The organism is Roseateles flavus, from assembly GCF_039872765.1.
Taxonomy (GTDB): domain Bacteria; phylum Pseudomonadota; class Gammaproteobacteria; order Burkholderiales; family Burkholderiaceae_C; genus Roseateles_B; species Roseateles_B flavus.
Window position 1 is genome coordinate 897,010 of record NZ_JBDPZC010000001.1, and the last position, 223,736, is coordinate 1,120,745.

The 223,736-nt window shown below is 69.2% G+C and carries 201 protein-coding genes (2 of these 201 only partly in view); 119 read left to right on the forward strand and 82 right to left on the reverse strand.

The features are described 5' to 3' along the window. The 9 genes from accC to ABDJ40_RS04060 form a co-directional block, all read right to left on the reverse strand. On the reverse strand, positions 1-955 hold the 5' portion of the coding sequence (gene accC / locus ABDJ40_RS04020) for an acetyl-CoA carboxylase biotin carboxylase subunit (protein ID WP_347606370.1). The gene continues 395 nt to the left of window position 1, outside the view; 955 of the gene's 1,350 nt are visible here — the first part of the coding sequence; the start codon lies at positions 953-955; its stop codon lies off the left edge, out of view. 132 nt (positions 956-1,087) lie between these two features. Continuing rightward, positions 1,088-1,552, reverse strand: coding sequence for an acetyl-CoA carboxylase biotin carboxyl carrier protein (gene accB, locus ABDJ40_RS04025; protein ID WP_347606373.1), 465 nt, complete (start codon positions 1,550-1,552; stop codon positions 1,088-1,090). An 81-nt stretch (positions 1,553-1,633) separates the two neighbouring features. Then, complete coding sequence (aroQ, locus tag ABDJ40_RS04030) at positions 1,634-2,083, reverse strand: type II 3-dehydroquinate dehydratase (RefSeq protein ID WP_269632123.1); 450 nt, start codon at positions 2,081-2,083, stop codon at positions 1,634-1,636. A gap of 207 nt (positions 2,084-2,290) precedes the next feature. Continuing rightward, positions 2,291-2,863, reverse strand: a complete 573-nt coding sequence (locus ABDJ40_RS04035) for a TlpA family protein disulfide reductase (protein ID WP_347606375.1) — start codon at positions 2,861-2,863, stop codon at positions 2,291-2,293. Continuing rightward, the gene (locus tag ABDJ40_RS04040) at positions 2,860-3,495 is read right to left on the reverse strand and encodes a hypothetical protein (protein WP_347606378.1); all 636 of its coding nucleotides are present in this window, start codon (positions 3,493-3,495) and stop codon (positions 2,860-2,862) included. The genes ABDJ40_RS04035 and ABDJ40_RS04040 overlap by 4 nt, the downstream gene beginning before the upstream one ends. Positions 3,496-3,521: 26 nt before the next feature. After that, entirely contained in the window at positions 3,522-4,292 is a 771-nt protein-coding gene (locus ABDJ40_RS04045) for a transglycosylase domain-containing protein (protein WP_347606381.1), read from the reverse strand. Between the two features lie 3 nt (positions 4,293-4,295). Further along, a complete protein-coding gene (gene aroE / locus ABDJ40_RS04050; protein ID WP_347606383.1) occupies positions 4,296-5,150 on the reverse strand; it encodes a shikimate dehydrogenase in 855 nt (284 codons plus the stop codon). Next, on the reverse strand, positions 5,147-6,007 hold the full coding sequence (locus tag ABDJ40_RS04055) for an energy transducer TonB (RefSeq protein WP_269631715.1): 861 nt from the start codon (positions 6,005-6,007) through the stop codon (positions 5,147-5,149). Before ABDJ40_RS04055 ends, aroE begins: the two co-directional genes overlap by 4 nt. 19 nt (positions 6,008-6,026) lie before the next feature. After that, complete coding sequence (locus ABDJ40_RS04060) at positions 6,027-8,063, reverse strand: ribonuclease catalytic domain-containing protein (RefSeq protein ID WP_347606387.1); 2,037 nt, start codon at positions 8,061-8,063, stop codon at positions 6,027-6,029. Positions 8,064-8,632: 569 nt separating this feature from the next. Between ABDJ40_RS04060 and ABDJ40_RS04065 the strand changes: the two genes are divergently transcribed. The 3 genes from ABDJ40_RS04065 to ABDJ40_RS04075 are packed head-to-tail and all read left to right on the forward strand — an operon-like array spanning position 8,633 to position 12,199. Then, positions 8,633-9,940, forward strand: coding sequence for an ABC transporter substrate-binding protein (locus ABDJ40_RS04065; RefSeq protein ID WP_347606390.1), 1,308 nt, complete (start codon positions 8,633-8,635; stop codon positions 9,938-9,940). Next, a complete protein-coding gene (locus ABDJ40_RS04070; protein WP_347606393.1) occupies positions 9,937-10,653 on the forward strand; it encodes a response regulator in 717 nt (238 codons plus the stop codon). The genes ABDJ40_RS04065 and ABDJ40_RS04070 overlap by 4 nt, the downstream gene beginning before the upstream one ends. Further along, a complete protein-coding gene (locus ABDJ40_RS04075; protein ID WP_347606396.1) occupies positions 10,643-12,199 on the forward strand; it encodes an ATP-binding protein in 1,557 nt (518 codons plus the stop codon). The genes ABDJ40_RS04070 and ABDJ40_RS04075 overlap by 11 nt, the downstream gene beginning before the upstream one ends. 16 nt (positions 12,200-12,215) lie before the next feature. On the opposite strand, the gene ABDJ40_RS04080 is transcribed toward ABDJ40_RS04075, so the two are convergent. The 4 genes from ABDJ40_RS04080 to ABDJ40_RS04095 form a co-directional block, all read right to left on the reverse strand. After that, entirely contained in the window at positions 12,216-12,773 is a 558-nt protein-coding gene (locus tag ABDJ40_RS04080; protein ID WP_347606399.1) for a cytochrome b, read from the reverse strand. A 100-nt stretch (positions 12,774-12,873) separates the two neighbouring features. Then, positions 12,874-14,226, reverse strand: a complete 1,353-nt coding sequence (gluP, locus tag ABDJ40_RS04085; RefSeq protein WP_347606402.1) for a glucose/galactose MFS transporter — start codon at positions 14,224-14,226, stop codon at positions 12,874-12,876. Between the two features lie 102 nt (positions 14,227-14,328). After that, positions 14,329-16,959 (reverse strand): TonB-dependent receptor, encoded by a 2,631-nt coding sequence (locus ABDJ40_RS04090; RefSeq protein ID WP_347606405.1) that lies wholly within the window; start codon positions 16,957-16,959, stop codon positions 14,329-14,331. Between the two features lie 201 nt (positions 16,960-17,160). Next, entirely contained in the window at positions 17,161-18,072 is a 912-nt protein-coding gene (locus ABDJ40_RS04095; protein WP_347606408.1) for a LysR family transcriptional regulator, read from the reverse strand. Positions 18,073-18,173: 101 nt separating this feature from the next. On the opposite strand from ABDJ40_RS04095, the gene ABDJ40_RS04100 reads away from it, so the two are divergent. Then, the gene (locus tag ABDJ40_RS04100) at positions 18,174-19,184 is read left to right on the forward strand and encodes an MBL fold metallo-hydrolase (protein ID WP_347606411.1); all 1,011 of its coding nucleotides are present in this window, start codon (positions 18,174-18,176) and stop codon (positions 19,182-19,184) included. Positions 19,185-19,196: 12 nt separating this feature from the next. Here the strand turns inward: ABDJ40_RS04100 and ABDJ40_RS04105 are convergent, their stop codons facing one another. The 3 genes from ABDJ40_RS04105 to ABDJ40_RS04115 are packed head-to-tail and all read right to left on the reverse strand — an operon-like array spanning position 19,197 to position 21,100. Next, positions 19,197-19,715 carry a 2-thiouracil desulfurase family protein gene (locus ABDJ40_RS04105; RefSeq protein WP_347607363.1) on the reverse strand — a complete coding sequence of 173 codons (519 nt, stop codon included), beginning with the start codon at positions 19,713-19,715 and terminating at the stop codon, positions 19,197-19,199. A gap of 27 nt (positions 19,716-19,742) precedes the next feature. Next, positions 19,743-20,495 (reverse strand): 3-oxoacyl-ACP reductase FabG, encoded by a 753-nt coding sequence (fabG, locus tag ABDJ40_RS04110; RefSeq protein ID WP_347606414.1) that lies wholly within the window; start codon positions 20,493-20,495, stop codon positions 19,743-19,745. Then, complete coding sequence (locus tag ABDJ40_RS04115; protein ID WP_347606417.1) at positions 20,492-21,100, reverse strand: YqiA/YcfP family alpha/beta fold hydrolase; 609 nt, start codon at positions 21,098-21,100, stop codon at positions 20,492-20,494. Before ABDJ40_RS04115 ends, fabG (ABDJ40_RS04110) begins: the two co-directional genes overlap by 4 nt. A gap of 222 nt (positions 21,101-21,322) precedes the next feature. On the opposite strand from ABDJ40_RS04115, the gene ABDJ40_RS04120 reads away from it, so the two are divergent. After that, positions 21,323-23,986, forward strand: coding sequence for a zinc-dependent metalloprotease (locus ABDJ40_RS04120; protein ID WP_347606420.1), 2,664 nt, complete (start codon positions 21,323-21,325; stop codon positions 23,984-23,986). A gap of 287 nt (positions 23,987-24,273) precedes the next feature. Next, positions 24,274-25,875 (forward strand): L-aspartate oxidase, encoded by a 1,602-nt coding sequence (gene nadB / locus ABDJ40_RS04125; protein WP_347606423.1) that lies wholly within the window; start codon positions 24,274-24,276, stop codon positions 25,873-25,875. A gap of 33 nt (positions 25,876-25,908) precedes the next feature. On the opposite strand, the gene ABDJ40_RS04130 is transcribed toward nadB, so the two are convergent. From ABDJ40_RS04130 to ABDJ40_RS04140, 3 genes are all read right to left on the reverse strand, one after another. Next, positions 25,909-26,208 (reverse strand): late competence development ComFB family protein, encoded by a 300-nt coding sequence (locus ABDJ40_RS04130; RefSeq protein ID WP_269631703.1) that lies wholly within the window; start codon positions 26,206-26,208, stop codon positions 25,909-25,911. Positions 26,209-26,378: 170 nt separating this feature from the next. Then, complete coding sequence (gene nadA, locus ABDJ40_RS04135; RefSeq protein WP_347606427.1) at positions 26,379-27,482, reverse strand: quinolinate synthase NadA; 1,104 nt, start codon at positions 27,480-27,482, stop codon at positions 26,379-26,381. A 182-nt stretch (positions 27,483-27,664) separates the two neighbouring features. Further along, positions 27,665-28,534, reverse strand: a complete 870-nt coding sequence (locus ABDJ40_RS04140) for an AraC family transcriptional regulator (RefSeq protein WP_347606430.1) — start codon at positions 28,532-28,534, stop codon at positions 27,665-27,667. A 79-nt stretch (positions 28,535-28,613) separates the two neighbouring features. Between ABDJ40_RS04140 and ABDJ40_RS04145 the strand changes: the two genes are divergently transcribed. The 4 genes from ABDJ40_RS04145 (at position 28,614) to rraA (ending at position 32,445) form a co-directional block, all read left to right on the forward strand. Further along, positions 28,614-29,861 (forward strand): MFS transporter, encoded by a 1,248-nt coding sequence (locus ABDJ40_RS04145; RefSeq protein WP_347606433.1) that lies wholly within the window; start codon positions 28,614-28,616, stop codon positions 29,859-29,861. A gap of 95 nt (positions 29,862-29,956) precedes the next feature. Next, on the forward strand, positions 29,957-31,681 hold the full coding sequence (locus ABDJ40_RS04150) for a thiamine pyrophosphate-binding protein (protein WP_347606436.1): 1,725 nt from the start codon (positions 29,957-29,959) through the stop codon (positions 31,679-31,681). Between the two features lie 28 nt (positions 31,682-31,709). Further along, positions 31,710-31,925: an RNA-binding S4 domain-containing protein gene (locus tag ABDJ40_RS04155; protein WP_347606439.1), complete on the forward strand. Its 216-nt coding sequence runs from the start codon at positions 31,710-31,712 to the stop codon at positions 31,923-31,925. 22 nt (positions 31,926-31,947) lie between these two features. After that, positions 31,948-32,445 carry a ribonuclease E activity regulator RraA gene (rraA, locus tag ABDJ40_RS04160; RefSeq protein WP_347606442.1) on the forward strand — a complete coding sequence of 166 codons (498 nt, stop codon included), beginning with the start codon at positions 31,948-31,950 and terminating at the stop codon, positions 32,443-32,445. A gap of 30 nt (positions 32,446-32,475) precedes the next feature. Here rraA and ABDJ40_RS04165 read toward each other — a convergent pair whose 3' ends face one another. The 6 genes from ABDJ40_RS04165 to mfd form a co-directional block, all read right to left on the reverse strand. Continuing rightward, a complete protein-coding gene (locus tag ABDJ40_RS04165) occupies positions 32,476-34,638 on the reverse strand; it encodes a sensor domain-containing protein (RefSeq protein ID WP_347606445.1) in 2,163 nt (720 codons plus the stop codon). Between the two features lie 214 nt (positions 34,639-34,852). Further along, on the reverse strand, positions 34,853-35,383 hold the full coding sequence (locus ABDJ40_RS04170) for a flavin reductase family protein (protein ID WP_347606448.1): 531 nt from the start codon (positions 35,381-35,383) through the stop codon (positions 34,853-34,855). A gap of 263 nt (positions 35,384-35,646) precedes the next feature. Further along, positions 35,647-36,969 (reverse strand): hypothetical protein, encoded by a 1,323-nt coding sequence (locus tag ABDJ40_RS04175; RefSeq protein WP_347606451.1) that lies wholly within the window; start codon positions 36,967-36,969, stop codon positions 35,647-35,649. 100 nt (positions 36,970-37,069) lie between these two features. Further along, complete coding sequence (serB, locus tag ABDJ40_RS04180) at positions 37,070-37,777, reverse strand: phosphoserine phosphatase SerB (RefSeq protein ID WP_269631693.1); 708 nt, start codon at positions 37,775-37,777, stop codon at positions 37,070-37,072. A gap of 76 nt (positions 37,778-37,853) precedes the next feature. After that, complete coding sequence (locus ABDJ40_RS04185) at positions 37,854-38,417, reverse strand: nucleotidyltransferase family protein (RefSeq protein WP_347606455.1); 564 nt, start codon at positions 38,415-38,417, stop codon at positions 37,854-37,856. Between the two features lie 8 nt (positions 38,418-38,425). Next, positions 38,426-41,911, reverse strand: a complete 3,486-nt coding sequence (mfd, locus tag ABDJ40_RS04190) for a transcription-repair coupling factor (RefSeq protein WP_347606458.1) — start codon at positions 41,909-41,911, stop codon at positions 38,426-38,428. Between the two features lie 232 nt (positions 41,912-42,143). On the opposite strand from mfd, the gene ABDJ40_RS04195 reads away from it, so the two are divergent. The 3 genes from ABDJ40_RS04195 to ABDJ40_RS04205 all read left to right on the forward strand — a co-directional run bounded on the left by ABDJ40_RS04195 (position 42,144) and on the right by ABDJ40_RS04205 (position 45,141). Beyond that, a complete protein-coding gene (locus ABDJ40_RS04195; RefSeq protein WP_269631690.1) occupies positions 42,144-42,311 on the forward strand; it encodes a hypothetical protein in 168 nt (55 codons plus the stop codon). A gap of 132 nt (positions 42,312-42,443) precedes the next feature. Continuing rightward, positions 42,444-44,111: an NAD(P)/FAD-dependent oxidoreductase gene (locus ABDJ40_RS04200; RefSeq protein ID WP_347606462.1), complete on the forward strand. Its 1,668-nt coding sequence runs from the start codon at positions 42,444-42,446 to the stop codon at positions 44,109-44,111. 88 nt (positions 44,112-44,199) lie between these two features. Further along, positions 44,200-45,141, forward strand: coding sequence for a polysaccharide deacetylase family protein (locus tag ABDJ40_RS04205; RefSeq protein WP_347606464.1), 942 nt, complete (start codon positions 44,200-44,202; stop codon positions 45,139-45,141). Between the two features lie 66 nt (positions 45,142-45,207). Here ABDJ40_RS04205 and mpl read toward each other — a convergent pair whose 3' ends face one another. Genes mpl through thiD form a run of 4 tightly spaced genes read right to left on the reverse strand, consistent with a single transcriptional unit; the run spans position 45,208 to position 49,710 of the window. Further along, entirely contained in the window at positions 45,208-46,746 is a 1,539-nt protein-coding gene (mpl, locus tag ABDJ40_RS04210) for a UDP-N-acetylmuramate:L-alanyl-gamma-D-glutamyl-meso-diaminopimelate ligase (protein ID WP_347606467.1), read from the reverse strand. A 16-nt stretch (positions 46,747-46,762) separates the two neighbouring features. Next, positions 46,763-47,437, reverse strand: a complete 675-nt coding sequence (locus ABDJ40_RS04215) for an HAD family hydrolase (RefSeq protein WP_347606470.1) — start codon at positions 47,435-47,437, stop codon at positions 46,763-46,765. Between the two features lie 15 nt (positions 47,438-47,452). Next, a complete protein-coding gene (hemL, locus tag ABDJ40_RS04220) occupies positions 47,453-48,739 on the reverse strand; it encodes a glutamate-1-semialdehyde 2,1-aminomutase (protein ID WP_347606473.1) in 1,287 nt (428 codons plus the stop codon). A gap of 20 nt (positions 48,740-48,759) precedes the next feature. Beyond that, entirely contained in the window at positions 48,760-49,710 is a 951-nt protein-coding gene (gene thiD / locus ABDJ40_RS04225; RefSeq protein ID WP_269631684.1) for a bifunctional hydroxymethylpyrimidine kinase/phosphomethylpyrimidine kinase, read from the reverse strand. A 275-nt stretch (positions 49,711-49,985) separates the two neighbouring features. Here thiD and ABDJ40_RS04230 point away from each other — a divergent pair, with 275 nt between their 5' ends. The 8 genes from ABDJ40_RS04230 (at position 49,986) to ABDJ40_RS04265 (ending at position 63,435) form a co-directional block, all read left to right on the forward strand. Beyond that, positions 49,986-50,138 carry a rubredoxin gene (locus tag ABDJ40_RS04230; protein WP_183105391.1) on the forward strand — a complete coding sequence of 51 codons (153 nt, stop codon included), beginning with the start codon at positions 49,986-49,988 and terminating at the stop codon, positions 50,136-50,138. A 97-nt stretch (positions 50,139-50,235) separates the two neighbouring features. Further along, a complete protein-coding gene (locus tag ABDJ40_RS04235; protein WP_183105328.1) occupies positions 50,236-50,610 on the forward strand; it encodes a response regulator in 375 nt (124 codons plus the stop codon). Between the two features lie 59 nt (positions 50,611-50,669). After that, complete coding sequence (locus ABDJ40_RS04240) at positions 50,670-51,047, forward strand: response regulator (RefSeq protein WP_269631683.1); 378 nt, start codon at positions 50,670-50,672, stop codon at positions 51,045-51,047. Positions 51,048-51,053: 6 nt separating this feature from the next. After that, positions 51,054-51,584 carry a chemotaxis protein CheW gene (locus tag ABDJ40_RS04245; RefSeq protein ID WP_269631682.1) on the forward strand — a complete coding sequence of 177 codons (531 nt, stop codon included), beginning with the start codon at positions 51,054-51,056 and terminating at the stop codon, positions 51,582-51,584. A 71-nt stretch (positions 51,585-51,655) separates the two neighbouring features. Continuing rightward, positions 51,656-53,995, forward strand: a complete 2,340-nt coding sequence (locus tag ABDJ40_RS04250) for a methyl-accepting chemotaxis protein (RefSeq protein ID WP_269631681.1) — start codon at positions 51,656-51,658, stop codon at positions 53,993-53,995. A 50-nt stretch (positions 53,996-54,045) separates the two neighbouring features. Further along, entirely contained in the window at positions 54,046-61,005 is a 6,960-nt protein-coding gene (locus tag ABDJ40_RS04255; RefSeq protein ID WP_347606479.1) for an Hpt domain-containing protein, read from the forward strand. Between the two features lie 74 nt (positions 61,006-61,079). Beyond that, complete coding sequence (locus tag ABDJ40_RS04260; RefSeq protein ID WP_347606482.1) at positions 61,080-62,120, forward strand: GGDEF domain-containing protein; 1,041 nt, start codon at positions 61,080-61,082, stop codon at positions 62,118-62,120. Between the two features lie 262 nt (positions 62,121-62,382). After that, positions 62,383-63,435 (forward strand): alpha/beta hydrolase family protein, encoded by a 1,053-nt coding sequence (locus tag ABDJ40_RS04265; protein ID WP_347606485.1) that lies wholly within the window; start codon positions 62,383-62,385, stop codon positions 63,433-63,435. A gap of 6 nt (positions 63,436-63,441) precedes the next feature. Here the strand turns inward: ABDJ40_RS04265 and ABDJ40_RS04270 are convergent, their stop codons facing one another. After that, positions 63,442-64,899 (reverse strand): cryptochrome/photolyase family protein, encoded by a 1,458-nt coding sequence (locus tag ABDJ40_RS04270; protein WP_347606489.1) that lies wholly within the window; start codon positions 64,897-64,899, stop codon positions 63,442-63,444. A gap of 58 nt (positions 64,900-64,957) precedes the next feature. Here ABDJ40_RS04270 and ABDJ40_RS04275 point away from each other — a divergent pair, with 58 nt between their 5' ends. Genes ABDJ40_RS04275 through ABDJ40_RS04310 form a run of 8 tightly spaced genes read left to right on the forward strand, consistent with a single transcriptional unit; the run spans position 64,958 to position 72,048 of the window. Further along, complete coding sequence (locus ABDJ40_RS04275; RefSeq protein WP_347606492.1) at positions 64,958-65,536, forward strand: YqgE/AlgH family protein; 579 nt, start codon at positions 64,958-64,960, stop codon at positions 65,534-65,536. Further along, the gene (ruvX, locus tag ABDJ40_RS04280; protein ID WP_347606495.1) at positions 65,533-66,000 is read left to right on the forward strand and encodes a Holliday junction resolvase RuvX; all 468 of its coding nucleotides are present in this window, start codon (positions 65,533-65,535) and stop codon (positions 65,998-66,000) included. Before ABDJ40_RS04275 ends, ruvX begins: the two co-directional genes overlap by 4 nt. Next, positions 65,997-66,506, forward strand: a complete 510-nt coding sequence (gene pyrR / locus ABDJ40_RS04285) for a bifunctional pyr operon transcriptional regulator/uracil phosphoribosyltransferase PyrR (RefSeq protein WP_269631674.1) — start codon at positions 65,997-65,999, stop codon at positions 66,504-66,506. Before ruvX ends, pyrR begins: the two co-directional genes overlap by 4 nt. 5 nt (positions 66,507-66,511) lie before the next feature. Then, on the forward strand, positions 66,512-67,468 hold the full coding sequence (locus ABDJ40_RS04290; protein WP_269631673.1) for an aspartate carbamoyltransferase catalytic subunit: 957 nt from the start codon (positions 66,512-66,514) through the stop codon (positions 67,466-67,468). Between the two features lie 14 nt (positions 67,469-67,482). Then, the gene (locus ABDJ40_RS04295; protein WP_269631672.1) at positions 67,483-68,790 is read left to right on the forward strand and encodes a dihydroorotase; all 1,308 of its coding nucleotides are present in this window, start codon (positions 67,483-67,485) and stop codon (positions 68,788-68,790) included. 16 nt (positions 68,791-68,806) lie between these two features. Beyond that, a complete protein-coding gene (locus ABDJ40_RS04300) occupies positions 68,807-69,538 on the forward strand; it encodes a lysophospholipid acyltransferase family protein (RefSeq protein ID WP_347606500.1) in 732 nt (243 codons plus the stop codon). Positions 69,539-69,563: 25 nt separating this feature from the next. Beyond that, positions 69,564-71,132, forward strand: a complete 1,569-nt coding sequence (locus tag ABDJ40_RS04305) for a thymidine phosphorylase family protein (protein ID WP_347606503.1) — start codon at positions 69,564-69,566, stop codon at positions 71,130-71,132. Between the two features lie 13 nt (positions 71,133-71,145). Further along, positions 71,146-72,048 (forward strand): ribose-phosphate diphosphokinase, encoded by a 903-nt coding sequence (locus tag ABDJ40_RS04310; protein WP_347606505.1) that lies wholly within the window; start codon positions 71,146-71,148, stop codon positions 72,046-72,048. Positions 72,049-72,428: 380 nt separating this feature from the next. Here the strand turns inward: ABDJ40_RS04310 and ABDJ40_RS04315 are convergent, their stop codons facing one another. Both ABDJ40_RS04315 and gpmA read right to left on the reverse strand, forming a co-directional pair. Further along, positions 72,429-73,217 carry a hydroxypyruvate isomerase family protein gene (locus tag ABDJ40_RS04315; protein ID WP_347606508.1) on the reverse strand — a complete coding sequence of 263 codons (789 nt, stop codon included), beginning with the start codon at positions 73,215-73,217 and terminating at the stop codon, positions 72,429-72,431. Between the two features lie 142 nt (positions 73,218-73,359). Continuing rightward, entirely contained in the window at positions 73,360-74,103 is a 744-nt protein-coding gene (gene gpmA, locus ABDJ40_RS04320) for a 2,3-diphosphoglycerate-dependent phosphoglycerate mutase (RefSeq protein ID WP_269631664.1), read from the reverse strand. Positions 74,104-74,319: 216 nt separating this feature from the next. Between gpmA and ABDJ40_RS04325 the strand changes: the two genes are divergently transcribed. From ABDJ40_RS04325 to ABDJ40_RS04360, 8 genes are all read left to right on the forward strand, one after another. Beyond that, positions 74,320-75,549 (forward strand): porin, encoded by a 1,230-nt coding sequence (locus ABDJ40_RS04325; protein WP_347606512.1) that lies wholly within the window; start codon positions 74,320-74,322, stop codon positions 75,547-75,549. Positions 75,550-75,560: 11 nt separating this feature from the next. Beyond that, positions 75,561-75,983, forward strand: a complete 423-nt coding sequence (locus ABDJ40_RS04330) for a type 2 periplasmic-binding domain-containing protein (RefSeq protein ID WP_347606515.1) — start codon at positions 75,561-75,563, stop codon at positions 75,981-75,983. Between the two features lie 60 nt (positions 75,984-76,043). Then, positions 76,044-77,558 carry a methyl-accepting chemotaxis protein gene (locus ABDJ40_RS04335; RefSeq protein WP_269631662.1) on the forward strand — a complete coding sequence of 505 codons (1,515 nt, stop codon included), beginning with the start codon at positions 76,044-76,046 and terminating at the stop codon, positions 77,556-77,558. Positions 77,559-77,660: 102 nt separating this feature from the next. After that, on the forward strand, positions 77,661-78,065 hold the full coding sequence (locus ABDJ40_RS04340) for a rhodanese-like domain-containing protein (RefSeq protein WP_347606518.1): 405 nt from the start codon (positions 77,661-77,663) through the stop codon (positions 78,063-78,065). Positions 78,066-78,115: 50 nt separating this feature from the next. After that, positions 78,116-78,382: a glutaredoxin 3 gene (grxC, locus tag ABDJ40_RS04345; RefSeq protein ID WP_347606521.1), complete on the forward strand. Its 267-nt coding sequence runs from the start codon at positions 78,116-78,118 to the stop codon at positions 78,380-78,382. A 171-nt stretch (positions 78,383-78,553) separates the two neighbouring features. Next, on the forward strand, positions 78,554-79,015 hold the full coding sequence (gene secB / locus ABDJ40_RS04350) for a protein-export chaperone SecB (RefSeq protein ID WP_269631659.1): 462 nt from the start codon (positions 78,554-78,556) through the stop codon (positions 79,013-79,015). Between the two features lie 116 nt (positions 79,016-79,131). Further along, the gene (locus tag ABDJ40_RS04355; RefSeq protein ID WP_347606524.1) at positions 79,132-80,148 is read left to right on the forward strand and encodes an NAD(P)H-dependent glycerol-3-phosphate dehydrogenase; all 1,017 of its coding nucleotides are present in this window, start codon (positions 79,132-79,134) and stop codon (positions 80,146-80,148) included. A gap of 14 nt (positions 80,149-80,162) precedes the next feature. Further along, the gene (locus ABDJ40_RS04360; protein ID WP_347606527.1) at positions 80,163-81,143 is read left to right on the forward strand and encodes a Bug family tripartite tricarboxylate transporter substrate binding protein; all 981 of its coding nucleotides are present in this window, start codon (positions 80,163-80,165) and stop codon (positions 81,141-81,143) included. A 14-nt stretch (positions 81,144-81,157) separates the two neighbouring features. Here the strand turns inward: ABDJ40_RS04360 and ABDJ40_RS04365 are convergent, their stop codons facing one another. Together ABDJ40_RS04365 and ABDJ40_RS04370 are read right to left on the reverse strand one after the other, a co-directional pair. After that, positions 81,158-81,628: a tRNA (cytidine(34)-2'-O)-methyltransferase gene (locus ABDJ40_RS04365; protein WP_269631656.1), complete on the reverse strand. Its 471-nt coding sequence runs from the start codon at positions 81,626-81,628 to the stop codon at positions 81,158-81,160. 32 nt (positions 81,629-81,660) lie between these two features. Next, positions 81,661-82,398 (reverse strand): ComF family protein, encoded by a 738-nt coding sequence (locus tag ABDJ40_RS04370; RefSeq protein ID WP_347606530.1) that lies wholly within the window; start codon positions 82,396-82,398, stop codon positions 81,661-81,663. Between the two features lie 20 nt (positions 82,399-82,418). On the opposite strand from ABDJ40_RS04370, the gene ABDJ40_RS04375 reads away from it, so the two are divergent. The 7 genes from ABDJ40_RS04375 (at position 82,419) to ABDJ40_RS04405 (ending at position 88,571) form a co-directional block, all read left to right on the forward strand. Beyond that, a complete protein-coding gene (locus tag ABDJ40_RS04375) occupies positions 82,419-83,312 on the forward strand; it encodes a class I SAM-dependent methyltransferase (RefSeq protein WP_347606533.1) in 894 nt (297 codons plus the stop codon). A 466-nt stretch (positions 83,313-83,778) separates the two neighbouring features. Further along, on the forward strand, positions 83,779-84,972 hold the full coding sequence (gene coxB, locus ABDJ40_RS04380) for a cytochrome c oxidase subunit II (protein ID WP_430765589.1): 1,194 nt from the start codon (positions 83,779-83,781) through the stop codon (positions 84,970-84,972). Between the two features lie 32 nt (positions 84,973-85,004). Continuing rightward, positions 85,005-86,642, forward strand: a complete 1,638-nt coding sequence (gene ctaD / locus ABDJ40_RS04385) for a cytochrome c oxidase subunit I (protein WP_347606536.1) — start codon at positions 85,005-85,007, stop codon at positions 86,640-86,642. Between the two features lie 11 nt (positions 86,643-86,653). After that, positions 86,654-86,770: a cytochrome oxidase small assembly protein gene (locus tag ABDJ40_RS04390; protein WP_220800631.1), complete on the forward strand. Its 117-nt coding sequence runs from the start codon at positions 86,654-86,656 to the stop codon at positions 86,768-86,770. A gap of 7 nt (positions 86,771-86,777) precedes the next feature. Beyond that, positions 86,778-87,404 (forward strand): cytochrome c oxidase assembly protein, encoded by a 627-nt coding sequence (locus ABDJ40_RS04395; RefSeq protein ID WP_347606539.1) that lies wholly within the window; start codon positions 86,778-86,780, stop codon positions 87,402-87,404. Further along, complete coding sequence (locus ABDJ40_RS04400) at positions 87,401-87,643, forward strand: DUF2970 domain-containing protein (RefSeq protein WP_269631651.1); 243 nt, start codon at positions 87,401-87,403, stop codon at positions 87,641-87,643. The genes ABDJ40_RS04395 and ABDJ40_RS04400 overlap by 4 nt, the downstream gene beginning before the upstream one ends. A gap of 43 nt (positions 87,644-87,686) precedes the next feature. Beyond that, complete coding sequence (locus tag ABDJ40_RS04405; RefSeq protein WP_269631650.1) at positions 87,687-88,571, forward strand: cytochrome c oxidase subunit 3; 885 nt, start codon at positions 87,687-87,689, stop codon at positions 88,569-88,571. Between the two features lie 145 nt (positions 88,572-88,716). Here the strand turns inward: ABDJ40_RS04405 and ABDJ40_RS04410 are convergent, their stop codons facing one another. Then, positions 88,717-88,938 carry a DUF2909 domain-containing protein gene (locus ABDJ40_RS04410; protein WP_269631649.1) on the reverse strand — a complete coding sequence of 74 codons (222 nt, stop codon included), beginning with the start codon at positions 88,936-88,938 and terminating at the stop codon, positions 88,717-88,719. A gap of 42 nt (positions 88,939-88,980) precedes the next feature. Between ABDJ40_RS04410 and ABDJ40_RS04415 the strand changes: the two genes are divergently transcribed. The 5 genes from ABDJ40_RS04415 to ABDJ40_RS04435 are packed head-to-tail and all read left to right on the forward strand — an operon-like array spanning position 88,981 to position 93,041. Further along, positions 88,981-89,706, forward strand: coding sequence for an SURF1 family protein (locus tag ABDJ40_RS04415; protein WP_347606544.1), 726 nt, complete (start codon positions 88,981-88,983; stop codon positions 89,704-89,706). Continuing rightward, a complete protein-coding gene (locus tag ABDJ40_RS04420; RefSeq protein ID WP_347606547.1) occupies positions 89,666-90,409 on the forward strand; it encodes an SCO family protein in 744 nt (247 codons plus the stop codon). The genes ABDJ40_RS04415 and ABDJ40_RS04420 overlap by 41 nt, the downstream gene beginning before the upstream one ends. Positions 90,410-90,420: 11 nt before the next feature. Further along, the gene (locus tag ABDJ40_RS04425) at positions 90,421-91,512 is read left to right on the forward strand and encodes a COX15/CtaA family protein (protein WP_347606550.1); all 1,092 of its coding nucleotides are present in this window, start codon (positions 90,421-90,423) and stop codon (positions 91,510-91,512) included. A gap of 1 nt (position 91,513) precedes the next feature. Beyond that, a complete protein-coding gene (cyoE, locus tag ABDJ40_RS04430; protein WP_347606553.1) occupies positions 91,514-92,425 on the forward strand; it encodes a heme o synthase in 912 nt (303 codons plus the stop codon). Between the two features lie 4 nt (positions 92,426-92,429). Next, positions 92,430-93,041, forward strand: a complete 612-nt coding sequence (locus ABDJ40_RS04435; protein ID WP_347606556.1) for an SCO family protein — start codon at positions 92,430-92,432, stop codon at positions 93,039-93,041. A gap of 406 nt (positions 93,042-93,447) precedes the next feature. Here the strand turns inward: ABDJ40_RS04435 and ABDJ40_RS04440 are convergent, their stop codons facing one another. The 5 genes from ABDJ40_RS04440 to ABDJ40_RS04460 form a co-directional block, all read right to left on the reverse strand. Further along, positions 93,448-94,449 (reverse strand): hypothetical protein, encoded by a 1,002-nt coding sequence (locus ABDJ40_RS04440; RefSeq protein WP_347606559.1) that lies wholly within the window; start codon positions 94,447-94,449, stop codon positions 93,448-93,450. Between the two features lie 320 nt (positions 94,450-94,769). Next, positions 94,770-95,684, reverse strand: a complete 915-nt coding sequence (gene rpoH / locus ABDJ40_RS04445; RefSeq protein ID WP_183105371.1) for an RNA polymerase sigma factor RpoH — start codon at positions 95,682-95,684, stop codon at positions 94,770-94,772. Positions 95,685-95,805: 121 nt separating this feature from the next. Continuing rightward, positions 95,806-96,306: a chemotaxis protein CheW gene (locus ABDJ40_RS04450; protein ID WP_269631643.1), complete on the reverse strand. Its 501-nt coding sequence runs from the start codon at positions 96,304-96,306 to the stop codon at positions 95,806-95,808. 138 nt (positions 96,307-96,444) lie between these two features. Next, positions 96,445-99,636 (reverse strand): ATP-binding protein, encoded by a 3,192-nt coding sequence (locus ABDJ40_RS04455; RefSeq protein ID WP_347606563.1) that lies wholly within the window; start codon positions 99,634-99,636, stop codon positions 96,445-96,447. Between the two features lie 28 nt (positions 99,637-99,664). Further along, on the reverse strand, positions 99,665-100,567 hold the full coding sequence (locus tag ABDJ40_RS04460; protein WP_347606566.1) for a LysR family transcriptional regulator: 903 nt from the start codon (positions 100,565-100,567) through the stop codon (positions 99,665-99,667). A gap of 492 nt (positions 100,568-101,059) precedes the next feature. On the opposite strand from ABDJ40_RS04460, the gene ABDJ40_RS04465 reads away from it, so the two are divergent. Continuing rightward, positions 101,060-101,524, forward strand: coding sequence for an alpha/beta fold hydrolase (locus tag ABDJ40_RS04465; RefSeq protein WP_347606568.1), 465 nt, complete (start codon positions 101,060-101,062; stop codon positions 101,522-101,524). 346 nt (positions 101,525-101,870) lie between these two features. Here ABDJ40_RS04465 and ychF read toward each other — a convergent pair whose 3' ends face one another. After that, positions 101,871-102,965 (reverse strand): redox-regulated ATPase YchF, encoded by a 1,095-nt coding sequence (gene ychF, locus ABDJ40_RS04470; RefSeq protein ID WP_347606571.1) that lies wholly within the window; start codon positions 102,963-102,965, stop codon positions 101,871-101,873. A gap of 108 nt (positions 102,966-103,073) precedes the next feature. Here ychF and ABDJ40_RS04475 point away from each other — a divergent pair, with 108 nt between their 5' ends. From ABDJ40_RS04475 to ABDJ40_RS04505, 7 genes are all read left to right on the forward strand, one after another. Further along, positions 103,074-104,186 (forward strand): FAD-dependent monooxygenase, encoded by a 1,113-nt coding sequence (locus tag ABDJ40_RS04475; protein WP_347606574.1) that lies wholly within the window; start codon positions 103,074-103,076, stop codon positions 104,184-104,186. A 53-nt stretch (positions 104,187-104,239) separates the two neighbouring features. After that, positions 104,240-104,959 (forward strand): DsbC family protein, encoded by a 720-nt coding sequence (locus tag ABDJ40_RS04480; RefSeq protein ID WP_347606577.1) that lies wholly within the window; start codon positions 104,240-104,242, stop codon positions 104,957-104,959. Positions 104,960-105,019: 60 nt separating this feature from the next. Further along, positions 105,020-105,466 carry a DUF3429 domain-containing protein gene (locus ABDJ40_RS04485; RefSeq protein WP_347606580.1) on the forward strand — a complete coding sequence of 149 codons (447 nt, stop codon included), beginning with the start codon at positions 105,020-105,022 and terminating at the stop codon, positions 105,464-105,466. Between the two features lie 38 nt (positions 105,467-105,504). Then, positions 105,505-107,268, forward strand: coding sequence for a M61 family metallopeptidase (locus tag ABDJ40_RS04490; RefSeq protein WP_347606583.1), 1,764 nt, complete (start codon positions 105,505-105,507; stop codon positions 107,266-107,268). A 350-nt stretch (positions 107,269-107,618) separates the two neighbouring features. Beyond that, positions 107,619-108,389 carry a DUF3108 domain-containing protein gene (locus ABDJ40_RS04495; protein ID WP_347606586.1) on the forward strand — a complete coding sequence of 257 codons (771 nt, stop codon included), beginning with the start codon at positions 107,619-107,621 and terminating at the stop codon, positions 108,387-108,389. A 52-nt stretch (positions 108,390-108,441) separates the two neighbouring features. After that, complete coding sequence (locus tag ABDJ40_RS04500) at positions 108,442-109,233, forward strand: enoyl-CoA hydratase (protein ID WP_347606589.1); 792 nt, start codon at positions 108,442-108,444, stop codon at positions 109,231-109,233. 175 nt (positions 109,234-109,408) lie between these two features. Further along, positions 109,409-109,837 carry a hypothetical protein gene (locus ABDJ40_RS04505; RefSeq protein WP_347606592.1) on the forward strand — a complete coding sequence of 143 codons (429 nt, stop codon included), beginning with the start codon at positions 109,409-109,411 and terminating at the stop codon, positions 109,835-109,837. A gap of 52 nt (positions 109,838-109,889) precedes the next feature. Here the strand turns inward: ABDJ40_RS04505 and ABDJ40_RS04510 are convergent, their stop codons facing one another. Further along, positions 109,890-111,416, reverse strand: coding sequence for a PPC domain-containing protein (locus ABDJ40_RS04510; RefSeq protein ID WP_347606595.1), 1,527 nt, complete (start codon positions 111,414-111,416; stop codon positions 109,890-109,892). 209 nt (positions 111,417-111,625) lie between these two features. Continuing rightward, positions 111,626-113,149 (reverse strand): lysine--tRNA ligase, encoded by a 1,524-nt coding sequence (gene lysS, locus ABDJ40_RS04515; protein WP_347606598.1) that lies wholly within the window; start codon positions 113,147-113,149, stop codon positions 111,626-111,628. A gap of 88 nt (positions 113,150-113,237) precedes the next feature. On the opposite strand from lysS, the gene ABDJ40_RS04520 reads away from it, so the two are divergent. From ABDJ40_RS04520 to ABDJ40_RS04565, 10 genes are read left to right on the forward strand one after another with little or no spacing between them, the layout of a single operon-like run. Continuing rightward, a complete protein-coding gene (locus ABDJ40_RS04520) occupies positions 113,238-114,308 on the forward strand; it encodes a Gfo/Idh/MocA family protein (RefSeq protein ID WP_269631629.1) in 1,071 nt (356 codons plus the stop codon). A gap of 10 nt (positions 114,309-114,318) precedes the next feature. Then, on the forward strand, positions 114,319-114,906 hold the full coding sequence (locus ABDJ40_RS04525) for an acyltransferase (RefSeq protein WP_347606602.1): 588 nt from the start codon (positions 114,319-114,321) through the stop codon (positions 114,904-114,906). A gap of 17 nt (positions 114,907-114,923) precedes the next feature. Beyond that, positions 114,924-116,021: a DegT/DnrJ/EryC1/StrS family aminotransferase gene (locus tag ABDJ40_RS04530; protein WP_347607370.1), complete on the forward strand. Its 1,098-nt coding sequence runs from the start codon at positions 114,924-114,926 to the stop codon at positions 116,019-116,021. A 9-nt stretch (positions 116,022-116,030) separates the two neighbouring features. After that, on the forward strand, positions 116,031-116,585 hold the full coding sequence (locus tag ABDJ40_RS04535; protein WP_347606605.1) for an acyltransferase: 555 nt from the start codon (positions 116,031-116,033) through the stop codon (positions 116,583-116,585). Beyond that, the gene (locus ABDJ40_RS04540; RefSeq protein ID WP_347606608.1) at positions 116,582-117,817 is read left to right on the forward strand and encodes a DegT/DnrJ/EryC1/StrS family aminotransferase; all 1,236 of its coding nucleotides are present in this window, start codon (positions 116,582-116,584) and stop codon (positions 117,815-117,817) included. The genes ABDJ40_RS04535 and ABDJ40_RS04540 overlap by 4 nt, the downstream gene beginning before the upstream one ends. Next, positions 117,814-119,115 (forward strand): lipopolysaccharide biosynthesis protein, encoded by a 1,302-nt coding sequence (locus ABDJ40_RS04545; protein WP_347606611.1) that lies wholly within the window; start codon positions 117,814-117,816, stop codon positions 119,113-119,115. Before ABDJ40_RS04540 ends, ABDJ40_RS04545 begins: the two co-directional genes overlap by 4 nt. Beyond that, entirely contained in the window at positions 119,112-120,203 is a 1,092-nt protein-coding gene (locus ABDJ40_RS04550) for a glycosyltransferase (RefSeq protein WP_347606614.1), read from the forward strand. The genes ABDJ40_RS04545 and ABDJ40_RS04550 overlap by 4 nt, the downstream gene beginning before the upstream one ends. 9 nt (positions 120,204-120,212) lie before the next feature. Beyond that, on the forward strand, positions 120,213-121,445 hold the full coding sequence (locus ABDJ40_RS04555; protein WP_347606617.1) for a glycosyltransferase family 4 protein: 1,233 nt from the start codon (positions 120,213-120,215) through the stop codon (positions 121,443-121,445). A 52-nt stretch (positions 121,446-121,497) separates the two neighbouring features. Further along, the gene (locus ABDJ40_RS04560) at positions 121,498-122,676 is read left to right on the forward strand and encodes a DegT/DnrJ/EryC1/StrS family aminotransferase (protein WP_347606620.1); all 1,179 of its coding nucleotides are present in this window, start codon (positions 121,498-121,500) and stop codon (positions 122,674-122,676) included. An 18-nt stretch (positions 122,677-122,694) separates the two neighbouring features. After that, a complete protein-coding gene (locus ABDJ40_RS04565) occupies positions 122,695-123,303 on the forward strand; it encodes a sugar transferase (protein ID WP_347606623.1) in 609 nt (202 codons plus the stop codon). A 96-nt stretch (positions 123,304-123,399) separates the two neighbouring features. Here ABDJ40_RS04565 and ABDJ40_RS04570 read toward each other — a convergent pair whose 3' ends face one another. From ABDJ40_RS04570 to ABDJ40_RS04615, 10 genes are all read right to left on the reverse strand, one after another. After that, the gene (locus ABDJ40_RS04570) at positions 123,400-125,685 is read right to left on the reverse strand and encodes a secretin N-terminal domain-containing protein (RefSeq protein WP_347606626.1); all 2,286 of its coding nucleotides are present in this window, start codon (positions 125,683-125,685) and stop codon (positions 123,400-123,402) included. Positions 125,686-125,849: 164 nt separating this feature from the next. Further along, the gene (locus ABDJ40_RS04575) at positions 125,850-126,353 is read right to left on the reverse strand and encodes a hypothetical protein (protein WP_347606629.1); all 504 of its coding nucleotides are present in this window, start codon (positions 126,351-126,353) and stop codon (positions 125,850-125,852) included. Further along, positions 126,350-126,931 carry a hypothetical protein gene (locus ABDJ40_RS04580; RefSeq protein WP_347606632.1) on the reverse strand — a complete coding sequence of 194 codons (582 nt, stop codon included), beginning with the start codon at positions 126,929-126,931 and terminating at the stop codon, positions 126,350-126,352. The genes ABDJ40_RS04575 and ABDJ40_RS04580 overlap by 4 nt, the downstream gene beginning before the upstream one ends. A gap of 16 nt (positions 126,932-126,947) precedes the next feature. Then, positions 126,948-127,994: a hypothetical protein gene (locus ABDJ40_RS04585; protein WP_347606635.1), complete on the reverse strand. Its 1,047-nt coding sequence runs from the start codon at positions 127,992-127,994 to the stop codon at positions 126,948-126,950. Further along, positions 127,960-128,970 carry a type II secretion system minor pseudopilin gene (locus tag ABDJ40_RS04590; protein ID WP_347606638.1) on the reverse strand — a complete coding sequence of 337 codons (1,011 nt, stop codon included), beginning with the start codon at positions 128,968-128,970 and terminating at the stop codon, positions 127,960-127,962. Before ABDJ40_RS04590 ends, ABDJ40_RS04585 begins: the two co-directional genes overlap by 35 nt. Beyond that, entirely contained in the window at positions 128,967-129,632 is a 666-nt protein-coding gene (locus tag ABDJ40_RS04595) for a prepilin-type N-terminal cleavage/methylation domain-containing protein (protein WP_347606640.1), read from the reverse strand. The genes ABDJ40_RS04590 and ABDJ40_RS04595 overlap by 4 nt, the downstream gene beginning before the upstream one ends. Then, positions 129,607-130,062 (reverse strand): PulJ/GspJ family protein, encoded by a 456-nt coding sequence (locus ABDJ40_RS04600; RefSeq protein ID WP_347606643.1) that lies wholly within the window; start codon positions 130,060-130,062, stop codon positions 129,607-129,609. The genes ABDJ40_RS04595 and ABDJ40_RS04600 overlap by 26 nt, the downstream gene beginning before the upstream one ends. Next, positions 130,059-130,505 (reverse strand): prepilin-type N-terminal cleavage/methylation domain-containing protein, encoded by a 447-nt coding sequence (locus ABDJ40_RS04605; protein WP_347606646.1) that lies wholly within the window; start codon positions 130,503-130,505, stop codon positions 130,059-130,061. The genes ABDJ40_RS04600 and ABDJ40_RS04605 overlap by 4 nt, the downstream gene beginning before the upstream one ends. 10 nt (positions 130,506-130,515) lie before the next feature. Continuing rightward, entirely contained in the window at positions 130,516-130,971 is a 456-nt protein-coding gene (gene gspG / locus ABDJ40_RS04610) for a type II secretion system major pseudopilin GspG (protein WP_347606648.1), read from the reverse strand. A gap of 23 nt (positions 130,972-130,994) precedes the next feature. Beyond that, a complete protein-coding gene (locus ABDJ40_RS04615; protein ID WP_347606651.1) occupies positions 130,995-132,170 on the reverse strand; it encodes a type II secretion system F family protein in 1,176 nt (391 codons plus the stop codon). Positions 132,171-132,592: 422 nt separating this feature from the next. On the opposite strand from ABDJ40_RS04615, the gene ABDJ40_RS04620 reads away from it, so the two are divergent. From ABDJ40_RS04620 to ABDJ40_RS04630, 3 genes are all read left to right on the forward strand, one after another. Next, entirely contained in the window at positions 132,593-134,563 is a 1,971-nt protein-coding gene (locus tag ABDJ40_RS04620) for a hypothetical protein (RefSeq protein ID WP_347606654.1), read from the forward strand. Positions 134,564-134,752: 189 nt separating this feature from the next. Continuing rightward, the gene (locus ABDJ40_RS04625; RefSeq protein ID WP_347606657.1) at positions 134,753-135,289 is read left to right on the forward strand and encodes a hypothetical protein; all 537 of its coding nucleotides are present in this window, start codon (positions 134,753-134,755) and stop codon (positions 135,287-135,289) included. 194 nt (positions 135,290-135,483) lie between these two features. Then, entirely contained in the window at positions 135,484-137,079 is a 1,596-nt protein-coding gene (locus tag ABDJ40_RS04630) for a GspE/PulE family protein (protein WP_347606660.1), read from the forward strand. A 27-nt stretch (positions 137,080-137,106) separates the two neighbouring features. Here the strand turns inward: ABDJ40_RS04630 and ABDJ40_RS04635 are convergent, their stop codons facing one another. Further along, on the reverse strand, positions 137,107-138,225 hold the full coding sequence (locus tag ABDJ40_RS04635) for a glycosyltransferase family 4 protein (protein WP_347606662.1): 1,119 nt from the start codon (positions 138,223-138,225) through the stop codon (positions 137,107-137,109). A 102-nt stretch (positions 138,226-138,327) separates the two neighbouring features. On the opposite strand from ABDJ40_RS04635, the gene ABDJ40_RS04640 reads away from it, so the two are divergent. The 5 genes from ABDJ40_RS04640 to ABDJ40_RS04660 all read left to right on the forward strand — a co-directional run bounded on the left by ABDJ40_RS04640 (position 138,328) and on the right by ABDJ40_RS04660 (position 143,512). Next, positions 138,328-139,611 (forward strand): hypothetical protein, encoded by a 1,284-nt coding sequence (locus tag ABDJ40_RS04640; protein ID WP_347606665.1) that lies wholly within the window; start codon positions 138,328-138,330, stop codon positions 139,609-139,611. Beyond that, entirely contained in the window at positions 139,586-140,263 is a 678-nt protein-coding gene (locus ABDJ40_RS04645) for a class I SAM-dependent methyltransferase (RefSeq protein ID WP_347606668.1), read from the forward strand. The genes ABDJ40_RS04640 and ABDJ40_RS04645 overlap by 26 nt, the downstream gene beginning before the upstream one ends. Further along, positions 140,260-141,537 (forward strand): hypothetical protein, encoded by a 1,278-nt coding sequence (locus ABDJ40_RS04650; RefSeq protein WP_347606671.1) that lies wholly within the window; start codon positions 140,260-140,262, stop codon positions 141,535-141,537. Before ABDJ40_RS04645 ends, ABDJ40_RS04650 begins: the two co-directional genes overlap by 4 nt. A 125-nt stretch (positions 141,538-141,662) precedes the next feature. After that, positions 141,663-142,748 (forward strand): glycosyltransferase, encoded by a 1,086-nt coding sequence (locus ABDJ40_RS04655; RefSeq protein ID WP_347607373.1) that lies wholly within the window; start codon positions 141,663-141,665, stop codon positions 142,746-142,748. Between the two features lie 50 nt (positions 142,749-142,798). After that, positions 142,799-143,512: a methyltransferase domain-containing protein gene (locus tag ABDJ40_RS04660; protein ID WP_347606674.1), complete on the forward strand. Its 714-nt coding sequence runs from the start codon at positions 142,799-142,801 to the stop codon at positions 143,510-143,512. Positions 143,513-143,537: 25 nt separating this feature from the next. Here ABDJ40_RS04660 and ABDJ40_RS04665 read toward each other — a convergent pair whose 3' ends face one another. From ABDJ40_RS04665 to ABDJ40_RS04705, 9 genes are all read right to left on the reverse strand, one after another. Continuing rightward, positions 143,538-144,650 carry a glycosyltransferase family 4 protein gene (locus ABDJ40_RS04665; protein ID WP_347606677.1) on the reverse strand — a complete coding sequence of 371 codons (1,113 nt, stop codon included), beginning with the start codon at positions 144,648-144,650 and terminating at the stop codon, positions 143,538-143,540. A 166-nt stretch (positions 144,651-144,816) separates the two neighbouring features. After that, positions 144,817-146,742, reverse strand: coding sequence for an asparagine synthase (glutamine-hydrolyzing) (gene asnB, locus ABDJ40_RS04670; protein WP_347606680.1), 1,926 nt, complete (start codon positions 146,740-146,742; stop codon positions 144,817-144,819). Positions 146,743-146,765: 23 nt separating this feature from the next. Beyond that, positions 146,766-147,908 carry a glycosyltransferase gene (locus tag ABDJ40_RS04675; protein ID WP_347606683.1) on the reverse strand — a complete coding sequence of 381 codons (1,143 nt, stop codon included), beginning with the start codon at positions 147,906-147,908 and terminating at the stop codon, positions 146,766-146,768. Further along, positions 147,905-148,957: a glycosyltransferase family 4 protein gene (locus tag ABDJ40_RS04680; protein WP_347606686.1), complete on the reverse strand. Its 1,053-nt coding sequence runs from the start codon at positions 148,955-148,957 to the stop codon at positions 147,905-147,907. Before ABDJ40_RS04680 ends, ABDJ40_RS04675 begins: the two co-directional genes overlap by 4 nt. Beyond that, positions 148,954-149,937: a glycosyltransferase family 2 protein gene (locus ABDJ40_RS04685; protein WP_347606689.1), complete on the reverse strand. Its 984-nt coding sequence runs from the start codon at positions 149,935-149,937 to the stop codon at positions 148,954-148,956. The genes ABDJ40_RS04680 and ABDJ40_RS04685 overlap by 4 nt, the downstream gene beginning before the upstream one ends. After that, positions 149,937-151,190: an O-antigen polymerase gene (locus ABDJ40_RS04690; RefSeq protein WP_347606692.1), complete on the reverse strand. Its 1,254-nt coding sequence runs from the start codon at positions 151,188-151,190 to the stop codon at positions 149,937-149,939. Before ABDJ40_RS04690 ends, ABDJ40_RS04685 begins: the two co-directional genes overlap by 1 nt. 22 nt (positions 151,191-151,212) lie before the next feature. Next, positions 151,213-152,685, reverse strand: a complete 1,473-nt coding sequence (locus ABDJ40_RS04695) for a lipopolysaccharide biosynthesis protein (RefSeq protein ID WP_347606695.1) — start codon at positions 152,683-152,685, stop codon at positions 151,213-151,215. Positions 152,686-152,779: 94 nt separating this feature from the next. Beyond that, entirely contained in the window at positions 152,780-153,907 is a 1,128-nt protein-coding gene (locus tag ABDJ40_RS04700; RefSeq protein ID WP_347606698.1) for a GumC domain-containing protein, read from the reverse strand. Between the two features lie 10 nt (positions 153,908-153,917). Then, positions 153,918-155,954: an SLBB domain-containing protein gene (locus ABDJ40_RS04705; protein ID WP_347606701.1), complete on the reverse strand. Its 2,037-nt coding sequence runs from the start codon at positions 155,952-155,954 to the stop codon at positions 153,918-153,920. 93 nt (positions 155,955-156,047) lie between these two features. On the opposite strand from ABDJ40_RS04705, the gene ABDJ40_RS04710 reads away from it, so the two are divergent. Both ABDJ40_RS04710 and ABDJ40_RS04715 read left to right on the forward strand, forming a co-directional pair. Further along, positions 156,048-157,196 (forward strand): MraY family glycosyltransferase, encoded by a 1,149-nt coding sequence (locus ABDJ40_RS04710; protein ID WP_347606704.1) that lies wholly within the window; start codon positions 156,048-156,050, stop codon positions 157,194-157,196. A gap of 9 nt (positions 157,197-157,205) precedes the next feature. Beyond that, positions 157,206-158,660, forward strand: coding sequence for a DEAD/DEAH box helicase (locus ABDJ40_RS04715; protein ID WP_347606707.1), 1,455 nt, complete (start codon positions 157,206-157,208; stop codon positions 158,658-158,660). Positions 158,661-158,721: 61 nt separating this feature from the next. Here the strand turns inward: ABDJ40_RS04715 and ABDJ40_RS04720 are convergent, their stop codons facing one another. Further along, positions 158,722-159,501: an SAM-dependent methyltransferase gene (locus ABDJ40_RS04720; protein WP_347606710.1), complete on the reverse strand. Its 780-nt coding sequence runs from the start codon at positions 159,499-159,501 to the stop codon at positions 158,722-158,724. Further along, positions 159,498-160,121: a Maf family nucleotide pyrophosphatase gene (locus ABDJ40_RS04725; protein ID WP_347606713.1), complete on the reverse strand. Its 624-nt coding sequence runs from the start codon at positions 160,119-160,121 to the stop codon at positions 159,498-159,500. Before ABDJ40_RS04725 ends, ABDJ40_RS04720 begins: the two co-directional genes overlap by 4 nt. Positions 160,122-160,181: 60 nt before the next feature. On the opposite strand from ABDJ40_RS04725, the gene ABDJ40_RS04730 reads away from it, so the two are divergent. The 20 genes from ABDJ40_RS04730 to nagZ all read left to right on the forward strand — a co-directional run bounded on the left by ABDJ40_RS04730 (position 160,182) and on the right by nagZ (position 178,520). Then, positions 160,182-160,742, forward strand: coding sequence for a YceD family protein (locus ABDJ40_RS04730; protein ID WP_347606716.1), 561 nt, complete (start codon positions 160,182-160,184; stop codon positions 160,740-160,742). Between the two features lie 352 nt (positions 160,743-161,094). After that, a complete protein-coding gene (gene rpmF, locus ABDJ40_RS04735; RefSeq protein ID WP_183103007.1) occupies positions 161,095-161,277 on the forward strand; it encodes a 50S ribosomal protein L32 in 183 nt (60 codons plus the stop codon). A 229-nt stretch (positions 161,278-161,506) separates the two neighbouring features. Then, entirely contained in the window at positions 161,507-162,658 is a 1,152-nt protein-coding gene (gene plsX, locus ABDJ40_RS04740) for a phosphate acyltransferase PlsX (protein WP_347606719.1), read from the forward strand. Beyond that, positions 162,655-163,656, forward strand: coding sequence for a beta-ketoacyl-ACP synthase III (locus ABDJ40_RS04745; protein WP_347606722.1), 1,002 nt, complete (start codon positions 162,655-162,657; stop codon positions 163,654-163,656). Before plsX ends, ABDJ40_RS04745 begins: the two co-directional genes overlap by 4 nt. A 35-nt stretch (positions 163,657-163,691) precedes the next feature. Further along, positions 163,692-164,633: an ACP S-malonyltransferase gene (gene fabD / locus ABDJ40_RS04750; protein ID WP_347606725.1), complete on the forward strand. Its 942-nt coding sequence runs from the start codon at positions 163,692-163,694 to the stop codon at positions 164,631-164,633. 29 nt (positions 164,634-164,662) lie between these two features. Then, on the forward strand, positions 164,663-165,406 hold the full coding sequence (gene fabG, locus ABDJ40_RS04755) for a 3-oxoacyl-ACP reductase FabG (RefSeq protein ID WP_347606728.1): 744 nt from the start codon (positions 164,663-164,665) through the stop codon (positions 165,404-165,406). 191 nt (positions 165,407-165,597) lie between these two features. Then, positions 165,598-165,837: an acyl carrier protein gene (gene acpP / locus ABDJ40_RS04760; protein ID WP_183103012.1), complete on the forward strand. Its 240-nt coding sequence runs from the start codon at positions 165,598-165,600 to the stop codon at positions 165,835-165,837. A gap of 78 nt (positions 165,838-165,915) precedes the next feature. Continuing rightward, the gene (fabF, locus tag ABDJ40_RS04765) at positions 165,916-167,160 is read left to right on the forward strand and encodes a beta-ketoacyl-ACP synthase II (protein WP_347606731.1); all 1,245 of its coding nucleotides are present in this window, start codon (positions 165,916-165,918) and stop codon (positions 167,158-167,160) included. Between the two features lie 26 nt (positions 167,161-167,186). Continuing rightward, complete coding sequence (locus ABDJ40_RS04770) at positions 167,187-167,702, forward strand: hypothetical protein (protein WP_347606734.1); 516 nt, start codon at positions 167,187-167,189, stop codon at positions 167,700-167,702. A gap of 210 nt (positions 167,703-167,912) precedes the next feature. After that, on the forward strand, positions 167,913-169,373 hold the full coding sequence (locus ABDJ40_RS04775; protein WP_347606737.1) for a DegQ family serine endoprotease: 1,461 nt from the start codon (positions 167,913-167,915) through the stop codon (positions 169,371-169,373). Positions 169,374-169,900: 527 nt separating this feature from the next. Then, positions 169,901-171,709 carry a translation elongation factor 4 gene (lepA, locus tag ABDJ40_RS04780; protein ID WP_347606739.1) on the forward strand — a complete coding sequence of 603 codons (1,809 nt, stop codon included), beginning with the start codon at positions 169,901-169,903 and terminating at the stop codon, positions 171,707-171,709. 11 nt (positions 171,710-171,720) lie between these two features. Next, a complete protein-coding gene (lepB, locus tag ABDJ40_RS04785) occupies positions 171,721-172,695 on the forward strand; it encodes a signal peptidase I (RefSeq protein WP_269631584.1) in 975 nt (324 codons plus the stop codon). An 85-nt stretch (positions 172,696-172,780) separates the two neighbouring features. Then, positions 172,781-173,101, forward strand: a complete 321-nt coding sequence (locus ABDJ40_RS04790) for a DUF4845 domain-containing protein (RefSeq protein ID WP_347606742.1) — start codon at positions 172,781-172,783, stop codon at positions 173,099-173,101. Positions 173,102-173,131: 30 nt separating this feature from the next. Continuing rightward, a complete protein-coding gene (gene rnc / locus ABDJ40_RS04795; RefSeq protein ID WP_269631582.1) occupies positions 173,132-173,824 on the forward strand; it encodes a ribonuclease III in 693 nt (230 codons plus the stop codon). A gap of 130 nt (positions 173,825-173,954) precedes the next feature. After that, complete coding sequence (gene era / locus ABDJ40_RS04800; RefSeq protein WP_183103020.1) at positions 173,955-174,863, forward strand: GTPase Era; 909 nt, start codon at positions 173,955-173,957, stop codon at positions 174,861-174,863. 19 nt (positions 174,864-174,882) lie between these two features. Further along, positions 174,883-175,662: a DNA repair protein RecO gene (recO, locus tag ABDJ40_RS04805; RefSeq protein ID WP_347606747.1), complete on the forward strand. Its 780-nt coding sequence runs from the start codon at positions 174,883-174,885 to the stop codon at positions 175,660-175,662. Between the two features lie 4 nt (positions 175,663-175,666). After that, the gene (locus ABDJ40_RS04810) at positions 175,667-176,449 is read left to right on the forward strand and encodes a pyridoxine 5'-phosphate synthase (protein ID WP_347606750.1); all 783 of its coding nucleotides are present in this window, start codon (positions 175,667-175,669) and stop codon (positions 176,447-176,449) included. Next, positions 176,442-176,966, forward strand: a complete 525-nt coding sequence (locus ABDJ40_RS04815; protein WP_347606753.1) for a GNAT family N-acetyltransferase — start codon at positions 176,442-176,444, stop codon at positions 176,964-176,966. The genes ABDJ40_RS04810 and ABDJ40_RS04815 overlap by 8 nt, the downstream gene beginning before the upstream one ends. Next, on the forward strand, positions 176,963-177,373 hold the full coding sequence (acpS, locus tag ABDJ40_RS04820; protein ID WP_347606756.1) for a holo-ACP synthase: 411 nt from the start codon (positions 176,963-176,965) through the stop codon (positions 177,371-177,373). The genes ABDJ40_RS04815 and acpS overlap by 4 nt, the downstream gene beginning before the upstream one ends. Positions 177,374-177,455: 82 nt before the next feature. Then, a complete protein-coding gene (nagZ, locus tag ABDJ40_RS04825) occupies positions 177,456-178,520 on the forward strand; it encodes a beta-N-acetylhexosaminidase (RefSeq protein ID WP_347607376.1) in 1,065 nt (354 codons plus the stop codon). A gap of 54 nt (positions 178,521-178,574) precedes the next feature. Here the strand turns inward: nagZ and ABDJ40_RS04830 are convergent, their stop codons facing one another. The 3 genes from ABDJ40_RS04830 to ABDJ40_RS04840 all read right to left on the reverse strand — a co-directional run bounded on the left by ABDJ40_RS04830 (position 178,575) and on the right by ABDJ40_RS04840 (position 184,643). Next, on the reverse strand, positions 178,575-179,570 hold the full coding sequence (locus ABDJ40_RS04830) for a hypothetical protein (RefSeq protein ID WP_347606761.1): 996 nt from the start codon (positions 179,568-179,570) through the stop codon (positions 178,575-178,577). Positions 179,571-179,805: 235 nt separating this feature from the next. After that, a complete protein-coding gene (locus ABDJ40_RS04835) occupies positions 179,806-181,308 on the reverse strand; it encodes a POT-type proton-dependent oligopeptide transporter (protein WP_269632115.1) in 1,503 nt (500 codons plus the stop codon). A 308-nt stretch (positions 181,309-181,616) separates the two neighbouring features. Further along, positions 181,617-184,643, reverse strand: coding sequence for an Rne/Rng family ribonuclease (locus ABDJ40_RS04840; protein WP_347606764.1), 3,027 nt, complete (start codon positions 184,641-184,643; stop codon positions 181,617-181,619). A 799-nt stretch (positions 184,644-185,442) separates the two neighbouring features. Between ABDJ40_RS04840 and ABDJ40_RS04845 the strand changes: the two genes are divergently transcribed. The 4 genes from ABDJ40_RS04845 (at position 185,443) to ABDJ40_RS04860 (ending at position 188,706) form a co-directional block, all read left to right on the forward strand. Next, the gene (locus tag ABDJ40_RS04845; RefSeq protein ID WP_430765590.1) at positions 185,443-186,528 is read left to right on the forward strand and encodes an RluA family pseudouridine synthase; all 1,086 of its coding nucleotides are present in this window, start codon (positions 185,443-185,445) and stop codon (positions 186,526-186,528) included. Then, entirely contained in the window at positions 186,525-187,193 is a 669-nt protein-coding gene (locus tag ABDJ40_RS04850) for an HAD family hydrolase (protein ID WP_347606768.1), read from the forward strand. The genes ABDJ40_RS04845 and ABDJ40_RS04850 overlap by 4 nt, the downstream gene beginning before the upstream one ends. Before the next feature lie 18 nt (positions 187,194-187,211). After that, complete coding sequence (locus tag ABDJ40_RS04855; RefSeq protein WP_347606772.1) at positions 187,212-187,607, forward strand: Rieske (2Fe-2S) protein; 396 nt, start codon at positions 187,212-187,214, stop codon at positions 187,605-187,607. A 61-nt stretch (positions 187,608-187,668) separates the two neighbouring features. Beyond that, positions 187,669-188,706, forward strand: coding sequence for a S49 family peptidase (locus ABDJ40_RS04860; protein ID WP_430765591.1), 1,038 nt, complete (start codon positions 187,669-187,671; stop codon positions 188,704-188,706). A 64-nt stretch (positions 188,707-188,770) separates the two neighbouring features. On the opposite strand, the gene ABDJ40_RS04865 is transcribed toward ABDJ40_RS04860, so the two are convergent. The 5 genes from ABDJ40_RS04865 to hemP all read right to left on the reverse strand — a co-directional run bounded on the left by ABDJ40_RS04865 (position 188,771) and on the right by hemP (position 194,171). Then, positions 188,771-189,835 (reverse strand): choice-of-anchor A family protein, encoded by a 1,065-nt coding sequence (locus ABDJ40_RS04865; RefSeq protein ID WP_347606775.1) that lies wholly within the window; start codon positions 189,833-189,835, stop codon positions 188,771-188,773. Positions 189,836-189,963: 128 nt separating this feature from the next. Next, positions 189,964-190,743, reverse strand: coding sequence for a hypothetical protein (locus ABDJ40_RS04870; RefSeq protein WP_347606778.1), 780 nt, complete (start codon positions 190,741-190,743; stop codon positions 189,964-189,966). Positions 190,744-190,833: 90 nt separating this feature from the next. Further along, positions 190,834-192,276, reverse strand: a complete 1,443-nt coding sequence (locus ABDJ40_RS04875) for an aldehyde dehydrogenase family protein (RefSeq protein ID WP_430765592.1) — start codon at positions 192,274-192,276, stop codon at positions 190,834-190,836. A 166-nt stretch (positions 192,277-192,442) separates the two neighbouring features. Next, a complete protein-coding gene (locus ABDJ40_RS04880; RefSeq protein ID WP_347606781.1) occupies positions 192,443-193,813 on the reverse strand; it encodes a DUF2325 domain-containing protein in 1,371 nt (456 codons plus the stop codon). Positions 193,814-194,009: 196 nt separating this feature from the next. Next, entirely contained in the window at positions 194,010-194,171 is a 162-nt protein-coding gene (hemP, locus tag ABDJ40_RS04885) for a hemin uptake protein HemP (protein WP_430765593.1), read from the reverse strand. A gap of 204 nt (positions 194,172-194,375) precedes the next feature. On the opposite strand from hemP, the gene bfr reads away from it, so the two are divergent. Both bfr and ABDJ40_RS04895 read left to right on the forward strand, forming a co-directional pair. Further along, positions 194,376-194,843, forward strand: coding sequence for a bacterioferritin (bfr, locus tag ABDJ40_RS04890; RefSeq protein ID WP_183103034.1), 468 nt, complete (start codon positions 194,376-194,378; stop codon positions 194,841-194,843). A 121-nt stretch (positions 194,844-194,964) separates the two neighbouring features. After that, the gene (locus ABDJ40_RS04895) at positions 194,965-195,210 is read left to right on the forward strand and encodes a (2Fe-2S)-binding protein (protein ID WP_347606788.1); all 246 of its coding nucleotides are present in this window, start codon (positions 194,965-194,967) and stop codon (positions 195,208-195,210) included. 79 nt (positions 195,211-195,289) lie between these two features. On the opposite strand, the gene ABDJ40_RS04900 is transcribed toward ABDJ40_RS04895, so the two are convergent. From ABDJ40_RS04900 to ABDJ40_RS04930, 7 genes are all read right to left on the reverse strand, one after another. After that, on the reverse strand, positions 195,290-196,534 hold the full coding sequence (locus tag ABDJ40_RS04900) for a hypothetical protein (protein ID WP_347606791.1): 1,245 nt from the start codon (positions 196,532-196,534) through the stop codon (positions 195,290-195,292). 5 nt (positions 196,535-196,539) lie between these two features. Then, positions 196,540-197,280, reverse strand: a complete 741-nt coding sequence (locus tag ABDJ40_RS04905) for an outer membrane lipoprotein-sorting protein (protein WP_347606794.1) — start codon at positions 197,278-197,280, stop codon at positions 196,540-196,542. A gap of 19 nt (positions 197,281-197,299) precedes the next feature. After that, positions 197,300-198,520, reverse strand: a complete 1,221-nt coding sequence (locus ABDJ40_RS04910; protein ID WP_347606797.1) for an ABC transporter permease — start codon at positions 198,518-198,520, stop codon at positions 197,300-197,302. Next, positions 198,517-199,248 carry an ABC transporter ATP-binding protein gene (locus ABDJ40_RS04915; protein ID WP_347606800.1) on the reverse strand — a complete coding sequence of 244 codons (732 nt, stop codon included), beginning with the start codon at positions 199,246-199,248 and terminating at the stop codon, positions 198,517-198,519. The genes ABDJ40_RS04910 and ABDJ40_RS04915 overlap by 4 nt, the downstream gene beginning before the upstream one ends. Beyond that, positions 199,245-199,904: a hypothetical protein gene (locus ABDJ40_RS04920; RefSeq protein ID WP_347606803.1), complete on the reverse strand. Its 660-nt coding sequence runs from the start codon at positions 199,902-199,904 to the stop codon at positions 199,245-199,247. The genes ABDJ40_RS04915 and ABDJ40_RS04920 overlap by 4 nt, the downstream gene beginning before the upstream one ends. 214 nt (positions 199,905-200,118) lie before the next feature. After that, entirely contained in the window at positions 200,119-200,556 is a 438-nt protein-coding gene (locus tag ABDJ40_RS04925) for a hypothetical protein (protein ID WP_347606806.1), read from the reverse strand. A 65-nt stretch (positions 200,557-200,621) separates the two neighbouring features. After that, positions 200,622-200,966 carry a hypothetical protein gene (locus ABDJ40_RS04930; RefSeq protein WP_347606809.1) on the reverse strand — a complete coding sequence of 115 codons (345 nt, stop codon included), beginning with the start codon at positions 200,964-200,966 and terminating at the stop codon, positions 200,622-200,624. A gap of 206 nt (positions 200,967-201,172) precedes the next feature. On the opposite strand from ABDJ40_RS04930, the gene ABDJ40_RS04935 reads away from it, so the two are divergent. The 3 genes from ABDJ40_RS04935 (at position 201,173) to ABDJ40_RS04945 (ending at position 205,094) form a co-directional block, all read left to right on the forward strand. Continuing rightward, the gene (locus ABDJ40_RS04935) at positions 201,173-202,798 is read left to right on the forward strand and encodes a gamma-glutamyltransferase family protein (protein ID WP_347606812.1); all 1,626 of its coding nucleotides are present in this window, start codon (positions 201,173-201,175) and stop codon (positions 202,796-202,798) included. 317 nt (positions 202,799-203,115) lie between these two features. Next, complete coding sequence (locus ABDJ40_RS04940) at positions 203,116-204,486, forward strand: MFS transporter (protein WP_347606814.1); 1,371 nt, start codon at positions 203,116-203,118, stop codon at positions 204,484-204,486. Continuing rightward, complete coding sequence (locus ABDJ40_RS04945) at positions 204,483-205,094, forward strand: GNAT family N-acetyltransferase (protein WP_347606816.1); 612 nt, start codon at positions 204,483-204,485, stop codon at positions 205,092-205,094. Before ABDJ40_RS04940 ends, ABDJ40_RS04945 begins: the two co-directional genes overlap by 4 nt. A 10-nt stretch (positions 205,095-205,104) precedes the next feature. On the opposite strand, the gene ugpQ is transcribed toward ABDJ40_RS04945, so the two are convergent. Next, entirely contained in the window at positions 205,105-205,854 is a 750-nt protein-coding gene (ugpQ, locus tag ABDJ40_RS04950) for a glycerophosphodiester phosphodiesterase (protein WP_347606818.1), read from the reverse strand. Positions 205,855-206,218: 364 nt separating this feature from the next. Between ugpQ and ABDJ40_RS04955 the strand changes: the two genes are divergently transcribed. Then, the gene (locus ABDJ40_RS04955) at positions 206,219-210,121 is read left to right on the forward strand and encodes a DUF3683 domain-containing protein (RefSeq protein WP_430765594.1); all 3,903 of its coding nucleotides are present in this window, start codon (positions 206,219-206,221) and stop codon (positions 210,119-210,121) included. Between the two features lie 880 nt (positions 210,122-211,001). Here the strand turns inward: ABDJ40_RS04955 and ABDJ40_RS04960 are convergent. Continuing rightward, positions 211,002-212,012: a Bug family tripartite tricarboxylate transporter substrate binding protein gene (locus ABDJ40_RS04960; RefSeq protein ID WP_347606820.1), complete on the reverse strand. Its 1,011-nt coding sequence runs from the start codon at positions 212,010-212,012 to the stop codon at positions 211,002-211,004. A 193-nt stretch (positions 212,013-212,205) separates the two neighbouring features. Here ABDJ40_RS04960 and ABDJ40_RS04965 point away from each other — a divergent pair, with 193 nt between their 5' ends. The 12 genes from ABDJ40_RS04965 to ABDJ40_RS05020 form a co-directional block, all read left to right on the forward strand. Then, positions 212,206-212,649 carry an HIT family protein gene (locus ABDJ40_RS04965; RefSeq protein ID WP_347606822.1) on the forward strand — a complete coding sequence of 148 codons (444 nt, stop codon included), beginning with the start codon at positions 212,206-212,208 and terminating at the stop codon, positions 212,647-212,649. 534 nt (positions 212,650-213,183) lie between these two features. After that, positions 213,184-213,597, forward strand: coding sequence for a gamma-butyrobetaine hydroxylase family protein (locus tag ABDJ40_RS04970; RefSeq protein ID WP_269631553.1), 414 nt, complete (start codon positions 213,184-213,186; stop codon positions 213,595-213,597). A gap of 54 nt (positions 213,598-213,651) precedes the next feature. Next, positions 213,652-214,383 (forward strand): bifunctional demethylmenaquinone methyltransferase/2-methoxy-6-polyprenyl-1,4-benzoquinol methylase UbiE, encoded by a 732-nt coding sequence (ubiE, locus tag ABDJ40_RS04975; protein ID WP_269631552.1) that lies wholly within the window; start codon positions 213,652-213,654, stop codon positions 214,381-214,383. Positions 214,384-214,689: 306 nt separating this feature from the next. Next, positions 214,690-215,712 carry an EpsD family peptidyl-prolyl cis-trans isomerase gene (locus ABDJ40_RS04980; RefSeq protein ID WP_347606825.1) on the forward strand — a complete coding sequence of 341 codons (1,023 nt, stop codon included), beginning with the start codon at positions 214,690-214,692 and terminating at the stop codon, positions 215,710-215,712. After that, positions 215,712-216,566: a polysaccharide export protein EpsE gene (gene epsE / locus ABDJ40_RS04985; RefSeq protein ID WP_347606828.1), complete on the forward strand. Its 855-nt coding sequence runs from the start codon at positions 215,712-215,714 to the stop codon at positions 216,564-216,566. The genes ABDJ40_RS04980 and epsE overlap by 1 nt, the downstream gene beginning before the upstream one ends. Before the next feature lie 9 nt (positions 216,567-216,575). After that, complete coding sequence (gene epsF, locus ABDJ40_RS04990) at positions 216,576-217,997, forward strand: chain length determinant protein EpsF (RefSeq protein ID WP_347606831.1); 1,422 nt, start codon at positions 216,576-216,578, stop codon at positions 217,995-217,997. Further along, positions 217,994-218,875 carry a polysaccharide biosynthesis tyrosine autokinase gene (locus ABDJ40_RS04995; RefSeq protein ID WP_347606834.1) on the forward strand — a complete coding sequence of 294 codons (882 nt, stop codon included), beginning with the start codon at positions 217,994-217,996 and terminating at the stop codon, positions 218,873-218,875. The genes epsF and ABDJ40_RS04995 overlap by 4 nt, the downstream gene beginning before the upstream one ends. Positions 218,876-218,888: 13 nt before the next feature. Next, a complete protein-coding gene (gene xrtB / locus ABDJ40_RS05000; RefSeq protein WP_347606837.1) occupies positions 218,889-219,773 on the forward strand; it encodes an exosortase B in 885 nt (294 codons plus the stop codon). Beyond that, positions 219,770-220,456: an exosortase-associated protein EpsI, B-type gene (gene epsI / locus ABDJ40_RS05005; RefSeq protein ID WP_347606840.1), complete on the forward strand. Its 687-nt coding sequence runs from the start codon at positions 219,770-219,772 to the stop codon at positions 220,454-220,456. The genes xrtB and epsI overlap by 4 nt, the downstream gene beginning before the upstream one ends. Before the next feature lie 32 nt (positions 220,457-220,488). Continuing rightward, positions 220,489-221,607 carry a GDP-mannose 4,6-dehydratase gene (gmd, locus tag ABDJ40_RS05010; protein WP_347606843.1) on the forward strand — a complete coding sequence of 373 codons (1,119 nt, stop codon included), beginning with the start codon at positions 220,489-220,491 and terminating at the stop codon, positions 221,605-221,607. Next, positions 221,600-222,568, forward strand: coding sequence for a GDP-L-fucose synthase family protein (locus tag ABDJ40_RS05015; protein ID WP_430765595.1), 969 nt, complete (start codon positions 221,600-221,602; stop codon positions 222,566-222,568). Before gmd ends, ABDJ40_RS05015 begins: the two co-directional genes overlap by 8 nt. Before the next feature lie 88 nt (positions 222,569-222,656). Next, positions 222,657-223,736, forward strand: the 5' portion of a protein-coding gene (locus ABDJ40_RS05020; protein WP_347606846.1) for an oligosaccharide flippase family protein. 432 nt of this gene lie beyond the right edge of the window; the window shows 1,080 of its 1,512 coding nt (coding positions 1-1,080); it begins with the start codon at positions 222,657-222,659; the stop codon falls past the right edge of the window.

Below are 223,736 nucleotides of genomic sequence, written 5' to 3' on the forward strand. Positions count from 1 at the left end.
CGCCGGCGGCGATGCGGATCTGCATCGCGACGATGTCCACACCCGTCACCATTTCCGTCACCGGATGCTCCACCTGCACGCGGGTGTTCATCTCGATGAAGTAGAACTCGCCGTTCTCGTAGAGGAACTCGAAGGTGCCCGCACCGCGGTAGCCCATCTTCTTGCAGGCGGTGGAGCAGCGGTCGCCGATCTTCTCGATGGTGCGGCGGGGAATGCCGGGGGCCGGCGCTTCCTCGATGATCTTCTGGTGGCGGCGCTGCATGGAGCAGTCGCGCTCGCCCAGCCAGACGGCGTTCTTGTGGCCGTCGGCCAGCACCTGGATCTCCACATGGCGGGGGTTCTCGAGGAACTTCTCCATGTAGACCTCGGGATTGCCGAAGGCAGCCGCGGCCTCGGCCTTGGTCATCTGCACGGCGTTCACGAGCGCAGCCTCGGTGTGCACCACCCGCATGCCGCGGCCGCCGCCACCGCCTGCGGCCTTGATGATCACCGGGTATCCCACCGCGCGGGCGATCTTGACGATCTCCTTGGGGTCATCCGGCAGGGCGCCTTCGGAACCGGGCACGCAGGGCACGCCGGCCGCGCGCATGGCCTGCTTGGCGGACACCTTGTCGCCCATCATGCGGATGTTGTCCGGCGTCGGGCCGATGAAGGTGAAGCCGCTGCGCTCCACGCGCTCGGCGAAGTCCGCGTTCTCGGACAGGAAGCCGTAGCCCGGATGGATGGCCTCGGCATCGGTCACCTCGGCGGTGGCGATGATGGCCGGCATGCTCAGGTAGCTCTGGGCAGAGGGGGCGGGGCCGATGCACACGGCCTCGTCGGCCAGCTTGACGTACTTGGCGTCGCGGTCGGCCTCGGAGTAGACGACGACCGACTTCACACCCAGTTCGCGGCAGGCGCGCTGGATTCGAAGGGCGATCTCGCCTCGATTGGCAATCAGGATTTTCTTAAACATGGCAGTTGCTCAGCACTCTGGGCGCAATGCGGCCAAGGGCCCATCCAGCAGCGGTCGCGGATCCGGCATCGCCGGGCCGTCGATCGCGCCCCCTCGAGGGGGCCGGCGCAGCCGGTAGGGGGTGGGGCGTGTTCACTCGATGATGAACAGCGGCTGGCCGAATTCCACCGGCTGGCCGTTCTCCACCAGGATCTTGGTCACAGTGCCGGACTTGTCGGCATCGATCTCGTTCATGATCTTCATGGCTTCGATGATGCAGATGGCCTGGCCTTCCTTGACCTGCTGGCCCACTTCCACGAAGGCCTTGGCATTGGGGCCGGACGCGCGGTAGAAGGTGCCCACCATGGGCGACTTCACCACATGGCCGGTCTCGACCGGCGCGGCGGCCGGCGCGGCGGCCGCGGCGGCCGGGGCTGCAGCTGCGGGAGCGGCGGCCACCGGGGCGGCCATCACCGGCATGGCCTGGGCCATGGGCACGCCCACCGTGCCGTCGGACTTGACGATGCGCACCTTGCCATCGGCTTCGGTGATTTCAAGTTCAGAAATGTTCGACTCGGACACGAGGTCGATCAGGGTCTTGAGCTTGCGCAGATCCATGAGGCTTCTCCAACGGAAAGATTTGTGGTGCTTGCCAATGCCACGGTCAGGACCTTGACCGTGCCCTCGCTTCAGCCGCCTTCAGCCGGCACTGGCCCGGACATGATCCAGTGCGTGCATCAGGGCGTAGCGGTAGCCCTGGGGGCCCAGGCCGCAGATGACGCCCAGCGCGAGCTCCGACACATAGCTGTGGTGGCGGAAGGCTTCGCGCTTGTGGATATTGGAGAGATGGACCTCGACAAAAGGCAGGGCCACCGCCGCCAGGGCGTCCCGGATGGCCACGCTGGTGTGCGTATAGGCTGCCGGGTTGATGATGATGAAGCGCGTGCCGTCACGACCCGCCGCCTGGATGCGGTCGACCAGGGCACCTTCGTGGTTGCTCTGGAAGCTTTCAAGCGTGGCCCCTGCATTGGCAGCGAATTGCTGCAGATCTGCATCGATCTGCGCCAAAGTCGTTGCGCCATACACCCCGGGCTCCCTGCTGCCAAGGAGGTTGAGGTTGGGACCATGAATCACGAGAATCTGCATCAGCGACGTGCCGCGGCGGTTTAGAGCGTAGACACTAGAAGCGTGAAAGGCTGAACTTTAGCTTTTTTAGACCCAGATCCCGGCATCTAGCCAAAAATAAATGGCTTGACCTTCCGCGCTTCTTGAGCTTGCCCAAGAAAGCACGGGATTCGGGGCTTGACGGTCACCGGGGCTGGCGCGGACGGCATTCTGGCGCGTGACGCGCCCCCGTCAGGCCCCGGTTTTCCCTGCCTCGGGGGCGGGCCGGCCGCTGGCGAGGGCCTGGGCCACCGCCTCCAGCTCCCCCGTCTGCAGGGCGCCCAGCCGGCGCCAGAACAGCTGACCGCGATCATCGAAGACCACGCTGAACGGCAGTCCGCCCTGGCTGTTGCCCAGCTGACGGCCCAGCTCCAGGCCCTGCACGCCGCCCAGGGCCAGGGGCAGGGTCAGCGGCAGGCGGCCCAGGAATTCCTGCACCGCCTCCTTGCGGTCGATGGCCAGGCCCAGGCCCTGCCAGTCAGGCCGGGCCTTGAGGAACTGCTCGATCTCCGGCAGCTCGCGCACGCAGGGCGCGCACCAGGTGGCCCAGAAATTCAGCAGCAGGGGCTTGCCGCGCAGGGCGCGGGCGGCCAGCTCGCCACCGTCCAGGGTCTCGAAGCGGGCCAGCCAGAAGGCGTCGGCCGGCGAGCTCGGGCGCGGGGGCGCTTCGGCAGGCGCGGGGGTGGGGCGGCGCTGCGCCATCCAGGCGCCCAGGCCGGCGGCCGCCAGGCCCACGGTCCCGAAGAGGGCGTGGCGGCGATTCATGCCGCGTCCCCACCGGCCGGGAGAAGGGGTGCAGGCGGAGCCTCCTCCTGCAGCAGCCGGCGCAGGGCTGTGAGGTCCCCGCGCTCGGTGCGGCCGCGGCTGTCGGCCTTCAGCGCGCCGCGCAGATCGTCCTTGTCCAGGATGCTCAGGGCGATGGTCACCCATTCATTGAGCGGCTTGCAGCGCTCGGCCACGGTCAGCAGGTCCACCGGGCCGCGGGGGCCCTGGGTCTCGCCGACTTCGTAGTCCACGCCGGCGTTGATCAGGGCGATCTCGGCGGACTTGCTGTCGTCGCAGAAGAGCTGCAGATGGATGTTGGACAGGCGCGTGGCCGTGCCGCGCCAGACGGCGCCGCACAGATGCGGGCGGAACTCGGCCAGGCGGTCCATCCACAGGGCGGCCAGCTCGCGCAGCGCGCGCAGCTCGGCCGGCTGGGTGTCGGCGCAAAAGAGGGCGAGATAGTCGCGGACCTCGTCCTCCAGCTCCTCGTTGCTGGGCAGCGGGGCATTGCGGGGCAGGCCCATCTGCTTGTGGGCGCGGCGCTTGGCCGGGCCGTATTCCAGGCCTTCCTCCACCACCATGCGGGCGGCGACGGCGGCGATCTCGGCGGTGAGCGGGCTGGCAGAGGCCATGGTGGGTGGGCGTGAGGGTCAGGGGTTCAGGGCAGGACAACGCCGCCCATGCGGGCCTCGATGGTGCTGGCGCGCCCCACCACGTAGGCGGAGCCGGGTCGCTTCTCGAAGCGCTTGGGCGCCGGCAGCATCACCGCCAGGCGGGCGGCCTGCCAGGGCGCGAGCTGGGCGGCGTCGACACGGAAATAATGCCGCGCCGCGGCCTGGGCGCCAAAGACCCCTTCGCCCCATTCGACATTGTTGAGATAGATCTCGAGGATGCGCTGCTTGGACAGCAGGGCCTCCAGCATGAAGGTCAGGATGAACTCCTGTCCCTTGCGCAGCAGCTGGCGCTCGCCGCTGAGGAAGAGGTTCTTGGCCAGCTGCTGGGTGATGGTCGAGCCGCCGACGACCTTGGCCTGGGGCTTGGCCGGCGCCGGCTTGTCGCTGTCCCGGGCCGGGGCCTTGGCGACGGCCCGGGCGCGCTTGTCGGCCCGGGCCTGCTCGCGCTGGTTCTTGTCCCAGGCCTTCTCCAGCGCGTCCCAGTCGACGCCGCCATGTTCGGAGAAGCCGGCATCCTCGCTGGCGATCACCGCACGCTTGAGCGCCGGGGAGAGGCGGGCATCGGGCACCCAGTCCTGGCTCCAGGCGACCTCATGCTTCTCGGTGGCCAGGCGCCAGATCTCGGAGCGCTGGAAGCTGGTGGACTGCGGGTCCAGCCCGTTCATCAGCGCGATGCGGACCAGGAAATAGAGCTGCAGGGCCAGCAGGCCCAGGGCCAGCAGGGCCAGCAGACGCAGGGGCAGGCGGCGCAGCATGGTTCAGCCCCTGGCCGCGAGCTGGGCGCGCAGGCCGGCCAGCACCGGGGCGGTATCGGGGCGCATGCCGCGCCAGAGCTGGAAGGCCTCGGCGGCCTGCTCGACCAGCATGCCCAGGCCGTCGCGCGGGCGGGCGCCCTGGGCGGCCACCCAGTCCAGGAAGCCCTGGGCCTGCGGGCCGTACATCATGTCCACGCCCAGGCCGCCTTCGCGCAAGACCTGACCCCTCACCGGCACGCCAGCGCCGGCCAGGCTGGCGCTGGTGCCGTTGACCAGCACGTCAAAGCGGTCTTCGGGCAGGTCCTGCAGGGTGCTGGCCTGCAGGCGCACGCCATGCTCCTGGGCCCAGCGGGCGTGGCTGACCACCAGGGCCAGGGCCTTGTCGGCGCTGCGGTTGGCCAGCGTCAGCTCGGCAGGCCGGGCGGCGATCAGGCTGCCCAGCACGCCGGCCGAGGCTCCGCCCGCGCCCAGCAGCAGCACGCGCAGGCCGGCCAGGGGCTGGCCTGCATTGGCCTGGATGTCGCGGACCAGGCCCAGGCCGTCGGTGTTGTCGCCCCACCAGCCCTGCTCGTCGAAGCGCAGGGTGTTGACCGCACCGGCCAGCTCGGCCCGCGGGCTGCGGCGGCGGGCCGAGGCAAAGGCCTCGAACTTGAAGGGCACGGTGACGTTGCAGCCCTTGGCGCCCGCTGCCGCAAAGGCCTGGACCGTGGGCAGGAAGGCGTCCAGCGGGCACAGCAGACGCTCGTAGACCAGGTGCTGGCCCGTCTGCGCCGCGAACTGGGCGTGGATGTTCGGGGACTGGCTGTGCGCCACCGGATTGCCGGCGACAGCGTAGCGGTCAGGGCCGGTGGCGTTCATAGCTGCTCCGTCACGGTGGCTTCCAGTCCATCCTCGCGGGTGAACTTGAAGCGGGTGGTGATGACCAGCACCTCGGCGCTGCGTCGCATCTCGATGTTGAAGTCGCCGAAGGGCTGGCAGGCGCGCACGATGGCCACGGCGCGCTTGTCCAGCTGGTTGTTGCCGGAGCTCTGGACGATCTCGGTGTCCACCAGGCGGCCCTTGAAATCCACGTGGATGTTCATGATCAGCTCGCCGTAGAGCTTGCGGCCGCGGTAGGTGGGGAAGTCGCGGGTGCCGCGCTCCTCGATGCGCCGGCGCAGGGTGTCGTAGTACTGGGCATAGACCACCTCGCGCGTGGCCGGGCTCACGTAGCGCTTGCGGGGACGGGCGTTTTCGTCGTTGACGCGCTTCTCGATCTCGGCCATCAGCTGCACCAGCTGGCGGCGCTTCTCGGCCTGCTCGCGGGCCTCGGGGGAGCTGCGCTCGCGGCGCGGGTCTGGCGGCGGCAGCAGGGCCAGCTCGCGCCGGACCTGGGCCAGCAGCTGCTGCTGGACTTCCTGCAGCTTGGCGATCTGGGCGCGCTGGGTCTCGGTGTTGTCGCCCAGCTCCATGCGCGGCGAGGGCGCCAGCGGCGAAGTGGCCCGCTTCTGCCGGGCCGACTCCCCGCCGCCGGCCAGATTGGCCTGGGCCAGGGCCTTGGCTTCGGCCGGGGCGTCCTTGCTGCGCGCATTGACCAGCACCACCTCCAGGGGCGTGTCCTGGAACAGACGCTGGAATCGCTCGGGATCGGCAATGCGCAGGGCCAGCAGCATCAGGTGCAGGCCCAGGGAGACGATCAGGGCGAGGTGAAGCGGCTGGATCTTGCGAGGCAGCATGGCGTGGGCTTGCGTGCGTTCAGGCGGCCGGGGCGGCAGGCGCCTCGGAACCGCCCTCGGCGTCGTTCATGTCGATGGCGAGCGTGAGCGGGCCGCTGCCGGCGTCTTCGTCCTCGTCCACGGTCTCCGCGTCATCCGGGGCCTGTGCTTCGTCCAGGCGCTCGACCAGGGAGGCGTGCACGTCCAGCGTCATCTCGTCGATGCCGGTGATGCGCACCCGCACATGGCTGCCGCGCGCCAGGCCTTCGCAGCCCAGGGCGCGGAAGACCAGGGGGAGGGTGTCGGCCCGCACGAGGCCGTCCTTCATCACCGAGGCGGTGAGCTCATGGATGGCGTTCTGCTGCAGGTAGCGCAGGGTCCAGTAGCGCTCGATGCCCGACTGGAAGCCGTTGTAGGCCGAGTAGGCGGCATCGAAGCCCGAGATGATGGAGAAGAGCTGCGCGTCCTTGGGCTTGAAGGGCGCCACCAGGGCCGCGGTACGGCCGTGGCGGGCGCAGGCGATGATCTGCCACTGGTTGACCAGGTCGGTGTAGCGGCGCAGCGGCGAGGTGGCCCAGGTGTACTGCGCCACGCCCATGCCGGCATGCGGCAGGGCCTTGGTGCCCATGCGCACCTTGACGCCGGGCGCCAGGCTGGCCTGGCTGCGGTAGATGCCCGGCAGGCCCAGCTCGTTGAGCCAGCCGCCCCAGCTGCTGTTGGCCAGGATCATGGCCTCGGCCACGATCAGGTCCAGCGGCGCGCCGCGCTGGCGGGTGCCGATGCTGACGGCCTCGTGGCCCTCGGGCTCGCGCTCGCCGTTGCTGTCCAGGCGGAAGGTGTAGTCCGGGCGGTTGAAGGTCTCGGGCTTGCCGCGCACGACCTCGCGCTGCGCCTTCAGGTGCTTCGCGAGGCGGAAGCAGAAGCGCAGCTCGGCGCCGAAGGCGTAGTCGGCCGGCGCCTCGCCGGTCAGCGAGGCCTCGGTGACGGTGCTGTCCAGCTTGTCGTGACGCAGGTTGGCGGCGATGGGCACGCGCTCGAGCTTGGTCTCGCGGCTGCGGATCTCCAGCGTGGCCTCGTCCATCGTGACGTACAGCGAGACCGCCGGGCAGTCGCGCCCCTCGGCCAGCGTGTAGTGCTGCACCACCTCGTCCGGCAGCATGGTCAGCTTCCAGCCGGGCATGTAGACGGTGGAAAAGCGCTCGCGGGCGACCTTGTCCACCGGCGAGTCCGGCTGGATGGCCAGGCCCGGCGCGGCGATGTGGATGCCGAAGACGATGGTGCCGCTGCCCAGGCCCTGCACGGAGAGGGCGTCGTCGATCTCGGTGGTGGCCGAGTCGTCGATGGAGAAGGCCTGCACGGGCGCCAGGGGCAGCTCGTCGGTGATGGCCGGCGCGGTGAGCGCCGGGAAGCCGGTGCCCTTGGGGAAGTTCTCGAACAGGAAGCGCTTCCAGTGGAACTGGTAGGGGCTGCTGATCGCGCCGGCGCCCTTGAGCAGGTCCAGCGGCGCCTGCTGCGAACGCTTGGCGGCCTCGACCACGGCCTTGTACTCGGGGCCGTTCTTGTCGGGCTTGAAGAGGATCTTGTAGATCTGCTCGCGGATGCCGGCCGGGCACTGGCCCGCGATCAGCTCCTGGGCCCAGGCCTCGATCTGCAGGGCCTGCTGGCGTTTGCGCTCAATGCCCAGCAGGGCGGCCTTGACCTGCTCCTCGGGGGCCTTCTTGAACAGGCCCTTGCCCATGCGGCGGAAGTAGTGCGGCGCCTCGTAGAGCCTGAAGAGGGCGGCGGCTTGCTGGATCACGCCGGCCTTGGCGTCGAAATAGTCCCGCGCCAGGTCTGCGAAGCCGAACTCGCCCTCGGGGGCGAACTCCCAGGCGAGGTCCAGGTCGATCTCCAGGCCCAGGGCCTGGCCCTCGGCCATGAGCTCGGCGGGGGCCGGCTTGTCGAACTTGAGCAGCACATTGGCTGCCTTCACTTTGACGCGCTTGCCCGAGTCCAGCTCGATCTGCATCGAGCTTTCCGCTTCGGACATCACACGGCCGGCGAGGAATTTTCCGGCGTCATCGAACAGGGCAAACATAGGGTGCGCATTGTCGCCCAAGTGCAGTGGTGCCGGTCGCAAGCCGAACGCGGGCCTCGCACGACGGGCGCCGCGAAGAGGTCAGCGGGCCGCCGGGGCATTGGTCGGTGGCGGCCCGCTGGAACGAGGAGCGATCCACAGGGGTGGGCGCCAGACTCGATGCCCAGGGCCCGCGGCTTGCCTGCCGGGCCCGCAAGGCACCCTGGTCCGGGCCCTGACGGTGTGAGCGTCTGTGGGCGCGAGCCTAGCCCATCGTCATGACGTCATGGGGGCCCTGCGAGGGCGGCTCCACAGGGCGGCGGACCCCGGCGCGGGGGCAGGGCTTACGCTTCATTACGAGTTCATTGCCCGCTGTGCGAACAAGCGGGCGCCTGCCGCGCCTGCCGCCCGGCGGCTGATCGAGAAACTCCCAATCCGGGCCGCGCTCCGCGGCCATCAGAATCGTGACAAGGTCCGCGACGGGAAGGTCTGTGTCTTACAGAAGCTCACGAAAGTCCAACAAAACGTCAGCCGGCTCCAGCAGAGGCGCCGGCAAGATGCGGCGCATGTTGTGGGCGGCTGCTTTGCCAATGAGCTTGTGGTCGGCGCTGCCGGTGACCGCAGCGCCGGCACCCGCGCCTGCGTCGGCGGCGGTGGCTGAGGCCCCTGGCGAGCTGACGGTGCTGCACTGGTGGACCTCCGCCAGCGAACGGGCCGCCGCCAACCATGTGGCGGCCCGCCTGGCCGAGCAGGGCCTGCGCTGGGTGGACAGTGCGGTGGCCGGCGGCGGCGGCGGGCCGGCCGTCAAGGTGCTGAATGAGCGCATCCTGCGGCGCATGGCGCCCAAGGTGGCGCAGCTCAACGGCCAGTCCATGAACGAATGGGCCGACATGGGCCTGCTGCTGGAGCTGGACGCCGTTGCCCAGCGCAAGGGCTGGGCCCGCACGCTCTTTCCGCAGGTGCTGAGCCAGCTGAGCGTGCGCGAGCACATCGTGGCCGCGCCGTTGGGCATCCATCGCATCAACAACCTCTACCTGAACCGGGCGGTCTTTCGCCAGCACGGCATCGAGCCCCCCACCGACTGGGCGGGCCTCGCCCGGGCCGCCGAGCGCCTGCGCTCGGCCGGTGTCACGCCCGTGGCCTTCAGCGACGAACCCTGGCAGGTGGCCACGGTGTTCGAGGCCCTCCTGCTGGGCGAGGCCGGCCCGCAGCTGTACCGGCGCATGATGGTGCAGCAGGAGTGGCAGGCCTTCGAGGATCCGGCGCTGGAGCGCGCCTTCCGGCGCCTGCGCGAGTGGCGCAGCCTCGCGCTGCCGGCCAGCGCTGCCACGGGGGGCGCTGCCGGCGGCGGCGAGCGCCCCTGGACCGAGCTGGTGGCCGACTTCGCCTCGGGGCGCGCCGCGATGCTGATCACGGGCGACTGGGCCCGCGGCGAGCTGGGCGCCCTGGGCCTGGAGGGGGGCCGCGACTTCGACTGCCGCGCCGTGCCTGGCACGGCGGCGGTCCACCTCTTCAGCATCGACACCCTGGCCATGCTGGCCGGCGACCGCAGCGCCCAGCCCGAGCAGGAGAAGATGGCCGAGCTGCTGGCCAGCGCCACGCTGCAGCTGGGCTACAACCGCATCAAGGGCTCGGTGCCTGTGCGCAAGGATGTGCCCGTGGACGAGCTGGACCCCTGCGCCCAGCAGTCCTACCGCCTCTTCGCGTCCCCCGCCACGCCGCGCGTGCCCAGCCTGGTGCACCGCATGGCCTTTGGCGAGGTGGGCAAGAACGCCCTGATCGCAACCGTCCACCGCTTTGCGCTGGATCCCGCCCAGACGCCGGCGGCCGCGCAGCGCAGGCTGCTGGGCCTGCTGCGCGCCCTGCCTCCCAAGCCCTCCCGATCCGCCGCGCCATGAACCGCACCATCCTGATCGTCGACGACGACCAGAAGATCCGCACCCTGCTCAAGACCTACCTCGAGAAGAACCAGTACGAGGTGCTGCTCGCCCACGACGGCGCCAGCTTCATGGCCGAGTTCGAACGCCATCGCGAGCAGATCAGCCTGTGCATCCTGGACGTCATGCTGCCGGACACCGAGGGCTTTGCCCTGTGCCAGGCGGTGCGCCGCCGCTCCGACGTGCCGGTGATCATGCTCACGGCCAGCGCCGAGGAGACGGACCGCATCGTGGGCCTGGAGCTGGGCGCCGATGACTACCTGGGCAAACCCTTCAACCCGCGCGAGCTGCTGGCCCGCATCAAGGCCATCCACCGTCGCTCCGGCCAGGAGCGCAGCCAGCCGGCGCGCTTCTTCCGTTTCAACGGCTTCACGCTGGACGTGCTGGAGCGCAGCCTGGTGGACCCCGACGGGCAGGCCTCGCCCCTGTCCGGCATGGACTTCCAGCTGCTGAAGCTGCTGGTGGAGCATCCCGGCCAGGTGCTGGACCGCAGCCGCCTGGCCGAGGTGACCCGCGGCCGCGACCTCGGGCCGCTGGACCGGTCCCTGGACGTGCAGATCAGCCGCCTGCGCCAGCGCCTGCGCGACGACGGCAAGCAGCCGGCGCTGATCAAGACCGTGCGGGGCTCGGGCTATGTCTTCGCCAGCACCGTCCAGGTCAACGATGCGGCCTGAGGCCGGCCTGCGCTGGACGCCGCCGGCCGGCCTCCAGCGCGTCCTGGCCTTCCTGCTGGACAGCCTGCAGGGCCGCTTCGTGCTGGCCATGCTGGGCGGGCTGGCGCTGGTCCAGCTGCTGGTCAACCTGCTGTGGTACCACCAGCTGGAGCAGCGCACGCGCCGGCAGGTCGAGCTGGCGGCCCACCACCTGGCCAGCGGCGCCCTGGGCGCGGTGCGCGGCCTGCGCGAGCTGCCCGCGGCCTACCGCCCGCTGCTGATCGAGCAGCTGCGCACCATGGGCGGCACGCGCTTCCTGGTCTTCATCAACGCGGCGGCGGTGGAGGTCCAGCCCTTGCCCGGGCCGCCGGTGGTCCGCGAGCTGGAGGCCTCGCTGCAGCGGGAGTTGCAGGCCCGCCTGGGGCAGCAGGCGCCGCTGCGGGTGACGCTGGCCTCGCCCCTGGGCCTGCGGGTGGGGCCGCAGGGCGGGCTGCTGTCGGACCTGCCGGAGAGCTGGGTCGATCCCTCCCTGCTGGCAGCCGACCGGCCCGCGCCCTTCGTCGTGATCCAGCTGGAGACGGAGCCGGGGCAATGGCTGTACCTCAGCAGCACCCTGCCGGATCCCTTCCTGCTGGAGCAGCTGGAGTTCTTCACCTGGCAGCGCCTGGCCCCGCAAGGCCTGACCCTCGCCCTGGCCCTGCTGCTGAGCCTGGTGGCCTCGCGCACGCTCACCCGGCCCCTGCGCGGCCTGAGCCGGGCGGCGGCGCGCGTGGGGCATCGCTCCGTGCCGCAGCCCTTGCGGGTCAGCGGCACGGCCGAGGTGCGCCAGGCCACGCAGGCCTTCAACGAGATGCAGGAGCGCATCCGCCGCTACCTGAGCGACCGCGAGCGGCTCTTCGCCTCCATCTCGCACGACCTGCGCACGCCCATCACGCGCCTGCGCCTGCGCAGCGAGCTGCTGGACGACGAGGCCGTGCAGGACGAGTTCCACGAGGACCTCGATGAGCTGGACCTGATGGTCAAGACGGCCCTGCAGATCGTCAAGGACACCGACATCCACGAGAACCGCGCGCCCGTGCGCATCGACCTCGTGCTGCAGAAGATGGTGCGCGACGCCCGCATGGCCGGCCAGCGCATCGAGCTGGAAGAGCGGCCCCTCACCGTCTTCGGCAAGCCCCTGGCCCTCAAGAGGGCCCTGGGCAATCTGCTGGACAACGCGGTGTTCTACGGCTGCGGCGGCGAGGGCCGGCCGGTGCAGCTGCGCATGGAGGCCGGCCCTGAGGGTCAGGTCTTGCTGACGGTGCGAGACCACGGCCCCGGCGTGCCTGAGCAGGCGCTGCACCAGCTGGGCCAGCCCTACACCCGCCTGGCGCACGGCCGGCAGGCGCGGGAGGAGGGGCTGGGGCTGGGTCTGTCCATCGTGCGGGACATCGTCGCCGATCACGGCGGGCAGCTGCAGTTCCGCAACCATCCCGAGGGCGGCCTGGAGGTGCGGCTGAGCCTGCCGAGCCCGGTGGGGGTGCCGGAGGAATCGGCGGCCGGGGCAGCTGGCGCAAGGCCGGGCTGAACGCTCGCGCCGGGGCTCAGCCCTTCTTGCGGCCCAGCATGCGCAGCAGGGTGCTGTCGCGATCGATGAAGTGGTGCTTCAGCGCCGCCAGCACGTGCAGGGTCACGAGCAGCAGCAGCAGGTAGCCCAGCCAGTGGTGGGCCTGATGGCCCAGCTCGGCGAGCGTGGCGTTGTAGGGCAGGACCTCGCCGGGCTTGGCGGGATCGTCCTGGTGCGGCACCAGGGTCAGGCCGAAGACGCCGAAGCCGTGGCCGCTGGCGCCCGAGAACACCATGCCGCTCAAGGGCATCAGCAGGGTCAGGGCCAGCAGGGTGCCGTGGGCCCAGCGGGCGGCGCGCTGCATCGCGGGCGAGGTGGGCTGCACCGGCCCGGGCAGGCCCAGGCGCAGGCGCTGGACCAGGCGCACGGCGATGAGGAGCAGGGCGATCACACCCAGCGACTTGTGCCAGGGGTACAGCGCCCAGGCTTCGCTGCGGCTCATGTACAGGCCCACGCCGGCCAGGCCCAGCATCAAGGTGGCGACAAGCCAGTGCAGCAGGCGGCTGGAAGGAGGCAGCGGGTCATGTTCGGCCATGGCGAGGGTCCGGTGATGGTGGCCCGCGAGTCTAGCGAGGCTGCAGCATCGGGACGCGGCCCCATGTGCGCCCTGCGCATCGGGTCTGCGTGCCCCGGCCTCAGTCCTGCCCCGGCCGGCGCCGCAGGCGGTGCCCCACGAGGGCGTAGAACAGGATCAGCGCATAGCAGGGCAGCATCATCCAGTACGCGCCCTGACCGCCCAGCTGGTCGCTGAGCCGGCCGTACAGCATGGGCAGCAGGGCGCCGCCGGCGATGCCCATGATCAGCAGGGCCGATCCGGCCGCGGTGTAGCGGCCCAGTCCTTCCAGCGCGAGCGGCCAGATGGCGGGCCAGACCAGGGCATTGGCCAGGCCCAGCAGGGCGAGGCACAGCACGGCGTCGGGCACGGGGGGCACGCCCAGCCAGCCCAGCAGCAGGCTGCTCCAGCCCGTCGCGCTGCTGGAGCTGCCGGCCACGCCCACGACGCACAGCAGGCCCAGCGCCGCGGAGATCGCCAGGGCACGGGCCTGGCTCAGCACGCGAGGGATCAGCAGCACGCCCAGCAGGTAGCCCAGCACCATGAAGCCCATGGTGTAGGAGGTCAGCACGGCATAGTGCGGCACGCCCAGCTGCTGGCCGAAGAGGCCGATGGTGTCGCCCGCAATCACCTCCACGCCCACGTAGCCGAAGAGGCTCAGGGCGCCCAGCACGGCCTGCGGGAAGCGCAGCACGCCCAGGGCGCGGGTCTCGCGGCGGCCGGGGGCGGAATCCGGTTCCAGCGCGGGCTCCGGCACCGGCGCCAGCTGCACGAGACCCATGAAGAGCAGCAGCGCCACGGCCATCACCGCATAGGGGTAGATGAGGCGCGAGGCCAGCTCCACCCGCAGCAGCGCCTGCGCCGCGGGAGCCAGCCGCGCCATCTCGGTATGCGCATAGGGGCCGATGCCACCCAGGACCAGGGCCGAGAAGACCAGGGGCACGACGATGCCCGCGCCCTTGTTGAACAGGCCCATGATGCTGATGCGCATGGCGGCGCTCTCGCGCGGACCGATGCAGACGATGTAGGGGTTGATGGCCGTCTGCATGAGCGTCATGCCGGTGGCCAGCGTGAAGAGCGCCAGCAGGAAGAGGCCGTAGTGCGCACTCTGGGCCGCGGGGATGAAGAGCCCCGCACCCGCGGCCATCACGCCCAGGCTGAGGGTCATGCCCCGCTTGTAGCCGGTGCGCTGCAGCAGCAGCGCCGCCGGGAGCGCCATCACGGTGTAGGCGATGTAGAAGGCGAAGGTCACCCACAGGGCCTGGAAGTTGCTCAGGCGGCAGACCAGCTTCAGGAAGGGAATCAGTGAGCCGTTGAGCCAGGTGACGAAGCCCAGGATGAAGAACATCAGGGCGATGAAGCCCATGGCCAGCAGGACCGAGGGGCCCTGTGCGAGGGTCATGGGGCGCGGGGCGGTGGAGGTCTTGGCGTGCATGGTGGGGGTGCGTCCGGTGAGGCGGGCAGCGCGCAGCCGACCCTGCGCCGCCTGGTGCGGGCGGCGCAGGGCCTGGCACGAAGGGTCAGGTCTTGCCGGCGCTCAGAACTTGGCGCGCAGGCCGATGCTGTAGCGGGCGCCGTTCTCGTAGACGCCGATGGGCAGCCCGTCGGCGGTGTTGCTGCGGATGACCTCGTTGTTGAGGTTCACCGCGCTGGCATAGACCGTCAGCTTCGGCGTGACGTCGTAACTGGCCGAGGCGTCCCACTGGCCGTAGGCACTGTTGACGACCTGGCCGCCCATCTGCACGTCGCCATAGGACTTGGAGCGGTAGTTGTAGGACAGTCGCAGCGTCAGCCCGTGGCGCTCGTAGTAGCCGCTGAGGTTGAGCTGGTCGCGCGAGTTGCCCAGCACCTTCAGGCGCGGCTGGCCCGCCACGGCGCCGGCCACGGCGTCGGTGAAGGTGTAGTTGACGACCGTGCCGAAGCCGCTGTGGCCGAAGGGCTGCTGCCACTGGAGCTCGAAGCCCTTGATGTCGGCGCCGTTGTCGGCGTTGTAGGGGCGTTCGACATTGAGCGTCTCGCCGCCCACCGGCTCCTGCTTCGAGGCCTTGTAGGTGAAGGTGTCGAGCTTCTTCACGAACAGCGTGGCGGCCAGCAGCGAGGCGTCGGCGTAGTACCACTCGGCGCCGATCTCGGCCTGGTTCGCATGGACGGGCTTGAGCAGCGGATTGCCGGCATAGGCGCGGGTCAGCACCGTGCCGTCGCGGCGCAGGCCGGGGCTCAGCAGGTCGAAGGTCTGGCGCGCCATGGTCTTGGACACGGCGCCGCGGACGATGATCTCCTTGCTCCAGTCGTAGATCACGTTGAGGCTGGGCAGGGCGTCGTTGTAGCGGTGCTTCTGGCTGACCGGCGCGAAGCTGCCGTCCGCGTTGGCCAGGTAGCCGTCCGAGGTCTGCTCGGTGCGGACCACGCGCAGGCCCACGTCGCCGCGCCAGCGCCCGCTGGCAAAGTCGGCCTTGGCATAGCCGGCGCTGATGCGCTCCTTGATGGTGTAGTTCTCGTTGAGCAGGTCCTTGTAGACCATGGCCTTGTCGTACATCGGGATGGCCTTGCTGGCGACCAGTCCGTCGTCGAACCAGGCGTACTGGGTCAGCGCATCGGAGGTGGCCGCGGCCTGGCTCAGCAGGGGCGAGGGGCCGGTCGACAGATCGGCCAGCGAGAAGGCCTGCCAGCCCGCCGAGCCGGCCTTGGCGGAGCCCTGGGTGCGCTTGTTGCGCAGGGTGTTGTCGCGCAGCTTCACGCCCAGCTTGAGGGTGTTGAAGAAAGCCTCGCCCAGCTCCCAGCTCAGGTCCGCCTGGCCGTAGGTCTCGCGGCTTTCCATGCGGCGGATGCGGTCGTCGCCCGCCTTCAGCGTCAGCGCCTTGGGGTCCAGGGGGTTGATGTCCAGGTACTTCACGCCGTAGTGGTCGGGGCCCAGGCTGATCTGCGCGCGGGTGTCGCCTTCCATCCAGAAGTGGCGGTCATGCGAGCTGCCGCCCTCGCTGGAGGTGATGCCGGCCTGGCCGTGCAGCTTCCAGGTGCTGCCCTGGTAGCTGGCGTCCAGGTCGGCCAGTCGGGACCTCACATAGGACTCCCGGTAGATGGGCTCGAAGGACACGCCGGTCTTCGGGCCCACGATGCCGCCCACCAGCGCCTTGCCGCCGTCGCCGACGGTGATGAAGCGCGGGTCGGTGACCGCAATCACGCCCTTGTCCGCCAGGCCGCCCACCTGCCAGAGGTAGTTCTGGTTGTTGTTGTTCATCTTCATGTCCGAATCCATGAGGTTCAGGACGATGTCGGTCTGCGCAGTGGGCTGCAGCTGCACGGCCAGGTTGGCGGTGGTGCGCTCGCGCTCCTGGCGGAAGATGGCCGAGCCGCCACCCCAGGAGGCGTAGGCCCGGGTGACGGCGCCGTGCTGGTCCTGGATGTCGTAGGGGCCGTCCGGGAACATCTCCAGGCCGTCGCGGCGCATGGTGCGCTGCTGCCGGCTCAGGGCCAGCAGCACGCCCACGGTCTTGTCGGCGGACTTCCAGTTCAGCAGACCGTTGAGCTGCGGGTCGGTCTTGCCGGGCAGCTTGCTGTAGAGCGCCTCCGCCGAGGCCTGCAGGGTCAGCGCGTCCTTGAAGTCCAGGGGGCGGCGGGTCCTGACGATCACCAGGCCGCCGATGCTGCCTTCGTCCAGGTCCGCCGAGGGGCTCTTGTAGACCTCCAGGCTGCCGACGATCTCGGAGGGCAGCACGTCGTAGTTGAAGCTGCGCGTCTGCGCCTCGTTGAGCCACCATTCGGACGAGGCCACGGCCTGCCCGTTGAGCTGGGTCATGTTGAGGTTCTTGTCCGTGCCGCGCACGAAGATGGCCTTGCCTTCACCCCAGATGCGGTCCACCGAGATGCCGGGCACGCGCTGCAGGGAATCGGCGACGTTCTTGTCGGGGAACTTGCCCACGTCCTCGGCGCTGATGGTGTCGACGATGTTCTGGGCCTCGCGCTTCTCGGCGAGATTGCGCTTGAGCGTGGCGCGCACGCCGCGCACCTCAACCTGCTCAAGCGTGTTGGCGCTGGGGGCGGGCGCCTCGTCGGCAGCCAGCGCGGGTGCGGCGGCCAGGGAGGCCACGGTCAGGCTCACCAGGCGGGGCAGCAGGCGGCGGGAAAGGTGGGGCTGGCGGAAAAGGTGGGGATGGCGGGAAAGCGGCACGTGGGTCTCCTGTTCTTGTCGGGGTACGCCTCTGGATGCCGGCTGGGCCACCGAGGTGCCAGCGCAATGTAGGGCGCACGCCGGGCCGTCACGGCAGGGCGTTGCGCTTTGTTGGACTACATTGCATCGGTCTTACATTCGCCGCGCGCAATGACAGCTGCAGCTCCGGGATGACCCTGGGTGCGCAGGGCCCGGCCTGCCTCAGTGCACGCCGGGCGTCTGGCGCAGCAGCTCGAACTCAGCGCTGATCAGCGCAGCCACATGGCGCACCCGTGGCAGGCCGGCCGAGCGCTGATGGCTGACGAGGAACAGGTCGCCGCGGTGATCGCCCAGGGGCACGGGCAGCTCGACGAGCCCGTCCAGCGCGCTGTGCCGGTGCAGGGCGCGCGCCATCACCAGCACGCCGGCGCCCGCGCGGCAGGCGGCCAGCTGCACCAGGTAGTCGTCCGAGCTGAAGGCCGGCCGGAAGCCGGGGATGGCCGCGGCCAGGGCCTGGTTCACCTGCTGTTCCTCGTAGGGAGGGGCCCAGACGATCCAGTCCAGCTGCGCCAGCTTCAGCGGCTCCGGCGGCGCGGGAAGGCGGGCCGCATAAGCCGGGCTGGCGTAGGCCACGATGGGGCAGCTGAGCTGGTCCAGGATCAGCAGCTCCTTGTCCGCCGGGCGGCTGGTGCGCAGGGCGAGGTCAGCCTCGCCGCGCGCGAGATTCAGGGTCTCGATGCCGGACAGCGCTTCCAGCCTCAGCCCTGGCTGCTGCTGCAGCAGCAGCGCGGCCAGCGGCGCCAGCAGCTCGAAGGCCATGCGCGGCGGTGCGGCGACCCTCACCTTGCCCTCCAGGCGCTCGTGGGGGCGACTCAGGGCGACATCCGCCTCCAGGGCCCATTCGGCCATGCGCCGCGCCGAGGGCAGCAGGCGTTGGCCGGCGGCGGTCAGGCGGCAGCCCTGGGCCTGGCGCTGGAACAGGGGTTCGCCCACGTTCTCCTCCAGCTCCGCGATGCGGCGCGACAAGGTGGGCTGGGCCAGGCGCAGCTGGCGCGCCGCCGCGCTGAAGCTGCCGGACTCGGCCACGCTCAGGAAGAGCTGGAGGTCGTCCCAGCGCAAGTGCTCGCGTGCCATGAAGCCATGTCCTTTTGCATGGGCCGATCAAGACTTGGTCGATTCCCAAGCGGCCTTCACCGTGAAAGCATGCGGCCCATATTGTTGAACGGGAGGCTAGCATGAGTCATCAGATCAAGAAGCAGTCGGCGGCGCATCTGACGCGTCAGTGGAGCGTCCACGCGGCCTTGGACTCAGGACGCCAGCGGCGCTGGGCAGGCCTGGCCCTGGCGGCGCTGCTGGCCCTGGCGGCCTGCGCGCCCACCGCGCACCAGATGCAGCGCGAGAGCATCAGCCGGCCGGTGGGCTGGGCGCAGATGGAGGCCCGGCTCGATGAGCCCGGCCCCATCGAGCTGGACACGGTGGCCAGCGCCACCGGCGTCTCGGCCCTGGAGGGACTGCTCAATCTGGCGCATCCGGCGGCGCGCGCAGCCGGCCTGCAGAACCGCGACGAGCCCATCCAGATCTTCCTGCATGTGCTCAAGCATCCCAGCCGGGGCACCTTCCTGGTGGACACGGGCGTGGCCCAGGCCCTGATCCAGAACCCCGGCGACTGGGGCCTCAACGCCTTCCTGCGCAAGGCCATGAAGTTCGACCAGATGCGCGTGTGGAACAGCAGCGGCGACGTGCTGCGCAGCCTGGGCCAGCCCCTGCAGGGCGTGCTGCTGACCCATCTGCATCTGGACCACCTCAGCGGCCTGCCCGACCTGCCGCTGGACCTTCCCCTCTATGCCGGCCCCGGTGAAACCACCGAGCGGCACTGGACCCATCTCTTCGTCCACGGCGCCAGCGACGCCCTGCTCAAGGGCCGTCCGCCCCTGCGCGCCTGGCCCTTCGAGGCTCCACTGGGAACGGACCCGCTGGCCGTGCTGGACGTCTTCGGCGACGGCTCCGTCTATGCCCTGCACGTGCCCGGCCACACCGCCGGCAGCACGGCCTACCTGCTGCGCACCACGCAGGGGCCGGTGCTGCTGGCGGGCGACACCTGCCACACGCGCTGGGGCTGGGAGCATGGGGTCGAGCCGGGCGATTTCACCCGGGATGCCGCCCGCAACGTCAACAGCCTGCAGGCCCTGAAGGCGCTGGCCGCGCGGCACCCGGCCATGCGGGTGCGGCTGGGGCACCAGGCCTGAGCCGGATTCGAGTCAGGCCTGGATCAAGCCTGGATCAGGGGGCTGCGAGGCCATGAGATGCCGCAACGCGTCCTGCGCCGCCTCCAGCTCATGCTCGCTGAAGACCTGCACGCCATGCTGGCGCAGCAGGGCGGCGGTCAGCCCTTCGCCGGGGCGCTTGAGGCCGTCGAAGTGGCCCGAGGCGATGCGCTGGCTGCCGCAGGACGGGCTGCCTTCCTTGAGCACGGCGAGGCGCAGGCCGTGGCGCTGCACCAGGGCGAGGGCCGCGGCGGCGCCGGCCTTGAAGGCCTCCGTCGGGTCGCCGCCGTCGGCATCACGGATGCGGGCCTGGCCCAGCCAGACCTGCCAGCCCCGGGCGCCGGCCTCGATCTCCGCCGGCGGCCGCGGCACGGGCAGGCCGCCCGCCAGCTCGGGGCACAGCGGCACGACCAGCCCCTCGGCCTGCCACCGGTCCAGCAGGGCCGAGCGCAGGTCCTGCGCACGGCCGTCGTAGCGCACCGGCGCGCCCAGCAGGCAGGCGCTGACGAGCATGCGGGCCTGTGCCTCAGCCACGGGCGCTCACACCGTCAGCCCGCCGGAGACTTCCAGCACCGCGCCGTTGACGTAGCTGGCCTCGTCGCTGGCCAGGAAGGCGTAGACATTGGCCACCTCGGCGGGGCTGCCCAGGCGGCGCAGGGGCACCTCCTCCTGCATCTGGCCCAGCAGCTTGTCGGGGATGGTGGAGAGGATGGGCGTCTCGATGAAGCCCGGCGCGACCGCGTTGACGCGCACGCCCTTGGGTCCCAGCTCGCGGCTCCAGGTCTTGGTAAAGCCGATCACGCCGAACTTGGCGGCGGCGTAGTTGGTCTGGCCGAAGTTGCCGTAGATGCCCACCACCGAGGAGGCATTCAGGATGACCCCGCTGCCCTGCGCCACCATGCTGTCGACCACGGCCTGCGCGCAGTGGAAGACGCCGCGCAGGTTGACGTCGATGACGGCGTCGAACTGCTGCAGGCTCATCTTCTGCAGGCGGGCGTCCTGGGTGATGCCGGCGTTGTTCACCAGCACGTCGATGCGGCCATGGCGGGCCTTGACCTCGGCCACCATGGAGTCGACCTGCCCGCGGTCCGTGACGGACAGCGCAAAGCCCAGGGCCTGGGCGCCCGCGGCCTGGCACTGGGCCACGGCGGCGTCGACGGCATCCTGGCGCAGGTCGCAGACGACGACGATGGCGCCCTCCTGCGCGAACTTCAGCGCTGTCGCCAGGCCGATGCCCTGGGCGGCGCCCGTGATGATGGAGACTTTGCCTTCCAGGCGGCGTGCGGGATTCATAGCTGCAGAAACTCCGTCAGTTCAGAGAGGTAGTCGTCGAAATCGGAGAGGCCGTGATCACTGCCTTCCAGCAGATGGATGCGGCTGCCCTCGTAGCGGGCGTGCATCTCGCGCCAGTCCAGCACCTCGTCGCCCTTGGCGATGACGGCCAGCAGCTGCGCAGGGCGGGCGATGGCGCCGGGGGTCAGGTCTTGCGCGATGGTGCGCAGCTCGTCCACGAACTCGGGCCGGAAGAAGAAGCGCTCCTGCGGGTCCTGCCAGCAGCTGTGCTCGCCGATGTGGCGGGAAAGGTCCCGCGCCGGATCGACGGCCGGGTTGAGCAGCACCGCGCGGCAGCCGGTGTGCTGCTGCACCCAGGTGGCGTAGAAGCCGCCCAGCGAGCTGCCCATCACGGCCATGGTGCTGCGCGGCCAGTCGCGGATCTGCTCGCGGATCAGGGCCAGGGCCTCGCGGGGCGAGGGCGGCAGCTGCGGCGCCAGCCAGGTGAGGTCCGGGCGATGCTCGCCCACCCAGCGCGCCATGCGCTGCGCCTTGGCCGAGCGTGGCGAAGAGCGAAAGCCGTGCAGGTAGAGCAGATGGGTGCTGCGGGGCGGGGGAGCGTTCATGGCGGGGCAGTCTAGCGCCCGGGCGCGGCGGCGGCTGTCGGCTGCGCGTCACCGCGGGCGACTGCGAGCTGTGCGATGAAGCACGGTTTGGCTGGTACGAGTGGGGTGGGTCTGCATTGACGCCGCAGGGCCGCTCTCGACAATGTGCGGCTTGTCGTCGGCCATGCAAGCGAAGCCCAGGCGCTTCGCCGCGGGCCGGCCCACCCCATGAAAGCGGAACCCATGACCCAGAATTATTCCCGCGTGCCGGCTCCCCGGCTGAGCCTGCTGGCCCTGGCCGCACTGGCCTTCGCCGGCCAGTCGGCGCTTGCACAAGGCAATGGCGGTACGCCGCCGGCCGCGCCGGCCAGCGCCGCCTCCGCACCGGCCGCCGCGCCCAAGCCGCCGGTCGATCCCACCGCGCCCAAGCCTTTCGCCGACGTCATCAAGGACGCCAAGAGCCAGGACGGTCTCTTCCCCATCTGGCGCAAGGACGAAAAGGTCTGGATCGAGATCCCCAAGGCCCAGCTGAACAAGCCCTTCCTCTTCTCCGTCAACGTCTCCAATGCGGTGGGCGAGCGCGGCCTCTACGCCAGCCAGATGGGCCGTGCGCACCTGGCCGAGTGGCGCCGCGTGGGCAATCAGCTGCAGCTGGTGGCCCTGAACACCAAGTTCCGCGCCGAGGGCGGCAACCGCCTGGCTTCGGAGCAGGCCTTCTCGCCCAGCCTGCTGGCAGCCTCGCCGGTGGCCAGCGCCGAGCACGCGGAGCGCAAGTCCTTCCTCGTGGATGCCAGCCTGCTGCTGAGCGACATCCCCGGCCTGTCCACCCGCCTGGAGTTCGCCTACCGCCTGCCCTACAGCCCGGATCGCAGCAACAGCTTCTTCGAGGCCACCCGCGCCGAGGCCGGTCTCAGCACGCTGACCGCCCGCATGCACTTCGCGACGCCGCGCATCCCCGCGCCGCCGATGACGCCGACCCCCGTGCCCATGCCCAGCGCACCGCAGGCCACGCCGGATCCGCGCAGCCTGTTCATGAGCTTCGTCTACAGCTTCAAGGCCCTGCCCGAGCAGCCCATGAAGGCCCGCCTGGCCGACCCGCGCCTGGGCCATTTCGCCGAGTCCTACACCGACCTCAGCGAGGACTACAAGCCCAACACCCGCGTGCACCACATCAAGCGCTGGCGCCTGGAGAAGGCGGATGCGAGTGCCGCCCTGTCCGAGCCGGTGCAGCCCATCACCTACTGGCTGGACAAGAACATCCCGCCCAAGTACCGCAAGGCGGTGGAGGAGGGCATCCTCGAGTGGAACAAGGCCTTCGAGAAGATCGGCTTCAAGAACGCCATCGTCGCCAAGCAGCAGCCGGATGATGCCGACTGGGACAATATGGACGCCGGTCACGCCTCCATCCGCTGGTTCGTGGGCGCCGACGTGGGCTTCGCCATCGGCCCCAGCCATGCCGACCCGCGCACTGGCGAGATCCTGGACGCCGACATCGGCATGAGCGATGTCTTCGCCCGCGGCTCGCGCCGCTTCCTGGTCGAGGACGTCAATCGCCCGGCGGCCCGCACGGCCCATGCCAGCCATGACGACGCCGAGGCCTGCCGCTATGCCCAGGAGGCCGTCAGCGAAATGGACTTCGCGATGGACGTGCTCGAGGCGCGCGGCGAGATCCAGCCTGACAGCCCCGAAGCCGAGGCCTTCGTCCATGCCGTGATCCGCGACGTGATCATGCACGAGGTGGGCCACACCCTGGGCCTGAAGCACAACTTCAAGGCCTCCACCACCGTGACCCAGGCTCAGCTGCTGGACAAGGCCTGGACCGATGCCCACGGCATCTCCGGCTCGGTGATGGACTACAACGCCTACAACCTCTCGCTCAAGGGCGAGCCCAGCGGCGCCCTGACCAACACCACCCTGGGCGCCTACGACTACTGGGCCATCGAGTACGCCTACAAGCCCGTGGCCGCCGCGGCCGAGGCGCAGGAGCTGGGCAGGATCGCTGCCCGCAGCAGCGATCCCCTGCTGGCCTATGCGGACGATGCCGACGCCGACCTCTTCGGCGGCATCGACCCGCTGGCCAACCGCTTCGATCTGGGCGCCGACCCGCTGGCCTACTACAAGCGCCGTCTGAAGCTCTCGCAGGAGCTGTGGGCCCGCGTGCAGGAGCGTCAGCCCAAGGTGGGCGAGGACCCGCTGCGCCAGCGCCGCGTGCTGCTGGCCGGCTTCAACCAGCTGGCCCGCGCTTCCGAGCTGGTGGGCAAGTACGTGGGCGGCATGTACATGCAGCGCGAGCTGCCGGGCGCCTCCATGCAGCCGGCCTTCAAGCCGGTCGAGCCCGCCCGCCAGCGCGAGGCCCTGGACTTCCTGGCCAAGGGCCTGTTCAGCGCCGACAGCTTCCGCTTCAAGCCTGAGTTCCTCAGCACGCTGACGGTGGACTACAACGAATGGGAGCGCGCCGGCCCGGTGGACATCCCCGGCGCCGTGGCCCGCATCCAGAACGTGGCCCTGGATCGTCTCTACAGCGCCGGCACCGCCCAGCGCCTGATGGACCTGCCGGGCTTCGTGCCGGCCAAGGACCGCAAGGGCCTGATCTCGCTCAACGAGGTCTATGCCAGCACCCAGGCGGCCGTGTGGAGCGAGCTCAAGGCGGGTGGCGAGATCGACCGCCTGCGCCGCAACCTGCAGCGTGAACACCTGCGCCGCCTGCAGGCGGTGCTGGTCAAGGGGGGGGGCCCGGGCGTGATGGCCGATGCCTACGCGCTGCTGCGCCTGCATGCCAACCAGCTGCAGTCTGAGCTGCGCGCGGCGGTGGCGCGTGGCGGGCAGTCGGTCGAGACCCGCGCCCATCTGGCCGAGTCTCTGGACATGCTGTCCAACCTCCTCAAGGCTGGCATGCAGCGGAGTTGAGCCCCCTACCGGCTGTGCCGGTCCCCCAAGAGGGCACGCCTGACGGCCCGGCGAAGCCGGATCCGCAGGCGTCGTGCTGAAAGAAGCCCGCCGGCTTGCACCGGCGGGCTTCTTTGCTTCTGATCGTCGCCCGGCTTGCACCGCCCCGTCCGTGCCCCGCCAAGCACGGCCTCCCTTCACGAGCACTGCCTTTGCCCCCCACGCAGGCTCCCCGCCCGCCCCGCTCCTAGAATCAGGCACCTTTTGCGATGACGCCCCCATGAACCGGGCGGCGTGCCGAACGATTCATGAGCGCTGCAGCTTCCCAACTTCCCGTGGTCATCGTGGGGGCCGGCCTGGCCGGTCTGACCGTGGCCCTGCACCTGGCGGACCAGGTCCCCGTGATCGTGCTGGCCAAGCGCGAGCTGGGCGAGGCCGCCACGGCCTGGGCCCAGGGCGGCATCGTGGGTGTGCTGGGCAGCGATGACAGCATCGACAGCCATGTGCGCGACACCCAGGACGCCGGCGCCGGCCTGGTCGACGAGGCCACGGCCCGCTTCATCGCGGAGCGCAGCGCCGAGGCCGTGGAATGGCTGGTGCGCCAGGGCGTGCCCTTCACGCCCGAGGCCGGCGGCCCCCTGGGCCTGCACCTGACGCGCGAAGGCGGCCATGCCGTGCGCCGCATCGCCCATGCCGCCGACGCCACCGGCAAGGCCATCCACGAGCAGCTGCTGGCGGCCGCCCAGGCCCACCCCAACATCCAGCTGCGCGAGCGCTGGATGGCCCTGGACCTCATCACCTCCCGCCATGTGCAGCGCGAGGAGGAGCCCCGCTGCTACGGCCTCTATGCGCTGGACATCGACAGCCGCCGCGTCGAGACTCTGCCCGCCCGTGCCGTGGTGATGGCCACCGGCGGCGCCGGCAAGGTCTACCGCTACACCACCAACCCCGACACCTCCACCGGCGACGGCATCGCCATGGCCTGGCGCGCAGGCTGCCGGGTCGCGAACATGGAGTTCATCCAGTTCCACCCGACCTGCCTCTACCACCCCGAAGAGCGCAGCTTCCTCATCACCGAGGCCCTGCGCGGCGAGGGCGGCTACCTGACCCTGCCCGACGGCACCCGCTTCATGGCCTCGCACGACGACCGCATGGAGCTGGCCCCGCGCGACATCGTCGCCCGCGCCATTGACTTCGAGATGAAGAAGCACGGCCTGGACCACGTCTGGCTGGATGCCCGCCACCTGGGCGAGGACTTCCTCAAGAGCCACTTTCCCACCATCCATGCGCGCTGCCTCAAGCTGGGCATCGACATCGCGCGCCAGCCCATCCCCGTGGTGCCCGCCGTGCACTTCACCTGTGGCGGCGTGGTGTCCGACCTGCAGGGCCGCGCCGACCTGCCCGGCCTCTACGCCGTGGGCGAGACCGCCTACACGGGCCTGCACGGCGCCAACCGCCTGGCCAGCAATTCGCTGCTGGAATGCGTGGTGCTGGGCCGCACCTGCGCCGAGGACATCCAGTCCCTGCCGACGCTGCCGCCCGCGCCCCTGCCGGCCTGGGATGAAAGCCAGGTGGAGGATGCCGACGAGCAGGTCGTCATCGCCCACAACTGGGACGAGCTCCGCCTGCTGATGTGGAACTACGTGGGCATCGTGCGCACGACCAAGCGCCTGGAGCGCGCCCTGCACCGCATCGCCCTGCTGCGCAGCGAGATCGACGACTACTACGCCAACTTCCGTGTCACGCGCGACCTGCTGGAGCTGCGCAATCTGGTCGACTGCGCGGAGCTGATCGTACGCTCGGCCCTGCTGCGCCACGAGAGCCGCGGCCTGCACTTCAGCCGCGACTACCCTCGCACCCTGCCGGTGAGCTTTCCCACGGTGCTCATCGCCGAACGCGGCCGGCGCTGAGCGCCCCGGGGATCAGCCCGGCCCGGCCGGACCTCAGCCGCCCTGCTTGGTGCGCAGGGCCAGTCGCGCCTGCACGAAGTTGAAGGCATAGGAGACGGCCTCGGCGATGGCCGCGTCGGTCTCCAGGCGTTCGGACTCCGTCAGGTAGAAGCTGAAATCCACGGCATGGCGGATGTAGCGCGGGGGCAGGCGGTTCAGGGCCACGCAGGCCACGTCGCAGAGCAGGTCGTCGTCCCGGTTGAGCGTCGGGTACTTGGGCGCGCTGGCGATGACGGCGGCGAACACTTCGCGCTCATGGTGGTTGTACAGCGAGGTGAAGTCGACGGAGGACATGAAGAGGCCCTTCTATGGTGTGGACGCTGCGGCCCGGCATGGGCCCTGGCAGCGGGACAGCATAGGCGCTTTATAGCCTCCGCAGCCGCCAAAAAGAAAGCCCCCGCGGACGCAAATCGCGTCCCGGCGGGGGCAGGTGCCAGATCTTGCCTGGGCGCAGGATCAGAGGCTCAGGCGGCGCCGATGCCCGGCACCAGCCCCGTGGCCTGGCGCGCCTTGAGCTGCGCGGTGAAATCCAGCATGCGGGTGATGCAGGTCTGGGCCTTCTGGCGGATGACTTCGTCCACGCCGATCTCGCCCGTGCCCCGCTCCAGGCAGTCGATCACGCCCTGCAGGCCGTTCATGGCCATCCAGGGGCAGTGGGCGCAGCTCTTGCACGTGGCGCTGTTGCCGGCAGTGGGGGCCTCGATGAGCGTCTTGCCCGGCGCCAGCTGGCGCATGCGGTGCAGGATGCCGTTGTCGGTGGCGACGATGTATTCCTTCGCCGTGCCCTCGACCACTGCCTTGATCAGGGCCGAGGTGGAGCCCACCACATGCGCCTTCTCGACCACGCTCTTGGGCGACTCGGGGTGCACCAGGATCATGGCGTCGGGGTGCTGCTCGCGCAGCAGGTCCAGCTCCAGGCCCTTGAACTCGTCGTGCACGATGCAGGCACCGTTCCACATGAGCATGTCGGCCCCGGTCTGCTCCTGGATGTAGCGGCCCAGGTGGCGGTCCGGCGCCCAGAGGATCTTCTCGCCGCGGGCCTTGAGCTCGCTGACGATCTCCAGCGCGCAGGAGCTGGTGACCATCCAGTCGGCGCGGGCCTTCACCGCGGCGCTGGTGTTGGCGTAGACCACGACGGTGCGGTCCGGGTGGGCGTCGCAGAAGGCGCTGAATTCGTCGGCGGGGCAGCCCAGGTCCAGCGAGCAGGTGGCGTCCAGGTCGGGCATCAGCACGCGCTTCTCGGGGCTGAGGATCTTGGCGCTCTCGCCCATGAAACGCACGCCGGCCACGATGAGGGTCTGCGCCGCATGGTCACGGCCGAAGCGGGCCATCTCCAGTGAATCCGCCACGCAGCCGCCGGTCTCCAGGGCCAGGTCCTGCAGGTCGCCGTCGACGTAGTAGTGGGCCACCAGCACCGCGCCTTTGGCCTTGAGCAGGGCGGCCGCGCGGGCCTTGAGTTCGGCGCGCTGGGCGGGGTTCAGCGGCGCGGGCACCTTGGCCCACGCATGGGCCGTGCAGCTCTCGCCGGCGGCGTCCTGAAGCGTGTAGTCAAACAGCTGTTGTTCCATGCTGGGATTCTAGGTGGCGCCCCGGCCCCCTGCTGCGGCATGGCCTCTCCAAGCGAACGCTTCACCTGACTGGCAGAGAGTGCCCGGCCCAGCCGGCACTCGCCCCACGCGACCACCGCTGATCCGGCTTGGCCGGGCAGCCGGTGCGCCCCGCAAGGGCGCGATGGCGCGTAGGGGGTGGGTCAAGCCCTTTCAAAGAAGCGGCTCGGCGGCATGCCCACGGCGCGGGTGACCATGGCCGAGAAGGCGCTGGCGCTGGCATAGCCCAGTTCCGCGGCGATCAGGTTCATGGGCTTCTTCTGCGCGGCCAGCTGCAGGGCGTGGGCGAGCTGCAGCTGCTGGCGCCACTGGCTGAAGCTGGTGCCCAGCTCCTCGCGGAACAGGCGCGAGAGCGTGCGGGCGCTGGCGCCGCATTCGGTGGCCCAGCCGTCGATGTCGGCGTGGCGGGCGGGCTCGGCCATCATGGTCTCGCAGAGGTGGCGCAGGCGCTTGTCGTGAGGCAGGCTCAGACCCAGGCGCAGGCTGCGGGCGCGGCGAAGCTCGTCGATCAGCAGCTGGCACAGGGCCTGCTCGCGAGCCTGATCCAGGGGATGCTGCGGGCTGTGGCCGGGGAGGCTGTCGGGCTCGGTGGCCAGGGCCTGCAGCAGCTCGCGCATGAGGGGCGTCACCTCCAGCACCCGGCACTGCGCCCAGGCCTGCGGGCCGCCGGCCAGGCCCAGCTGGGCCAGGGCGGACTCGTGCACGTACAGCGCGCGCATGTCGGCCCGCTCCACCGCACTCACGGCATGCACGGTGTGCGGCGGGATCCACACGGCCCGCGAGGGCGGCACCAGGTAGCTGTGGCTGCGCTGGGGTCCCTCCGCCTGCACCCGCACCGCACCGACCATGGACACGGACAGTTGCGCCCACTCGTGCTGATGGGGCTGGATGTCCATTTGATGCTCCATCCAGCGTGCCTTGGCCCGCACCGGCCGCTCCAGGCTGGGCTTGAAGCGCTGCGGGTCCATGGGCGGCACGCTGCGGCGCTTGCTGGGTGTCTTGGGCGGGCTCATGAGGAAGGATGGCCGGAATTCGAAAGAATCTGTCAGCCTATCGTAACTGCGCCGCCCCAGCCCTGCCTACATTGGAGCCATGAATTCCGCAGTACTCACCCCGTCCTCCCCCGACAGCGCCCGCCGCGACCTCGGCACCATCAGCCTGATCGGCCTGGCCCACGGCACCAGCCACTTCTTCCACATGCTGCTGCCGCCGCTGTTCCCGGTCTTCATCCGGGAGTTCGGGCTCAGCTATTCGGAGCTGGGTCTGCTGGTCACCACCTTCTTCGTGATTTCCGGCATCGGCCAGGCCCTGGCCGGCTTCCTGGTGGACCGCACCGGGGCCCGGCCCGTACTGTTCGCGGCGCTGAGCTGCTTCGTGCTGGCCTCCATCGCGGCGGGCACGGCCCATGGTTTCGGCGGCCTGATGCTGGCGGCGGCGCTGGCCGGCCTCGGGAACTCGCCCTTCCATCCGGTGGACTTCACCATCCTCAACAAGCGGGTCTCGCCGGCGCGTCTGGGGCATGCCTTCTCGGTGCATGGCATCTCGGGGAACCTGGGCTGGGCCAGTGCGCCGGTCTTCCTGATCGGCCTGTCGGAGCTGAGCGGACAGTGGCGTGTGGCCTACCTGGGCACGGCCCTGCTGGCCCTGACCGTGATGGCCCTGCTGCTGTGGCAGCGCGAGGCCATCGACGACCGCCAGGGCAGCTGGGCCCACGAGAAACCCGGCCACGCCGCCGCGGACGTCAAGGAGGAGCATCCGCTGGCCTTCCTGCGCCTGCCCTCGGTGTGGCTGTGCTTCTCCTTCTTCTTCTTCACCACCGCGGCGCTGACGGCCATCCAGAGCTTTGCCAGCCCTGCGCTGGCGGCCATGTACGACATCCCCGTGCGCTCGACCGCCTTCGTGGTGACGGGCTATATGCTGGCCGGCGCCGTGGGCATGGTGCTGGGCGGCTTCGTGGTGGCGCGCGGCGCGCAGCTGGAGCGCACCATCGGCCTGGCCATGGCCGGCGCAGCCGCCGCCCTGTGCCTCACGGCCACGGGCTGGCTGCCCATGGAGGCGGCGCTCGTGGTGGCCTCGCTGGCCGGTTTCGGCACCGGCCTGGCCGGGCCCTCGCGGGACATGCTGATCAAGCGCGCCGCCCCGCCCGGTGCCACCGGTCGCGTCTATGGCACGGTGTACTCGGGCCTGGACATCGGCTTCGCGCTGGCCGCGCCCGTCTTCGGCGCTCTGATGGACCGCGGCCAGACCCACGGCATCTTCTACGGTGCGGCCCTCGCCCTGCTGATGGGCATCTGCGCCGCCTCGCTGGTGGGGCTGGCACGCCGCAAGGCCGCGGCCTGATCCGGCCTGAGGAGGCTCCAGCGCTAGGGAAAGCCCCGAAGAGGGCCTTGCAACAGCGCAAGACCCGGCCCCCGGGCGGACGCTACAGTCGCCGCATGACGAAGCAAGCATCCACCCAAGCTGTATCGCGCCTCGCCGGCCACGCGCTGGTCGAGGCCTTGATCGAACAAGGCGTTGAAACGGCCTTCGGCGTTCCCGGCGAGAGCTACCTGGCCGTGCTGGACGGCTTCCACGAGCACCGCGAGCGCATCCGCTTCATCGCCTGCCGCCAGGAGGGCGGCGCGGCCTTCATGGCCGAGGCGCAGGGCAAGCTCAGCGGGCAGCCGGGCATCTGCTTCGTGACCCGCGGCCCGGGCGCCACCAACGCCAGCATCGGCCTGCACACGGCCTTCCAGGACTCGACGCCGATGATCCTCTTCATCGGCCAGGTCGCCAGCGACCAGCGCGACCGCGAGGCCTTCCAGGAGGTGGACTACCGCCAGATGTTCGGCCCCGGCACGCTGGGCATGGCCAAGTGGGTGGGCGAGGTGCACGACGCCGAGCGCCTGCCCGAATATGTGGCCCGCGCCTTCCACACCGCGATGCAGGGCCGCCCCGGCCCCGTGGTGCTGGTGCTGCCCGAAGACATGCTGACGCAGACGATCAGCGCCCCGGTCCTGCCCCGTGTGCGCGTGGCCGAGGCCGCGCCCAGCCCCGCGGCCCTGGCCGAGCTGCGCGAGCGGCTGGCGGCCGCAAAGCGCCCCTTCGTGATCGCCGGTGGTGGGGGCTGGACGCCTGAGAGCGCGGCCGCCCTGCAGCGCTTCGCCGAGGGCTGGCAGCTGCCCGTGGGCTGCGCCTTCCGCTTCCAGGACCTCTTCGACAACGCCCATCCGCTATACGCCGGTGACGTGGGCATCGGCATCAATCCCAAGCTCGCGCAGCGCGTGAAGGACGCCGACCTCATCCTCGCCATCGGCCCGCGCCTGGGCGAGATGACCACCGGCGGCTACACCCTGCTGCAGGCGCCGCTGCCGGACCAGGACCTCATCCACATCCACGCCGGTGCCGAAGAGCTGGGCCGGGTCTATGCCGCCGAGTTGATGATCAACGCCAGCATGCGCTGCGCCGCGCCGGCCCTGGCCGCGCTGGCGCCGCCGGCCGCCTGTGCCTGGGCTGAATGGACACAGGCCGCGCATGCCGACTACGAGGCGAACCTTGTCGCCCAGCCGGTCGCGCCGCTGGACATGGCCGAGGTCGTCAAGAGCCTTTCCAGCCTGCTGCCCGAGGGCACCGTCTTCACCAACGGCGCCGGCAACTACAGCGGCTGGCTGCATCGCTTTCACCGCTACACGGGCCTGCACCGGCACGGCCGCACCCAGCTCGCACCGACCAGCGGCGCCATGGGCTACGGCCTGCCGGCGGCGGTCGCGGCCTCGCTGCTGCAGTCGCGCTGGGTGGTCAATATCGCAGGGGACGGCGACTTCCTCATGAACGGCCAGGAACTGGCCACGGCCACCGGCTACGGCGCCCGCAAGCTGCTGTGCGTGGTGGTGGACAACGGCACCTACGGCACCATCCGCATGCACCAGGAGCGCGAGTACCCCGGGCGTGTCTCGGGCAGCGATCTCTACAACCCGGACTTCGCAGCGCTGGCCCAGGCCTATGGCTGGGCCTCGCACCGCATCGAGAAGACCGAGGACTTCGAGCCCGCCCTGCGCGCAGCCATCGCTCAGGAGCGCCCGACACTGTTCCACCTGCGCCTTTCCAGCGACGTCTCCACCAGCCGCAGCACGCTCAGTGCCATCCGCGAGGCAGCCCGCCAGCGCCTGGGCCAGGCCTGAGCGCCGCAGCCTCTGGGACAATGCCCGCATGAACGACATCGAATTCCAACTGCGCGGCGAGTACATCGAGCTGGACAAGCTGCTCAAGGCCACCGGCCTGGCCCAGAGCGGCGGGCAGGCCCGCCTGATGATCACCGAGGGCCAGGTCACGGTCGACGGCCAGCCCGAGAGCCGCAAGACCGCCAAGATGCGGGCCGGTCAGCGCATCAGCGTGCAGGGCCAGCACATTCGCATCGTGGCCTGATCCCGGGCGGGGGCGCATCGACATGGACTTCAGCACCTGCGACATCTGTGACCGCTTCAAGAGCGATGCCAGCGGCGCACTGCGCGTGTTCCCCGGCGGCCGCTACGCCAGCTATGGCGGGCGCGAGCGCTTCGCGGGGCCCATCCGCACGGTGCGCTGCCTGGACGACAACAGCGCGGTCAAGGCGGCGGTGGAGTCGCCCGGCGAGGGCCGCGTGCTGGTTGTCGACGGCGGCGCCTCCATGCATCGCGCCCTGCTGGGCGGCCATCTCGCCGCCGCGGCCGCCCGCAATGGCTGGGCCGGCCTGCTGATCCATGGCTGTGTGCGGGATCGCGCCGAGCTGCGCGCGGCCGATGTGGGCATCCTCGCCCTGGGCCACGTGCCCCTGCCGACGGACCGCCAGGGCCAGGGCTCGGTGGACGTGCCGCTGCAGCTGCACGGTCTGCTGCTGCGGCCGGGCGAGTGGCTGTACGCGGACGAGGACGGCTGCCTGGTGCTGCCTGAGCGCCTGAGCGCCTGAGCGCCTGAGCTGAGCCGGGTCCGCCTCTGCTCAGGCGGGCGCACGCTCCCGGCTGCGCAGCCACTGTGCCATGGCCTGCGCATCCATGGGCCGGCCGAACAGCCAGCCCTGGCCGATGCGACAGCCCAGGCGCAGCAGAGTCTCCCGCTGGGCCTCGGTCTCCACGCCTTCCGCCACCACGCTGAGATCCAGGGCCTGGCCGATGCTGATCACGGCGCTGGCCAGGGCGCGGTCGTCGGGGTCGCTGTCGAGATCGCGCACAAAGCTCTTGTCGAGCTTGATCTCCGAGACCGGCAGGCGCTTGAGGTAGCTGAGGCTGGAGTAGCCGGTGCCGAAGTCGTCCACGGAGAGCCGCACGCCCATGGCATCCAGCGCCAGCAGCTGCTCATGCGGCCGGCCGCGCTCATCCAGCATCAGGCGTTCGGTGATCTCCAGGGTCAGCTGGGACGCCTGCAGGCCGTGGCGCTGCAGCTGCTGCTGCACATGGGCGGCCACGTCGTCCTGCACGAAGCGCAGGGCGGAGACGTTGACGGAGAGCTGCAGCCCCGGCAGGCCTGCCTCGGCCCAGTCCCGCAGCTGGCGGCAGGCGGCCTCCAGCACCCAGGCGTCGAGGGCGTTGATCAGGCCGCATTCCTCGGCCACGGGGATGAAGCGGTCCGGCGGCACCCAGCCTCGCACCGGATGAGGCCAGCGCAGCAGGACTTCCATGCCCAGCACGCGAGCGTCGGCCAGCGCGAGCTTGGGCTGGAAATGCAGCTGCAGCTGGCCCGCGCTGAGGGCCTGGCGCAGCTCGGACTCCAGGTTCAGGCGTTCGTCCAGGGACTGATTCATGGACGCGAGGAAGTAGCGGCTGCAGTTGCGGCCCGCCTGCTTGGCCTCGTACATGGCGATGTCCGCGTGCTTCAGCAGGGGCTCGAAGCTCTGCCCATCGTCGGGGCAGGTGCTGATGCCGATGCTGGCGCTGAGGTTGATCCGCATGCCGCTGTCCAGCTGCAAGGGGGCGGACAGCGCGGCATGCAGCTTCTGGGCCACGTGCAGCGCGTCCAGCGCGTTGCAGCCGGGCAGCATCAGTACGAATTCATCGCCGCCCAGGCGCGCCAGAGTGTCAGAGTCGCGCAGCGCAGCGTTCAGGCGGCGGGCCACCTCGCGCAGAACCTCGTCGCCCGCGGCATGGCCCAGCGAATCATTGACCGTCTTGAAGCGGTCCAGGTCCAGCAGCAGCAGGGACGAGGGCCGGTCCAGGCGTTGCGACATCTGCAGGGCCTGCTGGGCGCGGTCGGTGAACAGCGTGCGGTTGGGCAGGCCGGTGACGCTGTCGTAGTAGGCCAGGCGCTCGATCTCCCGCTGGCTGTCCTCGTGCTGAAGGGCCAGCTGGCACAGCTGGGCGCAGGCCTCCACCATGCGCCGGTGGAAGGACGCCACGCTGCGGACCTGGCGGTAGTACAGCGCGAAGGTGGCGCGCACTGGGCCGTCCGCCAGGCTGATGGGCGTGGACCAGCAGGCGGCCAGGCCAAAGGACTGGGCGAGGGGGCGGTAGCGCTCCCACAGCGGGTCGCTGGCGATGTCCCGCACCTCCACGGGCTCGCGCCGCCACGCCGCCGTGCCGCAGCTGCCGGCTTGCGGGCCGATGGGCTCGCCATCGATGGCACTGCTGAAGCTGGCCGGCAGGCTGGGTGCGGCCAGGGGATGGACCCGGCCCTCGCGGTCGATCTCCAGCACCGTGCAGATCACGCCGGCGTCCATGGCCTCGACTCGGCGGCACAGCAGGTCCATCACGACCTGCAGCGGGCGGCTGGAGGCCACCGCCTCCAGCACCTCGCGCTGAAGGATGTCGATGGCGTGGCGCTCGCGGCGCTCGTCCAGCGGGTTCAGCACCAGGGCCAGCAGGCCGTCGCTCCCGGCGGCCAGCGGGCGCAGCTGCGCCTCGACCTGCAGGGTGGCGCCATCGGGCCCGCGCAGCGCCAGCTGGCGGGGCTCGCCCGGTGAGGCCTGCCAGTCCTGCCATTTGTCTTTGTCCAGGGCATGCACGCAGTCGAACAGCGTGGCCGCGGCGCCGACCCAGCGTCGGAAGCAGGCGCTGCCGCGCTGCAGGCGGCCGCGTGCATCGACCCAGGCCAGGCCAATGCCGGCGGCTTCAAGCGTCTGTTCCAGCAGGGCGCCGGGCGGCGGCGCGGGCTGGTCGGTGACTGTCATGGCATTTCTCCCTGGCCGATCCATCCATTGTGCGGGTCTTGATCCAGATCGCCTCGTGAGGTGAATCAAGAGAACGGCGCCGCCTGGACCCTCGACGAGGGACAGCGGCTGGGCTCAGGGGGCAGGGCGGGAGCGCACAGGGCCGGGCGCGGTCTTGGCGAGGGCGGCGGGGGGGCGCGGAGCGCTGCCTCGGGCAGCCACGCGCTGCGCGCCCTCAGGCCGCGGCCTGCGTCACCAGCAGGCCACCGCTGGTGAAGAACTGGCCGGCGCCCAGGTGGTGCAGGGCGCGGCGCTGCACCTCGAGCTGGTCCACCCAGCGGCCGTTGACGAAGGCCCAGTCCTCGGCCCAGGCGGACACCACCTCGGCCAGGAAGAGGTCATAGCGGTGCTCGACATAGGGCTCGGGATAGACCACGCATTCCAGCCAGGCCAGGCAGCCTTCGATCAGGGGGGCATCCACCTTCTGCCCGGGCTGGGCCTGGATGCCGAAGCGCTTGAACTTGTCGACCTCCCGGCCGCTGACATGGCCGACGTCGGCCGTCAGCTGGGCCTGGGCGGCGCAGGGCACGGCCAGGACGAACTCGCCGGAGGCATCGACCAGCTCGCGGGTGTAGGTGGCCTTGTCGATGACCACGGCCACCTTGGGCGGGCTGAAGTCCAGGGGCATGTTCCAGGCCGCCGCCATGACATCACGACGGCCCTCATGCTGGCTGCTGACCAGCACCGTGGGACCGTGGTTGAGCAATCGACTGACTTGGCGGAGATCGACAGGAACGCGCATGGAAGAAGGGGAACAGGCGGTACAGCTCAGGGCCTGCGTCAGGCCAAGCAGCGATTGTGCGCAGCCCCACTTCTGGCGTCAGGATCGAATGGCAAGAGGATGTAGCAAGGTGTTGCAAAAAGGATCGGGATTTGCCCGGGGTCAAGCCCCTGTTTGGGGGTTGGTGGCAGAAGTGTGTCGTTCGGGTGTCAATTTGGGCGCAGATCGCGCAAGCCGCGATGCGCCGCTCAGGGAACTCGGCGCGCGCCCTCGCTGCCCAGCGCTGCGGCCCAGAGCCCGTTGCGCACCCGCTCCTTGAGCTGCCGGCGCTGTTCGGCCTGGGTCTCGCAGCTCTGGCCGTCCCGGTTGCCGGGGTACTCCAGGTCCATCAGCCGCTGGCCGTCGGCGGCGCTGAGGCCCTTGACGAAGGCCAGGCGCTCGGCCCAGGGCGACTGCGCTCCCGCGCCCGCCAAGGCGGCCATGGCGGTAGCGAACTTGTACTCGAGCAGGCCGGCCGAGGGGCTGCGCCAGAGGAGATCGGCAGCATGGACGCAGGTGGCCCTGCGCTGCGGCTGGGTCTCGCTGGCCTCGAGGCAGCTGCGGCCCAGCGCCAGCGCGCCGGCACTGCTGGGCCACGAGTAGTTCAGGCGGCTGATCAGGGCCAGGCCCTGCTGGAGGCCCAGGCCCGGAGGCTCCTGGTCCAGCAGGGGCAGCAGCAGGGCCTGGAAGTCCTCCAGGTAGCTGTTGGCGAAGCGGGTGTGGGCGATCGCGTCCCAGTCGAGCTCGGTGGCGTACTGGCCGCTGGCGCGCGTGGGCAGCCAGGCCAGCAGGTTGCCGGGGTCCAGGGTACGCCAGTCTGTCATGGGGAGGGCGCTGCACAGGGCATTGAGCACGCAGTCAGACCGAGCGACCTGCCAGGTCATGAAGATCAGCGGGTCTCGGCTGCTCTGGGCGAGGCTCAGCAGGTGCTGGAAGACGGCTGGCGCCTTGTCCTGATCGCTCATCGTGATCTGCAGGTAGTCGGCAGCGGCCTGGCTGCGCAGGTCGCCCCGCTGGCGCAGCTGCAGGATCCATTGCCGCTTCAGCCGGGAGTCGACGGCCAGCATGGCCTGCGTGCCGACCTCCCTGAGCATGGCGTCCCAGCGTGCGTGTGGGGCATCGCCGTCGAGCTTCTCCCCATCCAAGCGGAGGGGATGGGCCCGCTCCAGCGCCTGCCGGACCTGCTGGTGGGCCTTCAGGCCGTGGGTGCACCATTGCTTCTCGATCTGGGCCAGTTGATCGGGGCTCAGGGGGGCAGGGTCGCGTGGCGCGGTGCCGGGATCGGCGGGGCGGGAGGCCGGGCGCGAGGGCGCCGAAGCTGGCAGGCCGGGCTGCTCTGCAGGCCCGGCAGGAGCTCGGCGGGTGGCTCTGGCGGCGCTCGGTGCCGGCTCGGCCGAGAGGCGGGGAGGGGCCTGGGTGTCTTCGTCCTCGCGTGGCCAGAGCCAGCCCAGGGCGACTGCCAGGCCCAGGGCTACGCCCAGGGTGCTCCAGCGTTGCAGCCATGGCCGCCGCGGCCTCGTCGTGTCCTTCATGTGCGCATGCTAGCGCCTCAAGGGAGTGGGAGGGCATCGCCCGCAGGTGGGACGATGCGGCGCGGGCCGGGGCTCGCCCCACACGGGCGGCGCGGCGCGCTCAGCCCAGCACGTGCAGCAGCTGCTCCAGACCGCCTTCGTTGATGGCCACCATGGCCTGCTCGCGCACCCGCGGCTTGGCGTGGTAGGCCACCGAGAGGCCGGCCGCGCCCATCATGGGCAGGTCGTTGGCGCCGTCGCCCACGGCCATGCACTGGTGAGGCTGGGCGCCGATCTCGGCGGCGCACTGCAGCAGCATGCGTTTCTTCTCCTCGCCGTCGCAGATCTCGCCCCAGGCCTGCATCACCAGGCCGCCGGTCAGCAGGCCGTCGACGATCTCCAGCTCGTTGCTGCGCACGAAGTCCATGCCCAGCTCGGCCGCGACATGGCGGGTGAAGTAGGTGAAGCCGCCGGAGACCAGCAGCAGCTTGAGCCCCGCCGCCTTCAGGGCCGCGCACAGCTCGCGGGCGCCGGGATTGAACTGCAGCCGCGTGGCCAGCACCTGCTCCAGCGCGCTTACCGGCACGCCCTTGAGCAGGGCCAGGCGGCGGCGCAGACTGTCCTTGAAGTCGGTGATCTCGCCGCGCATGGCCGCCTCGGTGATGGCCGCCACCTCGGCCTTCTTGCCCGCGGCCGCCGCGATCTCATCGATGCACTCGATGTTGATCAGGGTCGAATCCATGTCGAAGGCCGCCAGACGGAAATCAGCCAGGCGCAGCGGCGGCGTGAAGCCTTGGATGATCAGGGAGGACGGGGTCGGGGCGGTCACGATGAATTCCGTGGGCAAGGTCTGTGGCGGCCCGCACCTTAGCACGCGCCCGGGGCGATAGGCGTTCCGTCGGGTTTCATCCTCGTGCAGCCTGACGCAGACCGGGCCAGCGCGTGAGGAAGGCCTTCTCCTGCAGCCGCCGTTCAAACAGCGCCGGGTCGACGCCCGGGCTCTTGCGCAGCACCCCGGCCATCAGGTCTTCCACCCCATGGGGCGCGACGAGATGCAGGCGGTCCCGGGCGTCCAGCCAGGCGCCCACGGCGGTGGCCGTCTCGGGCCAGGAAGCCAGCGCCGCCGCGAGATCGGCATGGGGCCGCCGGCCCGGCCGGGCTCCGGGCCAGCGATGCACGAAGGCCTGGTTGACGACTTCCCAAGGCAGGGGCAAGGCCGCGCGCAGCTGCCGGGCCAGGCAGGCGTCGTCGTCCGGCGCTGTGCGCTGCGGGCTGTGGTGGGCCAGGTCGATGTCTGCCAGCAGGTCGACATCCAGGCGCCGCCCGTGCAGGCGCTCCCACACCACGTTGCGCACGGCGCCCGCCCCGATGCACCAGGAGCCCAGTCTCAGCAGGCGCGCGCAGCGCAGCGCCTGCATCAGCCAGTCCGTGTCCTGCAGCCAGGTCCGCAGGGTGTCCTCGGCCGGCATGCCCCGGCTCAGTCCTGCTTCAGCGGCGCGCCCAGCAGGCGCAGCACCTCGCGAATGGCCTGGGCGCGGTCCTTGGGGTCGCTGAGGGCCTTGTCGATGCGCAGCTTGTCATTGCCCACCAGCTTGATGTTGCGGTTCTTCTGCACCAGCTCGATCACGCGCATGGCGTCGATGGGCGGGTTGGGGCGGAAGTTGATGTTCATCACCGTGGGCGCGGCATCGATCTTCATCACGCCATAGGGCTTGGCCAGCACGCGCAGGCGGTGGGTGTCGAAGAGGGTCTGGCCCTGGGCGGGGAGCTTGCCGAAGCGGTCGGTGATCTCCTCCAGCATGGCGTCGATCTGCTCGGCCTTGTCCGCCGTGGCGAGGCGCTTGTAGAGCGAAAGGCGCACGTGGACGTCGCCGCAGTAGGCGTCAGGCAGCAGGGCGGGGGCGTGCAGGTTGATCTCGGTGTTGGCGCCGAACACGCCGCCCAGGGGCGAGAGCAGGTCGGGCTCCTTGCCGGCCTTCAGCGAGCGCACGGCCTCGGAGAGCATGTCGTTGTAGAGCTGGAAGCCCACCTCCATCATGTTGCCGCTCTGGTTCTCGCCCAGCACCTCACCGCAGCCGCGGATCTCGAGGTCATGCATGGCGAGGTAGAAGCCCGAGCCCAGCTCTTCCATCTGCTGGATGGCCTCCAGGCGCTGGGCCGCCTGCTTGGTGAGGCCTTCGACATCCGGCACCATCAGGTAGGCATAGGCCTGGTGGTGGGAGCGACCCACGCGGCCGCGCAGCTGGTGCAGCTGGGCGAGGCCGAACTTGTCGGCCCGGCTGATGACGATGGTGTTGGCGCTGGGCACGTCGATGCCGGTCTCGATGATGGTCGAGCACAGCAGCACGTTGTGCCGCCCGCCGACGAACTCGCGCATCACCCGCTCCAGCTCGCGCTCGGGCATCTGGCCATGAGCCACGACGATGCGGGCCTCTGGCACAAGCTCCTCGAGCTTCTGCTTGCGGTTCTCGATGGTCTCGACCTCGTTGTGCAGGAAGTAGACCTGGCCGCCGCGCTTCAACTCGCGCAGCACGGCCTCGCGGATGGTGCCGCTGTTTTCGGTGCGCACAAAGGTCTTGATGGCCAGGCGGCGCTGCGGCGCGGTGGCGATCACGCTGAGGTCGCGCAGGCCTTCCAGCGCCATGCCCAGCGTGCGCGGGATGGGCGTGGCAGTGAGGGTCAGCACGTCCACCTCGGCGCGCATGGCCTTCATCGCCTCCTTGTGGCGCACGCCGAAGCGGTGTTCCTCGTCGATCACCAGCAGGCCCAGTCGCTTGAACTTGACGTCCGGCGAGAGCAGCTTGTGGGTGCCGATGACGATGTCGATGCTGCCGTCCGCCAGGCCTTCCATCGCGGCCTTGATCTCCTTGGGCGAGCGGAAGCGGCTCATCTCGGCCACCTTCACCGGCCAGCGGCCGAAGCGGTCCGCGATGTTCTGGTAGTGCTGCTCGGCCAGCAGCGTGGTGGGCGCCAGCAGGGCCACCTGTTTGCCGCCCATCACGGCCACGAAGGCGGCGCGCAGGGCCACCTCGGTCTTGCCGAAGCCCACGTCGCCGCAGACCAGGCGGTCCATGGGCTTGGGCGAGATCATGTCCTGGATCACCGCATGGATGGCGGCGCGCTGGTCCGGCGTCTCCTCGAAGCCGAAGGAGGCGGCGAAGGCCTCGTAGTCATGCGGCGAGTAGCGGAAGGCGTGGCCCTCTCGCGCCGCGCGGCGCGCGTAGAGGTTGAGCAGCTCGGCCGCGGTGTCGCGCACCTGCTCGGCGGCCTTGCGCTTGGCCTTTTCCCATTGCGCCGAGCCCAGCTTGTGCAGCGGCGCTTCCTCGGCAGACACGCCCGTGTAGCGGCTGATCAGGTGCAGCTGCGCCACGGGCACGTAGAGCGTGGCCTTGTCCGCGTACTCGAGGTGCAGGAACTCGCTGGGGCCGTCGCCCAGGTCGATGTTGATCAGCCCCTGGTAGCGGCCGATGCCGTGGTTCATGTGCACCACGGGGTCGCCGACCTTGAGCTCGGAGAGGTCCTTGATCAGCGCATTGACGTCGCTGACCAGCTCCTGCTTGCGCCGCCGCCGCGTGGTGGGCGTGGTGGCGAAGAGCTCGGTCTCGGTCAGGAACTGGATCGCGATGCCCTGGGGCGCCGCCTCCGGCTCGTGCCAGAAGAAGCCCGCAGCCAGCGGGGCGGCGGTGATGGCGAACTTCTCGTCGGAGGACTGGAACTCGGCCAGGCTCGCCACGGAGGGCGGATCGATCTTGTTGTCCCGCAGCAGCTCCAGCAGGCTCTCGCGCCGGCCCTCGCTCTCGGCCACGATGAGCACGCGGTGCGGCGTGGTCTTCAGGTGCGAGGCCAGGCGGGCCAGGGGCTCCTGGGCACCGCGCTCGACGCTGATGTCGGGCAGGGGCCGGGCATAGTCCACGGCCTCGGCGCCGCGCACGCTGAACACGGCCCGCGTGCGCGTGGCGCCGAAGAAGTCCTCGACGCGCAGGAAGATCTCCTCGGGCGGCAGCAGCGGCCGCTCGGGGTCGTGCTGCAGGAAGCGGTGGCGCTCGCGGGTGTCGGTCCAGAAGCGGTGGAGGGCCTCGTCGACCTCGCCGTGCAGTACCAGGGCGCCGTCCTCGGGCACGAAGTCGAAGAAGCTGGCCGTCTGCTCGAAGAAGAGCGGCAGGTAGTACTCGATGCCGGCGGTGGCGAGGCCCGTGGCCATGTCCTTGTAGAGCCGGGACCTGCTGGGGTCGCCGTCCATCTTCTCGCGCCAGCGGGCGCGGAAGGCCTGGCGGGCGGCCTCGTCCATGGGGAACTCGCGGCCGGGCAGCAGGCGCACCTCGGGCACGGGGTAGAGGCTGCGCTGGCTGTCGGGGTCGAAGGTGCGGATGGAGTCGACCTCGTCACCGAAGAGATCCACCCGGTAGGGCACGGGCGAGCCCATGGGGAAGAGGTCGATCAGGCCGCCGCGCACCGCGAACTCGCCCGGCGAGACCACCTGCGAGACATGCGCATAGCCGCCCAGCACCAGCTGCGCCTTCAGCGCGGACTCGTCCAGGCGCTGCTTCTGCTTGAACTGGAAGGTGGTGGCCGCCAGGAAGGAGGGCGGGGCGAGGCGCGTCAGCGCGGTGCTGGCGGGCAGCAGGACCACGTCGACGTCGCGCTCCTCGCGCGGCCTGCCCTTGGACTGCAGCAGGCGCCACAGCGTGGCCAGGCGCTCGGAGATGAGGTCCTGGTGCGGGCTGAAGGTGTCGTAGGGCAGGGTCTCCCAGTCTGGGAAGACGGCCACGCGCAGCTCCGGCGCGAAGAACTTGAGCTCGTCCTCCAGGCGCTGGGTGTCACCGGGCTCCGCCGTGACGATGGTGCACAGCCGGCCGGACTCCAGCTGCTGGCGGCAGAAGCGGGCCAGCAGCAGGGCGTCGGCCGAGCCCGGCGGGCGGGGCAGCGAGAACTTCTTTCCGGGAGCGATCAGGGGCAGTTGCATGGGGCGCTACAAACAGGAACAGCCCCTCTCGGGGGCTGGGCGGATTGTAGGGAGCGGGGCCGCCAAAACTGTCAGCAGGGGCGATGCGCGTGGCGCAGGTCACGGCCGGCGGAGGGGGGCATGCGGGCGGGCCGCCACAGGCGCTGGCGGGATTCAGCCACAGTCGGGCTAAAATAACGAGTTGACCCGCGAAAAGCTGCCGTCATCAATTTACAACCCTTCTGGAGCCACCATGGGCAACAAGATCGTCACCGAGGCCGACAAGCGCGCCGCCCCCCGTCCCGTCCCCGCCAACGGCGTGAGCTTCACGCACGGTCGCGGCAACTGCACCAGCCTGGAGCGCGGCACCCACACCCGCAGCAAGAAGAACCCCGGCAAGCGCACCCACAAGGGCGGCTGATCGACCGGCGGTCTCAAGACTGCATGACGGCGCCTGCAAAGGCGCCGTTTCCGTTTCTGAGCCTGGCTTGCCTTCGCGGCCGGACTCGTTTCTCATCCCCACTGGGTTATCGCCACGCCCCTGAGGACCTCCATGATCCGCATCACCGAACTCCGCCTGCCGCTGAACCATGCCGATGACGAGCTCCGCCCGGCCATCGTCCAGCGCCTGGGCCTGAAGTCCAGCCAGCTCAAGGCCTTCCATCTCTTCAAGCGCAGCCATGACGCGCGCAAGAAGACGGCCATGATGCTGATCTACACCGTGGACTGCGAGGTCGAGGACGAAGCCGCCGTGCTGGCCCGCTTCGAGGGCGACACCCATGTCAAGCCCACGCCTGACACGAGCTATCACTTCATCGCTCACGCGCCGGTGGACTTCTACAACCGGGGCGACAAGCTGCGCCCCGTGGTGATCGGCTTTGGCCCCTGCGGCATCCTGGCCGCGCTGATCCTGGCGCAGATGGGCCTGCGCCCCATCGTGCTGGAGCGCGGCAAGCAGGTGCGCGAACGCACCAAGGACACCTGGGACCTCTGGCGCAAGCAGAACCTGCATCCCGAATCGAACGTGCAGTTCGGCGAGGGCGGCGCCGGCACCTTCTCGGATGGCAAGCTCTACAGCCAGATCTCCGACCCCCGCTTCCTCACCCGCAAGGTGCTGACCGAGTTCGTGAAGGCCGGCGCGCCCGAGGAGATCCTCTACGTCTCCAAGCCCCACATCGGCACCTTTCGCCTGGTGAGCATGGTGATCAAGATCCGGGCCGAGATCGAGGCCCTGGGCGGCGAGATCCGCTTCCAGCAGAAGGTCAGCGACCTGCTCATCGAGCCCGGCCAGGACGGCCAGCGCCACGTGCGCGGCGTGGTGCTGGAAAGCGGTGAGCAGATCCGCGCCGACCAGGTCGTGCTGGCCCTGGGCCACAGCGCGCGCGACACCTTCCAGATGCTGCACGAGCGCGGCGTCTACATGGAGGCCAAGCCCTTCTCCATCGGCTACCGCATCGAGCACCCGCAAAGCCTGATCGACAAGGCCCGCTTCGGCCCCAACGCCGGCAATGCCCTGCTGGGCGCGGCGGACTACAAGCTGGTGCACCACGCCAAGAACGGCCGCTCGGTCTACAGCTTCTGCATGTGCCCCGGCGGCACCGTGGTGGCCGCCACCTCCGAGCCCAACCGTGTGGTCACCAACGGCATGAGCCAGTATTCGCGCAACGAGCGCAATGCCAATGCCGGCATCGTCGTGGGCATCAGCCCGCAGGACTATCGCCAGGACGGCCTGAGCGAGGGCCCCGTCAATCCGCTGGATGGCATGGCCTTCCAGCGCATCTGGGAATCGCGGGCCTACGAGCTGGGCGGCGGTGGCTACATCGCCCCGGGCAGCCTGGTGGGCGACTTCATCAAGCGCCAGGTGAGCTCCGAGTTCGGCAGCGTGATGCCGTCCTACAAGCCCGGCGTGCACCTGACCAACCTGCAGGAGAAGGGCCGCGGCAGCCTGCCCGACTACTGCCTGGACGCCATCCGCGAGGCCCTGCCCGCCTTCGGCCGCCAGATCCGCGGCTTCGACATGCACGATGCGGTGCTGACGGGCGTCGAGACCCGCACCTCCAGCCCCCTGCGCGTCACGCGGGGCCGGGACTACCAGAGCCTCAATGTGCGCGGCCTCTATCCGGCCGGCGAAGGGGCGGGCTACGCCGGCGGCATCATGTCGGCCGGGGTGGATGGCATCGAGGTGGCGGAGGCCCTGGCGAAGGAGCTGATGGGCGTCTGAGCTCCGGGGTCAGGTCTTGCCGGGCGCAGCGCGCACCGGCGCCGGGTGGGCCTTTCGGCGCCGGGCGCGGGCTGGAGACAATCGCCGCATGATCCGATCCCTCCTCCTCACCGCGGTGGCCGCCCTGGCCGCCCTCGCCTCGTCCGCGCTGGCGCAAGCGCCTCAGCGCATCGCCCTCACCATGGACGACGGCCCCCACCTCAGCGCCACGCCGAGGCTCAGTCCGCAGGCCCGCAATGAGGCCATCCTCGCGGCACTGCGCAAGCACCGAGTGCAGGCCGCGCTCTTCGTGACCTGCGGCAACGGCGCAGACCGGCCCGAGGGCCTGGCCCTGGTCCAGGCCTGGTCGCAGGCCGGCCAGCTGCTGGGCAACCACACCATGACGCACCTGGATCTCAACAGCCCGCAGGTGAGCCTCGAGCAGTGCCAGGACGAGATCCAGCGCTGCCAGCAGATCCTCGCCGGCCGGGCCGGACTGCAGCGCTGGTTCCGCTTCACCTTCCTGCGCGAAGGCAAGCCCGAGGCCAAGCGAGACGGCATGCGCGCCTGGCTGAAGGCCCAGGGCATTCGCAATGCCTATGTGAGCCTGGACACCAGCGACTGGCGCCTCAACGAATTCCTGGAAACGCGGCTGAAGGCGGATCCCCAGGCCGATGTCGGCGACATCCGCCAGGCCTACCTGGACCACCTCTGGCAGCGGGCGCAGGCCTACCAGGCGCTGTCGCGGCGTCTGCAGGGACGGGACATCGCCCAGGTCCTGCTGACCCACCACAACCTGCTCAATGCCCTGTTCCTGGACGACGTGATCGCGATGTTCAAGGCCCGCGGCTGGCAGTTCATCTCGCCGGCCGAGGCTTTCGAGGACCCGGTCTACCAGCTGCAGCCGCTCAGCAATGTGGCCGGCCAGAGCCTGCTGCTGTCCATGGCCCGTTCGCTGGGCCTGGGCCGCTTCGAGGGCTGGGAGCGGCTGGTGGACGACGGGGATTACGAGATCGAGCGCCTCAGCAAGCCGGACGCCGCGGCCCGCTGATCACGCCTGGCGCAGCGGAGCGGGCAAGGGGCAGGTCTTGCCTGTCTCAGCGCCAGCGTCGGCGTCTCAGCGCGCCAGCGCCGCCAGCAGCTTCTCGTGGATGCCGCCGAAGCCGCCATTGCTCATGCACAGCACGTGGTCGCCCGGGCGGGCGGCCTTCACGATGGCCGCCACCAGGGCGTCGACGCCCTCGTGCACCTGGGCCTGAGCGCCCATGGGCAGCAGGGCCTCGGCCGCGTCCCAGCCGAGGCCGGCCTGGTTGCAGAAGGCCAGGTCCACTTCCTCCAGCGCCCAGGGCAGCTGGGCCTTCATCGTGCCCAGCTTCATGGTGTTGGAGCGCGGCTCGAAGACGGCGAGGATGCGCTCTGCCGGCGCGATGCGGCGGCGCAGGCCATTGACGGTGGTGCGGATGGCAGTGGGGTGGTGGGCGAAGTCGTCGTAGACCTTGACGCCGCCGGCCTCGCCGCGCAGCTCCAGGCGGCGGCGCACGTTCCTGAAGACGGCCAGGGCCGCGGCGGACTGCTCCGGCGTCACGCCCAGGTGCTCGGCCGCAGCCATGGCGGCCAGGGCGTTGAGCTGGTTGTGCTCGCCGGCCAGGTCCCATTCCACGCGGGCGACCTTGAGCGCGCCACGCAGCACGTCGAAGGCCGAGGGCTCGCCGCGGGCGCGCAGGGTGCCGGGCTCTTCCTTGCGGGCGCCGAAGCGCTGCACCTCGCTCCAGCAGCCGCGCTGCAGCACGCGCTGCAGGGCTTCCTCGCGGGCATTGACGACCAGACGGCCGGTGGGCGGCACGGTGCGCACGAGGTGGTGGAACTGGGTCTCGATGGCGGCCAGGTCCGGGAAGATGTCCGCGTGGTCGAACTCGAGGTTGTTCAGCACGGCGGTGCGCGGGCGGTAGTGGACGAACTTGCTGCGCTTGTCGAAGAAGGCGGTGTCGTATTCGTCTGCCTCAATGACGAATGGGGCCCCCACGCTTGGCCCTGCGGGCGCTGCGCTGCCCCCCGAGGGGGCGCTCGCGCCTTGGGACGGCCCGGCCGACAGGTGTACCCCCACGCTTGGCCCTGCGGGCGCTGCGCTGCCCCCCGAGGGGGCGCTCGCGCCTTGGGACGGCCCGGCGGCGCTCGGGGTTCGCGATGCCACTGCACCCAGCCTGGCCGAGACTCCGAAGTTCTGCGGCACGCCGCCCACCAGGAAGCCGGGGTTCAGTCCGGCATGCTCCAGGATCCAGGCCAGCATGGAGGTGGTGGTGGTCTTGCCGTGCGTGCCGGCCACGGCCAGCACGTGGCGACCCTGCAGCACGTGCTCGGCCAGCCATTGCGGGCCGCTGGTGTAGGGCAGGCCGGCGTCCATGATGGCTTCCATCAGCGGGAAGCGGCCCTCGCTGGAGCGGGTGACCACGTTGCCGATCACGAAGAGGTCGGGCTTCAGGGCCAGCTGCTCGGCGCCGAAACCCTCGATCAGCTCGATGCCCAGGGCCTCCAGCTGCGTGGACATGGGCGGGTAGACATTGGCATCGCAGCCCGTGACGCGGTGGCCGGCCTCGCGGGCCAGGGCCGCCAGGCCGCCCATGAAGGTGCCGCAGATGCCGAGGATGTGGATGTGCATGGTGTGCTGCAGATGATCAGTCGCCGAACCAGGCCGGCACGTGGGCCGGGGCCTGCTCCAGGCTGGGGAGGATGAGGCATCGCGGGGCGATGTCCGGGTCGGGTTCCTTGAGGTCGGGCACCAGGACCACGCCCATGCCGGCCGCCAGCGCGCCCTGGGCGCCGTAGCTGGAGTCCTCGAAGACCAGGCAGTCGCTCGGCGCACGAGCCAGGCTGCGCGCGGCCAGCTCGAAGAGGTCCGGATGCGGCTTGCCGCGCGCGACCTGGTCGCCGCCGTGGATGGGGTCGAAGTGCGCCACGATGCCGGCCGCCCCCAGGCGGTCCAGCACCTTGGCGTGGCGGGTGGAGGAGGCGACGGCACAGGGGATGCCGCGCTCGCGCAGGGCCTGCAGCAGGGGCAGGACACCGGGCTTGAGGGCGAAGCCGCGGCCGGCGAAGCGCCGTGCGACCTCGGCGTCGACGGCCTCATACATGCGCTCGGCCGCCTCGGTCGAGCCGAACCAGCCGCTCAGCAAGGCCAGGCAGTCGGCGCGATTGCGGCCCACGGTCAGGCGGTAGTCGGCTGGCGTCAACGCGACGCCGGCCTCGGCCGACAGCTGCAGCCAGGCGTCCTGGATGGGGCGCTCGGAGTCGAGCAGCAGCCCGTCCATGTCGAAGACCGCCGCGCGGTAGCGGCGGGAGGCATTGCTCATGGCTTCAGCCGGATGTCAGCGCAGGGCCTGGCGCGCCGCTTCCAGGGTGGCGGCGATGTCGGCCTCGGTGTGCTCGGCCGAGACGAATCCGGCTTCGTACAGGGCCGGGGCCAGGTAGACGCCGCGGTCCAGCATGCCGTGGAAGAAGGCGTTGAAGCGGGCGCCGTCGGTGGTCATGACGGTCTTGTAGTTCTGCGGCAGTTCGGGCAGCAGGAAGAAGCCGAACATGCCGCCCTGGCAGTCCGCGCTGAAGGGCACGCCGTTCTCGGCAGCCACGGCCTTGAGCCCGTCGACCAGCTGGCGGGTGCGAGCGCCCAGGCGGTCGAAGAAGCCGGGCTTCTGGATCTCGCGCAGCGTGGCCAGGCCGCAGGCGGTGGCCACCGGGTTGCCCGACAGCGTGCCGGCCTGGTAGACGCCGCCCAGCGGAGCGAGGTGCTTCATGATGTCGCGGCTGGCGCCGAAGGCCGCCAGGGGCATGCCGCCACCGATGACCTTGCCGAAGGTGCTGATGTCCGGCTTGAAGCCCGGCAACAGGCTGGCGTAATGGCCCTGGGCGCTGTGCAGACCCACGCGGAAGCCGGTCATGACTTCGTCGAAGACCAGCAGGGCGCCGTGCTGGGTGCACAGCTCGCGCAGGCGCTTGACGAAGGGCAGGGCGGCGCGCACGAAGTTCATGTTGCCGGCGATGGGCTCGATGATCACGCAGGCCAGCTCGTGGCCATAGAGCGAGAAGGCCTCTTCCAGCTGGGCGAGGTTGTTGTACTCCAGCACGACGGTGTGCTGGGCGACCTCGGCCGGCACGCCGGCGCTGGTGGGATTGCCGAAGGTGGCCAGGCCCGAGCCGGCCTTGACCAGCAGGCTGTCGGTGTGGCCGTGGTAGCAGCCCTCGAACTTGATGAACTTGCTACGGCCGGTGGCGCCGCGGGCCAGGCGGATGGCGCTCATGGTGGCCTCGGTGCCCGAACTCACCAGGCGGACCTGCTCCATGGAGGGCACCAGCTTGAGGATTTCCTCGGCCAGCTCGATCTCGCGCTCGGTGGGCGCGCCGAAGGAGAAGCCATCCAGTGCGGCCTTCTGCACCGCCTCCAGCACGGCCGGATGGCCGTGACCCAGAATCATCGGGCCCCAGGAGCCGATGTAATCAATGTAACGATTTGCATCAGCATCGAAGATGTAGGCGCCGCTGCCGCGGGTGATGAAGCGGGGCGTGCCGCCGACGGCGCGGAAGGCGCGGACGGGCGAGTTCACGCCCCCCGGGATCACGCGCTGGGCGCGCTCGAACAGGGTCTGGTTCTGGCTCATGGAATCGGGTCGAAGAGGGGTCAGTGGATGCGGCGCGGGCCCTTGGCGGGTTCGTCCATCATCAGGTCGTGGCCGTGCTCGTGCTCGGCGGGGGCACCGGCTTCACCTTCCTCGCCGGGCGGCAGGGCCCAGAAGAAGCGGTCCGGGACCACATTGCCCATGCCGGGGCGGAAGCCGGCGTCCAGGCTCTGGTCCAGGAAGGCCAGGGCCTCGCCGACGGCGGCATGGATCTCGGCGCCAACGGAGAGCAGGGCGGCCAGCGAGGCCGACAGCGTCTCGCCGGCACCGATGAAGCTGACCTCGAAGCGCTCGAACTTCTCGCCGGTGATAGGGCCCTGCGGGCTGGCCAGCACGTTGTCGACGAACTGGTTGGGCAGGGCGATGCCGGTCACCAGCACATGCTGGGCGCCATGCTCGGCGGCGGCCACGGCCAGCTCGCGCGGCGAGGCCGGGCGGCTTGCGTCCCAGTCGGGCAGCAGGAAATCGGTGAGGGTCTTGTGGTTGCCCACCAGGATCTGGGTCTGGGGCAGGATCAGCTCGCGGAAGCTGTCCCAGTAGCTCTGCTGCTGTTCCTCGTCCAGCCAGCTGATGGCGGGCATGTAGGACACCAGCGGTACGTCGGGGTAGTCGGACAGCACCTCGGCGACGGCGCTGACGCCCTCGGCGCTGCCCAGGAAGCCGACCTTCCAGGCGGCGACGGGGACGTCCTCCAGCACCGAGCGGGCCTGCTCGACGAGCAGGTCGCTGTCCAGGGTCTGGTGCTCGAAGATCTCGGCGGTGTCCCGCAGCACGATGGCGGTGACGACGGGCAGGGCATGGGCGCCCATGGCGGCGATGGTGGCGATGTCGCCGGCGATGCCGGTGGCACCGGTGGGTTCGCTGGCATTGAAGCTCATCACGCAGGCCGGGGCCTGGGCTTCTTCTTCAGCCGCGCTGGCGTCCGGGGGGAGGGGGGTGTCAGGGCTGTTCATGGTGGAGCGTGGGCCAGGCTGAGCCTGTGGTGAACCGTGCTGTGGACCGCGATCTGGACCGTACTCCGGCACGGTCCGGCGGGCGGCATGGGCAGCAGTGTGGGTAATAGTGCTCGGAATTCTCTGGGCTCGCCCATCTAAGTGGGGATAAGCCCCGAGTTTCCTGTTGCATCTGTGCCTATATGCTCCGCGAGAACGTCTGAGGGGCGTGGCTACAATCTTTCGTCGCATTGTAGTGAGCAAAGAACTGTATCGTGAGCGAAGCAAGTACCTGGATGTGCCTGATCTGCGGCTGGATGTACGACGAAGCCGCTGGTGACCCCGAGCATGGCATTGCCCCTGGCACTGCCTGGGCCGACGTGGACATGAACTGGACCTGTCCCGAGTGCGGTGCTCGCAAGGAAGATTTCGAAATGGTCCGCATCTGACGGGCTGACAAGACACACAAGACCAAGGCACGCTGCAAGCGTGTTCCCCACCGCTGAAGGAGTAGCTGGGTTGGACGGGAAAGCGCAAGAAGGCAAGATGGCCGCGACCAAGGTGCTCGTCATTGACGACAGCAACACCATCCGTCGCAGTGCCGAGATCTTTCTCAAGCAGGGCGGTCACGAGGTCGTGCTGGCAGAGGACGGCTTCGACGCCCTGTCCAAGCTCAGCGACTATCAGCCCGACCTGGTGTTCTGCGATATCTTGATGCCGCGGCTTGACGGCTATCAGACTTGCGCCATCATCAAGCGCAATCCGCAGTTCGCCCATGTGCCGGTGATCATGCTGTCCTCCAAGGACGGCCTGTTCGACAAGGCGCGCGGTCGCATGGTGGGCTCGCAGGACTACCTGACCAAACCCTTCACCAAGGACCAACTGCTGCAGGCGGTGCAACAGCATCGTTCGCAGCCCTGAGCTGGCGGGCCGACCCCACACGCTGCTGCGACACCCCCCTGATCCAGCAAGGAGCTTCCATGACTATCCAAAAAATTCTGCTGGTCGACGATTCCAAGACCGAACTCCACCACCTGAGCGAGCTGTTGACCAAGCGCGGCTACGCTGTGCGCACCGCCGAGAACGGCGAGGAAGCGATGAAGCGCCTGGGCGAGGAAGTGCCGGACCTGATCCTGATGGACGTCGTCATGCCCGGCCAGAACGGCTTCCAGCTGACCCGGGCCATCACCCGCGACCCCCGCTTCGCCCACGTGCCGGTGATCATGTGCACCAGCAAGAACCAGGAAACCGACAAGGTCTGGGGCATGCGCCAGGGCGCATCCGACTATGTGGTCAAGCCCGTCAAGTCCGATGAGCTGATCGCCAAGATCAAGGCGCTGGAAGGCGCCAAGGGCTGATACACCATGGCCAACAAGCAAGCCCTGCGTGAACTGCAGCAGCGCCTGGCGCAGCGGATGCAGGCGGCGCGGGAACAGACCCGCAGCGCCAGCTGGCTCGCCGTCGAGGTGGCTGGGCATGCCATGCTGTTCTCGCTGAAGCAGGCGGCCGAGATCTTCTCGCCCGTGCCGCTCAAGACCGTGCCCTATGCCCAGCCCTGGATGCTGGGCGTGGCCAATCTGCGCGGCGGCTTGCACACCGTGGTGGACCTGGCCGCCTTCCTCGGGGCCCGCGAGCCCGGGACCCGCCTGGACGCCAGCCAGTCCCGCTTCGTGGCGATCAATTCCGATCTGAACATCAACTGCGCCCTGCTGGTGGACCGCCTGCTGGGCCTGCGTTCGGATGAGCAGCTGAGTCCCGATCCCGATGCGGTCGAGACGGGCGCGCGGCCCCGCTTCGCCGGTGCGCGCCTGAAGGATGAGCAAGGCCGCAGCTGGCAGGTGCTCGATCTCGAAGCCTTGGCCAAGCACGAACAATTCCTGCGCATCGTCGCCTAAACCTGCAGCGCCGGCCGAACGCGAGACGGCCGCGCGTCTTTCACGCTATCCAACAGACGTCAGAGGGTCAGATGAGCTTCCTGGACAAGATCAAGAGCATGGGCAAGCAAGAGGGTGAGCACGCACCCGAAGGGCTCCACGACGCCAACCACGAGGCACAGCCTTCCTCCCAGGAGGGTGCCGAGACCGTCCAGGTCGATGCGCATCCGGCCGATGTGTCCATCATTTCCGAGGCCATGCCGACGGCCGAGCAGGCCGCGCCGGCCCATGAGTACGCCGAGGGCGCGAGCAGCACCACCTTCGGCCAGACCACCACCTTCGGCAACACGCAGGCTGCCGACCCCGCCGCCGCACTGACGGCCGTGGCCGCCGCCGCCGCTGCGGACCGCGTCAGGCGCCAGCGCACCCTGACGGCGCTGGTGGCGGTGGGCCTGGTCGGCACCGCGGCCACCGTGGGCCTCAACATCTGGAACAGCAGCCGGACCGCCGCCCAGGTGCGGGCCTCCGGTCAGGCCATGATGCAGTCGCAGCGTCTCGCGAAGGCCGTGTCGACCGCCACCATGGGCAACACCCAGGCCTTCGCCGAACTGCGCGAGAGCTCCTCGGTGCTGAGCGGCATCGCCAACAATCTGCGCACCGGCGAGGGTGAGCTGGCCAAGGCCTCGGGCGATGCCCTGCAGACCCTGGAGAACCTGGCTCCCAAGATCGCCGCGGCCGAGAAGAACGCCAAGCTGGTGCTGGGCCAGGAAAAGATCCTGACGCAGGTCGGCGCCGCTCTGCGCACGATTAACCGCCAGTCCTCCGACCTGCTGGAAAGCGCCGAGGCCGTGTCCTCCCTGGCCCTGCAGCAGAACAGCTCGGCGGTGGAAATCGCCGCCGTGGGCCAGATGGTCATGCTGACCCAGCGCATCGGCAAGAGCGCCAACGAATTCCTGACGCAGGAAGGCGTGAACGCCGAGGCCGTGTTCCTGCTGGGCAAGGATCTGAACACCTTCCGCGAGATCAACGAGGCCCTGCTCAAGGGCAACTCGGAGCTGGGTCTCAAGGCCGTGGGCAACGCGCAGATGCGCGAGCGCCTCGCCGCGCTGCTCAAGCAGTTCGAGGAGACCCGTGGACAGGCCTCCGCCATTCTGAGCAACATGCCGGGCCTGGCCTCGGCCCGTGAGGCTCAGGCCGCCATCCTGGCTGACAGCGAACCGCTGCGAAAGGGCCTGGACCAGGCCGGTCAGCAGCTGGAGGCCTCGGGCGGCACGAACCCGCTGCTGCTGCTGCTGATGGTCGGCTCCCTGGTGGCCCTGGTGGCCGGCGCCGTGGGCTTCCTGCGCCTGTATGTGGCTGAACAGGCCCACCGTACCGAGATGGCCGAAGAGCAGCGCAAGCTGGCAGAGCAGCAGGAGCAGGAGGCCAAGCGCGTCAACGACGCCAACCAGGCCGCCATTCTGCGACTGATGAACGAACTGCAGTCGGTCGCTGAAGGTGACTTGACCCAACAGGCCACGGTGACGGAAGACATCACGGGCGCCATCGCCGACTCGGTGAACTACACCGTGGAAGAGCTGCGCAACCTGGTGACCCAGGTGCAGTCCACGGCCGCGCGGGTGACGGAAACCACCGGCCAGGTCGACCAGACCTCTACCGAGCTGCTGGCCGCCTCGACCGAACAGCTGCACGAGATCCGCGCCACCGGCGAGGCCGTGCTGCAGATGGCCGAGCGCATCAACCAGGTGTCCGCCCAGGCCCAGACGACCGCCGAGGTGGCCCGCCAGTCGCGTGAAGCGGCCGAGCAGGGCAAGCAGGCCATGGAGAACAACATCGGCGGTATGAACCAGATCCGCGAGCACATCCAGGAAACCTCCAAGCGCATCAAGCGACTGGGCGAGTCCTCGCAGGAGATTGGCGAAATTACCGAGCTGATCTCGGACATTACCGAGCAGACCAACGTGCTGGCACTGAACGCCGCCATCCAGGCCGCGTCGGCCGGTGAAGCGGGCCGTGGCTTCTCGGTGGTGGCGGAAGAAGTGCAGCGCCTGGCAGAACGCTCCGGCGATGCAACCCGCCGGATTGCCGCCCTGGTGAAGACCATTCAGACCGACACCCAGGATGCCGTGGCCGCCATGGAGCGCTCCACGCTGGGGGTGGTGCAGGGTACCAAGCTGTCCGATGCCGCCGGCCACGCGCTGGAGGAGATCAACGAGGTGTCCCGCCGCCTGGACGAGCTGATCGGCCGCATTTCCGAATCCGCCGTGAACGAAGCCCGCTCTGCCAACGACGTGGCTTCCAACATCCAGCACATCTTTGCCGTGACCGAGCAGACGGGTGAGGGCACGCGCTCCACCGCCCAGATGGTGCACGAGCTGTCGCGTTCCGCCGAGGCCCTGAAGCAGTCGGTGTCGCGATTCAAGGTCGAGTGATCGCCCTGCAGCCCTCAGCAAAACAACAGATCTAGAAGGCAAGACCCGGCATGGATTTCCCGCGCGATTCGGAGTTCCCCGCGGACCTCAGCCCCCTGGCCTGGGTGCAGGAGGAATTGCGCCGCTCCCTGGAGTCCGTGCACAAGACCCTGCGTCGTGTGCTGCGTGACAACGAAAGCCGCAGCACCCTGATGCTGGGTGGCGAGCCTCAGGGCCCGCACCAGCTGATCGAGGCCACGGCCGCCCAGCTGCACCAGCTGGTGGGTGTGGTGTCCGTGGTTGGTCTGCCGGCCGGTGCCAAGCTGCTGGGTGCCAGCGAGCGTGCGCTGCGTCATCTGGCCAGCAGCCCCCAGAACCTGGACAACCATGCCGTGGAGGCCTTCGAGCGCGCGCACTTTGCGCTGCTCTCGCTGATCACCCGCATGCTGGCCGGCAATGCCGTGTCCACCCTGGCGCTGTTCCCGGCCTACCGCGAGCTTTCCGAGCTGGCGCAGGCCGAGCGTGTGCACCCGGCCGACCTGTGGCACCACGAATGGACCTGGCGCGAGGTCTCGACCTTCCCGCCGGTCTCCGGGCTGCGCCCGGATGCCGTCCGCAACGTCTTCGAATCCGCCCTGCTCAAGCAGATGCGCGCGCCGGCGCCCAGCCATGCGCGCCTGCTCAGCGAGCTCTGCGCCGGTCTGGGCGCTTCCGCCCCCGACCTCCAGTCCCGCACCTTGTGGCGCCTGGCCTCGGCCCAGTTCGAGGCCCAGGCTCAGGGCCTGCTGCAGACCGACAACTACGCCAAGCGCCTGGGCTCGCGCCTGCTGTCCCAGCTGCGCGCCGGCAGCGGCGGCGAGGTGAGCGTGTCCGACCGTCTGGGTCAGGATCTGCTCTTCTTCTGCGCACAGGCGCGCAACCCCGCACAGTCCAGCCAGGCACCGCGCCTGCACGCGGTGCGTGCGGCCTATCACCTGGAGTCCGCGGCCTCGGGCGACTACGAGGACCAGAGTCTCGGTCGCATCGACCCGAACTGGGTGGCGCAGGCCAAGCGCCGCGTGCATGCCGCCAAGGAGGGCTGGTCCGCGGCCGCCGAGGGTGAATCGCACCGCCTGGGCAGCCTCAGCGAGCAGTTCACGGCGCTGTCCGAATCCCTGGCCCAGCTCTTCCCCGAAGGCGCCGTGCTGGGCGAGGTGCTGCAGCGGGCCGTCGTGGCCACCCTGCGCTCGAACCAGCCGCCGGCACCGCATCTGGCCATGGAAGTGGCCACCGCCATCCTCTACATCGAAGCTGCGCTGGAAGACGCCGCCTTCGATCAGCCCGAGCAGGCCGAGCGCGTGCGCGTGCTGGCCCGCCGCATTTCCGCGGTGGCCCGTGGCGAGGCGCCCGAAGAGCTCGAGGCCTGGATGGAGGACCTCTACCGCCGGGTCTCCGATCGGCAGACCCTGGGCAGCGTGGTCCATGAGCTGCGCGCCAGCCTGACCGAGATCGAGCGCCAGATCGACGAATACTTCCGCGACCCGGCCAAGCGCGAGGTGCTGATCCCCGTGCCCAACCAGCTGCAGAGCATGCGTGGCGTGCTGAGCGTGCTGGGCATGGACCAGGCCGCGCTGGCCTGCGTGCGCATGCGTGACGAGATCGACTCCCTCGCCAACACCGAGGTCGATCCCACCCTGCCGGGCCCACAGGAGATCTTCGATCGCCTGGCCAACAATCTGGGCGCCCTGGGCTTCCTCATCGACATGCTCAGCGTCCAGCCGCAGCTGGCCAAGCGCATGTTCCATTTCGACGAGGCTACGGGCAGCCTGAACTCCGAGGTCCGTCGCCAGAAGGCAGCGCCGGTCTCGGTGCCGAATTCCGCCGACCTGCTGAGCCAGGTCCAGGCCGCCGCCGCGGCCGTCGCGGCCGGCGAGATCCCGGCCGAGGACCTCGCCCGCAGCCTGGAGCGCATCGCCCTGCAGGCCCGCGCTGCCGACGAGGTCTCCGTGGCCGAAGCCGCGCAGTCCGCCAAGCAGATGCTGGACGCCGCCCGCCCTGAGGCCACCGGCGGTGCCGAGGCGCCCGCGAGTGCGGCTGAGGCCGTGGAGGCCCGCGCCCAGGCGGCGCAGTCCCTCAACGAGCTGGTGGCTGCCCGCACGCCTGTCGTGCCCGAGCTGCCGCCGGTGAGCGCCCCCATTCCCGAAGACCCGGCCGCCCTGGACCAGGAAATGCTGGAGATCTTCCTGGCCGAGGCCGAGGAAGTCTGCCAGACCGCCCGCGAGGCCCTGCAGGCCCTGGGCGAGCAGAGCCAGAACCTCGAGCACATGACCACGGTGCGCCGTGCCTTCCATACGCTCAAGGGCAGCTCGCGCATGGTCGGGCTGAACGAGTTCGGCGAAGCCGGCTGGGCCTGCGAGCAGCTCTACAACGCCCGCCTGTCCGAGCAGGCCGGTGCCGATCGCGCGCTGCTGGAGTTCACGCACCAGGCCCTGGACTATTTCGACGCCTGGGTGTCCGACATCGCCGACCAGCGCTTCGGCCGCCATAGCGCAGCGCCGCTGCGCCTGAGTGCCGATTCCCTGCGCCTGCGCGGCGAGTTCCTGCCGATCAGCAGCGCCAGTGCCGAGGCTGCCGAGCTCGAGCTGGTGGTGCCCGCCGAGCTGCCGACGGCCTTCGAGGTGACCGAGGTCAACGCCGAGCTGGTGCCGGAGCCCGAGCTGCTGCCGGAGCTGTCGCTGGATGCCCTCGAGCCGGCTGCCGAAGCGCCGCTGGAGATGGCTGCGCCGCTGGAAGCTGCGCCCGCGCTGTCCCTGGACCTGCCCGCGTCCGAGCCGCTGGAGCTGCCCGATGCGATGGAAGTGCCGATGGAGCTGCCCGAGCTGGGCGAGGCCCTGTCGCTGGATGCGCTGCCCGAGCTGGGCGAGGTCATCGAGATGCCGGTGCTCAGCGAGGAGGCCCTGCCAGGTGCCGTGCCCGAGCTGTCGCTGGATGCAGCCCTGCCGGACGCCTCCGGCCCCGCCGAACCCGAGCCCCTGGCCACCGAGCCCATGCCGCTCGAGGCGGCCCTGCCCACGCCCCCGGAAGTCCTGGAGCCCCTGGCCCTGAACCTGGATCTGCCCGCCGCCGAGTTCAGCACGGACGCCGCGCCTGAAGACGAGGTCGACAGCACCCTGCGCCTGGGTACCGAGGACCTGCCCTCGGCCACCGGCCTGGACGAGCCCCTGCTGCATCTGGATCTGGAAGTGCCGCTGGACACCCTGGAGCCGGCCGCCGCGGTCGAGCCCTCGCTGGACCTGGTGCTGATGGAAGACCTGGGCGAAGTGGCCCTGCCCGAGCCCGAGCTGCAGACCCTCAGCCCCGACGAAACGCCCACGCTGGCTTTGCCGGTGGCCGAGCCGCAGGCCTTCAGCGACGAAGCCCTGCCGGCCTTCGAGCTGCCCCTTGCCGAGGCCACCGAGTTGGCTGCCGAGCCCCTGCAGGCGGCCGAGGACGCCGCCCTGCCCACGCCCGACATCGAAGTGCTGGAAATGCCCGCCCTGCTCGATGCGGGCGAGGCGGTGGCGCTGGCCGCGCCGGAAGTGCCGGAGGCCTCGCCGCTTGAGGTGCCGGTCGAGTTGCCACCTGAGCTGCCACCTGAGCTGCCGGTCGAACTGCCTCTGGAAATTCCCGAGGAGCTGCCGGCCACGCCTCAGCTCACTTTGGTCAGCGACCAGGGCCAGTCCCTGGCCGCCGAGGATCTCGCGGCCGAGGAGGCCGGTGACGCGCAGAGCGACGACGAAAGCGTCAAGGTCATTGGTCCGTTGCGCATCAGCATCAGCCTGTTCAACATCTTCCTGAACGAGGCGGACGAGCTGTCGCGCCGCCTGGGCACCGAGTTGTCGGAGTGGTCGCTGCAGCTGAGCGACACCGTGCCGGCCGCCTGCGAAGCCCTGGCCCACAAGCTGGCCGGCAATGCGGCCACGGTCGGCTACGAGGAGCTCTCGGACCTGGCCCGTGCCCTGGAACATGCGCTGGAGCGCGCCGCCCTGGCTGGCCGCTACACCGAGACGGACGCCGAGACCTTTGTGCGCGCCGCCGAGGACATCCGCCGCCTGCTGCACCAGTTCGCCGCCGGTTTCCTGAAGCCGGTGGAGCCGGGCCTGATCGAGGCCCTGCAGGCCTACGAGCCCCTGGACCGCCGCGATCCGCTGGCCGACGCCACGGACAGCGACTACGACCAGCTCGCCGCCATGGTCTCGACCGAGGAGCTGCAGGCCGATGCGGCCGAGCTGTCGGCCGAGGCGCTGCCGGCCCTGGATGAGCTGCCCGCCGAGCTGCCCGCGGCCCCGGCTCCCGCGCTGGCCGCCGCGCCTGCCGCCGAGGAATTCCCGGTGGGCGAGGTCGATCACATCGACGACGAGCTCTTCCCCATCTTCGAGGAAGAGGCCGACGACCTGCTGCGCAGCCTGCATGCCGCCATGCGCGAATGGCAGGCCGCCCCGGGCGACCCCAGCCGCGCCGCGGCCTGCATGCGTCATCTGCACACCTTCAAGGGCGGTGCGCGGCTGGCCGGTGCCATGCAGCTGGGCGAGCTGGCCCACCAGCTGGAATCGTCCATCGAACGCGTGCTCGCCGATGCCGGCCTCGATGGCGGCAGCGTGATGGCCCTGCAGGACGATGCCGACGGGCTGGAAGCCGCCTTCGAGCGCCTGCGTGAACGCCTCAAGGGCGGCGGCGCGGCCCCGATGCCGGCGCCCGCTCCCGCTTCCGTTCCCGTGATGGCCGCTGCTCCGGCCGTGCCCGCGGCGCCTGTTCCCCCGGTGCCCATGCCCGAGGCGCTGCGCCCCAGCGAGGCCGTAGAAGCGGTCGAAGCGGTCGAGGTTCCGCTTGCCGAGACCGTCACCGATCGCCTCGACAGCCTGGCCCCCGCCGAAAGCCCAGACCAGGCGCCGGCCGATGCCCTGGCCGTCGACGCCCTGGCGCCGGAACTGGCCGAGCCCGCCCTCCCGAGCGAGCTGGTTCCCGCCGCTGACACTCTGCTGCCCGAGGCCGCCGCCGAAGCGCTGCCCGCGGTCGAGCCCCTGTCCGAGGAGCTGCTCTCCGCCTTTGGCGAGCTGCCGCCGGTGGTGGCAGCGCCGGCCCCCGCGCCGGTGGTCAGCAAGCCCATCGAATGGGCGCAGTTCGCCGCCGGCAAGGAACTGGAATCCGACAGCGCCATGCTGTCCCAGGCCCAGTCCGTGGTGCGCGTGCGCGGCCCGGTGCTGGAGCGCATGGCCACGCAGGCCGGTGAAGTCTCGATCCGCCGCGCCCGCCTGGAAGGCGAACTCGGTGCGATGAAGACTGCCCTGGTCGACCTGGAGGACAACCTGGAGCGTCTGCGCGCCCAGCTCCGCGAGCTGGAAGTGCAGGCCGAAGCCCAGATGGGCTCCAGCCGCGAGGTGGCCAAGCAGCTGGGCCGTGACTTCGACCCGCTGGAATTCGACCGCTACACCCGCTTCCAGGAACTGACCCGCATGATGGCCGAGTCGGTGAACGACGTGGCCACGGTGCAGCGAAGCCTGCTGCGCAATGTGCAGCTGGGTGAAGATGAACTGGCCGGCCAGTCGCGACTGACCCGCGAGCTGCAGGACGACCTGCTGCGCACCCGGATGGTGGAGTTCGAGTCCCTCGCGGAGCGTATGCACCGCGTGGTGCGCCAGGCTTCCCGCGAGGTGGGCAAGCAGGTGCAGCTGGAGATCTCCGGCGGCCATGTGGAACTGGACCGTTCCGTGCTGGAGCGCCTGATCGGCGCCTTCGAGCATCTGCTGCGCAACAGCGTGATCCACGGCATCGAGTCGCCCGAGAAGCGCGAAGCCGCAGGCAAGCCCGCCGTCGGCCACATCCATGTGATGCTGGCCCAGGAAGGCAACGAGGTCGTGCTGCGCTTCACCGACGACGGCGCTGGCCTCAACCTGCCCCGCATCCGCGAGCGTGGCGTGAGCCAGGGCCTGATCAAGCCGGACGCCCAGCTCACCGACGAGCAGCTGATGGGCCTGATCTTCGCCCCCGGCTTCTCGACCGCCCACGAGGTCACCGAGCTGGCCGGCCGTGGCGTGGGCATGGACGTGGTCCGATCCGAGGTCAACACCCTGGGCGGCTATGTCGAGACCCAGAGCCGCGAAGGCATGGGCACCAGCTTTGCGCTGCGCGTGCCCCTGACCACCGCGCTGACCCAGGTCGTGCAGCTGCGTTGCGGCGAGCTGATCGTGGCCGTGCCGGCCAACCTCATCGACTCCGTGCTGCGCCTGCCGCCGCCCCAGGTCGAGAAGGGCTATGAAGACGGCGAACTGCGCCTGGGCGAGATGACCGTGCCCATGTACTGGCTGGGCGGCCTGCTGCAGGCCGGCGAGCGCGGGCACATCCATGGCCGCACCGCCTCGGTGGTGCTGGTGCGCAGCGCCCACCAGCGCGTCGCGCTGCACGTGGACGAAGTGATCGGCAACCAGGAAGTCGTGGTCAAGAACCTCGGCCCGCAGCTGATCCACGTGCCGGGTCTGGCCGGCATCAGCCTGCTGGCCTCGGGCGACGTGGCCCTGATCTACAACCCGGTGGCCTTGGCCAACGTCTACGGCGAGCATGCGCAGGCCCTGGTCCGCGCGGATGCTGCCGCCCTGGCGGCCCAGGCCTCGGTGGTGGTCGAGGAGAAGCTGCCGCCGCTGGTGCTGGTGGTCGACGACTCCCTGACTGTGCGCCGCGTCACCCAGCGCCTGCTGGAGCGCGAAGGCTATCGCGTCAAGCTGGCCAAGGACGGCCTGGATGCCATGGAGCAGCTGGCCGCGGACGAACTGCCCGGCGTGGTGCTCTCCGACATCGAGATGCCGCGCATGGACGGCTTCGACCTGGTCCGCAATCTTCGCGCCGATCCGCGCCTCAAGGCCTTGCCGGTGATCATGATCACCTCGCGGATTGCGCAGAAGCATCGTGACTATGCGCACGAATTGGGAGTCGACGACTATCTGGGCAAGCCCTATGACGAGGATCTGCTGCTGAGCCTCATTGCTCGCTACACTGCCGAGGAAAATGCGGCCGCCTGATACCAGGCTGCCCTTGACCTCAAGTTCCTCGTTTCCTGAAGGCCTCCGGGCCCGGAGCGTCCTGACAGGCCGTCATGTCCGAAGTCGTTGAGCATCTGGCAGAGTTGACCGGGTTCCGGGACCGGGACGTCATGGACGTCACCCTGGTCTCGGCCCTGCGCGACCTGCTGGAGCCGGTCTCCGTGGCCATCTACCGCTGTGTCGGCGAGCCCGGTCAGCAGCGCTGGCTGACGCGGGCCCGCCTGGCCGCCGACGACGCCGTGGCCACCGCCGATTCCCTCTGGACCGAGCCCGGCCGCCTGCCTCTGCTGGAGGCCTTCCCGCAGCGCCATCTGTGCCTGGACAGCCGCACCATCCTGCAGAGCGAGCTGGACGACGGCCACCACGAGACGCTCTTCCCGCTGCAGACCGACCGCGAGGTCATCGGCGTGCTGGAGGTGCGCTCCCTGGAGCTGCTGACGCCGTCGGAGCAGCGCACGGTGGGCAGCATCCTGCGCATCTATCACAACTTCCAAGGCCTGCTGGACTACAGCGAGCGCGACACCCTCACCGGCCTGCTCAACCGCAAGACCTTCGACGAGAGCTTCCTGAAGGCTGTCAGCGAGCTGCCCCTAAGTCCCAGCAGCGTGCAGGCCGAGGATGGCCGTCGCCATGAGCCCGCCCATCCGCACTGGTGGCTGGGCGTCATCGACATCGACCACTTCAAGCAGGTCAACGACCGATTTGGTCACCTGATCGGCGACGAAGTCCTGCTGCTGCTGTCTCGCCTCATGCGCAACAGCTTCCGTTTCAATGACCTGCTCTATCGCTTCGGCGGCGAGGAGTTCGTGGTGCTGATGCGCTGTGCCGACGAGCCCGATGCCGCCCACGCCTTCGAGCGCCTGCGCCACAACACCGAGGCCTACAGCTTCCCGCAGATCGGTCACATCACCGTCAGCGTCGGCTTCACCGAGGTCCGTGGGGGCGACACCCCCGCCAGCGCCTTCGAGCGGGCCGACAAGGCCGTCTATCACGCCAAGTCCCACGGCCGCAACCAGGTCCACAGCCATGCGGAGCTGGTCCGCGTGGGCGAGATGAAGGAACAGGAACAGCACAGCGACATCGAGCTGTTCTGAGCCTGCGGGAGGGCCTCCCGGGCCTTCCCGGCCTTTGTGCGACATCCTTTGCGGCCGGCCTCCTCGAGGCGGGCTGACGTCCCCCCCAAGCTCGCCTGCAGGCCCTGGATGCCGCCTGAACTCGGCCTGATTCCACGCCGCGAGCCGCTTCAAGCCCCATGACCTTCGGCGCTGCGGCGCGCCCGCTGTCAAGCTGGCGGACCGATGGGTGGCCGGTGTCTGGGCCGCCGCGGCAGGGAGTTGGAGCATGAGCGTGCGGGCATTGAAACCGGGAATTCGGCGGCTGCTGGTCGGTGTGTCGGTCGTGGCGGCCCTGCTGGGCGCCTGGGGCGCGCAGGCCTGGCATCCGGAATCACGCCATCCGGCGGCGGCCGAGGCGCAGGCCGCCGGCGCTTCGGCGGTGGGCCTGGGGCGGGCGGATGCCGCCGTGCTGCCGGGTGTCCAGACCCTGGACTTCGACTGGACGGACGCCAGCCGCGGCCGCGCCGTGCCCGTGCGGCTCTACTGGCCGGAGTCCGCCTCGGCGGGAACGCCCGTCCCGCTGGTGGTCTTCTCGCACGGCATCGGCGGCTCGCGCCGGGGCTACAGCTATCTGGGCGCCTTCTGGGCCTCGCAGGGCATCGCCGCCCTGCATGTGCAGCATGTGGGCTCGGACCGCAGCCTGTGGTCGGGCAACCCGCTGCAGCTGGTCGGGCGCCTGCAGGGCGCGGCACAGGAAGCCGAGGCGCAGAACCGGGTGCGGGACGTCCGCTTCGCGCTGAACCAGGTCCTGGCCGGCTCCCATGGAGCGCAGATCCGCCGGGACGCCATCATCGCGGCCGGTCATTCCTACGGCGCCAACACCACCTTGCTGCTGGCCGGCGCCCAGGTGCAGCGCCAGGGCCAGGTGCTGGACCTGGCGGAGCCGCGGCTGCGCGCCGCCATCGTGATCTCGGCGCCGCCCTTCTATGGCGAGCCCGACCCGCAGCGCATCCTGGCCGGCGTGCGCATTCCCACGCTGCATGTCACGGCCACCGAGGACGTCATCCGCATCCCCGGCTACTACTCGCCAGCCAGTGACCGCCTGCAGGTCTTCGAGGCCACCGGCGGGCCGTCCAAGGCCCTGGCCGTCTTCAAGGGGGGCTCGCACAGCATCTTCACTGACCGCAGCGGCACGGGCGGCGTCGAGCTCAACCCGCGGGTCAAGGCGGCCACGCGCGAGCTGACCCTGGCCTTCGTGCGCGAGGTGCTGGAGGGGGACGCCCGTGAGCTGCAGGCCTGGCCGCAGCGCCATGCCGCGCTGCTGAACCGCTTCCAGCCGTCCTCGCTGCCCTGAACCCGCTCAGGCCTCCGGCAGCGCGCGCGACTTGACCACGGCGTAGCGCGCGAGGGTCGTGGCCCGGGCTTCGTCATGGCGCACCACGGGCGCCGGGTAGTCGCGCCCGAGCACCACGCCCGCGGCCTGCAGGGCCAGGGGCGGCGCCTCCCATGGGGCATGGCGCAGCGCCGGGGGCAGGGCGGCCAGCTCGGGCACATAGCGTTCGATGAAGCGGGCCTCGGGGTCGAACTTTTCGCTCTGGCTGACCGGGTTGAAGATGCGGAAGTAGGGCTGGGCATCGCAGCCGCTGGAGGCCGCCCACTGCCAGCCGCCGTTGTTGGCCGCAAGGTCGAAGTCCAGCAGCTGCCGGGCGAAGTAGGCCTCGCCGCGGCGCCAGTCGATGCCCAGATCCTTCACGAGGAAGCTGGCCGTGACCATGCGCAGGCGGTTGTGCATGTAGCCCGTCTCGTTGAGCTGGCGCATGGCGGCGTCGACCAGCGGGTAGCCCGTCCGGCCTTCGCACCAGGCCACGAAGTGCGCCTCGGCCTCCGGGCCGCTGGCCCATTCGATGCGGTCGTACTCGGGTCGGAAGGCCTGCGTCACGACCTGGGGATGGTGGTGCAGCACCTGGTGGTAGAAGTCCCGCCAGATCAGCTCGGAGAGCCACACGCCCGCGCCCGCATCGCCCGCCTGCGCCCGTGTCCAGGCCTCGCGGGCCAGGCGGCGGATGGAGACCGTGCCGAAGCGCAGGTGCACGCTGAGGTAGCTGGGGCCCTTGACGGCGGGGAAGTCGCGCTGCCGGTCGTAGCGGTCCATGCGGCCCAGGAAGTCCTGGAACAGGGATTCGGCGCGCGCGCTGCCGCCGCTGAGCAGGGGCGGCAGCTCCAGGGGCTCGAAGCCGATGCTGGCCAGGCTGGGAACGCCGCGCGCCGGGCAGGGCGCCAAGGCTGCGGCGTAGCGGCTGACCGGATAGCTGGAGAGGAAGAAGGGCGTGAGCTGGCGCAGCCAGGCGTTCTTGTAGGGCGTGAACACGCCATAAGGTTTGCCCTGGCCGGTCAGCACCTCGCTGCGCTCGAAGACGACGTGGTCCTTGAAGCTCAGGAACGCTCGGCGCTGCCGGGCCAGGGCCTGGCTGACCTGGGCGTCACGGGCCAGGGCGGCGGGCTCGTCGTCATGGTTGCAGTAGACGGCGTCCACCCCCAGCTCGGCGGCCAGGCGCGGGATCTCGTCGCGTGCGATGCCATGGCGCACCACCAGCCCGGCGCCCGGCTGCAGGGCGGCCAGCGCATGGTCCAGGGCTTCCAGGGACTGCAGGATGAAGGCCACGCGGCGGTCGCGGCGGGGCAGGGCGTCCAGGATCTCGGTGTCCAGCACGAAGACGCAGACCACCTGGCGGCTGTTCTTCAGGGCGTGGTAGAGGGCGGCGTGGTCCTCGGCGCGCAGGTCGCGACGGAACCAGACCAGGGATTTGTCGTGTCGCATGGGCCCGGAGTGTCCGCGATCGGAAGGCGGCCGAACAGCCAGCCCTTAAAATGCCCCCATGTCCAAGGACCGCATCGACCTGACCAACCAGTTCCTCATCGCCATGCCCGGCATGGCCGACGATGCCTTCGCGGGCTCCGTGGTCTACATGTGCGAGCACAACGAGAAGGGCGCGCTGGGCCTGGTGATCAACAAGCCCATCTCCCTGACCGTGGGCCATCTCTTCGAGAAGGTCGAGCTGGCCCTGCCCGATGAAGACCTGGCCGGCCGCCCCGTGTTCTACGGCGGCCCGGTGCAGACCGAGCGCGGCTTCGTGCTGCACGAGCGCCTGGACGAGCAGGGCGGCCACTACAACGCCACCCTGGCCATCCCCGGCGGCCTGGAGATGACCACCAGCCGCGACGTGCTGGAGGCCCTTAGCCACGGCGCCGGCCCGCGCAAGCTCCTCGTGACCCTGGGCTACAGCGGCTGGGCCGCCGGCCAGCTGGAGGAAGAGATCGGCCGCAACGGCTGGCTCACCGTGGACGCCACGCCGGAGATCATCTTCGAGACCCCCGTCGAGCAGCGCTACGAGCGGGCCCTGGGCCTGCTGGGCATCGACCCGCGCATGCTGAGCACGGAGGCGGGGCACGCATGAGCGCCGACCGCTCCTCCTCCTCCTCCTCGAACGCCGCCCCCGCGCCCAGCGCCTCCACTGCCGCTTTTTCCGAACTTTCCCCGCCGGCCTCCCTGCTGGCCTTTGACTTCGGCACCCGCCGCATCGGCGTCGCCAAGGGCCATGTGATGCTCAAGCAGGCCGAACCCCTGCGCGCCATCACCGTCAGCGGCGAGGCCCGCTTCGAGGCCATCGCCCGGCTGCTCAAGGAATGGCAGCCCGACGCCCTGGTCATCGGCGTGCCCCGTCACCCCGATGGCGCCGAGCATGAGATGACCGTGGCCGCGCGCCGTTTCGGTCGCCAGCTCAAGAGCCGCTTCCGCCTGCACGTCTACGAGGTGGACGAGCGCTACACCAGCGTCGAGGCCGAGAGCCTGGGCGCCCGCGATGTGGACTCCACCTCGGCCGCCCTCATTCTTGAACAGTACTTCCGAGAGCATTCATGAGCACCTTACTCCTCGATGCCGAGGCCCTGTACGCCGACCTGCGCCAGGGCGTGCAGCGGCTGCTGGCCACCCGCCCACAAGGCGGGATCGCCCTGGTGGGCATCTGGTCCGGCGGGGCCTGGCTGGTCGAGCGCCTGGCCGCGGACCTGGCCCTGGATGCGCACGGCGTGATCTCCAGCTCCCTGCACCGCGACGACTTCGGCTCCAAGGGCATGAGTGCCAGCAGCGACCACACCCGCCTGCCCTTCGAGGTCAACGGCCGCCACATCGTGCTGGTCGATGACGTGCTCTACACCGGCCGCACCGTGCGCGCCGTGATCAACGAGCTCTTCGACTTCGGCCGCCCCGCCAGCGTGCAGCTGGCCGTGCTGGTGGACCGCGGCGGCCGCGAGCTCCCCATCGAGCCGGTCTTCTCGGCGGCCCGCGTCAACCTCGCCCCTGCCCAGCGCCTGCGCCTGGCCAAGGACGAAGGCGGCCGCTTCAGCTTTGATGTCAAAGGAGCCTGAGCCCCATGCTGTCCAAGCGCAATCCCCAGCTGAACACGCACGGCGAGCTGGTGCACCTGCTCTCCATCGAGGGCCTGCCCCAGGCCGTCATCCACCAGATCCTGGACACCGCCGGCACCTTCCTGTCGGTCAATGACCGCGAGGTCAAGAAGGTGCCCCTGCTGCGCGGCAAGTCGGTGTTCAACCTCTTCTTCGAGAACAGCACCCGCACCCGCACCACCTTCGAGATCGCCGCCAAGCGGCTCTCGGCGGACGTGATCAACCTCGACATCGCCCGCAGCTCCACCGCCAAGGGCGAGACCCTGCTGGACACCGTGGCCAACCTCTCGGCCATGCACGCCGACATGTTCGTGGTGCGCCACAGCGAGAGCGGCGCGCCCTACCTGATCGCCCAGCACTGCGCGCCGCATGTGCACGTGGTCAACGCCGGTGACGGCCGGCATGCCCACCCCACGCAGGGCCTGCTGGACATGTACACCATCCGTCACTACAAGAAGGACTTCCGCAACCTGACGGTGGCCATCGTCGGGGACATCGTGCACTCGCGCGTGGCCCGTTCCGACATCCATGCACTGAACATCCTCGGCGTGCCCGAGATCCGCGCCGTGGGCCCCAAGACCCTGGTGCCGGGGGACCTGCGCGAGATGGGCGTGCGCGTCTGCCACGACCTCGAATCGGGCATCAAGGACGCCGACGTCATCATCATGCTGCGCCTGCAGAACGAGCGCATGAACGGCGCCATGCTGCCCAGCACCGGCGAGTTCTTCAAGAGCTTCGGCCTCACGCCCGAGAAGCTGCAGCTGGCCAAGCCCGATGCCATCGTGATGCACCCCGGGCCCATCAACCGCGGGGTGGAGATCGCCTCCGAGGTGGCCGACGGCCAGCAGAGCGTGATCCTGCCCCAGGTCACCTTCGGCATCGCGGTGCGCATGGCCGTGATGAGCATCCTGGCCGGCAACTGAGCGGAGAACAGCAAGTGAAGATCCTGATCAAGAACGGCCGCCTGGTGGATGCGGCCTCGGGCCTGGACCGTGTGGGCGACCTGGCCATTGCCGCCGGTCGCATCGTGGCGCTGGGCGAGGTGCCGCCGGACTTCGACGCGCAGCGCGTGATCGACGCCACTGGCCTCGTCGTGGCCCCCGGTCTGGTGGACCTCTGCGCCCGCCTGCGCGAGCCCGGCCATGAGCACGAAGGCATGCTGGAGACCGAGCTGGCCGCGGCCGCCGCGGGCGGCATCACCAGCCTCGTCTGCCCGCCGGACACCGACCCGACGCTGGACGAGCCCGGCCTCGTCGAGATGCTCAAGTTCCGCGCCCGCAAGCTGAGCATGTGCCGGCTCTTCCCCCTGGGCGCGCTGACCCGCGGCCTCAAGGGCGAGCAGCTGACCGAGATGGCCGAGCTCACCGAGGCCGGCTGCGTGGGCTTCTCGCAGGCCGAGGTGCCCATCCGCAACACGCAGTTCCTGCAACGCGCCCTGCAGTACGCGGCCACCTACGACTACACCGTGTGGCTGCATCCCCTGGACCCCTGGCTCTCGGGCGGCGTGGCCGCCAGCGGCGCCGTGGCCACGCGCCTGGGCCTTTCCGGCCTGCCGGTGACGGCCGAGACCATCGCCCTGCACACCATCTTCGAGTTGATGCGCGCCACCGGCGCCCGCGTGCACCTGTGCCGCCTGTCCAGCGCGGCGGGCGTGGCGCTGCTGCGCGCCGCGAAGCAGGAAGGCCTGCCGGTGACGGCGGACGTGTCCATCAACTCCCTGTGCCTGACTGACGTCGACATCGGCTACTTCAACACCGCCATGCGCCTGACGCCGCCGCTGCGCCAGGGCCGTGACCGCGACGCCCTGCGCACCGCGCTGGCCGAGGGCACGATCGACGCGCTGGTTTCGGACCACATGCCCGTCAGCGCCGACGAGAAGAATGTGCCCTTCGCCGAGGCCACCCCCGGCGCCACCGGGCTGGAGCTGCTGCTGAGCGTAGCCCTCAAGTGGGCCGAGGACGAGGGCCTGCCCCTGGCCCGCGCGCTGGCCGTGGTCAGCAGCGAGCCGGTGCGGGTGCTGGGCAATGCCCTGGGCTCGCTGTCGGCCAGCGCAGGCCGCCTGGTGGAGGGCGGCGTGGCCGACCTCTGCCTCTTCGATGCTGGCGCCCGCTGGGCCGTGGAGCCGGCTCAGCTGCTGAGCCAGGGCACCCACACGCCCTTCGCCTTCGAGGTCAGCGGCTTCGAGCTGCCCGGCCGCGTGAAGGCCACCGTCGTGGCCGGCACCCTGGCCTACGAAGGCCGCTGAGGCCCGGTACGCGCGCATGCGAGGCCTGATCGGGATCTGGCGTCTGCTGAGGCTGACGCTGCACGTGCTGCACGGCCTGGCGCTGGTGAAGCTGCGCTTCGGTGCCTACACGCCGCAGCAGCGCCAGGCGCGCGTGCGCTGGTGGTCCGGCAAGATGCTGCGCCTGCTGGGCATCACGCTGGGCAGCCAGGGGCAGGCGCGCCCGGGCGCCAAGCTGCTGGTGTCCAACCACGTGTCCTGGCTGGACATCGCGGCCGTGCACGCCGTGATGCCCGAGGCCCGCTTCGTCTCCAAGGCCGACGTCAAGCACTGGCCCCTGATCGGCACCCTGGTGACGGCCGTGGGCTCGCTCTACATCGAGCGCGCTTCCAAGCGCGACGCCCTGCGCGTGGTGCACCAGTGCGCCGAGGCCCTGCGGGCGGGCGACACCATCGCCTTTTTCCCCGAGGGCACGACCGGCCCGGGCCCCGAGCTGCTGCCTTTCCACGGCAACCTGCTGCAGGCCGCCATCGCCACCGAGCTGCCGGTCCAGCCCCTGGTGCTGCGCTGGCAGGAGCCGGGGCAGCGCTTCAGCCGCAGCGCCCAGTTCATCGGCGACACGACCTTGCTGCAGAGCATCTGGCGCGTGGTCACCGCGCGCGGCCTGGCCATCGAGCTGCAGATTCTGCCCGCCCACGCTACCGCCCATGCCGACCGCCGGCTGCTGGCGGAGCATCTGCGCGAATTGATCGCCGCCAAGCTCTCCTGAGCGCGCGCGGGACTACCATCCGGGCATGAGCGCCCAAGCCTCCCAACTCCAGATCCGCCGTGTCGGCATCGATACCTGGCGCGAGAACGTCGCCTACCTGCACCGGGACTGCCCCGTGGTCCGCGCGGCGGGCTTCCAGGCCCTGTCCAAGGTCGAGATCCATGCCAATGGCTGCACCATCCAGGCCGTGCTGAACGTGGTCGACGACGAGCGCATCGTGAGCAGCTGCGAGCTGGGCGTCAGCGAGGAGGCCTTCACGCGGCTGGGCGTGGCCGAGGGCCACCAGGCCAGCATCGCGCATGCCGAGCCGCCGCATTCCATTGCCGCCCTGCACCGCAAGATCAATGGCGACCGCCTGGGGCGTGAGGACCTCATGGGCATCATCCGCGACATCGCCGAGGCCCGCTATTCCAAGATCGAGCTGGCGGCCTTCGTGGTTGCCACCAACCAGGTGGAGCTGGACCGCGAGGAGGTGCTTCACCTCACCGAGGCCATGATCGCCGTGGGCCGCCGCCTGGACTGGCGCGCGCAGGTCGGGTCCGGGCCGGTGGTGGACAAGCACTGCATCGGCGGCATCCCCGGCAACCGCACCTCCATGCTCGTGGTGCCCATCGTCGCGGCGCACGGCATGCTGTGCCCCAAGACCAGCTCGCGCGCCATCACCTCGCCCGCCGGCACGGCCGACACCATGGAGGTGCTGGCCAATGTGGAGCTGCCCTTCGACCGCATGGTCAGCATCGTGCGGGACACCCACGCCTGCCTGGCCTGGGGCGGCACGGCCGATCTCTCGCCGGCGGACGACATCCTCATCAGCGTCGAGCGGCCCCTGTCCATCGACTCCCCGGGGCAGATGGTCGCGTCCATCCTGTCCAAGAAGATCGCCGCCGGCTCCACGCACCTGGTGCTGGACATCCCGGTGGGTGACAGCGCCAAGGTGCGCTCCATGGCCGAGGCCCACCGGCTCAAGAAGCTCTTCGAGTTCGTCGCCAGCCATCTGCGCCTGGAGCTGGACGTGGTGATCAGCGACGGCCGCCAGCCCATCGGCCGCGGCATCGGCCCGGTGCTGGAGGCGCGCGACGTGATGCAAGTGCTGCGCGGCGACCCCGACGCGCCGCATGACCTGCGCCAGAAGGCGCTGCGCCTGGCCGGTCGCATGATCGAGTTCGATCCCGATGTGCGCGGCGGCCAGGGCTACCAGATCGCCCGGGACATCCTCGAGTCCGGCCGGGCCCTGGCCCAGATGGAGGCCATCATCGATGCCCAGGGACGCCGCGCCGAGCCACCGCCGCTGGGCGCCCTCAGCGCCGAGATCTGTGCGGCGCAGGACGGCGTCGTGCTGTCCCTGGACAATCTGCGGATTGCCCGCATCGCCCGTCTGGCCGGCGCACCCCAGGTGCCCGGTGCGGGCCTGGACCTGCTCAAGAAGCTGGGCGACACGGTGAAGGCCGGCGAGCCGCTCTACCGCATCCACGCCCAGTACCCCACCGACCTCCAGTTTGCCCGCGAGCTGGCCGACCGCGACAGCGGCTGCCGCCTGGGCAGTGCTGCGCACTGGACCGAGCTCTCGCATGCCGTGGGCTTTTTCTCCATCTGACGATCCGCTCCTCATGGCTCAAGACCTGACCCTGCTGCTGGCCTTCGAGGACGAAGCGCCGCTGGCCCGCGAACTGGCGGAGGCCCTGGGCCTGCGCCTGGACTTCATCCGCCGCCACCGCTTCCCGGACGGCGAGCTGCGCCTGGTGCTGCCCAAGCCCCTGCCGGCGGGTGTCATCCTGCTGCGCGGCCTGCAGCAGCCCAACGAGAAGATGGTGGAGCTGCTGATCGCAGCGCCCGCCGCGCGCGAGCTGGGCGCCCGGCAGCTGGTCCTGGTCACGCCCTACCTGGCCTACATGCGCCAGGACATCGAGTTCACGCCTGGCGAGGCCGTCAGCCAGCGCCATGTGGCCCGCTGGCTGGCCCAGCTCTTCGACCGCGTGATCACCCTGGACCCGCACCTGCACCGCATCGCCAGCCTGGACGAGGTGATGCCGCCCGGCGTTGGCATCGCCCTGTCCGTGGCCCCGGTGCTGGGTGCCTGGATCGCGCGGCATGTGCCGGGCGCTCTGCTGATCGGGCCGGACGAGGAGTCGGGCCAGTGGGTCAAGGAAGCCGCCCAGGCCGGTGGCCTGGACCACGCCGTGGGCCGCAAGCTGCGCGAGGGCGACCACCAGGTCCGCCTGGCCCTGCCCGAGGTCGAGGTGAAGGGCAGGGCGGTCGTGCTGCTGGACGACATGGCCTCCACCGGCCGCACCCTGATCGGCGCTGCCGAGCAGTTGCTGGCCCGCGGGGCGGCCTCGGTGGACGTGGCGGTCACGCATGCCCTCTTCAACGGCGATGCCTTGCCTTTGCTGAAGGCGGCGGGCGTGCGGCATGTGTGGAGCAGCAATGCCGTGCCGCACGAGAGCAATGCGGTCAGTGTCGTGCCCTTGCTCGCCAAGGTGTTGACCCCTCGCCCAGACTCGCGGCGCTGAACGCGCGCGAGTCTGGGCGGTCCCCCGGGGGGACGCCATGGCTCGCGGCATTGAGCCGCAAGCCATGACAGGAGGGCCGGCTTGGGGCGGCCCGGCGCCGGCCCGCTGGGTCACGGCCCGCTGGGGTCAGCACGGCCCGCTGGGGTCAGGACTTGAGCCAGGGATGGGACCAGCCCAGGCCCTCGCGGGTGGTGGAGGCGGGCCGGCACTCGCTCGGCCGGGTGTTGACCCCACGCCCAGACTCGCGGTGCTGAACGCGCGCGAGTCTGGGCGGTCCCCCGGGGGGACGCCATGGCTCGCGGCATTGAGCCGCAAGCCATGGCAGGAGGGCCGGCTTGGGGCGGCCCGGCGCCGGCCCGCTGGGTCAGGGTCCGCTGGGGTCAGGACTTGAGCCAGGGGTGGGACCAGCCCAGGCCCTCGCGGGTGGTGGAGGCGGGCCGGTATTCGCAGCCCACGTGGCCGGTGTAGCCCCAGTCGTCCAGGGCCTGCAGCAGGGCCTCGACGCGCAGCTCGCCGCGGTCAGGCTCGTGGCGGTCGGGGGCGCCGGCGATCTGCACATGGGCCAGGCGGCCGCGCTCGAAGGCCTGGCGCAGCTTGTTGAGCACCTCGCCCTCGCTGCGCTGGCAGTGGTAGGCGTCGAACTGCAGGCCTACGCGATCGTCGTTCAGCAAGTCCAGCAGCGCGTGCGCCTGCGCCTGGCTGTGCAGGAAGTAGCCCGGCATGTCGATGCCGTTGATGGGCTCGATGCACAGGCGCAGATCGCTTTCACCCAGCTGCTCGGCGGCCCAGCGCAGCTGCTCGAGGTAGCAGTCCCGGGCCAGCTCAGGTGCGACCGAAGCGCCAGGCACGCCGGCCATCACATGCAGGCGCTGCGTGCCCGTGGTTGACGCGTAGTCCAGGGCCTGCAGCAGGCCGGCGCGGAACTCCTCTCGGCGCGCGGGCAGGCAGGCCAGGCCCCGGTCGCCTGCGGACCAGTCGCCGGCTGGGGCGTTGAACAGGGCCAGGCGCAGGTCCAGGGATCGCAGGCGCGCGGCCAGCGGCGAGGCGGGTTCGGCGTAGGGGAAGAGGATCTCGCAGGCCCGGAAGCCATCCGCACGCGCCGCGGCCCAGCGCTCGGCAGCGGGCAGCTCCTGGTACAGGAAGGAGAGGTTGGCGGCGAGCGTGGGCATGGTCGGCTTCGGGCGGTGCGGCGGGCCAAGAGCATGCGCGAATCGGCCCGGCCCCGCAAGAAGACCCCGGCAGCAGCCATGAAAAAAGGCGAGCAGTTCGCTCGCCTTTGCTTGCCAGAGCGCTCCGCCAGGAGCAGCAGGGTCAGGCCTTGCCCTGGCTGGCCACGGCGGCGGCGGCCCGGGCGGCGGCCTCGGCGTCGCCGAGGTAGTAGCTCTTGATGGGCTTGAGATCGGCGTCCAGTTCGTAGACCAGCGGGATGCCGTTGGGGATGTTCACGCCCACGATGGCGTCATCGGCGATGTTGTCCAGGTACTTCACCAGGGCGCGGATGCTGTTGCCGTGTGCCGCAATCACCACACGCTTGCCGGCCTTGATGGCGGGTGCGATGCTGTCATTCCAGACGGGCAGCACACGGGCGACCGTGTCCTTCAGGCATTCGGTGAGGGGCACGTCCTCGGTCTTGAGCCGGGCATAGCGCACATCGCTGCGCTCGCTGCGGGGGTCGTTGGCCTCCAGCGGCGGCGGCGGGGTGTCGTAGCTGCGGCGCCAGACCAGCACCTGCTCGTCGCCGTACTGCTTGGCCATGTCGGCCTTGTTGAGACCCTGCAGGGCGCCGTAGTGGCGCTCGTTGAGGCGCCAGCTGTGGACTACAGGCAACCAAGTTCGATCCATTTGATCCAGACAGTGCCAAAGCGTCCAAACTGCACGCTTGAGCATGGACGTGTAAGCCACGTCGAAGTCGAGCCCGGCATCCTTGATGAGTCGACCAGCCTGCTTGGCCTGTTCCACACCCGTGGCGGTCAGGTCGACATCGGTCCAACCGGTGAAGCGGTTTTCCAGATTCCAGGTGGATTCACCATGGCGGATGAGAACGAGCTTGTACATGGGCGATTCGGTTCGGTGAAAGGGCGGCTGGCTGCAGGGCAGCCGGCGACGGGCCAAAGCGGCAAGGCGCCGCGCGGCCCGGATTCTATCGAGCCCGCCCTGCCCCGGGGCTTTCCTAAAGATCGCGGCTCGCTTGCCGAAAGCAAGGGACACGTCTGAAACGGCCTGTCCTTCGCGGGACTGGCCGTTTTCAATTTCAAACCAAAGGAGATGTAGATGATGGTTCTGAAATCACTTCGGCTGGCGCCCGTGGCGCTGGCCGTGCTGGCCGCCACGGCGCAGGCGCAGTCGGACACCAATTCCATGTTCACGTTCTCGGGCTTCGGCACGGTGGGCGTGGTCAAGACCACGACCGACGAGGCCGACTTCGTGATCTCAGGCCAGCCCGGCGGCGCCACGAAGAAGTGGAGCGGTGACGTCGACACCAAGCTGGGCGTGCAGGTCGGTGCCAAGTTCAGCCCCATGTTCTCGGCCACGGTGCAGGTGCTGAGCAAGCAGAACGGCGACGGCAACTACAAGCCCGAATTCGAATGGGCCTTCGCCAAGGCGCAGTTCAATCCCTCGCTGAGCATGCGCGTGGGGCGCATGGGTGGCCCGTACTTCGCCGTGTCCGACTTCCGCGACGTGGGCTATGCCAACACCTGGCTGCGCCCGCCCCAGGACGTCTACGGCCAAGTCCCCGTCAGCCACTTCGATGGCGCCGACCTGAGCTACCAGACGGCCATGGGCAGCGCCACGGTCAACCTCCAGGTCTACGGGGGCAAGTCCACCGCCGTCTTCGAGGGCGTGGACGTGCACATGAAGAGCATGGCGGGCTTCAATGCCACGGCCGAGCTGGACGGCGGCTTCACGGTGCGCCTGGGCCATGTGCAGGGCAAGCTGACGGTGGACAGCACCACCCTGGCCGGCCTGGTGACGCTGCTGCGCGCCACGCCTTTCGCCGCGGTGGGCGATCAGCTCTCCGCCGAGAGCAAGAAGGCCAGCTTCACCGGCGTGGGCCTGGCCTGGGACCAGGGCGACTGGCTGGCCAACTTCGAGTACACCATGCGCCGCACCGACACCTATGTGCCGGACACCGACGGCTGGTACTTCACCGTGGGCCACCGCTTCGGCAAGTTCACACCCTATGTGACGGTGTCCGAGCTCAAGCAGAAGGACAACAACGTCAACAACGTGATCCCGGCCGGCGTGAAGATCCCGTCACCGCCTGCGCCCTTCCCGATCGCCGACCTGAAGGCCGTGGTCGACAAGACGCTCTATGACCAGAGCAACCAGCAGAAGACCGTGGCCCTGGGGCTGCGCTGGGACGCCTACCGCAACATCGCGGTCAAGGCGCAGTACGAGCGCATCACGCCCAACGGCCCGGGCCTGTTCACCAGCCCGCAGCCCGGCTTCGGTTCCAGCAAGGTCAGCGTCTACAGCCTGGCTGTGGACTTTGTGTTCTAAGGAGGCCGACCATGCGCATGCAACAAGTCCTCATCGCGCTGGCCCTGGCCGGCGCCGGCATGGCCGCCCAGGCTCAGGTGGCCGTGGTGGTGAACCCCAAGAGCGCGGCCGCCAGCATGACGGCCGAGCAGGTGGCCAACATCTTCCTGGGCAAGAGCAACACCCTGCCCAGCGGTGCCGCGGCGGCTCCCGTGGATCAGCCCGAAAGCGCCGCCATCCGCGAGACCTTCTACACCAAGGTCACGGGCAAGAACAGCGCCCAGGTCAAGGCGGCCTGGTCGCGCCTGGTCTTCTCCGGCAAGGCCACGCCGCCCAAGGAGGTGGCCAGTTCGGCCGAGGTGAAGAAGTTCGTGGCGGGCAATCCGGACGCCATCGGCTACATCGAGAAGTCTGCCGTGGACGGCAGCGTCAAGGTCGTCCTGTCGGTTGACTGAGCCCGCGACGACAGCCGGGCGGGGCGCGCCGCGCTCCGCCCGCTGAGCAAGGAGTTGGACATGAATGTGAAGACCCGGATCTGGCTGCTGCCCGTGCTGGCGGCGGTGATCTTCGCCATCGGGATCGCCGTCGTGCTGGCCTTCTCGGCACGCACCTCGGGCGCCATCCAGGCCATCGGCGATGTGCACGCGCCCTACCTGGACGCCACCAACCAGTTCGCCTCACAGCTGGAGGCCCTGGGCGCGACCATCCAGAGCGCCGTGGCCGAGGGCGAGAAGAAGCGCCTGGACGAAGCCAACGAGCGTGCCGCCGCCATGCGCAAGACCCTGGGCACGATCAAGGCCATCGAAGGGCGAGCCGAGATGGCGGGCAAGCTCGCCGCCAGCTTCGAGACCTACTACGCCGCCTCCTCCGACACCGCCCAGCTCTTCCTGGGCATCAAGCAGGGCGACCAGGCCGGCGCGATCCCGAAGATGCAGGCTGCGCTGAAGGAGCTGGAAGGCGTGCTGGCCAAGGCCCGGGCCGAGGCGCGTGAGAACTTCGACAACGGCCTGCAGGCGGCCAGCAGCGGCGTGTCGTCCAGCCTGAGCGCCATCGTGGTCAGCGGCCTCGTGGTGGTGCTGTGCCTGGGCGTGGGGTCCTTCCTCGTGATCGGCAGCGTCTGGCGCCAGCTGGGCGGCGAGCCCGAGTACGCTCGCGACGTCATGCGCCAGATGGCCGAGGGCGACCTCTCGCAGGACATCCAGGTCAGCCCCGGCGCCGAGGCCAGCCTGCTGGCGGCGGTGCGCGACATGTCGCGCGGCCTGGCCGCCATCGTGGCCAATGTGCGCACCGGCACGGACTCCATGACGGTGGCCTCGCGCGAGATCGCCGTGGGCAACCACGACCTCTCGGTGCGCACCGAGAAGCAGGCGACCTCGCTGGAGCAGACATCGTCCAACATGCAGACCCTCACCGAGACCGTGCGCCAGAGCGCCGATGCGGCCTCGCAGGCCAACCAGCTGGCGGGCTCTGCCGCCGCGGTGGCTCAGAAGGGCGGCGAGGTGGTCAGCCAGGTGGTGACCACCATGGATGAGATCAACACCAGCTCCAAAAAGATCAACGACATCATCGGCGTGATCGACGGCATCGCCTTCCAGACCAACATCCTCGCGCTGAATGCCGCCGTCGAGGCGGCCCGCGCGGGCGAGCAGGGCCGTGGCTTCGCCGTGGTCGCCGGCGAGGTGCGCAGCCTGGCCCAGCGCAGCGCCGAGGCGGCCAAGGAGATCAAGGCCCTGATCGGCGCCAGCGTCGACAAGGTCGAGTCCGGCAGCCGCCTGGTGCAGGATGCGGGCGCCACCATGAGCGAGATCGTGGCCAGCGTGCAGCGGGTCTCGGACATCATCGGCGAGATCACCGCTGCCGCCAGCGAGCAGAGCCAGGGCATCACGCAGGTGAATCAGTCGGTGAGCCAGCTGGACCAGATGACGCAGCAGAACGCGGCCCTGGTGGAGCAGGCGGCCGCCGCGGCCAGCAGCCTGGAGCAGCAGGCCCGGGCCCTGCAGACGGCGGTGTCCACCTTCAAGCTGGGCTGAGTGCCAGGCTTCGCGGCAGCCCGGGCGCAGGCCCGGACCCCTTCACGGCGCCTGCGGGCGCCGTTTTCTATAATCCCGCACCCTTCCCATCGAGGCCCCGAATTGAAATTCCTGATCGACAACTGGTATCTGGTCCTGGCGGCCCTGGTTTCCGGCGCCCTGCTGCTGCGCTCGGCCCTGCAAGGCGGTGGCGCCGGGCAGGTCAACACCAACGAGGCGGTGCGCCTGGTCAACCGTGAGAAGGGCGTGCTGATCGACGTGTGCGAGCCCGCCGAATTCGCGGCAGGCCATGCCAGCGGCGCGCGCAACATTCCCTTTGGCAGCGTCGAGACCAGCAAGGACCTGCCCGCCAACAAGACCCTGCCTCTCGTGCTGGTGTGCCAGACCGGCGCACGCGCCGGGCGCGCTGCTGGCATGCTTCGCAAGGCGGGCTATGCCAATGTGCAGGTGCTCGCCGGCGGCATGAAGGCCTGGCGCGAGGCCAACCTGCCCATCGAGAAGGCCTGAGCCTTTCCCGTCCCACCCCCTCGCGCTGAGAAGTATCAGAGAGTCCGGCCATGAGCCTTGTGAAGATGTACACCACCCAGGTCTGCCCCTACTGCGTGCGGGCCAAGGCCTTGCTGAAGCAGCGGGGCGTCGAGCAGATCGAGGAGATCCGTGTCGACCTGGATCCCGCCCAGCGCGAGGCCATGATGACCCTCACCGGGCGGCGCACCGTGCCGCAGATCTTCATCGGCCAGACCCATGTGGGCGGCTGCGACGAGCTCATCGCCCTGGACCAGCGCGGCGGGCTCATGCCCCTGCTGCAGCAGCAGGCGGCCTGAGGCCGGGCGCCTGATCCAGCGACCCCCCCGGCCCTTGCTGGGGCCTTCTTGAGCCAATTCAAGAGCGGGCAATTCCGCTCCCGGGTGCCTGGCGGGCCTGGGTCATAATCCGCCCCGTCTGCTTGGCGGCTGTGCGTTTGCCGGGCATCCACTCACACGAACGAGACCATCATGGCCGACGAGCAACTGACCCCCGTGTTCAACATCCAGCGCATGTACCTGAAGGACCTGTCGCTGGAGCAGCCGAATTCCCCGCAGATCCTGACCGAGCAGGCCCAGCCCCAGGTCGACATCAACCTGACCCTGGCCGCCGAGCCCGTGGTGGATGGCGTCTTCGAAGTCAGCGTCACCGCCACCGTGACGACCAAGATCGCCGATCGCACCCTGTTCCTGATCGAGGCCAAGCAGGCTGGCATCTTCGAGATCCGCAATCTGCCCGAAGAGCAGATCGAGGGCATCCTGGCCATCGTCTGCCCGCAGATGATCTACCCCTACCTGCGCGCCGTGGTGTCCGACGTCTGCACCCGCGCCGGCTTCCCGCCCGTGCTGCTGACCGAAGTCAACTTCCAGGCCATGTTCGAAGCCCGCCAGCAGGCGCAGGCCCAGGCCCCGGCTGCCGAAGCTCTGAACTGATGATCCTGGCATGATCGGGCCCACGGGCCTGGCTTGTGCCCTCATGCACGCCACCGCGAGGTGGCGTTGTCACTTCTGATCCCGACGGCCTCTGGCGCCGTTTGCCTGGCAACGTGATGAAGATCAGCATTTTGGGAGCCGGTGCCTGGGGCACCGCACTGGCCGTCCAGGCCGCTGCACGGCATGAGCTGCTGCTGTGGGCCCGCGACGAGGCCCAGGTCAGGGACATGCAGTCCAGCCGCTTCAACGAGCGCTACCTGCCCGGCGCGGCGCTGCCGGCCTCGCTGCGCCTGGAGAGTCGCCTCGACCAGGCGCTGGCGCATGCGCGCGATGGGCTGATCATCATCGCCACGCCCATGGCCGCGCTGCGCGGCATGCTGCAGCAGATGCCCGCCGGGGCTCGCGTCATGTGGCTGTGCAAGGGCTTCGAGGCCGGCACTGGCCTGCTGGGCCATGAGATCGCCCGCGAGGTCCGGCCGGACCTGCGCGTGGGCATCCTCTCCGGCCCCAGCTTCGCCCAGGAGGTGGCTGCGGGCCAGCCCACCGCCCTGGTCTCGGCCAGCGAGGACGCCGAACTGGCCCAGCTGGGCGTGCAGGCCTTCCACGGCGAGCGTCTGCGCGTCTACAGCGCCAGCGACCCGGTGGGCGTGGAGGTGGGCGGCGCGGTCAAGAACGTGATGGCCATCGCCGTAGGCATTGCCGACGGCCTGCGCCAGCGTGCCGAGGCCGCTGGCGAGCCTGGCCTGGCGCCTGGTCTCAACGCACGGGCCGCCCTGATCACCCGCGGCCTGGCCGAAATGCTGCGCCTGGGCCTGGCCCTGGGCGCTCGCACCGAGACCTTCATGGGGCTCTCCGGCATGGGTGACCTGGTGCTGACGGCCACCGGCGACCTCTCCCGCAACCGTCGCGTCGGCCTACTGCTGGCGCAAGACCTGGCCCTGCCGGACATCCTGCAGCAGCTGGGCCATGTGGCCGAGGGCGTCTACAGCGCCCCGACCGTGCTGGCGCGTGCCCGTGCCAAAGGCGTGGACATGCCCATCACCGAGGCCGTGGTCGCCGTGCTGGACGGCCGCCTGAGCCCGCGGGCCGGCGTGGACCTGCTGATGGGCCGCCAGGCGCGCGCCGAACACTGAAGCACCGCAGTCCCATGTTGCGCCGCCGTGACTCCCTGGCCGCCTTGCTGGCCCTGAGCGCCCTGCCGCGTGCCGGACGGGCCGCCGACACCGCGGGCTGGCCGGCGCGGCCGCTCAAGCTCATCGTGCCCTTCCCGCCGGGCAGCTCGCCGGACCTCATCGCCCGGGCCCTGGCCGACGGGCTGCGGCCCTCGCTGGGCCAGACCGTGCTGGTGGAGAACAAGCCCGGCGCGGGCGGCCTGATCGGCACCGGCCTCGCGGCCCACGCCGCGCCGGACGGCTATACCTGGCTGCTGACCATCCAGGGGCCGCTGACCACCGCGGACCTGCTGAGCCGCAAGCCTGGCTACGACCCGAGGCAAGACCTGACCCCCGTCAGCCTGATCGTCTCCTCGCCCAATGTGCTGCTGGTATCCCCGGCACTGGGGGTGGCCACGCTCCCTGAGTTCCTGCAGCTGCTGCGCACCCGCCGCGAGGGCATCAACTACGGCTCGGTGGGCCTGGGCAGCGCCTCGCATCTGGCCATGGAGGACCTGGCCGCGCGGGCGGGCGTTCCCCTCAACCACGTGCCCTATGGCGGCTTTCCCCACGTGTTGCAGGCCCTGCTGGGCGGCGAGATCCAGGCGGCCTTCATGGTGCCCGGCATGGCCCTGGGCGCCTGGAGGGCCGGCAAGGTCAAGGCCCTGGGGCTCAGCAGCAGCGTGCGCAGCACCAGCTGGCCGGAGCTGCCCACGCTGGCCGAGCAGGGCTTGAAGGACTTCTCGGCCCTGTCATGGCAGGGGCTGCTGGCACCGGCGGGCACGCCGCAGCCGCTGGTCGACCGCATGGCGGGCCTGGTCAGCGCCCTGGTGCGCAGCCCGGCCTTCCGCGAGCGCCTGCTGGCCCAGCACTTCAATGCCATCGGCTCCGCGCCCGAGGGCCTGCGCCTGCAGATGCGCGAGGACCGCGAGCGCTGGGGCCAGGTGATCCGGCGGCTGAAGCTCAAGCCGGAGTAGGACGCTGCCCGGGCTCAGGCTCCGCCGGCGTAGCCGTGCTGGCGCCAGGCGTCGAAGACGGCCACGGCCACCGCATTGCTGAGATTGAGGCTGCGCTGCTCCGGCCGCATCGGCAGGCGCACGCGCTGCGCGGGCGGGAAGCTGTCCCGCAGGGCCGGCGGCAGGCCGGCGGTCTCGGAGCCGAAGACCAGCCAGTCTCCCGGCAGCCAGGCCTGCTCGGCCAGCGGATGGCTGCCGCGTGTGGTGAAGGCGAACAGGCGGTCCGGGGCCGGCTGCTCGGCGGCCAGGAAGCTGGGCCAGTCAGCATGGCGCTTGAGCCGGGTGTACTCGTGGTAGTCCAGCCCGGCGCGCTGCAGCAGCCGATCCTCCATGGAGAAGCCCAGGGGTTCGATCAGGTGCAGCTCGCAGCCGGTGTTGGCGGCCAGGCGGATCACATTGCCCGTGTTGGGCGGGATTTCGGGGTGGACCAGGACGATGCGGAACATGGCCGCAGTCTAGGGCCTCCGGCGGGCGGCCCTCAGAGGGCCCGCATCAGGGCCCAGCCCCAGGCTTCGGCGGCACCGGCGCGCTTGAGCGTCGAGGCGATTTCATCGAGGGTGGCGCCGGTGGTCATCACGTCATCGACGATGGCCACGCGGGCGCCACGCACCCGCGCCGCCATGCCGGGGCCGAGCACGAAGGCCCCGCGCACATGGCGCCGCCGCGACTCGGCATCCAGGCGCGACTGCGCCGTGCCCGGCAGGCGGGCCACCAGGCGGGGCTCGTAGGGCAGCCGCAGCGGCCGGGCCAGGCGGCGGGCCAGCTCGTGGCTCTGGTTGTAGCCGCGATCGCGCAGGCGCTGGGCCGACAGGGGGACGCAGCACAGCAGGTCCGGCCGGCCCAGGGTCGAGACCTGACCCTGCAGGCTTTCGAGCAGCAGGGCCGCCAGCGGCCGGGCCAGCTGGGGCTGGGCATTGAACTTGAAGTCCAGCAGCAGCCGGTCCCAAGGGTGGTGGTAGTCGAGGGCGGCATGGCAGTGGTCCAGGGGCGGTGGACGGCGCTGGCAGGCCGCGCAGACGAGGCTGCCGCGCGGGGGCAGGGGGAGGGCGCAGCGCCCGCAGGCCAGCCGGTCCGGGTCACGCCAGGCGGCGTGCAGCAGGCAGTCCTGGCACAGCTGGCCCCGGCTCCATTGCCGGCACAGCAGGCACAGGCCGCCGAAACCCAGGCCGGCGGGCGGCAGCAGGGCTTTGGCGCGGATCCAGGCGGCAGCGGGCATGGCTCAATATACTGACGCCGATGAATGAGTCCGCGCGTCCCGTCCCCCATCAGATCGATGCCCAGGCCCTGCAGCAGCAGCTGCGCCGCTTGGCCCGCCGGGAGGAGGCGCCCTGGCTGCATGCGGAGGTCGCCCGCCGCATGGCCGAGCGCCTGGACTTCATCAAGCTCAAGCCAGCGGACTACCTCGAGTGGGGACCCGGCCTGGGCGACAGCCTCGCCGCGCTGCAGGCGGCCTATCCCAACGCCCGCGCCTGGTGGGTGGAGCCCACGCCCACCCTGCGCCAGCGTGCCGAGCAGCGGCTGCAGAAGCCTTGGTGGCGCAAGCTGCTGGCGTCCGCCGGACCCCAGCTGGCCCAGGGTGGCGAGCCGGTGCAGATGCTGTGGGCCAATATGGCCCTGCATGCCGCCCCTGACAAGCCGGCCCTGCTCAAGACCTGGCACCAGCTGCTGGCCGTCGATGGCTTCCTGATGTTCTCCTGCCTGGGGCCGGACAGCCTGGTGGAGCTGGTGCGCCTCTACGAATCCATGGGCTGGGGGCGCCCCCTGCCGGCCTGGGTCGACATGCACGACCTGGGTGACATGATGGTCGAGGCCGGTTTCGCCGACCCGGTGATGGACCAGGAGCGCCTGCGCCTGACCTGGTCCGAACCCGAGAAACTGCTGGCGGACCTGCGCTCGCTGGGCGGGAACGTGGCGGCCGCGCGCTTCGCCGGCCTGCGCACGCCGCGCTGGCGCCGGAAGCTGCTGCAGGCGCTGGAAGGCCTGCGCGGCCCGGACGGCCTGATCGCGCTGAGCCTGGAGCTGGTCTACGGCCATGCCTTCAAGCCGGTGCCGCGCCCGCGCATGAGCGGCGAGACCCACGTCAGCCTGGACGACATGCGCAGCATGGTGCGGCGCCCAGGCAAGGACTGACCCTCCCGGCCGGCCGGTGCCGGTCGCGGAGCCTGCCTGCCTACAGGGTAAACAGGCACACGAATGCGACGTACAAAGGCCACATGGCCTCAGGATGCCTGGGCTAAAATCCCGCGGTTTTCTGAGGCCAAATCCCTTTCATCCTAGGGTATTTACTGGGGCTTCGCTTTGCGTCAGGTCAACAGGTGAGGCAATTCGTGACAGCTGCGGCGGTCACCCATGCGCCAGGCCGGTGCAGCAGGGGTCTGCGGCACCGGTACTTTCCTGATGAGCTGAGGCCATGCGGGGTCAGGACTTGCCACGGCGGTGAAGCCGGCTTCAGAGGCTGTAGGTTTGTCGAGCCGGTCCGGCCGTGACTGCATCGCTGCGGTACATGGGGGCTGGCGGGAAGGACGCAAGGGCGGGTGTGCGTGCCAATGGGGCGCATGCCGGCTTGTCGGATCGATTGGAGACAGAAGTGACGACCATGAAGATGATGAACGCAGCGGTGCGCCAGATGGGGCGGGCCTGCAGCCGCTTCAGCCTGGTACTGGGCGCGACGCTGGCCACCCATGCCGCCTTGGCCAACCCCGTCAAGGACCTGCCGGGCGGCCCCGCCGTCAACCAGCTGAACCTGCACCCGCCGGTCACCAAGATCGCCAGCGAGCAGATGTGGCTGCACAACATGATGCTGGTGCTGTGCCTGGCCATCTTCGTGGCGGTGTTCGGGGTGATGTTCTATTCCATCATCAAGCACCGCAAGTCCAAGGGCGCCGTGCCCGCGAACTTCCACGAGAGCGTCAAGGTCGAGATCGCCTGGACCGTCGTGCCTTTCATCATCGTGATCCTGATGGCCCTGCCGGCGACCAAGGTCGTGGTCGCCATGAAGGACACCACCAATGCCGACCTCACCATCAAGGCCACCGGCTACCAGTGGAAGTGGGGCTATGACTACCTGAAGGGCGAGGGCGAGGGCATCGGCTTCCTGTCCACGCTGGATGTGAACCAGCGCAATGCCTCCGACTCCGGCAAGCCCGAAGCCGTTGACGACTACCTGCTGCGCGTGGACAACCCGCTGGTGGTGCCCGTGGGCAAGAAGGTGCGCATCATCACCACGGCCAATGACGTGATCCACGCCTGGATGGTGCCGGCCTTCGGCGTCAAGCAGGATGCCATCCCCGGCTTCGTGCGCGACACCTGGTTCAAGGCCGAGAAGACCGGCGATTTCTATGGCCAGTGCGCCGAGCTGTGCGGCAAGGAACACGCCTACATGCCCATCCACGTGAAGGTGCTGTCCGCCGAGGACTACAGCAAGTGGGTCGATGGCAAGAAGAAGGAACTCGCCGCCAAGGCTGATGATCCTTCCAAGGTCTGGAAGCAGGAAGAGCTGGTCGCCCGCGGCGAAAAGGTCTACAACGCCAACTGCGCCGCCTGCCACAAGCCTGACGGCAAGGGCGCCGGCCCCATCAAGGCCCTGGACGGCTCGCCCGTGGTGCTCTCCGACAAGCATGAAGACCAGGTGCAGGTGCTGCTCGACGGCCGCCTGGACAAGGGCATGCCCGCCTGGAAGCAGCTGAGCGACACCGAAATCGCCGCCGTCATCACCTACACCAAGAACAGCTGGTCCAACAAGACCGGCCAGATCGTGCAGCCGGCCGAGATCGTGGCCGCTCGCAAGTGATGGTTTGAACGTCAAGGAACAGAGGAATCAACATGAGTGCAGTGCTTGACCCCCACGGTCATGACGTTCATGCCCACGGGCACGATCACCACGACGACCACCACGCGCCCACCGGCTGGCGCCGCTGGGTGTTTGCCACCAACCACAAGGACATCGGGACCCTGTACCTGCTGTTCGCCTTCACGATGCTGATGATCGGCGGCGTGCTGGCCCTGTGCATCCGCGCCGAGCTGTTCCAGCCGGGGCTGCAGTTCTTCAACCCCGAGCTGTTCAACCAGTTCACGACCATGCACGGTCTGATCATGGTGTTCGGCGCGATCATGCCGGCCTTCGTGGGCTTCGCGAACTGGATGATCCCGCTGCAGATCGGCGCCTCGGACATGGCCTTCGCGCGGATGAACAACTTCAGCTTCTGGCTGATGATCCCCGCTGCGATCATGCTGGTGGCGTCCTTCTTCATGCCCGGCGGCGCCCCCGCTGCCGGCTGGACGCTGTACGCCCCGCTGACGCTGCAGATGGGCCCCTCCATGGATGCCGGCATCTTCGCGATGCACATCCTGGGCGCCTCGTCCATCATGGGCTCGATCAACATCATCGTGACCATCCTGAACATGCGCGCGCCCGGCATGACGCTGATGAAGATGCCCATGTTCGCCTGGACCTGGCTGATCACCGCGTACCTGCTGATCGCCGTGATGCCCGTGCTGGCCGGCGCCATCACCATGACGCTGACGGACCGCCACTTCGGCACCAGCTTCTTCAGCCCGGCTGGCGGTGGTGACCCCATCATGTACCAGCACATCTTCTGGTTCTTCGGTCACCCCGAGGTCTACATCATGATCCTGCCGGCCTTCGGCATCGTGAGCCAGATCGTCCCGGCCTTCGCCCGCAAGCGCCTGTTCGGCTACGCCTCCATGGTGTATGCCACCGCTTCGATCGCCATCCTGTCCTTCATCGTGTGGGCCCACCACATGTTCGCCACCGGCATGCCGGTGACGGGTCAGCTCTTCTTCATGTACGCCACGATGCTGATCGCCGTGCCCACGGGCGTGAAGATCTTCAACTGGCTGGCCACCATGTGGCGCGGTTCGATGACCTTCGAGACCCCCATGCTGTGGGCCGTGGGCTTCATCTTCGTGTTCACGATGGGCGGCTTCACCGGCCTGATCTGCGCCATGGCGCCGATCGACATCCAGATCCAGGACACCTACTACGTCGTCGCCCACTTCCACTATGTGCTGGTGGCCGGCTCGCTGTATGCGCTGTTCGCCGGTGTGTACTACTGGGGCCCGAAGTGGTCCGGCGTGATGATCTCGGAGACCCGCGGCAAGATCCACTTCTGGGGCTCGCTGATCTTCTTCAACATCACCTTCTTCCCGATGCACTTCCTGGGTCTGGCCGGCATGCCCCGTCGCTACGCCGACTACCCCATGCAGTTCGCCGACTTCAACGCCGTGGCCTCCATTGGCGCCTTCGGCTTCGGCCTGATGCAGGTGTACTTCTTCTTTGCCGTCGCCGTCCCCATGATGCGCGGCAAGGGCGAGAAGGCCCCGCAGAAGCCCTGGGAAGCCGCCGAAGGCCTGGAATGGGAAGTGCCCTCGCCGGCGCCCTTCCACACCTTCGAGAACCCGCCCAAGCTGGACGCCACCGCCACCAAGGTGATTGGCTGAAGGACCCGGCCATGAGCAGCACGCCTGAACAACGCAAGGCCAACCGCCGCCTGGGCCTGATCCTGGCCTCGGTCGCGATCGCCTTCATGGTCGGCTTCATGGTCAAGATGACCTGGCTGGGACGCTGAGGCCCCCATGAGCGACAAACGCTGGCAACTCGCTGACCTCCTGCGCCGGGACAACCGGCTCATGATGGGCAAGCTGCTGGTCGTCGTCGCGCTCATGTCGGGCTTCGGCTATGCCCTGGTGCCGGTCTATCGCGCGGTCTGCACGGCGCTGGGCATCAATGTGCTCACGCTGGCGGAAGGCACGCACGCGGTGCGCGCCGAGGACGTGAAGAACACCCAGGTGGACTACAGCCGCAGCATCGAGATCGAGTTCGATGCCAACGCCCGCGGCCCCTGGGACTTCAAGCCCGCGACGAACCACCTGACCGTGCATCCGGGCGAGCTCACCACCGTCATGTACGAGTTCCGCAATGTGCAGGACCGGACCATGTCGGCCCAGGCCATCCCCAGCTACGCCCCCAAGCAGGCGACGTCCCATTTCAAGAAGCTCGAGTGCTTCTGCTTCAACGAATACACCCTCGCTCCCGGCGAGGTGAAGCAGTGGCCGGTGGTCTTCTATGTGGACCCCAAGCTGCCCAGGGACGTCAAGACGATCACCCTGTCCTACACCTTCTTCGAGGTGACGGGCAAGGACGTTGGCAAGGACGCCGCCAAGAAGCAGGCCGCCGCTCCCGCCCAGGAGCGCAAGCTGTGAGCAAGGCCGGCCAGGATCTGAAGGAGGCGGCCGCCCGCAAGGGCAGCTTCCTGGGCACCGTCAAGGCGGTGGCCTGGTCCTTCATCGGCATCCGCAAGGGTGCTGGCTATGACAAGGATGTGGCGCAACTGAACCCGGTGCATGTGATCATTGCCGGCGTCATTGCGGCCGCTGTATTCGTGGTCAGCCTCGTGCTGCTGGTCCAGTGGGTGATCGGCAGCGGCGTGGCTGGCTCCTAGTGTTGAGTTGAATTGAGTCGTTAGAAGATCGAGGAGATCATCAATGTCGGCAGCGACCTCCCAGGGGAGCACCCCCTACTACTTCGTGCCGGGCCCTTCGCGGCATCCGGTGATGGCCGCCATCGGCCTGTTCTTCGTGATCCTGGGCGCCGGCCAGTGGATCAATGACCACCAGTGGGGCGCCTATTCGCTGGCCTTCGGCCTGCTGTGGTGGGCCTTCGTGCTGAAGCAGTGGTTCGGCGACGCCATCCGTGAAAGCGAAGGCGGCCTCTACAGCGACCGCATCGACGTCTCCTTCCGCTGGAGCATGAGCTGGTTCATCTTCTCGGAGGTGATGTTCTTCGCCGCCTTCTTCGGTGCGCTGTACTGGGCTCGCGTGCATTCGGTGCCGGCCCTGGGCAGCCTGGAGAACCAGCTGCTGTGGCCCGACTTCAAGGCTCTGTGGCCCAGCGTCGCCGCTGGCGCCACCGCCGCGCCGGCCGGCACGGTGGAGGCCTTCACCACCATGGGCCCCTGGCCCCTGCCCACGATCAACACGGCCCTGCTGCTGACCTCGGGTGTGACCCTGACCATCGCCCACCACGCGCTGATCGCCGGCAACCGCGCCAAGACCATCGCCTTCATGTGGATCACGGTGCTGCTGGGCATCACCTTCCTGTGCGTGCAGGGCTACGAGTACTCGCATGCCTACCATGAGCTGAACCTCAAGCTCAGCTCGGGCATCTACGGCTCGACCTTCTTCATGCTGACCGGCTTCCACGGCTTCCACGTCTTCGTGGGCATGCTCATGCTGCTGTTCATCACGCTGCGCCTGCAGAAGGGCCACTTCACCAGCGATCGCCACTTCGGCTTCGAAGGCGCCGCCTGGTACTGGCACTTCGTGGACGTGGTGTGGCTGGGCCTGTACGTGGTCGTCTACTGGATGTGATCGTCCACGCGCGGTGCCGCGGCACCGCGTGCCATGGCCCTGCCGAGCGGCCATGAAAAAGCGCCGCATGCCGCGGCGCTTTGTCTTTGAGGGCCGCACCCCGCGAGCAGGCCCCAGCCTGCGGCAGGTGTCGCGCCGGCCGGGCTCAGTGCCCCATGGGCACGCCGGTGGGCTTGATCCAGCCCATCTGGTAGCTCAGCAGGATGACGAGGAACAGGGCGATGGACACGCCCACCCGCACGGCCAGGGCCCGCGCCATCTGCGGCCCCTGCTTCTTGCGGTCGCCGCCCCGGCGCAGCATGAAAAGGCCGGCCGCAGCCAATGCGCCGAGAATGGCCACGAAGCCGAGCAAGATGATGGTTTTCATGGTCGCCGATTATTTCACCCGCCCCGCACAAAACACCCCGGCATGAACACGAGTTCCCCCGCCGACCGCAAGCGCCGCTGGCTGCTGCCGCTGACCCTGGTCGGCGTCGCGCTGACGGCCGGCCTCTGCGCCTGGCAGCTGGACCGCGCCGGGCAGAAGCGTGCGCTGGAAGCGGCCATCTCGCAGCGCGCCCAGGCGCCTGCCCTGGACGCCGCCGGCCTGGCCGCCGTGGGTGAGCAGGGGCTGCACCGGCGCGTCCGCCTGCAGGGCCAGTGGCTGGCGCAGCACAGTGTCTGGCTGGAGAACCGGCCCATGGACGGCCGTGTGGGCTTCTTCCTCGTGACGCCGCTGCGCCTGAGCGGCCGCCCCGAGGTCGTGCTGGTCCAGCGAGGCTGGGCCCCGCGCGATGTGGCCGACCGCAGCCGCCTGCCGACGCTGCCCCCCGAGGCCGGCGAGACCGTGATCGAAGGCCGCATGGCCGCTTCGCCCTCGCGGCTGTATCAGCTGGGCGAGGCAGGGGCGGGGCGCATCCGGCAGAATCTGGACCCGGCCGCCTTCGCCCGCGAGACCGGCCTGCCCCTGCTGCCCCTGACCGTGCTGCAGACGGCGCATGAAGGGGCGACGCCCGGCCTGTTGCGCGACTGGCCGGCACCGGCGGTCGATATCCACAAGCACTACGGCTATGCCGCGCAATGGGCCGCGCTTTCGGTCCTTCAACTGGGTTTGTATGTCTGGTTCCAAGTCCTCCGCCCCCGACGCTCCCGCTGAGCTCCGCACCGAGATGCAGGCCGCGGCCGGGGACGACAGCCCGCTGTCCTTCACCGTCCACAGCCAGCCGCAGGCGAGTGAGCTCGCCGCGCTGGCCCAGCAGCAGCGCACCCGCGCGGGCCGCCTGCGCATGCTGGGCGTGGTGGCCGTCTGCGCGGCGCCGGTGATCGCCTCCTACTTCAGCTTCTATGTGCTGAAGCTGCAGGGCCGGGCCTATTCCGACCTCATCACGCCCACCGTCGACCTGCCCGTCGGCCTGAGCCTGCAGGACCTGGACGGCAAGCCGGTCAGCGCCGAGACGCTCAAGGGCCAGTGGCTGCTGACCGTGGTGCAGCCCAGCCGCTGCGACGCGCAGTGCGACCGCCTCATGTTCGCCCAGCGCCAGCTGCGCGAGATGCAGGGCAAGGAGCGCGACAAGTTCGACAAGCTCTGGCTGATCCCCGACCAGGAGCCGGTCTCGGCCGAGCTGCGCGCGCTGATCTCGCAGGGCACGCCTGTCACCGCTTTGCGCGTGCCGGCCGATCAGCTGCAGGCCTGGCTGAAGCCTGCGCCCGGGCACCAGCTCAACGAGCACCTGTTCCTGATCGACCCGGTGGGCCGCTGGATGATGCGCTCGCCCGCCCAGCTGGATCCCTCCAAGTTCAAGAAGGACCTGGACCGCCTGGTCAAGGCCAATGCCGGCTGGGACCGGCCCGGCCGCTGAAGGGCATCACCGTGATCGGATTCGACTTCAGCCCCCTGCTGCAGATGCTGGCCATGGCCACGCTGCTGGGTGGCCTGCCGCTGGCCTGGGCCTGGCGCCGCGGCCGTGGGGCACCGCACCGCGAGCGCCTGCGCCTGCTGACGGTGCTGGCCATGACGCTCACCTTCGAGCTCATCCTCTTCGGCGCCTTCACCCGCCTGACCGATTCCGGCCTGGGCTGCCCGGACTGGCCGGGCTGCTACGGCCACGCCTCGCCCCTGGGGGCCCACGGTGACATCCAGCAGGCCCAGACGGCCATGCCCACCGGCCCGGTCACGCACGGCAAGGCCTGGGTGGAGATGCTGCACCGCTACTTCGCCAGCGCCGTCGGGTTCCTGATCCTCGTCACCGCCGTGCTGCACACCCGTTGGCGGCGCGAGCCCGGCATGCCGTCGCCGGCCTGGTCGTGGCTGAGCCTGGCCTGGGTGCTGGTGCAGGGCCTCTTCGGCGCCCTCACCGTGACCATGAAGCTCTTCCCCGCCATCGTCACCCTGCACCTGCTGCTGGCCCTGGGCCTGCTGATGCTGCTGGGCTGGCAGGCGCAACGGCTGGGTGACCGCGTGCTGCTGGTGGGCGAGGGGCTGCGGCGCGGTCTGGTGCTGGTACTGGCGATCGTGCTCATGCAGGTCGCCCTGGGCGGCTGGGTCAGCACCAACTATGCCGTGCTGGCTTGCGACGAATTTCCCACCTGCCAGGGCGGCTGGTGGCCGGCCATGGACTTCGCGCGCGGCTTCACGCTGTGGCGCGAGCTGGGCCTGCACCACGACGGCAGCGTGCTGCCCTTCGAGGCCCTGGTGGCCATCCACTGGACGCACCGGCTCTTTGCGCTGTGCGCGACGGGCGCGGTCCTGCTGCTGGCCTGGCGCCTGCAGGTGGCCGGCCTGGGCCGCTGGGCCTGGCGCCTGCTTCTCATCCTGCTGTGGCAGCTGCTCAGCGGCCTCAGCAACGTCGTGCTGGACTGGCCTCTGGTGGCCGCCCTGGCGCACACTGGCGGCGCCGCAGCGCTGCTGCTTTGCCTCACCCTGCTGCGTGCCCGCACGCAGCCCCTGACCCTGAACGCCTGACATGGCCGCAACGCTCGCATCCACCGCCTCGCTCTCCCGCTGGCAGCAGTACTACCAGCTCACCAAGCCCCGCGTGGTGCAGCTGATCGTCTTCTGTGCCGTGATCGGCATGGCCCTGGCCATCCCCGGCTGGCCTAGCCCCGCGCAATGGGGCGCCATCGCCGCCGGCACCCTGGGCATCTGGCTGGTGGCCGGCGCCGCCGCCGCCTTCAACTGCCTCATCGAGCAGCACATCGACGCCAAGATGAAGCGCACCGCCTGGCGCCCGACCGCCAAGGGCGAGCTGAGCCGGCCGCAGACCCTGCTGTTCTCCGCCGTGCTGTGCGGCCTGGGCATGGCGCTGCTGGCCTGGGGCGCCAATGTGCTGACCATGTGGCTGACCTTCGCCACCTTCGTGGGCTACGCCATCATCTACACGGTGATCCTCAAGCCCATGACGCCGCAGAACATCGTCATCGGTGGGGCCTCGGGTGCCATGCCGCCGGTGCTGGGCTGGGCCGCGGTGACGGGGGAGGTGGGGCCGGAGTCCCTGGTGCTGTGCCTGATCATCTTCCTCTGGACGCCGCCGCACTTCTGGGCCCTGGCGCTGTACCGCGCCGAGGACTACGCCCGCGCCGGCCTGCCCATGCTGCCGGTCACCCATGGCAGCGACTTCACCCGCCTGCAGATCGTGCTCTACACCTGGATCCTGTTTGCGGCCACCTTGCTGCCCTTCCTGATCGGCATGAGCGGCTGGGTCTATCTGGCCAGCGCCCTGATCCTGGGTTTCTTGTTCTGCCTCCATGGCTGGCAGCTCTGGCGCGAGTACTCTGAGGCCCTCGCGCGCAAGACCTTCCGTTTCTCCATCCTGCACCTGTCCCTGCTGTTCGGGGCCCTGCTGGTGGACCACTACCTTCTGCCTCTGATGGCCTGACACCATGATCAAGAAACGTGCACTGCTGCTCCTGGGGACGCTGGGCCTGGGCCTGGCCCTGTCGGGTTGCGACCTCTACCAATCCAGCAAGAGCAGCTTCAAGGGCGTGGACCTCACCGGGGCCAAGTACGCCCGCGAGCTGCAGCTGCCCGACATCGACGGCCGCAGCCGCAGCCTGGCCGACTTCAAGGGCCGGGTGGTGGTGGTCTTCTTCGGCTTCACGCAGTGCCCGGACGTCTGCCCGACCACCATGGCCGAGCTCTCCCAGGTGAAGAAGATGCTGGGCAAGGATGGGGACAAGGTCCAGGGCGTCTTCGTGACGGTGGACCCCGACCGCGACACCCCCGAGCTGCTCAAGGCCTACCTGGGCAGCTTCGACCCCAGCTTCGTGGCCCTGCGCGGCACGCCCGAGCAGCTCAAGGCGGCGGCGCAGGAGTTCAAGGTCTACTACGCCAAGGTGCCCGGCAAGACGCCCGAGACCTACACCATGGACCACACCGCGGCCAGCTTCATCTTCGACACCGAAGGCCGCATCCGCGTCTTCTCCCGCTATGGCAGCGGGGCCGAGGCGCTGAGTCAGGACATCATGACGTTGCTTGCCGAAGCCAAGCGCTGAGTCCGGAGGCGCCTGGCGCGCTCATGGACCGCCCGGCAGACGTTCGTGAGCGTGGCCGGCCGCTGGGCTGCTTGGCCATGGAACCGATGGGGCCGTGGGCGACTGCTGGCGGCCATGAACGGTCGGCCACGAAGTGCGGCTTTCGTACAAGCGATCTGCAATCGAATGGCGAAGCACGGCACACTCGCACGCCATGGCGCAGCTACATGTCAAACGAAGCGCTGGTGCTCATGGACTCGCAGCCTACCGCGAGAAGCTGGTAGCACCTGCTGGTTGTGACTCGGCTCTCATGGCGACCGACGGAACGATGCCGTTGGCTTCAGCGCTGGGGTGACTTGGAGCTACTCCCTTGTCCCGGTCGCGGCGCCTTCGTCTGGCGTTGTCGCCGTAGACCTTGGCCTCGCGCTTACGCCTCGGGCTCGCCAGCCGGTGCTGAAGACGTCGTCGCAGGACGGCGGACGTCCCAGAACTTGTGGTTCATCTTGCTTTCCATGTCGTAGATGACTCCTCGAAGTTCATCGGCCTTGGCCTTGGATATCTGGCCTGAGCGCTCCTGCCTCTTGATTGTCTCCAGCCAATGGGTTCGTTCATGGAAACGCTGGCGGTTGAGCTTGAGGCCTTCCACTGTCAGCTTCGTAGTGATGTCGATCAGTGCCGGATACTTAAGGCATAAGTCGATAGCCGGCCGCACTTGCTCGGTGATGTCCTCCCAGTCGGGTTTGCCAGCCGCGCCATCGGCCAGCTTGTCGAAATGCGCCGGCGCGATCACATAGTCGTTGGGGATACCGACACTGGTGAGGCCACAATGGACATAGACCTTACGCACCAACTCCGAGCAGTAGGCGAAGCTCTTGGCAGACCGTTTTGCCGGCAGCACCTTGTACGGCTGCGCGAGGTAGTAGGCGCAGGCCAGCATCATGGCGTCGGTGTCCCGCACCTTGCTGCACCGGATCACGCGCCAATCGTCCCGCGCGTTCTTCAGGAGCGCCGCAATCGTGCGATTGGAGACGCCCACTTTGGGCATGGCGTCGACACAGAGGAAGTCGGTGTGGATCAAGGCGACGTGGCTTGACCGCGCATGGTCATAGAGTTTCTTCTGCAGATCCACGAGCGCAATCGAGGCCGGATTTGTCATCAGGATCAAGTCCCCTGGCCTGAGTAGGCCATCGACCGCACCTAGTTCCTGCATGAAGGCGTTGGGCTCCTGCCGGACCATGGCCCGGTGCAGCTCGAACTGCTCTTCGGGTACACCCGCAGCCCGGGCCGACATGTCAAGCACGGCATCCGGCATGGCCCGCAGTTCGTCGATGATTTTCTTGGCGCCCTCGTCCGTGGCCCCCTGCCGCAGCACCTGCGACAGAGCTCCCGTACGAACAGCCGGATTCACTTTGTCCTTGTTGTCGTCCACTTCATGTCCTCCCATGGTTTCTGCCCAGCGTATCGCCCGGCTCAGCACATGGGCAGGGGCATCGCGCCGATGAACGTACAAAGCGCGAAAGAAGTGCCGGAATCCTCACTTTTTAGCGACGGCCCCGCTCTTGATCCCGGCGGCCTCGTGTGAGCCTTCGACTACGGCAACTTAGCTTAAGCATTGAGCGACGGCTTTGAGGCGCCACGCCTTCCGAAGTGACGGTCTGGTCTGGGTCGAAAGCAGCCAAGCTCGCCCATACTGCCTATGCAAAAGGCCCCTCGCGAGGGGCCTTGTCGTTGGCGGGGAGGGGCTGGAGATCAGGCCGCTTCCGTCAGCGCCTTCTTCATCTTCTTCATCGCGGCCACTTCGATCTGGCGGATGCGCTCGGCGCTGACGCCGTACTCGGCGGCCAGCTCGTGCAGGGTCATGCCGCCGGAGGCGTCGTCGTTGACCTTGAGCCAGCGCTCTTCCACGATGCGGCGGCTGCGGTCATCCAGCACCGCGAGGGCGCGGGTGATGCCGTCGCCGGCCATGGAGTCGCGGCCACGGGCTTCCAGCACGCGGGTGGGCTCTTGGCTGTCGTCGGCCAGGTAGGCGATGGGGGCGAAGCTTTCGCCGTCGTCGTCGGTCTGGGGCTCCAGGGCGACGTCACCGCCGGCCAGGCGCGTTTCCATCTCCAGGACTTCCTCGCGCTTGACGTTGAGCTCGCGCGCCACGTGCTCGATCTCGGCCTCGCTGAGGCTGGCGCGCTGCACCTGGCCGTCCGCCGCCTCGCCCTTCAGGCTGTGCTTCATGGAGCGCAGGTTGAAGAAGAGCTTGCGCTGGGCCTTGGTGGTCGCCACCTTGACCATGCGCCAGTTGCGCAGGATGTACTCGTGGATCTCGGCCTTGATCCAGTGCATGGCATAGGACACCAGGCGCACGCCCTGCTCGGGGTCGTAGCGCTTGACGGCCTTCATCAGGCCCACATTGCCTTCCTGGATCAGGTCGCCCTGCGGCAGGCCGTAGCCCAGGTACTGGCGGGAGATGGAGACGACCAGACGCAGGTGCGAGAGCACCAGGCGGCCGGCGGCTTCCAGGTCGCCCTGCTCCCGCAGGCGGCGGGCGAAGCCCTGCTCTTCCTCGGGGGTGAGCAGGGGCATGCGGTTCACGGCGGAGATATACGCGTCCAGATTGCCCAGCGACGGGAGCAGGGCCCAGGGATCGCGAACAGTCAGTGCTTGGTTGGACATGGATGGTTCTCGCTTTCGGTGAAGCCTTTATCAGCTTCGACCCATTCATATTAGCACTCAAATGCGAGGAGTGCTAATCGTCGAGAAAAATCCCCAAGTACTTGATTTATATCGGTTTTGCTCAGTCCATCAGCCCGAAGTCCGGGCTGGCGATCATGGCTTCGATGTCCAGGAGGATCAGCATGCGCTCATGGATGGTGCCCAGGCCGGTCACGAAGCGGGTGTCGATGGAAGAGCCAACCTCGGGGGCCGGGCGGATGGCCGAGCGGGCCATCTCCAGCACATCGGACACTGAGTCCACCACCATGCCCACCACGCGGCCCACCACGTTGAGCACGATGACCACGGTGAAGGCATTGGTCTCGGCCTCGCAGCCCAGGCGGATGCGCATGTCCACGATGGGCACGATCACGCCGCGCAGGTTGACCACGCCCTTCACGAAGCTCGGCGAGTGGGCGATGCGGGTCGGGGCCTCGTAGGAGCGGATCTCCTGGACCTTGAGGATGTCTATTCCGTACTCCTCCGCGCCGATGCGGAAGGTCAGGAACTGCAGGGCGGCAGCCGGGCTGTCGGTTTCCACCAGGGCGGTGCCGGTGGCGGGGGCGAGTTCGGTCGAAGTCATGGACGGTGTTCTCGGGACGATGCGGGCGCGGGCGCCCTTCACCGGCTATTGTGCACAGGCCGCCCGGACCTCCGCCAATGGAAATGCCCTGTGGTGCGACGCAATGCGCGCTCCGAGCTGCCGCATCCACACCGGCCCTCAGCGGGCGGTGCCGTCGTCGAACAGGGCGTCCAGCTGTGCCAGCAGGGTCTGCAGGTCCAGGGGCTTGGTGAGATAGGCCTGCACCCCCAGGGCCTGGGCGGCCGCCTGCTGCTCGGGCAGGGCATTGGCGGAGACGATCAGCACCGGCAGGTCCGCCAGCCCGGGCTCCTGGCGGAGCTGGCGAAGGACGTCCAGGCCGTCCATGTCCGGCAGCTGCATGTCCAGCAGGAGCAGGTCGGGGCGCCGGCTGCGCAGGGCCTGCAGGCCGCTGCGGCCGTCGGCGCGCAGCTCGCAATGCAGGGAAGGGCGTTGGGCCAGCATGGCCAGCATCAGCTCGGCATTGACCGGGTTGTCCTCGATGTACAGCAGCTCGCCGCGGCGGGCATAGCTGCGCCGCGCGATGCCGGGCAGCTCATGGACGGCGGCCTGCGGCCCCTCCGCGGCCGGCAGGCGCAGCACGAAGCAGGCGCCGCTGCTGCCGCCCTCGCTGCCGCCGTTGTCGGGCTTGCTGCCGCCGCGTGCCGCGGGCTCGAAGTCCAGGCTGCCGCCCATCAGCTCCGCCAGCCGGCGCGAGATCACGAGGCCGATGCCCGTGCCCTCGATGCGGCCGTTCTCCTGGCCCAGGCGGTTGAAGGGCTGGAAGAGCTGGGCCTGCTGGGCGGGCGTGAGCCCCGGCCCCTGGTCCTGCACGCGGATCTCGATCTGGCCTCCCGCCACGGCCTCGCTGCTGACACGCACCTCGCCGCCCTGCCTGTTGTACTTGATCGCATTGCTCAGCAGATTGCTCAGCACCTGCTTCAGGCGCGTCGCGTCGGCCTGCACCCAGCGTGCGCCGGCCGCCAGGCGCAACTCGATGCGCACGCCCTGCCGCTGCCACTGGGCCTGCAGCAGCGCCGACACCTCCTGCAGCTGCGCCGGCAGGTCCTGCCGGTCGAGGCTCAGGCGCATGGCGCCGCTCTCGATGCGGGAGAGGTCCAGGGTGTCGTTGATCATCTCCAGCAGATGCCAGCCGGCCTGCTGGATCTGGTGGGTCCATTCGTTCTGGCGCGGCGACAGGGGCGGCTGGCCCTCCAGGCTCAGCAGCTGGGCAAAGCCCAGCATGGCATTGAGCGGCGTGCGCAACTCATGGCTCATGCGGGAGAGGAACTCGTTCTTCGCGGCGCTGGCGGCCTCGGCGGCTTCGCGGGCCCGCTCCAGGTCGCGCAGGCGGCGCTGGTCTCCGATGTCCTCGACCACGCCCAGCAGACTGTAGGGCTGGCCATCCTCGTCGCGCAGCACGCTGACCAGCGCGCGCACTTCCACCACGCTGCCGCCGCGGTGCAGGTAGCGCTTGATGCGCTGGTAGCTGCTGAACTCGCCGCGCAGGAGGGCCTGGCCCATGCGCTTGTCCTGCTCGCGGTCCTCGGGGTGGGTGAGGTCCAGGGTGCGGCGGCCCAGCAGCGTGGCCAGGGGGTAGCCCACCATTTCGCAGAAGCGCGGATTGGCCTCGCGCACGGCACCGTCCAGCTCGGTGAAGACGATGCCGATGGGGGCGTGCTCGAAGATGTTGCTGAAGCGGCGCTCACGATCCTTCAGCGCGGCGGTGGCACGCTCGCGTTCGGCGATCTCATGGCGCAGCGCCGCCGTGCGGTCGCGCACCAGGGCCTGGACGGTGCTGGTGCGGCCGGTCACGCTCAGCAGCAGAGCGCCTAGCAGGGCCGTGCTGAACAGGGCCACGACGACGAAAGGCAGGCTGCTGGCACTGGCGATCGTGCCGAGGTCGTTGCGCGGCATGTAGGCGGCGAGCGTCCAGTGACGGCCGGCGAAATCGATCTGAATCTCTCGCTGCGGCAGGTCGGCCCGGCGCCCGATGCAGCCCGGTGCGCCGGCCAGCTGGCGCGCCGCGCCGTCGCCGCGGTCCAGCAGGCACAGCAGCAGGCCCTTGGGCGACTGCGGGACCTGGGCCAGCAGCAGGTCGGGCCGCACGGTGGAGAAGACAACGCCAGCCGGTGCCCGGTCCGCCGGCGCCATCACGGGGCGAACCGCGCGATAGACCACCACGCCCTGCGTCGGCTGCTCGTACTGGCTGAGCATGAAGGCGGCGCTGGCCACGGGCTTGTGGCCCTGCAGCGCCGCGAGCAGGGCCTCGCGGGCATGGGGGATGCTCAGCACATTGGTGCCCAGCGCCGCGCGGTTGAGCTGCTGGGGCTCGATATGGCGTATCACCACCATGGCCTCGTCGGCAGGAGGCCGGACGTCGCCGCGGCGCTGGCGGTCGCGGCTGCGGAAGTCCGGCAGACCGTCCTGAACGGCCGCCTGGTCCAGCGAGGCGGCCTCGCGGCGCTCGACGCGGGCGGCAAAGCCCAGTGCGCTCACGGTGTCATCGATCCAGGGGCCGGCCACCTGACGGAAGGTCTGCTGGCTCATGCCGGGAGCCTGCTCCAGCTGCAGGGCCAGGGCCTGGACCGGCACCAGGGGCTGGAGGATGGCCTGCCTGCCGGTGGCGAGCAGGCCGTCGGCCTCGCGCTCGAAGGCATTGCGGGCCGCGTCGTAGTTCCAGGACTGGACCAACTGGGTGCCGTAGGACATCAGGACCGTGGCCAGCAGCAGGGGCAGGGCGACATTGAGCCGCCGCGGCGCCCAGATCGCGTGCGGCCGACCGATCAGGCACAGCAGGATGGGCGCACCGATCAGCACGCCCAGCACGTCGCCCATCCACCAGGACAGCCAGCTGTCCAGGGTCTGGTCCGGTGCCAGCGCGCCGCCGCTGCGCAGGGTCAGCGTCGCCACCGTGGCGCTGATCAGCCCGGCCACGCCGGCGCCGAGCACATTGAAGCGCAGCAGGTCCCAGGGATCGACCAGCACCAGGGTGCCGGGCAGCACACGGCGGACCAGCAGAGTGCCGGCCATGGCCTGCAGCATGGCGCCCAGGCCGATCATGCTGGAACTCATCCAGGACATCTGCCCCCGCTCCTCCCCCAGCACCAGGTTGAGCAGCAACGAGCCCAGCAGCACGCCCGGGCTCACCCGCAGCCCCCAGCACAGCAGGGCCGCCAGCGCCAGGCCGGCCGAGGGGAAGAGGGGGATGGCGTAGTTGGGCGCCATGGCCAGCTTCAGGCTCAGCAGGCCCACGCCGGCATAGCCCAGGGTGAGGGCCAGGATGCGCCACAAGGTCTGCTGCAGTGCGCGGAAACGCTCGTTGGATGTCATGGTGGAAGCCGCCTGCCGCTGGGCAGGCTCAGCCCGCCTCCTGGTGCTGAAGGTCCTGGAGGATGGCGCCGAGCGCCTCCGCCACGAACCGGGTCCGCGGCAGCTCGGCGGCACGCCGATGGGCCACGAGGAAGAGCTCGGCCTGGACCGTCGGCCCGGGCGACAGCGCCAGCCGGACCAGGCCCTGTGTCAGGGCGTGCGCATGCGGCGCGACCGCCAGGACCATGGCGCCCACGCCCGCTCGGCAGGCGGCCAGCTGGACCAGGTAGTCGTCCGAGCTGAAGACGGGGCGGAAGTCAGGGATGGCGGCGGCCAGCGCCTGGTTGACCGGCAGGTGCTCGTAGGGCGGGGCCCAGACGATCCAGTCGACCTGCTCGGGCCGCGGCCGCTCCGGCAACTGGCGGGCATAGTCCGGGCTGGCGTAGGCGGCCAGGGGACAGCGCAGTTCGGCCAGGGTCAGCAGCTCGGCGGAATTGGGGCGCTCCAGGCGCAGCGAGAGCTCCGCCTCGCCGCGCGCCAGGCTGAGGGTCTCCACCCCCGCCAGCACCTCCAGCTGCAGTCCGGGTGCCGACTGGCGCAAGTGCCCGGCGAGCGGGGCCAGCAGCTCGAAGGCGGGCCCCGGCGCCGCCGCGATGCGGACCTTGCCCTCGAGACGGTGCGTCGGCCGCATCAGGCGGATTTCGGCCTCCTGGGCCCACTCGGCCATGCGCTGGGCGGCCGGCAGCAGGCGTTCGCCGGCCGCCGTGAGCTCGCAGCCCTGTGCGCGGCGCGTCACCAGGGGCTCGCCCACGCTGAGTTCCATGTCCGCCAGGCGGCGGCTGACGGTGGCCTGCCCCAGCTGCAGGCTGCGCGCGGCCTGGCTCACGCTGCCGCCTTCCGCCACGGCCAGGAACAGGCGGACATCGTCCCAACTCAGGGGCCTGCTAGGCATCGGCGCTTCCAGAAATGGATGGATCCATGCGAATTTAGCGCATTGTCATGTTCAAAACCGGATGGGGCCATGCACCCCATCGGCCCTCTGGAGTCCCCGTGATGCCCCGCACACTTTCCGCCCTCCGGCTCCCTTGCCCGTGTTCACCCGCCTGCCGGTCCGCCAGCCCGTCCACCCGGGCCGGGCGGTCGGGCCCGGGCACCGCATGGGAGGCCGGGCCTCACAGCACCGAGCACGCCTTGCGGCCGCCCAGCGCGCCATGAGCCGGCGCACGCACCTTGCCTGTCTGCTGGCCATGCCGCTGCCGATGCTCCCCCCGCCGCCTGCTGCACCGGGCGGGGGCAGCCGCTGCCTGCCGATCCGGACCATGCGCCCATTGCCTTACAGGAAGCTGTGCTGCTGGGCGGCAGCCTGCAGAGACTTCTGATCCGCGGGGCGGACCGCAGCAAGCCCCGGCTGCTCTTCCTTCGTGGCGGTCCGGGCAGCCCCTGCATGGGCTTCGCGCAGCAGTTCCAGTCGCCCCCCCCCGAGCCGGTGCTGCACCTGCGCCGGCGCTTCCAGCGCGAGCGCCTCTTCCTGTTGGGGCATTCCTGGGGCGCCGACCTGGGCATCCACGAGGCCTGGCGGCACCCGGAGAACCTGCATGCCTTCGTGGGCACCGGGCAGATGATCGACCTGCTCGAGCAGGAGCGGCAGTCGCACCGCTGGGCCCAGGCCCAGGCACGCGCCCGACACGACGACACCGCCGAGCGTGAGCTCGCCGGCCTTGGCGAGCCGGCCTGTGCCGACATCGTCCGCGGCATGAGCACCAAGTACGGAAAGCTGTGGGCCTACGGCGGCATGATGGAGGGCGAAACCGACCCCGGCCGCTTCGTGCGGGGCATGCTGGGCAGCCCGGACTACTCGCTGCGAGACCTCTGCCACTTCGTGCGCGGCAGCCGCTTCTCCCTGCGGTAGCTGGCGCGCAACGAGGGGGCCGGCTTCTGGGCTCTGCAGGCGCCCGGCCCACAGCCGCGCTTCCAGACGCCCATCTGCTTCATCGCGGGCGAGCAGGCCCGCGTGAGGCTCGCGTGAGGCCCTCCTGGCTGGTGCGGGCCTACGCGCAGTCGCTGGAGGCGCCGGACAAGCAGGTCTTCCTGATTCCCGGGGCGGGCGCATTTTGCGCTCTACACCCATCCCGAGCGCTTCCGCGAGGCCGTGCTGGAGGCGCAGGGGCGCCCGAGGCCGGGCGGCGAGGGCGGCAGAGCCGATGAGCCCATGAAAAAGGGCCCTCGAGAGGGCCCTGTGCTGCTGGATGGCAGGATCAGACGTTGAACAGGAAGTTCAGCACATCCCCATCCTTGACCACATAGTCCTTGCCTTCGGCGCGCATCTTGCCCGCGTCCTTGGCACCGGCCTCACCCTTGAACTGGATGAAGTCTTCAAAGGCGATGGTCTGTGCGCGGATGAAGCCGCGCTCGAAATCGGTGTGGATCACACCGGCGGCCTGCGGGGCGCTGTCGCCCTTGTGGATGGTCCAGGCGCGCACTTCCTTGACGCCGGCGGTGAAGTAGGTCTGCAGGCCCAGCAGGCCGAAGCCGGCGCGGATCAGGCGGTTCAGACCGGGCTCGTCCTGGCCCATCTCGGCCAGGAACATGGCCTTGTCCTCGTCACTCATCTCGGACAGTTCGGCCTCGGTCTTGGCGCAGATGGCCACCACCGGGCCCTTCTGGGCGGCGGCGTATTCCTTCAGGCGGTCGAGGAAGGGGTTGTTCTCGAAGCCGTCCTCGGCCACATTGCCCACGAACATGGCCGGCTTGGCGGTGATCAGGCACAGGGGCTTGAGCACGGCCAGTTCTTCCTTGCTGAAGTCGATGGAGCGCACCGGCTTGCCTTCGTTCAGCGTGGCTTCACACTTCTTCAGCACCTCGACCAGGCGCAGGGCGTCCTTGTCGCCGCCGGCCTTGGCCGCCTTGGTGTAGCGCTGCAGGCTCTTTTCAACGGTGGAGAGGTCGGCCAGGCACAGCTCGGTCTGGATGACCTCGATGTCGGAGATGGGGTCGACCTTGCCGTTCACGTGGATCACGTTCGGGTCTTCGAAGCAGCGCACCACGTTGACGATGGCGTCGGTCTCGCGGATGTGCGAGAGGAACTGGTTGCCCAGGCCTTCACCCTTGGAGGCGCCTGCCACCAGGCCGGCGATGTCCACGAACTCCACGATGGCGGGCACGACGCGCTCGGGCTTCACCACCTCGGCCAGCTGGGCCAGGCGGGGGTCCGGCAGCTCGACCACGCCCACATTGGGCTCGATGGTGCAGAAGGGGTAGTTCTCGGCGGCGATGCCGGCCTTGGTCAGCGCATTGAAAAGGGTGGACTTGCCGACGTTGGGCAGGCCCACGATGCCGCATTTGAGGCTCATGGAAGGCTTTCTGATTGGCGCCAGGGCTGGCGTGGACGCAAAACCCTGATTTTAAGGCGTCTTGTTCGCTCGCCGGCCGGCGCCCGCGGGGCTGCCTACAATCGAGGCATGGATCCCTATGACATCCTCATCCGCGGCAGCGGCATCGTCGGGCGCAGCCTGGCGCTGCAGCTGGGCAGCCAAGGCCTGCGCGTGGCCCTGCTGGGCGAGCGCGAGGCGCCGCAGCGGCAGGGGGAGGATGTCCGGGCCTATGCACTCAATGCCGCCTCGGTGGCCCTGCTGCGCCAGCTCAAGGTCTGGGACGCCCTGCCCGAGGACGCCCGCAGCCCCGTCTACGACATGTGCATCCGCGGCGACGCCCAGGGCGCGCAGCTGGGCTTCTCGGCCTGGCAGCAGGGGGTGTCGGAGCTCGCCTGCATCGTCGACGCCGGTGAGCTGGAGCGCCAGCTGGGCCAGGCCCTGCGCTATGCGCCGCGGGTGGATGTGGTCAGCCAGCCCGTGCCGGCCGCGCTGGAAGCCCTTTGCGAAGGGCGTGAATCCCGCCGCCGTGCCGAGCTGGGTGTGGCGTTCGAGCCGCAAGCCTACGGGCATCGCGCGATTGCCGCCCGCCTGACGAGTGCCCTGCCGCACCAGGGCGTGGCCCACCAGTGGTTCCGCTCGCCCGACGTGCTGGCCCTGCTTCCTTTCGATCGGCCACAACCGGCCTGCTCCTTCGGCCTGGTCTGGTCCCTGCCCGAGGCCCGGGCTCAGGAGCTGCTGGCCCTTGCTGATGACGCATTCGAGGCCGCGCTGACGGAAGCCACCGGCGGTGCTGCCGGCGCGCTGCGCCTGGCTGGCCAGCGCCAGAGCTGGCCCCTGGCGCTGGCCCGGGCCGGGGCGGTGTCCGGGCCGGGCTGGGTCCTGCTGGGCGATGCCGCGCACCTGGTGCATCCCCTGGCCGGGCAGGGCCTGAACCTGGGGCTGGCCGATGTCCTGGCCCTGAGCCAGGTCATCGCTGAAAAGGAAAGCTGGCGCAGCCTCGGGGATGCCCGGCTGCTGCGCCGCTACGAACGTGCCCGGGCCTTGCCGACCCTGGCCATGGGGGAGCTGACCGATGGTCTGCTCAAGCTGTTTGCCAGCGAGGCCGCGCCCCTGCGTCGGCTGCGCAACGAAGGCCTGCAATGGCTGGACCGGGCGGCGCCGCTGAAGCGCTGGCTCACCGCCCGAGCCTTGGGGCAATGAACACAAGCGGGCCCCCGGGGGTACCGATCCACAAGAGGAAGATGATGCACGCGATGAACTTTGCACGCCTGGCCGCCGCCGGCCTTCTGGCCCTGGCCGCGACGAATGGCTGGGCCAACGAGACGGTGATCAAGAAGGCCCTGGCCGAGCGCCTGCCCGGCTTCAAGGTGGACGAGGTGCGGCCCACGCCCATGCCCGGCATCTGGGAGGTGCGCACCGGCTCCGAGCTGCGCTACACCGATGCCGCCGGTAACTACCTCATCGAGGGCGAGTTGCTGGACCTGCGCGCCAAGAAGAACCTCACCGAGGAACGCGTGGCCAAGCTGACGGCCGTCGACTTCGCCAACCTGCCGCTGAAAGATGCCGTGATCTGGAAGACCGGCACCGGCAAACGCAAGATCGCAGTCTTCGCCGATCCCAACTGCGGCTACTGCAAGCGCTTCGAGCGCGCCCTGCAGGAGCTCAAGGACGTCACGGTCTACACCTTCGTCATCCCCATCCTCGGACCGGATTCCGCGGACAAGACCCGCGCCATTGTCTGCGCCAAGGACCAGACCACGGCCTGGCGCTCGTGGATGCTGGACGGCACGGCGCCGACCCGGCCGGAAGGCAAGTGCGATGATTCCGCCATCGAGCGCAACCTGGCCTTCAGTCGCCGCCACCACATCAACAGCACGCCCGCCATCCTGTTCGAGGACGGCTCCCGCGTGCCGGGCGCAATGAGCGCCGAGCAGGTCGAGCGCAGGCTGCAGGCCCTCGCTGGCAAGTCCTGACCCCCGGGGGCCGAGCGGCCCCTGATCCCCCAATCCAGTCCACCTCATCTCCACGCCGCCATGTCTGAACCGGCCCTGCGTCCGCTGCCCCTGAACCCCATCGCCGTGCGCCTGGGCCACCTGAGCCTCCTGCCCTTTGTGCTGGGGGTGTTGCTGGCGTGGCTGGTGAGGGCTGATGTGCACGCCTATGTGGTGGACGGCCTGTCCAAGTACGCGGCGCTGATCGTCGCGATGCTGGGCGGCATCCACTGGGGACTGGGCATGCGCCAGACCGTGCCGTCGCCGGCCCCCTTCATCTGGGGCACGGTGGCCGTGACGGGCGCCTGGGTGGGTGCCATCATGCAGGCCTATGCCGGGCTGGTCGTGCTGGGCGTGATGCTGATTGCCTGCTATGTCTGGGACCGCCGTCACTATCCTGGGCTCGGCGCCGGGGCCTGGCTGACCCTGCGCTTCCGGCTCAGCGCCGTCGCCGCCCTGTGCTGCTTCCTGGGTGCCGCGGCCACCTGAGCCCGCCTCCTTGTGACTGCCACCGACGCTCGCCCACGATGATCCACTACCGCATCTCGACCGCAGCGCTCCATGCCCATCTCTTCGACATCCAGCTGACGGTACCGGCGCCGGGTGCGAGCCAGCGCTTCTCGCTGCCGGTGTGGATCCCGGGCAGCTACATGGTGCGCGAGTTTTCCCGCCACCTGGGACCGATCACGGCACGCCAGGGTCGCCGGGAGCTGCCTGTGCGCCAGCTCAGCAAGAACGAATGGCAGGTGGACGGCCTGGGCAAGGGCCCGCTGGTGCTGAGCTACCAGGCCTACGCCTTCGACACCTCGGTGCGCTGTGCCTACCTCGACGCCCAGCGAGGCTTCTTCAACGCGGGCAGCCTGTGCCTGCAGGTGGAGGGCGCGCAGGACCAGACGCAGCAGATCCAGCTGGCGGACCTGCCCCGCGGCTGGCAGGTCGCCACGGCCATGCCGGCGGCCGGCGGAGCCCGCGCGCGACATCTCTACCAGGCCGCCGACTACGACGAGCTGCTGGACCACCCCTTCGAGCTGGGCACCTTCTGGCGTGGCGAGTTCCAGGCCCGGGGCGTGCCCCATGAGTTCGTGGTGGCGGGCGCCCTGCCCATCTTCGACGGCGAGCGTCTGCTTCGCGATGCCCAGCGCATCTGCGAGGCCCAGATCGACTTCTGGCATGCGCAGGGCCGCAAGCGCGAGGCTCCTCCCTTCGGGCGTTATGTCTTCCTGCTCAATGCCACGGAAGACGGCTACGGCGGCCTCGAGCACCGCGCCAGCACGGCCCTGATCGCCACCCGCCGCGACCTGCCCCGCCTGGGCCAGGCCGAGACCAGCGACGGCTATGTGCGCCTGCTCGGGCTGATCAGCCACGAGTATTTCCACACCTGGAACGTCAAGCGCCTGCGCCCGCGCGACTTCGCGCAGTTCCATTACGGGCAGGAGAACTACACCGAGCTGCTGTGGTTCTTCGAGGGCTTCACGTCCTACTATGACGACCTCTTTCTGGTGCGCGCCGGCCTCATCGAGGAGGCCCGCTATCTCAAGCTGCTGACGGGCAATGTCAACACCGTGCTGTCCGGGCCGGGCCGCCTGCGCCAGTCCGTCGCTCAGAGCAGTTTTGAGGCCTGGACCAAGTACTACCGCCAGGACGAGAACAGCCCCAACAGCATCGTCAGCTACTACGTGAAGGGCTCCCTGCTGGCCCTGTGCCTGGACCTCAGCCTGCGTGCGGGCGGGGCCAAGGGTGCCAGCCTGGACGCGCTGATGCGCAAGCTCTGGCGCGAGACGCCGGAACGCCTGCTCAGCGAGGCGCAGGTGCTGGCGGCCGTCGAGTCCCTGGGCTCGGCCGAGCTGGCTGGCCATCTGCGGGACTGGATCCATGGCTGCGAGGACCTGCCTCTGGCGCCGCTGCTGGAGAAGTTCGGCGTGCAGTGGTCCGCCGACAAGCTGGGCCTGGCGCAGCGCCTGGGCCTGCGCGTGGGCGAGACCCAGGGCGTGCTCAGCGTCAGGCAGGTGTTCAGCGGCGGTGCGGCCGAGGCCGCGGGTCTGCAGGCGGGGGATGAGCTCATCGCCTGCAATGGCTGGCGCCTGCGCAAGCTGGACGACGCCCTGCTGAGCCTCGATCCCAAGGCGCCGCAGCGGCTGGAGTTCTGGGTGGGCCGTGAGCAGCGCGTGCTGGCCCTGCCACTGCGCCTGCCCCTGGATCGCCCGGCAGGCGCCCCGGTGCTGCTGAGCCTGACGGACAAGGCCCCGGCCCGGCTGCAGAGCCTGCGTCGGGCATGGCTGCAGGGCGGCTGACACGCCGCACGCTCGGGGGCGGGGCCCTGCTGGCCCTGGCCGTGCTGTGCCTGCATGGCTGGGTGCTCGATCAGCTCGCTGACGAGGTGGCAGGGTGGCGTGAGCTGGCGCCCATGCCGCCGCGCCTCACCGCGGCTTTTGTTCGCACGCTCACGCCCAGCGCTCCTCCTGCGGCGAGGCCGGGCGAGCCCCGGCCGGCGCAGCCGTCTGCCGGCAAGGGGGCCGCGCCTGCGGCCGCAGCACCGGCCTCGGCGGCGTCATCGGCATCGCCCGTAGCACCCGACCCGGCGGCTTCAGCGCCCGAGGCGCCGCCGGCAGAGCCGTCCCGGACTGCAGAGGCAGAGGCGGCCGTGCCCGCCAGCCCGGCCGAGGCCGCCAGCGCCGTGGTGGGCGTGGTCGGCGTGGCGTCGGCAGCAGCGGCGGCCAGTGCCCCGGCCGACTTCCAGCCGGGCCCCGAATGGCCCGCCTCGACCCGGCTGGACTACAAGCTGCGTGGCAACTACCGGGGCGCGGTGACCGGCCGGGCGCGCGTGGAGTGGCTGCGCGAAGGCCGGCGCTACCAGGTGCATCTGGAGGTGGCGGTGGGGCCAGGTTTTGCCCCCCTGATCGCCCGCACCATGAGCAGCGAGGGCGTGCTGTCCCCCCAGGGCATCCAGCCCGAACGCTTCGATGAGGACACCCGCATCCTGCTGGCCGCACGGCGCCGCCTGACGCTGCAGTTCCTGGACCGCGAGCTCGTCTTCCCCAACGGCCGCCGTGAGTGGGCTCCCCCTGGCGTGCAGGACGCCGCCAGCCAGTTCGTGCAGCTGACCTGGCTTTTCCTGACCGGCCGCGAGACGCCCCGGCCTGGCCATGAGATCCGCCTGCCCCTGGCCCTGCCGCGCAAGCTCTATGCCTGGCGCTATGTGGTCGAGGGGGAGGAGCAATTGGACACCCCCATGGGCCCACTGGCGGCCTGGCACCTGCGCCCGCTGGCCGAGAACACCGGCAGCGACCTGCGCGCCGAGGTCTGGCTCGCGCCTTCGCTTCAATACCTGCCGGTGCGGCTGATGATTCGCCAGGACGAGCAGACCTGGATCGACCTGATGCTGCAGTCGGCCCCGCTGCAGGCCGCGCCCTGAAGACCCGGCACCGGCGCCCCGTATAGTTGCGCAAATTCCAAGGAGTTACACCATGAGCCAGTACGAATGCATCCTGACCGAGGTGCGCGGCGACGGTCCCCGCAAGACCGGCCTGATCACCCTGAACCGCCCCAAGCAGCTCAACGCCCTGAACGACCAGCTGATGGACGAGCTGGGCCAGGCGCTGCTGGCCTTCGACGCCGATGACGGCATCGGCTGCATCGTGCTGACCGGCTCCGAGCGCGCCTTCGCGGCGGGCGCCGACATCCCCACCATGGCCCCGCACAACTTCATGAGCGCCTTCAAGAGCGGCCTGATCTCCAAGAACTGGGAGACCATCCTGCAGGTCCGCAAGCCCGTGATCGGTGCCGTCGCCGGCTTCGCCCTGGGAGGCGGCTGCGAGCTGGCCATGATGTGCGACTTCATCATCGCCGCGGACACCGCCAAGTTCGGCCAGCCCGAGATCAAGCTGGGCATCATCCCCGGCGCCGGCGGCACGCAGCGCCTGCCCCGCGCCGTGGGCAAGAGCAAGGCCATGGACCTGCTGCTCACCGCCCGCATGATGGACGCGGCCGAAGCCGAGCGCGGCGGTCTGGTGTCCCGTGTGGTGCCGGCCGACAAGCTGCTGGAAGAGGCCCTGGCCGCTGCCCAGACCATCAACGGCTTCAGCGCACCTTCGACGATGCTGATCAAGGAACTGGTCAACCGCAGTTTCGAGGGCCCGCTGCTGGACGGCGTGGCCGTGGAGCGCCGCTATTTCCACGCCCTGTTCGGCACCGACGACCAGCGCGAGGGCATGGATGCCTTCCTGAACAAGCGTGCCCCGGACTTCAAGCATCGCTGATGCATCGCAAACAATCCGCCGTGCGAATGATGGATTGTTTGTGAATTAGCAATAGATTCTTGCCGCGGCCCTGGTGTTTCTACTAGGTCTCGATCCCTACAGTCACGGTCATGGACAGACGCCTTGCGGTCGCAAGGCGCCTCAAGCCCCGAACCTCACTGCAAAGGATCGCCTCATGAACACCCTGTCTCGCACCGTCGCCCTGGCTTTCGTCGCTGCCCTGGGCCTGCCCGCCCTGGCCCAGACGGGCGCTTCGCCCACCCGCGAAGCAGTCATCGCCGAACTGCAGCGTGCCCGCGCCAGCGGCGAGCTGGCCCGCATGAACAGCGAGGACACCGCGCTCTTCGGCCAGCCCCTGGCACCGGCGGCCACCGCCATGGCAAAGAAGGACGCCACCAAGCCGGCGGCCAAGCCCGAGCAGGCGCAGCCCGCTGCCCCGGCGGCTTCCCGCGAAGCCGTGAAGGCCGAGCTGCAGCGCGCCCGTCAGGCGGGTGAGATGGACTACGCCCAGGCCGAGCTGGGCCCGCGCCTGAATGAAGGTGCCGGCAGCAAGCTACCGGCCGACCGGGTGCTGGCCGGCCAGCCGGTGCAGGCTGCGCGCTGACAGGTTGCAGCCCTGGCGGCCGCGTGCCGCCAGGTCGGGTCGGGGTCGCGGCTCAGTAGGTGGCGCTGAAGCTCACGCCCGAAAAGGTGCTGACGCCGTAGAGACCGAAGTACCAAGTGCCGGCCGGCACATTGTTGATGACGATCTGCTCTGCGTTGCCCGGTGCGCGAGACACCACCGTGTATGTGGCCGCGCTGGGCAGGCCGCCCAGGCGACCGTAGATGTCGGCGTTGCCCGTGCCAGGCCCGGACAGCGTCACGGTGAGGCTGGTGTGACCTGTTGGCACCGTGACCTTGAAGTACCGCCATTCGCCTGCATTGGCCGACAGGTTGACCGCGGGGCCGTTGCTGCTCAGCGTGGTGACGGCCGGCTGGTTGTCCAGCACATAGCGCCGCGCGTAGACATCGACATCGCTGCCGTTGTAGACGCGCCAGGCCAGCATGGCCTCGCCGGCAGGGCTCACGCCAAGGGAGGTGAGGTCCGGCACCATCGTGCTGGTGCCGGTGTAGGCAACCTGCTCTCCACCCAGCGCCGTGCCATTGGGACCGTACATCCGCAGCATGACCTTCGCCGCGGCAGTGGGGTCGTCCGTGCGATTGCTGCTGATCCAGCTGACGACGAAGGACCCGTCCTCGGCCATGCCCACCCGGGATCCGGCCTGGTCACCCAGGGTGGTTTCATTGACGCGGAACTCCGCACCCTGCTTGATGCCATAGCGGTCAAGGCGCTGGCCATAGACCCCGCGGTAGCTGCCATCCTGCCCCGTGCTCTCCCAGGTCACGATGGCCTCGCCCCCAGGCGTCATGCCCAGGCGGCAATTTCCCTGGCTGTCCGGGGTGTAGCTGTTCACCTTCAGGGCGGGGCTCTGGCTGCTGCCCGCGGCCCCAAAGCGTCGATAGAAGACGTCGTAGTCGTGGGCCGCACCGGTGTTCGACCGGCCCGTCCAGACAATGCCCACGCCGCCCGTCTCATCGATGGCCAGACCCTGCACGTACTGCCCGGTCGATGCGGGGGCGACCTGCATTACAGGGCTGGTGGGCTGGCCCGCGGACGAAAACGTGCGAACAAAGGGCGTGAGCGTCCCGCTTGACTGCACGACAGTCCAGCTGATGGCCATGTGGCCACTCGCGGTGCTGGCCACCAGGGCCATCATGGCGTTCTCTCCGCTGACCTGGTTGACCTTGAACCTGGGGACCTTTACCGCGCCATTGCGCTGATAGACGGTGAGGTAGACCGCATTGCCATTGCCGTCCTTCTCATAGCTTGTCACGGCGTAGTTGCCGAAGGCATCCAGAGCGGTCGTATCACCTTGGGGCGTCACGAACCACTCGTCGGACTGGATGGCGGCGCCGGTCCCGTCATAGCGCTGCATGAAGAAGGCGTTGCTGCGGGCGGCATCCATCCAGAGCACCAGCTGATCGCCATTGGCGCCGACGGCGACGTTGGCCAGGTACTGCGATCCCAGCCGGTAGTTGTTGACGATGAATGCGGGCCCCAGGTCAGCCGCGCTTGCAGCGACGGGTGCCAGGCTCGCCAGGGTGGCGGCCAGCAGGCCGCACAGCTTCTTTGAAATTTTCATGGACTCCCTCGATTGGTTCCTGCGCTCAAGTGGCAGGCCGGCATAGTAGCCGACAATAACCAACGAAATGAACGTCCATTTTGGGTAAGCGCGAACCTGGCGGCAGTGGGCCGCGGCGGGCCTGGCTTCAAGAAAAAGGCGACCCGAAGGTCGCCTTGCAAGGGAGGCCGGCCGATGCCGGTCTATCCGGAATGGACTGTGCCCGTGTCTCAGCCCTCGCGGCGCAGCGCCGGGAACAGGATCACGTCGCGGATGCTGGGCGAGTCGGTGATCAGCATCATCAGGCGGTCGATGCCGATGCCGCAGCCGCCGGTCGGGGGCATGCCGTATTCCAGGGCGCGGATGAAGTCGGCGTCATAGAACATGGCCTCGTCGTCACCGGCTTCCTTGTTGGCGACCTGCGCGTGGAAGCGCGCGGCCTGATCTTCCGCATCATTCAGCTCGGAGAAGCCGTTGGCGTACTCGCGGCCGGTGATGAAGAGCTCGAAGCGCTCGGTGATCTTGGGGTTGGTGTCCGAGGCGCGGGCCAGGGGCGAGACCTCGACGGGGTAGTCGATGATGAAGGTCGGCTGCCACAGCTTCTCTTCGACCACGGCCTCGAACATGCCGAACTGCAGCTCAGGCAGGGTCCAGTGCTTGGGGGCTTCCTCGCCCAGGTCCTTGAGCTTGGCGCGCAGGACGTCGGCGTTGTCGGCCTCGCTCTCGCTGAGGCCGGCGTGGGCCACCAGGGAGTCGCGCACCGAGAGGCGTGCGAAGGGCTGGTCCAGGTGCACTTCCTTGCCGGCGTAGGTGACGCGGGCGTTGCCGGTGGCGGCGCGCGCGGCGTGGCGCAGCACTTCCTCGGTGAAGTCCATCAGATCATGGTGCGTCCAGTAGGCCGCATAGAACTCCATCATCGTGAACTCGGGGTTGTGCCGGACCGAGATGCCTTCGTTGCGGAAATTGCGGTTGATCTCGAACACGCGCTCGAAGCCGCCCACGATCAGGCGCTTGAGGTAGAGCTCCGGGGCGATGCGCAGGAACATCTCCTGGTCCAGCGCGTTGTGGTGGGTCACGAAAGGCTTGGCATTGGCACCGCCGGGGATGGGGTGCAGCATGGGCGTCTCGACCTCCAGGAAGCCGTGCTCGACCATGTAGCCGCGGATGGAGGACACGGCCTTGGAGCGGGCCACGAAACGGGCGCGGGCGTGCTCGTCGGTGATGAGATCGACGTAGCGCTGGCGGTACTTCTGCTCCTGGTCACTCATGCCATGGAACTTGTCCGGCAGCGGGCGCAGGCTCTTGGTCAGCAGGCGCAGCACGCTGACGCGCACCGACAGCTCGCCGGTCTTGGTGCGGAACAACGTGCCCTCGGCGCCGACGATGTCGCCCAGGTCCATGTGCTTGAAGCTCTCGTAGACCTCCTCGCCCACGCCATCCTTGGTGATGAAGAGCTGGATGCGCCCGGTGGCGTCCTGCAGCGTGCCGAAGGAAGCCTTGCCCATGATGCGCTTGAGCATCAGGCGGCCCGCCACGCTGACCTGCACGGCCTGCGGCTCGAGCTCTTCATTGGCGATGTCGCCATAGCGCTGGGCCAGGGGCAGGGCGCGGTGCTGGGGCTTGAAATCGTTGGGGAAGGGGACGCTGGTCTTGGCGCGCAGGGCGGCCAGCTTCTCGCGGCGCTCGGTGATGAGCTGGTTCTCGTCCTGGGCGGGCGCGGCGTGGTGCGGCTGGGCGGGGGTGTGCTGGGTCATGCTCAACTCGTTGAATTTGCTGCGATTTTAGGCGCTTTCGGGGAGGGCGCCCTCGTAGAATCGGACCCTTCGCCCTTGACGGTCGTCCATGAATCCCCAAAACCGCTCCCCTCTGCCTTCGCCAGATCGCAAGATCCGGTTCGCCCTGGTCGGCTGCGGCCGCATCTCGAAGAACCATTTCGAGGCCCTGGCACGGCATGCGGACCGGGCCGAGGTCGTGGCCGTCTGCGACACCCGGCCCGAGGCGCTGCAGGCCGCCGTCGAGCTGACTGGCGCACCGGGCTTCGCCTCGCTGGAGGCCCTGCTGGCGGGCTCGGACGCCGATGTGGTCGTGCTGGCCACGCCCTCGGGCCTGCATCCGCAGCAGGCCATCCAGGTCGCACGCGCCGGGCGGCACGTGCTGTCCGAGAAGCCCATGGCGACCAAGTTCGAGGAAGGCATGGCTATGGTGCGCGCCTGTCGCGATGCCGGCGTGAAGCTCTTCGTCGTCAAGCAGAACCGGCTCAACGCCACGGTGCAGCTCGTCAAGCGTGCCATCGAGCAGGGCCGCTTCGGCCGCATCTACCTGAGCACGGTCAATGTGTTCTGGACCCGCCCGCAGAGCTACTACGACGCCGCCAAGTGGCGCGGCCGCTGGGACCTCGACGGCGGTGCCTTCATGAACCAGGCCAGCCATTACGTGGACCTGCTGGACTGGCTGGTGGGCCCGGTGGACAACGTCCATGCCTACACCGCCACCCTGGCTCGAGACATCGAGGCCGAGGACACCGGCGTGATGAGCCTGCGCCTGCGCCACGGCGGTCTCGCCAGCATCAATGTCACCATGCTGACCTGGCCTCAGAACCTCGAGGGCTCGATCACCATCCTGGGCGAGAAGGGTACCGTGCGCATCGGCGGCACGGCCGTCAACAAGATCGAGCACTGGCAGTTCGCTGAAGCCCACGAGGATGACGCGCAGGTCGCCGCCAGCTCCTACGAGACCGGCAGCGTCTACGGCTTCGGCCACCCGCTGTACTACGACAACGTCATCCGCACCCTGCGCGGCGAGGCCCATGCAGAGGTCGATGGCTACGAGGGCCTGCGCTCGCTGGAGATCCTCATCGCCGCGTATCGCTCGGCCCGCGACGGGCAGCGCGTCGGCCTTCCCCTGGTCTTCTGATCCCGCCGCCATGAGCTACTGGAAACACGACAGCGCCATCGTCGACGAAGGCGCGCAACTGGGCGAGGGCACGCGGGTCTGGCACTTCGCACACGTGAGCCCGGGCGCCCGCATCGGCGCGCGCTGCGCGCTGGGGCAGGGCGTCTACGTGGGCAACGACGTGCTGATCGGCGACGGGGTCCGCATCCAGAACAACGTCTCGGTCTATGACGCGGTGACGCTGGAGGACGAGGTCTTCTGCGGCCCCAGCATGGTCTTCACCAACGTCTACAACCCGCGCGCCGCGGTGGCGCGCAAGAACGAGTACCGCCGTACCCTCGTGCGACGCGGGGCCACGCTGGGCGCCAACTGCACCATCGTCTGCGGCGTCACCATCGGCGCCCATGCCTTTGTCGGCGCCGGTGCCGTGGTGCAGAAGGACGTGCCCGACTTCGCCCTCGTGGTGGGCGTGCCCGCCCGCCGCATCGGCTGGATGAGCCGCTTCGGCGAGCGCCTGGCCTTCGGCGCCGACGGCCGCGCCACCTGCCCGCAGACGGGTGATGTGTATGAACTGCAGGACCAGCGCTGCGTGCTGGTCCAGGAAGGAAGACTCCCGTGACTACTGCCGGCAACGCGCTGCCCTTCATCGACCTCAAGGCCCAGTACGCCGCCCTGAAGGACCGCATCGCCCAGCGCATGCAGGCCGTGCTGGACCACGGCCAGTACATCATGGGCCCGGAGGTCAAGGAGCTGGAGACGAAGCTCGCGACCTACGCGGGCGTGAAGCACTGCATCACGGTCGCCAGCGGCACCGAGGCGCTGCTCATCGCGCTGATGGCCTTGGACCTGCAGCCGGGGGACGAGGTCATCACCACGCCCTTCACCTTCGCGGCGACGGCCGAGGTCATCGTGCTGCTGGGCGGCGTGCCGGTGTTCGTGGACATCGAACCCGACAGCTGCAACCTGGACGCCCGCCTGATCGAGGCCGCCATCACGCCGCGCGCCCGCGCCATCATGCCGGTGAGCCTGTACGGGCAGGTGGCGGACATGGCGGAGATCAACGCTATCGCCGCGAAGCATGGCGGCATCGCGGTTATCGAGGATGCCGCCCAGAGCTTTGGCGCCAGCTACCAGGGTCGCAAGTCCTGCGGCCTCTCCACCTGGGGCGCCACCAGCTTCTTCCCCAGCAAGCCCCTGGGCTGCTATGGCGACGGCGGCGCGCTGTTCACCGACGACGACACCCTGGCGCAGGCGGCCCGCGAGATCCGCGTTCATGGCCAGAGCCAGCGCTACACGCATACCCGCCTGGGCGTGGGCGGCCGCATGGACACGCTGCAGTGCGCCATCGTGCTGGCCAAGCTGGAACGCTTCGACTGGGAGATCGCGCAGCGCCTGGCCATCGGCGAGCGCTACCAGCAGGCGCTGGCCGGGCTGCCCGTGCAGCGTCTGGCCGTGCGTGAGGATCGCGACTGCGTCTGGGCCCAGTTCACGCTGCAGGTGGCCGATCGCGAGGGCGTGACCGCGCGCCTCAATGCCGCGGGCGTGCCCACGGCCATCCACTACCCCAAGCCTCTGCACCTGCAGCCGGCCTATGCCCAGCGCTGCCGGGTGCCCGCGCCGCTGCCGCATGCCGAGGCTGCGGCGGCCCGCGTGCTGAGCCTGCCCATGAGCGCGGACCTGCAGCCCTCGCAGCAGGACCTGGTGATCGCCGCCCTGCGCGCGGCCCTGCCCTGATCGCCGGCCATGCTGCTGGGCTACCGCCTCGATGCCCTGCGTGCCCGCGTGCGCGCCCGCTGGCTGGGCCTGCTGGGCCTGGCTGTGGGTGCCGGCGCGCAGGTGCACCCGGGCGTCCGCCTGCGCCATGGCGAGGGCTGCGCGATCGGCGAGCGCAGCATCCTGTACCGCGGCGTGCAGATCCTGGCCACGGCGGGCGGGCGCTTCCGCATCGGTCGTGACAGCCATCTGGCGCCGGGCGGCTATCTGCTCGTGGGCGCGCAGCAACTGCTGATCGGCGACGACGTCGCCATCGGCCCCGGTCTGATGCTGTTCTGCGAATCCAATGACGTGCAGGGCGCAGGCCTGTTCCGCCAGCAGTACCGCCGGGCGGAGGTGCGCATTGGCAGCAATGTCTTCATCGGAGCCCGCGTGACGGTCCTGCCGGGCTCGGTGATCGAGGACCGCGTCGCCGTGGCCGCTCATGCCGTGGTCAGCGGGCGCCTGGCCTCGGGCTGGCTCTACGGCGGCGCACCAGCGCGCGCGCTGCGTCGCCTGGGCGGCGCAGAAGGGCTGTCCGCATGAAGGGCCATGTCACCGGCGCGCTGCGCTGGTGGGACTTCCTCACGGCGACGCTGCAGGCCCTGCTCGACAGCGAGGCCTCGCTGCTGAAGTTCCGCACCGCCTTCGCCGCCAGCCTGGGGCTGGACGCCGCCCGAGTGAGCCTGTTCGGCAGCGGTCGCAGCGCCCTGCATGCCCTGGTGGCGGGCCTTGCGCTGCCTCCGGATGCGGAGGTGCTGCTGCCGGGTTACACCTGCGTCGTCGTGCCCAACGTCTTCCTGCACCTGGGCCTGCCGGTCCGCTACGTGGACATCGCCCCGGGCAGCTGGAACCCCGCCGCCGAGGCCATCGCCCAGGCCATCACGCCGCGCACGGCCCTGGTGGTGCTGCCTCACAACTTCGGCCTGTGCATGGACGGCATCGAGACGCTGCGCGAGCGCTTTCCCTCGGTGGTCTTCGTGGAGGATGCGGCCCATGCCTGGGGCAGCCGCGACGCCGAAGGCCGCATGGCCGGCACCCGCGCGCAGGCGGCCTTCTTCAGCTTCGAGTACTCCAAGCCCCTCACCACGGGCATCGGCGGTGCGCTCGTGCTGAACGACGTGTCACTGCGCGCGCGCCTGGCCCGGCGCCTGCCGGCGTTGCGCGTGCCGAAGCGGGGTCAGGTCTTGCGGCAAGTCCTGACCCTGGTCTGGCACCGGCTCGGGCAGTCCCTGCCGGGGGGCCTGATGCGGGGCCTGAGCGCCGTGCTGCGCCTGCCGGCCCGCGCGGCCGGCGTGGTGGCCCGCACGCCCGACAGCGAGCTCAGCGGCGCCTCTGCGCCTGACTATGCCTTGGGCCTGCACCCCTGGTCCGCCGCCCTGGGTCTGCAGCAGGCACGGCGTGCCGAGGCCCTGTGGGCCACGCGCCGCCGCCAGGCCCGGACCTACGACGCCCTGCTGGCCGGCGCCCCGGGCTGGACGCTGCCCCTGCATCGCGAGGGCGAGGTGCTGCTGCGCTATCCCGTGCGCATCGACGATGCGGCGCAGCGTGCCGCCGTGATGCGCGGCCTCGTGGCCCTGGACATCGTGCCCGGCGTCTGGTTCGACGACGTGGTGCACCCGGCGGGCAGCCTGCGCTACGGCTACGAGGCCGGCGCCTGCCCGCAGGGCGAGGCGGCGGCCCGCGCGGTGCTGAACCTGCCGCTGGGCCTGCATGCCGATCTTTCGCCGCGCCAGCAGCAGGGCCTGCGCGCCCTGGCCCGGGGGGCGGCCGCATGAGCCTGCGTCAACGCTTCGCGCAGCTGGCCTCTGCCGCGGCCCTCAGTCAGGCCATCCCCCTGCTGATGGCACCCCTGCTGACGCGCCAGTTCGGTCCCGAAGCCCTGGGGCACTGGGCCCTCTTCGCGGCGCTGGCGGCCAATCTGGCGACGGTGGCCAATCTGCGCTATGAGTACGCCGTGCTGCTGCCGCGCCGGATGGGCGAGGCCGCCCTGCTGCTGGAGCTGGCCCTGTGGATCGCTGGCCTGACGGGCCTGCTCTCGATGGCGCTCAGCCTGGGCCTGATCATGGGCGCCCCCGCGCTGGACGGGCGCTGGGCCGGGCTGTCCGCGCTGAACCCGGCCCTGCTGGCCCTGGGCCCCGTGGTGGCGCTGGCCGGCCTTCAGCAGGCGATGACGCTGTGGGCCAATCGCCAGGGGCGCTTCGGTCTGATCGGGCAGTCGCGCGTCCTGCAGCAGGGCGGCCTGGCCGTCGCGCAGGGGCTGGCCATGCTGGCGGGCTGGACCACCGCCTCAGCCCTGGTCGTGGCGCAGCTGCTGAGCAGCATGCTGGCGCCGCTGTGGCTGCAGGCCGGAGGGCTTCGCCTGCGCTGGCGGCGTTCTCGCACGCTTGTCGCCGGTCAGCGCCATGTGCGGCACCTGCGCCGCGTGGCCGAGCGGCAGCGCCAGTTCCCCTTGATCAACAGCCCGCATGCCTTCGTCAATGCACTGCAGGAGACCGTCGTGCTGGCCTTCATCACCGCCTGGGCGGGTGCCGCGGCGGCAGGCTACTACGCGGTGATGGTGCGCCTGGTGAAGGCGCCCGCCAGCCTGATCGGCGGGGCGCTTTCCGAGGTCCTGCTGTCCACGCTGGCGGCGGACTGGCGCAGTGGGCAGAGCCTGCGTCCGCGCCTGCGCCGCAGCCTCTGGGCCCTGGCCGGGCTGGCTCTGCCGGGCATGGTGCTGCTGATGATCACGGGCCCCGCGCTCTTCGCCTGGCTGCTGGGCGATCAGTGGCGGGTGTCCGGCGAGCTGGCCCGCTGGTTCGCGCCCTACGTGGCCGCGCATTTCATCGCGGCGCCGCTGACGGTGGCCCCCATGGTGACGGGCCGCCAGGCCGGTGCCCTGGTCTTCAGCCTGGCCGGCAATGCCCTGTACATCGCGGCCCTGGGCCTGGTGCTGGGGCAGGGCGGTGCCTTGCGCGAGGCGCTGGGTGCGGTTTCGCTGCTGCTGCCCTTCTATTTCGTGGCGCTGCTGGCCTGGATCTGGCGTGGCGGCGTGCCTTCCCCGACTTCCCTGCAGCAAGGAGCCCGCGCGTGAAGCTGGTCCTGATCGGTGATGGCGAAAGCCCGCACCTGCTCAAGTGGGCGCGTGCCCTGTCCGCGGTGCCGGGCCTGCATCTGCATGCGGCCTCCTCGCGCGGTTTCACGCCGGCCTTCGAGGCCCTCGTGCCGGCCGAGTGCCGCCTGGTGCTGGGCACCGATCCGCGCCATGCCGGCGGCAATGTGGCCGTGCTCAAGACGTTGCCGCGGCTGGGCCACTGGCTGGCACAGGTCGATGCCGACTGGCTGCTCCCGCACTACCTCACCTCGCACGGCACCCTGGCCTGGGCCGCGAAGACGGGCTGGCGGCTGCGCGCGAAGATCGCCGGATCGGCCTGGGGCAGCGACATCCTGGTGACGCCGCAGCAGGGCTGGGCCTACCGTTGGCTGACGTCGCGCGTGCTGCGGGCCTGCACGCTGTGCACCTCGGACTCGCAGCACATGAGCGCCCGCATGCACGAGCTGGGCGCGGGCGAGGTCATGACCTTCCCTTTCGGGCTGGAGGCCCTGCCCAAGCAGAACGTGCGCAAGCAGCCCTGGCTGTTCTTCAGCAATCGTGGCCTGGAGCCCCTCTACCGCCCCGATCGCGTGCTGGCCACCTTCGCCGCCATCGCCCGGCTCAAGCCAGAGGCTCGACTCGTGATGGCCAATGACGGCAGCCTTCGCGGCGCGCTGGAGGCCCAGGCGAAGACCCTGGGCCTGGACGACCGCGTGGAGTTCGTCGGCCGGCTCGACCCCAAGGCGCAAGGCGTGCACTACGCCCGCGCCCGCTGGTTCCTGAGCCTGCCGGCGAGCGACTCGGTCTCGGTCTCGGTCCTGGAGGCCCTGGCCCACGAGTGCCTGCCCCTGCTGTCCGAGCTGCCGGCCAACCGCGAGCTGCTGGCGGATGGCCAGCGTGGCCTGCTGCTGGCCAAGGGCGCCGAAGCCGAGGGTCAGGTCTTGCTGGACCGCCTGGAGACGCTGCTCGTGGAGGGGGAGTCCGTCGGGGCCGTCAACCGCGAGTGGGTGGCCCGCCATGCCCTGTTCCCGCCGGCCGTGCGCCGTTTCGTCGACCGTCTGAAGGCGCTGGACGCGCCGGCACGCTGATCTCCTTCCATGCGCATTCTCCTGATCAACCATTACGCCGGCTCGCCCGAGCACGGCATGGAATACCGGCCCTTCTATCTGGCGCGCGAATGGGTGCGCGCCGGCCACCAGGTGCTGATCCTGGCCGCCTCGCACTCGCATGTGCGCAGCACCCAGCCGCGCGTGGGGCCGCAGCAGATCGAGGGCGTCTCCTACTGCTGGTACCCCACACCGGCCTACCAGGGCAACGGCCTGGGCCGGGTGCGCAACATCTGGTCCTTCTGCCGCCAGGTCTGGAAGGACGCCGACATCCTCGCCCGCGATTTCCAGCCCGATGCGGTCATCGCCTCCAGCACCTATCCCATGGACGTCTGGGTGGCCCGCCGCGTGGCCCGTGCCGCCAAGGCCAAGCTGGTCTACGAGGTGCATGACCTCTGGCCGCTGTCTCCCATCGAACTGTCCGGCATGTCGCCCCGCCACCCGTTCGCGATGCTGTGCCAGAAGGCCGAGGACGAGGCCTACCGCGATGCCGACGTGGTCGTCTCCATGCTGCCCAAGGTGCAGCAGCACATGGCCGCGCTTGGCCTGGACCTGAAGAAGCTGCACATCGTGCCCAACGGCATCACGCTGGACGAGTGGGACGAGTCGCGCCAGGAGCCCGTGGACGCCGCCATCGCCGCCCATATCGCCACCGAGCGCGCCGCGGGCCGCCAGGTGCTCGGCTATGCCGGCTCCATGGGCCTGCCCAACGCGCTGGACGTGCTGCTGGACGCCGCGCGCCTGCTGCAGTCGGCGCCGGTGTCCCTGGTGCTGGTGGGCGACGGCCATGAGCGCGAGCGCCTGCAGGCCCGTGTCGAGGCCGAGGGCCTGCGCCACGTGCGCTTCTTCCCGCCCATCCCGAAGCGCCAGATCCCTGCGCTGCTGGGGCTCTTCGACATCGCCTACATCGGCTGGCAGCGCACGCCCATCTACCGCTTCGGCATCGCGCCCAACAAGCTGATGGACTACCTGATGGCGCGCCGCGTGGTGCTCCACTCGGTGGAGGCGGGCAACGACCCGGTCGCGGAGGCCGGCGCCGGCCTCACCGTGCCGCCCGAGGACCCGGCCGCCGTGGCCGCCGGCGTGCAGCGCCTGCTGGCCCTGAGCGCTGCCGAGCGCACGGCCATGGGCGAACGCGGCCGTGCCTTCGTGCTGGCCCAGCACACCTACCCGGTGCTGGCGCAGCGCTTCATCGATGCGCTGCGCGCCGCCGGCGCGCCCTGAGTCGCGCTCGCCGACAATTCCCACCGATCCCCCGTTTCGAAAGACCGCCACCATGTCCGCTCCCCAGGGTACCGACCTGCCATTCCTGCCCTTCGCGCTGCCAGAGATCGGCGAGGAGGAGATCGCCGAGGTCGTGGACACCCTGCGCTCCGGCTGGGTGACCACCGGCCCCAAGGCCCGCAGGTTCGAGCAGGCCTTCACCGAGTTCCTCGGCGAGCCCGAGATCGAGTGCATTGCTGTCAATTCCGCCACCGCCGGCCTGCACCTGGCGCTGGAGGCCATCGGCGTGGGCCCGGGGGACGAGGTCATCACGACCACCCACACCTTCACCGCCACCGCCGAGGTGGTGCGCTACCTGGGCGCCGACGTGGTGCTGGTGGACATCGACCCGGCCACGCTCAACATCGACCCGGCCCTCATCGAAGCCGCCATCACGCCTCGAACGAAAGCCATCGTGCCCGTGCACTACGCCGGGCTGGCGGCCGACATGCTGGCCATCCTGGACATCGCCCGCAAGCACGGCCTGCGCGTGGTCGAGGACGCCGCGCATGCCCTGCCCACCACGCTGGAGAAGGAGTTGATCGGCACCATGGGCAGCGACGCCACGGTGTTCAGCTTCTACGCCAACAAGACCATGACCACGGGCGAGGGCGGCATGCTGGTCACCCGCAACCCGAAGATCGCGGCACGCGCCAAGGTCATGCGCCTGCATGGCATCAACCGCGACGCCTTCGACCGCTTCACCGCCAAGGTGCCCAGCTGGTATTACGAGATCGTGGCGCCGGGCTTCAAGTACAACCTGACCGACATCGCCGCGGCCCTGGGCCTGCACCAGCTCAAGCGCCTGAGGGGCTTCCAGGCGCGGCGCGAGCAGATCGCCCAGGCCTACAACGAGGCCTTCGCGGACCTGCCGCTCATCCTGCCGCCTCAGCCCATCGAAGGGGACACGCACTCGTGGCACCTCTATGTGCTGCGCCTGGCCGACGAATGCGCGGTGGAGCGCGACGCCTTCATCGAGCAGATGTTCGCCCGCGGCATCGGCTGCAGCGTGCACTACATCCCGCTGCACCAGCAGCCCTACTGGCGTGAGCGCTACCAGCTCACGCCGGAGCAGTTCCCGCATTCGCAGAAGGCCTACGAGCGCACCTTCAGCATCCCGCTGTACACGGCCATGACGGATGCCGACGTCCAGCGCGTGATCTCTGCCGTGCGCGAGATCTCGCTGCGCTGAAGCCGGCGAGGGCAGTTCATGGCCAAGCGCCTCTTCGACATCCTGGCCTCCGCGCTGGGGCTGTTGCTGCTGTCCCCGTTGCTGCTGTTCGTGGCGCTGTGGATCAAGTGGGATTCGCCCGGCCCGGTGATGTTCCGCCAGGAGCGTGTGGGGCGTTTTGGCCGGCCCTTCCGCATCCACAAGTTCCGCAGCATGCGGGTGGACGCGCCGGCGCTGGGGCCGCAGATCACCATCGGCGAGGACCCGCGCATCACCGCTTCCGGCCGCTTCATCCGGCGCAGCAAGCTGGACGAACTGCCGCAGCTGTGGGACGTGCTGCGCGGCGCGATGAGCCTGGTCGGGCCCCGGCCCGAGGTGCCGCGCTACGTGGCCCTGTACCCTCCGGCGCTGCGGGAGATCGTGCTCTCGGTGCGGCCTGGCATCACGGATCCCGCCTCGCTGGCCTTTCGCAACGAGAGCGAGCTGCTGGCCGCCAGCGCGGACCCGGAGCGCACCTATGTGGAGGAGATCCTGCCCGCCAAACTGGCGCTGATGGTGGACTATGTGGAGTCGGCCAGCCTGGGGGGGGATTTGCGGTGGGTGTGGCGGACGGTCGCCGCAGTCTGGTGGCGCTCTGCGCGCCGCTGAGGGGCGCCGGCCACGCGGCGCCCCCTCTTTGAACGCAACGTCCGAACGGCAGGCCGCAGCGGGACGTCGTAAGTGCCCCGCCCCACACTCGCCGGCTTACTTCTGCTTGATCAGCTTCTTGATCTCGTCGAGCACCGCAGGATCTGTCACCTGATTGCCCTTGACGCCGCCGGGCAAGGTCACTGCCGGACCGGGTGCAGGCGCCGTCGGCTTGCTGGCGCTGCCTTCGGCGGGAGGCTTCTCACCCGGCTTGGGTGCTTCCGTGGACACGGAAGGAGCGGGGGCGACCTGCAGAGGCTTGCTCGAGATGATGCCGCTGTCATCCGGCGGACCTTCGATCGGGCGGCTGGCCGGCGCGCGGGTCTGCGGCTGGGGCAGGGTCTGCGACGGCACGTACTGCGGCACCTCGAGCTGAGGCGTGCGCTCCGCGGGTGTCGGGGCAGGCGTCACCGCCGGCCGCTCCTTGACCACGCGGGACAGCGACAGCTCCTGGGCCCACTTTCCGAAGGTGGAGCGTACCGACTCCGCCAGCTGCTCGGCCTCGAAGTCGTCATTGACCACATACGGCGTGATCATGACCAGCAGCTCGGTGTCGTCGGAGCTCTTGGACCAATTGCCGAAGAGGCCGCCGAAGATGGGGATGTCCTTGACGCCCGGAAGACCGCCCGAGCTCGTGTTGTCATTGCGCTGGATCAGGCCGCCCAGCAGCACCGAGGAGCCATCGCGCAGGGAAAGCTTGGTCTCGATGTGGCGGTTGGTGATGGTAGGCGTCGAGGTCACGCCGGTGGTGGTCGGGATCGCGGAGCTGACCTCCTGGGTGACTTCCAGGTCGAGGCGATTCCCTGAGTTGATCACGGGCCGGACCTGCAGGATCACACCCGTCGACCGGTACTGGATCTGCTGCAGCACCCCCAACTGGCCTCCGTTGGTCCCGCTTGTCACCCCTGTGCTCTGCACACTGGTCACAACAGGAACTTCCCGGCCCACCCGGATGGATGCGGTTTCGCCGTTGCGGGCCAGCACCCGCGGATAGGACACGATGCGGCTCTTGCCCTGCGTGGACAGCGCATTGAGCCTGGCCAGCAAGGTGCTGGCACTGTTGACGTAGGACAGGTTCAGTCCGCTCCCAGTCAGACCGCCGGACTTGAGCGGGCCCTTGACGCCGACCCCGGCCGTGTTGCCGGACCAGTCGACGCCGAGCTCATCCTTGGCCTCGGAGGTCACTTCCGCGATAAGCACCTCGATCCAGGCTGACTTGGCCGGGCGGTCCAGCTCACGCAGCAGGTCGAGGATCTGCTGCTGCTCGTCGGCACTCGTGCCCTTGATGATCAGCGTGTTGGTGGCGTTGTTGACGGTGACGCGGCCGAAGGTCCGGGTCGCCGGCGTGGCGGCTGAACCGCCTGCAACGTTCGCCTGGGCGGGCGCCACTGTGCTGGTGTTCCCTGAGGACAGCACGTCCCCCAGCGTCTGGGCCAGGGCCTGGGCGTCTGCGTACTTGACCGGGTAGGTGAACAAGCCGCCGCGCAGATTGGTGCCGGTAGGATTGGGCTTGTCGAGCTCCATGGCCCAGCGCAGCGTATGGTCCAGCAGGGCCTGCGAAGTGGCGAAGGCGAACACACTGCCCGTGCCCTGCATGGGGATGAGCAGAACGGTCGCCTGTCCCGTGGTCACGTTCTGGCTCGCCGCGATGCCCTGTGCATTGAGCATGTCGTTGAGGCGGTTGGCCAGATCGACCGGGCTGACGTAGGCGGGGTTGAGCCGGGCGGAGACCTTGCCGCGCATGCGGGGCTGGTCGAAGCTCTCGATGAGGGTGATGGCCGCACGGATTTCCGTGGCACTGCCACTGAGCAGGAAGGCATTGCGCGCGTTGTCTTCCTGGAGCTGCAAGCGCTGGCCGAGGATCTGGCGCAGCCACTGCACCATTTCCGAGTTCCTGACGTACTCCAGTTCCACGTACTGGTGGACCTGGCTCAGGCCGCTGGTGTTCTCGGGCACCTGCCGTCCCACCGTCAGACGGGTGCTGTTGACCCCTGCGTTGCCTTGGGCCGTGACGCGGATGACACCGTCCAGGTCCTCGACGCCCAGGCCATAGCTTCTCAGCAGGTTGGCGGACAGCTCGTTGAGGCGTCGCTTGCTCAGGGGCTTGGAGGACTTGAACGTGACCGGGTCCGTGCGTGCGCTCACCGCAGCATCCATCGAATAGGGGCGCTTCAGCACATTGCCATACAGGATCTGCACGAACATGGGCAGGGGCGTCTGCTCGATCGCGATGCTGACCTCCTCGTCGGCAGCCTTCCCGTCGGCCGGATTGCTGCTGGCCGGGGTGACGCTCACCGACTGCCGCTGCGGCGTCAAGGCCGGGGGCAGTGCCCCGATCTGCATGCGCTGCGGTTCTGTGGACGTCTGATTTGGGCTCGTGCTGGTTCCTGCGCTGGTCGTGCTCGGTGCATCCTTGGGGAAGTTGAGCGCACCTGGCATGCGGGGAAGACTGCAGGCGCTCAGCATCAAGGCACTGGCGAGGAGCGTCAGGGTTGGCTGAAAACGATTCATGGAGTTCCGATGTAAGCAAGCACCATCTCACGCTTGCCGTGCTTCAGGGTCACGTCTTCTTCCGAGATGGCGGTAATGAGGTAATTGCCGGGGAGCTTGTCGCCGACCTTGAAATACTCGGTCTCGGCCTTGCCTTCCCGCAGGATTAGCAGGTTCCAGGTGCCCTGTGTCATCGTGGCGCCGAGGATGCGCCAGGGGGGGGGCGTCAGCGGCGGCTGGCGTTCCGGCAGTGGGTCCTTCAGCTGGAAAGCCCACCTGGGCCAGGCCAGCTCGGGCGCGGCATTGGCCCGCTCCTTGTCGGTCGACGGACCGCCGCTCTCCTGGGGTGCCGCAGGCGCCGTCGGCTTGCCGTCCGCTGCGCCACTCGCTGCCTGGACGATCTGGCCCGAACGGTATCCCGCATAAAGGGACACCACGACCACCAGCCCGGCCGTGGCCAGGAGGATCAGCGGCCAGCTCACGCGGGCGGCCGCCGGATTGTTGGCGTTGACAGCACTCATGGCTGGCTCCCTGCCATGTCTGAGGTCAGGACCAGGCGTTCGACGTCCAGCTCAACGGTGTTGTTGCGGATCACCAGCCCGTTGATGCGCCACTGGGCGGAGGCATCCGTGTTGAACAGGTCGAGCAAGGCATCCAGCTCCCCGGCCTTGAAGGTCGTCGTGAGCACCGCGCGGGCTCGGCCGACACCTAGGGCGTCCAGGGAGGCTGGTGCGTTGTCAGCGCCGGTCGGCGCGCTTTTCACGGTCTTCAGCGACTCCGCCAGATCGGCGAGTCGAACCTGGCAAGTCACGGGCACCGCATCGCATTTCTGCCGCAGGTCGTAGATGAGCCGTGCCCGCGTCATGTGCTGGTTCTCATTGGTCCTCAGCGAGGCCAGCGTCCGTTCCCGGAGTTCGGCCAGGGAGCGCGCCTCCTGCTGGCGCTGCGCGAGCGCTTCTGGCGTGGCGCGCTCGATGCGCTTCTGGGCCTGGACGGCACGCGTGCTCAGGCCTTGAAGCGTCGCCTCGAGCTCGTCTGCCTTCCACCAGCAGAGAATGGCCAGCACCATGCCGATCAGTGCGGCGGCCCGGGGCGTCATCTGGAATTTCGAGGGATCACTCATGGACGGCCTCAGAGGCAGGACCCATCAGCCGGCGGTATCCCGGCAGTTGCATGGCCAGCGTGACAGAGGTCAGCTCGTTGCTATCCCGTAGCTGGACGTCTGCGACGCCGCTCAGGTGAATGAAGGAGTCCAGCAGGGCGGGCAGGTCGATGTCGCCAGCGGCGGTGACCAGTTGCAGGCGCAGGTGCTGATCCCTCAGCTCGAACTCGCTGATCACCACGCCATGGCGCTCCAACAGCGGCTGTATGGCCTCCAGGAGCCGGTTGACTTGGATGCTGGACGCCAGCTGGCGGTATTGGTCGAGCCACTCCGCCTCCTTCCGGGCTTCGGAGCCGATATGGCTGAGCTGCACGATGCGGTTGTCCGCCTGATCGGCCTCGGCCTCGAGACGTGCCACCTCCCCCTCCAGACTCCAGTACCGGCCCGCATTGAAGCCGAGGTAGCCCATGGTCGACAGCGTGAGCGCAGCCATGGCGGCGTTCGCGAGCACGACGGGCTTCACGCGCCAGCTTCGGGCTTCCTTCTGTGGGCCCGCGCCGACCTGGGGCGTGAGGTTGCGTCCCCACGGTCCGCGGGTGACGGCATGACCTTGGGTGCTTGCCCGCCAGATGCTGCCGACCACCGACTGCTGCTCGACCTGCCAGAGGTCCTCGCCGTTCATGCAACTGCGCCGCTGTTCGCCCTGGCCCTGAGGGGCCTCGCCGTAGACGCACTCGGCCACGAGGCGCCAGTCACCGATCTTCAGCTTCAAGGGCTCGAGCAGCTGTTGCAGTTCCTGGCTGTCCCACAGCCAGAGCATGAGGCGGCCCTTCCTGATCACAGCCGAGCTGCCGGTGGAAGCGAAAGGAGCCAGGCGCCTGGCCTGCGCGGTGGCGAAACGCTGCTGCTCGCGCCAGGCAAGACCCGCACACGGCAGGCTCTCGAAGACACAGAGCTGCCGGGGGATCAGCAGCGTTGGCATCCAGGCCTTGAGTCCTGTGGCCTGCAGTCGCACGCGCTGGGCGTCATCGAAGGCTAAATGGTAGACGGGGCGGAGCATCGGGGCTGTTTGAGTCGTTGTCCTTGCGAACAAATACCGGGGGCGGCAGGGAGTGCAGCGGTTTGGACTTGAGCGGTTCGCAGGTCTCGGCCAGGGGTTCCTTCACCAGCACAGGGCCGCCGGGCTGCGTGGTGTTGAGTTCGAGCACGTATGAGGGGCACCATTCTACTGACTGGAGATGGTGGCGCACCCGCGCCACCGGGCCGACGTAGCTGGTGCCTTCCCAGGCGAAGATATTGGACTTGTCGTTGCTCCTTCTTTCCTGGGAGAGCGGGTCGGCCAGGCCGTCGCGGCGGCTTTGCACATAGGCGCGTGCCGTGGCCAGGTCCATGCCATCCGCGACCAGCAGCTCTGCGGGTGCGGTGTTGCGATTGAAGATCCCTTCCCCGTGGACGGTGACCAGATCACCGCACCGGGCCTTCTCCCAGCTGGCCTTGATCGATCCGAAGCCCATGACGCGCCAGAGTTCGTCAGCGCTCATCAGCGGGTTGTCCCTGGGCGGTGGCGCCTTGGCGTCCCGGTATTCCTGAGCTTCGGCCCCGTTCAGCCGCTTGTTGTGGTCCACATCCTGATAGTCCTCCAGCGCATCGATCAGGCTGGCCACCTGGTCTTCCTTGGCGCCGCAGGCCAGCAGGACTTGGGTCAGTCGGCGATGCTCGGGCTTGGTCAGGTTCACCAGGCCGCTGAGGTCCTGGACTTCCACGGCATGGCCATCGGTGACGGCAAGAGGCCTGCCGTCTGCGAACAGCACGCCACCGGGACTGAAATAGCTGTGGGTCGTCGGGGCGCCGGTAGCCATCAGCAGGGAGAGCCTGGCTCGGGTGTCGATCACTGCTCGTTCGGTGGTGACCCGCTGCCTCAGTTGCTGGATGCTCTTGGCGCTGTCATGCGTCAGGCTGGCAACGGTGGCCGCCACCACGGCCAGACCGGCCAGCACCCATAGCACCACCGCCAGCGCAAACCCACGCTGCTTCATTGGTTCTCCCAGAACATGCGTTCCTGAGGGCGGGCACTGCCCTGCGGTCCCAGGTAGCGGTAGATGGCGATGAGACGCTTGGATTCGGATTCGCGGATCACGACGCCGCGCGGCAAGGCCTGCTCCTGCGTCGTCTTGCTCTTGTCGATCAGGGGTGGCCAGGCTTCCAGCCACTGCCCCCGGGCATCGAGATAGGCGAACTCCACCTTCAGGGGCAGGCGGGCGACCGTCTCAGTCTTCGCTGCCATGTCGCCAGGTCGCGCGTCGCCGGCGGTGTAGCGCAGCAACATGGACTTGGGGGCGCTTGCGGCGACGCTGTCCGGCTGGATCTCCAAGGTGAACTTCATGGGGCCGAAGACCTGTCGATCCAGCGGCTGCAGGCTGTAGGCGCTGATCGACTTGGCGTCGCCCACGAACGGCTTCTCGCCCCCTTCCGGCGGCGCGGCCACATTGCTCAGCAGATCTCGCGCCGCCCAGCCCTGGCCCCAGCGGGAATGCAGTTGCGCGCTGGCCGACTCGGCCACCTGCGCCACCTTGGCGGCCTGGAACAGGGCCTGGGAGACAAGGACCATCACCAGGCTGAGGATCACCATGGAGACCAGCAGCTCCACCAGCGTCAGGCCCGCCTGGTGGCGATCAGCGGAGGTCGAAGGGCAGCTCACGGCGGGCATCTTGCGTCTGCTTCCAGCCGATCAGGTGGATCGTCTGGTCGGATTGAGAGTTTGGGGCGAAGCTTGTCACCTTCACACTGAAGAGCTGAACGACATAGACGCCCACGCCGCCGGACGGCGCCTTGGTGGGCAGGGCGTCACCGACCGCCTTGCTGGACCATCGGATCCGCTGCTCGCCGATCCTCACCTCGCCCTCAGGTTGGGCCATGGGGTTCAGTCCCTTGATGTACTCCAGGGCATCGAGCTCGGCGAACAGCCGCTGTTGCTCGACCTGCAGTTTGGACAGGCGATCGGAGGTCTGGCCGAGCCAGGAGAACAGCACCACGGCACTGGAGCTGAAGATGACCATGGCGGCCAGCACCTCGATCATGCTGAAGCCGCCCTGGCTGGGGGGATTCCCGCGCGGAAGCTTGCGATTCATGGCTCGGCCACGCTGAGATCTTTCTGCCAGCTGAACTTGCAGATGGGGCCTTCGATGAGCAGCAGTTCGTGACTTCCCTGCGAGGTGGTGAAGGCCAGCAGGCCAGGACGGCACAGCCCGTTGGGCAGGAAGCTCGCCGGCACCATGCGACGCAGGGTCCAGCCCGGCGGAAGCTTGACCTGCACCAGGCCTGGCGCCGGCTTCTCCTGGAAACTCTCCGGCCTGAGAGCCAATTCGAGTTGGGAAGCGCCGGCGCGGAAGGCCTGGGCCCGCAGTGATTCGATCACCAGCGCGGCCTCGCTGCGAGCCTGCAAGGCCTGTTGCCACCGGTGAAGCGAGGGGAGGGCAATCGTGCTGAGCAGTCCCAGCAGTACCATCACCACCAGCATCTCCACCAAGGTGAAACCACTCGAACCGCGCCCGAACCGGGTCGGAGGGTTCATCGCCGCTTCATCAGTCGGAGCTCAGGTCGGCGTTCAGTCCCTCACCGCCCTGCTTGCCATCGGCACCCCAGGACTTGAGCGTGAACGGCTGGCCATTCTCGCCCGGCACGACATAAACGTAGGGGTTGTTCCAGGGGTCCAGCGGCAACCGGCCTTCGATGTAGGGGCCCTTCCACTGGCTCCGCAGGGGCTGTTGCGTCGGTGCTTCCTCGAGCAGCTTGAGGCCCTGCTCGGCGGTAGGGAGGACACCCAAGTCCAATTGCATGATCCCGATGGCGCTCTTCAGCATCTTGAGTTGCGTCTTGGCGGTCTGTACCTTGGACGTATCGGCCTTGCCGAGCAACCTGGGACCGACCAAGCCGGCCAGCAGGCCGATGATCACCATGACGATCAAGATTTCCAGGAGCGTGAAGCCCTGCGCCTTGAGCTTGGCGTTGATGAGGGAGCGGGGGCGACGAAGGGACATGGAGCGGAGCTGCGGCATTGCGATCAAAGGACGTTGGTGAGGCTGGTGATGGCCAGCATCACGGAAACCATGATACCGCCCAGCACCACCGAGATCCCCAGGATGGTGATGGGCTCCAGGAGGACGAGGAATCGTTTCAGGCGCAGCTGCGCCTGATTGCTGTGCACCCGCGACAGCGAGGCGACCGTCTGGGGCAGGGCGCCCGAGCGTTCACCCACGCGAATCAGGTTCAGGCCGGCCGCATCCAGAATGGTGTGTTTGCCCAGCGACTCGCTGAGCGAGCGGCCGCCGCGCACGTCGGCCAGCACCAGCGCCGCCTGCGTCCGCAGGCTTCGGCGACGAAGGGTCTCGTTTGCTTGCTGCAGAGCCTGCAGCAGGGGCACCTTGCTCTGCAGCAGCACGGCAAAAAGCGAGGACCAGCGGGAGAGCTCGGCATGCAGGGTCCAGGGGCCGAGCACCGGCAGTCGGGCGGCGAACTCCCAGGCCGCGTCCTTGACCTCCTTGCGCTGCCAGGCGGCAATGCCCAGCATCAGCAGCGCGGAGATCACCAGGCCTACGCCGACCTGGTGCTGCGCCAGCCACAGGCCGGCGGTCAGGATCAGCTGGCTGACCCAGGGCAGCTCGGCCTTGGGGTTGCTCAGCACGGAGGCGAAGCGCGGCACAACGAAGACGAACATCACCAGCGTGGCCACGATGCCGCTGAAGACCAGCACCATCGGGTAGATCATGGCGTTGCGGGCCTCCTGCCGGACCTTGGCATCGGATTCCAGGTGCTGGGCGGCGGCGCGCATCGCGGCGGCCAGCTTGCCAGTGGTTTCGCCGGAGCGCACCAGCTGCAGCACATAGTCAGGCAGCTCCAGCGCGCTTTCGCGCAATGCCGCGGAGAAGCCCTTGCCCCCCCGGATGTCGCTGAGAATGCCGTGCAGCGGATGGTCCGCCGGCAGGCCCTGGCCCAGGGTATCCACGGCTTCGGCCAGCGGCACGCTGGCCTCCAGCAGTGTGGAAAGTTCGTCGATCAGGGCGACCACATTGACCGGGCCGCCGGACTTGCGAGCCCGCGCCTGCACGGCCTCGAGGGCGACGATCAGCAGTTGCTGGTCCCCGAGCTGACGCTCCGCCTCTGATCGATTGGTGGCAAGGACGCTGCCGGCATGACGTTGCCCCTGCGGGTCCAGGGCGACGTAGTTGAAGTGTTCCATGGCGCCGCGATTGTGCCGCAGTGCGCAGGTGTCGCGAATTCGCGGCACCCTTTGGGGCGATGGCCTTTCTTTGCGCTGCATTAATAGATATGCAGTCATGCGACTTGTGGATGAGGCTGCGGAGCGCTGGGCCCGTGGATCACGGCGTGAGCCAGCGGCCTGGGGCCTGCGCGTTGTCCACTAGCAACATGGCAGAGGGGTGTTCCAGCCTTTGTGCGATGAATGCCCTGACAATTTGCATCTGGCGGTAATCCCTACCCCTTTTTTTCTTATCCGCGTTGCGGCGACGAAAAAAGTTCGCGTAGACTTCGCCCCGACAACGCTTAGCACGGCCTCTTGGGCTGATCGCGATTGTTGAGGCGGTAGTCTCACCTTGTGTGTGGGAGGAGCGCCGTTTGTTAACCAAACATGAGGTTCACTCAATGAAGGCAATGAAGAAATTGCATGTTGCTGCTGCGGTCGCAAGTCTGTTCGCAGTGGGTTCGGCGATGGCCGCCACCATCAGCCAGTCGGGCGTGACGGTCGCTCGCGAAGTGATCATGAAGAACAGCCAGGCCATCATCGCCCCGGCTGCCAGCTTCACCTACGCCGGTAACCTGAGCGCCAACGCTGCCTCGAGCCAGGACTTCAATCTGGTGCTGAAGTTGGGTGGCGACGGTGCCGCCGCTTGGCTGGCCACCGCCGGCAACCTGCCGAACCTGGAAACCGTCCAGGTCAAGGCTTTCGTGGCTGGTGCGCCGGTTGACGTGCCCGTGCTGGCCGCCGGCACGACCGCTGCTGGCAAGGCTGCTGTCGAGCTGCTGGACATCGAAGTCGTTGACGCTCAGACCCTGCGCTTCAAGTTCCGCCTGGAGAACAAGGACAACGTGCCGGTCAACCTGACCACCGCACAAGTGAACTTCAACGTCAACACCGCTGCCATCGCTGCAGCTACCGTTGGCGGCGTGGACTTCGACGCTCAGCCCGCTCCGGCTGCTCCGAAGTTCGCCAAGGTGACCAACCTGGTCCCGACCGTGGGCACCGTGGACGCTGACGGCGCTGCCGAAATCGCTACCGACGTCTGCTCCGACGGCGACAAGCGCATCAGCCTGAACATCCGCAACTACACCGGCTCTGGCGTCGGCGTGATCGGTGAGTCCGGCGAAACCGGCGTGACCAACAACGGTTACATCCTGTTCTCGCAAGCCGTGAACGTGGTGATCGGCAAGGGCGTGGCCCCCAACCGTTCCACCAACCCGGCCGTGGAAAACAAGGCTCTGGCTACCGACAGCGCAGGCTTCGGCACCAGCACCGTGATGCCCCTGGGCTTCGTGAAGTTCCGCAACCTGAGCGTTGACGCTTGGGATACGGACCTGGCGACCGACTACTACAAGCTGCGTGCCAACAATGCCAACAACAACGGTGACCTGAACACCGCTGGCGTGCTGAACACCGACGGCGCTGTGGACACCAAGGAAGCCGTGGTCAAGCTGTACTCCAGCAACGGTTTTGCCGCTGGTTCGACCATCACCCTGTCCAACAGCCCCTTCTGCTCGGCTACCGGCGCCAACAACGTGTCGACCGCCGGCACCGTCGTGGCTTCGGCTGACGGCAAGGACTGGACCGTGACCTTCTCGCACGCTCAACTGGTGAGCGTCGTGACTGGTGGTGCAGTTACCAACACGCTGCTGGCTATCGGCGACCCGCTCGCCACCGGCCCGCTGGGTGCGGGTGCTGACCCGGTCTCTGGCTACACCGCCACCACCGACCGCGCCTACATCTGCTACAACGTGCCTGGCAACGTCGAGATCCCCCAGTCCACCTTCCAAGGCGTGGCTTCGCTGATCAAGGAAGACCTGTCCGACGAACAGAACAACAAGTCCTGCCGTCGTGACCTGGCTGGCCTGGGTGGCGGCGTCAAGATCGACGTCCGCAACTTCATCGGCTGGGATCCGGCCAAGCCCGTGTCCGACGCCTACGGCGAGTGGATCAACGTGGTTCGCGTGATCAACAACAGCGAAACCCAATCGGCTGACCTGACTGGCCAGTACATCCGCGCTGACGGCAAGTACGGCAAGTGGGGCGCCATGGGCGAACTGCCGGCACGTGCTGCTCGTTACTTCACCGCCAAGGAAATCCACACCCTGCTGAGCAACAACTCGAGCCTGGCTGGTGCGGACAACACGGGCCCCGGCGGCATCACCGCTGCTGCTGGTCAGGAACTGGCTGCGAACACGCGTCTGCGTATCTCGTCGACCAAGGCCTCGACCCTGCGCGTGCAGAACTATTTCTACAACACCCGTACGGGTGCTCTGACCGAAGTGTCGGGCGCACAAGGTGCTGACTTCGTGAACCTCGAAGCCTCGCCGCGCGATCACATCGATCAAGACGCTCAGACCGGTATCAAGAAGTAATTTCTGTACTCGTGTTTGGTTGGAAAGGGGGGCTTCGGCCCCCCTTTTCTTTGCCTGTACTTCTCTACAATCCAGCTTTCTGTTCGACGGGCTCAAGAGCCGAGAGGGCTGGTGGCTATGGTGTGTGCTTTTGCTGGGTGGCTCGTGCGCCAGCTCGTGGAGGGAGGCGTGATGCCCAGGCGGGCCGCCATGGCCTTGCTGATCTGCGCCGGTGCGGCGCAGGCCCAGGTGATCAGTCCTGCCGTCAGCACGGCCGTGACCGTGGACGCTGTGTTCCAGGCCATCGGCGGCAAGCCGGCCAGCTCCGGCTACCTGGTGATCGATGCACCGGATGTGATGGAACCTGGCAAGACCCAGGTACGGGTTCGCAGCGAAATTTCTGGTACCGGGTGGCTGGTACTGCTGAAGGGTCGCAAGGGCAAGCCTGCTGCAAAGCCAGCGGCCCCTGGGCAGCCGGTGCCCCCGGTGTTCATCAAGGCCGTGCCATTCAAGGGTGGCGAGGTCGCGCAGGCCTCCATGGAGGTCGAGCTGTCCCATGACACCTACCTGACCCTCATGGCCTACAGCCGGGGGCGCTGGTACTACGCTGAGCGCGAGCTCAAGATGGCCGCACCCGCCTCGGCATTGCCCCGGGCGCATGCCTTCGCGGCCTCCTCCAGCCAGGCTGCGAGCATGCCTGCCGGCGCGCCGGCTTCGGCGGCTGCAGTCGCAGCGCCGGTCCGCTGAATTAATGACGGCAACCTCAATCTAGTTACTTCCGCCTGAACTCCGAAGTTCAAAGCGATATTCCCCTGTGCGAATTAAATAGTTACAGAACGATGGAATCGGCTGGAATCAATAATCAAACCCCGCTGGGTTTTCTGGAGTATCTGCGGGCCGCAGGACGAATTCAGGAGCAGGCCGTCCAGGACGCGGTGGTATTGCATGAACAGACGCATCTGCCGATCTGTGCAGCGCTTCTGCGGCTCAATGCCATCGCCGAACTGCCCCTGTACGAGGCCTTCAGCCAGTTCCTGAGCGTGCCGCTGCTGCAGCAGCGCGACTGGGACACCGGGCTCATGCAGGACGATGAAGCCGTCCGCGCACTTGGCTTGTCACTGAATTGGCTCAAGAGCAAGGGCCTGTGCCTGCTGCGCGCTCCCGAAGGTCCCACGAAAGTCGCCTTCAAGGAGCAGCCTGAGGCCGACGTCTGGCAGATGCTTCTTCGCAAGACGGCGGCCCTGGGCATGGAGCTGCAGCCCGCGGTGCTCACGCCCACGCTGTTCGAGGCCATCACGGCGCGCAGTACCGAGAGCAGCAGCACCCAGATGGGCCTCCAGGACGACCTCCGCGCCCTGCGCGAACTGGCGGAGGAGGGGCCCACCATCGAGCTGGTCAACACCATGCTTTCGCGCGGTGTCACGCAGCGTGCATCCGACCTGCATTTCGAGCCTGAGGAGGCGGGCTTCGTGGTCCGCGCCCGCATCGATGGCGACATGCTGGAGCTGGCCCGCTATGGCCGGGACCGCTTCGACGCCGTGGCCTGCCGGATCAAGATCCTGTCCAGTCTGGACATCGCCGAGCGCCGCCTGCCGCAGGACGGGCGCATCAGCGCGCGCGTGAATGGCGAGGCCTTCGACATCCGCGTGTCGGTGCTGCCGGGCGTGCATGGCGAATCCATCGTGCTGCGCCTGCTGCGCCAGGAGCGCAAGCCCACGCGTCTGCAGGACCTGGGCATGACGGCGGCGCAGGCCGAGCTGCTGACGGCATGGAGCAATCTGCCCAATGGCATCGTGCTGGTCACGGGCCCGACGGGCTCGGGCAAGAGCACGACGCTTTACACCACGCTGGAACTGGCCAACGACCGCAGCAAGAAGATCATCACCGTGGAAGATCCGGTGGAGTACAAGATCCACGGGATCACGCAGCTGCAGGTCAATGCCGACATCGGCTTCACCTTCGCGGCGGCCCTGCGCTCCATCCTTCGGCATGACCCGGACACCATCCTGCTGGGTGAAATCCGCGACGAGGAAACCGCGCGCATCGCCATCCAGTCGGCGCTGACGGGCCACCTGGTGCTGTCCACGCTGCACACGAATTCGGCCATCGGCGCGGTCACGCGTCTGGTGGACATGGGCATCGAGCCCTTCCTGATCGCCGCCAGTGTTCGCGGTCTGATGGCGCAGCGCCTGGTCCGTCGCCTGTGCGATCACTGCGCGGTGCCGGATGCCGAACCCGACGATGCCGTGCTGGCCATGCTGCAGCGCATGAGCTTCAGCGACCGCAGCCGCCTGCGCAAGCCCGTCGGCTGCCCGCATTGCAGCGGCACGGGCTTCTGGGGCCGCATCGCGGTGTACGACATGATCGACATCACGCCGGACATGGGGCATCGCATCGCTGCCGGCGACGGCGAATCCGCCCTGCTGCAGATGCTGGGCCGTCACCAGGACGACGGCCTGCTGCGCAGTGGCGTCGAGATGGTGGTCCGTGGTGCCACCACCCTGGGCGAAGTGCTGCGCTCGACGGCGGGCGGCTGAGGCAGCCGTAGCGGCGCCCCCGGCGCCTCAGCCGGGCTCCGAGGCCGCTCGCTCCAGCAGCGCCAGCAGCTGCTGACCGCTGGCCGCCCAGCTGAACTGGGCAGCGCGGGCGCGGGCCTTCTCGGCGGCCGCAGGATCGGCCAGCAGGCGGTCCAGCGCTGGGCCAAATCCCCCGGGGCCAGACGGGGCCGCGTGAGGGTCGAAGTAGGCGGCCGCCTCGCCGCAGACCTCGGGCAGGCTCGCCTGATTGCTGCTGAGCACGGGGCATCCGCAGCGCATGGCCTCCAGCGGCGGCAGACCGAAGCCCTCGTACCAGGACGGCTGCACAAAGGCCTTGGCGGCCCCGTAGAGGGCCTTCAGCTGGGCATCGCTGACGGGGCCCAGGCGCCTGACGTTCGCTTCGTCCGCCACCGGCGGTCGGTCTGACCTGAAGACCTCCGGATTGGCGCCGCCGGCCAGCACCAGCAGGTGGCCGGCGCGGCCCGGCCATTGCGCAAAGGCCTGCAGCAGGCCTGCCAGGTTCTTGCTGGGGTTTTCGCTGGCGACGGCCAGCAGGAATGGCCTTTGCGCCAGGCCGGTACCGTTCAGCCAGGCGCTGTCGGCGGCGATCCGGTCCATGTGCTCGGCCGCCAGCGGCAGCACCTGGCAGTCGCTGCCAGGGCGCTTGCGCAGCGCGGGCAGGTGTCCCTGCAGCCGGCCTCGGGAAAAGGCCGATGGCGTCAGGATGACCCTGGCCCTGCCGGCGAGCCGGCCGAAGAGATAGCGGTACCAGCCCACGAAGGCGCGGGTATAGGCTTGCGGCCAGTCGAACACGGCGGCGTCGTGCAGCATGCAGATCTGCCGGCGCCCCAGCGCGGGCGCTGAGCCGGCCAGATTGAGCAGCAGCCCGCCCTTCGCGGCGCGGGGCAGGGTCCACTGCTCCCACAGGTGCAGGCGGCCCAGCGGCGCGGGCGTGGCGCGGCAGGAGATATGGTCCAATGCGGGCGCGATGCCGCTGTCCGGGTGCAGCAACAGCACCTGCGGCCTGTCGCCGGCCGGGCGCCGGCCCAATTCCTGATCGAGTGCACGCACCAGTTCGTGGGCCACGCGCTGCACGCCCGTCATGCGCTGTGCAAGAAACTTACCGTTGATGACAACTGGCCTCATCGTTGGAAGCAAGGTTGGAGACGTGGGTGGCATGAAGGCCTGGAGCCCGGAGGCCCGGGGCGAAGCCAGCCATTGTCACGCACGCTCAAGGGCAGGGCGCCCATGAATCCGGCCTGGTGGACCCATCCGCGGGTGGCGGCTCTCGCGGCTGCCGCGTTCTTCCTGCTGGAGGCGGTGCAGGGCATTGTGCTGCTGCCCTGGCTGCGGCTGCAGCTGGGGCCGGCGGTTGCCGCATCGTGGGTCTTGATCACGGCGAGCGCGCCCCTGGTCGGGCTCATGCTCGCCGGACGGCTGCAGCCGACCATCCGCGCGCTCGCCCGACAAGGCGGACCGGGTGGGCTGCCCGCCAACTGGGACCTGCTCATCCAGTCCTGGACCCGCTGGTCGGGCGCCGGCCTGCTGCTGATGCAGCTGGCCTTCGTGCTGGTCATGCACCTGGGGGGTTTCGGGCCGGCCGCTGTGTCTGCCCCGGAGGGCTGGCTCGCCGCCGGCCTCTACGGGCTCGGCCAGCACCTGCGCCTGCAGGCCTTCGCGGGCATGGCCGCCCTGACGGGGCAGCAGCAGACGGGCCGTGAGCGCAGCTACCTCGCCCTGACCTCTGCGCTGGGTCTGGCCGCCCTGCTGCTGATGACCCTCGCCGGGCTGGGCATGCCGGGCTTGGGCCTGGCTGTGCTGCTCGCCCAGGCCGCCCTGCTGTTCGGGGTGCGGCGTGCGGTGGCCGCCATGCCGCGCGGCTCGGTGCCCATGGCCAGCTTTCGATGGCAGGACGGCGCCGGCCTCACGGCGCTCGCTGTGGCGGGCTTCTGCGCCAGCGGCACCGACATCCTGATGGCCGGCCACTGGCTGCCCGCGGCCGAACTCGTGGGCTACGCCTTTGCCTCGCGCGCCCTGACGGCGGTGGTGGCGCTGTGCGGCCTGTGGGCGCAGCTGCGTTTCCCGCGCTGGTGCAGCGAGGCCCGCCTGAGCGCTGGCCTGGCCGAGCTCAAAGGGCTGATGTCGGCCATTGCCGCGGGACTGGTCCTGGCGGCCTGCGTGCTTGGCAGCGGCTGGCTGGAGGCACCGCTGCACAAGGCCGGCGCGGGTTTCCTGAACGACGGCGTGGTGCAGCTGCTCCTGCTGCTGGGCGCCTGGCTGGCCTGCCTGACCGCTACATGGGGTCAGGTCTTGCTCGCTGTCGACGTGAAGCAGCGATTCGTCTGGCCCTGTGCCGTGCTGGCCCTGGCCGCTCCTCCCATGGCCTGGCTGCTCGGCAGCCACTGGGGCCTGGCGGGCATGCTGCTGGGCTATGCCGCCACGCACCTGGCGGTGGCGCTGGTACTGGCTCGGCGGACAATGCAGCTTTTGAATTCCACGGCGCCGCGTGCGCCTGCTCGCGATGCTCAATGACCAGATTGCCCAGGGTGGGCAAGCCTATGCCGGTTACTACGACATGGTTCGTGCGCCGCTGCTGGACTTGCTGGCCGGGGTGACGGTGACCGATGTGCTGGAGATCGGCTGCGGGGCCGGTGCCACGCTGGCGGAGCTGCGGCGCCGCCACGCCGGATGCCGCACCACGGGCCTGGAGCTGCGCCCCGACGCCGCGGCGCGGGCCCGCGAGGTGGCGCATGAGGTCGTGGAGGCCGACGTGCTGCAGTGGAGCCCGCCTGACTGGTCCGGCCGCTTCGACCTGATCGTGCTGTCGCACGTGCTGGAACACTTCGAGCAGCCGGAGGCCGTGCTGCAACGAGCCCTCGCGTGGCTGCGGCCCGGCGGCCATCTGCTGGTGGCGCTGCCCAACATCCGCCACATCTCGGTGACCGTGCCGCTGCTGCTGCGCGGTGAATTCACCTACACGCCCTCGGGCATCCTGGACCAGACCCATCTGCGCTTCTACACGCGCAAGAGCGCCGTGCGCATGCTGGAGGGCCAGGGCCTGCGCGTCCTGAAGCTGGCGCCGGAGTTCGGGGGCGGCAAGTCCAAGGCCCTGCGCTGGCTGAGCCTGGGCCTGGCCGAGGACCTGGCCGCCTATGCCTACAACTTTCTCCTGGCCCGCCCATGAGCCTCTGCGTCTGCACCATCGTCTCCGCAAACTACCTGGCCTATGCGGCGGTGCTCGCGGCTTCCGTCCGGCAGCACCATCCCGACGGCCATTTCGAGGTGCTGGTGGTGGACCGGCCCACGCTGGCCGTGCAGGAGGCCCTTGCGAAGACCGGGCTGAAAGCCCGTTTCGCGCAGGACCTGGGCCTGCCCGATTTCGAGCAGCTGGCCTACCAGTTCGACATCCTGGAGCTCAACACCGCCCTCAAGCCCAGCTTTCTCAAGCAGCTGCTGCGTGAGGGCCACGAGCAGCTCGTGTACCTGGACCCGGACATCCGCTGCTACGCCCCGCTGACGCCCGTGCTCGAAGGCCTGCAGCGCCAGGACGTGCTGCTGACGCCCCATGCCTTGCGGCCGGTCCTGGACGGGCATCGGCCGTCGGACATCGACTTCCTGCGCAACGGGGTCCACAACCTGGGCTTCGTGGCCCTGCGCCAGAGCGCCTGTGCCGATGCGCTGCTGGACTGGTGGGAGTCCCGCTGCCTGTCCCATGGCTTCAACGACCCCGCCTTTGGCGTCTTCGTGGACCAGAAGTGGATGGACCTCGCGCCTGCCTGTTTCGAAGGCGTGGGGCTGCTGCGCCACCCTGGCTGCAACGTGGCCTACTGGAACCTGCATGAGCGCCAGCTCACGCAGGAGGCGGGGCAGGGGCCGGTCCAGGTCAACGGGCAGGGCCTGTTCTTCTTCCACTTCAGCGGGATCGACGTGGGCGACACCTCGGTGCTGTCGCGCCACCAGACGCGCCACTCACTCGCCCAGCTGCCCCTGGTCCAGCGCCTGCTGGAGGACTATGTGCAGGCCTTGCGCGAGGCCGGGCACCTGAGCCTCAGGAGCCTGCCCTATGGCTTCGGCACGCTGGATGACGGCACCCCCATCCATGGCCTGATGAGGCGGGCCCTGCCGGCCATGGGGCCGCAGGCGCAGTGCACGGCCCGGCCCTTTGCCGCGACGTCGGCCTTCCAGCAGGCACTGCGCAAGGCCGGCCTGCATGGGATCCCGGTCGGCGGGGCGGTCCATACGCGCAATCTCCACATGCAGGGCCGCCGGCTGACACTGGCCAATGCCCTGATCCGCGGCCTCGCCCGCGTGATGGGCCTGGGGCGGCTGCAGATGCTGCTGCGCTATGCGGCCTTCCTGTCGAGGGAGTCGCACCTGCCGGCCGTGCTCCTGCGCAGGCCCTTCCAGATGGACCATCGCGGGCGCGAGGAAGCGGCGCAGGGGCGGCACCGTTCCTGAGTTCCGGCCACTCCAAATCCCCTGGCGGCCGCACATACAATGCACGGCTGCATCTCGCTTGACTCATGCCCCCCAATATCCGGCCACTGCACGTTGGCAAGTTTGTTCCACCGCCCTTCGCCGGGATGGAAACCCATGTGGATACCTTGCTCCGCTCCATGGCGGGGCAGGCGCAGTCGACGCTGATTGCCAGCCAACCTTCGCGCGTGATGGGGCGGGCGCTGGAGCCCACGCCCTATCGCATCGTTCCCGTGCCGTACTACGCCATGCTGGCCTCGGTGCCCTTTTGCCCGGCCATCCTCGGCGCCGTGAGCGCGGAGCTGCGCCAGCAGCGCGGCAACCTGGTGCACATCCATGCGCCCAATCCCTGGGCAGACATCGCAGCCCTGCGTGCGCCCCGGGACGTGCCCGTGGTCATGACCTGGCACAGCGACATCGTCCGCCAGCAGATGCTGCTGAAGCTCTACGGGCCCATGCAGCAGAAGGCGCTGCAGCGCGCCGACCGCATCATCGTGTTCACGCCCAAGCATTACGAGAGCTCGGCGCAGCTTCAGCAGGCCCGCATCGAGCACAAGGTGCATGCCGTGCCCATCGGCATCGACTTCGCCCAGCTGGACGAGACGCCCAGTGAGGCCGCCGTGCAGGCCGAGCTGCAGCAGTGGGCCGCGGGTCGCCCCATCATCCTCACGGTGGGCCGGCACGTGTACTACAAGGGCTATCACCACCTGCTGGAGGCAGTGGCCGCCCTGCAGTCGGACGCCGTGCTGCTGATGATCGGCGCCGGCCCGCTCAGCGCGGAGCTGCAGCGTCACGCCAGGGAGCGGCAGCTGCTGGATCGCGTGAAGTTCCTGGGCGAGGTGAGCCGCGGCGTGCTGGCGACGGCCCTGCGCACCTGCGATGTCTTCTGCCTGCCCTCCATCGAGCGTTCCGAGGCTTTTGGCATTGCCAGCGCGGAGGCCATGGCCTGTGGCAAGCCGACGGTGGTCTGCGACCTGGACAACGGCGTGAACTGCCTCAACCGCGCCGGCGAGACCAGCCTGCTGACGCCCCCTCGCGACGAGCGCGCCCTGGCAGATGCGCTGGACCAGATGGTCCGCGACGAAGCCTTGCGGACCCGCATGGGCGCCGCCGCCAATCGCTGGGTGCGCGACAGCTTCGGCATCGATGCCATGCGCGACGGCACGCTGTCGCTCTACAAGACCTTGCTGTAGGCCTCGGCGCCCGCCGGCCCTTTCGACTCTCGCTACGCTGGACCCGAGACATGCATGCAACTGCGCTCAAGAACGCCCGTCGATTCTTCGATGTCTACGTGACACCGCGGGTCCAGGCCGGCGAGCGCCTGCGCGTCGTGGAGATCGGAGCGCGCAATGTCAACGGCTCGCTGCGTGACGTGGCGCCTCAGGGCCTGGACTATGTGGGCGTCGACCTGGAGGCTGCGCCGGGGGTGGATGTCGTGCTGGACGACCCCTACGTGCTGCCCTTCGAGGACGGCAGCGTGGATGCCGTCCTCAGCTCATCCTGCTTCGAGCATTCGGAGTTCTTCTGGCAGAGCTTCCTCGAGATCCAGCGGGTGCTCAAGCCGACCGGCCTGTTCTACCTGAACGCACCCTCGGGCGGTGAGTTTCACCGTTATCCCGTGGACTGCTGGCGCTTCTACCCCGACAGCGGCATGGCGCTGGCTCGCTGGGCCCGTTCGCGCGGCTATGCCACGGTCCTGCTGGAGTCCTACACCGGCGAGCAGGAGGACGACATCTGGGCGGACCAGGTCGCGGTCTTCCTGCGGGACGAGGCCCAGGTCGCGGCCTACCCGCGCCGTGTCGTGGACAGCTTCTCCCGCTTCCGCAATGGTCTGCGCCATCCGCAGCTGGACCAGCTGCTGAACCCTCAACGCTGGAACCAGGACCAGGAGCGCGCCTGGCTGTGGCGCGCGACCCTGCGGCTGCGCCGCCGCTTGTGGCGGCTGTGGTCCGCCTGAAGTCAGCCTGAATCGTCCGCCTGAATCAGCGGCGGGCCGCCAGCAGCTGGGCGTAGGTGTCCAGCACGCGCTGTTCGCTGAAGTGGGCTTCGACGAAGGCGCGAGCCTCCCGGCCCATGGCCTGCCACTCGCCAGGTGTCGCGGCCAGCAGCTGTCGCATGGCCTGCTCCAGCGCCTGCGCGCTGCGCACCTCGCAAAGCAGGCCGGTCCGGCCATGGAGCACCGTGTCCCTGCAGCCGGGGGCGTCCGTGGTGATCACGGGCCGGGCCATCGCTGCGGCCTCCAGCAGGCTGCGCGGCACGCCCTCGCGATAGGAGGGCAGGACGACGCAATCGGCCAGCGCCAGCTCCTCGCGGACATCGTCCAACTGCTCGATGTGGCGCACGAAGCCCTCGGCCAGCCATTCGCCCAGCTGCTTGGGATCGATGGCAGCCGGGTTGTCCGGGCGGGATGAGCCGAGCATGACGAACTCGCAGTCCGGCCGCTCGGCACGGATGCGCCGGGCGGCCTCGACGAACTCCACCACGCCCTTGTCCCGCAGCAGGCGTCCCACGAAGAGGAAGCGGCGGCTAGGCCCAGAGGCCACGGGCCGGGCCGGGGGCTGGAAGCGTTGCAGGTCGACGCCCGAACCCGGCAGGCGCAGGGTCAGGGCCTCCGGGACGATGCGGAACTGCTGGACGAAGGCCCGGCGATCATCCTCGTTCTGGAACAGGACGCAGTTGGCACCCGAGAGCGCGTGCTTGTAGAGCCGGGTGACCAGAGCCGTGAGCGGCCCCGGGGCGATGAAGACGCGGCCCAGGCCGGAGATGTTGGGCACGAACAGGCAGGACCGTCCCTTGAGGGCGAGTCCAGCGTAGATATTGCCCTTGGGCGTGTAGGCCAGCACGGCCTGGACGGCGTGGGTCTTCAGTATCTTGCGCAGCGCCAGCACGGCGCCGAGCTCGGTGAAGGGGTTGACCCCGGCGCCGGCCAGGGACCAGGGCACGAAACCGAAGCCGGCCTCCCTCAGCCGGGACTCGTAGCCGTCGGGTGGGGCGATGAAGACAAGCTCATGCCCCTGATGCCGCAGATGGCGCGCTAAGGCCAGGCGGAAGTTCTGTAGGTACCAAGCCGAGTTGGAGACGATGGCGACCTTCAATGCCGGACCCTCCGGACGTGCCGCGCAGGGGAAGCGTCTTTGCCGGACGGCCTGTCCGAAGGCAGCAGCAGAGTCACGGAAGGCAAAAAGGGCACGGTGTGGGTGGCGGCAGAGGGGTAGTCGATTGTGCCATCGCCGCTGGCCGCTCGACGCCGGCCGGCCAGGCTCAGAGCGAATCTCGCCAGGCTTCGAACATGAGCACGTCCCACAGCTGGTACTGCCAGTTGCGGCGGCCCGAGCGATGCTCGGCCCACAGCGTGCTGACGCGTTGCGCATCGAGGATGCCCGCGGCCCGCAGGCGCGGCTCGGACAGCAGGTCGTCGGCCCAGGACTTCAAGGGCCCGCGTAGCCAGCTGTCCAGCGGCACGGCGAAGCCCTTCTTTGGCCGCTCGATCAGGGCGCGGGGCACGTGGCGGTACAGCACCTCGCGCAGCAGCCACTTGGTCTGGCCGTCGCGGATCTTGTGCTTCATGTCCAGGGTCCAGGCATGCTCGACCACGCGGTGGTCCAGCAGCGGGACGCGCGTCTCCAGGCTCACCGCCATGGCCGCGCGATCGACCTTGACCAGGATGTCGTCCGGCAGGTAGGTCAGCTGGTCCGCCAGCGCCATCTGCTCGACCTCGGAAGGCATGGCGGGCAGGGCGCCGGGGCTGAGCAGCGTGGCGGGCTCGTGCGCCCCGTGCACCCAGGCCTCGGGATCGCCCTGGTGCGAGATCAGGCGCCGGTACATGTCGGCCGCGTCGCGGGCCGGCAGCACGAGGTGGGCGAACTTGTGCAGCTTGTCGCCCAGCGGGCCATGGGCCTTGAGCGAGGGCAGGTGGCTGCCCAGCCGGGTCAGCGTCTCGGGGCTGATGCGCAGCACCATCGCCGCGGCGGCCTTGCGCAGAGGCAGGGGCAGGCGGCGCAGCTGGCGCCACATCCGGTGCGCGATGAGGTAGCGGTTGTAGCCGAGGAAGAGCTCGTCCCCCGCGTCACCGGAGAGCGCCACGGTGACGTGCTGGCGGGCCATCTTCGCGACCAGGTAGGTGGGGATCTGCGAGGAGTCGGCAAAGGGCTCGTCGTAGATCCTCGGCAGCTGCGGGATCACATCGAGAGCATCCTGGGCGGTGACGTACAGCTCGGTGTGCTCTGTCCCCAGGTGCCGGGCGACGGCCTTGGCATGCTCGGCCTCGTTGTAGGCCTCCTGGTCGAAGCCGATCGAGAAGGTGCGGACCGGCCGGGTGCTCTGGCGCTGCATCAGGGCCACGATGGCCGAGGAGTCGACGCCGCCCGAGAGGAAGGCGCCCAGCGGCACATCGGCCACCATCTGGTCGCGGATGACGGTGCCCAGCAGCTGTTCCAGGCCCTCGATGGCCTCGGCGTCGCTGCGCGACGGCCGCCTGGCGCAGGCCTGGCTGGCGAGGTCCTGGAGTCGCCAGTAGCAGTGCTGGCGCACGCTGCCGTCGTGGCGCACGGCCATCCAGTGCCCGGGGGGCAGCTTGGCGATGCCTTCGAAGATCGAGTGCTCGCCGGGGATGGCGTTGTGCCGCAGGTAGAGCGCCAGCGCATCGCGGTTGATGCGACCCTGCCAGGCGCCATGCGCCCGCAGGGCCTTCAGCTCGGAGCCGAAGGCGAAGTCGCCGTTGGGCAGCTTGCCGTAGTAGAGGGGCTTCTCGCCCATGCGGTCTCGCGCCATCAGCAGCTGCCGCTCCTGGGCATCCCAGGCCACGATGGCGAACATGCCGACCATGCGCTGCAGCGCGGGCTCGAAGCCCCAGTGCGTGATGGCGGCCAGCATGGTCTCGGTGTCCGAGTGGCCGCGCCAGGCCTGCTCGGGCAGCGCCTTGCGCAGGGCCTGGTGGTTGTAGATCTCGCCGTTGAACACCAGCATGTAGCGGCCGCAGGCGGAACGCATGGGCTGGTGACCCTGCGGGGACAGATCAACGATGGCCAGCCGGCGGTGGCCCAGCGCGACCTGCGCCGCGGCATCGATCCAGAAGCCGTCGCTGTCGGGGCCGCGATGCGCGATGGCGTCGCACATGCGCTGGAGTTGCGCCTGCATGCCCTCGGCGTGGTCAGGGGCGAAAGAGAGGAAGCCGGTAATGCCGCACATGGTGTGGAGAGGCTGTCGCTGGTTCAGAGCGAGCGGTAGAGATGCAGATAGTCCCGCCAGATGCTGGCGACGCTGAAGCTGGACTGTATCCGCTGGCGATGGCCCGCCCCGAGCTGCAGGCGCTGCGCGACCGGCAGGGCCAGCAGGGCGCAGACCCTGTCGGCCAGGGCCTCCGGATCACCGGTGGGGGCGATCCAGCGCGGATCGCCGAGGACGGCGCCAGCGTCCCCGCAGTCGCTGCTGACACAGGGCCGCTCGCAGGCCATGGCCTCGCCCAGGACGTTGGGGAATCCTTCCGCGCGGGAGCTCAGGCAGAACAGGTCCAGCGCAGACATCAGGGCCGGCACGTCCTGCTGTTCGTCCAGCAGCAGGAAGGCCTGCTCGAGGCCGGCCGCGGCGATCTGGGTGCGAAGGGGCGCGGACGAGGGGACCCCGCGGCCGGCAATCAGGAAGCGGGTGTGGCGCTGGCGCTGGTGCACCTGCCGGGCCATGGCCACGAAGTTGCCGAGGTCCTTTTGCGGGTCATGGCGGGCAACGTTGCCGATCAGCAGCGCCTGGTCCGACACGCCCAGCTGTTCCCGCACGCGCCGCCGCCCCTCGGGCTGGAAGCTGAAGCGCTGCGTGTCGAAGCCATTGCCGATCCAGGTGAAGCGCGAGGCCGCATAGCCGGCGGCCACGTGGACGGCCTGCGCTGTCCGGGCGTTGGTGATGATCTTCCGGGGCAGCCGGTGCGAGAGCCGCGCGCAGAGGCCGACCACCCAGCGCGTCATGCGCCCGATGTCCGCAGGGCCGATGCCGCTCTGGCGGATGTTCCACACGATGCGTCGCTGCCCGGCTGCGTAGGCCAGCAGTCCGCCGATCAGGTCAGCGTGGTACATCCAGGTCTGCACCACGCTGTCGGGCGGCAGCTGGCGCAGGTGCTGCCACAGGGGGCGCAGCACCCAGGGATTGCCCAGCCGCGGCGACAGGCCCAGGGCCCGCACCTCGAAGCCCTGCGCACACAGCCGCTCCCCGACCACGCCGGACTGCCCCAGGGCATAGACGGACTGGCGGATCTCCGGGTTCTGCTGCCGGGCCTCGGTCAGCAGCTTGTGCAGCATGGATTCGGCGCCGCCCTGCTGCAGCCCGGTGATGATGTGCACGACCTCCGGTGGCATGCGGCTCATGCCTCGCGCCTCAGGAGCTCGACCAGCTGTGCGCCCACGACCCGGCGGGCGAAACGCTGCTCGACGATGCGGCGGCCGGTCTGCCCCATCGTCCAGGCCAGGGCTTCATCGGACAGCAGCGCCTGCAGCGCCTCGACCCAGTCCTGCTCGCCCGCGGCGGCCAGGCCACAGGCGCCGAGGTCAAGCACCTCGCGGTTCATGCCCACAGGCGACACGACGCAGGGCAGGGCGCAGGACATGTAGGTCAGCATCTTGAAGCTGCACTTGCCGCGGGCCCAGGGTGAGTCTTCCAGCGGCATGAGGCCCACGGTGAAGGTCTTGAGGACCTCCACCTCGATGTCAGGCTGCCAGCGCGTGAACTGCACGCGGTCCGTCGGCAGGCTGCGAAAAGCCGGCGGGCGGTCCGCGACGATGTGCAGCTGCACCTGCGGCAGCGCCTGCATCACGCGGGCCAGGGCACCCTCGATGGCGTAGAGATAGGGGAAGCCGCTGGAGCTGCCGGACCAGCCCAGCGTCGGGCGGGCAGGGGCCGCCTGGCGGGCCGTGAAATGGTCGGTGTCGACGGCGGTCGGCAGGATGGTGACGGGGCCGAAACGCTGGAAGTGATCGGCCAGGAAGGCATTGCCGCAGATGATGTGCCGGGCGCCCCGTGCGATGGCATCGGCGGATTCGCCGCGCGTGCCCAGGAAGATGGCGTCGTCGACGTCGAACACGTAGGGGATCTTCAGGGCCCGCTCGGCGGTGTGCAGCGTCGACAACAGGTGCCGCTGCAGGAAGGCCAGATCCGCGTCGCGGTTCGCCCGTGCCACGCGCAGCCGCGCATCCGCGAGGGCGGCCAGCCCCCAGGCCGGGCGCTGCCAGCGCGCCTGCGGCGGATAGGCACTGAAGCGGGCGTGCAGATCCCGTGCATCAAGGCCCGCGGCCAGGAACAGCGAACGGTACTGCGACCAGCGAAAGCGGGTGCTGGGCTGCAGCAGGCCTTGCGTGAGCCCGGCCACGGTCAGCTGGCGCCGGGCCACGCCTGCTTCAGGGCGCGTGCTGTCACTCATGCCGCGCCCTTGCGTGCCGGTCGGGCCTGCCTGGCGTCACGCCAGCGCAAGACCTGACCTAGCATGACACCGACCCAGAACCAGGGGCGCAGGCGCAGGGGAACGCCCGTGGCAGCGTGCCGCGTGGCTGCTGATTCTGGCTGGTAGCGTGCCAGATTGGCGGCGCAGCGCAGTACCTGTGCGGGGCGCTCGCAGTCCTGCAGCAGCTCGGCGTAATAGAGACTGCTGCCCCGCGGACTGCGGTGGCGGAGGTCGACCATCTTGCGCGAGAGCGAGTCTGCCGAGTCGTGATAGATGCGCAGCGCACGGCTGATGTGCCGCACCTGGAAGCGCCGGGAGATGCGGTTCCAGATCAGACCCTCGGGCACGAACTTCTCGCCGTCGAACTCCGGGAAGGGGTGGGCCCGCAGGACCTCGGTGCGATGAATGCCCCACATCTCCGCATGACGGCCCAGCTGCGGCAGCAGCCGGTGCGGATGGCCATCGATGACAGGCGCTGGCAGCGGGCCGCCCAGAACGGTGCCGGCTTCATCACGACACAGGCAGCTCACCCCGGAGAACGAGGGTCGGGTCTTGTCAGGGATGCCCAGCCAGGTCTCGCGCAAGACGGCCAGCGTGTCCGGGACGCAGCTGTCGTCCGAGTCGAAGGCGAGGAACAGTTCCCCGCGTGCCTCGCGGACGCCGCGGTTGTAGGCGAAGTGCTTACCGCGGTTGGCCTGCGTGACCAGGCGGATCTGCATCCGGCCCTGCTGCTGCCATTGCTCGACGAGCGCCGCCGTGCCGTCGGTGGAGCCGTCGTCGACGATCAGCCATTCGAAGTCGGTGAAGGTCTGCGCGCGCAGGCTTTCATGGACGCGATGCAGGGTGTGGGCCCGGTTGTAGGTCGGTGTGAAAACCGTGAACAGCGGCAGGGCTGATGCGGGCCCGGGCGGAGATGTCTGCCGCGAGTCATGGGCACGCTCGGGGGGGCTTGCTTCCATCAAGATGCCCCGACGGTGGCCGTTGGCGTTTGCCGAGCACCAAAGAACACTGGCAGCAACATGCTGGCCAGCGCCACCTTCAGCAGGAAATTGGCCAAGGGGAAGAAGCTGTCCAGGAAGATCGAGAGCACGATTGCGGCGAACAGGAAGGAAGCCACGATGGCATGGAACAGCGAGCTGCCTTGGCGCCAACGTTGGTGGTGATACCCGGCCCAGAGGCCGCAGGTGCCCAGAATGAGCAGCGTGCCCAGGGCTCCGTACTTGGGGAATGTCGAGAGGAAGATCGAATAGACATTGCCGATCTGCTCGGGGCTCCGACCGAAGTAGAGGAAGTCCTGGTGCAGCGGGCCGGGTTCGCACATGCCTACCTTCTGGGCCGCCAGGCAAAAGGCGCGGAATGGATCCCAGCTCGGATTGATGCTGCTGGGGTTGTCGAGATAGGACGAGAACAGGATGGGGCCCTGCAGTGCATAGTCGAAGAAGTTCATCACGATGAGCTTTAAGGACTCGGCACTGCTGCTGTCGGCGTCGATGCCGCCCTTGCCGACCAGCACGGCGCCCGCGCCGAAGATCAGGCAGAACAGGCCAATCATGCCTGCCAGAACACGGGTCGACATCGGCTTGGGTTGCAGTATGCGCAGGTAGATGACAGCCAGCACCAGCTGGACCAGCGTGGAACGCCCGTTGGTCAGGAGGTTGGTCACGATCCATGGCAGGGCAACCAGCAATGTGATCGGCATGCCAACACGCCCCTGCATGACGCCCAGCGCGAAGACAGGCACGAAGATGAAGCCGGCCACCAGGTAGTTGCCCACCAGAGCGCCGACGGTCAGCTCGTCATAGACACTCTTGATGCGCAACTGGAAGGCGAACGACAGCAGATTGTCCGCGCCATTGGTCAGCTCCTGGACCTCCTGCCACCACAGCGGGACCATGCAGGCATGCAACAGCAGCGCGAAGGCTGCCAGCTTCCTGAAGTCCAGCGCCAACCCTTGCCCGGCGTTGGTGACCTTGATGCGTCGCGTGAGGCTGCCGCCGGCAAGCGAACCGAAGGAAAAGGCGAGCGATCCCGCGAGAAAGAGCAGCAAGGCAGGCGCACCGACGCCGTAGTAGCCCAGGGGCTGCGCGGTTTGGATCAGAACCAGGATCACGCCCCAGACGGCAGGAAACACGGTGGCCGGATGAGCGATGTCGCCCGTCACGCGGCGGACGGTGAATGCGAAGAGCAGCAGTACGAGGCCGATGAATGCCATGATGTGAATGCGCGTTCAGTGCCTAGCTAATGCGATGCCCGACAAGGCGCCGCACCATGCGCCCGGTCAGTTGACGAAACGCAGCGAGGTCGAGACCCAGGGCCACGAGAAAGTAGCTTGCCGTCATCAGCAGGCCGGTAAGGACGGTCGCCAGCAGCGTCGGCGAATCCGGCATCCAGATCGCCTTGCCGTAGCTGCCAACTGCGACGGCGGTCATTGTCGCGGTGACGCTGCCCAGCATGCATCGACCCAGTGCCGGCATCTGCAGCCGGTGCCGGCCCCAAAGATAGCTCCATCCGGCGCCCAAGCCAAAGGCGGCTACGGCGCTCCATGCTGCGGCGATCACGCCGAAGTGCGGCACCAGCAGCAAGTTGAGAGCAATGTTCAGCAGGGCCATGAATGCGGTCATCAGCAGGGTCGCCCGCGTCCGCTTGTGCAACTGGAAGCCAAGGTCAAGCACATAGGCCTTGATGCCTCCCAAGGCAATGGCGACGGCGATCCAGGGCATGATTTCAGCCGCCAGCTGGGCGACGCCCTGGCCGAAGATCAGGCGGGCCATGGCAGACGACAGAACGATGAAGACTGCGGCGGCAAAACCTGCCACCAGCATCACGGTTTCCGCGGTCTGGACGTACAACTCACGGGCGGCAGTCTGGCTCCCCTGCTCGTGCAGCCGCACAAGATGGGGGAACGCGCCCAGGTAGAACACGTTCAGCAGTACACCCATGCTCTGCTGTGCGAGGTCATAGCCTGCGGCATAGCCTCCAACGGCGGCGCTGCCCTGCCAATGCTGAATGATGAATCGGTCGCTCTGGTCAAGGACCATGATGGCCAGGAAGCCGCCGGCCTGCGGGAGTCCGTAGCGGGCCAGCGGGGCCAGGGCGACCGGCGCAGCGCCATGCCTCAGCGCCGCCGGGTTGGCGATGCCCGCCAAGGCACAGGCCACGAGCAATGCGGCCACGGCGCAGGCCAGCGCGAGTGTCTCTCCGGCCCACGAACCCGGCAGACCGGGCCAGCGCAGTACGAGGGCGGCCAGCCCGAGCGCCAGCGCTGCACGAAGTACTGTCATTCGGCCATAGCGCCGCGGCTCCGCACGGGCATTGGCCCATTGCAGAAACAGGTTGAACAGGCCCATCAGTATCGCGCCCACGCTGATCAGCAGCCATTGCATGGGGTTGAACAGCGACTGCCAGCCCAGCGCATGCGCCAGCCAGGCGAGGGCTAGCAAGCCCAGACTCAGTGCGCACCAGGTCCTGAGTACGGTGGCCAGCAGCCCGTCTGGGGCCGCGCTGTGCACCGCATAAAACCGCCCGGTTGCCGTGCCCAGCCACTGGTAGCTGATGGAGGCGGCCGCGCCGATGAGTCCGATGCCCAGCGCATAGCGGCCATAGGCTTCCGCATCGAGCCAGCGCGTCAGACAGGCAAGAGAGGCAAACGCCAATGCGCCGTTGAACGCACGCAGGGCCAGGTAGGCCCAGGCGTCCTTCAGGCCCATGGCGCGGGGCTCTGGGCAGGAGGAAGGGAAGGGGGCTGGCGCGGCCCGGTCATGGCCCGTGCTGCTCCGGGGGCAGGAACGACCGGGAGGGCATTCATGACGTAGCGATGAGCGTTGCCTTGCGGCGACGCTGGTCACTCAGAACCACCAGGCAACTCAGAGTGATGAAGGCACCCAGTGTGGTCAGCAGCCCGACGACCGAGCGTTTGGGCTTGCTCTTGCGCTCGGGCACCGAAGCCTTGTCCACGACCTGCAGGATCCCGCCCTCGCGGGCTTCGTCCATGCGGGCCAGCTCGAACTGCTTGGCGAACAGCTCCACCAGCATTTCGTTATAGCGGTAGTCGCGATAGGCGCTGACGTAGCTGGCCTTCGTCTTGGAGCCCTCGTCGTCTGCGAACTGATTGACCTGCCCACGCAGGCTGGCGACGATGCTCTGCTGCTGCTGGACTTCGGGCGCCGCCGACGTCATCGTGGCCTCCAGACCCCGGAGCTTGACCTCGGCTGCAGTCAGGGTGGCCTTGAGTCGGGCGAAGCTGTCGGCGGCTGCCTTGGGCTCGGCCCGCAAGGTGGATTCGGTGAAGCCCGACGCCGTGAGTTTCTCCTGGGCCTTCTCGAGGTCGTTGCGGGCCTGCTTGAGCTGGCGCTCGAAGAAGGAACGGCGCTGCTGAGCTTCGGTGATGTCCAGGGAGGAGGACAGGCGCTGCAGCTCTTCCACGTAGGCATTGGCCATGTCCGCTGCCCGCTGCGGGCTCTCGTCATCGACTTCGATGGAGATCAGCCCGTCCTTCTTGCCTACCGACACGCGGGTGTTCGTGGCCAGCTCCTTGCGGGCGTCCACCCGGTACTTGGATTCGTACAGCTCGACCAGCTTGAAGCGCTCGACCATGCGGTCGACAACGGTTTCACTCTGCATCAGCCCCACGTATTGATCGGGGGTGTTCTTGCCCACCCCGCCCATGCCGCCAAGCAGGCCGGAGAGGGAGCCAAGCGATGCCATGGCGGCCATGGCGCCCGACTGCTGCTGCGCCGGCGGAAGCACTTGGGTCCTGGCCGTGAAGGTCGGGGGCACCAGGAAGCTGATGCCCAGGCCGATGCAGCCGATCAGCACGGAGCCGGCGCTGAGCCGCCGCCATTGCATCCGGACGGGAGCCAGGATCGAGGACCAGGTCTGCGCCTGCGGAGCGGTGGGCATGGGGGTCGAGGAGGGGCTTGCGGACGTCACGTTCTCTGCCTCAGTTCTGCAGGGTCTTCAGGGCAGCCACACCAAGGCCGAATTGGTACAGGATCTGCGTCCATTCCTTGGCCTCCTGGGCGAAGGTGGTCTTGTTCAGTTCCTCAGGCACGAACACCGTGTCGCCAGGCAAGGCCGCGATGCCCGAGAAGGACTGGCCCAGGCTCAGCCAGCCGCTGTTGCTCTGGCGCGTGCTGACCACGCTGCCGTTGGCGCGCAGCACGAAGACGCTGTTGGTGTCGGCGCCCCGGGTGGGGCCGCCGGCCTGGCGCAGGGCGTCCTCGATGGAGCTGCCTTCGGTGTACAGATAGCTGCCGCCGTTGAAGACGCTGCCGAACACGGCCACGGTATTGGGCTTGGCGGGGATGCTGATGCGGTCGCCGTCCTCGACCATCAGGTTGGGCAGCGCAGCTGCATTGGGCGCCAGCTGCAGCACGATGCGGCCATTGGGGCGCACGGCGCGCAGGCGCTCGATCAGGCGGGTCGCGCCGCTGGCCCGCGCGGTCTGGGCTGCGGCCTCGTCGGCTGACAGGGCGCGCTGCGTCGAGGTGTTGCGCGTGAACTCGGTTTCCAGGTCGCGCAGGGCCCGGTCATAGTTCTCCTGCTGGGACGCCCGCACGCTGTCGCGGGTGAACTCGGTGCCGAAGATGTAGGCCTGCTGCGTGACGCCGCCGGCCTTGGCAATGGCGTCGGCCAGCGTGCTCTTGGCCGGCAGCACGTACTCGCCGGGATGGAGCACCTCGCCTTCCACGCGGACGCGCTTGCTGCGGGCGTCACGCGGGTGCGCCAGCGAAACCAGGCTGAAGGTCCGGACGATGTCGCCGTTCTTCAGCCGTGCAGACGCCTGTGCAGGCAGCTGGAGCTCGACCACCTGGTCTTCCTTGGTGAAGTCGATCCGCTGCACCGCGACGCGGCTGGTGTCGGCGACGGCATTGAAGCCGCCGGCCATGTTCAGCACGTCTTCCAGGCTTTCGCTCGGGCTCATCTCGAAGATGGCCGGCTTGTTGACGCTGCCCACGATGGCCACCTGAGGACCGGACGGGCCGACGTAGATGACGTCCTCGGCCTGCAGCAGGCGGTCCGAGGTCTTGTCGCCCTTGATGAGGAGCTTGTAGAAGTCCAGCGTGGTCACCAGCTCGCCACCGCGGCGCAGCTCGATGCGGCGGAAGCTGCCGGAGGCCGACGGGCCGCCGGCTTCGATCAGGGCATTGACCAGGGTCGACAGGCCGCTGACGGTATGCGCGCCGGGGCGCTGCGCGAAGCCGGTCACGTAGACCCGCACCGCGCGCAGCCGGCCGAGGCTGGCAGAGACCTGGAAGTTCTTGAAGACGGTGCCGATGCGCTGGCGCAGCACATTGTTCAGGTCCGCGAAGCGCACGCCGGCCACCAGGATGGGACCGACGCGCGGGATGGAGATGCGGCCAGAGCGGTCGACCACCAGGCGCAGGTCGGCGTCGACGGCACCCCAGACATTGACCATCACCTCGTCACCCACGCCCAGCACGTAGTCCGGCGGCACCGTGGTGCCTGCATTGGTGCTGGGCTCCTTGCGCAGGTCCTCGACGGTCGGCAGCAGCAGCTCCGCACCGAAGCGCTTGATGGTCGGGGGCGGCAGTTGCTCCTCGCCGATGGCGTCCCGGCTCTCGATCTTCTTGTCCTGGCCGAGCGCCTTCTGCACGTAGCGCTCGAACTCGCTGGCCACATAGGGCGTCTTGCGCCGGCGCAGAAGCGACTCCTCGTTGAGGCGCTCCTTGTCCGTCAGGGTGCTGCGTTCGTCCAGGCGGTTGCCGTTCTGGCGCAGCCGGGTGGTCGAACGGGCGTCGTCCGTCTCGGTGGTGGATTCCCGCTGCTGGTTGGTGCTGCGGGTTCGCGTGGTCTCGTCCTCCAGGTAGCTTTGCGCATGAGCAGCGGACAGCGAGCCCAATGCCAACATCGCGCTCAGGGCCAATGCGCCGGCGCGGCGGGCTCCGCGCGGGCTGCGCACCTGCAGAGGCCAGGATTGAAGGCAGTTCAGGGGCTGCGCTCGACGAGTGCTCATGGTCAGTTTCTGGAGATCACCGCGATAACGCGGCGGCGCGATTCTAGTGCCAGCGTAGTGGGCCGCCGAGACCGGCCTCGTACACTGCGCGCCATGTTGACCTTTTTCCTGCCCCTGCTCGCGTCCGCGGCGCTGACCCTGCTGGTCCTGAAGTCCGCGAGGGTGCATTCCCATCTGTCGACAGACGGGGACCTGTCTGGGCCCCAGAAGTTCCACGCCCGGCCCGTGCCCCGCATTGGCGGGGTGGGGATGTACGCCGCTCTGTGGCTGATGGTGGCCTGGGCCCACTTCCGGGGCGAGGCGGGTGTCGCGCGGCTGGGCGCGGGCATCCTGCTGTGCGGCGTCCCCGCCTTCGTGTTCGGCCTGATCGAGGACCTGACCAAGCGGGTCAGTCCGCCGGTCCGCCTCCTGGCCACCTCGGTCAGCGCGGCCCTGGGCGTGGCCTTCCTGGGGGCGGCCATCACCCGGACCGACGTCCCCGGCCTGGACCTGCTGGTGTCCACCGGCCTGGGTTCGCTGCTGGCCACGATCTTTGCCGTGGCCGGCGTGGCCAATGCCGTCAACATCATCGACGGCTTCAACGGCCTGTCGACCATGTGCGTGAGCCTGATGCTGATGGCCATCGGCTACGTGGCCTACGAGGTGGGTGACCGGGAGCTGCTGTTCTGGTCCGTGGCGGGCGTGGGGGCCATCCTGGGCTTCTTCGTCTGGAACTTCCCGGCCGGGCTGATCTTTCTCGGCGATGGCGGCGCCTACTTCCTGGGCTTCTTCCTGGCGGAGCTGGGCATCGTGCTCATCTCGCGCTATGAGCAGGTCTCGCCGCTGTTCCCTCTGATGGTGTGCATCTACCCGGTGTTCGAGACGGTGTTCTCCATCTACCGCCGGCGCGTGCTGAGGGCGGCGCCTCCAGGGCTGCCGGACGGCATCCACCTGCATTCGCTCGTCTACCGGCGCATCATGCGCTGGGCGGTGGGGGCCCAGGACGCGCGCGCGCTGACGCGCCGCAATTCGATGACGGCGCCCTACCTGTGGCTGCTGTGCATCACCTCCCTGATTCCGGCCCTGCTGTTCTGGCAATCCACCTTCTGGATCTCCATCTGCATGGCGGTCTTCGCGGTGATCTACCTCTACCTCTACTGGCGCATCGTGCGCTTCAGGACGCCCCGCTGGATGGTCTTCCGCGCACCGGTCCACGGGCAGCCGGCGGGGGCGGCGGGGACAGGAAAGTCAGATAGACGATAATCCGGCCCCATGACTGAAGCTTCACAAAGCGAAGGCGCACCGGCGCTCTTCGACACGCTGCCCCTGGACGCCAAGTTGCTGCGCGCCGTGGCTGACCAGGGCTACGCGACGATGACGCCCATCCAGGCCAAGGCCATCCCGGTCGTGCTGGCCGGGCGCGACGTGATGGGGGCGGCCCAGACCGGCACCGGCAAGACCGCCGCCTTCTCCATCCCGCTGCTGCAGCGCATGCTGCGCCACGAGAACGCCAGCGCCTCGCCGGCCCGGCATCCGGTGCGCGCGCTGTGCCTGGCGCCCACCCGCGAGCTGGCGGACCAGGTGGCCAACAACGTCAAGGCCTATGCCAAGCACAGCCAGCTGCGCGTGGCCTGCGTCTTCGGCGGCATCGACATCAAGCCGCAGATGGAAGAGCTGCGCCGCGGCGTCGAGGTGCTGATCGCCACGCCGGGCCGGCTGCTGGACCACATCGAGGCCAAGACGGCCGTGCTGAACCAGGTCGAGTACGTGGTGCTGGACGAGGCCGACCGCATGCTGGACATCGGCTTCCTGCCCGACCTGCAGCGCATCCTCAGCTACCTGCCCAAGCAGCGCCAGACCCTGCTGTTCTCGGCCACCTTCTCGCCTGAGATCAAGCGTTTGGCCCAGAGCTATCTGCAGAATCCGGAGCTGATCGAGGTGGCGCGCCCCAATGCCACGGCCTCCACGGTGGAGCAGCGCTTCTACAGCGTCGAGGACGACGACAAGCGCCGCACCGTCTGCCAGATCCTGCGTCAGCGCGAGATCAAGCAGGCCATCGTCTTCGTGAACTCCAAGCTGGGCGCCGCGCGCCTGGCCCGCTCCTTCGAGCGCGACGGCCTGCGCACCGCGGCCCTGCACGGCGACAAGTCCCAGGACGAGCGCCTGAAGTCCCTGGACGCCTTCAAGCGCGGCGACGTGGACCTGCTGGTGGCCACCGACGTCGCAGCCCGTGGCCTGGACATCGCCGACCTGCCGGCGGTCTTCAACTTCGACGTGCCCTTCAACGCCGAAGACTACGTCCACCGCATCGGCCGCACCGGCCGTGCCGGTGCCTCGGGCATTGCCGTCACGCTGGTGGCCCGCTCGGACGCCCGCCTGGTTGCCGACATCGAGAAGCTCATCAAGCGCAAGCTGGACCTGGAGCCCTTCGAACTCGAGGATGACCGCCCGCGCCGCCCGCGCCGTGACTGGGAAGATCGCCGCGAAGGCGCGCCCTCCGGTGCAGCTGCTGCGCCTGCTGCGGCCCCGCGTCCCGCACCCCGGTCGGCGCCGCGTGATGCCTTCTTCGAGAAGCCCTACGAGCCCCAGAGCACCGAGGAGCCGCCGGCCTGGGAGCGTGGCACCGCAGCGGCACCGGTCAAGGGCCTGAGCAGCTACATCAAGCCCAAGAAGAAGGTGGCGGCCCTGTTCGGCGCCAAGCCGGCGGCCGCGCCCAGCGAGTCCTGAGCAAGACCTGACCCCAGCATCGAAGGCCCGCCGCAGCGGGCCTTTTTCATGCGGCGGCCGCTCAGGCCAGCAGGCCGAAGACGGCGGGCACCTTGTCCGGCAGGGCGGGGCGCTTCTTGCGCCATTGCGCGACCGTGCCGCTGCAGCTGAAGCCCTGAGCCAGGGTCAGGCCGCAGCTGAGCGTGAGGCGGGTCTCAGGCCGCAGGCTCGCCAGCAGCGCGTCCAGCAGAGCCTCGTTGCGGTAGGGTGTCTCGATCATCAGCTGCGTCTGCTGGAAGCGCTGCGAGAGCTGCTCCAGCTCCTTCAGCCGCGCCGTGCGGGACGCGGCCTCGACCGGCAGGTAGCCCACGAAGGCGAAGCTCTGGCCGTTCAGGCCGCTGGCCGCCAGCGCCATCAGCAGGGAGGAGGGGCCGCTCAATGGCAGCACGGGAATGCCCGCCAGGTGGGCCAGCGCCACGAGCCGCGCACCCGGGTCGGCCACGGCCGGCAGCCCGGCCTCCGAGATCAGCCCGACGTCATGGCCGTCCAGCGCGGGGGCTAGCAGGGCCTGCCAGGCCGCGTCGTCGCCCGTGACGGGCTTGCCGCCCTTGGGGGGGCGGGGCAGCTCCTGGATCTGCAGCTCCTGAAGCGGGCGGCTCAGCGGATGCAGGGCGTCGACCCGCTTGAGGAAGGCTCGCGTGGTCTTGGCGTTCTCGGCGGCCCAGTGCTGCAGGCCTGCGGCGCAGCGCAGGACGTCGTCGGGGATGACCAGGCGCAGGTCCACGGCCCCACCCTCGATGCCGAAGTCCAGGGTGTTGGGCACGAGGATCAGTCGGCCCTTGCGCGCAGCGGTCGCCGTCATGCGGCCACCAGCGGATTCAGCCCGCCGTCGCGCAGCATGCGGGCCACACGGATCAGGGGCAGGCCGATGAGTGCCGTGGGGTCGTCGGAGTCGATGGCGTCCAGCAGGGCGATGCCCAGGCCCTCGGACTTGGCGCTGCCGGCACAGTCGTACGGCTGCTCGGTGCGGAGGTAGTGCTCGATCTCTGCATCGTCCAGCGCCCGGAAGCGCACCGAGACGGGGGCCAGGTCTTGCGCCTCGAAGCCGCGGGCCTGGCAGACCACCGCCACCGCCGTCTGGAAGACCACGGTCCTGCCGCGCATGGCGTGCAGCTGCTCGACGGCCCGCTCGTGCGTGCCGGGCTTGCCAATGGGCTGGCCGTCGAGGTCGGCAACCTGGTCGGAACCGATCACCAGCGCCTGCGGGAAGCGCGCCGCCACCTCGCGCGCCTTGGCCAGGGCCAGGCGGCGCGCCAGGGTGGCCGGGGCTTCGCCGGGCAGGGGCGTCTCGTCGACGGCAGGCGCGCAGACCGCGAAGGGCAGGTGCAGGCGATGCAGCAGCTCGCGCCGGTAGCGGGAGGTGGAACCCAGGATCAAGCGGGCTTCGGCAGCGTCCTGGAGGGGGGGCAGGGTGGAACTCATGCGGCGGATTGTCCCATCGCGGCGGCGCCGCCCACGAGGGGCGCTCGTACACTTGAGCCCATGAAACAGCGTCAATTCGATCCCCTGAAGCTCGACGTCGAGGCCTTTGCCCGCGATGCGGGCGAGCTGCAAGGGGAATGGTCCATGGTCGAGCTCCCGCGCCTGGCGGAGTCGGCCTCCGAGGAATCCCCGGCGGCCAGCTGGCCGCCGCTGCGCTGGTCGGTGCGCGGCGAGCGCCTGAGCCCACGCGCCGCCGAGCCCCAGACCTGGCTGCACCTGGAAGCCGAGGCCACCGTGACCCTGGTCTGCCAGCGCTGCCTGCAGCCTTACGCCCAGCATCTGGCCGTGCAGCGCAGCCTGCGCTTCGTGCGCGATGAGGACATGGCCGCGCAACTCGATGCCGACAGCGACGAGGACGTGCTGGCCATGAGCCGTTCCCTGGACCTGCGCGAGCTGATCGAGGACGAACTGCTGCTGGAGCTGCCCCTGGTGCCCCGCCATGAGGAGTGCCCGGAGCCCCTGGTCCACGCCGACCATGACCTGCCCGAGCCTGCCCAGGACGAGAAGCCCCATCCCTTTGCTGCCCTCGCCGCACTCAAGGGCAAGGGGCGGCCGCAGTAGTGCGGACGCGGGGCGGGTGGCGATGTGTGGGCGGCCGTCCTGGCCGCATCCGCCACCCCTGGCCTTGTTGCGACGTGTTTTGTAGCGGCAGGATTCTCAAGGCCCTCAAGCCATGCTAGAATCGCAGGCTTTCCCCGCTTTGCTCTTCGTGTTTGCCGGTTTTACGGGCACATGGATGGCAAAGGACGGGATGCCGAGGCGTCGGTAGCGGGTACACGCACGAGTCACGCGGTGACGGCTTTCGGGGCATTCATCTTTTTGAATCTCCGGATGCAGGTCAGCGATTCGTGCTGATGAGTGCCTGGACCCGCCGAGCAAGCCTCAAATCACCGAAGCCCCAGGAGAATTCACCATGGCCGTTCAGCAAAACAAGAAGTCGCCTTCCAAGCGTGGTATGCACCGTTCGCACAATGCCCTGACCAATCCGGGCACTGCCGTCGAGCCCACCACCGGTGAAGTGCATCTGCGTCACCACATCAGCCCCAACGGCTTCTATCGTGGTCGCAAGGTCCTGAAGACCAAGGCAGACGCCTGATTGAACTGCTGGGCACCTGCTGTGGTGCCTCAGTCAATGACAGTCTGTGAAAAGCCCGGCTCGCTGCTCGATGCGTCGCCGGGCTTTTGTGCTTGAGCTCTCGCAATAAGGGGCTCGCTACAGGGTGTGTCCGCTTGCTCCGTCACGGGGGCTCGCGTAAGGTGCGCGGCTTGCGCAAGCAGTGTCGACCGTGCGGTCGGCGATGTGCCCAGTTCCGGTCCGAATCCTGATGTCCTCTCCTGAATCGAATGCGCCCGTGCCCGTGCCCGTGGCCCCCGGCCTGATCCGCCTGGCGGTGGACTGCATGGGCGGGGACCATGGCCCCAGCATCACGCTGCCGGCCTGCCGTGCTTTCCTGGCGGCCCATCCGGAGGCCGGCCTGCTGCTCGTGGGCCAGCCCGAGGCCCTGAAGGAGGCGCGATCCTGGCCGCGCTGCGAGATCGTGCCGGCCAGCGAGGTCGTCACCATGGATGATCCCGTCGAGGTGGCCCTGCGTCGCAAGAAGGACTCCTCCATGCGCGTGGCCATCCAGCAGCTGAAGGCGGCGGAGGGCGAGCAGCCGCGGGCGCAGGCCTGCGTCTCGGCCGGCAATACCGGCGCGCTGATGGCGGTCTCGCGCTACCTGCTCAAGACGCTGGAGGGCATCGACCGTCCGGCCATCGCCAGCGTCATGCCCAACCAGACCGGTGGCTTCACCACCATGCTGGACCTGGGCGCCAACGTGGACTGCAGCGCCGAGCACCTGCTGCAGTTCGCCGTGATGGGCAGTGCCCTGGTCAGCGCGGTGGAAGGCAAGGCCGAGCCGCGCGTGGGCCTGCTGAACATCGGCGAGGAAATGATCAAGGGCAACGAGACCATCAAGCGCGCCGGCGAGCTGCTGCGCGCCGCCGATGCCGCCGGCCAGATCAACTTCCATGGCAATGTGGAAGGCAACGACATCTTCAAGGCCACCGCGGACGTGGTGGTCTGTGACGGCTTCGTGGGCAATGTGGCCCTCAAGACGGCCGAGGGTCTGGCCTCGATGATCTCCACCTTCATCCGCATCGAGTTCAGCCGCAACCTGCTGACCAAGTTGGTGGCCCTGCTGGCCCTGCCCATCCTGCAGCGTTTCAAGAGCCGGGTGGATCATCGCCGGCTCAATGGCGCGGCCCTGCTGGGGCTCAAGGGCCTGGTCTTCAAGAGCCACGGCTCGGCCGATGCTGTCGCCTTCGAGACAGCGCTGAACAGGGCGTATGATGCCGCCCGCAACCGGCTGCTCGACCGGGTTCACGACCGCATCATCGCCACGCTGCAGGCCATGCCCGCCACCGCGGACGCCAGCCTGCCGGGTGAGTCAGGTGGTGCAGGAGACAAGGCGGCCTCGGCCGCCCATGCTGCATGACTACAAGTTCCTCACTGACTGCCCCCCGCTTTTCCCGCATCCTGGGAACCGGAAGCTATCTCCCCGAACAGCGCCTGACCAACGCCGAACTCGCCGCCCAGCTGGCGCGCGACGGCGTCGAGACCTCCGACGAATGGATCGTCGAGCGCACCGGCATCCGTGCCCGCCACTTCGCGGCGCCCGACCAGACCTCCAGCGACCTGGCCCTGCCGGCCGCCCGTGCGGCCCTGGAAGCGGCTGGCGTGGCCGCGGAGGAGATCGACCTCATCATCGTCGCCACGTCCACGCCGGACATGGTCTTTCCCTCCACCGCCTGCTTGCTGCAGCAGAAGCTGGGCATCGCCGGCTGCGCGGCCTTTGATGTGCAGGCCGTGTGCTCGGGCTTCGTCTACGGCCTGACCGTGGCCGATGCCATGATCAAGAGCGGCGCCGCCAGCAAGGCCCTGGTGATCGGTGCGGAGACCTTCTCGCGCATCCTTGATTTCAAGGACCGTACCACCTGCGTGCTGTTCGGCGACGGCGCCGGTGCCGTGGTGCTGGGCGCCAGCGAGACCCCGGGCATCCTGGCCAGCCAGCTGCATGCCGACGGCCGCCACGTGGACATCCTCTGCACGCCGGGTACGGTGTCCGGTGGCCAGGTGCTGGGCCATCCGCTGCTGAAGATGGACGGCCAGGCTGTGTTCAAGCTGGCCGTGGGCGTGCTGGAGAAGGTGGCGCGTGCCGTGCTCGAGAAGGCCGGCAAGACCGACGCCGACATCGACTGGCTGATCCCCCACCAGGCGAATATCCGCATCATGCAGGGGACTGCCAAGAAACTGAAACTGCCGCTTGAGAAACTGGTGGTGACGGTGGATCAGCATGGCAATACCTCGGCTGCGTCCATTCCGCTGGCCCTGGATGCCGCGGTCCGTTCGGGCCAGATCAAGAAGGGTGAGACCGTCATGCTGGAGGGCGTGGGCGGCGGCTTCACCTGGGGTGCGGTCCTGCTGGACCTCTGATCACCCGTTCCACTGCACAAGAAAGAGACGAGACGATGAGCGCGAGCTTTGCATTCGTGTTTCCCGGCCAGGGTTCGCAGACCGTGGGCATGCTGGACGCCTGGGGTGACCACCCCGAAGTGCGCCGCACGCTGGAGGAGGCCTCTGCCGCCCTGGGCGAGGATGTGGGCGCCCTGATCAAGAACGGTCCCAAGGAACAGCTGGACCTGACCACCAACACCCAGCCGGTGATGCTCGCCGCCGGCATCGCCTGCTACCGCGCCTGGCTGGCCGAGACCGGCCTCAAGCCCGCTGTGGTCGCCGGCCACTCCCTGGGCGAGTACACCGCCCTGGTGGCCGCCGAGGCTCTGAGCCTGGCCGAGGCCCTGCCCCTGGTGCGCTTCCGCGCCCAGGCCATGCAGGATGCCGTGCCGGTGGGCGTGGGCGCCATGGCCGCCATCCTGGGCCTGGACGCTGCCGCCGTGCGCGAGGGCTGTGCCGCCGCGGCCCAGGCCGTGGGCGAGGCCGTCGAGGCGGTCAACTTCAACGATCCCAAGCAGACCGTCATCGCCGGCACCAAGGCCGGCGTGGACAAGGCCTGCGAGGTGCTCAAGGCGGCGGGTGCCAAGCGCGCGCTGCCCCTGGCCGTGTCGGCCCCCTTCCATTCCAGCCTGATGAAGCCGGCCGCCGATCGCCTGCGCGAGCGCATGGCTGGGGTGGACTTCAAGCCCATGGCCATCCCCGTCATCAACAACATCGACGTGGGCATCAGCGCCGATGCTGACGCCCTGCGCGATGCCCTGTACCGTCAGGCCTTCGGCCCGGTGCGCTGGGTGGAGATCGTGCAGGCCATCAAGGCGCGCGGCATCAGCCATGTGATTGAATGCGGTCCGGGCAAGGTGCTGGCCGGCCTGGCCAAGCGCGTCGATGCCGAGATCCAGAGCGCCACCGTGCTCGACCCGACCAGCCTGGCCGAGGCACGGACCCTGCTGGGTTGAACAGAACAAGACCTGCGAGACACACCACCATGAGCGACACCATCAAGGGCCAGGTGGCCCTGGTCACCGGCGCCAGCCGCGGCATCGGCCGCGCCATCGCCCTGGCCCTGGCCGAGAAGGGCTACACCGTCATCGGCACGGCCACCAGCGAATCCGGCGCTGCCGGCATCAGCGAGGCGCTGGCGCCCCTGGGCGGCCATGGCATCGTCCTGAACGTCAATGACGCCGCCGCCTGCGACGCCGCGGTGGACGACATCGTCAAGACGAAGGGCGGCCTCCATGTGCTGGTCAACAACGCCGGCATCACCCGCGATACCCTCGCCATGCGCATGAAAGACGAGGACTGGGACGCGGTGATGGACACCAACCTCAAGGCCGTGTTCCGCATGAGCCGTGCCGTGATGCGCACCATGATGAAGGCGCGTTTCGGCCGCATCGTCAACATCACCTCGGTGGTGGGGGCTTCGGGCAATCCGGGCCAGGCCAACTATGCTGCCGCCAAGGCCGGCGTGGCCGGCATGACCCGGTCCCTGGCGCGCGAGCTGGGCAGCCGCGGTATCACCGTGAATTGCGTGGCACCCGGCTTCATCGCCACTGACATGACCGAAGTCCTGCCCGAGGCCCAGAAGGCCGCGCTGCTGGGCCAGATTCCCGCCGGTCGCCTGGGTGAACCCCGGGAGATCGCCCATGCCGTCGCCTTCCTGGCGTCGCCCGAGGCCGCGTACATCACCGGCACCGAGCTGCACGTCAACGGCGGCATGTTCATGAGCTGACGGAGTTAGCCCCCGTTGTTTTGACCCTTTTGTGGCTGCAGGCCTTCAGGCCGGCGGCCCACCGGATTCCCCCGGCCGGTGAAGGATCTTCTGAGTGCCCGGACACGCTCGTTCGGGGCCCCGCTAGGGGTGTCACTCTAGAAGCCTTAGAATCCCGGGTTGTTCCTTTGCAAACCCCTCTTGGAGGAGTCATGAGCGATATCGAAGCACGTGTCAAGAAAATCATCGCCGAGCAGCTCGGCGTGCCCGAAGCCGATGTGAGCAACGAGAAGGCCTTCGTCGCCGATCTGGGCGCTGATTCTCTGGACACCGTGGAACTGGTGATGGCACTCGAAGACGAGTTCGGCATCGAGATCCCCGACGAAGAAGCCGAGAAGATCACCACCGTCCAGCTGGCGATCGACTACGCTGTCAAGAACCAGAAGGCCTAAGGGCCACGGGGCCTCGCGCCCTCTGGACCACGGGGCCTTCGTGCCCCGCGGTATGTCTTCAAAGAATCTGCTGATCGCATGAGCCGTCGTCGCGTTGTCGTCACCGGTCTCGGTCTGATCAGCCCCGTGGGCAACACGGTGGCTGAAGGCTGGGCCAACATCCTGGCTGGTCAATCCGGCATTGATCGCATCACCCGTTTCGATGCCAGCAACTTCGCCTGCCAGTTCGCAGGGGAGGTCAAGGGTTTCGAGGTTGGCGACTACATGTCGACCAAGGAAGCGCGGACGATGGACCGCTTCATCCACTTCGGCCTGGCTGCGTCCATCCAGGCGGTGCAGGATGCCGGTCTCGCGACCAACGATCAGCTGACTGAAGAGCAGGCCGAGCGTATCGGCGTGCTCGTGGGCTCGGGCATCGGCGGTCTGCCGATGATCGAGGAAACCCACGCCGAGCTGACGGCGCGCGGACCGCGCCGTATCTCTCCCTTCTTCGTGCCCGCCTCGATCATCAACATGATCTCGGGCCACGTCTCCATCAAGTACGGTTTCCAGGGGCCGAACCTGGGGATCGTGACCGCCTGCACCACCGGCCTGCACAGCATCGGCGAGGCCGGCCGCCTGATCGAGTACGGCGACGCCGACGTCATGATCGCCGGCGGTGCCGAGTCCACCGTCTCGCCCCTGGGCGTGGGGGGCTTCGCTGCCGCCCGTGCGCTGTCCACCCGCAACGACGACCCCAAGACCGCGTCCCGCCCCTGGGACAAGGACCGCGACGGCTTCGTGCTGGGCGAGGGCGCCGGTGTGCTGGTGCTGGAAGAGTACGAGCACGCCAAGAAGCGCGGCGCCAAGATCTATTGCGAGCTGGCCGGCTTCGGCATGGGCGCCGACGCCTATCACATGACCGCGCCCAACGTGGACGGCCCCAAGCGCTCCATGCGCGCGGCCCTGCGCAATGCCGGCATCAATCCGGACCAGGTCCAGTACATGAACGCGCACGGCACCTCCACGCCGCTGGGCGACGTCAACGAGACCAATGCCACCAAGCTGGCCTTCGGCGATCACGCCAGGCAGCTGGTCATCTCCTCGACCAAGTCCATGACCGGCCACCTGTTGGGCGGCGCGGGTGGCATCGAGTCGGTGTTCACCGTGCTGGCGGTCCACAACCAGGTCGCCCCCCCGACCATCAACATCTTCAACCAGGATCCCGAGTGCGACCTGGACTACTGCGCCAATGTGGCGCGTGAGATGAAGATCGAATACGCCGCCAAGAACAACTTCGGCTTCGGCGGCACCAACGGCACGCTGATCTTCAAGCGGGCCTGAGCCTGCGGCGGCATCCGGAGGCCGCCGTGACCGCCCGCCAGGCCCCGCGTCAACGCCAGGCGCCCGCCTTCCAGCTGGAAGTACGGGCGCCTTTTCTTTGGCGGCTGCTCACCGTGCTGTTGTGGGCCCTGGCCTGGTGTGCGTCCGCAGCAGCGGTGCTCGCCCAGGTCGCTGCGCGCCTGGGGCCTGGAGCTGGGACGGCCTGCCTGCTGTTCGCCCTGCCACTGCTGCCTCTGGTCTGCTGCCTGGCCTGGCGGCATCGGGCCGGCGAGGTCTGGCAGCTGCTGTGGGACGGGCAGCAATGGGCCCTGCGGCCCGGCGATGCGTGCCGGGCGGCGCAGGAGGACTCGCCTTTGCAGGCCCAGTGGCTCCAGGTGTCGATGGACCTCGGCGGCTTTCTGCTCCTGCGCTGCCGTCCGACGGGCGAGGGCCGGCATGCGGCGGTCTACCTGCCCCTCTCGCGGCACCAGCACCCGGGCCTCTGGCTGCGCTTGCGATGGGCGCTGTTCTCGGCACGAGGATTGCCGCCGGAGAGGGCCTGAGTCCATTGGACTGATCGGGGGGTGTCCACCCCGAGGCTCGCGCCCCTCCATGACCTTGGGCGCGACCGGGGGGCTCATGCTTTGATACATGCCTGCCGAGCAAAGATAGTCGGCCAGCATCCATGCGCCGAGCAGAGCTGGCGGAGGCATTGCACAATGACGGCGGCCCGGGCATGCGCCCTGGGGCCGGAACCCGAGCCGAATCCACCTATGAACACAGCATCCTCGCATCAAGGCGCCGCGCGCCGGCCTCTGTCACGCTGGCCCCAGGGGCTGGGCGCCCTGGCCCTGGGGCTGAGCCTCACCCTGGCCCCAGCGCTGAGCCAGGCCCAGGCGCGGGAGCTGCCGGACTTCACCGAGCTGGTCGACCGTGTCGGTCCGGCCGTGGTCAACATCAAGACGTCTGAGAAGGCCAAGCCCACCGAGAGTCCGGCCATGGACGAGCAGATGCAGGAGTTCCTGCGTCGCTTCGGCATCCCCGTGCCGCGCCGGGGTGGCCCCCGCAATGGCGATGAGGACGCGCCCACCCGGCGTGGCCTCGGCTCGGGCTTCATCCTGAGCAGCGACGGCTTCGTGATGACCAATGCCCATGTCGTCGAAGGCGCCGACGAGGTGCTGGTCACCCTCACCGACAAGCGCGAGTTCAAGGCCAAGGTGATCGGCCTGGACAAGCGCACCGACGTTGCCGTGGTGAAGATCGAGGCCAGTGGTCTGCCGCAGGTGAAGATCGGCGACAGCGGTCGGCTCAAGGTCGGCGAATGGGTGATGGCCATCGGCTCGCCATTCGGCTTCGACAACAGCGTGACGGCCGGCATCGTCAGCGCCAAGCAGCGCGACACCGGCGACTTCCTCACCTTCATCCAGACCGACGTGGCCATCAACCCCGGCAACTCCGGCGGCCCGCTGCTCAATATGCGCGGCGAGGTGGTGGGCATCAACTCGCAGATCTACAGCCAGTCTGGCGGCTTCATGGGCATTTCCTTCGCGATTCCCATCGACGAAGCCATCCGCGTGTCCGAACAGCTGCGTGCGGGCGGCCGGGTGCAGCGTGGCCGCATCGGCGTGGGCATCGTGGACCTCTCCAAGGACGTGGCTGAGGCCATCGGACTGGGCAAGCCCACGGGCGCCCTGGTGCAGCGCGTGGAGAGCGGCTCTCCGGCCGAGAAGGCTGGCATTGAAGGCGGCGATGTCATCACCAAGGTCGAGGGCAAGTCCATCCAGAGCGCGGCCGAGCTGCGGCGCTCCATTGCGGCCATCAAGCCTGGCAGCAAGGCCATGGTGCAGGTGTTCCGCCGCGGTGCCACCAAGGACCTCACGCTGACGGTTGCGGAGCTCGAGGCAGACAAGCCGGCCAAGAGTGCCGAGCCCGAGGCCAGGCCGGCCTCCGGCGCCGCCGCCGCCCTGGGCCTGGGCCTGGCCGAGATCAGCGAGGCGCAGCGCAAGGAGCTGAAGCTGCGCGGCGGCGTGCTGGTCGAGAATGCGGAAGGTCCAGCCGCGCGAGCCGGCCTGCGCGAGGGCGACATCATCCTGTCGGTGGACAACGTCGAGGTGGCCACCGTCAAGCAGCTGCAGGCTCAACTGGCCAAGCTGGAGAAGGCCAAGCTGATCAACCTCCTCGTGCGTCGGGGCGATGCCGTGAGTTTCGTGCTGGTCAAGCCGGGCGCACGCTGAGTCCCAGCGTTCCGGCCTGCTGGCACCGGCGGCCGGGATGCGCAAACCGGGCATCCGGCCAGGGCTTTTCGCCAGATGAAATGGCCGACGCTGCTCGTGCGGCGAAAAGCGAGGTTTGTACTCGCTCACTTAGGCGGTGCGGACGGGGATTGTGGTGCTTGTAGGATAGAATGCCCGTTATCCAACGTTTGTTTGAGCGTGCTGTCCGCATGAGTGGCGAGGTCGGCCAAGCTGTCCCCAGGATGCTCACAGGAGCCTGTTGATAACTTGTGCATAAAAATCCTTGTTGGCGGGTCGCAACGGCCGGAAAGCCAATGACGGTGCGGTTTCCAGGCGGGCGCTCGGCTACAATGGAAGCCCAACAAGCAGTTGCCATACGTTTTTGTTGGAAGGCGCGTCACCGTTTCGACGTGCCTTTTTTTTATGTCCGGCACGGCCTCCGAAGAGGCCTTCACATCGCTGCGTGACATGAGCCTTTCAAGCGACGGCCCTGGCCGTGGCAGCCGGCGAGTGACGCACGACAGAGCATGAATCACATCCGCAATTTCTCCATCATCGCCCACATCGACCACGGCAAGAGCACGCTGGCAGACCGCATCATCCAGCGCTGCGGCGGCCTGTCGGATCGCGAGATGGAAGCGCAGGTCCTGGACTCGATGGACATCGAGCGCGAGCGCGGCATCACCATCAAGGCGCAGACCGCGGCCCTGCAGTACAAGGCCCGCGACGGCCAGGTCTACAACCTGAACCTGATCGACACCCCGGGGCACGTGGACTTCTCCTACGAGGTGAGCCGCTCGCTGTCCGCCTGCGAGGGCGCGCTGCTGGTGGTTGATGCCTCGCAGGGCGTGGAAGCCCAGACCGTGGCCAACTGCTACACCGCCCTGGAGCTGGGCGTGGAGGTGGTGCCCGTCCTGAACAAGATGGACCTGCCGCAGGCCGACCCGGATCGCGCCAAGGCCGAGATCGAGGATGTGATCGGCATCGACGCCACCGACGGCATCCCCTGCTCGGCCAAGACCGGCATGGGCATCGACGACATCCTCGAGGCCGTGATCACCCGCATGCCGCCGCCCAAGGGCATCGTGCAGGCGCCGCTGCGCGCCATGATCATCGACTCCTGGTTCGACAACTACGTCGGCGTGGTGATGCTGGTCCGCGTGGTGGACGGCATCCTGAAGAAGGGCGAGCGCATCCGCATGATGGCCACCAACGCCGTCTACCCGGCTGACCAGCTGGGCGTGTTCACGCCCAAGAGCGAGTCCCGTGACCAGCTCAACGCAGGCGAGGTGGGCTTCATCATCGCCGGCATCAAGGAGCTGGCCGCCGCCAAGGTGGGCGACACCATCACGCTGGAAAAGAAGCTGCCCAACAACCTGGGTCCCGCCGAAGAGGCCCTGCCGGGCTTCAAGGAGATCCAGCCCCAGGTGTTCGCGGGCCTGTACCCGACTGAAGCCAGCGAATACGACCAGCTGCGCGACGCTCTGGAGAAGCTCAAGCTCAACGACGCTTCGCTGCGCTTCGAGCCCGAGGTTTCGCAGGCGCTGGGCTTCGGCTTCCGCTGCGGCTTCCTGGGCCTGCTGCACATGGAGATCGTGCAGGAGCGCCTGGAGCGCGAGTTCGACCAGGACCTGATCACCACCGCGCCCAGCGTGGTCTACGAGGTGCAGCTGGGCGACGGCGAGGTCATCGAGGTGGAGAACCCCTCCAAGATGCCCGAGATCGGCAAGATCCAGGAGATCCGCGAGCCGATCGTGACCGTGCATCTGTACATGCCGCAGGAATACGTGGGCCCGGTGATGACCCTGGCCAACGTGAAGCGCGGTGTGCAGATCAACATGGCCTACCACGGCCGCCAGGTCATGCTGACCTATGAGATCCCGCTGGCCGAGATCGTGCTGGACTTCTTCGACAAGCTGAAGTCCGTGTCGCGCGGCTATGCCTCCATGGACTACGAGTTCAAGGAATACCGCGCCTCCGACGTCGTCAAGGTGGACATGCTGATCAACAGCGACCGCATCGATGCGCTCTCGCTGATCGTGCACCGCAGCCAGAGCCAGTACCGCGGCCGCCAGGTCTGCGCCAAGATGCGCGAGATCATCCCGCGCCAGATGTATGACGTCTCGCTGCAGGCAGCCATCGGCGCCAAGATCATCGCCCGCGAGGACATCAAGGCGCTGCGCAAGAACGTGCTGGCAAAATGCTACGGCGGCGACATCACCCGCAAGCGCAAGCTGCTGGAAAAGCAGAAGGCGGGCAAGAAGCGCATGAAGCAGATCGGCAGTGTGGAGGTGCCGCAAGAGGCCTTCCTGGCCATCCTCCAAGTCGAAGACTGAACCACATCTACATGAGTGCACTGACCGGGATTCTGTTCGCGGCGCTGATCGTCTATGGCGGCGGCTGGTACGCAGGGCAATGGACGGGCAATTTCGCCCTGCTGCTGCTGATCCTCACTTCGGTGACCGGCCTGTACTGGCTGGCCGAGCGTGTCCATTTCCGTCCGGTCCGGGAGAAGGCCGCGGCAGACCTGGAAGCCGCCGATCTCAAGCGCCGCGAGGCCCTGGCCGCCCAGGGCATTGCCCGGGTCGATGGCGACATCATCGCGGCCAAGGAAGAGGTGCTGCGCCAGCCCTGGTGGCTGGACTGGACCGCCGGCCTGTTCCCGGTGATCCTCATCGTCTTCGTGCTGCGGTCCTTCCTGTTCGAGCCCTTCAAGATCCCCTCGGGCTCCATGGTGCCGACCCTGCTGGTGGGTGACCTCATCCTGGTCAACAAGTTCCACTACGGCATCCGCCTGCCGGTGATCAACAAGAAGATCATCAGCAACCACGAGGTGCAGCGGGGCGACGTCATGGTCTTCCGCTACCCCGAGGACCCTCGCATGGACTTCATCAAGCGCGTGGTGGGCCTGCCGGGCGACGAGATCAGCTACCGCAACCAGCATCTCTACCTCAATGGCAAGCTGGTGGATGTGAAGCCGGTGGACGCCTACTACGACGAAGACAGCATGCAGATGCGCAACCGCTTCGAGGAGAAGCTGGGCGAGAAGCCGCACAAGCTGCTGGTCGACATGAACCGCCAGCAGTTCTTCCACCCGGATCGCAAGGACGGCCCCTTCCCCTTCCAGGACCATTGCACCTACAACGCTGAGGGCTTGACTTGCAAGGTGCCGGCGGGACACTACTTCATGCTGGGGGACAACCGGGACAATTCCCGCGACTCCCGGTTCTGGGGTTTCGTGCCTGACGAGAACATCGTCGGCAAGGCCTTCGCGGTCTGGATGAACTTCAGCAATCCCAAACGCATTGGATTCTTTGACTGAGCCGTCCGTGGATACTGCGGGGCTTTCTGTTCAGCGAGGAGAGGCAATGAGGCGTGCGCACCGTCACCAGTCTGGCGTCAGCTTGATGGGTCTGCTGTTCTGGGCCGTGATCCTGTCCTTCACGGGCCTGATCGCCGCCCGCACCATCCCGACCGTGATGGAGTTCTACACGATCCAGCATGCGGTGGACAAGATCGCCCGCGGCAACCCGGCCACCGTGCCCGTGGCCCGGGCGGAGTTCGAGCGCGTCAAGCAGGTGGAGTACTCCATCACCAGCATCGGCGCCGACGACCTAGTGATCACCAAGGAAGACGACCGCGTCCGCATCAGCTTTGCCTATGACAAGCAGGTGGAGCTCTTCGGTCCGGTGTCCCTGCTGATCAAGTACGAGGGTCGGTCTCACTGAGACACGGTTGCCAGCGTCATGAGCCATCCCATGGATGCCCTGCAGTCGCGGCTGGGCTACCAATTCAAGGACAGCGGCCTGCTGCAGCGGGCCGTGACCCATCGCAGCTTCGGCGCCGATCACAACGAGCGCCTGGAATTCCTCGGTGATGCGGTCCTGAGCCTGGCGGTCTCCAGCCTGCTCTACGAGCGCTATGCCGGTTCCGACGAAGGCGACCTCACCCGCATCCGCGCCCACCTGGTGCGCGAGGAAAGCCTGCACAAGCTGGCCCTGAGCCTGGACCTGCCCCAGGTGCTGCGCATGAGCGAGGGCGAGGCCCGCGGTGGTGGCGCGCAGCGCGCCTCCATCCTGGCCGACGCCACCGAGGCCATCATCGGCGCGGCCTTTGTGGATGGCGGCTACCCGGCAGCCCGCGAAATCGTGGGCCGGCTGCTCGGTGAGCTGATCAACACCTCGGCCAGCGACACCTGGGCCAAGGACGCCAAGACGGCGCTCCAGGAATGGCTGCAGGCGCGCCGCCTGGCGGTACCCAGCTACCGCATCATCGAGACCCGCGGCCAGGCGCACAACCAGACCTTCGAGGTCGAGTGCGCCGTGCCGGCCCTGGGCCTCGCCAAGCAGGGCGAAGGCCGTTCACGCCGCGCTGCCGAACAGGACGCCGCCAAGCGTATGCTTGCGGAACTGGTGGCGCGCGACAAGCCCGGGTCCGCGCTGTCCTCCTGAGGCGCGAGGGCATTCCGGTGCCGCCACGCCTCGCCATGCCACGAGGCTTGGGCCCTATTTCGATCACACTGCGCCGCGATCCGGCGCCATCCACCTGCGCCACTGACCGGGCGCACCAGAGGTCACTGACATGAACGACACCGCGCCTGAGTCCGGGCTGCCGCAACGCTGCGGCCTCATCGCCATCGTGGGCCGGCCCAATGTGGGCAAGTCCACCTTGCTGAACGCCCTCGTGGGGCAGAAGGTCAGCATCACCTCGGACAAGGCCCAGACCACGCGCCACCGCATCACCGGCGTGCGCACCCTGGAGGAGGCCCAGTTCGTGTTCGTGGACACCCCCGGCTTCCAGACCAAGCACAACGCCGCCCTGAACCGCAACCTGAACCGCACGGTGCATGGGGTGCTGGGTGACGTGGACCTGGTGCTCTTCGTGGTCGAGGCCGGCCGCTTCGGCCTGGACGACGCCAAGGTGCTGGCCCTGCTGCCCGAGAACAAGCCCGTGGTGCTGATCGCCAACAAGCTGGACGCCGTGCACCGCCGCGCCGAGCTGGCCCCCTGGCTCAAGAGCATGGCCGAGCGCCGCAACTTCGCCGAGTTCGTGCCCCTGTCGGCCCGCAAGGAAGCCGACGTCACCCGCCTCTTCAAGATCCTCAAGCCCTACCTGCCCGAGCAGGGCTGGTTCTACGACGAAGACGCCCTGACCGATCGCTCCGAGCGCTTCCTGGCCACCGAGATCATCCGCGAGAAGCTCTTCCGCCTGACCGGTGACGAGCTGCCCTACACCTCCACCGTCGTCATCGACAAATGGGAAGACGAGGGCGAGCTGCGCCGCATCTCGGCCTCCATCGTGGTCGAGCGCGACGCCCACAAGGGCATGATCATCGGCCAGGGCGGCGAGCGCCTGAAGCGCATCGGCTCCGAGGCCCGCCAGGAGCTGGAGCACCTGATGGACGGTCGCGTCTTCCTGGAGCTGTGGGTCAAGGTCCGCTCCGGCTGGGCGGACAACGAAGAGCATCTGCGCACCTATGGCTACGAGTGAGTGACCGCGGCGGCCCTGAATGGTCACCCGCGCCCCTCGACTGCCCAGCACGCAGCCGGCCTTCGTGCTGCACCACTACGACTGGAGCGAGACCAGTCTCATCCTCGACCTCTTCACCCGCGAGCAGGGCCGCCTGGCCGTGGTCGCCAAGGGGGCGAAGCGGCCGTATTCGCAGCTGCGATCGGTGCTGCTGCCTTTCCAGCGCCTGCAGGTAGGCCTCAGCAAGCCCTCGCGTGACGATCGCAGCGAGGGCGAGGTCCAGACCCTGCGCAGCGCCGAATGGGCCGGCGGCCACACGCTGCCCAACGGCGCGGCCCTGTTCGCCGGCTACTACCTCAACGAACTGCTGCTGAAGCTGCTGGCCCGGCAGGATCCGCATCCGCGCCTCTTCGATGCCTACGCGGCCACCCTCCCGCTGCTGCGCGAGGATGAAGACCAGCGCAGCCAGGCCGCCCTGCGCGCCTTCGAGCTGCGCATGCTGGCCGACCTGGGCCTGCTGCCCGACCTCAGCGTGGTCACCCAGACCCAGCGTGCGCTGGATCTGGAGCGGCTCTACATGCTGAGCCCCGAGATGGGTGTCTGTGCCCTGAGCCATGAGGCGCCCGCCTTCGGGGCGATGCAGCTGGTGCAGCTGCAGGCGGCGCTGCTGCATGGTTCGCAGGTCGCCCTGCAGCAGGCCTGCGCGGATTGCCTGCCCGCGCTCAAGGCCTGCCTGCGCGGGCTGCTTCACTATCATCTGGGCCACAAGCCGCTGCGCACGCGCACGGTGATGCTGGATCTGCAAAAACTCCTGGACTGATGCCATGAACCCCCTGGTCGCTCCCGAAGCCCTGCGCCACGACGGCCGCTGCGCCCTGTCGGTCAACGTCAACAAGGTCGCGCTGCTGCGCAACACCCGGCACCTGGGCATCCCCAGCGTGACCCGCGCCGCCGAGCTGTGCCTGCAGGCCGGTGCCCAGGGCATCACCGTGCATCCGCGGCCGGACGGCCGCCACATCCGCACGGACGATGTCCATGAGCTGGCGGCCCTGCTCAAGACCTGGCCCCAGGCCGAGTACAACATCGAGGGCAACCCGACGCAGAACCTGATGGACTTCGTGCGCCAGGTCCGGCCCCACCAGGTCACCTTCGTGCCCGACGCCGAGGACCAGTTCACCTCCGACCACGGCTGGAACCTGCCGACCGACATGGACCGCCTGCGTCCGCTGATCAGCGAATGCAAGGCCCTGGGCGTGCGCGTGAGCCTCTTCATGGACCCGATCCCGGCGGCCATGGCCCATGTCGCGGCCCTGGGGGTTGACCGCATCGAGCTCTACACCGAGACCTTCGCCAGCGCCTTCGGCACGCCGCGCGAGGCCGAGGTGCTGGCCGGCTTCACGGCCACGGCCGAGGCCGCCCTGGCCCTGGGCCTGGGCATCAACGCCGGCCATGACCTCAACCGCCCCAACCTGACCGCCTTCCTCAAGGCCGTGCCGGGCGTGCTGGAAGTTTCCATCGGCCATGCACTGATCGCGGACGCCCTGGAGCTGGGCTATGCCGAGACCGTGCGTGACTACCAGCGCAGCATCCAGCGCGCCTATGCCTGAGCTGCGCGAGGCGAGGGCGCAGGACCTGCCAGCGCTGTCGCAGCTGATCAGCTGGGTCTGGCTGCAGACCTATGCGGGCCAGGGCGTGCGGCCGGCCTTCGCCGGGTATCTCCATGAGACCTTCAGCCCTGCGGCGCTGGAGGCCTGGCTGGGCCCGGGCCACCGCTGCTGGCTGGCCGAGGACCAAGGCCATCTGCAGGGCATGATCCATGTCAGCCTCGGCAGCCGCTGCCCCGTGGCCTGGCAGCAGGGGCCGGAGGCCGAGGTGGGCGAGCTGTACGTCGTGCCGCCACTGGCCCGCCAGGGCCTGGGCAGGGCGCTGCTGGCGCAGGCGCGCGGGCAGTTGCCGGACCGGGCGCTGTGGCTGAGCGTCTGGGCCCCCAACGAGCGGGCCATCGCCTTCTACGAGCGCGAGCAGGGCCGCCGCCTGGGGGAGACCTGGTTCGAGCTCGAGCAGCAGCGACATCTCAACTGGATCTATGGCTGGCCCGCGCTGGCCGAGGGAGCGGGGTCATGATCTACGGCATCGGCACCGACGTCTGCGACATCCGCCGCATCGCAGACACCCTTCAGCGCCGCGGCCCGCGCTTCGCCGAGAAGGTGCTGGGCCCGCATGAGATCGAGGTGTTCCGCGATCGCAGCGCGCGCGTCGAAGCCCGCGGCATCGCCTACCTGGCCACGCGCTTCTCCGCCAAGGAGGCCTTCTCCAAGGCCATCGGCTTGGGGCTGCGCATGCCCATGACCTGGCGCGACTGCGAGATCGTCAAGGCCGCCAGCGGCAAGCCCGAGATCCGCCTGCACGGCGCACTCAAGGCCTGGTTCGAGGCACGCGGCCTGCAGGCGCATGTCAGCGTCAGCGACGAGACGGACTACGCGACCTCCTTCGTGGTCGTCGAGACACGCCCGGCTGCGCTCCCGCCATGAGCGCGGCCCACCCTTTCATCAAAGACCACGACGCCCGCGCCCTGCGCTGGGCCACCCAACGCTAGGAAGCACGCCCATGGACATGCTGCACCACGCCCCCCTGATGCTGGACATCGCCGGCAGCACCCTGAGCCCGCATGAGCGCGAGCGCCTGAGCCATCCGCTGGTCGGCGGCCTCATCCTCTTCGCGCGCAATTTCGAGAGCCGCGCCCAGCTGACGGCCCTGTGCGGCGAGCTCAAGGCCCTGCGCCCTGACCTGCTCATCGCCGTGGACCAGGAAGGCGGCCGCGTGCAGCGCTTCCGCACCGATGGCTTCACGCCGCTGCCGGCCATGCGCGCCCTGGGCGAGCTGTGGATGAGCGATGCCATGCGCGCCACGCAGGCCGCGACGGCCCTGGGCTATGTGATGGCCATGGAACTGCGCGCTTGCGGCGTGGACATGAGCTTCGCGCCGGTGCTGGACCTGGACCACGGCGAGAGCTCGGTGATCGGCGACCGCAGCTTCCATCGCGATCCCCGCGTGGTGGCCATGCTGGCCAAGAGCGTGGCCCAGGGCCAGCTGATCGCCGGCATGGGGGCCTGCGGCAAGCACTTCCCCGGCCATGGCTGCGTGAAGGCCGACTCGCATGTGGACGTGCCCGTGGACCGCCGCAGCCTCAAGGCCATCCTGGCCGAGGATGCCAGGCCCTTCGAGTGGCTGCACCTGAGCCTGGCGGCGGTGATGCCGGCCCATGTGATCTATCCCAAGGTCGATGCGCGTCCGGCGGGCTTCTCTTCACGCTGGCTGCAGGACATCCTGCGCGAGCGCCTGGGCTTTGCCGGCCTCGTCTTCAGCGACGACCTCGGCATGCGCGGCGCACGCGTGCTGGAAGGGCGCGAGATCGGCTTCGCCGAGGCCGCCATTACCGCGCTGCACGCGGGCTGTGACATCGCGCTGCTGTGCAACCAGTCGATGGAGGAGGGCGGTCGTGTGCTCGACGAAGTGCTGCAGTCCCTGGAGGACGCCGCGCTGCAGGGCCGCTGGCAGCCCAGCCTGGAGAGCGAAGGCCGGCGGCAGCGCCTGCTGTCTCAGCAGGCCCCGCTCAGCTGGGATGAGCTGGTGCATGAGCCGGGCTATCACCTGGCCTTGCAGCAGCTGAACTTCTAGACGGTGCCTTCCGGGGCCGGCGGCTGTTCTCCACTGGCCGGCCCCGCCTCGCACTCAGCGCGTGGCGCTGACCTTGGCTGCCTTGCCATTGGCGGACGGCAAGGCCTTGCCGTCCGAGTCCATCTGCATCTGCAGATTCATTTGCAGGGTGTGGCCCTGGGGCAGGGGCATCTGCAGGGCCATGGTCATGTCCAGGTCGTTGTGCAGTTGCAGGCGGTCGGCCAGGCGCAGCTGCATGTGACCCGTGCCGCCGCCGCCAATCACCATCTGCAGTGAGGCAGGCGCAGCCGGCGCCGCGCCTTCCGGGGCGCTGGCGGGTCCTGCCGGCGTGGGCAGGTCCAGCTTGAGGTCCATCGTGGCCTTGACGTCGAAGAAGGCCACGCCGGCCTCCACCTTGGCCAGCGTGTAGCTCGCCTTCACCTTGCCGACATTGCTGCCCGCAGGCAGGTTGGGGATGGGCAGGTTCATCTCCAGCGGCATGTCCACCGACTCGCCCACGCGCAGCGTGGCGCCATTCATCTTGGCCAAGGCGTCGAAGCTCTTGCGGAAGATGCCTTCGAGCATGTCCGGCGGCAGCTGCGCCGTACCTTCGCCCGAGAGGCGGATGTTCTCGTAGCGCCCGTCCACGATGAGCGCGCTGAACTGCATCGCCGGCATGCCGCGCTGGGGGACGCCAGGCACCAGGTCGCCATCGCCCGTGCGCATTTCCATCGTGCCTCGCTCGATGCGGGCGGTCAGCGGGGTGCGCCCCTTGGCGTCGGCCTTGTCCGTCTGCACGATCTGGCGCATCTGCATGCTCATGGTCAGCGGCATCTTGATCGCGCCGAGCTTGGCGCTGAGCTGCTGCACCTCCTCCTCGCTGGCGCCGTCGCGGGCCTTGAACTTCATGTCCGTGATCGCCTTGATGCGGAAGTCCTGCTGCTGCCGGGCATTGGGCAGCGGGATCAGGTTCAGCGTGACGGGGGTGTCGTCGGCGCGGACCAGGGATGGCAGCAGCGCGAGGGCGACACAGGCCAGCGGCACGAGCCGGCGCAGCGGGATCTTGGACATGGGTTTCCTCCTCTTGGATGGGCGACGGGGCGCTGGCCCCGCTTCTTGCCGCCGGATCTTAGTGGCAAGGCTGCGGGCCCTGCGCCTGTGGCGCCTCCCCCAGAGGAGGAGGGTGATGCTTATGCCTTCCTGTCGCGCGGACGGCTAGCGCCGTGAGTCCTGCTGCGGCCCCGGCATGAAAAAAGCCGACCGGCTCCATGGGGGCGCCGGTCGGCCGATGGGGGGCGATGCCGTCTTACTTGCGGTAGTTGTCCTGCATGCGGTAGCCCCGCGCATACAGCCCGAACAGCAGGGCCGCCAGCAGCGCGAAGGCCGCGAAGAAGAACATCTGGAAGGCGGTGACGCTGGTGCCCGTCGACTTGATGTAGCTGGTCACCCCCTCGCTCTTGACGCTGCTGTTGGCCAGCAGCACCCAGAGGTTGCCGATGGTGACCGAGAGGTTCCAGAAGCTGGTGATCACGCCCTTCATGGGCAGCGGTGCCTGGCTGTAGGCGAACTCGAGGCCGGTGGCCGAGACCAGCACCTCGCCCAGGGTCAGGATGGCGTAGGGCAGGATCTGCCAGACGATGCTCACCGTGTGGCCGTCGTCCAGCCACAGCTGCAGGCCGCCCACCACGATCCAGGCCACGCCCGACAGCGCGATGCCCGCACCCATGCGGCGCAGGGCCGTGATGCGCAGGCCCATGCGCTCCAGCATGGGGTAGAGCACCAGGTTGTTGAAGGGGATGAGGATCATCACCAGCGCCGGGTTCAGGGCCTGCATCATGGAGGACTGGAACCACTCGGGCTTGCTCATCTGGTCGGCCTGGAGGATCCAGGTCGAGGCCTTCTGGTCAAAGAGGGACCAGAAGGGCGTCACCAGCGCGAAGAGCACCAGCAGGCGCAGCACGGCGCGCACGCCCTCGATGGCCTCGGGTGGATGCGCCTTCGAGGCCTGGCCCAGCTGCAGCGCGGCGCCGGCGCCGCCGAAACCCATCAGCAGCACCAGGGCCAGGCAGAAGCTGGCCACGAAGCCGATCTGCTTCATCAGCAGGAAGCTGCCCACCGCGCCGACCAGGCCGATCAGGGCGACGACGAGGCCGGGGCCGCCGGTCTTGAGGGCGCTGACCACGACCTTGAGGAAGCTGTGCGGGTCATGGGCCACCGGCGGGGTGTGGACGTACTTCCTGCGGCCGCTCCAGAAGATCAGCGTGGCGATGGCCATCAGCACGCCAGGAATGCCGAAGGCCACGCTCGCGCCGAACTGCTTGAGGAAGATGGGCATCAGCAGCGAGGCGAAGAAGGAGCCGAAGTTGATGATCCAGTAGAAGGCGTCATAGACCTTCTGCGCGAGGCTGCGGTTGCTGCTGTCGAACTGGTCGCCCACGAAGGAGCTCACCAGTGGCTTGATGCCGCCTGAGCCCAGGGAAATCAGGAAGAGGCCTGTGTAGAAGCCGGTGATGTTCTTCTCGAAGATCGCTAGGCAGGCATGGCCGCAGCAATACAGCAGGCTCAGCCAGAAGATGGTGTTGTACTTGCCGAAGAAGCGGTCGGCGATCCAGCCGCCCAGCAACGGGAAGAAGTAGACACCGATCACGAAGGTGTGGAAGACCTCCTTGGCTTCGGCCTTGCGCAGGTCTTCCGGGATAGCCATCAACAGGCTGGTCATCAGGAAGACCGTCAGGATGTTGCGCATGCCGTAGAAGCTGAAGCGCTCGCATCCTTCGTTGCCGATGATGTAGGGGATCTGCGGCGGCATCTTGGGCGCCGCGGTGCTGGCTGTCTGGGTCACGGTCAATCCTTGTGTCGGGCCGCAGGCGGGTCGCCCGCAGCTGGCGGCGGTGCTGGGTGCAGCAGGGCTGCCACTGTAGGCGAAAAGTCGAGGCGGAAAAGGGTGCCAACCCTAGGCGAAGGGTGGCACCGTCCGGCGAGAGGGCGGGCCCTCATCGCACGGCGCAGGCGTGGGGCCGGAAGCCCAGGCGGGCGTTGGGCGCCCCATGAAAAACGCCGCCGGGCGCAAGCCACGGCGGCGTGATCGGGGCCGGCTCACGGCCGGCGGGCGGGGGCTCAGCCCTGCAGCTCGAAGGGTAGCTTGACCTGGGCCAGATCCTTGCGGGTCTCGACCAGCACCAGCGGGCCTTCATCCAGCTGCAGCACGGGCGGACGCTCGCGCGGCACGCGCACGGGCTTGGGCTCGGCGGCGATGGCGGCCTGGGCAGCGGCCACCTTATCGGCGTCCGAGTTCACCCATTGCAGGCCGGCAGCTTCGGCAATGCCGTGCAGGTCGCCGATGGGCAGGCTGTAGGCCGGCACCACGGTGGCCGCAGGGGCCTCCACCGGGGCTGCGGCCACGACCGGCGCGGCCGGGGCCGGCACGGGCGCTGCAGCCGCTTCGATGACCGGTGCGGGAGCGGCGGCGGCCACGGACTCGACAGCCTCGCCCACCAGTTCCAGCTGCTGCGGGGCGGCCTGCTCGGCGCCTTCGCTGCCTTCCGGACCGTCAGCACCGTCAGCGCCTTCACCGGCCTGGCCTTCGCGGCGGTCGCGGCGGTAGCGGTCACGGCTGCGGCGGCGGCGGCCATCGCGGCCTTCCTCACCTTGCGCGCCATCGCTCGGGGCCTCGCCCTGGGCGTCGGTGGCAGCGCCTTCCTGGGCCGGCGCCTCGGCCGGCACGGCGCCAGCGTCGGCGGCCTGCTCGGTCTCGGCGCCGTTCAGGGCTTCGCTGCCTGCCTCCTGGGCGCGATCCTCGCGGTCGCGGCCCCCACGGCGGCGACGGCGGCGGCCCTGACGCTCTTCACCCGCGGCCTCCGGGGCCATGCCATCAGGGATGGTGTCCTGGAAGGCGGTCGGGGACTCGGCACCCGTGGTCTCGACCAGAGCCTGGACCTCGGCGGCCGGACGCTCCTGGCGCTCGCCACGCTCACCGCGCTCACCACGGTTGCGGCGGCCTTCGCCGCGTTCACCGCGCTCGCCACGCTCTGCGCGTTCGCCGTTGCGCTCACCGCGCTCCGCACGTTCGGGACGGTTGCCTTCCGGCGTGGCGGCTTCATTGCGCTCGCCGCGCTCGTTGCGGCGGCCGCGTTCCTGGCGCTCGCCGCGCTCGGCGCGTTCACCACTGCGCTCACCACGCTCGCTGCGATCACCGCGTTCACCGCGTTCAGCACGGTCGCCGCGCTCGGCGCGCTGGCCGTCCTTGCCTTCGCCGCGGCCCTTGCCGTCCTTGCGCTCGCCGCGTTCGCCACGTTCACGGCGGCGGCCATCACGGCTGCCATCGCGTCCACCCTCGCGGCCTTCACGCTTGGCGCCATCCTTGCGTTCGGTCTCGGCGGGCTTGGCTTCCTCGGCCGGCGTCTCGCCATTGCCGAAGATCTTCTTGAGCCAGCCGAAGAAGCCACTGCTGGTGGCGGCCGGGGCGGCTGCAGCGGGCGCTGCGGGGGCCGGCGCCGCAGGGGCTGCCACGGGCTTGGGCGGCACCACCGGAGCGGGCTGCTCGGGCAGGATGCCCTTGATCACGGGCTCCTGCTTGCTCTTGCCCTTGTCGTCGCCGCCGCGGCGGGTGATGCCCACCTCGTCCTGCGGCTCTTCGATCATGGTGTAGCTGGCCTGCAGGTTCTCCAGACGGGGGTCGTCATGGCGCAGGCGCTCCAGCTTGTAGTTGGGCGTCTCGAGGTGCTTGTTGGGCACCAGCAGCACGGTCACGCGCTGCTTGAGCTCGATCTTGGTGATCTCGGTGCGCTTCTCGTTCAGCAGGAAGCTGGTCACCTCCACCGGCACCTGCACGTGCACGGCGGCGGTGTTGTCCTTCATGGACTCTTCCTGGACCATGCGCAGGATCTGCAGCGCCGAGCTTTCCGTGTCACGGATGTGGCCGGTGCCATTGCAGCGCGGGCAGGTGATGTGGCTGCCTTCGCTCAGCGCCGGGCGCAGGCGCTGGCGGCTCAGTTCCAGCAGGCCGAACTTGCTGATGGAGCTGAACTGCACGCGGGCGCGGTCCTGGCGCAGGGCGTCGCGCAGGCGCTGCTCGACCTCGCGGCGGTTCTTGGACTCCTCCATGTCGATGAAGTCCACGACGATCAGGCCGCCGAGGTCACGCAGGCGCATCTGGCGGGCGATCTCGTCAGCCGCTTCCAGGTTGGTGCGGGTCGCGGTTTCCTCGATGTCGCCGCCGCGGGTGGCGCGGGCGGAGTTGACGTCCACCGAGACCAGGGCCTCGGTGTGGTCGATCACGATGGCGCCGCCGGAGGGCAGGTTCACCGTGCGGCTGAAGGCCGTCTCGATCTGGTGCTCGATCTGGAAGCGGCTGAACAGCGGGGCGTCGTCACGGTAACGCTTCACGCGATGCGCGTTGTCCGGCATCACGTGGTTCATGAACTGGTGGGCCTGCTCGTAGATGTCGTCCGTGTCGATCAGGATCTCACCGATGTCGGCGGTGAAGTAGTCGCGGATCGCGCGGATGACGAGCGAGCTTTCCTGGTAGATCAGGTAGGCGCCCTTGCCGCCGCCGGAGGCGTCGTCGATCGCCGTCCAGAGCTTGAGCATGTAGTTGAGGTCCCACTGCAGCTCGGCGGCGGTGCGGCCGATGCCGGCGGTGCGGGCGATCAGCGACATGCCCTTGGGGTAGTCCAGCTGGTCGAGGTTCTCCTTGAGCTCCTCGCGGTCCTCGCCCTCGATGCGGCGCGAGACGCCACCGCCCCGGGGGTTGTTGGGCATCAGCACGAGGTAGCGGCCGGCCAGGGAGATGAAGGTGGTCAGGGCGGCGCCCTTGTTGCCACGTTCTTCCTTCTCGACCTGGACCAGCAGTTCCTGGCCTTCCTTGATGGCGTCCTGGATCTTGGCCGAGCGCACGTCCGTGCCATCACGGAAGTACTGGCGCGAGATTTCCTTGAAGGGGAGGAAGCCGTGGCGGTCTTCTCCGTAGTCCACGAAGCAGGCCTCGAGCGAGGGCTCGACCCGCGTCACGACGGCCTTGTAGATATTGCCCTTGCGCTGTTCGCGGCCTTCGATTTCAGTTTCGAAGTCCAGCAGCTTCTGGCCATCGACGATTGCGAGGCGCCGTTCTTCCGGCTGCGTCGCATTGATCAGCATGCGTTTCATCGTTTCTCCTTACACGCCGTCCACACTGGTCGAAACCAGCCTGCACGGCGCGCGCACCACATCGCACGGGGCGTGAGCCCGCGGGCGACCGACATCAGCACGAGAAACGCGGTGGAACCGAGGAAGGAATCGCCCTGGACTGCTGGAGATCGCGAAGCTCGCGATCAGGCCGGCAGCGTTGGCGCGTGCGCTTCAACAGGTGGCGCGGAGCCTCCCTCCCGTGAACACGCCACCATCGTTGGCGCGACCCGGCCGCGGCTGATGCGGGGCAGGCAGCCGGTCAGCGACCGGGGCTGCGCGCGCATGCGGCGGGGGGTGGGGGGATTGCTGGGATTCATCCGCGAGGAACTGCTGGGCGCTGGCATGAGGCCTCCGGCTCTTGGCCGGGTGGCCTCACACGATGAAAAACCTTATTCGTGCCGGTCGCGGGGGTGTAGCCCCTCGACCAGGCGTGGTCCGTACTGCGTTGCTCTTCCGTACCAGCCCACCGACCGCCGCTGTCGCTTGGGGACAGGGCCCGCCGGGCAGGCAGACACGTTGCTTCACCAAATTGTGAGGGCCTTGACGGGGGCAGCGGCTTGCGCCGCGGACCGCCTGTTCCAGGCCCCACCACCCCTGCGTTCTTTGCATCCCCGCGGCTCACCCGCAGGTAAAATCAGAAAAATCAAATACTTAGAACGCAATCGTGGTACGGAAGATTATAGGGGCTAAAGGTCGCAGCCCGAGTTCGGGAAGCGACCAGGCTGCCAGGCGCCCCGCGGCGCCGGCACAGCCCGGGCGCGGCAAGGCGTCCACCACGATGAAACGGGGTGAAACACCGCGTTCGGCGCCGACCTCCGGCGCCGCAAGCCAGGCCGGCGCCCGGCTGCCGTCCCCCGCGCAGGGGACAGCCGCCGCGCTCAAGCCCGCGCCGGCCGTGCAGTTGCTCACCATCGACGAAGGCTCCGCCGGCCAGCGCCTGGACAACTTCCTGCTGAAGGTGCTCAAGGGCGTGCCCAAGACCCATGTCTACCGTGTGATCCGCGCCGGCGAGGTGCGGGTCAACAAGGGCCGGGCCCAGGCCGACACCCGCCTGGAGCTGGGCGACGTGGTCCGCGTGCCGCCGGTGCGCCTGCCGGAGCGCAGCACCGCAGCCCAGCCGCCGGTGCCCGCACGCGAGTTCCCGGTGGTCTTCGAGGACGAGCACCTGATCGCCATCAACAAGCCCGCCGGCGTGGCCGTGCATGGCGGCTCGGGCGTGAGCTTCGGCGTGATCGAGCAGTTGCGCCAGGCTCGGCCGCAGGCCAAGTTCCTGGAGCTGGTGCACCGCCTGGACAAGGAGACCTCCGGCCTGCTGCTGATCGCCAAGAAGCGCAGCGCCCTCAACGCCCTGCAGGACCAGTTCCGGGACCGCGAGACGGGCAAGACCTATGCCGCCCTGGTCTGGGGCGCCTGGCCCAAGGGGCAGACGGTGATCGACGTGCCCCTGCTGAAGTTCGTCGGCAGCGACGGCGAGCGCTGGGTGCGCGCCGTGACCTCCTCTCACGACCCCGGCGCCGAGCAGGCCAAGCGCTCCATCAGCCTGGTGAAGCTGGCCGAGATCCTGCCCGGCTTCAGCCTGGTGGACGTGACCATCAAGACCGGGCGCACCCACCAGATCCGCGTGCACCTGGCCCAGGCGGGCCATGCCATTGCGGGTGATCCGAAATATGGCGATTTCGAGGCCAACAAGGCCCTGGCCCGCGGCGAGACCGTGCCCGGCCTTCGCTTCGACCGCATGTTCCTGCATGCGCGTCGCCTGCGTTTCGCCCACCCTGCCGACGGCCAGGAGATCGAGTTGACGGCACCCTTGCCGGACGAGTGCGAATCCCTGCTGACCCAGCTGCGTCAAGGCCAAGCCCGATGAACGATCCCCGACCCCAAAGCTACGACCTCATCGTCTTCGACTGGGACGGCACCCTGTTCGACTCCACGGCCCTCATCGTGCAGGCCATCCAGGGCGCCGCCGCCGATCTGGGCCTGCCCGTGCCCCCGCGCGAGCGCGCCGCGCACGTGATCGGCCTGGGGCTCTACGAGGCCCTGGCCATCGCCATGCCCGAGCTGCCGCGCGAGCGCTATGCCGAGATGGGCCAGGCCTACCGCAAGCACTATTTCGCCCAGCACGAGGCCCTGTGTCTCTTTGGCGGGGTCGAGGATCTGCTGCAGGCGCTCAAGGCGCGGCACCACTGGCTGGCCATCGCCACGGGCAAGAGCCGCAGCGGACTGGATGAGGCCCTGCGCCACGTCGCCCTGCACGGCGTCTTCGATGCCAGCCGCACGGCCGACGAGACCCAGAGCAAGCCGCACCCGCTGATGCTGGAGGAGCTGATGCGCGAGTTCGCCGTGGAGCCCGAGCGCACGCTGATGATCGGCGACACCACGCATGACCTGCAGCTGGCCCGCAATGCCGGCTGCGCCGCGCTGGGCGTCAGCTACGGCGCCCACGACCCCGAGCATTTCGAGGCCTTCGAGCCGGTGCACATCGCCCACTCGGTGCCCGAGCTGCATGACTGGCTGCTGAAGCACGCCTGACAAGACCTGACCCCATCCATGGACTCCAGCGACAAGACCCCCACCGGCGATGGCCTGCCTCTGTGCGACTCCTCCACGCTGCAGGAGCGCGGCAAGGCGCACTGCTTCGAGGTGCTGCAGTACGGCCAGCCGGCCAGCGCCTTCGCCCTGCGTTTCGAAGGCCAGGCCGTGGCCTACCTGAACCGCTGCGCGCATGTGCCCACCGAGATGGACTGGCAGGAAGGCGAATTCCTGGACAGCGACAAGCGCTACATCATCTGCTCCATCCACGGCGCCGTGTACGACCCGCTCAGCGGCCGCTGCGTGACCGGCATGTGCGGCCGCATCGGTCTGCACAAGATCGAGGTGCAGGAGCGGGAGGGCAAGGTCTATTGGTATCCTAGCCGCGACACCAAGCCCGCATTCGAGGACTGAGCCCGCCCATCACATCCCCCGGGCCGGCAGCCTGCACAGGCCCTCGCATCCAATACCCGCCATGAATCCCAACGACGAACCGCCGCGCATCCTGCCCGACGCCACGGCCCGCCCTGAAGACATGCTCAAGGCCGCACCCGGGCCTGAGCGCGCGCCAGCACCTGCGACGGCCGCTGCGGCAGGCTACGAGCCGCTGCTGGCCCAGTTCGCCCAGGACTTCCTGCGCGACCGCCGCGCCGAGCGCCGCTGGCGCACCTTCTTCCGCCTGCTGTGGCTGGGCCTGGTGCTGTTCCTGTTCTGGGCCCTGTTCTTCCAGCCTCACCACGTCACGGCGCCGAACACGCCGCACACGGCATTGGTCGAGGTGCGCGGCGAGATCTCGGCGGACACCGAGGCCAGCGCCGAGCTGATGCTCTCCGCCCTGCGCAGCGCCTTCGAGGACCAGGGCGCGCAGGCCGTGGTGCTGCGCATCAACTCGCCCGGCGGCAGCCCGGTGCAGGCGGGCATCGTCTATGACGAGATCCAGCGCCTCAAGGCCAAGCATGGCAAGAAGGTCTATGCCGTGGTCGAGGAGATCTGTGCCTCCGGGGCCTACTACATCGCCGCCGCGGCCGACGAGATCTTCGTGGACAAGGCCAGCATCGTCGGTTCCATCGGCGTGCTGATGGACGGCTTCGGCTTCACCGGCCTCATGGACAAGCTGGGCATCGAGCGCCGCCTGCTCACCGCCGGCGAGAACAAGGGCATGCTGGACCCCTACAGCAAGGAGAACCCGCGCCAGAAGGCCTATGCCCAGGCCATGCTGGACCAGATCCACCGCCAGTTCATCGCCGTCGTGCGCGAAGGCCGCGGTGACCGCCTCAAGGAAACGCCCGAGATGTTCTCCGGCCTCTTCTGGAACGGCGAGGAGGCCGTCAAGCTGGGCCTGGCGGACGGCCTGGGCAACCTCGACTTCGTGGCCCGCGAGGTGGTCAAGGCCGAGGAGGTCATTGACTACACCCCGCGCGACAACGTGGCTGAGCGCCTGGCCAAGCGCTTCGGTGCGGCCATGGGCGAAGGCGCGGTGAAGGCCCTGCGCCAGCTGCCTGCCATCCACTGAGCCGGCATCGCCCCATGAAGAAGGCCCTCCAGCGGAGGGCCTACTTGCTTCTGGCGCCGTGGGGTCAGGTCTTGCTGCGCCGGCGCGCGACCAGCGCGGCGGCCGCCGCGGCCAGGGCTGCGAGCCAGCCGGCCTGGGGCTCGGGCACCTGGTGGCCGTCCTGCGGCTTGGGCGTCGGGGTGAAGGGCTCCCAGCCGATCTCGAAGGCCTGGGAGATCGAGGCCCCGATCACCGTGCCTTCCACATGGCCCTGGCCGTAGAGCTCGGCCTTGGGCGCCAGCACGCTGCCGTCCACCCAGCCCAGCTTCACGCGGTTTGCCTTGGCCAGGTTGAACAGCACCTTGCCCTGTGCTTCCTGCACGGGCTTGAAGCCGCTGAAGCCGCCGGTCAGCTGCACATCGCCCTCGTTGAGGATGTTGATCACCACCCAGGCGTCCGCCGCCACATTGCTGAGCGTGAGGCTGGGCATCACCCAGCTGCCGCCCAGCTTGTTCTTGCTGCCCAGCAGGATGTCGAAGACCTCGACGGCCCCGGCCTTGCCGCTGCCGCTCAGGCTGATGTCGCTCCAGGGCTGGGCCACGGTGCCGGTGCTGGCCAGCGTGGCCAGCGAGCCGGACAGCGCCGTCAGCTGGTTCTGCGCCGCCTTGAAGTCCACCACGCCGCTGATCTTGGGCTCGGCGCGCAGGTCCAGGTAGCTGGACGAGCCCTTGTTCTGGCCGCCGAAGACGCCGTAGCTGTTGCCGTAGTGGGCGAGTGCTGGATCCCAGGGCACCAGATTGCCTTCGCCGGCGCTGCTGTCCTTCACGGAACCGGGCGCCGAGGAGTAGATGCGCCCGTTGGTGAATTTCACGTCACCGCCCACCACCAGCGCCGGGCCCGTGCTGCCGGCCGGTGCGCGATAGCCCACGCTGAGCCCGTTGGCGGTCAGCGAGCCACCGACGGCCAGCCGGCCTTCCACGTCATTGGCGGCCTTGACGTCGCCGAAGATGAAGGCGCTGTACTGTGCGGCCACACCCAGGTCGATCAGCGGTGCGGCGGCTGCACCTTGTGCCAGTGCAAGACCAGTGAGCCCCGCGATCCAGACCCGCGCGCTGCGCGCCGTAGCCGCTTCCTTTTGCTTCCTGTGCATCGTTTTCCCTCGACGTCCTTGGCGGTAACCGCCTTGTGAATGGCGAACGAATTCTAGAAAGCGTGTTGTTACAAACAATCCCCGTGATCAGGGTGGTATGCAATTGGTTTTGTGCGATTTGCACGAATTCAGGGCGAGGCACCGGGGCGTGGCTCTGGGGCGGAATGGGCGGGCGGTGAGGCGGTTTGCCGGGGCAGCACGAAGACATGGTCGTAGCCGTTTTCGCCCAGCGCATGGAGGCCCGGGGCCTTGCCAGCGGCGGACCTGGCGGGCTTCAGCGCATGGACCTTGCAATCGGATCCCATGCAGAACCAGGACTCTGACGCCTCCCGGTAGGCCACCAGCACATGCGCCATCCGCCGCTGGAGCAGCGCGCCGGCGGGACGCAGGCCGGCGGTGGGCGCGATGAAGCCCGCATCGCCGCCGCTTGCGTGGAAGTTGCCGGCCAGGGCGATGAGGAAGCTTTCGGGCGGTGTCCGGTCCAGCTCGCGGGCCATGGCGGCTTCGTAGGCCGCCTGGTCGGGATGGGCCTCGGGAGGCGCAAAGCCGATCAGGTCCAGGCGCTGCTGCGCCTGCAGGGACTTCAAGGCGCGCAGCAGCCCCACCATGGCCTGCGAGGCCCGCCCGTCCTGGCCGCGCCAGAAGGGATGGGCCTCATCCAGGGCATCCCGAGGTACTTCCAGTGCCACCGTGAGCCGGCGTCCGCCGGCCTCGGCCAGCAGCGTGCGCACCAGGCATTCCACCAGTGCCGGGACCTCGACGCTGCCGTGGAGCTCGCCGAGGAAGAGGCCGTCGCGGTTCAGCAGCGGCGCCAGGGTCTCCCGGTCCGGGCAGTCGACGGCCGCGGCGCGGACGGGCGGTGAGCACAGCAGGGCCAGGGCCAGGGAGGCCAGCAGGGGGCGCTTCATCGGTGCGTGAACCATGGGCGTTAGGGGCCTGCATCATCGCACCGTGGCAGGCCCCTGCGCCCCTTGCCTGAAGCAGGCCTGAAGAGCAGCTCAGGGCTGCACGTAGGCCGTCTTCACCGTCGTGTAGAACTCCGCCGCATAGCTGCCCTGCTCGCGCGGGCCCATGCTGGAGCCCTTGCGGCCGCCGAAGGGCACGTGGTAGTCCACGCCCGCGGTCGGCACGTTGACCATCACCATGCCGGCTTGTGCGTGGCGCTTAAAGTGGCTGGCGTACTTGAGCGAGGTGGTGCAGATGCCGGCGGCCAGGCCGAAGGGCGTGTCGTTGGACAGCGCGAGGGCGTGCTCGTAGCTGTCGGCTGGCAGCACGCTGGCGACGGGGCCGAAGATCTCCTCGCGGCAGTGCTGCATGCCGTTGTCGCAGTCGGCGAAGAGGGCGGGCTGGAGGTAGAAGCCGGGCTTGTCCAGCTGCAGGCGTTCGCCGCCGCAGACCAGGCGGGCGCCCTCGGCCTTGGCGATGTCGATGTAGCGCAGGTCCTGGGCCAGCTGGGCTTCGTCGACCACGGGGCCGATCTGGGTCTGGGGGTCCAGGGCGTCGCCCACGCGCAGGGCGCGGGCGGCCTCGCCCAGCGCCTGCACGAAGCGCGGGTAGATGCCCTTCTGCACGATGATGCGCGAGGACGCCGTGCAGCGCTGGCCCGTCGAGAAGAAGGCGCTTTGCAGCACCGAGTTCACGGCTACGTCGAGGTCGGCGTCATCCAGCACGATGCAGGGGTTCTTGCCGCCCATCTCCAGCTGGAAGCGCGCGCCACGTGTTACCGCGGCCTGCGCCACGCGCTGGCCCGTGCCCACCGAGCCCGTAAAGCTGATCGCCGCCACCCGGCGGTCGTCCAGCAGGGCCTGGCCCACCTGGGAGCCAGGGCCCATCACCAGGTTGAAGACACCCGCCGGCAGCCCGGCGCGGCTGATGATCTCGGTCAGGGCCCAGGCCGAGCCGGGCACGAGGTCGGCCGGCTTCAGCACCACGGTGTTGCCGAAGGCCAGGGCGGGAGCGATCTTCCAGGCCGGAATCGCCGCGGGGAAGTTCCAGGGCGTGATCAGACCGACGACGCCGACGGGCTCGCGGGTGATCTCCACCTCCACGCCAGGGCGCACCGAGGCCAGCTTCTCGCCGCGCAGGCGCAGGGCTTCCTGGGCGAAGAACTTGAAGATGGCGCCGGCCCGGGCCACCTCGCCGATGCCCTCCGGCCGGGTTTTGCCTTCTTCCCGGGACAGCAGGGTGCCCAGCTCCTCCTTGCGGGCCAGGATCTCGCTGCCGATGCGGTCCAGGGCATCCGCGCGGACCTGCGGGCTGCTGAGGCCCCAGGCCGGCGCGGCCTCGGCGGCGGCGGCGATGGCGCGTTCGGCCAGGGCGGCATCCGCCTGGGCATAGCGGCCGATCACATCACGGGTGTCGGAAGGGTTGAGGTTGTCGCGCAGGCGCGGGCCGTCCAGCCATTCGCCGCCGATGTAGAGAGGGTGCAGGGGTGCGCTCATGGGCTTGTCTCGCAGGGTTTGATGTGAATATTGTAGATATATTTGAAAAACTGCGTGGTCCCACATCATGCAGCGGCTGTTCCCGGCGCACCAGCCGTCGGATCAAGGCCGGCGGCGGCTGGCCCCGCCGGCTGCCCTTTGGCTGCATTTGGCTGCTCAGGGCCGCTCAGGGCCGCTCAGCGCTGCTCCGGGCTGCTCCGGGCGGGAGGGCGGTGAACGAGGACGAGGTGGCGCCGCCCTCGGGCCCGGCCGGGCCCGCCAGCTGGCTCAGGGCCCGCACCAGGCCGCTGCGGCTGGGCTGGTCCACGAAGACGCAGCGCTTGCCATGGCGCTTGCAGTGTTCCTTGACGCGCCAGTAGGCGTCATGGCTGATGCAGCCGGTCTGGCAGATCACCAGGTCCGCCGCGGCCAGGGTGGCGTCCAGCTGGGTGACGGCGTGCTCTTCACCGCCGTCATGGTGCAGGAAGCGGGCGCCGCGGGCCTCGATGAGGCGGCGGTAGACCGGCACGGTGGCCGCGCGGCCGCCCACGCACAGCACGGACCGGTCCTCCAGCGGCACGGGCGCGGCGGGCAGGGTCGTCTCCGGCAGCGCCTGGGCCGGCTCGGCGGGCGGGGGATCGGCAGGGCGGGCGGCCTCCTGCTGGGCCTGGCGCAGCTCGCGGCGCAGGCGCTGCAGGGCCTGCTCCAGCTGATGGATGCGGGTCTGGCCCTCCAGCAGCTGGCGCTCGCGGACCAGGGCCTGGCGCAGGGCAGGCTGGGTGGCGTGCAGGGTGTCCAGCTCGGTCTGCAGGGCGGCCAGGCGGCTGTCGCGCAGCACCAGCTCGGCCCGATGGCGCATCTGCTGGGCCAGCAGTTCCTCGATGCGGCGGTCGCGTTCGGCGATCAGCTGGGTGCTGCGCTGCTGGGCCCGGCCGAGTTCGGACGCGAGCACGCCGTTCTCATGGGCCAGGGCCTGGATGCGCTGCAGGTCCGCCCGGTGCGAGCTGCCCACCTGGTGCTGGAGCATGTGGATGTCCTGCAGCACCTCGTCCTGCAGCAGGCCGTCGCAGCGCGGATGGCTCAGGGTCGCCCACAGGCCCCCTGCGACCTCCGCACCGGCGGCTGCCTCGCGCCACCAGTCGCGCAGCTGCAGCGTGGTCTTGAGGCGGCTGGCCTGACGCACGGCGAGGGCATAGCGATGGTCCAGCTCGCGGTGGAGCAGCTCGGCAATGCGGCCGCGCTGCCGGCATTCGTGGATGGCACCGCAGTGCAGCTCGTAGTCCTGCACCAGGGCCTCGCCGCCCAGGGCCTTGCCGATGCGCTTGCGCAGCACCGCCAGGGGCAGGCAGGCACCGATCACGGGGCACAGGGCCTGGGAGGGCAGCTCCCAGAGCCGGCGCCGCCGCGATCCCAGCAGGTGGTTGGGCACGGCCAGCTGCGGTGGCGCGGCGGCTGACAGCGAGGCCGGCGTGTCCGCGCTGTCGTGAGGCTCGTGGTTCCGGGTCAGCCGGGCGGCGGGCGTCGTCGCGCCCAGCGGGGCGAAGGCGGGGTCACACATGGTGGTCCTCCCCGATGGCATCCAGGCGGAAAGGGGGCCGGTGCAAGGACCGGTGCAGGGCGGGCAGGCATCCAGGCGTCGGCATGCGCGGCTCCAGTCAGGGCGCCTGGGCCGGACAGGGGCCGGACGGGCGCGAGGGTGGGCGGAGGCTGGCGTCGGCTGGCGGATGGGGGGCGGGGTGTTCCCGGCCGGGGGCTTACTTGGTGAGGATCAGCTTGCCCAGCTGCGTGAGGCGCAGGCGGTAGAGCTGGCCGGCATGCTCGATCTCGAGCTCGCGGTCCTGGCCCAGCAGGTCCCGGCTCTGCAGGCGGCGCGGGGCCGGGCCGGCGGCGCGGTCGACTGTCAGGGGGGGAGACACCCGGAGGGGCTCCGTGGAGAGGGTGGGGGCTGGCTTGTCCATGGCTGAATAATAAATGCGAATTATTCGCAATTGCAAGCTGTCAAGGTTTGCAGGCGCTGGCATGCACAGGCCCTGCGCTGGGGCCACAATCGGCCTTCGCGCTGGCCCGCCGGGCTGGCTGCCCCAGAACAATCGCACCAGAACACTGCACAGGAGCCCGCCATGAAAGGTGATGCCAAGGTCATCGAGTACCTCAATGCCCAGCTGAAGAACGAGCTGACGGCCATCAACCAGTACTTCCTGCATTACCGCATGCTCAAGAACTGGGGCCTGGAGCGCCTGGCCAAGCATGAGTACGAGGAGTCCATCGAGGAAATGAAGCACGCCGACAAGCTGATGGACCGCATCCTGACGCTGGAAGGCCTGCCCAATCTGCAGGACCTCGGCAAGCTCTACATCGGCGAGAACGCGGTCGAGGTGTTGCACTGCGACCTGAAGATCGAGACCGGCTCCCACCCCCTGCTGAAGGAAGCCATCGCCTACTGCGAGAGCGTGCGGGACTACGTCTCCCGCCAGGTGCTGGAGGAGATCCTGGCCGACACCGAAGGCCATATCGATCACCTGGAGACGCAGATCGAGCTGGTCGCCCAGCTGGGCGAGCAGAACTGGCTGCAGTCCCAGATGGGCTGAGGCTGGCGGGGCAGGCGGGGCCGGGAAAAGGCCCCAGGCGCGGCGGTGGTTTGTAATTGAGAAACGTTCGCGTTTGCGTTACGATCTGGCCAACGCTTCGCCACTGCCTTGCCAAGCCACCATGATCGTCTGCCTCTGCCACCGAGTTTCCGACCGCGACATCCGCCGTGCCGTGGCCGATGGCACCCGCAATTTCGAGGTGCTGCAGGACGAGACCCGGGTGGCTTCCGCCTGTGGCGCCTGCCATGACTGCGCCCGCGAGGTTTTTGACGAAGCCGTGGCCCAGCACGCCCCCGTGCCGGTGCAGCTGATGGAACCGCTGGCCCAGACCCGCCGTATGATCCAGTTGGCCCGCGTGGCCGCCTGAGCCTCGCCCCAGCGCCTCACGCCAGGAAAAGCCGGACCCCAGGTCCGGCTTTTTTCATCGACAAGCCGCCCGCAGATGCTCAGAACGCCCAGGTCGCCGAGGCATAGGCCAGGCGGCGGGTGGGCAGCTGGGCGATGACGCTGTCTGCCGGTCCCGACCATTGACGCAAGCCGGCCTGCAGGTTCCAGCGATCCCCCTGCCAGGCCACCGAGCCGGTGACGATGCGGCCGCCGTCCTGGGGCGACCACAGCATGTCGCCCGCCCAGCTCCAGGCCCCCTGCGTCCAGCTGAGCCGGGCGAAGACGTTGTGCTGCTGCAGGCTGCTGTTGCCAAAGCCCTGGGCCTGCCAGGCCAGGTTGCCAGCCAGGGCCGCGCGCAGCGGCGCCGGCGCGGTGAGCGCCTGCTGGGTCAGCTGGGCGCTGCGCTCGCGCCAGGCGGCCCAGTCGGCGCGGGACAGCGCTTGCGAGTCCCACCAGTACTCCAGCAGCAGGCTCAGCTGCGCCTCCGTGGTCCAGGTGCCACCCAGCAGCAGCTGGCTGCTGCCGGACTGCACCTCGCGTCGCCAGGGCAGGGTGGGGCTGGGCAGCGCGGCCTGCGGATCGGCCCGCCAGACCCGGCTGCGGGCGTTCACGCGGGCTGAGCCGTGCAGCTCCAGGGCATCGCTGGCGACGACGGAAAAGGCGGCGCCCACGCTGGCGTGCTGCTCGCGGCCCAGGCGCGCGAAGCCGTGCCAGTCCCAGGCGCCGGCGCGCTGGTAGAGCCGCAGCGCCAGGGCCTCTTCGTCCCCCCCTTCGCCGTCCTGGCGGCCCGGGTTGACCCACACCAGGCTCCACGCGGTCTCCGCGCTGAAGTGCTCCACCTGCAGCAGGGGCCGGCCGCGGCTGTAGCTGCCGACCAGGGTGCGGCGCTCCTCCTGCGCAACCATGTCATTGGGGCGGAAGGCATAGCCCACGTCCCAGCTGACCAGCTTGCGTCCCAGGCTGTACTGCAGGCCCGACGCACCGCCCCAGTCGCCCGAGGCGTACAGCTCGTTGACCGCCGCACGGCTGCTGGCGGCCGTGTGGTCGCGCCGCAGGTGCTGGGCATAGAGCGAGGCGTTGACGGGGCCGCTGCGTGCTTTCCATTCGGCCTCCATCAGCAGGCTCTGCCGGGCTGACGTGTTGAGGCCAGCCTGCAGCGCCTCGGCCTGGGCCAGCGGGCCCAGTGCGCTGCGCTGCATGGCCTGGCCCTGGCTGCGCAGCTGCAGGCTGCTCTCGTCCAGCGGCTGGGCCTGTGCGGCGAGCGAGGCCAGGGCCAGCATCGAAAGGCACAGGGGGCGGGGCATGCGCGTCATTCGAGGTTGGGGCTGCGCGCCAGGAACATGGGGTTGAACCAGGCCTCGGGCGCCTCCCGGTTCTTGCGGGCGAGGTAGCGGACCTGGGTCTGCTTGCGCTGCGAGAGCGCGTCCTGCAGCAGCATCTCGCTGATCAGCTGGCCGTTCTTCTCGTAGCGGAACTCGGCAGTCTTGGCGAGCTTGTCGGACTGCACATAGAGCTCGGCCCGCAGCGGCTCGTGCCGGGCCTTGCCCACCCACAGCACGATGCGCTGATAGCTCACGCCCTTGCGCGTAGCCTGCAGGCCCAGCTTGAGACAGGGCTGCTCGCCACAGCGTTCCTCGCCCTGCAGCTCGCCGCTGTAGTCCTCGCTCCAGGACAGCGTGGCCACGTCACCGGTGGAGGCGTCGCCCAGCAACTTCTGCAGGGGCGTGATGCGCAGGGGGCGCTGGCTGGAGGGCATCAGCAGCCAGAAGTCGTCGCCCAGCATCAGCACCTTCTGGCCCTTCTCGGCGGGGCTCTGCATCAGGACCAGGGAGCGGTGCTCGGTCTGGGTCAGCACGGTGTAGCGGCGTTCCTTGTCGAGGCTGCCGTCGGCATTGAGCACGCGGACCTCGGTGTCGACCTGCTGCTGCTTCGCGCCGCCGCTGCGGAAGGCGTCGGCGGTCTTCAGCACGGCGGCGGCGTCCAGCGCATGGGCCGCGGGCGAGAGCAGCAGCGCGCCCAGCAGGGGGGTGAACAGAGCCTGAGGTTTCATGAGCCTTCCTTTGCGTTGTTCAGACATGGGCCAGGGCCTCGACCACCGGCTGGTGCACTGTGCGGCGGGCGACGAAGGCGGCGCTGAGGCCGGTCAGCACCAGCATGGCCAGCAGGGTCCAGGCGTAGAGGGAGCCGTCGATGGCAATGTTCAGCGGATAGCCCTTGCTGGAGCCCGGCGGCGGCGGCATGTTCACCGGCACCACCAGCAGCAGCACGCTGATCCCCAAGGCCAGCAGGGCTCCCAGCAGCGCGCCGCCACCGCCCAGCACGAGGCCCTCCAGCGAGAGCGCCGTCAGCAGCTGGCGCGGCGTGGTACCCAGCGCGCGCAAGGTGCCGATCTCCCGGGTGCGCTCGACGATGGCCATGGCCATGGCATTGGCCACGACGAACAGCACGATCAGCGCAATGATCAGGCCCAGGGCGCCGAAGATGCGGTTGTAGAGGTTGCGCACCGCCTGGTAGAAGGTGGCGAGGTCGAGCCAGGTCTTGACCTTCAGCGAGCCGTGCGCGGCCTGCAGGCGCTGCTGCAGCGGGACGGTGCTGGGCATATCCTTGAGGAAGACGCCCAGGGTGGAGACGCGATCGGTGGCCAGCAGGGCCTGGGCGCTGGGCAGGTCCACGTAGACCAGGCGCTTGTCCATCTCGGCGATGCCGGTGGACACCACGCCGCGCACCGTCACGTCCACGGCATTGAGCGCGCCGGCCGTGGTGCTGGCCAGCAGGGTCAGGCTGCTGCCGGGCTCGGCCTTGAGGCTCTTGGCCAGGCCCTCGCCCAGCATCACCACCAGGCGCTCGCGGCTCATGATGACCTCGCCGGACTTCACCTGCAGGAAGGGGCCTTTGACGGCGAACTCGGCGTCGGCATCGATGCCGTTGGCCACCATCACGGTGGACTTCTCGCCATTGGAGATCAGCCCGGTGAACTCGACCCGCGGCAGCACCTGCCGCACCTCGGGCTCCAGCAGCACCTGGGTGCGCAGCGCCTGCCAGTCGTCCAGGCCGTGCTGCAGGGGCACGTCCTCGTCCTGGCTGAACTGGGCGGGCGTGCCCAGCACCAGGTGGCCGGTGCTGCGGGCGGAGGACTGGGCCAGGCTCTCATAGGTGAAGAGGGCGAAGCCGCCGGCCAGCAGCAGGCCCGCCGTGCCCAGGGCGGCGATGGCCAGGGTCACGGCCGAGCGCCGCTTGTTGCGCAGGGCGTTGAGCCAGGCGAAGTGCATCCATTTCATCAGCGCTTTCATGCGGCGACCTCCTCGTGAGCCAGGGCGGCAGGAGTGGCGGCGGTCGCAGGGACGATGCGGCCGTCCAGCAGGCTGATCACGCGGTCGCAGCGCCGCGTCAGCCGTTCGTCGTGGGTGGCGATCAGGAAGGCCGCGCCTGCCTCATGCGCCAGGCTGCGCATGAGGCCCAGCACCTGCTCGGCGGTGTGCGAGTCCAGGCTGGCCGTGGGCTCGTCGGCGATCACCAGGCTGGGCCGCTTGACCAGGGCGCGGGCCATGGCCACGCGCTGGCGCTGACCGCCGGACAGCGCATCCGGCCGGTGCGCCGCATGCTCGCTCAGGCCCACCTGGGCCAGGGCCTCGGCCACCCGCTCACGCCGCTGGGCGGCCGGCACGCCGGCGAGGAACAGGGGATAGTCGACGTTCTCGGCCACCGTCATCACCGGCACCAGATTGAAGCTCTGGAACACGAAGCCGATGGTGTCGCGGCGCAGCAGGGTGGAGGCCAGGACCTGGCGTGCGTCGACCGCCTGGCCGTGCAGCAAGACCTGACCCTCATCGGGACTGTCGATCAGGCCGCAGAGGTTGAGGATGGTGCTCTTGCCGCTGCCCGAGGGGCCGGTGAGGGCCAGGAGCTCGCCGGCGCGCACGTCCAGGTCCACGCCCTGCAGGGCCGGCACCACGTGCGCGCCCAGCCGGTAGGTCTTGCGCACGCCGCGCAGGGCCATGACGGTGCCGGCGGCGCTCACTTGGCGTCCTTCAGGGCGGCCTGCGCCTCGGTGGCCTGGGGCAGCTGGCGCTCGATGATCTGCTGGTAGAGGGACCGCGCCCGCTCGCCCTGCTTGGCCTGCGAGGCCTGGCGGGCCGCACGCATCAGGACGGCGCCCTGGAAGCCGGCGGGCGCCTTGCCGAACAGCGGGCTGGCCTGGATCTCGTCCAGCAGCTGACGGCCGCGGGGGCCGCGATTGAACATGTCGGGCAGACCCAGGAAGGTGTTGGCCGCGACGAAGCGCGTCTGCAGGCTCACCGCCGTGCCCTGGTAGAGCGCCTGGTCATGGGCCGGGTCCAGCAGGGTGAGGGCCTTGTCGATCTGGGCCAGGCCGTCCTCGGCATAGCTCATCTTCTTCCAGGGCGCCCAGGCGTCACGGGCCTTGAGCGTGGTGGCAGCGCCCGCATAGCTCATCAGCAGGGGATGTCCGGGCTCGGCCTTGAGCAGGGCCTGGAACTGCTCCAGGCTGGCTTGCGTGGCGTCCGAACTGCCCTGGGTGGCGGCCATGAAATGGCCGATGGCCGTCTGCGTGGCGGGCTCGGGCAGGGCTTGGGCTGCCAGCGAGGCGCTCAGCGAGACACTCAGCGCGAAGGTCAGGGGCAGGCGGCGGGCGAGGCGGAGAAGCGAGCGGGGCATGGTGTCCTCATGTCGGGGTTGGAACATGGGACGCAGCGTAGGGATCCGGGCGCGCCGGCGCGAGACCGCCGCGACGGGTCGTCGCGGCATGCCGCGAAATGCCCGCCAGACGGCGCGAGATGCAGCGCCGCCGGACAAGAAAAAAGCCGGCACGAGGTGCCGGCCGAAGGCGGCGCGAGCCGCCAGGACATTCCGCAGGGTTCAGGGATGAGGCTTACTTCTTGGCAGCCTCGGTCTTGTTGTCAGTCTTGGCGGCGGCAGCGGGCGCTGCGGTCGGGGCCGGCGTGGCGGCGGGGGCGGGCTTGGCTTCAGCAGCCGGGGCGGCTACCTTGGCGCCGTCCTTGTGGCTCATCTTGTCACCGTCCTTGTGCCCTTCCTTGTGGGCCGCCTTGTGCCCATCCTTATGGCCGTCCTTGTGCATGGGCTTGGCCTCCGCGGCCTTCTCGGCAGCCGGGGCGGCCGGCGTCGCGGCGCTGGCCGCGGCGGCCACAGGCTTGGTCATCGGGGCTGCCGTGGCCGGCGCGGTGGCGGGGCTGGTGGCCGCAGGCTTGGGCGCAGGCGTGGCCGGAGCCGCGGTAGTGGCCGGGGTCTGTGCAAAGGCGGCACCGCTCAGGGCCAGCAGGGAAGCGATCAGGGTGGTCTTGGCGTTCATGGTCAGGTCCTTGTCGTGAGTGAAGGAGAGTCGGGGTTCGGAGTGAGGGTGTCAGGGCGGAGGGCTCAGCTCTTGGGCTGGGTCTGCGCCGGCTGGGTCTGGGTGCTGGCCGCCGGTGCCGGGCTGGCCTTGGGGGCGGGCGCCGGCGGGGTCGTGGCCTGCGGGGTGGCAGCCGGGGTCGCAGCAGTCGCGGCGGGGGTGCTCGCCGTCGCGGTGCTGGCCTTCTCAGAAGCCACGCCTGCCTGTTGAGTGGGCTGCGCACTTTCGGTGCTAGCAGAGCTGGTGGCGGCCTTCGCGGCGCTCACGGTGGCAGCCGGTGCTGCGCTCGTCCCTGGTGCTTGCTGGGCCGTCGCGACGGCGGCGATCAGGGCCAGCATCGTGGGGATCAGTGCAGTCTTCAGTGCTTTCATCTGGGGGCTCCAGGGTTGGTGAACTTGTGCCTCCACAACGAGGCCTGGAACGCGGCAGTTGACGGTCCCTCGCGCAATTTCAAAGCGTTACAACTCTGTTGCGAATCTGCTGCAGCGCCTGCCGCCGGGCGGACCAGGGGTCAGGTCTTGCCTTTTCCGGCTGGTGTCACCGGATGCCAGAATCGCCGCCAGCACAGGAGACCGGCATGACGCATTCCTTTGATTGGCACAACCCCTACGCCAGCACGCGCAACCCCGTGTTCGCGCGCAATGTGGTGTCGACCTCCCACCCGCTGGCCGCACAGGCGGGCCTGCGCATGCTGGCGGCGGGCGGCAATGCGGTGGATGCGGCCGTGGCCTGCGCCGCGGTGATGACGCTGGTGGAGCCCTGCAGCAACGGCCTGGGCTCGGATGCCTTCTGCATCCTCTGGGACGGGCAGCGCCTGCATGGGCTCAATGCCTCCGGCCCCGCGCCCCAGGCCTGGACGCCCGACCACATCCGCCGCAAGTACGGCTGCACGGGCGACGTCATGCCCAGGCGCGGCTGGGGCGGCGTGACCGTGCCGGGTGCCGTGGGCGCCTGGATGGCGCTGAGCGAACGCTTCGGCCGCCTGCCCTTCGAGGACCTGATGGCGCCGGCCATCGAGATCGCCGAGCGCGGCTACGCAGTGCCCGTCATCGTGCAGGGCAAGTGGGCCCTGGCTGCCGCGCTGGAGGAGTTGACGAGCCAGCCCGGCTACGCTGAGGCCTTCCTGCCGCGCGGCCGGGCGCCCGCGGTGGGCGAGCTCTTCCGCTTTCCCGGTGCTGCCCGCAGCCTGCGCCTGATTGCGAAGACCAGGGGCGAGGCCTTCTACCGTGGCGAGATCGCCGCCGCGCTGGCCGCCTTCTCACGCGAGACCGGCGGGGACCTGACCGAGGCCGACATGGCCTCGTTCAGTCCGCAGTGGGTCGACCCCATCCAGCAGCGCCATGCCGGCCACGAGCTGCACGAGATCCCGCCCAACGGCCAGGGCATCGCGGCCCTCATCGCGCTGGGCATCCTGCAACACACCGGCTACCGCGACCACGGGGCTGACGAGGCCGCCGGCCTGCACCTGCAGATCGAGGCCATGAAGCTGGCCTTTGCCGATGTCTACCGCTACGTGGCCGAGCCCGCCGCCATGGACCGCAGCGTCGAGGCCCTGCTGGACCCGCGCTACCTCGCCGGCCGCGCCGCGCTGATCGACCCGCAGCGGGCGCAGGACTTCAAGCCCGGCAACCCGGTCCGGGGCGGCACCATCTACCTCACCGCGGCGGACGAGCGCGGCATGATGGTCAGCTTCATCCAGAGCAACTTCATGGGCTTCGGCTCTGGCCTGGTGCTGCCGGGCTACGGTGTCTCGCTGCAGAACCGCGGGCATTGCTTCACGCTGGCGGACGGCCACCCCAACCAGGTGGCGCCGGGCAAGAGGCCCTTCCACACCATCATCCCGGCCTTCCTGACCCGCGAAGGCCAGGCGCAGATGAGCTTCGGCGTGATGGGCGGCAACATGCAGCCCCAGGGCCATCTGCAGACCCTGGTCCGCATGCTGGACCACGGCCAGCAGCCGCAGGCCGCCTGCGACGCGCCGCGCTGGCGCTTCAATGCCGGCCGCTCCCTCAACGTGGAGCCGCACATGGCGCCAGCCACCATCGCCGCGCTGGCGCAGCGGGGCCACGAGATCGGCGACATCCACGACAGCTACCAGGACTTCGGCGCCGGCCAGTTCATCTGGCGCCTGGGCGACCCGGCGGTCGAGGGCTACGCGGCCGCCAGCGATCCGCGGCGCGACGGCGCGGCCGTGGGCTTCTGAGCTGCGGGCCCCTGACCATCGGCACTGCAGGAACAGGGGACATTGTGCGAAGCTCGGCCGCCTGTGCTTGTGGTGCCCCGAGGGCCGCTGCTAGCATCCACGGACTCCCCACCTCTCCAGCAGGACGCCCCATGACCAAGCTGCTCGACCGCACCCGACGACGCACTCGCCGTGCGGCCTCGGCGCGTCCGTGCGTGCCGGGGCGAGGTTGCGTGCCGGTCTGACTCGGCCCCCGCGCAGCCATTTTTCCTATCCTGCAGGCCCGCCCATCCGCGGGCAGACGCCCGCGCCACGAGCGCCGGCCATCGGAGACTTTCATGCAAGCCCAAGCCACTGGCTGGCTGGACCGGATCAAGCAAGCCCTGACCCTCCCCGAGGGCGATCTGCTGCGCGACCGGGTGTACCGCCGGCTCTGGACCTCCATCCTGATCAGCTCCCTCGGCGGGCAGATCACCCTGCTCGCGCTGCCCCTGACGGCCGCCGTGCTGCTCAATGCCACGCCCACGCAGATGGGGCTGCTGACCTCCATGGAGATCGTGCCCTTCGTGCTGTTCTCGCTGCCGGGCGGTGTGTGGCTGGACCGCGTGCGCAAGCTGCCGGTCTACATCGTCGGCGAGGCCGTGCTGGGCCTGGCCGTGGGCACCGTGCCCGTGGCCGCCTGGATGGGCTGGCTCACGATGAGCTGGCTCTATGTGGTCGGTTTCATCCTCGGGACCATCTACACGATTGCCGGCAGCGCTGCGCAGATCGTGCTGACCCAGGTCGTCACCCGTGACCGCCTGGTGGAAGCGCACGCCAAGAACGCGCTGGCCTCGTCCGGCGCCGAGGTGGTGGGCCCGGGCATCGCCGGGGCGCTGATCAAGCTGCTGGGCGCGCCCTTGGCCCTGGCGGCGGACGCCTGCCTGGTGATGGTCTCCGCGCTGATCCTGCGCGGCATCCGTGTGCGCGAGGAGCTGCACCACGTCTCGGGCGCCGACTTCTGGCGCGACCTCAAAGCCGGCGTGCGCTTTGTCCGCCACCAGCAGCTGCTGGTGGCCCTGGCCTGCGCCGTGGGCGGGTGGCAGTTCTTCTACAACGCCGCGCTGGTGGTGCAGATCCTCTTCGCCACGCGCACGCTGGGCCTGTCCGGCGAGACGGTGGGCCTGTGCTACGTCGCCCTGGGCGCGGGCACGGTGATCACCAGCGTGCTGGGTCACCGCATCAGCAAGCGCCTGGGACCCGGCCCCAGCCTGATCGGCGGCTTCGCGGTCTGCGGCCTGGGCTGGCTGACGCTGGGCCTGGCGCCGGTCGGCGCCCTGGGCGTGGCGGCCTTCGCGGCCATGCTCTTCGCCTTTGGTGTCGGGGCGGTGCTCATCTTCATCAACTTCCTGTCGCTGCGCCAGGCGGTCACGCCCGCGCCCCTGCTGGGTCGCATGACCAGCACCATGCGCTGGCTGATCCTCATCCCCGCCGGCCCCGGGGCCCTGCTGGGCGGCTGGCTGGGCGAGCACGTGGACCTGCGCGCCTCGCTGCTGTTCGCCGGCATCGGCGGTCTGCTGCTGAGCGCGCTGGTGTGGCGCCTGGGCACGATCCGCAACGTGGCGGTGCTGCCGGTGCTGCAGGACCTGGGGACTGAGTCCACCCTCGGTGCGGAGGCCCAGCCGGGCCTGCTGCCCGAGGTGGGCGCGCAGGGGGCGGCGGCCAAATGAGTGACGCAGCGATGAACGCCACGCCCGCTCCCACCGTGCCGCCGCGGGTCCTGCTCAAGGTGCCCGAGGAGTTGAGCAGCGAACGCCTGGTGCTGCTGTCCGCCCGCGCGGGCCTGGGCCAGGCCGTGTGCGCCGCGGTGGTGGAGTCCTTCGAGCAGCTCAAGCCCTGGATGCCCTGGTGCCAGGAGCCCCCCACGGTGGAGGGCATGGAGGCGGTGATGCGCCAGATGCAGGCCCGCTTCATCCTCCGCGAAGACCTCTGCTACTACTTCTTCCGCCGGGGCGAGGACGGCCGCCCCGGCCGCCTGCTGGGCGGCTGCGGTCTGCACCGCATGGACTGGGACCTGCGCCGCTTCGAAATCGGCTACTGGGTGCGCAGCACGGCCCAGGGGCAGGGCTATGTCAGCGAGATGGTCCAGCTGCTGGGCCGCCTGGCCTTCGAGCAGCTGCGGGCGCGGCGCCTGGAGATCCGCTGCGACGCCCGCAATGCCCGCAGCCGGGCCGTGGCCGAGCGCAACGGCTTCACGCTCGAGGCGGTGCTGCGCCACGCCATGCTGGGCGTGGACGGCGAGCCGGCGGACCAGTGCGTCTACACGCGTTGGCCCTGAGGCCTTGGCCTCAGCGGGCCGGGTCGAGGCGGTCCACGGCGTCGGTGATCAGTCCGTCCAGGCCGTCGGCGCGCAGGCGCTGGGCCGTCGCCTCGTCATTGACCGTATAGACCAGGGCCCGCATGCCGGCCGCATGGAGGGTCTCGATCCGCGCCCGGTCCATCAGCCGGTAGTTGGTGATGACGGCGCAGCAGCCCAGGGCCTGCGCTTCGGTGAGCCAGCTGTCGCGGTGCTGGTCCAGCAGCAGGGCGCGGCGCTCGTCCGGGGCACTGCTGCGCAGGCCCTCCAGGGCCTCGGGCTGAAAGGAGCTGAAGACCGGCCGCAGGCGCTGGCCCTTCCACAGCCGTGTCACCTCGCGGCCCAGCACCTCGCCGGTCTGGCGGGCCTGGCCTGGGTTGGGCTTGAGCTCGATGTTGATCGCGAGCTGGTTGGCGATCAGGAAGGCCGCGATGGCCTCCAGCGAGGCGATGGGCTCGCCCGCGTGGTGCAGGCTGTGCCAGCCGCCGGCGTCCAGTCTGGAGAGCTGACTCCAATCCAGCGCCCCGGCGGGCCCGTGGCCGCTGCTGGTGCGGTCCAAGTCATCGTCATGCAGCAAGAAGGGCACGCCGTCCCGCGAAAGCTTGAGGTCGCACTCGAAGGCCTGGTAGCCGAAACCGGCGCCGGCCCGGAAGGCGGCCAGGGTGTTCTCCGGCGCCAGGCGTCCGGCACCGCGGTGGGCGATCCAGAAGGGCAGGGGCCAGGGGGTGGAGGCTGGGTTCATGGCGGCGCTGCGGTGAAGTGCTGTCCCATTCTGCAGGCTCAGCGCCCGGGCTGAACAGCCCCGTGCCTCCAGGGGCGATGCCTTCGGCGGCGACTGTGCGCATGGTGCACTGCGGTAGGATTCAGGCCCGATGCCAAGTCAGGGCGCGCGGCTCCCATGCGGAGCGGCTGCCTCTGTGCCGGCGCCGGGCCATCGGGCGCGATCCGCCCGGGGCCTCGGCGGGGTGGGTCGGGAAAAGGGCGCAGGCGCCTGTCCATGTGGGCCTCCGGGCCGGGCAAGACCTGACACCCACGTTCCAGCCACGCCCGGGGCGGCCTCGCAGCCGCCGCGGACAACCCAGGGCCCCCGGGAGGGCCCGGACGCCATGAATGCACCGCATCCCCTGATGCCCGAGATCCTGGACCCTGTCGTCGCGCACGAGGCTCCCCGCCTGCGCGAGATTCCCTACAACTACACCTCCTTCTCCGACCGCGAGATCGTGATCCGCATCCTGGGCGCCCGCGCCTGGGACCTGCTGAACTCGCTGCGCGAGGAGCGCCAGACGGGCCGCTCCGCCCGCATGCTCTATGAGGTGCTGGGTGACGTCTGGGTGGTGCAGCGCAATCCCTATCTGCAGGACGACCTGCTGGACAACCCGCGCCGCCGCGGCCAGCTGATCGAGGCCCTGCACCACCGCCTGCATGAGGTCGAGCGCCGTCGCAAGCCCGAGGCCGACCCGCAGCGCGATGCCTCCGTGGGCGAGCTGCTGCAGCTCGCCGGTCAGGCCGTGCGCCAGTTCGCGGAGCAGTTCGAGGAGGTGGCCGAGCTGCGCCGCCGCGCCACCAAGGTCCTGGGCAAGCACACGGCCAAGGACAACATCAAGTTCGACGGCCTCTCCCGCGTGGCCCACGTGACGGACGCCACCGACTGGCGCGTCGAGTACCCCTTCGTCGTGCTGACCCCGGACAGCGAGGCCGAGATGGCGCGCCTGGTCAAGGCCTGCATCGAGCTGGGCCTGACCATCATCCCGCGTGGGGGCGGCACCGGCTACACCGGCGGCGCCGTGCCGCTGGTGTGGAAGAGCGCGGTCATCAACACCGAGAAGCTCGAGGCCCTGCGCGGCGTCGAGATGGTCCAGCTGCCGGGCCTGGACAGGCCCGTGGCCACCGTGTTCAGCGAGGCGGGCGTGGTGACGCAGCGCGTGTCCGACCTCGCCGAGCAGCATGGCTTCGTCTTCGCCGTGGACCCGACCAGCGCCGAGGCCTCCTGCGTGGGCGGCAACATCGCGATGAACGCGGGCGGCAAGAAGGCCGTGCTGTGGGGCACCGCGCTGGACAATCTCGCCAGCTGGAAGATGGTGACGCCCGAGGCCAAATGGCTGGAGGTGATCCGCCTGAACCACAACCTGGGCAAGATCCATGACGTCGAGATTGCCAGCTTCGAGCTGCGCTACTACGACGCCTCGGGCAAGAAGCTCGAGCGCACCGAGCGCCTGGACATCCCCGGCCGGACCTTCCGCAAGGAGGGCCTGGGCAAGGACGTCACCGACAAGTTCCTGGCCGGCCTGCCCGGCATTCAGAAGGAAGGCTGCGACGGTCTGATCACCAGCTGCCGCTGGGTCGTGCACCGCATGCCCAAGCATGTGCGCACGGTCTGCCTGGAGTTCTTCGGCAATCCCAAGGAGTGCGTGCCCTCCATCGTGGACATCAAGGACTTCATGTTCGCGGAGGCCAAGCATGAAGGCGGGGCCATCCTCGCGGGCCTCGAGCACCTGGATGACCGCTACCTCAAGGCCGTGGGCTACTCGACCAAGAGCAAGCGTGGCGGCCTCCCGAAGATGGTGCTGATCGGCGACATCGTCGGCGACGACGAGGACCGCGTGGCCCGCGCCACCAGCGAGGTCGTGCGCCTGGCCAACGGCCGTTCGGGCGAGGGCTTTATCGCCGTCTCGGCCGATGCGCGCAAGAAGTTCTGGCTGGACCGCAAGCGCACCGCCGCCATCTCCAAGCACACCAACGCCTTCAAGGTGAACGAGGACGTGGTGATCCCGCTGCCCCGCATGGGCGAGTACACCCTGGGCATCGAGCGCATCAATATCGAGCTCTCCTTGCGCAACAAGCTGGCGCTGGTGGAGCGGCTGAAGGTCTTCTTCCGCCAGGAGCGCCTGCCCCTGGGCAAGACCGACGACGCCAGCGAGATCCCCAGCGCCGAGCTGCTGGAAGACCGCGTGCAGCAGGCCCTCGCGCTGCTCGACGAGGTGGGTGCGCTGTGGCAGGGCTGGAAGGACGGCCTGGACGTGGTCCAGCCGGACAGCGGCCGCAGCTTCTTCGACCAGCTCCAGGACAAGAGCCTGCGCGCCTCCTGGAAGACGCAGATCTTCAAGCCTCTGCAGTCCGTGTTCGCCGGCGCGGCCTTCGCCGACATCCTGACCGAGTGCAAGCGCATCCACCAGGAAGTGCTCAAGGGCCGCGTCTGGGTGGCCCTGCACATGCATGCCGGCGACGGCAATGTGCACACCAACATCCCGGTGAACTCCGACAACTACGAGATGCTGCAGACCGCGCACGAGGCGGTGGGCCGCATCATGAAGCTGGCGCGCTCGCTGGACGGCGTGATCTCGGGCGAGCACGGCATCGGCATCACCAAGCTGGAGTTCCTCACCGATGAGGAGCTGGCCGACTTCGCCCAGTACAAGGCCGATGTCGACCCCGAAGGCCGCTTCAACAAGGGCAAGCTGCTGCGCCCCAATGCCAGCACGCATGGCACCTTCGCGGACCTGACCAATGCCTACACGCCCAGCTTCGGGCTGATGGGGCATGAGTCGCTGATCATGCAGCAGAGCGACATCGGCGCCATCAGCGAGAGCGTCAAGGACTGCCTGCGCTGCGGCAAGTGCAAGCCCGTGTGCGCCACCCACGTGCCGCGAGCCAACCTGCTCTACAGCCCGCGCAACAAGATCCTCGCCACCTCGCTGCTGGTCGAGGCCTTCCTGTACGAGGAGCAGACCCGCCGCGGCGTTTCCATCAAGCACTGGGAGGAGTTCGAGGACGTCGCGGACCACTGCACGGTGTGCCACAAGTGCGCGACGCCCTGCCCGGTGAAGATCGACTTCGGCGACGTCACCATGAACATGCGCAACCTGCTGCGCAAGATGGGCCAGAAGAGCTTCCGCCCCGGCAATGCCGCGGCCATGTTCATGCTCAACGCCACCAACCCCGAGACCATCAAGATGGCCCGCACGGCCATGGTGGGCGTGGGATTCAAGGCGCAGCGCTTCGCGCATGACCTGCTCAAGGGACTGGCCCGCAAGCAGACCGAGGCGCCGCGCGCCACGGTGGGCACCGCACCCGTCAAGGAGCAGGTGATCCACTTCATCAACAAGAAGCTGCCTGGCGGCCTGCCCAAGAAGACGGCCCGCGCCCTGCTGGACATCGAGGACAAGGCCTACGTGCCCATCATCCGGGACCCGGCCAAGACCACGGTCGACTCGGAGGCGGTCTTCTACTTCCCCGGCTGCGGCTCCGAGCGCCTGTTCAGCCAGGTGGGCCTGGCCACGCAGGCGATGCTGTGGCATGCGGGCGTGCAGACCGTGCTGCCGCCGGGCTATCTGTGCTGCGGCTATCCGCAGCGCGGCTCGGGTCAGTTCGACAAGGCCGACAAGATGATCACCGACAACCGGGTGCTCTTCCATCGCGTCGCCAACACGCTGAACTACCTGGACATCAAGACCGTGGTCGTGTCCTGCGGCACCTGCTTCGACCAGCTGCAGGGCTACAAGTTCGAGGACATCTTCCCTGGCTGCCGCATCGTGGACATCCACGAGTACCTGCTGGAGCGCGGCATCACCCTCGATTCCAAGAAGGCCTACCTCTACCACGACCCCTGCCACTCGCCCATGAAGCAGCAGGACCCGATGAAGACGGTGCAGGCCCTGGTCGGCCCCGAGGTGGTCAAGAGCGAGCGCTGCTGCGGCGAGTCCGGCACCCTGGGCGTGACCCGGCCGGACATCTCCACCCAGATCCGCTTCCGCAAGGAGGAGGAGCTGCGCAAGGTCGAGACCCAGCTGCGCGATGCCGGCAAGGTCGGCACCCAGGAAGACCTCAAGATCCTCACCAGCTGCCCCAGCTGCCTGCAAGGCCTGAGCCGCTACGGCAACGACCTGCAGAACGGCTTGCTGGAGGCCGACTACATCGTCGTCGAGATGGCCCGCCAGATCCTGGGCGAGCAGTGGATGCCGGACTATGTCGCGCAGGCCAACGCCGGCGGCATCGAAAGAGTGCTGGTCTGATCCCCCCCCTACGCGCTTCGCGCGCCCCCCAGGGGGCGAGGGCGGCTGCCCGGCGGAGCCGGATCAGCGCCCTCCGTGCGGGGCGAAAAGGCCCGGCTGCTGCGCAGCGGGTCTTTTCTTCCTTTGGGGTGAGCCCCTTGAGTGTTGGGTGCTGTATGGGGGGCCCGGCTGCTGCGCAGCGGGCCTTCTCCTTTTCAGCACGAGCTTTGTTGATCGACGCCGTACTCAGTGCCTCGCCTGGCCTCAGCCTCGCCCGCAGCTGGGCGCCTTGTGGGGTGGCGCGGGGTAGCTGCCCCCCTACGCGCTTCGCGCGCCCCCCAGGGGGCGAGGGCGGCTGCCCGGCGGAGCCGGATCAGCGCCCTCCATGCGGGGCGAAAAGGCCCGGCTGCTGCGCAGCGGGTCTTTTCTTTTTTGCCGGGAGCAGCTTGCGTCTTTGGTGGGGTGCGTAAGTGCGCGGCTGCTGCGCAGCGGGTCTCTTCGTTATGGGGCGCGAGCGTTGTCTTGGCGACGCCGTACTCAGTGCCTCGCCTGGCCTCAGCCTCGCCCGCAGCTGGGCGCCTTGTGGGGTGCCGAGGCGCGCAGCGGACCGGAGCAGCGCGCGCCAGCGCGCATCGTCATCTGACTGGGCGCGTTTGTCCGAGCGCAATGAGCGCAGCGAATGGAGCGAGTTACGCGCCCGCTCCGGGCCGCGAGCACCGCAGGGGAGCCGGCCTGCAGGGCCGGCCGCCCCACATGAAGCCCGGCTGCGGGCGAGGCTGAGGCCGGGCCGCGCCAGCCGTCGCATCGCTGATGACCAGTCGCTCCTGGCGCACCAGGCACCAGGCACCAGGCACCAGGCACCAGGCACTCCCCCCTGGAGCGCTGGCGTCGGCAGGGGGATCTATTCAGCAGTGATGTGACGGGACTTGATGAGGGCGTGCCAGAACTCGGTCTCGCGCTGGATGTGGCGGGCGAGAGCGGCGCCGTCGCTGGGGGCGACTTCGAGACCGAAGTCCTCGAGGCGGGCCTTCACCTCGGGCACGGCCAGGGCCTTCTGGAGCTCGCTGCCCAGGCGCTGGATGATGGGCTCCGGTGTGCCCTTGGGCACGAAGAGGCCTTGCCAGGCGGAGAGTTCGACGTCCTTGATGCCCAACTCGGCGAAGGTGGGCACGTCGGGCAGGGCCGCCACGCGCCTGGCGGACAGCACGGCCAGGGGCTTGAGCTTGCCGCTGCGGAAGTGGGGCAGGGCGGCCGCGGTGTCCAGCACGCCCATGGGCACGACACCGGCCAGCATGTCTTGCGTGGCGAAGGCGGTGCCGCGGTAGGGCACGTGCACGATGAAGCTGCCGCTGCGCTCCTTGATCAGCTCCATCGCCAGGTGGTGGGGGCTGCCGATGCCCGGTGAGGCATAGCTGAACTTGCCGGGGTTCTTCTTCACCAGGTCCAGCCACTGCGCAGCGCTGCTGATGCCCGACTGCGCGTTCACGCTCAGCACCAGCGGGAAGCGGGCCATGAAGCCTACCGGCACGAAGTCGCTCACGGCGTAGGGCAGCTTGCGGAACAGCGCGCTGTTGAAGACCATCACGCCGTTGTCGCCACTGAGCAGCGTGTAGCCGTCAGGAGCGGACTTGGCGGCGTTGTCGGTGCCGATCTGGCCGGCGGCGCCGGGCCGGTTGTCGATGACCAGGGTCTGGCCCAGCTGCTTGCCCAGCTGAGGTGCGAGCTGGCGGGCGAGGAAGTCCGAACCACCGCCGGCCGGATAGGCCACCACCCAGCGGATGGGCTTGGCCGGCCAGCTGTCGGCCCGGGCGGCGGGCGCGGCCAGGCTCCACGCTGCCAGCGCGGCCATCATGCCCAGGGCGATGCGGCGGGTGGGGGCGGGGGCAAAGGTCGGCTGTGGGCGCGTGGGCATGGCATCTCCTGAGGGCTGGGTGCTGAGGGCAGGCGCGAGCTTGCCGCTGCACCTGGCGTGGATTCTGGCGCAGCTGGCCGGCGCCGGGCTGACGGCCCGCCTCAAAGGGCAAGTCCTGACCCCCGCAGGGCGACCTGGCCCTGGGGGATACTGGCCGGCATCTCAGATGCCGACCCGCGGCAAGGACCCCGCCATGAGTGCCAACGCCCCATCGCCCGACTGCCCCCTGTGCCGCGAGGCTGGCGGGATCCTGGTGTTCCAGGCCGCGTCCTGGCGCCTGATTCGCGCGGAGGATGCGAATTTCCCCGCCTTCTACCGCCTCATCTGGCAGGACCATGTGGCCGAGTTCAGCGACCTCGGCGCCGGCCAGCGCCAGGCCTGCATGGAGGCGGTCTGCGCCGTGGAGCAGGTGCTGCGCGAGGCCCTGCGGCCGACCAAGGTCAATGTGGCCAGCCTGGGCAATGTGGTGCCGCACCTGCATTGGCACGTGATCGCGCGCTTCGACTGGGACAGCCACTTCCCCAATCCAGTGTGGGGCGCGTCCTTGCGCGAGCTTCCCGAACCGGCCGAGCGGCGCCTGCCGCTGTCCCTGCAGGCGCTGGATCAACGCATGAGCCAGCGCCTGCAGGCCTTGTAGGGCGCTGAGGCGGCTGCGGCGGCTGAGCGGGCGGCCGCCCCCGAGCGGCGCCTCGGCTCGAAGTTGTCACGAAGTGCATATGCGTCCAGAGTGCCTGTTGCATAGCGCCGTGAGTGGTGTGGTGGGCGCAAAGCCCCATGAACAGGGAATTTTCTGGGGTCAGGGCTTGCCTGGATCCCCTGCGGAGCGCCCGCATCCGGACCCGTGCGGGCCCTGTCAGAGATAACGGTCTGCAAGGTCTTACAGCTTGCCGCAATCCCCCCATCGGGCGATGCTTCGCCTGCAAGTCAGCGCCTATCGGCGCAGGCCTGCGGATCCCTCCTCTTAGGCCCCGCTCGCGCGGGGCCCTTTTTTTGTGGGGTCCGTTTCGAGTGGGCGCTGGCCGCTGCCCAGCCCCGCTGCCCTGGTGGCGCCCTCATGAATGCCGGATCCCGGAGCCGTCCCCGCAAGCACCCTGCAGCCCGGCGGGCCTTCGCCGGGCCCGGCAGCCCACCCGGCTACACTGGAGCCCCCCAGGTTTCCCCATCCCTCCCCATGGCTGGCCTCAGCGCAGCAAGCCCCTTGCCTACCGACATCACCGTGCACCAGCAGTCCCGGCGGCTCGAGATTGCCTTTGATGATGGCGCGCGCTTCTCCATCCCCTTCGAACTGCTGCGGGTGCTGAGCCCCTCGGCCGAGGTCAAGGGCCATGGCCCGGGTCAGGAGGTGCTGCAGACGGGCAAGCGGGAGGTTCTGATCGAGGCCCTGAGCCCCGTGGGCCACTACGCCGTGCAGCCGCGCTTCTCCGACGGGCATGACAGCGGGCTCTACACCTGGGACTACCTCTACGAGCTGGGCCTGCGCCAGGAGGCGCTGTGGGCCGAGCACCTGGCCCGGCTGGCCGCGGCCGGCCTGGACCGTGACGCGCCGATGGCGCCCAAGGGCGGCGGCCACTGCGCCAGCCACTGAGCGCGCCGTCGAGCCCGCAGCCCACCCCGACACCCGAACCGACCGAGACCCCTCATGAGCAGCACCCACTTCGGCTTCCAGACCGTCGACGAGCAGGAGAAGGCCGGCCGCGTGCGCGGCGTCTTCGACTCGGTGGCGTCCCGCTACGACATCATGAACGACCTGATGTCCATGGGCCTGCACCGCGCCTGGAAGGCCTACACCGTGGCCGTGGCCAACCTCAAGGAAGGCGACCGCGTGCTGGACATCGCCGGTGGCACGGGCGATCTCTCCCGCGCCTTCGCCCGGCACGTGGGCAGCACCGGCATGGTGGTGCACACGGACATCAACGAGGCCATGCTGCGCACCGGCCGCGACCGCCTGCTCAACGAAGGCCTGGTCCTGCCCACCAATCTCTGCGACGCCGAGAAGCTGCCCTACAAGGACGCCAGCTTCGATCTGGTCAGCGTAGCCTTCGGCCTGCGCAACATGACCCACAAGGACCTGGCCCTGGCCGAGATGTGCCGCGTGCTCAAGCCGGGCGGACGCCTGCTGGTGCTGGAGTTCTCCAAGGTCGCCGCGCCCCTGCAGAAGCCTTATGACTGGTACAGCTTCAAGATCCTGCCGCGGCTCGGCCAGATGATCGCCGGGGACGCCGAGAGCTACCGCTACCTGGCCGAGTCCATCCGCATGCATCCCGGTCAGGCCGAGCTCAAGGCCCTGATGAAGCAGGCCGGCTTCGGCCACGTGGACGTGCACAACCTCAGCGCGGGCGTGGTGGCGCTGCACGTCGGCATCAAGTGCTGAGCCAGGACTGATGCTGCGCGGGGCCCACTCGGCCCGGCGCCAGCCCCGGCCATCCCGGCATGCTCCTGCCGTCACGCCCCGCTGCGGCGTGCGGCGCCCGTGCCTGCCTGTTGCGCGCAAGTCAAGGAAGTCCGCAAAAGCGCGGACCTTGCCGCCTTTTGCAGGGCTTGAATGCCCCTGCGGCCCCACTGAGCCTCGTTACACTCCCCCCGGTACAGGCCGGTCCGCGGTGCGGGCTGGCGCTGCGCGTCCGTCCGGCCGTCCTGCCGGCAGCGCAGGCAAGGGTGCAGCAAGGTTTGGAGCGCTATGAAGACGACGATGCAGCGGGTCTCTTTCCTCGGCTTGACGCCGGCGGGCAGCGGCAATGGCAGGGGCCGAACCCTGGGCACAGCGGCCGGCTGGGCCGCTGTGGCCGCTTTGGCCGCCACGGCTTCCCTGCTGAGCGCCTGCGGCGGCGGCAAGGGCGAGGCCACGCAGACGGCCGCCAAGGTCAACAAGGAAGAGATCACTGTCCACCAGATCAACCAGCTGCTGCAGCGCCAGCCCGGCCTCAGCGAGAAGCAGGCGGACGCCCTGTCCCGCCAGCTGCTGGAGCGCCTGATCGACCAGGAGCTGTCCGTGCAGAAGGCCCAGGACCTCAAGCTGGACCGCGACCCGCGCGTGGTGCAGCAGGTCGAGGCCGCCAAGCGCGAGATCCTGGCGCGCGCCTATGCCGAGCGCATCGGCGAGTCCGTCAGCAAGCCCAGCGCCGACGAGATCGCGAAGTTCTACGACGAAAAGCCGGCCCTCTTCAAGGAACGCCGCGTCTACAGCCTGCAGGAAATGAGCATCGAGGCCGCGCCCGACCAGTTCGAGGGCCTGCGCCAGCGCCTGCAGGGCTCGCGCAACCTCTCCGAGTTCGCGGACTACCTGCGCGGTGCCGGCATCCGCTTCAACGTCAACGAGGCCGTGCGTCCGGCCGAGCAGCTGCCGCTCAACAGCCTGGAGACCATCGCCCGCATGAAGGACGGGGATACCGCCGTGCAGGTGACGCCCAATGGCCTGCAGCTGCTGCACCTGGCCACCTCGCGGCTGAACCCGGTCGATGAAGTCACGGCACGGCCGGCGGTCGAGGCTTTCCTCATCAACCAGCGCAAGGCCGAGGCCATCCAGAAGGACCTCAAGGGCCTGCGCGAGACGGGCAAGATCGAGTACCTGGGCAAGTTTGCGAGCAAGCCGGCGCCGGCGGCGTCTGCGGCGGCGGCCGTCGTGCAGGCTGCGTCGGCCGCATCCGCCGCGGCGCCCGCGGCCCCGGCCAGCGACGCTGCCAAGAACCAGGGGCAGAAGTGATGCGGGCCGCGCTGCTGGCCTGCTGCCTGACCCTCGGCCTGCTGACGGGGGCAGGCGCCCATGCACAGGCGCCCGCCACCGGGGCGAGCGCCGCCAGTGCGCCCGCCGCGCCGGCCCTGGCCCCCGCGACCGAATACCGGCTGGCCGCCGGCGACGTCATCCGCATCAGCGTCTACCAGAACCCGGACCTGACCCTGGAGACGCGCGTCTCCGAGAGCGGCTCGCTGTCCTACCCCCTGCTGGGCAGCGTGCGGCTGGGCGGCCTGAGCCTGGGCCAGGCCGAGCAGCTCATTGCCGATGGCCTGCGCAACGGCAACTTCGTCAAGCAGCCTTCGGTGACCATCGTGGTGCTGCAGGTGCGTGGCAACCAGGCCAGCGTGCTGGGCATGGTCAACCGGCCCGGGCGCTATCCGCTGGAGATGGGGGACACCCGGCTGTCGGACCTGCTGGCCGCGGCCGGCGGCGTGACGCTGGCGGGCTCGGACCTCGTCGTCCTGAGCGGCCGCCGCCAGGGCAAGCCCTACCGCGTGGAGATCGACCTCCCCAGCCTCTTCGCCGCCCAGGGCCGCGAGCAGGACGTGATGGTCCAGAACGGTGACGTCCTGTGGGTGGACCGTGCCCCCATGGTCTATATCTACGGCGAGGTCAACCGCCCCGGCTCCATGCGCCTGGAGCGTGGCATGACGCTCATGCAGCTGCTGGCCGCTGGCGGCGGCACCACGCAGCGCGGCACCCAGAAGGGCATCGCCGTGCATCGCCGCGGCGCCGACGGCAAGGTCCAGGTCCTGCGCCCTGAGATGGACGAGGCCATGAAGGAAGGCGATGTGGTCTATGTGCGCGAAAGCCTGTTCTGAGGGGCGCCGGTGAACCTGACCCAGCTGATCCCCATCCTCCTCGCCCGCTGGCGCACGGCGCTCGCCGTCTTCGCGACGGTGGTGCTGGGGGTGCTGGTCGTGACCCTGGCCACGACCAGCAAGTACACGGCCACGGCGTCGGTGGTGGCTGATGTCAAGCCGGACCCGGTCTCGGCGATGCTGATGCAGAGCTCGATCACGCCGGCCTACATCGCGACCCAGGTCGATGTGATCCGCAGCGATCGCGTCGCCCAGCGCGTGGTGCGCAACGCCAAGCTGGCAGACGATCCCGAAGTGCGGGCCCGCTGGCTCAAGGCAACCCGGGGCGAAGGCAAGATCGACGCCTGGATGGCCGACTCCCTGCGGCCCGGCCTGGAAGTGAAGCCCTCGCTGCAGTCCAGCATCATCGAGGTGTCCTACAAGTCGCCGGATCCACGCTTCGCGGCCAATATGGCCAATGCCTTCGTGCAGGCCTATATCGAGGTGACGCTGGACCTCAAGGTCGACCCGGCCCGCCAGTACCGCAGCTTCTTCGACTCCCGGGCCAAGGAGGCCCGTGAACGCCTGGAAGAGGCCCAGGCCAAGCTCTCGGCCTTCCAGAAGGACAACGGCATCATCGCCACCGACGAGCGTCTGGACGTCGAGAACGCGCGCCTCAACGAGCTCTCCACCCAGCTGGTGACGCTGCAGGCGATCAGCGCCGAGTCCAGCAGCCGGCAGAACCAGGCGGCCACCTCGGGTGACCGCATCCAGGAAGTGCTGGTCAACCCCGTGATCGGGTCCCTGAAGTCGGACCTCAGCCGGGCCGAGGGCAAGCTGCAGGAGCTCAACGCACGCTACGGTGAGAACCACCCGCAGGTCGTCGAGGCCCGCGCCAATATCGCCGAGCTCAAGGCTCGGGTGGACGCCGAGGTCCGGCGCGTGACCGGCGGCGTGGGCGTGGCCGCCTCCATCAACCGCGCCCGGGAGGCCGATGTGCGCGCCTCGCTGGAGGCCCAGCGCGGCAAGCTGCTGCGCATGAAGGCGCTGCGCGACGAAGGCTCGGTGCTGCTGCGCGACGTCGAGAACGCCCAGCGTGCCTACGACGCGATCCAGACCCGGCTGACCCAGACCAGCCTGGAAAGCCAGACCACGCTGTCCAACGTCAATATCCTGACCCAGGCCGAGCCGCCGCTGACGCCGTCCTCGCCCAAGACCTACCTGAACTTGCTCATGGGCGTCTTCCTGGGCACTTTCATGGGGCTGCTCGCCGCCCTGGCCCATGAGCTGCTGGACCGCCGCCTGCGCAGCGTCCAGGACCTGGCCATGATCGCGGACCTGCCGGTGCTTGCGACCATCCCCGGCGCCGATGCTGGCCGCGGCTCCTCCGCCTGGCACCGCCTGCGCTGGCGCAGGCCCCGTCCCGTGGTCTCGAACAAGGCCTCCGCATGAACGACATCCCGAACGCCCAGGCACAGGGCCTGGCGCGCGAGCCGTCCATCGGCGCCCTGATCAGCCAGACGCGCAACCTCAGCGCCGAGCAGGTCGAGCAGGTGCTGGCCTATCAGCGCCAGCACGGCCTGCGCTTCGGTGATGCCGCCGTGCAGCTGGGCTTTGCCAGCACCGACGACGTGCTCTTCGCCCTGGCCCAGCAGTTCCAGTACCCGGTCGCATCGAACACCGGGCCGGCCCTGAGTCCGGAGCTGGTCAGCCTCAGCCAGCCTTTCGGCGCTCAGGCCGAGGCCTTCCGCGCTGCCCGCAGCCAGCTGCTGATGCGCCTGCAGCAGCAGGGGCGCGAGCCGCGCGCCCTGGCGGTGGTGAGCCCGGAGCCGGGCGATGGCAAGAGCTTCTTCTGCGCCAACCTGGCGGTGGCCCTGGCCCAGCTGGGGGGGCGCACCCTGCTGATCGATGCCGACATGCGCCATCCCCGCCAGCATCAGCTCTTCCTCCTGGAGGGGCAGGGCCGCTGCGAGGGTCTGGCCGATGTGCTCTCGGGGCGCGCGGGCCAGGGCGTGATCCGCCAAGTCGAGGGCGTGCCCAGCCTGTTCGTGCTGCCAGTGGGCACGCCGCCGCCCAATCCGCTGGAGCTGGTCGAGCGGCCGGCCTTCGGCCTGCTGCTGCGTGACCTCCTGGGCCGCTTCGACCATGTGCTGATTGACACCCCTGCGGCCAGCCTGGGTTCGGACAGCTTCGTGATCGCCGCCCGTGCCGGCGCCGCCGTCGTGCTGGCCCGCCGCCATCAATCGCGCATGGCGGCCCTTCAGGACCTGGTGGGCAGCTTCTCGCACAGCCCGGCAGAGATCCTGGGCGTCATCTTCAACGAGCACTGAAGGGCCGGGCCAGGTGAGTCCGGCTGAGGCCGCCCCCCGCAGCGCCTGGCAGGTCCTCGCGCAGCTGCCGCGGCCCCTGCGCCCGCTGCTGGCCTGGCTGCTGCTGGGCTGGGTGCTGCTGTTCGGGCGCAGCTACTGGGACCTCTTCCACGGCCTGTGGACCAGCGACGAACAGGGCCATGGCCCCATGATCCTCGCCGTGGGCCTGTGGCTGCTGGCCCGCCGCCTGCTGTCCCTGCGCGAGGCGCAGGGCACGGCCTGGGGCCTGCCGCCCCTGGCGCTGGGCCTGGCGGTCTATCTGCTGGGGCGCTCGCAGTCGATCTGGACCCTGGAGATCGGCGCACAGCCCCTGGTGCTGGCCGGCCTGGTGCTGCTCTTCCTGGGCTGGCGCGGCCTGCGCCTGGCCGCCTTCCCGCTCTTCTTCCTGCTCTTCATGATTCCCTGGCCGGGCGACTGGACCGCAGCGCTGACCACGCCGCTGAAGATCGCCGTCTCCGGCGTGGCGAGCCAGCTGCTGTACTGGGCGGGCTATCCGGTCGGCCAGTCCGGTGTGGTACTGACCGTCGGGCCCTACCAGCTGATGGTGGCCGATGCCTGCGCCGGCCTCAACTCGCTCTTCACCCTCGAGGCCCTGGGCCTGCTGTACATGAACGTCATGCAGCACACGGCGGTGTGGCGCAACACGGCGCTGGCCCTGCTGGTCGTGCCCATCTCCTTCGCCGCCAACGTGCTGCGCGTGCTGGTGCTGGTGCTGGTGACCTATCACTTCGGTGACGCGGCCGGGCAGGGCTTCATCCACGGCTTCGCGGGCCTGCTGCTGATGCTGGCCGCCCTGCTGCTGATCATGGCGGTGGACGGCCTGCTGGGCCGCCTGGCGCGCTGGCGGGGCTGGTCATGAGGGCTGCACGCCGCGCCCTGCTGCTGGCCGCCGCCATGGGCGGCACCGGCCTGCTGGCCGAGCGCCTGCGGCCGCAACGCTTCCTGGCCGACGAACAGGCGCGGCTGCCCCTGGCCGGGCTGATGCCCGATCACTTCGGATCATGGACCCGCGACCCCAGCGTCGCCCCCCTGCTGCCCAATCCGCAGCAGCAGCAGGTCCTCGCCGACACCTACGACGAAGTGCTGGCCCTGAGCTTCCGCAACGCCGCCCGTCAGCTGGTCATGCTGAGCCTGGCCTACGGCCGCAACCAGCACAAGGGCATGCTGGTCCATCGCCCCGAGATCTGCTACCCGGCCCAGGGCTTCCGGCTCGAGCAGGACGTCGTCGACGCCACCGTGGCCCTGGACGACGGCCCGCTGCCGCTCAAGCGCCTGGTGGCCAGCCAGGGCCGGCGCCACGAGCCCATCAGCTACTGGGTGGTGGTGGGCGACACGCTGACGGCCTTTGGCTACCCGCACCGCTGGGTGGCGCTGCGCTACGGCCTGCAGGGCCTGATCCCGGACGGCGTGCTGGTGCGCGTGTCCTCCCTGAACACCGACAATGCGGAGGGCTTTGCGCTGCAGGCCGCCTTCATCCGCGAATGGGCACGGGCGCTGAGCCCCGCCGCCCGGCTGCGCCTGCTGGGCCGCGGCCATGGTTGAACCTTCCTGAACGCAGCTGTGGGGATGCACGCATGAGCATGAAGAAAGCGCTGATCACCGGCGTCACGGGCCAGGACGGGGCCTATCTGGCCGAGCTGCTGCTGGGCAAGGGCTACGAGGTGCATGGCATCAAGCGCCGGGCCTCGTCCTTCAACACCGACCGTATCGACCACCTCTACCAGGACCCGCACGTCGACAACCAGCGCTTCGTCCTGCACTACGGCGACCTGACCGACAGCAGCAACCTCATCCGCATCATCCAGCAGGTGCAGCCGGACGAGATCTACAACCTCGCCGCCATGAGCCATGTCGCGGTGAGCTTCGAGATGCCCGAGTACACGGCCAATGCCGACGGCCTGGGCACCCTGCGACTGCTCGAGGCCATCCGCATGCTGGGCCTGGAGAAGAAGACCCGCTTCTACCAGGCCTCCACCTCCGAGCTCTACGGCCTGGTGCAGGAGACGCCGCAGCGCGAGAGCACGCCCTTCTACCCGCGCAGCCCTTATGCGGTGGCCAAGCTCTACGCCTACTGGATCACCGTCAACTACCGCGAGGCCTACGGGCTGCACGCCAGCAACGGCATCCTCTTCAACCATGAGAGCCCGGTGCGGGGCGAGACCTTCGTGACCCGCAAGATCACCCGCGCCCTGGCGCGAATCGCGCTGGGCCTGCAGGACTGCGTCTACCTGGGCAATCTCTCCGCCCAGCGCGACTGGGGCCATGCCCGCGACTATGTGGAGGCCATGTGGCGCATGCTGCAGCAGCCCCGGGGGGACGACTACGTCATCGCCACCGGGCAGCAGCACAGCGTGCGCGAGTTCATCGCGCTGGCCGCGGCGGAGCTGGGCCTGACCCTGGCTTTCGAGGGGCAAGGCGTGGACGAGGTGGCACGCGTGGTGGCCGTCAGCGGCACGCAGTCACGCTGCCAGGTGGGCGAGGTGATCGTGCGCGTGGACCCACGCTACTTCCGGCCGACGGAGGTGGAGACCCTGCTGGGCGACGCCTCCAAGGCCCGCGAGCAGCTGGGCTGGCAGGCCACCACCTCGCTGGCGGACCTGGTGCGCGAGATGATGGCCGCCGACTACAGCGCCGCCCAGCGCGACGAGCTGGTCAAGAGCGCGGGCTATCCGGCTTACGATGCCCATGAATGATCCCCAGCCGGAGCCGCCCGTGAACAGCATGCCCAGCGACGCACGCATCTTCGTCACCGGCCACCGCGGCATGGTGGGTTCGGCCCTGGTGCGGCGCCTGCAGGCGCGGGGCTACACGCAGATCCTCACCCGCAGCCGCGCCGAGCTCGACCTGCTGGACCAGGCGGCGGTGTACCGCTATCTGGTCGAGCACCGGCCGGACTACGTCTTCATCGCCGCGGCCAAGGTGGGCGGCATCCTGGCCAATGACACCGAGCGCGCCGACTTCCTCTTCCAGAACCTGCAGATCGAGCTGAACCTGATCCACGGCGCCCACCGGGCCGGCGTGCAGCGCCTGTTGTTCCTGGGCTCCAGCTGCATCTACCCGCGCGACTGCCCCCAGCCCATCCGCGAGGAGGCCCTGCTGAGCGGCCCGCTGGAGCCCACCAACGAGCCCTACGCCATCGCCAAGATCGCGGGCGTCAAGCTGGCCGAGAGCTACAGCCGCCAGCACGGCCGCCAGTACATCAGCGTGATGCCCACCAACCTCTACGGCCCGGGCGACAACTACGACCTGCAGACCAGCCACGTGCTGCCCGCCCTGATCCGCAAGGCCCATGAGGCGAAGCAGCGCGGGGATGTGTCGATAACGGTCTGGGGGAGTGGCACACCCCGGCGCGAGTTCCTCCACGTCGACGACCTGGCCGAGGCCTGCGTGCTGCTGATGGAGACGGGCTACGACGGCCCCTTGCTCAACGTTGGCTGCGGCCAGGACCTCAGCATCCGCGAGCTGGCGCAGACCGTGGCCGCGGTGGTGGGCTTCGAGGGCGAGCTGGTGTTCGACACCAGCAAGCCGGATGGGACCCCGAGAAAGCTGCTGGACGTGAGCCGGATCTCGCGGCTGGGCTGGCGGGCCCGCACCGGGCTGGCCCAGGGCATCGCCAGTGCCTATCAGGACTACCTGGGCAGGCCGGCCCGATGAGCCTGTGCAAGAGCGGCGTGACCGACCGCGCCTCGATGGTCTGGTGCCGCCCTCAAGACCGGCAGGCGCTGGACCTGGGGCGGACCCATTGAAGCCAGCACCGATGCAGGAGGGCGAGCTGGGCCGCCGTGCGGCCAGGGCGCTCTGGTGGAGCTATGGCGGTGCAGCCCTGCGCGCGCTGGCCACCCTGCTGGTGCAGCTGCTGCTGGCGCGCCTGCTGGGCCCGGAGGCCTTCGGCCAGGCGGCGGCCGCCTTCATCGTCCTGGCCCTGGGGTGGATGCTGGCCGAGGGGGGCTTCGGGGCCGCGCTGATCCAGAAGCCGGTCCTGAGCGAGGCGGACGTCTCCCATGCCCTGGGCTGGGTGCTGCTGCTGTCCGGGACGGCAGGCCTGGGGGTGATGCTGAGCGCGCCCTGGCTGGCCCGCTGGCTGGGCTCCGGCGCACTGGCCCCGCTGCTGGTCGCTGCCGGTGCATTGATCCCGGTGCAGGCCCTGTCCAACATCCCGGTGTCCCTGATGCGACGCGATCTCGATGCCAAGCGCGCGCAGCTGATCTACCTGGGCGGCTATGTCTTCGCCTATGCCCTGGTCGGCCTGCCGCTGGCCTGGTGGGGCGCCGGCGCCTGGACCCTGGTCATCGCCTTCGGGCTGCACAGCCTGGTCAATATGGTGGGCAGCTATGCCGTGGTCCGGCACACGCTGCGGCCACGGCTGGCCGGTGATCCGGCCCTCCGGCGCTTCGGCCTGCAGGTGGTGGGCACCTCGGTGGCGAACTGGGCGCTCGAGAACCTGGACCGGGTCCTGGTCAACCGGCTGTGGGGCGCGGCCGCCCTGGGGCAGTACAGCGCGGCGTTCACGCTGTCGAGGTCGCCTGCGGCCTTCCTCGTGGGCTCGCTGCAGAACGTGGCCTTCGCCGCGGCCTCCCGCGTCCAGGACGACCTCCAGCGCCTGGGGCGCTCGTACCTGGCGACCGTGAACCTCCTGGCCCTGCTCAGCTGGCCGGCCTTTGCCCTGATGGCCTGTCACGCGGATACCCTCGTGCACCTGCTGTACGGCACCCGGTGGCAGGGGACGGAGCCCCTGTTCGCCGCCTTCTGCGCAGGCCTTCCCTTCTTCGTGCTCATGGCGGTCAGCGGCCCGCTGCTGTGGGCCCTGGACGCAGTCCGGCAG

What these genes read in the sequence shown, in the direction of transcription:
- accB (WP_347606373.1), bottom strand. Translation starts at nt 1,552, where the DNA reads ATGGATCTGCGCAAGCTCAAGACCCTGATCGACCTCGTGTCCGAGTCG.
- ABDJ40_RS04035 (WP_347606375.1), bottom strand. Translation starts at nt 2,863, where the DNA reads ATGAATCGCCGCCACGCCCTCTTCGGGACCGTGGGCCTGGCGGCCGCC.
- ABDJ40_RS04040 (WP_347606378.1), bottom strand. Translation starts at nt 3,495, where the DNA reads ATGGCCTCTGCCAGCCCGCTCACCGCCGAGATCGCCGCCGTCGCCGCC.
- ABDJ40_RS04045 (WP_347606381.1), bottom strand. Translation starts at nt 4,292, where the DNA reads ATGCTGCGCCGCCTGCCCCTGCGTCTGCTGGCCCTGCTGGCCCTGGGC.
- aroE (WP_347606383.1), bottom strand. Translation starts at nt 5,150, where the DNA reads ATGAACGCCACCGGCCCTGACCGCTACGCTGTCGCCGGCAATCCGGTG.
- ABDJ40_RS04055 (WP_269631715.1), bottom strand. Translation starts at nt 6,007, where the DNA reads ATGCTGCCTCGCAAGATCCAGCCGCTTCACCTCGCCCTGATCGTCTCC.
- ABDJ40_RS04060 (WP_347606387.1), bottom strand. Translation starts at nt 8,063, where the DNA reads ATGTTTGCCCTGTTCGATGACGCCGGAAAATTCCTCGCCGGCCGTGTG.
- ABDJ40_RS04065 (WP_347606390.1), top strand. Translation starts at nt 8,633, where the DNA reads ATGAGCTTGTGGTCGGCGCTGCCGGTGACCGCAGCGCCGGCACCCGCG.
- ABDJ40_RS04070 (WP_347606393.1), top strand. Translation starts at nt 9,937, where the DNA reads ATGAACCGCACCATCCTGATCGTCGACGACGACCAGAAGATCCGCACC.
- ABDJ40_RS04075 (WP_347606396.1), top strand. Translation starts at nt 10,643, where the DNA reads ATGCGGCCTGAGGCCGGCCTGCGCTGGACGCCGCCGGCCGGCCTCCAG.
- ABDJ40_RS04080 (WP_347606399.1), bottom strand. Translation starts at nt 12,773, where the DNA reads ATGGCCGAACATGACCCGCTGCCTCCTTCCAGCCGCCTGCTGCACTGG.
- gluP (WP_347606402.1), bottom strand. Translation starts at nt 14,226, where the DNA reads ATGCACGCCAAGACCTCCACCGCCCCGCGCCCCATGACCCTCGCACAG.
- ABDJ40_RS04095 (WP_347606408.1), bottom strand. Translation starts at nt 18,072, where the DNA reads ATGGCACGCGAGCACTTGCGCTGGGACGACCTCCAGCTCTTCCTGAGC.
- ABDJ40_RS04100 (WP_347606411.1), top strand. Translation starts at nt 18,174, where the DNA reads ATGAGTCATCAGATCAAGAAGCAGTCGGCGGCGCATCTGACGCGTCAG.
- ABDJ40_RS04105 (WP_347607363.1), bottom strand. Translation starts at nt 19,715, where the DNA reads ATGCTCGTCAGCGCCTGCCTGCTGGGCGCGCCGGTGCGCTACGACGGC.
- fabG (WP_347606414.1), bottom strand. Translation starts at nt 20,495, where the DNA reads ATGAATCCCGCACGCCGCCTGGAAGGCAAAGTCTCCATCATCACGGGC.
- ABDJ40_RS04115 (WP_347606417.1), bottom strand. Translation starts at nt 21,100, where the DNA reads ATGAACGCTCCCCCGCCCCGCAGCACCCATCTGCTCTACCTGCACGGC.
- ABDJ40_RS04120 (WP_347606420.1), top strand. Translation starts at nt 21,323, where the DNA reads ATGACCCAGAATTATTCCCGCGTGCCGGCTCCCCGGCTGAGCCTGCTG.
- nadB (WP_347606423.1), top strand. Translation starts at nt 24,274, where the DNA reads ATGAGCGCTGCAGCTTCCCAACTTCCCGTGGTCATCGTGGGGGCCGGC.
- ABDJ40_RS04130 (WP_269631703.1), bottom strand. Translation starts at nt 26,208, where the DNA reads ATGTCCTCCGTCGACTTCACCTCGCTGTACAACCACCATGAGCGCGAA.
- nadA (WP_347606427.1), bottom strand. Translation starts at nt 27,482, where the DNA reads ATGGAACAACAGCTGTTTGACTACACGCTTCAGGACGCCGCCGGCGAG.
- ABDJ40_RS04140 (WP_347606430.1), bottom strand. Translation starts at nt 28,534, where the DNA reads ATGAGCCCGCCCAAGACACCCAGCAAGCGCCGCAGCGTGCCGCCCATG.
- ABDJ40_RS04145 (WP_347606433.1), top strand. Translation starts at nt 28,614, where the DNA reads ATGAATTCCGCAGTACTCACCCCGTCCTCCCCCGACAGCGCCCGCCGC.
- ABDJ40_RS04150 (WP_347606436.1), top strand. Translation starts at nt 29,957, where the DNA reads ATGACGAAGCAAGCATCCACCCAAGCTGTATCGCGCCTCGCCGGCCAC.
- ABDJ40_RS04155 (WP_347606439.1), top strand. Translation starts at nt 31,710, where the DNA reads ATGAACGACATCGAATTCCAACTGCGCGGCGAGTACATCGAGCTGGAC.
- rraA (WP_347606442.1), top strand. Translation starts at nt 31,948, where the DNA reads ATGGACTTCAGCACCTGCGACATCTGTGACCGCTTCAAGAGCGATGCC.
- ABDJ40_RS04165 (WP_347606445.1), bottom strand. Translation starts at nt 34,638, where the DNA reads ATGACAGTCACCGACCAGCCCGCGCCGCCGCCCGGCGCCCTGCTGGAA.
- ABDJ40_RS04175 (WP_347606451.1), bottom strand. Translation starts at nt 36,969, where the DNA reads ATGAAGGACACGACGAGGCCGCGGCGGCCATGGCTGCAACGCTGGAGC.
- ABDJ40_RS04185 (WP_347606455.1), bottom strand. Translation starts at nt 38,417, where the DNA reads ATGCCGGCCGAGGACACCCTGCGGACCTGGCTGCAGGACACGGACTGG.
- mfd (WP_347606458.1), bottom strand. Translation starts at nt 41,911, where the DNA reads ATGCAACTGCCCCTGATCGCTCCCGGAAAGAAGTTCTCGCTGCCCCGC.
- ABDJ40_RS04195 (WP_269631690.1), top strand. Translation starts at nt 42,144, where the DNA reads ATGGGCAACAAGATCGTCACCGAGGCCGACAAGCGCGCCGCCCCCCGT.
- ABDJ40_RS04200 (WP_347606462.1), top strand. Translation starts at nt 42,444, where the DNA reads ATGATCCGCATCACCGAACTCCGCCTGCCGCTGAACCATGCCGATGAC.
- ABDJ40_RS04205 (WP_347606464.1), top strand. Translation starts at nt 44,200, where the DNA reads ATGATCCGATCCCTCCTCCTCACCGCGGTGGCCGCCCTGGCCGCCCTC.
- mpl (WP_347606467.1), bottom strand. Translation starts at nt 46,746, where the DNA reads ATGCACATCCACATCCTCGGCATCTGCGGCACCTTCATGGGCGGCCTG.
- ABDJ40_RS04215 (WP_347606470.1), bottom strand. Translation starts at nt 47,437, where the DNA reads ATGAGCAATGCCTCCCGCCGCTACCGCGCGGCGGTCTTCGACATGGAC.
- hemL (WP_347606473.1), bottom strand. Translation starts at nt 48,739, where the DNA reads ATGAGCCAGAACCAGACCCTGTTCGAGCGCGCCCAGCGCGTGATCCCG.
- thiD (WP_269631684.1), bottom strand. Translation starts at nt 49,710, where the DNA reads ATGAACAGCCCTGACACCCCCCTCCCCCCGGACGCCAGCGCGGCTGAA.
- ABDJ40_RS04230 (WP_183105391.1), top strand. Translation starts at nt 49,986, where the DNA reads ATGTGCCTGATCTGCGGCTGGATGTACGACGAAGCCGCTGGTGACCCC.
- ABDJ40_RS04235 (WP_183105328.1), top strand. Translation starts at nt 50,236, where the DNA reads ATGGCCGCGACCAAGGTGCTCGTCATTGACGACAGCAACACCATCCGT.
- ABDJ40_RS04240 (WP_269631683.1), top strand. Translation starts at nt 50,670, where the DNA reads ATGACTATCCAAAAAATTCTGCTGGTCGACGATTCCAAGACCGAACTC.
- ABDJ40_RS04245 (WP_269631682.1), top strand. Translation starts at nt 51,054, where the DNA reads ATGGCCAACAAGCAAGCCCTGCGTGAACTGCAGCAGCGCCTGGCGCAG.
- ABDJ40_RS04250 (WP_269631681.1), top strand. Translation starts at nt 51,656, where the DNA reads ATGAGCTTCCTGGACAAGATCAAGAGCATGGGCAAGCAAGAGGGTGAG.
- ABDJ40_RS04255 (WP_347606479.1), top strand. Translation starts at nt 54,046, where the DNA reads ATGGATTTCCCGCGCGATTCGGAGTTCCCCGCGGACCTCAGCCCCCTG.
- ABDJ40_RS04260 (WP_347606482.1), top strand. Translation starts at nt 61,080, where the DNA reads ATGTCCGAAGTCGTTGAGCATCTGGCAGAGTTGACCGGGTTCCGGGAC.
- ABDJ40_RS04270 (WP_347606489.1), bottom strand. Translation starts at nt 64,899, where the DNA reads ATGCGACACGACAAATCCCTGGTCTGGTTCCGTCGCGACCTGCGCGCC.
- ABDJ40_RS04275 (WP_347606492.1), top strand. Translation starts at nt 64,958, where the DNA reads ATGTCCAAGGACCGCATCGACCTGACCAACCAGTTCCTCATCGCCATG.
- ruvX (WP_347606495.1), top strand. Translation starts at nt 65,533, where the DNA reads ATGAGCGCCGACCGCTCCTCCTCCTCCTCCTCGAACGCCGCCCCCGCG.
- pyrR (WP_269631674.1), top strand. Translation starts at nt 65,997, where the DNA reads ATGAGCACCTTACTCCTCGATGCCGAGGCCCTGTACGCCGACCTGCGC.
- ABDJ40_RS04290 (WP_269631673.1), top strand. Translation starts at nt 66,512, where the DNA reads ATGCTGTCCAAGCGCAATCCCCAGCTGAACACGCACGGCGAGCTGGTG.
- ABDJ40_RS04300 (WP_347606500.1), top strand. Translation starts at nt 68,807, where the DNA reads ATGCGAGGCCTGATCGGGATCTGGCGTCTGCTGAGGCTGACGCTGCAC.
- ABDJ40_RS04305 (WP_347606503.1), top strand. Translation starts at nt 69,564, where the DNA reads ATGAGCGCCCAAGCCTCCCAACTCCAGATCCGCCGTGTCGGCATCGAT.
- ABDJ40_RS04310 (WP_347606505.1), top strand. Translation starts at nt 71,146, where the DNA reads ATGGCTCAAGACCTGACCCTGCTGCTGGCCTTCGAGGACGAAGCGCCG.
- ABDJ40_RS04315 (WP_347606508.1), bottom strand. Translation starts at nt 73,217, where the DNA reads ATGCCCACGCTCGCCGCCAACCTCTCCTTCCTGTACCAGGAGCTGCCC.
- gpmA (WP_269631664.1), bottom strand. Translation starts at nt 74,103, where the DNA reads ATGTACAAGCTCGTTCTCATCCGCCATGGTGAATCCACCTGGAATCTG.
- ABDJ40_RS04325 (WP_347606512.1), top strand. Translation starts at nt 74,320, where the DNA reads ATGATGGTTCTGAAATCACTTCGGCTGGCGCCCGTGGCGCTGGCCGTG.
- ABDJ40_RS04330 (WP_347606515.1), top strand. Translation starts at nt 75,561, where the DNA reads ATGCGCATGCAACAAGTCCTCATCGCGCTGGCCCTGGCCGGCGCCGGC.
- ABDJ40_RS04335 (WP_269631662.1), top strand. Translation starts at nt 76,044, where the DNA reads ATGAATGTGAAGACCCGGATCTGGCTGCTGCCCGTGCTGGCGGCGGTG.
- grxC (WP_347606521.1), top strand. Translation starts at nt 78,116, where the DNA reads ATGAGCCTTGTGAAGATGTACACCACCCAGGTCTGCCCCTACTGCGTG.
- secB (WP_269631659.1), top strand. Translation starts at nt 78,554, where the DNA reads ATGGCCGACGAGCAACTGACCCCCGTGTTCAACATCCAGCGCATGTAC.
- ABDJ40_RS04355 (WP_347606524.1), top strand. Translation starts at nt 79,132, where the DNA reads ATGAAGATCAGCATTTTGGGAGCCGGTGCCTGGGGCACCGCACTGGCC.
- ABDJ40_RS04360 (WP_347606527.1), top strand. Translation starts at nt 80,163, where the DNA reads ATGTTGCGCCGCCGTGACTCCCTGGCCGCCTTGCTGGCCCTGAGCGCC.
- ABDJ40_RS04365 (WP_269631656.1), bottom strand. Translation starts at nt 81,628, where the DNA reads ATGTTCCGCATCGTCCTGGTCCACCCCGAAATCCCGCCCAACACGGGC.
- ABDJ40_RS04370 (WP_347606530.1), bottom strand. Translation starts at nt 82,398, where the DNA reads ATGCCCGCTGCCGCCTGGATCCGCGCCAAAGCCCTGCTGCCGCCCGCC.
- ABDJ40_RS04375 (WP_347606533.1), top strand. Translation starts at nt 82,419, where the DNA reads ATGAATGAGTCCGCGCGTCCCGTCCCCCATCAGATCGATGCCCAGGCC.
- coxB (WP_430765589.1), top strand. Translation starts at nt 83,779, where the DNA reads ATGAAGATGATGAACGCAGCGGTGCGCCAGATGGGGCGGGCCTGCAGC.
- ctaD (WP_347606536.1), top strand. Translation starts at nt 85,005, where the DNA reads ATGAGTGCAGTGCTTGACCCCCACGGTCATGACGTTCATGCCCACGGG.
- ABDJ40_RS04390 (WP_220800631.1), top strand. Translation starts at nt 86,654, where the DNA reads ATGAGCAGCACGCCTGAACAACGCAAGGCCAACCGCCGCCTGGGCCTG.
- ABDJ40_RS04395 (WP_347606539.1), top strand. Translation starts at nt 86,778, where the DNA reads ATGAGCGACAAACGCTGGCAACTCGCTGACCTCCTGCGCCGGGACAAC.
- ABDJ40_RS04405 (WP_269631650.1), top strand. Translation starts at nt 87,687, where the DNA reads ATGTCGGCAGCGACCTCCCAGGGGAGCACCCCCTACTACTTCGTGCCG.
- ABDJ40_RS04410 (WP_269631649.1), bottom strand. Translation starts at nt 88,938, where the DNA reads ATGAAAACCATCATCTTGCTCGGCTTCGTGGCCATTCTCGGCGCATTG.
- ABDJ40_RS04415 (WP_347606544.1), top strand. Translation starts at nt 88,981, where the DNA reads ATGAACACGAGTTCCCCCGCCGACCGCAAGCGCCGCTGGCTGCTGCCG.
- ABDJ40_RS04420 (WP_347606547.1), top strand. Translation starts at nt 89,666, where the DNA reads ATGTCTGGTTCCAAGTCCTCCGCCCCCGACGCTCCCGCTGAGCTCCGC.
- cyoE (WP_347606553.1), top strand. Translation starts at nt 91,514, where the DNA reads ATGGCCGCAACGCTCGCATCCACCGCCTCGCTCTCCCGCTGGCAGCAG.
- ABDJ40_RS04435 (WP_347606556.1), top strand. Translation starts at nt 92,430, where the DNA reads ATGATCAAGAAACGTGCACTGCTGCTCCTGGGGACGCTGGGCCTGGGC.
- rpoH (WP_183105371.1), bottom strand. Translation starts at nt 95,684, where the DNA reads ATGTCCAACCAAGCACTGACTGTTCGCGATCCCTGGGCCCTGCTCCCG.
- ABDJ40_RS04450 (WP_269631643.1), bottom strand. Translation starts at nt 96,306, where the DNA reads ATGACTTCGACCGAACTCGCCCCCGCCACCGGCACCGCCCTGGTGGAA.
- ABDJ40_RS04455 (WP_347606563.1), bottom strand. Translation starts at nt 99,636, where the DNA reads ATGACATCCAACGAGCGTTTCCGCGCACTGCAGCAGACCTTGTGGCGC.
- ABDJ40_RS04460 (WP_347606566.1), bottom strand. Translation starts at nt 100,567, where the DNA reads ATGCCTAGCAGGCCCCTGAGTTGGGACGATGTCCGCCTGTTCCTGGCC.
- ABDJ40_RS04465 (WP_347606568.1), top strand. Translation starts at nt 101,060, where the DNA reads ATGGGCTTCGCGCAGCAGTTCCAGTCGCCCCCCCCCGAGCCGGTGCTG.
- ychF (WP_347606571.1), bottom strand. Translation starts at nt 102,965, where the DNA reads ATGAGCCTCAAATGCGGCATCGTGGGCCTGCCCAACGTCGGCAAGTCC.
- ABDJ40_RS04475 (WP_347606574.1), top strand. Translation starts at nt 103,074, where the DNA reads ATGGATCCCTATGACATCCTCATCCGCGGCAGCGGCATCGTCGGGCGC.
- ABDJ40_RS04480 (WP_347606577.1), top strand. Translation starts at nt 104,240, where the DNA reads ATGAACTTTGCACGCCTGGCCGCCGCCGGCCTTCTGGCCCTGGCCGCG.
- ABDJ40_RS04485 (WP_347606580.1), top strand. Translation starts at nt 105,020, where the DNA reads ATGTCTGAACCGGCCCTGCGTCCGCTGCCCCTGAACCCCATCGCCGTG.
- ABDJ40_RS04490 (WP_347606583.1), top strand. Translation starts at nt 105,505, where the DNA reads ATGATCCACTACCGCATCTCGACCGCAGCGCTCCATGCCCATCTCTTC.
- ABDJ40_RS04500 (WP_347606589.1), top strand. Translation starts at nt 108,442, where the DNA reads ATGAGCCAGTACGAATGCATCCTGACCGAGGTGCGCGGCGACGGTCCC.
- ABDJ40_RS04505 (WP_347606592.1), top strand. Translation starts at nt 109,409, where the DNA reads ATGAACACCCTGTCTCGCACCGTCGCCCTGGCTTTCGTCGCTGCCCTG.
- ABDJ40_RS04510 (WP_347606595.1), bottom strand. Translation starts at nt 111,416, where the DNA reads ATGAAAATTTCAAAGAAGCTGTGCGGCCTGCTGGCCGCCACCCTGGCG.
- lysS (WP_347606598.1), bottom strand. Translation starts at nt 113,149, where the DNA reads ATGACCCAGCACACCCCCGCCCAGCCGCACCACGCCGCGCCCGCCCAG.
- ABDJ40_RS04520 (WP_269631629.1), top strand. Translation starts at nt 113,238, where the DNA reads ATGAATCCCCAAAACCGCTCCCCTCTGCCTTCGCCAGATCGCAAGATC.
- ABDJ40_RS04525 (WP_347606602.1), top strand. Translation starts at nt 114,319, where the DNA reads ATGAGCTACTGGAAACACGACAGCGCCATCGTCGACGAAGGCGCGCAA.
- ABDJ40_RS04535 (WP_347606605.1), top strand. Translation starts at nt 116,031, where the DNA reads ATGCTGCTGGGCTACCGCCTCGATGCCCTGCGTGCCCGCGTGCGCGCC.
- ABDJ40_RS04540 (WP_347606608.1), top strand. Translation starts at nt 116,582, where the DNA reads ATGAAGGGCCATGTCACCGGCGCGCTGCGCTGGTGGGACTTCCTCACG.
- ABDJ40_RS04545 (WP_347606611.1), top strand. Translation starts at nt 117,814, where the DNA reads ATGAGCCTGCGTCAACGCTTCGCGCAGCTGGCCTCTGCCGCGGCCCTC.
- ABDJ40_RS04555 (WP_347606617.1), top strand. Translation starts at nt 120,213, where the DNA reads ATGCGCATTCTCCTGATCAACCATTACGCCGGCTCGCCCGAGCACGGC.
- ABDJ40_RS04560 (WP_347606620.1), top strand. Translation starts at nt 121,498, where the DNA reads ATGTCCGCTCCCCAGGGTACCGACCTGCCATTCCTGCCCTTCGCGCTG.
- ABDJ40_RS04565 (WP_347606623.1), top strand. Translation starts at nt 122,695, where the DNA reads ATGGCCAAGCGCCTCTTCGACATCCTGGCCTCCGCGCTGGGGCTGTTG.
- ABDJ40_RS04570 (WP_347606626.1), bottom strand. Translation starts at nt 125,685, where the DNA reads ATGCAGATCGGGGCACTGCCCCCGGCCTTGACGCCGCAGCGGCAGTCG.
- ABDJ40_RS04575 (WP_347606629.1), bottom strand. Translation starts at nt 126,353, where the DNA reads ATGAGTGCTGTCAACGCCAACAATCCGGCGGCCGCCCGCGTGAGCTGG.
- ABDJ40_RS04580 (WP_347606632.1), bottom strand. Translation starts at nt 126,931, where the DNA reads ATGACGCCCCGGGCCGCCGCACTGATCGGCATGGTGCTGGCCATTCTC.
- ABDJ40_RS04585 (WP_347606635.1), bottom strand. Translation starts at nt 127,994, where the DNA reads ATGCTCCGCCCCGTCTACCATTTAGCCTTCGATGACGCCCAGCGCGTG.
- ABDJ40_RS04590 (WP_347606638.1), bottom strand. Translation starts at nt 128,970, where the DNA reads ATGAAGCAGCGTGGGTTTGCGCTGGCGGTGGTGCTATGGGTGCTGGCC.
- ABDJ40_RS04600 (WP_347606643.1), bottom strand. Translation starts at nt 130,062, where the DNA reads ATGAATCGCAAGCTTCCGCGCGGGAATCCCCCCAGCCAGGGCGGCTTC.
- ABDJ40_RS04605 (WP_347606646.1), bottom strand. Translation starts at nt 130,505, where the DNA reads ATGAACCCTCCGACCCGGTTCGGGCGCGGTTCGAGTGGTTTCACCTTG.
- gspG (WP_347606648.1), bottom strand. Translation starts at nt 130,971, where the DNA reads ATGTCCCTTCGTCGCCCCCGCTCCCTCATCAACGCCAAGCTCAAGGCG.
- ABDJ40_RS04615 (WP_347606651.1), bottom strand. Translation starts at nt 132,170, where the DNA reads ATGGAACACTTCAACTACGTCGCCCTGGACCCGCAGGGGCAACGTCAT.
- ABDJ40_RS04620 (WP_347606654.1), top strand. Translation starts at nt 132,593, where the DNA reads ATGAAGGCAATGAAGAAATTGCATGTTGCTGCTGCGGTCGCAAGTCTG.
- ABDJ40_RS04625 (WP_347606657.1), top strand. Translation starts at nt 134,753, where the DNA reads ATGGCCTTGCTGATCTGCGCCGGTGCGGCGCAGGCCCAGGTGATCAGT.
- ABDJ40_RS04635 (WP_347606662.1), bottom strand. Translation starts at nt 138,225, where the DNA reads ATGAGGCCAGTTGTCATCAACGGTAAGTTTCTTGCACAGCGCATGACG.
- ABDJ40_RS04640 (WP_347606665.1), top strand. Translation starts at nt 138,328, where the DNA reads ATGAATCCGGCCTGGTGGACCCATCCGCGGGTGGCGGCTCTCGCGGCT.
- ABDJ40_RS04650 (WP_347606671.1), top strand. Translation starts at nt 140,260, where the DNA reads ATGAGCCTCTGCGTCTGCACCATCGTCTCCGCAAACTACCTGGCCTAT.
- ABDJ40_RS04655 (WP_347607373.1), top strand. Translation starts at nt 141,663, where the DNA reads ATGGAAACCCATGTGGATACCTTGCTCCGCTCCATGGCGGGGCAGGCG.
- ABDJ40_RS04660 (WP_347606674.1), top strand. Translation starts at nt 142,799, where the DNA reads ATGCATGCAACTGCGCTCAAGAACGCCCGTCGATTCTTCGATGTCTAC.
- asnB (WP_347606680.1), bottom strand. Translation starts at nt 146,742, where the DNA reads ATGTGCGGCATTACCGGCTTCCTCTCTTTCGCCCCTGACCACGCCGAG.
- ABDJ40_RS04675 (WP_347606683.1), bottom strand. Translation starts at nt 147,908, where the DNA reads ATGAGCCGCATGCCACCGGAGGTCGTGCACATCATCACCGGGCTGCAG.
- ABDJ40_RS04680 (WP_347606686.1), bottom strand. Translation starts at nt 148,957, where the DNA reads ATGAGTGACAGCACGCGCCCTGAAGCAGGCGTGGCCCGGCGCCAGCTG.
- ABDJ40_RS04685 (WP_347606689.1), bottom strand. Translation starts at nt 149,937, where the DNA reads ATGGAAGCAAGCCCCCCCGAGCGTGCCCATGACTCGCGGCAGACATCT.
- ABDJ40_RS04690 (WP_347606692.1), bottom strand. Translation starts at nt 151,190, where the DNA reads ATGGCATTCATCGGCCTCGTACTGCTGCTCTTCGCATTCACCGTCCGC.
- ABDJ40_RS04695 (WP_347606695.1), bottom strand. Translation starts at nt 152,685, where the DNA reads ATGGGCCTGAAGGACGCCTGGGCCTACCTGGCCCTGCGTGCGTTCAAC.
- ABDJ40_RS04705 (WP_347606701.1), bottom strand. Translation starts at nt 155,954, where the DNA reads ATGAGCACTCGTCGAGCGCAGCCCCTGAACTGCCTTCAATCCTGGCCT.
- ABDJ40_RS04710 (WP_347606704.1), top strand. Translation starts at nt 156,048, where the DNA reads ATGTTGACCTTTTTCCTGCCCCTGCTCGCGTCCGCGGCGCTGACCCTG.
- ABDJ40_RS04715 (WP_347606707.1), top strand. Translation starts at nt 157,206, where the DNA reads ATGACTGAAGCTTCACAAAGCGAAGGCGCACCGGCGCTCTTCGACACG.
- ABDJ40_RS04720 (WP_347606710.1), bottom strand. Translation starts at nt 159,501, where the DNA reads ATGACGGCGACCGCTGCGCGCAAGGGCCGACTGATCCTCGTGCCCAAC.
- ABDJ40_RS04725 (WP_347606713.1), bottom strand. Translation starts at nt 160,121, where the DNA reads ATGAGTTCCACCCTGCCCCCCCTCCAGGACGCTGCCGAAGCCCGCTTG.
- ABDJ40_RS04730 (WP_347606716.1), top strand. Translation starts at nt 160,182, where the DNA reads ATGAAACAGCGTCAATTCGATCCCCTGAAGCTCGACGTCGAGGCCTTT.
- rpmF (WP_183103007.1), top strand. Translation starts at nt 161,095, where the DNA reads ATGGCCGTTCAGCAAAACAAGAAGTCGCCTTCCAAGCGTGGTATGCAC.
- plsX (WP_347606719.1), top strand. Translation starts at nt 161,507, where the DNA reads ATGTCCTCTCCTGAATCGAATGCGCCCGTGCCCGTGCCCGTGGCCCCC.
- ABDJ40_RS04745 (WP_347606722.1), top strand. Translation starts at nt 162,655, where the DNA reads ATGACTACAAGTTCCTCACTGACTGCCCCCCGCTTTTCCCGCATCCTG.
- fabD (WP_347606725.1), top strand. Translation starts at nt 163,692, where the DNA reads ATGAGCGCGAGCTTTGCATTCGTGTTTCCCGGCCAGGGTTCGCAGACC.
- fabG (WP_347606728.1), top strand. Translation starts at nt 164,663, where the DNA reads ATGAGCGACACCATCAAGGGCCAGGTGGCCCTGGTCACCGGCGCCAGC.
- acpP (WP_183103012.1), top strand. Translation starts at nt 165,598, where the DNA reads ATGAGCGATATCGAAGCACGTGTCAAGAAAATCATCGCCGAGCAGCTC.
- fabF (WP_347606731.1), top strand. Translation starts at nt 165,916, where the DNA reads ATGAGCCGTCGTCGCGTTGTCGTCACCGGTCTCGGTCTGATCAGCCCC.
- ABDJ40_RS04775 (WP_347606737.1), top strand. Translation starts at nt 167,913, where the DNA reads ATGAACACAGCATCCTCGCATCAAGGCGCCGCGCGCCGGCCTCTGTCA.
- lepA (WP_347606739.1), top strand. Translation starts at nt 169,901, where the DNA reads ATGAATCACATCCGCAATTTCTCCATCATCGCCCACATCGACCACGGC.
- lepB (WP_269631584.1), top strand. Translation starts at nt 171,721, where the DNA reads ATGAGTGCACTGACCGGGATTCTGTTCGCGGCGCTGATCGTCTATGGC.
- ABDJ40_RS04790 (WP_347606742.1), top strand. Translation starts at nt 172,781, where the DNA reads ATGGGTCTGCTGTTCTGGGCCGTGATCCTGTCCTTCACGGGCCTGATC.
- rnc (WP_269631582.1), top strand. Translation starts at nt 173,132, where the DNA reads ATGGATGCCCTGCAGTCGCGGCTGGGCTACCAATTCAAGGACAGCGGC.
- era (WP_183103020.1), top strand. Translation starts at nt 173,955, where the DNA reads ATGAACGACACCGCGCCTGAGTCCGGGCTGCCGCAACGCTGCGGCCTC.
- recO (WP_347606747.1), top strand. Translation starts at nt 174,883, where the DNA reads ATGGTCACCCGCGCCCCTCGACTGCCCAGCACGCAGCCGGCCTTCGTG.
- ABDJ40_RS04810 (WP_347606750.1), top strand. Translation starts at nt 175,667, where the DNA reads ATGAACCCCCTGGTCGCTCCCGAAGCCCTGCGCCACGACGGCCGCTGC.
- ABDJ40_RS04815 (WP_347606753.1), top strand. Translation starts at nt 176,442, where the DNA reads ATGCCTGAGCTGCGCGAGGCGAGGGCGCAGGACCTGCCAGCGCTGTCG.
- acpS (WP_347606756.1), top strand. Translation starts at nt 176,963, where the DNA reads ATGATCTACGGCATCGGCACCGACGTCTGCGACATCCGCCGCATCGCA.
- nagZ (WP_347607376.1), top strand. Translation starts at nt 177,456, where the DNA reads ATGCTGCACCACGCCCCCCTGATGCTGGACATCGCCGGCAGCACCCTG.
- ABDJ40_RS04830 (WP_347606761.1), bottom strand. Translation starts at nt 179,570, where the DNA reads ATGTCCAAGATCCCGCTGCGCCGGCTCGTGCCGCTGGCCTGTGTCGCC.
- ABDJ40_RS04835 (WP_269632115.1), bottom strand. Translation starts at nt 181,308, where the DNA reads ATGCCGCCGCAGATCCCCTACATCATCGGCAACGAAGGATGCGAGCGC.
- ABDJ40_RS04840 (WP_347606764.1), bottom strand. Translation starts at nt 184,643, where the DNA reads ATGAAACGCATGCTGATCAATGCGACGCAGCCGGAAGAACGGCGCCTC.
- ABDJ40_RS04845 (WP_430765590.1), top strand. Translation starts at nt 185,443, where the DNA reads ATGAAACGGGGTGAAACACCGCGTTCGGCGCCGACCTCCGGCGCCGCA.
- ABDJ40_RS04850 (WP_347606768.1), top strand. Translation starts at nt 186,525, where the DNA reads ATGAACGATCCCCGACCCCAAAGCTACGACCTCATCGTCTTCGACTGG.
- ABDJ40_RS04855 (WP_347606772.1), top strand. Translation starts at nt 187,212, where the DNA reads ATGGACTCCAGCGACAAGACCCCCACCGGCGATGGCCTGCCTCTGTGC.
- ABDJ40_RS04860 (WP_430765591.1), top strand. Translation starts at nt 187,669, where the DNA reads ATGAATCCCAACGACGAACCGCCGCGCATCCTGCCCGACGCCACGGCC.
- ABDJ40_RS04865 (WP_347606775.1), bottom strand. Translation starts at nt 189,835, where the DNA reads ATGCACAGGAAGCAAAAGGAAGCGGCTACGGCGCGCAGCGCGCGGGTC.
- ABDJ40_RS04870 (WP_347606778.1), bottom strand. Translation starts at nt 190,743, where the DNA reads ATGAAGCGCCCCCTGCTGGCCTCCCTGGCCCTGGCCCTGCTGTGCTCA.
- ABDJ40_RS04875 (WP_430765592.1), bottom strand. Translation starts at nt 192,276, where the DNA reads ATGAGCGCACCCCTGCACCCTCTCTACATCGGCGGCGAATGGCTGGAC.
- ABDJ40_RS04880 (WP_347606781.1), bottom strand. Translation starts at nt 193,813, where the DNA reads ATGTGTGACCCCGCCTTCGCCCCGCTGGGCGCGACGACGCCCGCCGCC.
- bfr (WP_183103034.1), top strand. Translation starts at nt 194,376, where the DNA reads ATGAAAGGTGATGCCAAGGTCATCGAGTACCTCAATGCCCAGCTGAAG.
- ABDJ40_RS04895 (WP_347606788.1), top strand. Translation starts at nt 194,965, where the DNA reads ATGATCGTCTGCCTCTGCCACCGAGTTTCCGACCGCGACATCCGCCGT.
- ABDJ40_RS04900 (WP_347606791.1), bottom strand. Translation starts at nt 196,534, where the DNA reads ATGCCCCGCCCCCTGTGCCTTTCGATGCTGGCCCTGGCCTCGCTCGCC.
- ABDJ40_RS04905 (WP_347606794.1), bottom strand. Translation starts at nt 197,280, where the DNA reads ATGAAACCTCAGGCTCTGTTCACCCCCCTGCTGGGCGCGCTGCTGCTC.
- ABDJ40_RS04910 (WP_347606797.1), bottom strand. Translation starts at nt 198,520, where the DNA reads ATGAAAGCGCTGATGAAATGGATGCACTTCGCCTGGCTCAACGCCCTG.
- ABDJ40_RS04920 (WP_347606803.1), bottom strand. Translation starts at nt 199,904, where the DNA reads ATGCCCCGCTCGCTTCTCCGCCTCGCCCGCCGCCTGCCCCTGACCTTC.
- ABDJ40_RS04925 (WP_347606806.1), bottom strand. Translation starts at nt 200,556, where the DNA reads ATGAACGCCAAGACCACCCTGATCGCTTCCCTGCTGGCCCTGAGCGGT.
- ABDJ40_RS04930 (WP_347606809.1), bottom strand. Translation starts at nt 200,966, where the DNA reads ATGAAAGCACTGAAGACTGCACTGATCCCCACGATGCTGGCCCTGATC.
- ABDJ40_RS04935 (WP_347606812.1), top strand. Translation starts at nt 201,173, where the DNA reads ATGACGCATTCCTTTGATTGGCACAACCCCTACGCCAGCACGCGCAAC.
- ABDJ40_RS04940 (WP_347606814.1), top strand. Translation starts at nt 203,116, where the DNA reads ATGCAAGCCCAAGCCACTGGCTGGCTGGACCGGATCAAGCAAGCCCTG.
- ABDJ40_RS04945 (WP_347606816.1), top strand. Translation starts at nt 204,483, where the DNA reads ATGAGTGACGCAGCGATGAACGCCACGCCCGCTCCCACCGTGCCGCCG.
- ugpQ (WP_347606818.1), bottom strand. Translation starts at nt 205,854, where the DNA reads ATGAACCCAGCCTCCACCCCCTGGCCCCTGCCCTTCTGGATCGCCCAC.
- ABDJ40_RS04955 (WP_430765594.1), top strand. Translation starts at nt 206,219, where the DNA reads ATGAATGCACCGCATCCCCTGATGCCCGAGATCCTGGACCCTGTCGTC.
- ABDJ40_RS04960 (WP_347606820.1), bottom strand. Translation starts at nt 212,012, where the DNA reads ATGCCCACGCGCCCACAGCCGACCTTTGCCCCCGCCCCCACCCGCCGC.
- ABDJ40_RS04965 (WP_347606822.1), top strand. Translation starts at nt 212,206, where the DNA reads ATGAGTGCCAACGCCCCATCGCCCGACTGCCCCCTGTGCCGCGAGGCT.
- ABDJ40_RS04970 (WP_269631553.1), top strand. Translation starts at nt 213,184, where the DNA reads ATGGCTGGCCTCAGCGCAGCAAGCCCCTTGCCTACCGACATCACCGTG.
- ubiE (WP_269631552.1), top strand. Translation starts at nt 213,652, where the DNA reads ATGAGCAGCACCCACTTCGGCTTCCAGACCGTCGACGAGCAGGAGAAG.
- ABDJ40_RS04980 (WP_347606825.1), top strand. Translation starts at nt 214,690, where the DNA reads ATGAAGACGACGATGCAGCGGGTCTCTTTCCTCGGCTTGACGCCGGCG.
- epsE (WP_347606828.1), top strand. Translation starts at nt 215,712, where the DNA reads ATGCGGGCCGCGCTGCTGGCCTGCTGCCTGACCCTCGGCCTGCTGACG.
- ABDJ40_RS04995 (WP_347606834.1), top strand. Translation starts at nt 217,994, where the DNA reads ATGAACGACATCCCGAACGCCCAGGCACAGGGCCTGGCGCGCGAGCCG.
- epsI (WP_347606840.1), top strand. Translation starts at nt 219,770, where the DNA reads ATGAGGGCTGCACGCCGCGCCCTGCTGCTGGCCGCCGCCATGGGCGGC.
- gmd (WP_347606843.1), top strand. Translation starts at nt 220,489, where the DNA reads ATGAGCATGAAGAAAGCGCTGATCACCGGCGTCACGGGCCAGGACGGG.
- ABDJ40_RS05015 (WP_430765595.1), top strand. Translation starts at nt 221,600, where the DNA reads ATGAATGATCCCCAGCCGGAGCCGCCCGTGAACAGCATGCCCAGCGAC.